Origin of the sequence: Rhodococcus wratislaviensis (assembly GCF_041228765.1) — a bacterium.
GTDB lineage: Bacteria > Actinomycetota > Actinomycetes > Mycobacteriales > Mycobacteriaceae > Rhodococcus_F > Rhodococcus_F wratislaviensis.
The window spans coordinates 578,658-806,867 of sequence record NZ_CP150488.1 but is presented as its reverse complement, the minus strand read 5'-3'; the positions used below and the strand labels follow the sequence as shown (position 1 = coordinate 806,867).

At 67.4% G+C, this 228,210-nt stretch carries 219 protein-coding genes and 2 pseudogenes (1 of these 221 cut by a window edge); 100 read left to right on the top strand and 121 right to left on the bottom strand.

The annotated features are described in order from the left end of the window. Positions 1-89: 89 nt before the first annotated feature. Complete coding sequence (locus tag WKC72_RS03660; RefSeq protein WP_370181781.1) at positions 90-1,574, top strand: Hsp70 family protein; 1,485 nt, start codon at positions 90-92, stop codon at positions 1,572-1,574. Positions 1,575-1,645: 71 nt separating this feature from the next. After that, complete coding sequence (locus WKC72_RS03655) at positions 1,646-2,863, top strand: Hsp70 family protein (RefSeq protein WP_370181780.1); 1,218 nt, start codon at positions 1,646-1,648, stop codon at positions 2,861-2,863. Here WKC72_RS03655 and WKC72_RS03650 read toward each other — a convergent pair. Next, on the bottom strand, positions 2,860-3,237 hold the full coding sequence (locus WKC72_RS03650; RefSeq protein ID WP_037240382.1) for a helix-turn-helix domain-containing protein: 378 nt from the start codon (positions 3,235-3,237) through the stop codon (positions 2,860-2,862). The two genes, WKC72_RS03655 and WKC72_RS03650, sit on opposite strands and share 4 nt — an antisense overlap. Before the next feature lie 140 nt (positions 3,238-3,377). On the opposite strand from WKC72_RS03650, the gene WKC72_RS03645 reads away from it, so the two are divergent. Continuing rightward, a complete protein-coding gene (locus WKC72_RS03645) occupies positions 3,378-4,274 on the top strand; it encodes an NAD(P)-dependent oxidoreductase (RefSeq protein WP_370181779.1) in 897 nt (298 codons plus the stop codon). Beyond that, positions 4,271-4,954, top strand: a complete 684-nt coding sequence (locus WKC72_RS03640) for an NAD(P)-binding domain-containing protein (RefSeq protein ID WP_370181778.1) — start codon at positions 4,271-4,273, stop codon at positions 4,952-4,954. Before WKC72_RS03645 ends, WKC72_RS03640 begins: the two co-directional genes overlap by 4 nt. Here the strand turns inward: WKC72_RS03640 and WKC72_RS03635 are convergent. The 4 genes from WKC72_RS03635 to lysX are packed head-to-tail and all read right to left on the bottom strand — an operon-like array spanning position 4,932 to position 10,388. Next, positions 4,932-5,531, bottom strand: a complete 600-nt coding sequence (locus tag WKC72_RS03635) for a histidine phosphatase family protein (protein ID WP_370181776.1) — start codon at positions 5,529-5,531, stop codon at positions 4,932-4,934. The two genes, WKC72_RS03640 and WKC72_RS03635, sit on opposite strands and share 23 nt — an antisense overlap. 5 nt (positions 5,532-5,536) lie before the next feature. Next, the gene (locus tag WKC72_RS03630; protein ID WP_370184248.1) at positions 5,537-6,355 is read right to left on the bottom strand and encodes an alpha/beta fold hydrolase; all 819 of its coding nucleotides are present in this window, start codon (positions 6,353-6,355) and stop codon (positions 5,537-5,539) included. Positions 6,356-6,369: 14 nt separating this feature from the next. Continuing rightward, entirely contained in the window at positions 6,370-7,050 is a 681-nt protein-coding gene (locus WKC72_RS03625) for a DUF998 domain-containing protein (protein WP_370181775.1), read from the bottom strand. Then, entirely contained in the window at positions 7,047-10,388 is a 3,342-nt protein-coding gene (gene lysX / locus WKC72_RS03620; protein WP_370181774.1) for a bifunctional lysylphosphatidylglycerol synthetase/lysine--tRNA ligase LysX, read from the bottom strand. Before lysX ends, WKC72_RS03625 begins: the two co-directional genes overlap by 4 nt. Before the next feature lie 110 nt (positions 10,389-10,498). Between lysX and WKC72_RS03615 the strand changes: the two genes are divergently transcribed. Next, positions 10,499-10,726 (top strand): RNA-binding S4 domain-containing protein, encoded by a 228-nt coding sequence (locus tag WKC72_RS03615; protein WP_005263380.1) that lies wholly within the window; start codon positions 10,499-10,501, stop codon positions 10,724-10,726. Here WKC72_RS03615 and WKC72_RS03610 read toward each other — a convergent pair. The 4 genes from WKC72_RS03610 to rraA form a co-directional block, all read right to left on the bottom strand. After that, positions 10,717-12,072 (bottom strand): dipeptidase, encoded by a 1,356-nt coding sequence (locus WKC72_RS03610; RefSeq protein ID WP_370181772.1) that lies wholly within the window; start codon positions 12,070-12,072, stop codon positions 10,717-10,719. The two genes, WKC72_RS03615 and WKC72_RS03610, sit on opposite strands and share 10 nt — an antisense overlap. 21 nt (positions 12,073-12,093) lie before the next feature. Beyond that, entirely contained in the window at positions 12,094-12,585 is a 492-nt protein-coding gene (locus WKC72_RS03605; RefSeq protein ID WP_370181771.1) for a hypothetical protein, read from the bottom strand. Then, a complete protein-coding gene (locus tag WKC72_RS03600; protein ID WP_112301373.1) occupies positions 12,585-14,054 on the bottom strand; it encodes an APC family permease in 1,470 nt (489 codons plus the stop codon). Before WKC72_RS03600 ends, WKC72_RS03605 begins: the two co-directional genes overlap by 1 nt. Before the next feature lie 131 nt (positions 14,055-14,185). Next, positions 14,186-14,656, bottom strand: coding sequence for a ribonuclease E activity regulator RraA (gene rraA, locus WKC72_RS03595; RefSeq protein WP_005563989.1), 471 nt, complete (start codon positions 14,654-14,656; stop codon positions 14,186-14,188). Positions 14,657-14,697: 41 nt separating this feature from the next. Here rraA and WKC72_RS03590 point away from each other — a divergent pair, with 41 nt between their 5' ends. Beyond that, positions 14,698-15,543 carry an SDR family oxidoreductase gene (locus WKC72_RS03590; protein WP_268792180.1) on the top strand — a complete coding sequence of 282 codons (846 nt, stop codon included), beginning with the start codon at positions 14,698-14,700 and terminating at the stop codon, positions 15,541-15,543. Between the two features lie 36 nt (positions 15,544-15,579). Next, the gene (locus tag WKC72_RS03585) at positions 15,580-16,257 is read left to right on the top strand and encodes a TetR/AcrR family transcriptional regulator (protein ID WP_037240368.1); all 678 of its coding nucleotides are present in this window, start codon (positions 15,580-15,582) and stop codon (positions 16,255-16,257) included. 30 nt (positions 16,258-16,287) lie between these two features. On the opposite strand, the gene WKC72_RS03580 is transcribed toward WKC72_RS03585, so the two are convergent. Beyond that, the gene (locus WKC72_RS03580; RefSeq protein WP_112301375.1) at positions 16,288-16,692 is read right to left on the bottom strand and encodes a hypothetical protein; all 405 of its coding nucleotides are present in this window, start codon (positions 16,690-16,692) and stop codon (positions 16,288-16,290) included. Between the two features lie 134 nt (positions 16,693-16,826). Next, complete coding sequence (locus tag WKC72_RS03575) at positions 16,827-17,732, bottom strand: oxygenase MpaB family protein (RefSeq protein WP_370181770.1); 906 nt, start codon at positions 17,730-17,732, stop codon at positions 16,827-16,829. A 115-nt stretch (positions 17,733-17,847) separates the two neighbouring features. Here WKC72_RS03575 and WKC72_RS03570 point away from each other — a divergent pair, with 115 nt between their 5' ends. Beyond that, the gene (locus tag WKC72_RS03570; RefSeq protein WP_037240360.1) at positions 17,848-18,753 is read left to right on the top strand and encodes an IclR family transcriptional regulator; all 906 of its coding nucleotides are present in this window, start codon (positions 17,848-17,850) and stop codon (positions 18,751-18,753) included. A gap of 39 nt (positions 18,754-18,792) precedes the next feature. Here the strand turns inward: WKC72_RS03570 and WKC72_RS03565 are convergent, their stop codons facing one another. From WKC72_RS03565 to WKC72_RS03535, 7 genes are all read right to left on the bottom strand, one after another. Then, positions 18,793-20,571 carry a biotin carboxylase N-terminal domain-containing protein gene (locus WKC72_RS03565; RefSeq protein ID WP_370181769.1) on the bottom strand — a complete coding sequence of 593 codons (1,779 nt, stop codon included), beginning with the start codon at positions 20,569-20,571 and terminating at the stop codon, positions 18,793-18,795. A gap of 26 nt (positions 20,572-20,597) precedes the next feature. Further along, positions 20,598-20,870, bottom strand: a complete 273-nt coding sequence (locus WKC72_RS03560; RefSeq protein WP_268792175.1) for an acyl-CoA carboxylase epsilon subunit — start codon at positions 20,868-20,870, stop codon at positions 20,598-20,600. Beyond that, a complete protein-coding gene (locus tag WKC72_RS03555; protein WP_370181768.1) occupies positions 20,867-22,489 on the bottom strand; it encodes an acyl-CoA carboxylase subunit beta in 1,623 nt (540 codons plus the stop codon). Before WKC72_RS03555 ends, WKC72_RS03560 begins: the two co-directional genes overlap by 4 nt. Before the next feature lie 168 nt (positions 22,490-22,657). Further along, the gene (locus tag WKC72_RS03550; RefSeq protein ID WP_370181767.1) at positions 22,658-23,047 is read right to left on the bottom strand and encodes a DUF5313 family protein; all 390 of its coding nucleotides are present in this window, start codon (positions 23,045-23,047) and stop codon (positions 22,658-22,660) included. Between the two features lie 71 nt (positions 23,048-23,118). Beyond that, positions 23,119-23,880: a MerR family transcriptional regulator gene (locus WKC72_RS03545; RefSeq protein WP_370181766.1), complete on the bottom strand. Its 762-nt coding sequence runs from the start codon at positions 23,878-23,880 to the stop codon at positions 23,119-23,121. Positions 23,881-23,919: 39 nt separating this feature from the next. Continuing rightward, positions 23,920-25,770 carry a long-chain fatty acid--CoA ligase gene (locus WKC72_RS03540; protein ID WP_370181765.1) on the bottom strand — a complete coding sequence of 617 codons (1,851 nt, stop codon included), beginning with the start codon at positions 25,768-25,770 and terminating at the stop codon, positions 23,920-23,922. 50 nt (positions 25,771-25,820) lie between these two features. Further along, on the bottom strand, positions 25,821-27,131 hold the full coding sequence (locus WKC72_RS03535) for an MFS transporter (protein WP_037238107.1): 1,311 nt from the start codon (positions 27,129-27,131) through the stop codon (positions 25,821-25,823). A gap of 71 nt (positions 27,132-27,202) precedes the next feature. Here WKC72_RS03535 and WKC72_RS03530 point away from each other — a divergent pair, with 71 nt between their 5' ends. After that, entirely contained in the window at positions 27,203-28,195 is a 993-nt protein-coding gene (locus WKC72_RS03530; RefSeq protein ID WP_370181764.1) for a GlxA family transcriptional regulator, read from the top strand. On the opposite strand, the gene WKC72_RS03525 is transcribed toward WKC72_RS03530, so the two are convergent. Next, the gene (locus WKC72_RS03525) at positions 28,173-29,573 is read right to left on the bottom strand and encodes a hypothetical protein (protein WP_128640478.1); all 1,401 of its coding nucleotides are present in this window, start codon (positions 29,571-29,573) and stop codon (positions 28,173-28,175) included. The genes WKC72_RS03530 and WKC72_RS03525 overlap by 23 nt on opposite strands. A gap of 6 nt (positions 29,574-29,579) precedes the next feature. Beyond that, entirely contained in the window at positions 29,580-29,978 is a 399-nt protein-coding gene (locus WKC72_RS03520) for a hypothetical protein (protein ID WP_037238113.1), read from the bottom strand. 165 nt (positions 29,979-30,143) lie between these two features. On the opposite strand from WKC72_RS03520, the gene WKC72_RS03515 reads away from it, so the two are divergent. Beyond that, a complete protein-coding gene (locus WKC72_RS03515) occupies positions 30,144-30,551 on the top strand; it encodes a hypothetical protein (RefSeq protein ID WP_009476819.1) in 408 nt (135 codons plus the stop codon). A gap of 26 nt (positions 30,552-30,577) precedes the next feature. On the opposite strand, the gene WKC72_RS03510 is transcribed toward WKC72_RS03515, so the two are convergent. Next, complete coding sequence (locus tag WKC72_RS03510) at positions 30,578-31,138, bottom strand: potassium channel family protein (RefSeq protein WP_370184246.1); 561 nt, start codon at positions 31,136-31,138, stop codon at positions 30,578-30,580. A 209-nt stretch (positions 31,139-31,347) separates the two neighbouring features. Then, positions 31,348-32,130 (bottom strand): MBL fold metallo-hydrolase, encoded by a 783-nt coding sequence (locus WKC72_RS03505; RefSeq protein ID WP_370181763.1) that lies wholly within the window; start codon positions 32,128-32,130, stop codon positions 31,348-31,350. Between the two features lie 34 nt (positions 32,131-32,164). Between WKC72_RS03505 and WKC72_RS03500 the strand changes: the two genes are divergently transcribed. Both WKC72_RS03500 and WKC72_RS03495 read left to right on the top strand, forming a co-directional pair. After that, positions 32,165-34,195 (top strand): alkaline phosphatase family protein, encoded by a 2,031-nt coding sequence (locus WKC72_RS03500; RefSeq protein ID WP_370184245.1) that lies wholly within the window; start codon positions 32,165-32,167, stop codon positions 34,193-34,195. 132 nt (positions 34,196-34,327) lie between these two features. Then, entirely contained in the window at positions 34,328-35,677 is a 1,350-nt protein-coding gene (locus WKC72_RS03495; protein WP_268792168.1) for a diacylglycerol kinase family protein, read from the top strand. A 10-nt stretch (positions 35,678-35,687) separates the two neighbouring features. On the opposite strand, the gene WKC72_RS03490 is transcribed toward WKC72_RS03495, so the two are convergent. The 4 genes from WKC72_RS03490 to WKC72_RS03475 are packed head-to-tail and all read right to left on the bottom strand — an operon-like array spanning position 35,688 to position 41,464. Then, entirely contained in the window at positions 35,688-37,403 is a 1,716-nt protein-coding gene (locus tag WKC72_RS03490) for a SulP family inorganic anion transporter (protein WP_370181762.1), read from the bottom strand. A 10-nt stretch (positions 37,404-37,413) separates the two neighbouring features. Then, entirely contained in the window at positions 37,414-40,167 is a 2,754-nt protein-coding gene (locus WKC72_RS03485; RefSeq protein WP_370181761.1) for a cation-translocating P-type ATPase, read from the bottom strand. A 30-nt stretch (positions 40,168-40,197) separates the two neighbouring features. Then, positions 40,198-41,040, bottom strand: a complete 843-nt coding sequence (gene ppk2 / locus WKC72_RS03480) for a polyphosphate kinase 2 (protein WP_037238121.1) — start codon at positions 41,038-41,040, stop codon at positions 40,198-40,200. Between the two features lie 25 nt (positions 41,041-41,065). Beyond that, entirely contained in the window at positions 41,066-41,464 is a 399-nt protein-coding gene (locus WKC72_RS03475) for a hypothetical protein (protein WP_037238123.1), read from the bottom strand. A gap of 219 nt (positions 41,465-41,683) precedes the next feature. Between WKC72_RS03475 and WKC72_RS03470 the strand changes: the two genes are divergently transcribed. The 4 genes from WKC72_RS03470 (at position 41,684) to WKC72_RS03455 (ending at position 44,726) form a co-directional block, all read left to right on the top strand. Continuing rightward, on the top strand, positions 41,684-41,899 hold the full coding sequence (locus tag WKC72_RS03470; protein ID WP_037238125.1) for a three-helix bundle dimerization domain-containing protein: 216 nt from the start codon (positions 41,684-41,686) through the stop codon (positions 41,897-41,899). A gap of 90 nt (positions 41,900-41,989) precedes the next feature. Beyond that, complete coding sequence (locus WKC72_RS03465) at positions 41,990-42,439, top strand: DUF6325 family protein (RefSeq protein ID WP_037238127.1); 450 nt, start codon at positions 41,990-41,992, stop codon at positions 42,437-42,439. 63 nt (positions 42,440-42,502) lie between these two features. Then, a complete protein-coding gene (locus WKC72_RS03460; protein ID WP_037238129.1) occupies positions 42,503-42,880 on the top strand; it encodes an SHOCT domain-containing protein in 378 nt (125 codons plus the stop codon). A gap of 130 nt (positions 42,881-43,010) precedes the next feature. Continuing rightward, positions 43,011-44,726: an alpha/beta hydrolase gene (locus tag WKC72_RS03455; RefSeq protein WP_370181759.1), complete on the top strand. Its 1,716-nt coding sequence runs from the start codon at positions 43,011-43,013 to the stop codon at positions 44,724-44,726. A gap of 19 nt (positions 44,727-44,745) precedes the next feature. Here the strand turns inward: WKC72_RS03455 and WKC72_RS03450 are convergent, their stop codons facing one another. The 11 genes from WKC72_RS03450 to WKC72_RS03400 all read right to left on the bottom strand — a co-directional run bounded on the left by WKC72_RS03450 (position 44,746) and on the right by WKC72_RS03400 (position 55,895). Further along, positions 44,746-45,576 carry an alpha/beta fold hydrolase gene (locus tag WKC72_RS03450; protein WP_112301398.1) on the bottom strand — a complete coding sequence of 277 codons (831 nt, stop codon included), beginning with the start codon at positions 45,574-45,576 and terminating at the stop codon, positions 44,746-44,748. Further along, positions 45,573-46,019 (bottom strand): MaoC family dehydratase, encoded by a 447-nt coding sequence (locus tag WKC72_RS03445; protein WP_112301399.1) that lies wholly within the window; start codon positions 46,017-46,019, stop codon positions 45,573-45,575. The genes WKC72_RS03450 and WKC72_RS03445 overlap by 4 nt, the downstream gene beginning before the upstream one ends. A gap of 35 nt (positions 46,020-46,054) precedes the next feature. Continuing rightward, positions 46,055-47,752, bottom strand: coding sequence for an alpha/beta hydrolase (locus WKC72_RS03440; protein ID WP_268792162.1), 1,698 nt, complete (start codon positions 47,750-47,752; stop codon positions 46,055-46,057). A gap of 16 nt (positions 47,753-47,768) precedes the next feature. Beyond that, positions 47,769-49,340, bottom strand: a complete 1,572-nt coding sequence (locus WKC72_RS03435; protein ID WP_370181758.1) for a long-chain fatty acid--CoA ligase — start codon at positions 49,338-49,340, stop codon at positions 47,769-47,771. Positions 49,341-49,376: 36 nt separating this feature from the next. Next, positions 49,377-50,024 (bottom strand): CoA transferase subunit B, encoded by a 648-nt coding sequence (locus tag WKC72_RS03430; protein ID WP_112301402.1) that lies wholly within the window; start codon positions 50,022-50,024, stop codon positions 49,377-49,379. A gap of 1 nt (position 50,025) precedes the next feature. Next, the gene (locus tag WKC72_RS03425; RefSeq protein WP_370181756.1) at positions 50,026-50,784 is read right to left on the bottom strand and encodes a CoA transferase subunit A; all 759 of its coding nucleotides are present in this window, start codon (positions 50,782-50,784) and stop codon (positions 50,026-50,028) included. Continuing rightward, complete coding sequence (locus WKC72_RS03420; RefSeq protein ID WP_112301403.1) at positions 50,781-51,383, bottom strand: alpha/beta hydrolase; 603 nt, start codon at positions 51,381-51,383, stop codon at positions 50,781-50,783. Before WKC72_RS03420 ends, WKC72_RS03425 begins: the two co-directional genes overlap by 4 nt. 27 nt (positions 51,384-51,410) lie before the next feature. Further along, on the bottom strand, positions 51,411-52,742 hold the full coding sequence (locus WKC72_RS03415) for an MFS transporter (protein WP_037238143.1): 1,332 nt from the start codon (positions 52,740-52,742) through the stop codon (positions 51,411-51,413). Positions 52,743-52,864: 122 nt separating this feature from the next. Further along, positions 52,865-53,917 (bottom strand): 3-keto-5-aminohexanoate cleavage protein, encoded by a 1,053-nt coding sequence (locus tag WKC72_RS03410; RefSeq protein ID WP_009476856.1) that lies wholly within the window; start codon positions 53,915-53,917, stop codon positions 52,865-52,867. Between the two features lie 50 nt (positions 53,918-53,967). Then, on the bottom strand, positions 53,968-54,882 hold the full coding sequence (locus WKC72_RS03405) for a TauD/TfdA family dioxygenase (RefSeq protein WP_037238144.1): 915 nt from the start codon (positions 54,880-54,882) through the stop codon (positions 53,968-53,970). Between the two features lie 38 nt (positions 54,883-54,920). Continuing rightward, entirely contained in the window at positions 54,921-55,895 is a 975-nt protein-coding gene (locus WKC72_RS03400; protein WP_370181755.1) for a quinone oxidoreductase, read from the bottom strand. 137 nt (positions 55,896-56,032) lie between these two features. On the opposite strand from WKC72_RS03400, the gene WKC72_RS03395 reads away from it, so the two are divergent. Beyond that, positions 56,033-57,043 carry an AraC family transcriptional regulator gene (locus WKC72_RS03395; RefSeq protein WP_037238148.1) on the top strand — a complete coding sequence of 337 codons (1,011 nt, stop codon included), beginning with the start codon at positions 56,033-56,035 and terminating at the stop codon, positions 57,041-57,043. Here the strand turns inward: WKC72_RS03395 and WKC72_RS03390 are convergent. Beyond that, complete coding sequence (locus tag WKC72_RS03390) at positions 57,019-57,606, bottom strand: GNAT family N-acetyltransferase (protein ID WP_370181754.1); 588 nt, start codon at positions 57,604-57,606, stop codon at positions 57,019-57,021. The two genes, WKC72_RS03395 and WKC72_RS03390, sit on opposite strands and share 25 nt — an antisense overlap. Positions 57,607-57,795: 189 nt before the next feature. Between WKC72_RS03390 and WKC72_RS03385 the strand changes: the two genes are divergently transcribed. The 5 genes from WKC72_RS03385 to WKC72_RS03365 all read left to right on the top strand — a co-directional run bounded on the left by WKC72_RS03385 (position 57,796) and on the right by WKC72_RS03365 (position 64,032). Next, positions 57,796-59,157 (top strand): MFS transporter, encoded by a 1,362-nt coding sequence (locus WKC72_RS03385; RefSeq protein WP_037238152.1) that lies wholly within the window; start codon positions 57,796-57,798, stop codon positions 59,155-59,157. 49 nt (positions 59,158-59,206) lie between these two features. Further along, positions 59,207-60,802 (top strand): aldehyde dehydrogenase (NADP(+)), encoded by a 1,596-nt coding sequence (locus WKC72_RS03380; RefSeq protein WP_370181753.1) that lies wholly within the window; start codon positions 59,207-59,209, stop codon positions 60,800-60,802. A gap of 25 nt (positions 60,803-60,827) precedes the next feature. After that, a complete protein-coding gene (locus tag WKC72_RS03375) occupies positions 60,828-61,763 on the top strand; it encodes a 5-dehydro-4-deoxyglucarate dehydratase (protein ID WP_268792155.1) in 936 nt (311 codons plus the stop codon). Next, complete coding sequence (locus WKC72_RS03370; RefSeq protein ID WP_370181752.1) at positions 61,763-63,034, top strand: glucarate dehydratase family protein; 1,272 nt, start codon at positions 61,763-61,765, stop codon at positions 63,032-63,034. The genes WKC72_RS03375 and WKC72_RS03370 overlap by 1 nt, the downstream gene beginning before the upstream one ends. A 104-nt stretch (positions 63,035-63,138) precedes the next feature. Further along, positions 63,139-64,032 (top strand): LysR substrate-binding domain-containing protein, encoded by an 894-nt coding sequence (locus WKC72_RS03365; RefSeq protein ID WP_012690836.1) that lies wholly within the window; start codon positions 63,139-63,141, stop codon positions 64,030-64,032. A gap of 4 nt (positions 64,033-64,036) precedes the next feature. On the opposite strand, the gene WKC72_RS03360 is transcribed toward WKC72_RS03365, so the two are convergent. The 3 genes from WKC72_RS03360 to WKC72_RS03350 all read right to left on the bottom strand — a co-directional run bounded on the left by WKC72_RS03360 (position 64,037) and on the right by WKC72_RS03350 (position 67,086). Further along, positions 64,037-64,519 carry a carboxymuconolactone decarboxylase family protein gene (locus WKC72_RS03360; protein ID WP_005567250.1) on the bottom strand — a complete coding sequence of 161 codons (483 nt, stop codon included), beginning with the start codon at positions 64,517-64,519 and terminating at the stop codon, positions 64,037-64,039. Between the two features lie 361 nt (positions 64,520-64,880). After that, positions 64,881-66,299 carry an SLC13 family permease gene (locus WKC72_RS03355; RefSeq protein ID WP_370181751.1) on the bottom strand — a complete coding sequence of 473 codons (1,419 nt, stop codon included), beginning with the start codon at positions 66,297-66,299 and terminating at the stop codon, positions 64,881-64,883. A gap of 313 nt (positions 66,300-66,612) precedes the next feature. Then, positions 66,613-67,086: an Lrp/AsnC family transcriptional regulator gene (locus WKC72_RS03350; RefSeq protein ID WP_011593973.1), complete on the bottom strand. Its 474-nt coding sequence runs from the start codon at positions 67,084-67,086 to the stop codon at positions 66,613-66,615. Positions 67,087-67,329: 243 nt separating this feature from the next. Here WKC72_RS03350 and leuC point away from each other — a divergent pair, with 243 nt between their 5' ends. From leuC to WKC72_RS03325, 5 genes are all read left to right on the top strand, one after another. Beyond that, on the top strand, positions 67,330-68,733 hold the full coding sequence (gene leuC / locus WKC72_RS03345; RefSeq protein WP_370184242.1) for a 3-isopropylmalate dehydratase large subunit: 1,404 nt from the start codon (positions 67,330-67,332) through the stop codon (positions 68,731-68,733). Positions 68,734-68,738: 5 nt separating this feature from the next. Further along, a complete protein-coding gene (leuD, locus tag WKC72_RS03340) occupies positions 68,739-69,356 on the top strand; it encodes a 3-isopropylmalate dehydratase small subunit (RefSeq protein ID WP_037240906.1) in 618 nt (205 codons plus the stop codon). After that, positions 69,349-70,125 (top strand): RraA family protein, encoded by a 777-nt coding sequence (locus WKC72_RS03335; RefSeq protein ID WP_037240903.1) that lies wholly within the window; start codon positions 69,349-69,351, stop codon positions 70,123-70,125. The genes leuD and WKC72_RS03335 overlap by 8 nt, the downstream gene beginning before the upstream one ends. Positions 70,126-70,160: 35 nt before the next feature. After that, positions 70,161-73,670: an indolepyruvate ferredoxin oxidoreductase family protein gene (locus tag WKC72_RS03330; RefSeq protein WP_370181749.1), complete on the top strand. Its 3,510-nt coding sequence runs from the start codon at positions 70,161-70,163 to the stop codon at positions 73,668-73,670. Positions 73,671-73,751: 81 nt separating this feature from the next. Further along, positions 73,752-74,897 carry an acyl-CoA dehydrogenase family protein gene (locus WKC72_RS03325; RefSeq protein WP_370181748.1) on the top strand — a complete coding sequence of 382 codons (1,146 nt, stop codon included), beginning with the start codon at positions 73,752-73,754 and terminating at the stop codon, positions 74,895-74,897. A gap of 87 nt (positions 74,898-74,984) precedes the next feature. On the opposite strand, the pseudogene WKC72_RS03320 reads toward WKC72_RS03325, so the two are convergent. Continuing rightward, a pseudogene (locus WKC72_RS03320) lies at positions 74,985-75,622 on the bottom strand (fatty acid desaturase); the annotation flags it as partial. Here WKC72_RS03320 and WKC72_RS03315 point away from each other — a divergent pair. After that, positions 75,621-75,936, top strand: a pseudogene (locus WKC72_RS03315) (sodium:proton antiporter); the annotation flags it as partial. The pseudogenes WKC72_RS03320 and WKC72_RS03315 sit on opposite strands and share 2 nt — an antisense overlap. A gap of 181 nt (positions 75,937-76,117) precedes the next feature. Here WKC72_RS03315 and WKC72_RS03310 read toward each other — a convergent pair. Next, on the bottom strand, positions 76,118-77,140 hold the full coding sequence (locus WKC72_RS03310) for a glutamate ABC transporter substrate-binding protein (protein ID WP_370181747.1): 1,023 nt from the start codon (positions 77,138-77,140) through the stop codon (positions 76,118-76,120). Then, positions 77,140-78,588 (bottom strand): hypothetical protein, encoded by a 1,449-nt coding sequence (locus WKC72_RS03305; protein WP_037238176.1) that lies wholly within the window; start codon positions 78,586-78,588, stop codon positions 77,140-77,142. Before WKC72_RS03305 ends, WKC72_RS03310 begins: the two co-directional genes overlap by 1 nt. Before the next feature lie 200 nt (positions 78,589-78,788). Between WKC72_RS03305 and WKC72_RS03300 the strand changes: the two genes are divergently transcribed. Next, positions 78,789-82,073: a protein kinase gene (locus tag WKC72_RS03300; protein WP_370181746.1), complete on the top strand. Its 3,285-nt coding sequence runs from the start codon at positions 78,789-78,791 to the stop codon at positions 82,071-82,073. 49 nt (positions 82,074-82,122) lie between these two features. Here WKC72_RS03300 and WKC72_RS03295 read toward each other — a convergent pair whose 3' ends face one another. Genes WKC72_RS03295 through istA form a run of 3 tightly spaced genes read right to left on the bottom strand, consistent with a single transcriptional unit; the run spans position 82,123 to position 84,887 of the window. Continuing rightward, positions 82,123-82,329, bottom strand: coding sequence for a hypothetical protein (locus WKC72_RS03295; protein ID WP_370181745.1), 207 nt, complete (start codon positions 82,327-82,329; stop codon positions 82,123-82,125). A 9-nt stretch (positions 82,330-82,338) separates the two neighbouring features. Then, positions 82,339-83,154 carry an ATP-binding protein gene (locus WKC72_RS03290; RefSeq protein ID WP_370180542.1) on the bottom strand — a complete coding sequence of 272 codons (816 nt, stop codon included), beginning with the start codon at positions 83,152-83,154 and terminating at the stop codon, positions 82,339-82,341. Continuing rightward, a complete protein-coding gene (gene istA / locus WKC72_RS03285) occupies positions 83,151-84,887 on the bottom strand; it encodes an IS21 family transposase (protein ID WP_370181744.1) in 1,737 nt (578 codons plus the stop codon). The genes WKC72_RS03290 and istA overlap by 4 nt, the downstream gene beginning before the upstream one ends. An 88-nt stretch (positions 84,888-84,975) precedes the next feature. Between istA and WKC72_RS03280 the strand changes: the two genes are divergently transcribed. From WKC72_RS03280 to WKC72_RS03255, 6 genes are all read left to right on the top strand, one after another. Further along, positions 84,976-85,716, top strand: coding sequence for a hypothetical protein (locus tag WKC72_RS03280; RefSeq protein ID WP_370181743.1), 741 nt, complete (start codon positions 84,976-84,978; stop codon positions 85,714-85,716). Positions 85,717-85,789: 73 nt separating this feature from the next. Next, entirely contained in the window at positions 85,790-86,191 is a 402-nt protein-coding gene (locus tag WKC72_RS03275) for a lipopolysaccharide assembly LapA domain-containing protein (protein WP_037238182.1), read from the top strand. A 152-nt stretch (positions 86,192-86,343) separates the two neighbouring features. Continuing rightward, positions 86,344-86,625: a hypothetical protein gene (locus WKC72_RS03270; protein WP_009476898.1), complete on the top strand. Its 282-nt coding sequence runs from the start codon at positions 86,344-86,346 to the stop codon at positions 86,623-86,625. Further along, positions 86,622-86,894, top strand: coding sequence for a hypothetical protein (locus tag WKC72_RS03265; protein ID WP_112301423.1), 273 nt, complete (start codon positions 86,622-86,624; stop codon positions 86,892-86,894). Before WKC72_RS03270 ends, WKC72_RS03265 begins: the two co-directional genes overlap by 4 nt. A 186-nt stretch (positions 86,895-87,080) precedes the next feature. After that, positions 87,081-88,244 carry a Gfo/Idh/MocA family protein gene (locus tag WKC72_RS03260; protein ID WP_370181742.1) on the top strand — a complete coding sequence of 388 codons (1,164 nt, stop codon included), beginning with the start codon at positions 87,081-87,083 and terminating at the stop codon, positions 88,242-88,244. An 86-nt stretch (positions 88,245-88,330) separates the two neighbouring features. Next, positions 88,331-88,801: an SgcJ/EcaC family oxidoreductase gene (locus tag WKC72_RS03255; protein ID WP_370181741.1), complete on the top strand. Its 471-nt coding sequence runs from the start codon at positions 88,331-88,333 to the stop codon at positions 88,799-88,801. 49 nt (positions 88,802-88,850) lie between these two features. On the opposite strand, the gene WKC72_RS03250 is transcribed toward WKC72_RS03255, so the two are convergent. Both WKC72_RS03250 and WKC72_RS03245 read right to left on the bottom strand, forming a co-directional pair. Next, the gene (locus tag WKC72_RS03250; RefSeq protein ID WP_128640447.1) at positions 88,851-90,257 is read right to left on the bottom strand and encodes a guanine deaminase; all 1,407 of its coding nucleotides are present in this window, start codon (positions 90,255-90,257) and stop codon (positions 88,851-88,853) included. A gap of 198 nt (positions 90,258-90,455) precedes the next feature. After that, positions 90,456-91,235 carry a hypothetical protein gene (locus tag WKC72_RS03245; RefSeq protein WP_037238191.1) on the bottom strand — a complete coding sequence of 260 codons (780 nt, stop codon included), beginning with the start codon at positions 91,233-91,235 and terminating at the stop codon, positions 90,456-90,458. Positions 91,236-91,379: 144 nt separating this feature from the next. Between WKC72_RS03245 and WKC72_RS03240 the strand changes: the two genes are divergently transcribed. Beyond that, complete coding sequence (locus WKC72_RS03240; RefSeq protein ID WP_370181740.1) at positions 91,380-92,603, top strand: cytochrome P450; 1,224 nt, start codon at positions 91,380-91,382, stop codon at positions 92,601-92,603. Between the two features lie 9 nt (positions 92,604-92,612). Here WKC72_RS03240 and WKC72_RS03235 read toward each other — a convergent pair whose 3' ends face one another. Next, complete coding sequence (locus tag WKC72_RS03235; protein WP_268792139.1) at positions 92,613-93,293, bottom strand: class I SAM-dependent methyltransferase; 681 nt, start codon at positions 93,291-93,293, stop codon at positions 92,613-92,615. A gap of 327 nt (positions 93,294-93,620) precedes the next feature. On the opposite strand from WKC72_RS03235, the gene WKC72_RS03230 reads away from it, so the two are divergent. Then, positions 93,621-94,967 (top strand): MFS transporter, encoded by a 1,347-nt coding sequence (locus WKC72_RS03230; protein WP_370181739.1) that lies wholly within the window; start codon positions 93,621-93,623, stop codon positions 94,965-94,967. Here WKC72_RS03230 and WKC72_RS03225 read toward each other — a convergent pair. Beyond that, a complete protein-coding gene (locus WKC72_RS03225) occupies positions 94,931-95,533 on the bottom strand; it encodes a TetR/AcrR family transcriptional regulator (RefSeq protein ID WP_128640443.1) in 603 nt (200 codons plus the stop codon). The genes WKC72_RS03230 and WKC72_RS03225 overlap by 37 nt on opposite strands. Positions 95,534-95,652: 119 nt before the next feature. Here WKC72_RS03225 and WKC72_RS03220 point away from each other — a divergent pair, with 119 nt between their 5' ends. From WKC72_RS03220 to WKC72_RS03200, 5 genes are read left to right on the top strand one after another with little or no spacing between them, the layout of a single operon-like run. Beyond that, complete coding sequence (locus tag WKC72_RS03220; protein WP_370181738.1) at positions 95,653-97,203, top strand: long-chain fatty acid--CoA ligase; 1,551 nt, start codon at positions 95,653-95,655, stop codon at positions 97,201-97,203. Positions 97,204-97,217: 14 nt separating this feature from the next. Then, a complete protein-coding gene (locus WKC72_RS03215) occupies positions 97,218-98,402 on the top strand; it encodes an acyl-CoA dehydrogenase family protein (protein ID WP_112301432.1) in 1,185 nt (394 codons plus the stop codon). Continuing rightward, on the top strand, positions 98,399-98,743 hold the full coding sequence (locus WKC72_RS03210) for a YidH family protein (protein ID WP_370181737.1): 345 nt from the start codon (positions 98,399-98,401) through the stop codon (positions 98,741-98,743). Before WKC72_RS03215 ends, WKC72_RS03210 begins: the two co-directional genes overlap by 4 nt. Continuing rightward, the gene (locus WKC72_RS03205; RefSeq protein ID WP_370181736.1) at positions 98,740-99,048 is read left to right on the top strand and encodes a DUF202 domain-containing protein; all 309 of its coding nucleotides are present in this window, start codon (positions 98,740-98,742) and stop codon (positions 99,046-99,048) included. Before WKC72_RS03210 ends, WKC72_RS03205 begins: the two co-directional genes overlap by 4 nt. Positions 99,049-99,097: 49 nt before the next feature. Further along, on the top strand, positions 99,098-100,306 hold the full coding sequence (locus WKC72_RS03200; RefSeq protein ID WP_370181735.1) for a serine hydrolase domain-containing protein: 1,209 nt from the start codon (positions 99,098-99,100) through the stop codon (positions 100,304-100,306). A gap of 79 nt (positions 100,307-100,385) precedes the next feature. On the opposite strand, the gene WKC72_RS03195 is transcribed toward WKC72_RS03200, so the two are convergent. Beyond that, positions 100,386-100,877 carry an SRPBCC family protein gene (locus WKC72_RS03195; RefSeq protein ID WP_370181734.1) on the bottom strand — a complete coding sequence of 164 codons (492 nt, stop codon included), beginning with the start codon at positions 100,875-100,877 and terminating at the stop codon, positions 100,386-100,388. Positions 100,878-101,470: 593 nt separating this feature from the next. Here WKC72_RS03195 and WKC72_RS03190 point away from each other — a divergent pair. From WKC72_RS03190 to WKC72_RS03180, 3 genes are all read left to right on the top strand, one after another. Next, positions 101,471-101,752, top strand: coding sequence for a type II toxin-antitoxin system RelE/ParE family toxin (locus WKC72_RS03190; RefSeq protein WP_370181733.1), 282 nt, complete (start codon positions 101,471-101,473; stop codon positions 101,750-101,752). A 62-nt stretch (positions 101,753-101,814) separates the two neighbouring features. Beyond that, the gene (locus WKC72_RS03185) at positions 101,815-102,108 is read left to right on the top strand and encodes a HigA family addiction module antitoxin (protein WP_370181732.1); all 294 of its coding nucleotides are present in this window, start codon (positions 101,815-101,817) and stop codon (positions 102,106-102,108) included. Between the two features lie 477 nt (positions 102,109-102,585). Further along, entirely contained in the window at positions 102,586-103,149 is a 564-nt protein-coding gene (locus WKC72_RS03180; RefSeq protein WP_370181731.1) for a dihydrofolate reductase family protein, read from the top strand. Positions 103,150-103,280: 131 nt separating this feature from the next. On the opposite strand, the gene WKC72_RS03175 is transcribed toward WKC72_RS03180, so the two are convergent. The 12 genes from WKC72_RS03175 to WKC72_RS03120 all read right to left on the bottom strand — a co-directional run bounded on the left by WKC72_RS03175 (position 103,281) and on the right by WKC72_RS03120 (position 113,342). Further along, positions 103,281-103,742: a nitroreductase family deazaflavin-dependent oxidoreductase gene (locus WKC72_RS03175; RefSeq protein ID WP_370181730.1), complete on the bottom strand. Its 462-nt coding sequence runs from the start codon at positions 103,740-103,742 to the stop codon at positions 103,281-103,283. A 172-nt stretch (positions 103,743-103,914) separates the two neighbouring features. Next, positions 103,915-104,757, bottom strand: a complete 843-nt coding sequence (locus WKC72_RS03170) for a metallophosphoesterase (RefSeq protein WP_370181729.1) — start codon at positions 104,755-104,757, stop codon at positions 103,915-103,917. A 29-nt stretch (positions 104,758-104,786) separates the two neighbouring features. Then, positions 104,787-105,680, bottom strand: a complete 894-nt coding sequence (locus WKC72_RS03165) for a carbohydrate ABC transporter permease (protein WP_268792123.1) — start codon at positions 105,678-105,680, stop codon at positions 104,787-104,789. An 8-nt stretch (positions 105,681-105,688) separates the two neighbouring features. Further along, entirely contained in the window at positions 105,689-106,642 is a 954-nt protein-coding gene (locus WKC72_RS03160) for a carbohydrate ABC transporter permease (RefSeq protein ID WP_370181728.1), read from the bottom strand. Beyond that, on the bottom strand, positions 106,642-107,505 hold the full coding sequence (locus tag WKC72_RS03155; protein WP_370181727.1) for a phosphodiesterase: 864 nt from the start codon (positions 107,503-107,505) through the stop codon (positions 106,642-106,644). The genes WKC72_RS03160 and WKC72_RS03155 overlap by 1 nt, the downstream gene beginning before the upstream one ends. A gap of 25 nt (positions 107,506-107,530) precedes the next feature. Beyond that, positions 107,531-108,280: a tyrosine-protein phosphatase gene (locus WKC72_RS03150; RefSeq protein ID WP_370181726.1), complete on the bottom strand. Its 750-nt coding sequence runs from the start codon at positions 108,278-108,280 to the stop codon at positions 107,531-107,533. Between the two features lie 31 nt (positions 108,281-108,311). Further along, entirely contained in the window at positions 108,312-109,670 is a 1,359-nt protein-coding gene (locus WKC72_RS03145) for an extracellular solute-binding protein (RefSeq protein WP_370181724.1), read from the bottom strand. Next, the gene (locus tag WKC72_RS03140; protein WP_370181723.1) at positions 109,670-110,839 is read right to left on the bottom strand and encodes an ABC transporter ATP-binding protein; all 1,170 of its coding nucleotides are present in this window, start codon (positions 110,837-110,839) and stop codon (positions 109,670-109,672) included. The genes WKC72_RS03145 and WKC72_RS03140 overlap by 1 nt, the downstream gene beginning before the upstream one ends. A 148-nt stretch (positions 110,840-110,987) precedes the next feature. Next, positions 110,988-111,857, bottom strand: a complete 870-nt coding sequence (locus WKC72_RS03135; RefSeq protein ID WP_370181722.1) for a MurR/RpiR family transcriptional regulator — start codon at positions 111,855-111,857, stop codon at positions 110,988-110,990. Positions 111,858-111,979: 122 nt separating this feature from the next. Then, positions 111,980-112,285: a hypothetical protein gene (locus tag WKC72_RS03130; RefSeq protein WP_112301459.1), complete on the bottom strand. Its 306-nt coding sequence runs from the start codon at positions 112,283-112,285 to the stop codon at positions 111,980-111,982. A 118-nt stretch (positions 112,286-112,403) separates the two neighbouring features. After that, positions 112,404-112,628 carry an anti-sigma factor gene (locus tag WKC72_RS03125; protein ID WP_037236262.1) on the bottom strand — a complete coding sequence of 75 codons (225 nt, stop codon included), beginning with the start codon at positions 112,626-112,628 and terminating at the stop codon, positions 112,404-112,406. Between the two features lie 12 nt (positions 112,629-112,640). Then, positions 112,641-113,342: an RNA polymerase sigma factor gene (locus tag WKC72_RS03120; protein WP_370181721.1), complete on the bottom strand. Its 702-nt coding sequence runs from the start codon at positions 113,340-113,342 to the stop codon at positions 112,641-112,643. A 428-nt stretch (positions 113,343-113,770) separates the two neighbouring features. On the opposite strand from WKC72_RS03120, the gene WKC72_RS03115 reads away from it, so the two are divergent. The 3 genes from WKC72_RS03115 to WKC72_RS03105 are packed head-to-tail and all read left to right on the top strand — an operon-like array spanning position 113,771 to position 117,111. Next, positions 113,771-114,211: a helix-turn-helix transcriptional regulator gene (locus WKC72_RS03115; RefSeq protein WP_370181720.1), complete on the top strand. Its 441-nt coding sequence runs from the start codon at positions 113,771-113,773 to the stop codon at positions 114,209-114,211. 13 nt (positions 114,212-114,224) lie between these two features. Further along, complete coding sequence (locus WKC72_RS03110; RefSeq protein ID WP_005237883.1) at positions 114,225-114,638, top strand: VOC family protein; 414 nt, start codon at positions 114,225-114,227, stop codon at positions 114,636-114,638. Between the two features lie 52 nt (positions 114,639-114,690). Then, the gene (locus WKC72_RS03105; RefSeq protein WP_370181718.1) at positions 114,691-117,111 is read left to right on the top strand and encodes an ATP-binding cassette domain-containing protein; all 2,421 of its coding nucleotides are present in this window, start codon (positions 114,691-114,693) and stop codon (positions 117,109-117,111) included. Here WKC72_RS03105 and WKC72_RS03100 read toward each other — a convergent pair. Genes WKC72_RS03100 through WKC72_RS03080 form a run of 5 tightly spaced genes read right to left on the bottom strand, consistent with a single transcriptional unit; the run spans position 117,096 to position 120,951 of the window. Further along, a complete protein-coding gene (locus WKC72_RS03100; protein WP_268792115.1) occupies positions 117,096-117,416 on the bottom strand; it encodes a DUF2218 domain-containing protein in 321 nt (106 codons plus the stop codon). The two genes, WKC72_RS03105 and WKC72_RS03100, sit on opposite strands and share 16 nt — an antisense overlap. A 31-nt stretch (positions 117,417-117,447) precedes the next feature. Then, positions 117,448-118,413, bottom strand: a complete 966-nt coding sequence (locus WKC72_RS03095) for a VOC family protein (protein ID WP_370181717.1) — start codon at positions 118,411-118,413, stop codon at positions 117,448-117,450. Further along, entirely contained in the window at positions 118,410-119,501 is a 1,092-nt protein-coding gene (locus WKC72_RS03090; RefSeq protein WP_370181716.1) for a 4-oxalomesaconate tautomerase, read from the bottom strand. The genes WKC72_RS03095 and WKC72_RS03090 overlap by 4 nt, the downstream gene beginning before the upstream one ends. Continuing rightward, a complete protein-coding gene (locus WKC72_RS03085; protein ID WP_037236018.1) occupies positions 119,501-120,217 on the bottom strand; it encodes a 4-carboxy-4-hydroxy-2-oxoadipate aldolase/oxaloacetate decarboxylase in 717 nt (238 codons plus the stop codon). Before WKC72_RS03085 ends, WKC72_RS03090 begins: the two co-directional genes overlap by 1 nt. Next, complete coding sequence (locus WKC72_RS03080; RefSeq protein WP_037236021.1) at positions 120,214-120,951, bottom strand: PIG-L deacetylase family protein; 738 nt, start codon at positions 120,949-120,951, stop codon at positions 120,214-120,216. Before WKC72_RS03080 ends, WKC72_RS03085 begins: the two co-directional genes overlap by 4 nt. 359 nt (positions 120,952-121,310) lie before the next feature. Between WKC72_RS03080 and WKC72_RS03075 the strand changes: the two genes are divergently transcribed. Genes WKC72_RS03075 through WKC72_RS03065 form a run of 3 tightly spaced genes read left to right on the top strand, consistent with a single transcriptional unit; the run spans position 121,311 to position 125,149 of the window. Then, positions 121,311-122,363, top strand: coding sequence for an amidohydrolase family protein (locus WKC72_RS03075; RefSeq protein WP_370181715.1), 1,053 nt, complete (start codon positions 121,311-121,313; stop codon positions 122,361-122,363). Between the two features lie 39 nt (positions 122,364-122,402). Then, a complete protein-coding gene (locus WKC72_RS03070) occupies positions 122,403-123,770 on the top strand; it encodes an MFS transporter (protein WP_370181714.1) in 1,368 nt (455 codons plus the stop codon). Between the two features lie 35 nt (positions 123,771-123,805). Next, positions 123,806-125,149, top strand: coding sequence for an MFS transporter (locus tag WKC72_RS03065; RefSeq protein WP_370181713.1), 1,344 nt, complete (start codon positions 123,806-123,808; stop codon positions 125,147-125,149). A 14-nt stretch (positions 125,150-125,163) separates the two neighbouring features. Here the strand turns inward: WKC72_RS03065 and WKC72_RS03060 are convergent, their stop codons facing one another. Further along, on the bottom strand, positions 125,164-125,832 hold the full coding sequence (locus tag WKC72_RS03060) for a GntR family transcriptional regulator (protein WP_037236030.1): 669 nt from the start codon (positions 125,830-125,832) through the stop codon (positions 125,164-125,166). A gap of 107 nt (positions 125,833-125,939) precedes the next feature. On the opposite strand from WKC72_RS03060, the gene WKC72_RS03055 reads away from it, so the two are divergent. Next, positions 125,940-126,749: a DUF1932 domain-containing protein gene (locus WKC72_RS03055; protein ID WP_370181712.1), complete on the top strand. Its 810-nt coding sequence runs from the start codon at positions 125,940-125,942 to the stop codon at positions 126,747-126,749. Positions 126,750-126,820: 71 nt separating this feature from the next. Next, entirely contained in the window at positions 126,821-128,014 is a 1,194-nt protein-coding gene (locus WKC72_RS03050; protein ID WP_370181710.1) for a serine hydrolase domain-containing protein, read from the top strand. Positions 128,015-128,035: 21 nt separating this feature from the next. On the opposite strand, the gene WKC72_RS03045 is transcribed toward WKC72_RS03050, so the two are convergent. The 4 genes from WKC72_RS03045 to WKC72_RS03030 form a co-directional block, all read right to left on the bottom strand. Further along, a complete protein-coding gene (locus tag WKC72_RS03045; RefSeq protein ID WP_268792105.1) occupies positions 128,036-129,361 on the bottom strand; it encodes an RNA polymerase sigma factor in 1,326 nt (441 codons plus the stop codon). Beyond that, the gene (locus tag WKC72_RS03040) at positions 129,334-129,756 is read right to left on the bottom strand and encodes a YciI family protein (RefSeq protein ID WP_037236036.1); all 423 of its coding nucleotides are present in this window, start codon (positions 129,754-129,756) and stop codon (positions 129,334-129,336) included. The genes WKC72_RS03045 and WKC72_RS03040 overlap by 28 nt, the downstream gene beginning before the upstream one ends. 103 nt (positions 129,757-129,859) lie before the next feature. Continuing rightward, positions 129,860-130,144 carry a WhiB family transcriptional regulator gene (locus WKC72_RS03035; RefSeq protein ID WP_037236040.1) on the bottom strand — a complete coding sequence of 95 codons (285 nt, stop codon included), beginning with the start codon at positions 130,142-130,144 and terminating at the stop codon, positions 129,860-129,862. Positions 130,145-130,211: 67 nt separating this feature from the next. Next, positions 130,212-130,985: an SDR family NAD(P)-dependent oxidoreductase gene (locus tag WKC72_RS03030; RefSeq protein ID WP_037236041.1), complete on the bottom strand. Its 774-nt coding sequence runs from the start codon at positions 130,983-130,985 to the stop codon at positions 130,212-130,214. A 237-nt stretch (positions 130,986-131,222) separates the two neighbouring features. On the opposite strand from WKC72_RS03030, the gene WKC72_RS03025 reads away from it, so the two are divergent. From WKC72_RS03025 to WKC72_RS03010, 4 genes are all read left to right on the top strand, one after another. Then, positions 131,223-132,614, top strand: coding sequence for an MFS transporter (locus tag WKC72_RS03025; protein WP_128640414.1), 1,392 nt, complete (start codon positions 131,223-131,225; stop codon positions 132,612-132,614). Further along, the gene (locus WKC72_RS03020; protein WP_370181709.1) at positions 132,611-133,498 is read left to right on the top strand and encodes a transketolase; all 888 of its coding nucleotides are present in this window, start codon (positions 132,611-132,613) and stop codon (positions 133,496-133,498) included. Before WKC72_RS03025 ends, WKC72_RS03020 begins: the two co-directional genes overlap by 4 nt. Position 133,499: 1 nt before the next feature. Further along, entirely contained in the window at positions 133,500-134,492 is a 993-nt protein-coding gene (locus tag WKC72_RS03015) for a transketolase family protein (protein WP_370181707.1), read from the top strand. Between the two features lie 116 nt (positions 134,493-134,608). Then, the gene (locus WKC72_RS03010) at positions 134,609-135,259 is read left to right on the top strand and encodes a GntR family transcriptional regulator (protein WP_037236050.1); all 651 of its coding nucleotides are present in this window, start codon (positions 134,609-134,611) and stop codon (positions 135,257-135,259) included. A 67-nt stretch (positions 135,260-135,326) separates the two neighbouring features. Here the strand turns inward: WKC72_RS03010 and WKC72_RS03005 are convergent, their stop codons facing one another. Together WKC72_RS03005 and WKC72_RS03000 are read right to left on the bottom strand one after the other, a co-directional pair. After that, entirely contained in the window at positions 135,327-136,436 is a 1,110-nt protein-coding gene (locus WKC72_RS03005) for a C45 family autoproteolytic acyltransferase/hydolase (RefSeq protein WP_370181706.1), read from the bottom strand. A gap of 59 nt (positions 136,437-136,495) precedes the next feature. After that, the gene (locus WKC72_RS03000) at positions 136,496-137,923 is read right to left on the bottom strand and encodes a cytosine permease (RefSeq protein WP_370181705.1); all 1,428 of its coding nucleotides are present in this window, start codon (positions 137,921-137,923) and stop codon (positions 136,496-136,498) included. A gap of 164 nt (positions 137,924-138,087) precedes the next feature. Between WKC72_RS03000 and WKC72_RS02995 the strand changes: the two genes are divergently transcribed. Both WKC72_RS02995 and WKC72_RS02990 read left to right on the top strand, forming a co-directional pair. Then, positions 138,088-139,107 (top strand): LacI family DNA-binding transcriptional regulator, encoded by a 1,020-nt coding sequence (locus WKC72_RS02995; protein WP_370181704.1) that lies wholly within the window; start codon positions 138,088-138,090, stop codon positions 139,105-139,107. Between the two features lie 152 nt (positions 139,108-139,259). Then, on the top strand, positions 139,260-142,526 hold the full coding sequence (locus tag WKC72_RS02990) for a protein kinase (protein WP_370181703.1): 3,267 nt from the start codon (positions 139,260-139,262) through the stop codon (positions 142,524-142,526). Here WKC72_RS02990 and WKC72_RS02985 read toward each other — a convergent pair. The 9 genes from WKC72_RS02985 to WKC72_RS02945 all read right to left on the bottom strand — a co-directional run bounded on the left by WKC72_RS02985 (position 142,523) and on the right by WKC72_RS02945 (position 151,106). Further along, entirely contained in the window at positions 142,523-143,758 is a 1,236-nt protein-coding gene (locus WKC72_RS02985) for an MFS transporter (protein WP_370181702.1), read from the bottom strand. The two genes, WKC72_RS02990 and WKC72_RS02985, sit on opposite strands and share 4 nt — an antisense overlap. A 139-nt stretch (positions 143,759-143,897) precedes the next feature. Continuing rightward, on the bottom strand, positions 143,898-144,116 hold the full coding sequence (locus WKC72_RS02980) for a hypothetical protein (RefSeq protein WP_128970060.1): 219 nt from the start codon (positions 144,114-144,116) through the stop codon (positions 143,898-143,900). Between the two features lie 16 nt (positions 144,117-144,132). Next, positions 144,133-144,984, bottom strand: coding sequence for an amidohydrolase (locus tag WKC72_RS02975; RefSeq protein WP_037236065.1), 852 nt, complete (start codon positions 144,982-144,984; stop codon positions 144,133-144,135). A gap of 31 nt (positions 144,985-145,015) precedes the next feature. Continuing rightward, positions 145,016-145,996, bottom strand: a complete 981-nt coding sequence (locus tag WKC72_RS02970) for a 4,5-dihydroxyphthalate decarboxylase (RefSeq protein ID WP_370181701.1) — start codon at positions 145,994-145,996, stop codon at positions 145,016-145,018. Positions 145,997-146,030: 34 nt separating this feature from the next. After that, complete coding sequence (locus WKC72_RS02965; protein WP_370181700.1) at positions 146,031-146,912, bottom strand: hypothetical protein; 882 nt, start codon at positions 146,910-146,912, stop codon at positions 146,031-146,033. Positions 146,913-146,953: 41 nt separating this feature from the next. After that, positions 146,954-148,606 carry a thiamine pyrophosphate-binding protein gene (locus tag WKC72_RS02960; protein ID WP_370181699.1) on the bottom strand — a complete coding sequence of 551 codons (1,653 nt, stop codon included), beginning with the start codon at positions 148,604-148,606 and terminating at the stop codon, positions 146,954-146,956. Then, positions 148,603-149,661, bottom strand: a complete 1,059-nt coding sequence (locus tag WKC72_RS02955) for an amidohydrolase family protein (RefSeq protein WP_128640406.1) — start codon at positions 149,659-149,661, stop codon at positions 148,603-148,605. The genes WKC72_RS02960 and WKC72_RS02955 overlap by 4 nt, the downstream gene beginning before the upstream one ends. A gap of 31 nt (positions 149,662-149,692) precedes the next feature. Beyond that, on the bottom strand, positions 149,693-150,547 hold the full coding sequence (locus WKC72_RS02950; RefSeq protein WP_037236080.1) for an HpcH/HpaI aldolase/citrate lyase family protein: 855 nt from the start codon (positions 150,545-150,547) through the stop codon (positions 149,693-149,695). Then, a complete protein-coding gene (locus WKC72_RS02945) occupies positions 150,531-151,106 on the bottom strand; it encodes an SRPBCC family protein (RefSeq protein WP_037236084.1) in 576 nt (191 codons plus the stop codon). The genes WKC72_RS02950 and WKC72_RS02945 overlap by 17 nt, the downstream gene beginning before the upstream one ends. Positions 151,107-151,678: 572 nt before the next feature. On the opposite strand from WKC72_RS02945, the gene WKC72_RS02940 reads away from it, so the two are divergent. From WKC72_RS02940 to WKC72_RS02920, 5 genes are all read left to right on the top strand, one after another. Next, the gene (locus WKC72_RS02940; protein ID WP_037236087.1) at positions 151,679-152,584 is read left to right on the top strand and encodes a hypothetical protein; all 906 of its coding nucleotides are present in this window, start codon (positions 151,679-151,681) and stop codon (positions 152,582-152,584) included. Between the two features lie 51 nt (positions 152,585-152,635). Further along, positions 152,636-153,517 (top strand): amidohydrolase, encoded by an 882-nt coding sequence (locus tag WKC72_RS02935; RefSeq protein ID WP_370181698.1) that lies wholly within the window; start codon positions 152,636-152,638, stop codon positions 153,515-153,517. Between the two features lie 5 nt (positions 153,518-153,522). Beyond that, positions 153,523-154,587, top strand: a complete 1,065-nt coding sequence (locus WKC72_RS02930) for an ABC transporter substrate-binding protein (RefSeq protein ID WP_245973390.1) — start codon at positions 153,523-153,525, stop codon at positions 154,585-154,587. A gap of 66 nt (positions 154,588-154,653) precedes the next feature. Beyond that, the gene (locus WKC72_RS02925) at positions 154,654-156,465 is read left to right on the top strand and encodes an iron ABC transporter permease (protein ID WP_037236092.1); all 1,812 of its coding nucleotides are present in this window, start codon (positions 154,654-154,656) and stop codon (positions 156,463-156,465) included. Between the two features lie 12 nt (positions 156,466-156,477). Further along, positions 156,478-157,626, top strand: coding sequence for an ABC transporter ATP-binding protein (locus WKC72_RS02920; protein WP_370181697.1), 1,149 nt, complete (start codon positions 156,478-156,480; stop codon positions 157,624-157,626). Between the two features lie 115 nt (positions 157,627-157,741). Here WKC72_RS02920 and WKC72_RS02915 read toward each other — a convergent pair whose 3' ends face one another. The 8 genes from WKC72_RS02915 to WKC72_RS02880 all read right to left on the bottom strand — a co-directional run bounded on the left by WKC72_RS02915 (position 157,742) and on the right by WKC72_RS02880 (position 164,674). Then, the gene (locus WKC72_RS02915; protein ID WP_037236094.1) at positions 157,742-158,437 is read right to left on the bottom strand and encodes a GntR family transcriptional regulator; all 696 of its coding nucleotides are present in this window, start codon (positions 158,435-158,437) and stop codon (positions 157,742-157,744) included. A gap of 354 nt (positions 158,438-158,791) precedes the next feature. Further along, positions 158,792-159,316 carry a flavin reductase family protein gene (locus tag WKC72_RS02910; protein ID WP_112301482.1) on the bottom strand — a complete coding sequence of 175 codons (525 nt, stop codon included), beginning with the start codon at positions 159,314-159,316 and terminating at the stop codon, positions 158,792-158,794. A gap of 7 nt (positions 159,317-159,323) precedes the next feature. Beyond that, positions 159,324-159,671, bottom strand: a complete 348-nt coding sequence (locus WKC72_RS02905) for a cupin domain-containing protein (RefSeq protein ID WP_016884597.1) — start codon at positions 159,669-159,671, stop codon at positions 159,324-159,326. A 6-nt stretch (positions 159,672-159,677) separates the two neighbouring features. Then, positions 159,678-161,135 (bottom strand): pyrrole-2-carboxylate monooxygenase subunit, encoded by a 1,458-nt coding sequence (locus WKC72_RS02900; RefSeq protein ID WP_037236099.1) that lies wholly within the window; start codon positions 161,133-161,135, stop codon positions 159,678-159,680. A gap of 1 nt (position 161,136) precedes the next feature. Further along, complete coding sequence (locus tag WKC72_RS02895; RefSeq protein WP_128640403.1) at positions 161,137-161,814, bottom strand: DUF2848 domain-containing protein; 678 nt, start codon at positions 161,812-161,814, stop codon at positions 161,137-161,139. Next, positions 161,811-162,623: a carbon-nitrogen family hydrolase gene (locus tag WKC72_RS02890; protein ID WP_370181696.1), complete on the bottom strand. Its 813-nt coding sequence runs from the start codon at positions 162,621-162,623 to the stop codon at positions 161,811-161,813. Before WKC72_RS02890 ends, WKC72_RS02895 begins: the two co-directional genes overlap by 4 nt. Before the next feature lie 17 nt (positions 162,624-162,640). Continuing rightward, positions 162,641-163,285 (bottom strand): GntR family transcriptional regulator, encoded by a 645-nt coding sequence (locus WKC72_RS02885; protein WP_370181695.1) that lies wholly within the window; start codon positions 163,283-163,285, stop codon positions 162,641-162,643. A gap of 21 nt (positions 163,286-163,306) precedes the next feature. Then, positions 163,307-164,674 (bottom strand): MFS transporter, encoded by a 1,368-nt coding sequence (locus WKC72_RS02880; protein WP_370181694.1) that lies wholly within the window; start codon positions 164,672-164,674, stop codon positions 163,307-163,309. 325 nt (positions 164,675-164,999) lie between these two features. Between WKC72_RS02880 and WKC72_RS02875 the strand changes: the two genes are divergently transcribed. Further along, positions 165,000-166,613 (top strand): amidohydrolase, encoded by a 1,614-nt coding sequence (locus WKC72_RS02875; RefSeq protein WP_112301485.1) that lies wholly within the window; start codon positions 165,000-165,002, stop codon positions 166,611-166,613. A gap of 9 nt (positions 166,614-166,622) precedes the next feature. On the opposite strand, the gene WKC72_RS02870 is transcribed toward WKC72_RS02875, so the two are convergent. After that, complete coding sequence (locus tag WKC72_RS02870; RefSeq protein WP_037236112.1) at positions 166,623-167,252, bottom strand: TetR/AcrR family transcriptional regulator; 630 nt, start codon at positions 167,250-167,252, stop codon at positions 166,623-166,625. 164 nt (positions 167,253-167,416) lie between these two features. Between WKC72_RS02870 and WKC72_RS02865 the strand changes: the two genes are divergently transcribed. The 5 genes from WKC72_RS02865 to WKC72_RS02845 all read left to right on the top strand — a co-directional run bounded on the left by WKC72_RS02865 (position 167,417) and on the right by WKC72_RS02845 (position 172,045). Beyond that, positions 167,417-168,922, top strand: a complete 1,506-nt coding sequence (locus WKC72_RS02865; protein WP_370181692.1) for an APC family permease — start codon at positions 167,417-167,419, stop codon at positions 168,920-168,922. A gap of 2 nt (positions 168,923-168,924) precedes the next feature. Next, positions 168,925-169,230, top strand: coding sequence for a hypothetical protein (locus WKC72_RS02860; RefSeq protein ID WP_037236117.1), 306 nt, complete (start codon positions 168,925-168,927; stop codon positions 169,228-169,230). Positions 169,231-169,272: 42 nt separating this feature from the next. Then, entirely contained in the window at positions 169,273-169,824 is a 552-nt protein-coding gene (locus tag WKC72_RS02855; RefSeq protein WP_128640398.1) for a TetR/AcrR family transcriptional regulator, read from the top strand. 129 nt (positions 169,825-169,953) lie between these two features. Next, the gene (locus tag WKC72_RS02850; RefSeq protein WP_370181690.1) at positions 169,954-171,549 is read left to right on the top strand and encodes a GMC oxidoreductase; all 1,596 of its coding nucleotides are present in this window, start codon (positions 169,954-169,956) and stop codon (positions 171,547-171,549) included. A gap of 88 nt (positions 171,550-171,637) precedes the next feature. Continuing rightward, positions 171,638-172,045 (top strand): hypothetical protein, encoded by a 408-nt coding sequence (locus WKC72_RS02845; protein WP_037236125.1) that lies wholly within the window; start codon positions 171,638-171,640, stop codon positions 172,043-172,045. A 40-nt stretch (positions 172,046-172,085) separates the two neighbouring features. Here WKC72_RS02845 and WKC72_RS02840 read toward each other — a convergent pair whose 3' ends face one another. The 3 genes from WKC72_RS02840 to WKC72_RS02830 form a co-directional block, all read right to left on the bottom strand. After that, positions 172,086-173,462, bottom strand: coding sequence for an L-serine ammonia-lyase (locus tag WKC72_RS02840; RefSeq protein WP_370181688.1), 1,377 nt, complete (start codon positions 173,460-173,462; stop codon positions 172,086-172,088). 4 nt (positions 173,463-173,466) lie between these two features. Then, the gene (locus WKC72_RS02835; RefSeq protein ID WP_235214560.1) at positions 173,467-174,741 is read right to left on the bottom strand and encodes an amidohydrolase; all 1,275 of its coding nucleotides are present in this window, start codon (positions 174,739-174,741) and stop codon (positions 173,467-173,469) included. Positions 174,742-174,814: 73 nt separating this feature from the next. Continuing rightward, positions 174,815-176,173 (bottom strand): DUF3100 domain-containing protein, encoded by a 1,359-nt coding sequence (locus tag WKC72_RS02830; protein ID WP_370181686.1) that lies wholly within the window; start codon positions 176,171-176,173, stop codon positions 174,815-174,817. Positions 176,174-176,402: 229 nt separating this feature from the next. Between WKC72_RS02830 and WKC72_RS02825 the strand changes: the two genes are divergently transcribed. From WKC72_RS02825 to WKC72_RS02815, 3 genes are all read left to right on the top strand, one after another. Continuing rightward, positions 176,403-177,398 carry an Lrp/AsnC family transcriptional regulator gene (locus tag WKC72_RS02825; RefSeq protein ID WP_370181685.1) on the top strand — a complete coding sequence of 332 codons (996 nt, stop codon included), beginning with the start codon at positions 176,403-176,405 and terminating at the stop codon, positions 177,396-177,398. A 240-nt stretch (positions 177,399-177,638) separates the two neighbouring features. Then, the gene (locus WKC72_RS02820) at positions 177,639-178,265 is read left to right on the top strand and encodes a hypothetical protein (RefSeq protein ID WP_370181683.1); all 627 of its coding nucleotides are present in this window, start codon (positions 177,639-177,641) and stop codon (positions 178,263-178,265) included. Positions 178,266-178,327: 62 nt separating this feature from the next. Then, the gene (locus WKC72_RS02815) at positions 178,328-178,957 is read left to right on the top strand and encodes a nucleoside/nucleotide kinase family protein (protein ID WP_370181682.1); all 630 of its coding nucleotides are present in this window, start codon (positions 178,328-178,330) and stop codon (positions 178,955-178,957) included. Positions 178,958-178,963: 6 nt separating this feature from the next. Here the strand turns inward: WKC72_RS02815 and WKC72_RS02810 are convergent, their stop codons facing one another. The 4 genes from WKC72_RS02810 to WKC72_RS02795 are packed head-to-tail and all read right to left on the bottom strand — an operon-like array spanning position 178,964 to position 182,975. Continuing rightward, the gene (locus WKC72_RS02810) at positions 178,964-179,965 is read right to left on the bottom strand and encodes a Gfo/Idh/MocA family oxidoreductase (protein ID WP_370181681.1); all 1,002 of its coding nucleotides are present in this window, start codon (positions 179,963-179,965) and stop codon (positions 178,964-178,966) included. Between the two features lies 1 nt (position 179,966). Next, positions 179,967-181,151 (bottom strand): Gfo/Idh/MocA family protein, encoded by a 1,185-nt coding sequence (locus WKC72_RS02805; protein ID WP_370181680.1) that lies wholly within the window; start codon positions 181,149-181,151, stop codon positions 179,967-179,969. A gap of 8 nt (positions 181,152-181,159) precedes the next feature. Continuing rightward, entirely contained in the window at positions 181,160-181,519 is a 360-nt protein-coding gene (locus WKC72_RS02800; protein WP_037236149.1) for a universal stress protein, read from the bottom strand. Positions 181,520-181,556: 37 nt separating this feature from the next. Next, positions 181,557-182,975 carry a sugar porter family MFS transporter gene (locus WKC72_RS02795; RefSeq protein ID WP_370181679.1) on the bottom strand — a complete coding sequence of 473 codons (1,419 nt, stop codon included), beginning with the start codon at positions 182,973-182,975 and terminating at the stop codon, positions 181,557-181,559. A gap of 177 nt (positions 182,976-183,152) precedes the next feature. Here WKC72_RS02795 and WKC72_RS02790 point away from each other — a divergent pair, with 177 nt between their 5' ends. Both WKC72_RS02790 and WKC72_RS02785 read left to right on the top strand, forming a co-directional pair. Then, the gene (locus WKC72_RS02790) at positions 183,153-183,791 is read left to right on the top strand and encodes a TetR/AcrR family transcriptional regulator (RefSeq protein ID WP_112301497.1); all 639 of its coding nucleotides are present in this window, start codon (positions 183,153-183,155) and stop codon (positions 183,789-183,791) included. Then, positions 183,788-184,450 carry an enoyl-CoA hydratase-related protein gene (locus WKC72_RS02785; protein ID WP_112301498.1) on the top strand — a complete coding sequence of 221 codons (663 nt, stop codon included), beginning with the start codon at positions 183,788-183,790 and terminating at the stop codon, positions 184,448-184,450. The genes WKC72_RS02790 and WKC72_RS02785 overlap by 4 nt, the downstream gene beginning before the upstream one ends. A 36-nt stretch (positions 184,451-184,486) precedes the next feature. Here WKC72_RS02785 and WKC72_RS02780 read toward each other — a convergent pair whose 3' ends face one another. From WKC72_RS02780 to WKC72_RS02770, 3 genes are read right to left on the bottom strand one after another with little or no spacing between them, the layout of a single operon-like run. Next, positions 184,487-185,686, bottom strand: a complete 1,200-nt coding sequence (locus tag WKC72_RS02780; RefSeq protein WP_370181678.1) for an acetyl-CoA C-acetyltransferase — start codon at positions 185,684-185,686, stop codon at positions 184,487-184,489. Positions 185,687-185,718: 32 nt separating this feature from the next. Beyond that, on the bottom strand, positions 185,719-186,381 hold the full coding sequence (locus WKC72_RS02775) for a 3-oxoacid CoA-transferase subunit B (RefSeq protein ID WP_005260718.1): 663 nt from the start codon (positions 186,379-186,381) through the stop codon (positions 185,719-185,721). Continuing rightward, a complete protein-coding gene (locus WKC72_RS02770) occupies positions 186,378-187,145 on the bottom strand; it encodes a CoA transferase subunit A (protein WP_016884572.1) in 768 nt (255 codons plus the stop codon). The genes WKC72_RS02775 and WKC72_RS02770 overlap by 4 nt, the downstream gene beginning before the upstream one ends. Positions 187,146-187,342: 197 nt before the next feature. Between WKC72_RS02770 and WKC72_RS02765 the strand changes: the two genes are divergently transcribed. Next, positions 187,343-188,125: an IclR family transcriptional regulator gene (locus WKC72_RS02765; protein ID WP_112301500.1), complete on the top strand. Its 783-nt coding sequence runs from the start codon at positions 187,343-187,345 to the stop codon at positions 188,123-188,125. A 242-nt stretch (positions 188,126-188,367) separates the two neighbouring features. Here WKC72_RS02765 and WKC72_RS02760 read toward each other — a convergent pair whose 3' ends face one another. The 4 genes from WKC72_RS02760 to WKC72_RS02745 form a co-directional block, all read right to left on the bottom strand. Beyond that, positions 188,368-188,607 (bottom strand): DUF6400 family protein, encoded by a 240-nt coding sequence (locus WKC72_RS02760; RefSeq protein WP_370181676.1) that lies wholly within the window; start codon positions 188,605-188,607, stop codon positions 188,368-188,370. A gap of 167 nt (positions 188,608-188,774) precedes the next feature. Continuing rightward, complete coding sequence (locus WKC72_RS02755) at positions 188,775-189,329, bottom strand: YceI family protein (protein WP_009476977.1); 555 nt, start codon at positions 189,327-189,329, stop codon at positions 188,775-188,777. Between the two features lie 123 nt (positions 189,330-189,452). Continuing rightward, complete coding sequence (locus WKC72_RS02750; protein ID WP_370181675.1) at positions 189,453-189,929, bottom strand: carboxymuconolactone decarboxylase family protein; 477 nt, start codon at positions 189,927-189,929, stop codon at positions 189,453-189,455. 17 nt (positions 189,930-189,946) lie between these two features. Then, positions 189,947-190,408 carry a MarR family winged helix-turn-helix transcriptional regulator gene (locus WKC72_RS02745; protein WP_037236170.1) on the bottom strand — a complete coding sequence of 154 codons (462 nt, stop codon included), beginning with the start codon at positions 190,406-190,408 and terminating at the stop codon, positions 189,947-189,949. Between the two features lie 100 nt (positions 190,409-190,508). Between WKC72_RS02745 and WKC72_RS02740 the strand changes: the two genes are divergently transcribed. Both WKC72_RS02740 and WKC72_RS02735 read left to right on the top strand, forming a co-directional pair. Next, a complete protein-coding gene (locus tag WKC72_RS02740; protein WP_037236173.1) occupies positions 190,509-191,018 on the top strand; it encodes a VOC family protein in 510 nt (169 codons plus the stop codon). A 22-nt stretch (positions 191,019-191,040) separates the two neighbouring features. After that, positions 191,041-191,829 carry a pirin family protein gene (locus WKC72_RS02735; protein ID WP_370181674.1) on the top strand — a complete coding sequence of 263 codons (789 nt, stop codon included), beginning with the start codon at positions 191,041-191,043 and terminating at the stop codon, positions 191,827-191,829. Here the strand turns inward: WKC72_RS02735 and WKC72_RS02730 are convergent. Next, positions 191,792-194,500, bottom strand: a complete 2,709-nt coding sequence (locus tag WKC72_RS02730) for a family 78 glycoside hydrolase catalytic domain (RefSeq protein WP_370181673.1) — start codon at positions 194,498-194,500, stop codon at positions 191,792-191,794. The two genes, WKC72_RS02735 and WKC72_RS02730, sit on opposite strands and share 38 nt — an antisense overlap. After that, positions 194,497-195,780: an MFS transporter gene (locus WKC72_RS02725; RefSeq protein ID WP_370181672.1), complete on the bottom strand. Its 1,284-nt coding sequence runs from the start codon at positions 195,778-195,780 to the stop codon at positions 194,497-194,499. The genes WKC72_RS02730 and WKC72_RS02725 overlap by 4 nt, the downstream gene beginning before the upstream one ends. Before the next feature lie 143 nt (positions 195,781-195,923). Here WKC72_RS02725 and WKC72_RS02720 point away from each other — a divergent pair, with 143 nt between their 5' ends. The 11 genes from WKC72_RS02720 (at position 195,924) to WKC72_RS02670 (ending at position 206,737) form a co-directional block, all read left to right on the top strand. Beyond that, positions 195,924-196,598, top strand: coding sequence for a TetR/AcrR family transcriptional regulator (locus WKC72_RS02720; protein ID WP_370181671.1), 675 nt, complete (start codon positions 195,924-195,926; stop codon positions 196,596-196,598). Positions 196,599-196,671: 73 nt separating this feature from the next. Beyond that, positions 196,672-197,613 carry an alpha/beta hydrolase fold domain-containing protein gene (locus WKC72_RS02715; protein WP_370181670.1) on the top strand — a complete coding sequence of 314 codons (942 nt, stop codon included), beginning with the start codon at positions 196,672-196,674 and terminating at the stop codon, positions 197,611-197,613. Further along, complete coding sequence (locus tag WKC72_RS02710; RefSeq protein WP_370181668.1) at positions 197,610-198,680, top strand: quercetin 2,3-dioxygenase; 1,071 nt, start codon at positions 197,610-197,612, stop codon at positions 198,678-198,680. The genes WKC72_RS02715 and WKC72_RS02710 overlap by 4 nt, the downstream gene beginning before the upstream one ends. A gap of 51 nt (positions 198,681-198,731) precedes the next feature. Then, positions 198,732-199,409 (top strand): FadR/GntR family transcriptional regulator, encoded by a 678-nt coding sequence (locus tag WKC72_RS02705; RefSeq protein WP_370181667.1) that lies wholly within the window; start codon positions 198,732-198,734, stop codon positions 199,407-199,409. 134 nt (positions 199,410-199,543) lie between these two features. After that, the gene (locus WKC72_RS02700) at positions 199,544-200,821 is read left to right on the top strand and encodes an MFS transporter (protein WP_370181666.1); all 1,278 of its coding nucleotides are present in this window, start codon (positions 199,544-199,546) and stop codon (positions 200,819-200,821) included. A 41-nt stretch (positions 200,822-200,862) separates the two neighbouring features. Beyond that, complete coding sequence (locus WKC72_RS02695) at positions 200,863-201,708, top strand: fumarylacetoacetate hydrolase family protein (protein WP_128640379.1); 846 nt, start codon at positions 200,863-200,865, stop codon at positions 201,706-201,708. Further along, positions 201,705-203,339: an FAD-dependent oxidoreductase gene (locus tag WKC72_RS02690; protein ID WP_370181665.1), complete on the top strand. Its 1,635-nt coding sequence runs from the start codon at positions 201,705-201,707 to the stop codon at positions 203,337-203,339. Before WKC72_RS02695 ends, WKC72_RS02690 begins: the two co-directional genes overlap by 4 nt. Before the next feature lie 54 nt (positions 203,340-203,393). Beyond that, positions 203,394-204,527 (top strand): DUF3500 domain-containing protein, encoded by a 1,134-nt coding sequence (locus WKC72_RS02685; RefSeq protein WP_370181664.1) that lies wholly within the window; start codon positions 203,394-203,396, stop codon positions 204,525-204,527. 159 nt (positions 204,528-204,686) lie between these two features. Further along, positions 204,687-205,271, top strand: coding sequence for a hypothetical protein (locus tag WKC72_RS02680; RefSeq protein WP_037236283.1), 585 nt, complete (start codon positions 204,687-204,689; stop codon positions 205,269-205,271). Positions 205,272-205,421: 150 nt separating this feature from the next. Further along, positions 205,422-205,622 (top strand): hypothetical protein, encoded by a 201-nt coding sequence (locus WKC72_RS02675; RefSeq protein ID WP_370181663.1) that lies wholly within the window; start codon positions 205,422-205,424, stop codon positions 205,620-205,622. Between the two features lie 182 nt (positions 205,623-205,804). Continuing rightward, positions 205,805-206,737 (top strand): dioxygenase, encoded by a 933-nt coding sequence (locus WKC72_RS02670; protein ID WP_370181662.1) that lies wholly within the window; start codon positions 205,805-205,807, stop codon positions 206,735-206,737. A 26-nt stretch (positions 206,738-206,763) separates the two neighbouring features. Here WKC72_RS02670 and WKC72_RS02665 read toward each other — a convergent pair whose 3' ends face one another. After that, entirely contained in the window at positions 206,764-207,273 is a 510-nt protein-coding gene (locus tag WKC72_RS02665) for a hypothetical protein (protein ID WP_245973385.1), read from the bottom strand. A 233-nt stretch (positions 207,274-207,506) separates the two neighbouring features. Then, the gene (locus WKC72_RS02660; RefSeq protein WP_037236209.1) at positions 207,507-208,409 is read right to left on the bottom strand and encodes a LysR family transcriptional regulator; all 903 of its coding nucleotides are present in this window, start codon (positions 208,407-208,409) and stop codon (positions 207,507-207,509) included. Between the two features lie 74 nt (positions 208,410-208,483). On the opposite strand from WKC72_RS02660, the gene WKC72_RS02655 reads away from it, so the two are divergent. Continuing rightward, positions 208,484-209,440, top strand: a complete 957-nt coding sequence (locus WKC72_RS02655) for a DMT family transporter (protein ID WP_370181661.1) — start codon at positions 208,484-208,486, stop codon at positions 209,438-209,440. Between the two features lie 19 nt (positions 209,441-209,459). Here the strand turns inward: WKC72_RS02655 and WKC72_RS02650 are convergent, their stop codons facing one another. The 3 genes from WKC72_RS02650 to WKC72_RS02640 all read right to left on the bottom strand — a co-directional run bounded on the left by WKC72_RS02650 (position 209,460) and on the right by WKC72_RS02640 (position 212,995). Continuing rightward, entirely contained in the window at positions 209,460-210,515 is a 1,056-nt protein-coding gene (locus WKC72_RS02650) for a diguanylate cyclase (protein ID WP_037236215.1), read from the bottom strand. A 70-nt stretch (positions 210,516-210,585) separates the two neighbouring features. Continuing rightward, positions 210,586-211,485, bottom strand: a complete 900-nt coding sequence (locus WKC72_RS02645; protein ID WP_037236217.1) for a carbon-nitrogen hydrolase family protein — start codon at positions 211,483-211,485, stop codon at positions 210,586-210,588. A gap of 4 nt (positions 211,486-211,489) precedes the next feature. Next, positions 211,490-212,995 carry an APC family permease gene (locus WKC72_RS02640; protein ID WP_268792067.1) on the bottom strand — a complete coding sequence of 502 codons (1,506 nt, stop codon included), beginning with the start codon at positions 212,993-212,995 and terminating at the stop codon, positions 211,490-211,492. A 110-nt stretch (positions 212,996-213,105) separates the two neighbouring features. Here WKC72_RS02640 and WKC72_RS02635 point away from each other — a divergent pair, with 110 nt between their 5' ends. Continuing rightward, entirely contained in the window at positions 213,106-213,720 is a 615-nt protein-coding gene (locus WKC72_RS02635) for a TetR/AcrR family transcriptional regulator (RefSeq protein ID WP_245973384.1), read from the top strand. Positions 213,721-213,753: 33 nt separating this feature from the next. Continuing rightward, positions 213,754-214,131: a hypothetical protein gene (locus tag WKC72_RS02630; RefSeq protein ID WP_037236223.1), complete on the top strand. Its 378-nt coding sequence runs from the start codon at positions 213,754-213,756 to the stop codon at positions 214,129-214,131. Positions 214,132-214,158: 27 nt separating this feature from the next. Here the strand turns inward: WKC72_RS02630 and WKC72_RS02625 are convergent, their stop codons facing one another. The 3 genes from WKC72_RS02625 to WKC72_RS02615 all read right to left on the bottom strand — a co-directional run bounded on the left by WKC72_RS02625 (position 214,159) and on the right by WKC72_RS02615 (position 217,160). Then, positions 214,159-214,548 carry a hypothetical protein gene (locus tag WKC72_RS02625; protein WP_037236225.1) on the bottom strand — a complete coding sequence of 130 codons (390 nt, stop codon included), beginning with the start codon at positions 214,546-214,548 and terminating at the stop codon, positions 214,159-214,161. A gap of 378 nt (positions 214,549-214,926) precedes the next feature. Continuing rightward, the gene (locus tag WKC72_RS02620) at positions 214,927-216,000 is read right to left on the bottom strand and encodes an alkene reductase (protein ID WP_370181660.1); all 1,074 of its coding nucleotides are present in this window, start codon (positions 215,998-216,000) and stop codon (positions 214,927-214,929) included. A gap of 182 nt (positions 216,001-216,182) precedes the next feature. Then, entirely contained in the window at positions 216,183-217,160 is a 978-nt protein-coding gene (locus WKC72_RS02615; protein WP_370181659.1) for an Lrp/AsnC family transcriptional regulator, read from the bottom strand. Positions 217,161-217,275: 115 nt separating this feature from the next. Between WKC72_RS02615 and WKC72_RS02610 the strand changes: the two genes are divergently transcribed. Continuing rightward, the gene (locus tag WKC72_RS02610; RefSeq protein WP_370181658.1) at positions 217,276-218,706 is read left to right on the top strand and encodes an amidase; all 1,431 of its coding nucleotides are present in this window, start codon (positions 217,276-217,278) and stop codon (positions 218,704-218,706) included. Beyond that, positions 218,703-220,157 carry a short-chain fatty acid transporter gene (locus WKC72_RS02605; RefSeq protein WP_370181657.1) on the top strand — a complete coding sequence of 485 codons (1,455 nt, stop codon included), beginning with the start codon at positions 218,703-218,705 and terminating at the stop codon, positions 220,155-220,157. Before WKC72_RS02610 ends, WKC72_RS02605 begins: the two co-directional genes overlap by 4 nt. A gap of 8 nt (positions 220,158-220,165) precedes the next feature. On the opposite strand, the gene WKC72_RS02600 is transcribed toward WKC72_RS02605, so the two are convergent. From WKC72_RS02600 to WKC72_RS02590, 3 genes are all read right to left on the bottom strand, one after another. Next, positions 220,166-220,621, bottom strand: a complete 456-nt coding sequence (locus WKC72_RS02600; RefSeq protein ID WP_112301513.1) for a hypothetical protein — start codon at positions 220,619-220,621, stop codon at positions 220,166-220,168. A 97-nt stretch (positions 220,622-220,718) separates the two neighbouring features. Continuing rightward, positions 220,719-221,114, bottom strand: a complete 396-nt coding sequence (locus WKC72_RS02595) for a universal stress protein (RefSeq protein ID WP_037236234.1) — start codon at positions 221,112-221,114, stop codon at positions 220,719-220,721. Next, entirely contained in the window at positions 221,111-222,115 is a 1,005-nt protein-coding gene (locus WKC72_RS02590) for a 2-hydroxyacid dehydrogenase (RefSeq protein ID WP_370181656.1), read from the bottom strand. The genes WKC72_RS02595 and WKC72_RS02590 overlap by 4 nt, the downstream gene beginning before the upstream one ends. Before the next feature lie 353 nt (positions 222,116-222,468). Here WKC72_RS02590 and WKC72_RS02585 point away from each other — a divergent pair, with 353 nt between their 5' ends. From WKC72_RS02585 to WKC72_RS02560, 6 genes are all read left to right on the top strand, one after another. Beyond that, positions 222,469-224,052 carry an ABC transporter substrate-binding protein gene (locus tag WKC72_RS02585; protein ID WP_370181655.1) on the top strand — a complete coding sequence of 528 codons (1,584 nt, stop codon included), beginning with the start codon at positions 222,469-222,471 and terminating at the stop codon, positions 224,050-224,052. 67 nt (positions 224,053-224,119) lie between these two features. Next, positions 224,120-225,046: an ABC transporter permease gene (locus tag WKC72_RS02580; RefSeq protein WP_037236243.1), complete on the top strand. Its 927-nt coding sequence runs from the start codon at positions 224,120-224,122 to the stop codon at positions 225,044-225,046. A 12-nt stretch (positions 225,047-225,058) separates the two neighbouring features. Then, complete coding sequence (locus WKC72_RS02575; RefSeq protein ID WP_037236246.1) at positions 225,059-226,087, top strand: ABC transporter permease; 1,029 nt, start codon at positions 225,059-225,061, stop codon at positions 226,085-226,087. Next, the gene (locus WKC72_RS02570; protein ID WP_112301517.1) at positions 226,084-227,112 is read left to right on the top strand and encodes an ABC transporter ATP-binding protein; all 1,029 of its coding nucleotides are present in this window, start codon (positions 226,084-226,086) and stop codon (positions 227,110-227,112) included. The genes WKC72_RS02575 and WKC72_RS02570 overlap by 4 nt, the downstream gene beginning before the upstream one ends. Continuing rightward, positions 227,105-228,115, top strand: a complete 1,011-nt coding sequence (locus WKC72_RS02565) for an ABC transporter ATP-binding protein (protein ID WP_370181654.1) — start codon at positions 227,105-227,107, stop codon at positions 228,113-228,115. Before WKC72_RS02570 ends, WKC72_RS02565 begins: the two co-directional genes overlap by 8 nt. Beyond that, positions 228,112-228,210, top strand: the beginning of a protein-coding gene (locus WKC72_RS02560) for a sulfite exporter TauE/SafE family protein (RefSeq protein ID WP_370181653.1). The gene runs 618 nt beyond the window's last position; 99 of the gene's 717 nt are visible here — the first part of the coding sequence; its start codon is at positions 228,112-228,114; the stop codon falls past the right edge of the window. Before WKC72_RS02565 ends, WKC72_RS02560 begins: the two co-directional genes overlap by 4 nt.

Below are 228,210 nucleotides of genomic sequence, written 5' to 3'. Positions count from 1 at the left end.
GTCACGGGGGTACGGCCGAAAAGCGCCTGACGTGCCGTCCGGTCTGCTTCATGCGCGAGACCCGTGATCGAACCGTTATAGTCGGCGGCATGACTTCAGTTCTCGGTGTATCGGTAGGCGCCAGCGCGGTGCGCTTCGCGTGCCACGACGCCGTGACACTCGAAACGCCGATCTTCCAATCGCGGTCGGTGACCGCAACACTCGAACGGCCGGAGGAACTCGCTGCCGAGTCCATCGGGACGGTGCTCGCCGAGCGCGACGAGACCGACGAAGTGCAGGCCATCGGTGTCGCGTACCAGGACGAGGCGCAGGCCGGTGCCGTGCAGGCCGCGATGGCACGGCTGAAGATCGGCAACTTCCAATTGGTTCCCGAAGTGACGGCCGCGCTCCAGATGCTCGAGATGTCCGGAGAACTCGGCGACCACTCGACACTCGTGTTCTACGACCTCGGCAGTTCGGGTCTCACCGTCACCGTGGTCGACCGAGACACCGGCATGGTGCTGAGCAGTGCGCGGTCGGACCAGATCAGCGGCGACCTCGTCGACCGGCTGATCTGTGACAACCAACTCGAACTGCACCGCTTCGCGCACCCCGCCGACGCGGCAGCAACGCTCGCGCTGGCCGCGCGGTGCCGCGATGCGAAGGAGCAGTTGTCCACGCACGGCGCGGTGTGCATGCCGGGCGAGGGCGGCCTTCTCCTCCTGTCGCAGGACAGTTTCGATTCGCTCATCGTGGGCCCGGTGGAGACTTCGGCGCGCCTGACCCGCGAGGTTATTCGCCGCTCGGGACGCCTTCCCGACGCCGCGGTTCTGATCGGGGGCGGCGCGCATATTCCGTTGGTCACGTCCGTGATGGAGTCCTGGCTCGACCTTCCGGTGATCGTTCCCGCACAGCCCGAACTGGTGGCCGCCGAGGGTGCGGCCCTGCTGGCGCGTCCGACGTCCGACGAGTTCGTCGCGGCGGTGGCGCCGGAGCACCGGTTCGAGCCGGAATTCGAGCCGGAGGCGGAGTTCGAGCCGGAGGCGGAGTTCGAGCCGGAGCCGGAATTCGAGCGGGAACTGGAATCCGAGCCGGCACCCGAGTCGAAGTCGGCGCCGATCCGGAAGCGTCGTGGCCTCGTCCTCGCCGGCAGCGTCGTGGCCGTGGTCGCCGCGGTGGGTCTCGGACTCGGCGTCGGCACCGACCTCCTGCAGGGTTCGGAAGAGGAAGCGCAGCCGGCCGCCACGCAGTCGAACACGCAGGCGCCGGAAGCGCGGCAAGTGATACCGCCGCAGCCCACGACGACCGCGGAGGTGGCCCCGCCTGCGGACGCAGCCCCGTCGGTGGTCGACGAGCAGCCGGTGATCCCGCCGCAGACCGAGGTGCGCACCACGTACCAGCGGCAGGCGCAGAGTTCGACTCAGGCACCGGCCGCCCCCGAGAGTCAGAGTGTCGTGCCGTCCGACACGTCGGCTCCGCCGACCACATCGGAACCCGCTCCGCTCATTCCGGGTCTGCCGCAGATTCAGCTGCCGACGATTCCGCCGCCGGCGCCGCTCCCCATGCCGGAGTTTCCCCGGATACCCGGGCTCTGAGCACATATAACGAAGCCGGAGGCCGCGAGGCCCCGACACGCGTTCCGTGATCAAACCGTTATAGTCTTTCCATGGTTTCAGTTCTCGGTGTATCGGTGGGTGCCAGCGCGGTGCGCGTGGCGTATCCGGACGACGAGGGGGCCGTCATCCGGACGTTTCCGGTGGATGCCGCCCGCGAGCACCCGGAACACGTGGTTGCCGATGCAATCGAAACGGTGATAGCCGAGCGCCCCGTCGACGACGTGCAGGTCTTCGGTGTCGCGTACCGGGACGAGGCGCAGGCAGCTGCCGTGCAGGCCGCGATCGACTGCCGGCTGGTCCCGGAAGTGACGGCCGCGCTCCGGATGCTCGAGGCGTCGGGACAGCTCGGCGACCATGCGACGCTCGTGTTCTACGACCTCGGCAGCTCCGGCCTCACCGTCACCGTGGTCGACCGACTCACCGGCGCGGTGCTCGGGACGGCGCGGACCGACGAGATCAGCGGCGACGTCGTCGACCGGTTGATCCGCGACCACCAGCTCGACGAGAAGCGCATCGCGCCGCCGGCCGACGAGGTCGCGGAGTCGGAGCTCGACGCCCGTTGCCGCCGCGCCAAAGAGGAGCTGTCCACCAACACCGCGGTCTGCGTACCCGGGGACGGCGGTCTGCTCCTGCTCTCGCAGGACATTCTCGACTCGCTGATCGTGCGCCGCGTCGAGGCGTCGGCGCGCCTGGCCCGCGAGGTGATCGAATCGTCCGGGCGTGCTGCCGACGCCGTGGTTCTGATCGGGGGCGGCGCGCATATTCCGCTGGTCGCGTCTCTGATGGAATCGTGGCTCGCGCTCCCGGTGATCGTGCCGGCGCAGCCGGAACTGGTGGCCGCGGAGGGCGCTGCGCTGCTGGCGCAGGAGGACACTCCGGACCGCAACGGCGCCGAGAGGTTCGCGAAACCCGTGATCCGCGGTGGCGTTCTGGCGGGCGGTGCACTGGCCGTCGTCGCCGTGATCGGTCTCGGTCTCGGCGTCGGTGGCAGCCACCTGCAGAGCTCCGACGGTGACGCACGTCCGGTCGCCACTCAGCCGAGCAACGCGGACGTCTCTCCGTCGCCCGCGCCGGCACCGGCGTCGACGCCACCGCCGTCGGCCGCGGTGTCGGTTCCGGGCCCGGCCGAGGAGGAGGCGAGCGTGCCGGAACCCGCTCCCGCGCCTGCCCCCGCCCCGCGCCCCCTCATTCCCGGTCTGCCGCAGATTCAGCTGCCGACCCTCCCGCCGCCGCCGCTCCCTCCGCTGCCCCGGATCCCGGGGCTCTAGCGGCCCGACGGATCGAGGCTCTCGCCGTTCGCCTCGATCTCACGGACGGCCACGATGTGGTCCATGTGCTCGGCGCCCCACGCGCCGAGCGGTTCGAGGGAGCGGTTGAGGGAAACGCCGAGTTCGGTCAGCGAGTACTCGACCTTCGGCGGAACCTGGTGGTAGACCTCGCGGTGCACGATGGCGTCGGCTTCGAGTTCGCGCAACTGCTGGATCAGCATCTTCTCCGAGATGCCGGGGACCAAGCGCTTGAGGTCGCCGAACCGCTGCTCGCCGGCGTGGAGCGCCCACAGGATCAGCACCTTCCACTTGCCGCCGATGACGTCGATCGCCGCATCGATTCCGCAGGAGTAGGGACGTTGCTGTCTGCGCATGACGCTCCTCACTGACTTTTTGGTAAGTACCTGACTTTGAAGTGGGTACTTGTCGAGTGTAGTGCGCACGCTGAGACTGGAGAAGGCGTTGCTCCGCAGCGTTGCCCGGTCACTCGGGCACGGACGTCCGAAAGCGAATCATGCCTGCACAACTGCCTGCCGTCACCGTCGTCGGGCTCGGGCCGATGGGCCGGGCCATGGCCGGAACACTCCTCGATCACGCCGTGCCGGTCACGGTGTTCAACCGCACCGCGTCGCGCGCCGACGCCGCCGTCGCGGCAGGCGCCCGCCGCGCGATCACCGCAAAGGACGCGCTCGACGCCGCCGATCTGGTGATCGTCAGCCTCACCCACTACCGCGCGATGTACGACCTGCTCGAATCCGCTGCCGACCGTCTCGCCGGCAAGGTCCTCGTCAACCTCAGCTCCGGCACTCCCCGCGAGGCCGAGCGTGCGGCCGCGTGGGCGGTCCGGCACGGCGCCGAATTCCTCACCGGCGGCATCATGGTTCCGGCCACGCTGGTCGGCGACGACACCGCCTACGCCTTCTACAGCGGGCCGCGCGAAGTCCTCGACCGGTGGTCCGACACGCTCGCGCTCCTCGCGCGGCCGGAGTACGTCGGCGCCGATCCGGGTCTGGCCCTGCTCTGGTACCAGGCTCTGCTCGATCTGTTCATGACCACGCTGGTCGGCACGAGTCATGCGGCGGCGCTGATGAAATCTGCCGGGGTGCAGGCCGAGACGTTCCTGCCCTACGCCTCCGACCTGCTCGCGCAGATGCCGTTCTTCCTGGACGGTGCTGCCGAGGAGATCGACCGTCGGGAGTACCCCGACGTCGGGGCGAGCCTCGCCATGATGGCCGCCGGAATCGATCACATCACGACCACCAGCGAGGACGCGCAGATCGATTCGCGACTCCCGGCGGCGGTCCGGGACCTGTACCGGCGCGCCCTCGACCTCGGCTTCGGCGGGCACGGTTCGGGCAGTGTGTACGAGGCGATCGTCGCGCCGGCGCAGCCCGCCCGGGGCGTCGCATGACCGGCACCGACGTCACGGTTCTCGGGCTCGGCGCCATGGGACGGGCTCTCGCGGCCGCGCTGCTGCGGGCTGGGCGGACGGTCACCGTGTGGAACCGCACGCCCGAGAAAGCGGACACGTTGACGAACTCCGATGCGCACCCGGCCGAGTCCGTGTCCGCGGCAGTACGGGCGTCGCCGCTGGTGCTCGTCTGCGTGCTCGACGGCGGCATCATGGCGGTGCCCGACATGATCGGCGGCGGCGACACGTTCGTGCTCTACAGCGGTGCGGCGGAGGCGTTCGACAGGAACCGGCCGGTGCTGGAACTGTTCGGTCGCGCGGTGTTCGTCGGTGACGATGCCGGCGCCGCCGCGATGTACGACCTCGCGCTGCTCGGCGCAATGTACGCCATGTTCGCCGGGTTCGAGCAGGGCGCCGCGATGGTCCGCGGCGCCGGCGGCACCGCCGGGGAACTTGCCGCGATGGCGGCGCCGTTCCTGCGGGCGATGACCGGAAGCTTCGCGGAGTTCGCGGTCGGCATCGACACTCCCGCGCGGTACGAGCCGGTGCAGAGCGCGGAATTCACCGCGGCGGCGATCGACACGATCGCACGGGCGGGCGCCGAAGCGGGCGTGCCGACCGCTCTGCCGACCGCCGTGCGTGCCGTTCTCGCGGGTCCTATCGACGCAGCATGTCCCTGACGTGACCGGTCTCGTTGACCGACGCCACTCGCCGCTCACCGCTGCGGGAGACGAGCACCCGGGTCACGGACACGTACTCGATCGGGAACACGAGGGGTCGGTCGAGCCCCAGCAGTTGCTGGAGGAACACGTTGATGACGCCGCCGTGGGCGAACACGGCGACGGTGTCCTCGTGGCCGGACTCGTCGACGATGTGGCCGAGGGACTCGAACACCCGCGCGCGGAACGCGTCGGCGTCGACGGACTTCGGGAACTCGCCGGCCCGAATCCGGGCGAACGCCTCGGGCGCCCGCGCCTCCGCCTCGTGGAACGGGATGTAGTGGTCGAGGTCGTAGTCGTATTCCGCGAGGCCGACGTACTCGGCGACGGGCAGGTTGAGGGCCTCGGCGACCGGCGCAGCCGTCTCGAGTGCGCGCCGCTGCGGGCTGCTCACGATCCGGGCAATGCGGTACGGGGCCAGCGCGGCAGGCAGCCGCTTGGCCTGGGCGTGACCTTCCTCGGTCAGTGCGGGGTCCGCGCGCCCGTCGGACGCGGTGACGAGCTCGGGCAGCGCGTGGCGGATCAGTAGCAGTTGCACGTCGATCAGCTTGCCAGCTCCCGTACCAGTGCCGCGATCTGGCCGGGCTGATCGATCATGGCGTGGTGGTGCGCGGGACGTACGACACGGAACGCGGCGCCCAGGAACTCGGCGAACTGTCTCTGCATGCGGATCCACGCCGATCCCCAGGGCGTCGGACGTCCGGTGTGGGCGGCGGCCACGACGACGGGTGCCGGCATCGTCGTGGTCTCGCGCAGTTCGGCCAGCTCTTCGGCCAGAGCCGGGTACGACGCGTTCTCGACGATCGAGGATTCGAGGTACGCGGGCTCGCGGTAGATCCGTTCGACCCAACGACGAGTGTCCGGCGCGACCCCGTCGGGCGGTGTCGAGTGGTTCAGGATCCGGCGGACCGTGGGGCCGAGGAGGCGTTGCAGCCCCACTCTGCTGGCCGTTCGGGCCACCCGTCTGCCCATCGTGACGCGCCACCGGGTCGGGATCACACGGTGCGGATGAGCCGTGACGGTGGCGTCCAACAGGATCACACCGCCGGTTCGGTCGGGGTACAGCCGGGCGAAGGCCTCGACGTAGATGCCGCCGAGCGAGTGGCCGACGAGCACTGCCGGAGTGGTCACGGAAAGCGCGTCGAGGACGTCGGCGATTCTCTCGGCCTCGCCGCGAGCGGACGGCCTCTCGGCGGAGGGGGGACTGAACCCGTACCCGGGACGATCGATCCGCACCACGAGGCAGCTCCCGGACAGCAGCTCGGCCACCTCGTCCCAGTCGAACCAGTTGCCGCCCAGGCCGCCGTAGAGGACGACGGGTGGGCCCTCGCCGTCGACCACCACGTGCACTCCCGCGACCATTTCCCCAGGACGTTTCACGTGGAACCATCCGTTTCCGGGGTGACGTGAATCACGCTGAGCGCCACGAAGATCAGCCATCCGCAGAACGCGAGCAGCTGGACGCGCTGGCCGAGTCCGAGCCAGGCGTCCTGTTCGTCGCGCACTCCCGCGGCCGTCAGCGTCCAGACCGTGCCCCCGACGAACACCGTCGCGACGGCCGCGCCGCAAATTTTCAACCAGGTCGGCCAGCGGAAGCGGAACGCGGCCAACAGGAACGCGAGACTCGACACCACACCTCCCGTCGAGGCGGATGCGCTGGTCACGGCGTGCAGATCATGAGTGAGTGGCAGGTGTCCGGCGGCCTCACGCGCAGCGCAGACGGGGTCGTTGGTGGCCGCGCAGCTCATCGGCAGACGCGAATCCGCGATGGTCGCGAGCGCGAACACGATCAGCGCGAGCCACCCGACCGCCGTCACCCAGCCCTGCGAGTACCGCGACAGTCCCAGCACCCCGGCCACGGCGACGATGCATCCGGTCAGCAGGTCGCCGGTCCGGAACCAGAATCCGTACGGCTGGTCCGCGGCGGCGAGTTCGCTCGCGAATCCCCGCAGCGGGTCGATGCCCGTGTCCAGCACGAATTCGAGCAGCCACGACGCGTAGCCGACGGCGCCGAGGATCAGCAGCGCCGCGACGGCCACCCGGCCACGGGAGGTCATTGCCTCGGCTTGGCCAGGGGGAACGCGAGTGTTTCACGGATGCTGCCGCCGGTGATGAGCATGACCACCCGGTCGACGCCCATCCCGAGCCCACCGGTCGGGGGCATGGCGTGTTCGAGGGCCTGCAGGAAGTCCTCGTCGAGTTCCATCGCCTCCTCGTCGCCGCCTGCCGCGAGCATCGACTGCTCGGTGAGACGGTTCCGCTGATCGACCGGGTCGGTGAGTTCGCTGTACGCGGTGCCGAGTTCGACACCCCACGCGACGAGGTCCCATTTCGCGGCGACGCCCGGAATCGTGGGGTGCGGCCGGGTGAGCGGTGACATCGACGTCGGGAAGTTGGTGTAGAAGGTGGGGAACTCGGTGTAGTCCTCCACCAGGTGCTCGTACATCTCCTGCGCCACGGCGCCCGCGTCCCAGGTGGACTGGTACGGGATCTCGTGCTCGTCGCACAGCCGTTGCAGTTCCGCGAGCGGCGTCTCGGGTGAGACGTCGACGCCGAGTTTCTCGGCGACCGCCTGGTGCATCGTCTTGACGGGCCATTCGCCGGAGATGTCGACCTCCACGAGTGTGCCGTCGGGGCCGGGGCGCATGATGATCTCGCGCCCGTATGCCGCGATCGCCGCGGTCTGGATGAGCTCCCGGCACAGCACCATCATCTTCTCGTAGTCGCTGTGCGCCTCGTACGCCTCGAGGATCGTGAACTCCGGGTTGTGTTTGAAATCGACGCCCTCGTTGCGGAACACGCGGCCGATCTCGAACACCTTCTCCATGCCGGCGACGCACAACCGCTTGAGGTACAGCTCCGGCGCGATCCGCAGGTACAGGTCCAGGTTGTAGGCGTTGATGTGGGTCAGGAACGGTGCCGCGTTGGCGCCGCCGTGCACCTGCTGCAGGATCGGGGTCTCCACCTCGAGGAATCCGCGGCCGCCGAGCGAATCGCGCAGCGATTTCACGACGGCGCTGCGGGCCTCGAGCAGTCGGCGGGCGTCGGAGTTGATGGCGAGGTCGACGTATCGCTGCCGGACGCGGGTCTCCGGGTCGGACAGGCCCTTCCACTTGTCCGGCAGGGGGTGCAGGCACTTGCCGGTCATGCGCCACTCGTTCGCGAGCAGCGACAGCGCTCCGCGGCGGCTGTATCCGATGACGCCGGCGACCTCGACGAGGTCACCGAGGTCGAACTCGGCGGCGAATGCCCGGATGCGGTCGGTGCCTACCCGGGCCTCGTCGACGAGGATCTGGATGTCGCCGGACCAGTCCCGGACCACCGCGAACACGACCCCGCCGTAGTCGCGGATCCGGAGCAACCGGCCTGCGATGCGGACCGTCGTTCCCTCCGGCGACTCCACGGCCTCCGTCACCGTGTGTGTCGGCGGATACGCGACGGGGTAGGGGTCGATGCCCTGTTCGGCGAGGCCGGCCAGTTTGTCGAGCCGGACGCGGACCTGCTCGGGACGTCTCGGTCCGGTCGCCGCCGGTGCGAGGCCTTCGCCGGGTGCGCTGCCGTCGGAGTGCAGCCCTTCGGCGGCGACGAGGGCGGTGGGGACCGCGGCGTGGGTGCCGGTGTGCTCGAGGGCGTCCCGGGTTCCGGAGCGGCCGAACCGGGGCAGGGTCACGAATCCTTCCGCGACGGCCGACGCGAATCCGACGCGCAGCAGTTCCCGGTTGTCCTCGAAGCAGAGGTACCGCGGAACCCATTCCGGCTGGTACTTCACGTTGGACCGGTAGAGCGCCTCGAGCTGCCACCAGCGGGAGAAGAAGACGAGGATCGAGCGCCAGATCCGCAGGATGGGTCCTGCCCCGATGCGGGAGCCTTCCTCGAAGACCGAGCGGAACACCGCGAAGTTCAGCGACACCTTGGTGATGCCGAATTGATCCGAGGTGGTGGCCAGTTCGGACACCATCAGTTCCACCACCCCGTTGGGGGAGGTCGGCTTGCGGCGCATCAGGTCGAGGGAGACACCGGTGGGCCCCCACGGCACCAGCGACAGGATGCCGTCGATCTCACCGTCCTCGGCGATCGCCTCCACCAGCAGGCAGTCGCCGTCCAGACGGTCACCGAGTCGGCCTAGGGCCATGGAGAATCCGCGCTCGGTCTCGGTGTCGCGCCACGCGTCCGCGAGCCGGATCGTTTCGGCCATCTCCTCCGCGGGGACGTCCCGGTGCCTGCGGATCCGGACGGTGACTCCTTGGCGCCGGACACGGGTGACGGCTTGCCGGACCTGCCGCATGTCGCGTCCGCTGAGGTTGAACTCGCGGGTGCGGAGGATGGCTTCGTCGCCGAGTTGGAGCACGGTGAGACCGGCCTTGTTGTACGCGGTGGCGCCGGTTTCGCTGGCGCCCATCACGGCGGTGGCCCAACCGTATTGGGACGCGAGTGCCTGCCACGCCTCGATCGCGTGCGGCCACGCCTCCGGGTCGCCGATCGGGTCGCCGCTGGCCAGGCACACGCCCAGTTCGACACGGTAGGTGATGGCCGCTTTCCCGCTGGGGGCGAACACGACGGCCTTGTCGCGGCGGGTGGCGAAGTAGCCGAGGGAGTCGTCGGCGCCGTACTGCAACAGCAGTCCGCGCAGCGCCGATTCGTCGTTGCCGGTGAGCGCGTTGTGGGAGCGCTGGGCGCGGAACAGGGTGATGACGGCGGCCAGCAGGGCGATCGCGCCGAACAGGCCGAGGAGGGTGTTGACGAATCCGTGTGGCCGCCCGCTGAACTGTTCGTTGTCGGCGGCGGCGAGCGCGGTCACGCGGTTGAGCGCCCACAGGAAACGCTCGCCCTGCGGCAGCGTGCCGGGGAACAATTCGACGAGTCCCCACCCGACGAGGGTGCCGATGGCGAGACCGACGATGAGCACGCCCAGCGCTTTCCAGCCTGCACCGCGCCGGACTCGGGTGTAGAACTCGGGCCGGGCCGCGATCAGGATTCCGATCAGCACCACCTGGACCACGGCGGCGAGCATCGCGTTCACGTTCCGGTCGGTGATGCTCACGATCACGTTGGTGATCAGGATCAGAGTCAGGTAGATCGTCAGCAGCCACCAGGCAATGCGCTTGCGGCTCGCCAGCGCCGCCGCGAGCAGCGCGACCACCAGCGCCCACGACAGGCTGGTGTCGGGAGCGTCGAAGTAGTAGGTGTCGATGTACTCCCGCGGCACGTGCACGTAGTAGCGCAGCACCGGCGAGATGCTCCACAGGAACACGAGCACCGAGAAGACGCCCAGGATCAGTCCCGCGATGTGAGGAACCTGGTGCAGGCGCCCGTTCTTCGAGCCGAGTGCGGGTCGGGGCCGTGGTGCGGTGAGGTCGGCCTCGGACGCGTGGTGTGTCTCGGTGCTAGCTGACATCGAGCGTTTCCTTCCCGGCGAGAGATACGTACCGATCACGGGAGACAGGTGTTCCAGTGTTCAGTGTGAGCCGTCGGGCCGCGATTTGGGTGGAGAGGGAAGATAGAGGCATGTCCGACATTCACGACGCCGTCCCGATCCGCGACGAATCCATCCGCCTCGGCCAATTCCTCAAGCTCGCCAACCTCATCGAGTCGGGTGCGGAGGCGAAGGAAGTGATCGCCGACGGACTCGTGTCGGTGAACGGTGAGGTCGAGGTGCGGCGGGGGCGGCAGTTGCGGGACGGGGACGTCGTGGAGATCGGTGGGATGACGGCCCGGGTCAGTTCTCAGTCCTGACGGTTCGCGGTCGCGAACCTCTGCAGGAACAGCGCCTCGGCGACGGCGAGGTTCTCGATCTCGCTGGGATCCACACTTTCGTTGGGGGCGTGGATGAGGCAGCGCGGTTCCTCCACCCCGATCAGGGCGATCTCCGCATTCGGGACGACGGCGGAGAAGACGTTGCACAGCGGGATGGAGCCGCCCTGCCCGACGGTTCCGAGTTCCTTCCCGAACGCCTCCTCCATCGCCGCGCCGAGTGCGGCGTAACCGGGACCGTCGGTGGTCGCCCGGAACGGGGAGCCCACCGCTTCGCGGTCCACGGTCACCCGCGCATTCCACGGGGCGGCGTTCTCGAGGTGCGCGGCGAGCGCGTCCTGCGCCTTCTGCGGGTCCATGCCGGGCGGCACCCGCAGGTTGAGACGGGCCGATGCGCGCGGCTGGATGGCGGCGGCCGAGCCGACCACCGGCGGGCAGTCGATGCCGAGGATCGTCAGGGCAGGCCGTGCCCACACGGCGTCGGCGACGGAACCCGTACCGGCGAGACTCACACCGTCGAGCACGCCGGCGTCGGTGCGGAACTGTGCCTCGGGGTAGTCGACGCCCGCCCACTTCTGGTCCGAGTCGAGCCCGTCGACGACGGTGTTGCCGTCCGCGTCACGCAGGGTGGCGAGCATCTGGACGAGGGCGGCCAGCGCGTCGGGGGCCGGTCCGCCGAACATGCCCGAATGCACCTCCCCGGCCAGGGTCTCGACGTGGACCACGACGTTCGCGATGCCGCGCAGCGTTGTGGTGACGGTCGGGCTGCCGACCGCGGCGTTTCCGGTGTCGACGACGAGGATCATGTCGGCGTCGAAGAGTTCGGGCCTGGCCTCGACGAGGTTCTCGAGCCCGCCGGTACCCATTTCCTCCGACCCTTCGGCGACGATTCTGATGCCGACGGGGAACGGGGTGCCGAGCGCGCGCAGCGCCAGCAGGTGCATCACGATGTTGCCCTTGCAGTCGGCCGCGCCGCGCCCGTACCAGCGGCCGTCCCGCTCGGTGAGGGTGAAGGGGTCGGTGTGCCAGAGCTTCTCGTCGCCGGGCGGTTGAACGTCGTAGTGGCAGTACAGCAGTACCGTCGGGGCACCCTCGGGCGCGGCCTGGTGGCCCACGACGGCGTGTGAACCGTCGGATGTCTCGAGCAGTTCGACCTGTCCGATTCCGGCTCCGATGAAGGCGTCCCGGACCCATTCGGCGGCGCTAACGCATTCCTCCGGTGGGAATTGCCGCGGATCGGCCACCGACCGCATCGCCACCAGCGCGGCGAGTTCGTCACGCGCCGCGGGCATCAGCTCGGCTACCTTGGAACGGATTTCGTCGGACATCAACGCCTCCTCGGGGTTCCCCTAATTCTCGTCCACGAGTTTCAGATCGGCGACGGCGGACTCGAATTCCGCCGACCTGTCCGGGCAGTACACGGAGATCGCCAGTCGCTCGCCCTCGACGAGATTGCTGGTCGCGAGAATCGGACGCTGTCCGGGCCCGGCTGCTCCGCTCACCAGCTGCTGATCCAGCACGCCCGTCTTCAGGGCGTTGTCCGGATCGGTGCACGCCGCGGCACCGTCGGTTCCGAGCACGCGGGCGGAGGCGTCGACGTCGAGCGGCCCGAGCCCGGCTCGTTCGAATCGTTCCGACAGTTCGGTGGCCTTGGCTACCGCCTCGGCGGACTGCTTGTGCTGGTTGAACACCACGAGACCCCAGACGAGGAGTCCGACGAACGCGGCGGCAAGGACGGAATACAGGATCCAGTGGGTGTTTTCAGGTCTCTTGTGCAGGTCGTCGACCGGGGCGGTGTTCACGGACTGGTCGTCGGGGCCCATGCGCCCGGAGGTGGTCATCATGCCTCCCCGGCGAGCGGGTCGGCCGCCAGGTCCTGTTTCCAGGACGGTTTGCGGAGCGCGAGGATCAGCAGCGGGACGCCGAGTCCGACGATTCCGAATCCGCCCCCGACGATGAGGACGTAGACGAGCACGCTGCCGCCGCCGAATTGGGAGGGCGGAACGAAGCCGATGCAGAAGGCGGCGAGGCTCGCGACGATGCCCACCCAGCACAGCACGAACAGCGCGGGCGCACGGTAGCCGCGGGGGTGGTCCGGCTGTTGCCTGCGCAGCCGCATCGCGGCGACGAACATCAGCACGTACACCACGAGATACACCTGGGTGGTGATGACGGAGAGGATCCAGTACGCGCTCGACACCTCGGGGATGAACGCGTAGAGAAGGGCGATCAGGGTGGTGACCACACCCTGCGCCACCAGGATGTTCTGCTGGATGCCGTGTTTGTTGAGCCGCTGCAGGATCGGTGGCAGGAATCCGTCCTGGCGTCCGATCATGAGCAGTCCCTTGGACGGTCCCGCGAGCCAGGTGAGCATGCCGCCGAGGGAGGCGGCGATGAGCATGAGGGCGAGAACGGGAGTGGCCCAGCCGAACCCGAAGTGGGCGAAGAAGGTGTCGAACGCCTGCATCACGCCTGCGGTCAGCGACAGCTTCTCGGCGGGCACCACCCAGCTGATGGCGATGGCGGGAAGGATGAAGATTCCGAGGACCAGTCCCATGGCCACGAACATCGCCCGGGGGAACTCGCTCGCCGGTCTCCGCAGGCTGGAGACGTGGACGGCATTCATCTCCATGCCCGAGTAGGAGAGGAAGTTGTTGACGATCAGCACGAGACTGGCGATGCCGGTCCAGGCGGGGAGCAGGGCGCTGAATTCCATCGGTGCGGCCGAGGCATTGCCCTGGCCGAGGAACACGATGCCCATCACGATGAGCAGCACACCGGGAATCAACGTGCCCAGTACCAGTCCGGCGCTCGACAGACCCGCGACGGCCTTCATTCCCCGGGAGGACACGAGAACACCGGTCCAGAACAGGGTGACGATGATGATGGCCGTGTACAGCCCGTTCGCGGCGAGGGCCGGATTGATCACGTACGCAAAGGTGCTCGCGACGTAGGCGAGGAGCGTCGGATAGTAGAAGATCGTCATCGCGAACTGGCACCAGACGGCCAGGAATCCCATCTTCGCCGAGATGCCTTCGCCCACCCAGCGGTAGACGCCACCGGACCATCCGGAGGCGAGCTCCGCGGAGACCAGCGACGTCGGCAGCAGGAAGACGATGGCGGGCACGACGTACAGGAACACGCAGGCCAGCCCGTACACGGCCATCGAGGGTGCCGATCTCAGACTGGCCACCGAACTGGTGGTCATCATGGCCAGCGCGATCCAGGTGATGTATTGCTGCCGGGGCGCGGCTCGCACCGATCGGGGCGCGTCTTCCCGGCTGGTCTCTCCGGCGGCGTCGACACTCATCGGCTTCACCCTCCGTAGGAGCGGGTCGTGCGAACGACCGCTGGATTCCTCCGGATTATTGCGTCAGCGCTCGAAGCCTCGCAGCGGTTCGGGACCGATAGATACCGAACCGCCGCTCGGTTCTCGCCGGATCAGCGGACGACGACGCCGTCCTGATCGCTGTAGACGGTCTCGCCGGGATTGAACGTGACGCCGCCGATCTCGATGGGGACGTTCTTCTCACCGGAGCCGGTCTGGGTGCTCTTGCGGGGGTTGGTGCCCAGCGCCTTGACGCCGATGTCGAGGGTCTTCAGGATCGCCGAGTCGCGGACCGCACCGTTGACGATCACGCCGGCCCAGCCGTTGTCGACGCCGCGTCCGGCGATGATGTCGCCGACCAGGGCGGTGTGGATGCTGGCGTCACCGTCGACCACGAGGACGCCGCCGTTGCCGGGCTCGCCGAGGGTCTGCTTGACCAGCAGGTTGTCCTGGAAGCATTTGATGGTGGTGATGGGGCCGGAGAACACTTCACGGCCACCGAACTGGATGAACTGCGTGTCGCAGCTCCGGATGTCGGGTCCGATCTCGTCTGCCAGGTCAGCGGTTGCCACGGGTTCAGTCATACGCGTCAGGATAGAGGGCAGGCGCTGGGAGAATGCGGGCCATGACCATTGCAGTGACAGGAGCCACGGGGTCCATCGGCGGCAAGGTGCTCGAGCGGCTCGGCGGCGGCGCCGGGGTCCGGCTGATCGGGCGGAACGCGCAGCGGCTCGAGCCGCTGGCCGAGCATTTCGACTCCGCGTTCGCGGTGGCCACGTATGCCGACGGTCCGGCGATGACCGCCGCGCTGGACGGCGTCCGGTTGCTGTTCCTGGTCTCGGGCCACGAGAGCGCCACCCGCCGCGAGGAGCACCGCACCGCCGTGGACGCCGCCCGTGCCGCCGGGGTGGAGCGGATCGTCTACCTGTCGTTTCTGGGCGCGGCGCCCGAGTGCACGTTCACGTTCGGGCGCGACCACTACTTCACGGAGCAGCACATCCGGGAGAGTGGTCTGAAGTACACGTTCCTGCAGGACAGCTGGTACCAGTCGATGATCCCGCTGATGGCCGACGAGCAGGGCGTCATCCGGGGTCCCGCCGGGGACGGCCGGGTGAGCGCGGTGGCGCCGGACGACGTCGCCGATGCGGTGACGGCGGTGCTCACCACCGGCAACGGCGACCATGACGGCGTCACCTACCGGCTGACCGGACCGGAAGCGTTCACCCTCACGGAGGCCGCCGAGACGATCACAAGGGTGACCGGACGTTCGGTGCGGTTCGAGAACGAGACCCTGGACGAGGCGTACGCGTCCCGCGCTCACTTCGGGGCGCCGGACTTCGAGGTCGCAGGGTGGGTGACCTCGTACGCAGCGATCGCGGCCGGTGAGTTGGCCGTGGTGACGGGGGACGTCGAGACGCTCACCGGTCGGCCGCCGCAGACCTTCGCCGACTATCTGAACAGCTACACTTGACCCGTCCTGGCATAGCGAGCGGTAGATAGGTCTTTGATGGTCAGCTCATCCAAGGGTGCGACGCCCACCGAGGTCGGCAACGCAGCAGACTGGCGCCGCCTCGAACCCACGAAGTTGACGCCGATCCTCAGCGCCTCCCTCGACGCGTTCTACGAACACGGCTTCCACGGCACCTCGGTGCGCGACATCGCCCGCCGAGTCGGTGTCACGGTACCCGCTCTCTATTACCACCACGAGAACAAGGAGGCCGTTCTCCTGGCGCTCCTGGAACTCTCCACCAGCGACGTTCTCGAGCGCGCCCACGCCGCGAGCGCCGACGGCGGCGACGATCCGGTGCAGCGACTGGCCAACGTCATCGAGGCGATCGTGCTGCGGATGACCATGCGATCCCGGCTGGCGGCGCTCGAGAGCGAGGTGCGTTACCTGAGCCCGGAGAATCGGCAGCGTTACCGCACGGTCCGCAAGGGTGTGGAGGAACTGGTCCTCGAGATCGTCAAGGAAGGCAAGAAGCGGGAGCTTTTCGACGTGGCGGATGCCGCGGAGACGACGCGGGCGCTTCTCGGTATGTGCCAGTCGATTCCGCGTTGGTATCACGCCGAGGGCAAGCTGACCCCGGACGCTGTTGCCCGCAAGTACGTCGAGATCGCGATGAAGACGGTGGGATCCACCGAGGCTCCCGTCAAACCGAAGAAGAGGCGCACCGCCGACGTCTGACCGGCGATGCGCCTCGGCAGGTTTCGGTTGTCAGCTCCCCAGGCCCAGCCCCGGTGACGGAACGGCGTCGAACTGCGTCGTCGTCTCGGCGGGGGTGCCGTTCGGTGGGGCGTAGGTGAACACGACTGTGTAGCGGCCGGCCTCGTGCGTCCGGATCGCTGCCGTCCCGGCACCGAGGGTGAGCGGGATGGTTCGTGTGTTCACGTCGCCGTCGGGCTCGGTGATCTCGAGTTCGACCGGAGTGGATCCGTCGGTGCCGGTCGGGGTGGGGGTGACCAGCGCGCCGAGCGTCACCAGATTGTTGGCGTGCACGGTCCCGATGGGCGGAACGACGGTGATCTGATAGGTGGTTGCGGCGGTTGCCGTGGGCGCCAGAGCGAGTGAGGCCGCTCCTGCCAGTGCGGCAATGGTCAGGGTCCCTCGCGAGAAGTGCACAAAATCCCTTCCTGTCGACGGTCTCTACGCGCAGCCACGTTACGGCAGAACCGGGAGTTGCCCACCCTCATTCGCCGTGTGTCCGAGAATAGTTCGAACACACGGCTTTCCGTCGATCACATCTCCAAAGCGGTTCAGGATGCGGTGTTTTCCCGCGCGACCGTACCGTTGGTGTGCTGTACGGGGCAGGTTCTGGGGAAGGTGCCCAGTTTCTCCACTTCGTACCCGGTCGGGTAGCTGCGAATGTTGGGGAGGTCGCGGGCGAACTTGGGCTCGGTGCGCACGGGGTAGAACCGGACGAGGCGTGCGCGAGCCTTCAGCGCCCCGCGGGAGAGCGTCCGCACGAGGCGGGAGGGCCTGCAGTAGGCGAACGCGTCGAGAAGCGGATCGTCCATGAGCGCCCAGGAGAATCGCTTGATCAGGGCGGCGGGCGCGAGGTTGTTCGGCGGGAACGTGCAGAGGAGTTCGAGCGTGGAGTCGGCGACGGCGCGGCCACCCTGATCGAAGAGGAAGTGCTCACGCTCGTAGTCGTCGAGGAACGTCTCGAACGCCTCGAAGGTCTCGGGAATCTCCTTGATACCCATGTACTTGCCGAGCGCACGGTAGTAGTTGGTGGATCCGACGATCTCGTTGCGGGTGAGTTTCCGCCAGCCGAAGTCGTCGATCCAGCGCACCGGCGTCACCACGAACGTCGACAGCACGTACCGCATGTCGTCGTTGGAGATGTCGTAGGAGCCGTGCATCTGGTTCATCCGGCGGATCCCGGCGCGGCCGGGATCGCTGGTGAAGCCGTGTTCGAGGACGGCGTCGAGGATCAGTCCGGTGTCGTCGTAGCGCTTCTGCACGCGTTCGGTGAACTCGCCGGTCTCGAACAGCAACCGGCCGATGGTGGGCACGGCGTACGTCCGGAACAGCGCGAAGCTGAGGGCTTGATTGATGTCCCAGGGAAATTCCTGCGTGGCGAGAATCCGGTAGATCTCTTCGTGCTGCGTCTCGGGATCGAGTCGCTCGGTCCGGTGACGTAGATCGAAGCGTTTCATGAGTTTCACTTCCTGCAGCGGCTGTGACAGATGACCAGGCAATTTAGCGATCGTTCAGACAGCTCGACTGTATCGCCCGTCACAGTGCGACGCCAGAGTGGCATTATGCAAACACATGGCGCGAAATTCTCCGCAGACCGAACGCATCGTGATGCTGACCGAACTCCTCGCGGACGAGCCGGAGACGCCCCGGAGCCTCGCCGACATCGCCCGGCACCTCGGCGTCGCGAAGGCCACCTGCTATCCGATGGTCGTGGCGCTGACCGAGGCCGGCTGGCTCATCCGGCACCCCACCCGCAAGACCTACCGTCTCGGTCCCGCGCTGATCCCGGTCGGACGCGCCGCCGAGACGGCCACGGACGTCGTCGACCTCGCGCGGTCGGTGATGCACGAACTGGCCGACGCGTCCGACATGGCATCCATCGCGTTCGTGCAATCGGGAAGCGACGTGGTGGTGGCGGAGGTGGTGCAACCAGTGGGGGGACGCCGCGGAACCCTGGGCCTGCGGCTCGGCGACAAGGTGCTGCTCGCGCCGCCCATCGGGTCGGGGATCGCGGCCTGGTATCCGCCGGAGCAGCGCGAGGAATGGTATGCCCTCGGCGGGCAGAATCTGGGTGTCGACGTGGACGTGCTGCGGGCGACGTACGAGCCGGCCCTCGCACTCGTCCGGGAGCGCGGATACGCGATGGAATGCATGGAACAGCAACAGCATTCACTGGCGGATGCCGTGTCGGAACTTCGCGGTCGCGGTGTGGGCGGGCACCGCTCGACCGTCGCGCTGCGGGAGGCGCGGAAACTGTTGTCGGCGGATGCGGTGGTCGGTGACATCGACCCGGAGGGCAGCTACCAGCCGCTGTCGATCAATGCCGCGGCGTTCGACCGGGACGGTGAACCCGCGGTCGTGCTGTGTGTGGCCGATGCGTCCCGTCCGATGTCGGGTGTGCGCACGGCGGAGATCGGTGAATTGGTCCGCGACGCCGCGGCGCGGGTGACGGCCGCCATGCACGGCCGCCACCCGTGAGTACTTGTCAACCGCGGGCGGTTGACAAGTACTCACAAGTTATTTCAGCTCGGCGAGGACGGTGCCCTGGGTGATGGCGGCGCCGGGTTCGACGGCGAGGCCGGTGACGGTGCCGGCCTTGTGGGCGTTGACGGGGTTTTCCATCTTCATGGCCTCGAGGACGGCGATGAGGTCGCCTTCGGCGACCTGTTGGCCTTCTTCGACGGCGACCTTGACGACGGTGCCCTGCATGGGGGCGGTGACGGCGTCACCGGAGGCGGCGCCGCCGTGGGCGCCGCCGCGGGTGCGGGCCTTGGGCTTCTTGCGGATCGCCCCGGCCGGGGCTGGGCCGGTGCCGAGGGTGAACTGGCCGGGCAGGGACACCTCGACGCGGCGGCCACCGACCTCGACGACGACGTTCTGCCGGGGCAGGGTTTCGTCCTCGTCGATCGGCTGGGTGCCGGTGAACGGTTCGATCTGGTTGTCCCATTCGGTTTCGATCCACTTGGTGTAGACGTCGAAGCCGGTGCCGTCGCCGATGAAGGCGGGGTCGGAGACGATGGCCCGGTGGAACGGGATGACGGTGGCCAGTCCCTCGACCTGGAATTCGGCGAGGGCGCGGCGGGCGCGGGCGAGGGCCTCGTCGCGGGTGGCGCCGGTGACGATCAGTTTGGCGAGCATGGAGTCGAACTGGCCGCCGATCACACTGCCGGTTTCGACGCCGGAGTCCATTCGCACGCCGGGGCCGGTGGGCGGGATGAACGTGGTGACCGGGCCGGGGGCGGGCAGGAAGCCGCGGCCGGCGTCCTCGCCGTTGATGCGGAATTCGAAGGAGTGCCCGCGGGGGGTGGGGTCCTCGGTGAGGTCGAGGTGTTCGCCGTTGGCGATCTTGAACTGCTGCAGGACCAGGTCGATGCCGGCGGTTTCCTCGGTGACGGGGTGTTCGACCTGCAGGCGGGTGTTGACCTCGAGGAAGGAGACGGTGTCGCCCTGGACGAGGTATTCGACGGTGCCGGCGCCGTAGTAGCCGGCCTCCTTGCAGATGGCCTTGGCGGAGGTGTGGATGCGGTGGCGTTGGTCGTCGGTGAGGAACGGGGCGGGGGCCTCCTCGACGAGTTTCTGGAAGCGGCGTTGCAGGGAGCAGTCGCGGGTGCCGGCGACGATGACGTTGCCGTGCTGGTCGGCGATGACCTGGGCTTCGACGTGGCGGGCCTTGTCCAGATACTGTTCGACGAAGCATTCGCCGCGGCCGAACGCGGCGACGGCCTCGCGGGTGGCGGAGTCGAACAGTTCGGGGATTTCCTCGATGGTGTGGGCGACCTTCATGCCGCGGCCGCCGCCGCCGAACGCGGCCTTGATGGCGACGGGGACCCCGTATTCCTTGGCGAAGGCGACGACCTCGTCGGCGTTCTTGACGGGGTCCTTGGTGCCGGCGGCCATCGGGGCCTTGGCTTTTTCGGCGATGTGGCGGGCGGTGACCTTGTCGCCGAGGTCGCGGATCGATTGCGGGGAGGGGCCGATCCAGATCAGGCCGGCGTCGATCACGGCCTGGGCGAAGTCGGCGTTCTCGGAGAGGAAGCCGTAGCCGGGGTGGATGGCGTCGGCGCCGGACTTGGCGGCGGCGTCCAAAATTTTGTCGAACACCAGGTAGGACTCGGCGGAGGTCTGTCCGCCGAGGGCGAAGGCTTCGTCGGCCAGGCGCACGAACGGGGCGTCGGCGTCGGGTTCGGCGTAGACGGCGACGCTGGCCAGGCCGGCATCGGCTGCGGCCCGGATCACCCGCACTGCAATCTCACCGCGGTTCGCGACGAGCACCTTGGAAATACGTGCACTACTCATCGAAATGTCTTCCCTTTTCTACAGTTTCAGTAGCCTGCGTTGACCAGGACGGCAGCGGCGGCTACTTGCCGACGCAGAATGAGGGCGGGAGTGCCCCACGAATCGTTATCGGACGCGGGCGCTTCCGCCGCGGAACCGGACGAGGCGATCGCAGCGAACACTGCGAGCACCGCGGCGATGTCCGTGTCGCTCGGGTTGCCCGTGAACGTCACGGCCGGCGCCGCCGGCGTCTCTTCGGCGAGGCCGGCGCCCAGCGCGATCTCGTCGAGCACCTCGTCGACAGACAACTCCGCGGTCACAGCGGGATGTTCCCATGCTTCTTGGGCGGGAGGGTGACCATTTTGCGTTCGAGCAGGCGCAGGGCGGCCACGATCTGTCCGCGGGTGTGGGACGGGGGGATGACGGCGTCGACGTAGCCGCGTTCGGCGGCGACGTACGGGTTGACGAGGGTGTCCTCGTATTCCTGTTGCAGTTGCAGGCGCAGCGCGTCGACGTCGTCGCCGTTGCGGGCGGCCTCGAGGAGGCGTTTGCGGTAGACGAACCCGACGGCGCCGGAGGCGCCCATGACGGCGATCTGGGCGGTGGGCCAGGCGAGGTTGACGTCGGCGCCCATGTGCTTGGAGCCCATCACGTCGTAGGCGCCGCCGTAGGCCTTGCGGGTGATGACGGTGATCTTCCCGACGGTGGCCTCGCCGTAGGCGTAGAGCAGTTTCGCGCCGCGGCGGATGATGCCGTTGTATTCCTGGTCGGTGCCGGGCAGGAAGCCGGGGACGTCGACGAGGGTGATGATGGGGACGTTGAACGCGTCGCAGGTGCGCACGAAGCGGGCGGCTTTTTCGGAGGCGTCGATGTCGAGGCAGCCGGCGAAGACGGTGGGCTGGTTCGCGACGATGCCGACGGAGCGGCCGTCGACGCGGCCGAAGCCGACGACGATGTTGCCGGCGCGTTCGGCCTGGACCTCGAGGAATTCGTCGTCGTCGAGGATGCGGCGGATGACCTCGTGCATGTCGTAGGGCTGGTTCGCCGAGTCCGGGATGAGGGTGTCGAGTTCGAGGTCCTCGGCGGTGAGGGAGTCTTCGATGGACCCGGTGATCGGGTCGGTGGGCAGCATCCGGGGGGCGGCGGCCTGGTTGTTGGACGGCAGGTAGGACAGCAGGTCCTTGACGTAGTCGAGGGCGTCCTGTTCGCCGGAGGCGACGTAGTGGGCGACGCCGGATTTGACCATGTGGGTGTGGGCGCCGCCCAAATCTTCCATGGTGACGTCTTCGCCGGTGACGGTCTTGATGACGTCGGGGCCGGTGACGAACATCTGGGAGGTCTGGTCGACCATGACGACGAAGTCGGTCAGGGCGGGGGAGTAGACGTGGCCGCCGGCGGCGGGGCCCATGATCAGCGAGATCTGCGGGATGACGCCGGAGGCCTGGACGTTGCGGTGGAAGATTTCGCCGTAGAGGCCGAGGGAGACGACGCCTTCCTGGATGCGGGCGCCGGCGCCTTCGTTGATGCCGATCAGGGGGCGGCCGGTCTTGAGGGCGAGGTCCATGACCTTGACGATTTTTTCGCCGTAGATTTCGCCGAGGGAGCCGCCGAAGACGGTGGCGTCCTGGGAGAAGACGCACACGTCGCGGCCGTCGACGGTGCCGTAGCCGGTGACGACGCCGTCGCCCACGGGGCGGTTGTCGGCGAGGCCGAAGTTCACCGAGCGGTGCCGGGCGAGGGCGTCGAGTTCGACGAAGCTGCCCTCGTCGAGCAGGGCGGTGATGCGTTCGCGGGCGGTGAGCTTGCCCTTGGCGTGGACCTTTTCGACCGCGGCTTCACCGCTCGGGTGCTGCGCCTCGGCCTGACGATTACGCAGGTCGGCGAGCTTTCCCGCCGTCGTGTGAATATCGGGCGTGACCGCCGAATCTGTGACTGTCATCTATGACTGCTCTTCCCGTCGAGGCTGTCGGAACCTGCGCTGCACCCTGTGGGGTACGTGGTTCGTGGGATTACCCACTCGGACGCCGCCACTTTAACGCATTACTTATCGATCGTTCACGTGCGCTGCGTCACTCCGGAGGAGAGGGTGTGATGCATCGTGCTGCTGCTACTGGTCCTCGGTGCGGCCGTGGCGGCGCTCGTAGTCCTCGCGCGTGCGATCGGCGCGGCGCTGCGCCTTCTCGCCCACGAGGTCCGGGTCGAGGCCGTGGCTGAGCAGACGATGGCGACGGTAGATGTTCATCAGCGCGACCGCAAAGTAGAGCAGCGGGAGCAGCAGGAGGGCCATCATCGCCAGCGGAATCCAGATAGGACCGGGGATGAGGAGGAACAACGCGAGCACCGCGGCGACGGGAAGCATGAAACGGAGGACGTACCGCACCGAGGCCCCCGGCCCGACGAGGTCGTTGCGGACCCAATCCTGCATCGAATCCGGCAGCGTGCGACCGCACAGATACCCGACGTACTGACTTGGGCTGGGACGCTGCGAATCGGACATGGGTCTCAGGATAGTGCTGACAAACGGAGCGAACTCGACGACGGTGCGTGGTCGAGTTCGCTCTGTTCCCGCTACTGCTGCTCGGCATTCGCGACGATGACGTCCCGGACGTACTGCGCCAAACCGGGGGCGACGTCGTCGTAATGCCGGCGAAAGCGGTCGTCGGCGAGGTACATCTCGGCGAGGTTCACCTGCATTGCGTGGTCGCAGTCGTAGAACCGTTCGATGCCGGCGCGGTGCTCCTCGGCGAGTGCGTTGGCGCGATCGGACCCGGGTTCGACGCCGTCGGCCATCGCCTGCGCGAGCGACGCCTCGAATGCGTCACCCTCGGCTTTGATTCGCTTCCAGTCCTCCTTGCTCATCTTCGCGGACCGCTGCTGAGACTGCTTCCACGCGTCGGTCTCGCCCCAGCGCTCTTCGGCCTCGGCGGCGTACTCCTCGCCCGGCCAGTTGTCGCCGAAAATTTCGTTCTGCTCCTCGGGGGTGAGCTGAATGCCCATGCTTCTCGCCTCCATCATCTTCTCCACGGCTGCAGCCATTTCGTGTAAGCGATCGATCCGTTCGCTGAGCAACGCGTGCTGTCGCCGTAGATGCGCGAGGGCATCGACGTCCGGGTCGTCGAGGAGGGCTGCGATCTCTTCGAGGGGGAAACCCAGTTCGCGGTACGTCAGCACGCGGTGCAGACGTTCCACGTCGGCATCCGAATAGCTGCGGTACCCACCGGGTGTGCGGTCGGACGGTGTCACCAGACCGATCTCGTCGTAGTGGTGCAGAGTGCGCACGCTCACTCCGACCAGCCTGGCGACCACGCCGACCGTGTGTTTCTCGCTCACGTCCTCTACCGTGCAGCCTGACGTCGCGTGAGGGTCAACTCAGGTGTAGAGATTCTCGAGTTCGTCGGAGAAATTGGTCATCACGACCTTGCGCTTGAGTTTCATGCTCGGTGTGATCTCGCCGTTCTCGACGGTGAGTTCCCGTTCGAGGAGACGGAACTTCTTGATCTGCTCCCACCGGTTCAGTCCGGCGTTGAGTTCCTCGACGTAACCGCCGATCAGGTTGCGCGTCTCCTGGGCGTTCGCGATCTCGGCGAAAGACTTGCCGCCCAGCCCGTGATTCTGTGCCCATTCGCCGATCGATTCGGCGTCGAGGGAGATCAGGGCGACGCAGTACGACTTCCCTTCACCGTCGACGATGAGTTCACCGACGTACGGGCAGATGCCCTTGAACGTGGCCGCCACGGCGGAGGGTGCGACGTATTTGCCGTTGGACGTCTTGAACATGTCCTTCTTGCGGTCGGTGATCCGCAGGTAGCCGTTGTCGTCCAGTTCGCCGATGTCGCCGGTGTGGAACCAGCCGTCGTCGGTGAGCGCTTCGGCTGTGGCTTCGGGGTTCTCGTGGTATCCACTCATGACGCCGGGACCCTTGATGAGGATCTCGCCGTCGTCGGCAATGCGGGTCTCGGTGCCCGGGATGGGCCAGCCGACGGTGCCGAACCGGTACGCCGCCGGGCGGTTGACGAACGACGCGGCACTGGTCTCGGACAGCCCGTACCCCTCGAGGACGACGATGCCGACGGCGTCGAACCATTGCGCGACATCACGATTGAGCGCTGCGGATCCGGAGATGAAGAACTTCAGGCGTCCGCCGAACCGTTCGCGAATCGTGCTGTACACCAGCCGATCCGCGACGGCGTGCTGAACCGAGTCGAGCAGCGACGGACTCTCGCCTGCCTGCTTGGCCTTCGACACCCGCAGCCCGACGCCGACGGCCCAGTCGAAGATCTTCTCCTTCGGGCCGCCCTCCTCGCGCACGGTGGAGACGATCCGCGCGTACGCCTTCTCGAAGATGCGGGGGGCCGCGCCCATGAACGTGGGTTTGACCACCGCGAGATTCTCGACGATCTTGTCGACGCGGCCGTCGACCGCCGTCGCGAAACCGATCTGCAGCGGCAGCGTGAGCAGGACCTTCCCGAACACGTGGGACAGCGGGAGCCAGAGGTATTGCAGGTCGTCGGCGTCGAGGATGCCGGTGGCGTCGATCGCGGCCGCCTCGTACGTCCACGCCGAGTGCGACAGCCGCACGCCCTTCGGTCTCCCGGTGGTGCCGGACGTGTAGATCAGGGTGGCGAGGTCGTCGGGGTCGATCGCCTCGATCCGGTCGTGCACGGCGTCGGGTGTCTCGGCGAGCAGTTCTTCGCCGAGGTCGTGAAGCTGGTCGAACGTGATCACCCAGTCGTCGTCGCCGGGGTCGCCGTCGATCAGGACGACCTTCTCCACGTCGCCGAGTTCGCCGCGGTTCTCGCGCAGCTTGGCCAGCTGCGCGTCGTCCTCGGCGAAGACGATGCGACTGCCGGAGTTGGCGACGATGTAGGCGACGTCACCGGCCGTGGTGGTGGGGTACACCGTGGTGGTGGCGGCGCCTGCGCACATGACGGCCAGGTCGGCGAGCACCCACTCGTAGCGGGTGGCGGATGCCAGCGCCACCCGCTGCTCGGCCTGCACGCCGAGGACGATGAGGCCGGCCGCGAGATTGCGCACCCGGTCGCCCGCCTCGGACCAGGTGACGCTGGACCATTGCTTCGGGTCCGCTGCGTCGACGTACCGGAACGCTTCGCGGTTGGGTGAGTGGGCCACCCGATCCACGAACAGTGCGGCTACCGACGGAGCCCGATTCTCGATCTTGGAGCGGTCAATGACCTCGTCCGACGCGCGCTGAGCTGCCATGTATCGATCTTAGGAACCGGGGCCGCTCGGGGGAGTGGTTTCGACGCAGGTCAACCGATCTCGGACGCCTCCTTGCGGGGTTTCGCGACGATGGCCAGAGACATGACCGCTGCGATCGCGCACAGTCCGCCCGCGACGTAGAACGCGGAGTCGTATCCGCCGAACTGGTCGCGCACCAATCCTGCGAGGAACGCCACGATGCCGGCGCCGATCTGGTGCGACGCCAGCACCCAGCCGAACACGATGGGTGCGTCGCTGCCGAAGTGCTTGCGGCACAGCGCAACCGTCGGGGGGACGGTCGCCACCCAGTCGAGACCGTAGAAGATGACGAACGCGATCATCGGCGGGTGCACGGTGTTCGCGAACAGGATCGGCAACAGCATCAGCGAGATCCCGCGCAGCAGGTAGTAGATGCCGAGGAGCTTGCGCGAATCGAACCGGTCGGTGAACCATCCCGACGCGATGGTGCCGATCACGTCGAAGATCCCGATCACCGCCAGCAGGCTCGCCGCCGCGGTCACCGGCATGCCGTGGTCGTGGGCGGCGGGGACGAAGTGGGTGCCGACGAGTCCGTTGGTGCTCGCCCCGCAGATGGCGAACGTGCCGGCCAGCAACCAGAACACCCGGGTCCGCGCCGCCGACAGCAGCACCGTCACGGCCCGGCCCGCGGCACCGCCGCGACCGGTCGGGGCGGGTGGTTCCGCGACGTAGTCGGGTCCGGCGCCGTACGGGACCGCCCCGACGTCCGACGGCCGGTTGCGCAGAAACACGAGCACCAGCGGCACGACGGCGAGGGCCGCGAACGACACCGTCAGCGCCACGGTCTGCCAGTTGTAGTGCTCGGCGACCATTGCGAGGATCGGCAGGAACACCAGCTGTCCGGCGGCGCTGCCCGCGGTGAGGATGCCGGTCACGAGGCCCCGGCGGGCGACGAACCAGCGGTCGACGACGGTGGCCACGAAGGCGAGCGCCATCGAGCCGGTGCCCAGCCCGACGAGCACGCCCCACAGCAGCACCAGTTGCCAGGTGGCGGTCATGAAGACGGTCAGTCCGCTGCCGGCGGACACCAGGACCAGCGCCGCGGTGACCACCCGCCGCATCCCGAAGCGTTCCATGAGCGCCGCCGCGAACGGCGAGGTCAGCCCGTACAGCACCAGGTTGATCGACACCGCGGAGGAGATGCTCGCCCGCGACCAGCCGAAGTCCTCGTGCAGGGGGTCGATCAGGATCGAGGGCGCCGCCCGGAAGCTGGCGGCGCCCACGAGGGCGAGGAACGCGACGGCGGCGACCAGCCAGGCGTAGTGGAGGCGCGGCGGGGCCGTCTGGGTGGGAGGTGCCGGGGGCGCGATGTCGGACGTCACGACGGTAAGTTTGCGGGACGGTCTCCGCTCGGAACAGTTGCCAGAATGACAACATGTGAAAGAATCTGGCCATGGTTGAACGTCATCGGGTGGTCGTGCTCGCCCTGGACGGTGTGATCCCGTTCGAACTCGGCATTCCGTCGCGGGTCTTCGGACGGGCGCACGACGCCGACGGGAACCCGCTGTACGAGGTGCAGACGTGCACAGCGGACGGACGGCCCGTGCGTTCGGACGCCGATTTCTCGGTGTCCGTCGATCACGGGCCCGAATTGCTGGCCGAGGCCGACACGGTCGTGATCCCGGCGTCCTACGAACTCGGACCGGCCTACGACGACGGGCATCTGCCCCCGAACCTCGAAGCGGCTCTCGTCTTCGTCCGGCCCGGCACGCGGTACGTCTCCATCTGCACCGGCTCCTACATCCTCGCCGCCGCGGGGCTGCTCGACGGACTGCGCGCCACCACCCATTGGCGCAACGCCGAACACTTCCAGCGGACGTATCCGCAGGTCCGGGTCGATCCCGACGTGCTGTTCGTCGACGAGGGGCACATCCTCACCTCGGCGGGCGTCGCCGCCGGACTGGACCTCTGCCTCCACATCGTGCGCCGCGACCACGGCTCCGACGTCGCCAATCAGGTGGCGCGCCGATGCGTCGTCCCACCGTGGCGCGACGGCGGGCAGGCGCAGTACATCGAGCGGCCGATCCCGGAGTCCGCGGCCGAGTCCACCGCGGCCACCCGGGACTGGGCGCTGGACCGGCTGGGTGAGTCCCTGACGCTGAGCCGGATGGCCGCGCACTCGAACATGAGCGTCCGCACGTTCACGCGGCGGTTCGGTGACGAGGTCGGCACCACCCCGAACCGCTGGCTGATCACTCACCGGGTCGACCGCGCGCGACAGCTCCTCGAGACCACCGACCTGTCCGTCGACGTCATCGCCCGCGAGGTCGGGTTCGGGACGGCGGTGTCGCTGCGTCAGCACATGGGCGCGGTGCTCGGCGTCCCCCCGTCGGCGTATCGCAGAACGTTTCGGGGCCAGTCGGTCACGACGAAGGCACCGGCGTAGATCCGGAGTCCTGCGCGGTGGCGGTGCGGGCCGGGCGGATGAGCAGTTCGAGTGCCGCCAGCGCGAGGAGGGCTATGAACACGATCCACAACACGACCAGTCCGGTGGGGTAGCGCCAGAACATCAGCAGCAGAGCTGCGACGCCGATAATGAGGCAGCGCAGTGGAACTCGGAGCTGGTTGGCCCACCGTTCCACCTCGTTCGGCGGTCGGCCGGCGCCGGACTTGCGGACGAAGTCCAGCGCCTGTCCGTATCCGCGACGCACGGCGGTGGCGGACGACGAGCCGCCGATGAGGAAGGCGCCGATCGCAATCACCAGACCGAGAACCGCGACCGCACGCAGACTCGTCCGCAACGGCACCAGGACGGTGTCGATGACCGCCGTCGCCGCGTCGGGAGACAGGATGTCGGGTGGGACGCTGTCGAGGTAGATGGCGCGTCCGACGAGAATCCCGATTGCGAGGACGAGCATTCCCAGGGCGATCGACAGGCCGGCGAGGGAGAGCGCGCGCAGCCGACGGCCGGTGGGGGCGACGGCGACCGCGGCGGCGGCGCAGGCGATTCCCAGCCACGGCAGGATCGCCGACGCCTTGTCGAGGGCATTGACGGCGCGCTGCGCCTTGACCAGTTCGGGGGACTGGAACAGCACGAATTGCTTGTCCACCGCGGGGATCTTGTCGGCGAACGCGAATCCACGCTCGGTCAGGGCGGCCTTCACCTTGTCGATGACGGTGCCCAGAGAAATGCTGACGGTGCCGCTCTGGTCGACCTCCACCGAGCTGAGACCGTAGTTCCCCGTCATCACCGCCACGAGCGCGTTGTGCGCCGAACGGTTCGCCTGGATCCAGAGATCTTCGAACTGCTGCGACTGCACGAGTGAGCTGACGGTGTCGTGGACGAAGTTCTTTGCCTGGCTGGTGATCACCGGTGCGAGGCCGATCACGGCCGCGTCCAGCCGGGGAGCGTTCGCTGCGAGATTCGAGACGTCGGTCAGTGCCTCGAGTGCGTCCTTGGTGAGCCCCTCGACGTCGACTCGGGTGAAGATCTCGTCGGTGATCTGGTTCGTGATATCCGCCTGGAGGGCCGGATTCGCTCCGAGGGGGGCGACCGTGCTCACGTAGCGGTCGGTGTCGAGGATCTGACTTCTCGTGAAGCGTGCGGTGACCGACGCGAGTGCGAGGACGGCGACCAGGACCAGCAGAATGGTGACGGCCGTCCAGCGCAATCCGTTCCGGGGTGGGCGGGCGACCGGTTCTGCCGGAACACCGGCGGCGGCGCCCGCGGCCTGTCCGCGCAGCGTCGCCACCTCGTCGCGCAACCGGAGGAGTTCGGTGCGTTCGTCCTTGTCGAGTGGGCCGGTGCTCGTGCCGTCTTCCATTGCGGATCAGATCACTTCGGGGTTCCAAGTGGCGACCGCCCAGATCACGACGGCGTTCAGTGCGATGATCGTGATCGACCACGCGGGGTAGTAGGGCAGCCACAGGAAGTTGACGAAGATCGACAGGGCGCACAGCACCATCGCGGCGACACGTGCCCAGGTGGCCCCGGTGAACAGTGCCGCACCGACGGCCGCAACGATCACGCCGAGCACGAGATGAATCCATCCCCAGGTGGTGACGTCGAATTGGTAGGTGTACTCGATGCCGACGACGATCACGTCGTCCTTGGCTATCGCGGAGATCCCCTGGAAGAACTCGAGCACGCCGACGGTGACGAGAAGAACCGCCCCGCCCATCGACGTTCCCTTTGCCACACCTTGCTTGACCAGCGATTCATCGGACATGACCGTTCCTCTTTCGTCACCGTACGAAATGAACTGGCGTAAGTAAGTATCCTCCGTCGGTTCCCCCTTTGTCTGGAAGATGCCCGGACGTACGCGTATTGACCTCGCTCTACGCGGCGACGGAAAATATTTGCAGGCCAAGGTATGTCCGGGAAGGGGATCGCGATGTCCGACGAGTCGTTGGTCAAGCAGGGGGTCGCGGCCGCGACGTCCATGGTGGCGGCGATAGTTTTGCTCACTATCGGAATTCTTCATGTGCTCTCGGGCATCTCGGCGCTCATGAAGGACGACCTCGTCGTCGCGGGCCCCGAGTACATCTACCAGTTCGACACGACGGCGTGGGGCTGGATTCACCTGGTGCTCGGTGTGATCGTTGCGGCCGTCGGTGTCATGTTGTTCACCGGGGCGACCTGGGCACGTGTCGGCGCCATGGTGATCTGTGCTCTGTCCCTCCTCGCCAATTTCCTGTGGCTGCCCCACTACCCGTGGTGGTCGGTCGTCATGATCGTGCTGGACGTGTTCGTGATCTGGGCTGTCGCGACCTGGAAGCCGGGCTACGAGGAGCGGCTCTAGGTCACGAACCCGTCGAGTACTTGACGTCAGGGCGCTGCCGAGTCACGGGCGATCCCGGGCTTCCGCCGCCAGCGAACCGACGCGGTCAGCACACGGATGCCCAACGAGATCAGGATCAGATTGCCGATGATCTGTGCCGACACCACCGCCCGCGCGGCCTCCGTGGTGGCCACGATGTCACCGAACCCGACCGTGGCGAACACCGTCAAGGTGAAATAGAGGGCGTCGAGTCGGGTCAGCGCTTCGTTGAAGTTGTCCGGCCCCGAGTACGAGAGCAGAAAGTACGTCGTCGAGTAGGCGACGAGGTAGACCCCCACGGTGACGGCCAACGCCTCTACTGCCTGCGCGACCGGGTACTCGGCATGCAGCACCCTGCGGATCTGCCAGACGTACACCGCGCAGACCACAGCGAGACCACCGAGCACCATGGACACGGTGCGCAGGTTGTCCACCGTAGTGAAGGGCAGTAGGAAATATGCGCTCACCAGTACCACCGTGGCGCCCACCGGGCGCAGTACCGCCGGCACCAGCACACGCACCCGCGCATGTCGGGAGAGACTTCGCACGCCGTCCTCGGCCACCGTCACCGCCCGTTTCTCGTCGTCGGCTGCGCTCGGATCCGTTCGGGGCCCCACGTCGAGACCGCCCAGATCACCACCTTCTCGGCGATTGGTTCGAACTGAAGTCGCCACCTTCCAGTTTCCGCCGATCGAGGAGCCGACCAGAGCACATTGGTGGTCTTCGTCCTCCGGAGCGCAATTACCTGTCGATCGGCAGGGTTTCAGCGCAACCGAGTTCACACGCCGAGTTCGTCACCCGGATGCAACTCCACCGCAACGACACCCGCCCGCTCGGCGTGGTGGACGAACTCGGCGCCAGGACCGAAGAACAGCCGGGGGCGCACGGCGTCGAGGCCGATCGGCCACAGTGTGCCGTAGTGGATCGGCACCGCCAGTCCCGCCTCCACCAGACGCGCGACGACCGCGGCCCGAGACGGGTCGAGGTGACCCTTGCCGAGTGTCGGACCCCAGCCCCCGACGGGTAGCAGCGCGAGGTCCACGGGGCCGACGTGGTCGGCGAGGTCCGGGTACAGGTCGGTGTCGCCGGCAAAATAGGTCCGCCGATCCCCCTCGACGACGTATCCGATCGCGGGCGCGAGCTCCGGGCCGCGCCGCCAGCGCCTGCCGTCGTGTCGGGCGGGCACGGCGCGCACCGTGACCTTGCCGATCCTTGTCTCGTCGCCGGGTCGCAGCAGCACCAGGCGGTCGGCGAACTGGCGCAGCGCGGGCAGGCCGTCGATCGCCCGCCACGGGGCCACGATCGGGACGTCCGGGTCGAGCAGCCGCAGCGACGGCAGGTGGGCATGGTCGGCGTGCAGGTGCGAGAGCAGTACGGCGTCCGGGTTACGCACGTGTGGCCCGATCGGCGCAGGCCCTCGGCGGCGGCGTAGGTGCGCGACGCGGTCGGTCAGCACCGGATCGGTCAGGACGACCGTCCCGCGGTCCACGATCAGCGCGCTGGCATGTCCGAGCCAGCGCACACCGGATGCGGCGGCATCCGACCACGGCGTTGCGCTCACACCCTTACGATTCCAGATGACGAAAGGCGGTGCGATGCGCACGGTGGGCGGCGTGGTGCGGGTGCTCGTCGAATTCTTCGTGCTGTGGGGGTCGTCGGCGCTCGCACTCATCGTGCTCGACCGCATCCTCGGCGGCATCACCCTGGACCGGTCGAGCTTCACTCCGATCCCGACACTCCCGGCCGCGCTGGTGCTCGCGTTGGTGTTCGGCGTGCTCAACGCCGCGCTGTGGCCGGTGATCATGCGGTTCATGGCGTGGATCGGCCCGGTGCTGCTGTTCGTCGGGGTGTTCCTCGCCGGCGGCGTGATGATGCTGGTGACGCTGTACCTGGTGCCGATCGCCTCGGTGGACCAGCTGAGCGATGCATTCGTCCTCGCGGCGCTGCTCTCGCTGTTCACCTCCGTGGTTTCGGGAGCGATCGCGTCCCGCTCCGATACCGCTTACCGACTGATGCAGGTGCGCCGACAGCGGTTCCGGTTGCGTCGCAACGCCGCGCTCGTGGACGCGTCCCCGGGGCTGTTGTGCATCCAGATCGATGGCCTCGGTTACGACGTGCTGCGTCGCGCGATAGCCGACGGCGTCACGCCCGGGCTGGCGAAGTTGGTGCGCCGGACCCATCGGCTGACGCCGTGGCACACCGACTGGAGCAGTCAGACGGGTGCGACCCAGCTGGGCGTGCTGCACGGTTCCAACCACAACGTGCCGGCGTTTCGCTGGTACGACAAGACGACCGAACACATTTCGGTGTTCAGCAACCCGGCCGACAACGAGCAGCGCGAACTCGAACGCACCGACATCCCCGGCCTGCTGGCGCACGACGGTGCGAGCCGCGGCAACCTGTTCACCGGCGGCGCGCACGACAACGTGCTCGTCGTCAGTCGCATGCGCGGTGCCCGCCTCGGCGGCGGCGCCGGTTACAGCGACTATTTCGCGGACCCGGCGAGTGCGCTGCGCACGTTCATCCGGATGGTCGCGGAACTGCAACGGGAACTACGCCAGTCGCTGCGGCAGAAGCGAAAGGACATCCAGCCGCGGGTCCCGCGGGGCGGGGTCTATCCGTTCGTGCGTGCGTTCGCGACCGTGCTCGCCACCGACGTCGCCGCCGCCGCGGTGGTCGGCGATCTGATCAAGGGGCGCAGCGTCGTCTACGTCGACCTGATCGGCTATGACGAGGTGTCGCACCATTCCGGCATTTCCCGGCCCGAGACGCTCGCGGTGCTGACCAAACTCGACGACGTCATCGAGATGCTGCTCGCCGTGGTGGTGCAGGCCGATCGGCCCTACCGCGTCGTCGTGCTGTCCGATCACGGGCAGAGTCAGGGTGCGACCTTCCTGCAACGCTACGGGGAAACTCTGGGGCAGTTGGTCATCCGGTTGGCCGCGCGGCGAGAACCGGCCGCGGTGAGGCGTCGCTGGTACGAGCGCGAATCCGACGTCTCCCGACAGTCCGGGGCGGAGGGGCGCGGCTACGCCGCGGCCAGTGTGCACTCGCCGGCGGCCGGCGAGGAGGCGCACCCCTCCGCAGGCGAGCCGATCGTGCTCGGCTCGGGCAACCTCGGTCTGATCTACTTCCCGCACCTGCCCGGACGCGCCGATGTCGATGCCATCGAGGCGGCCCATCCGGGCCTGCTCACCGGGTTGCGCGAGCATCCCGGGATCGGCTTCCTGCTCGTCGCCACGCCGGACGGGTCGGTGGTGCTCGGGCCCCGTGGCCAGGTCGATGTCACGACCGGCGAGGTCACCGGCGAGAACCCGCTCGCGGTGATGGGATCCGACGCGCTGGCCAAGGTGCGACGCACCGACACCTTCGACAACGTTGCCGACATCATGGTCGGTGGCACGTACTGGCCCGACACCGACGAGGTCGCGGCGTTCGAGGAGCAGGTCGGCTCACACGGCGGAATGGGCGGACCGCAGAGCACTCCGTTTCTCATCTACCCCACCGACCTGCCCGCACCGCCCGACCCGCTGCACGGGGCCGAGGCCGTCCACACGGTGCTCGTCGGCTGGCGGGACCTTTCGACGGGGCCGCGCGCACGCGACCTGTCGGGAACCGGCCCTTGACGGCTGGCGAAGACACGCAGCCCAAGACGTGCAATGTGCTGCGATCGCCTCCGGGCACGGCGGAAGATGGAAATACGACGGGACGTCGGGCCGTCGTGAGGAAGTACGCGCCGCCGTTGAGGGGGTAGTCACGTGAACAGATCAGGCATCCCCGATACCGACAACCGTGGCCGGCGCTGGTGGGCGCGTGTGGCGTTCGTGTTCGCCGTCGGTGCGGCCGCGGTGCCCGTGCTGTTCGCCGGGGTGCTGGGCACCGTGGCGCTGCTCATCGTGGGGACCGGTGGCGTCGTGGTCACCGTGGCGGCGTTGTATTGGTTCCTCACCCGGCGCGGAGTGCTCAGATGGATCTCCCTGGGCGTGGCGATCGTCGCGCCGATCGTCGTGCTGACGCTGTTCATCCGCGCGCACCTGCTGTGGGTGGTGCTGCTCTCGTACGCGCTCGCGCTGCTGGCCGTCGTCTGTGCGCGCGCTGCTTTGCGTCGCAGACGTGCGGAGACGACCATGCCCGAATATCCTGCCCCGCCACCGCAGCACCCGTTCCTGATCATGAATCCGCATTCCGGTGGCGGGAAGGTCGCAAAGTTCGACCTGAAGCGCAGGGCCGAAGAGCTGGGCGCCGAGGTCGTGCTGCTCGAAGGGCCGTCCACCATCGACGTCACCGCACTGTCCCAGCGGGCGGTCGCGCAGGGGGCCGATCTGCTGGGGGTGGCGGGCGGAGACGGGACCCAGGCGCTCGTCGCGGCGGTCGCGGCCGAACACCACCTGCCGTTCCTCGTGATCAGTGCCGGAACCCGCAACCACTTCGCGATGGATCTCGGACTCGACCGCACCGATCCGTCCCGATCGCTGGACGCGCTCAACGACGGTGTCGAGTTGCGCGTCGACCTCGGCACCATTAACGGTCGACCCTTCGTCAACAATGCGTCGTTCGGGGTCTACGCCGAAATCGTGCGCAGTCCCGCATACCGTGACGACAAGGCGGCAACTGTGCTGACGCTGCTCCCCGATCTGCTCACCGGGGACGCCGGGCCTCGATTGGTCGCGCGAATCGGTGAGACGGCCGTGGAGGGACCACAGGCGGTCCTGGTGAGCAACAATCCCTACGGCAACAGTGATCTGGCGGGACTGAGCCGCCGGGACCGTCTCGATCGCGGCGTCCTCGGCGCGGTCACCCTGTCGGTGGCGAACACCCGGCAAGCGGTCGGTCTGCTGCGTCGCACCAACGTTCACGGATTGACGCAGGAAACGGCGATCGAGGTGGTCGTGGACGCCGACACCCCGGAGATCCCGGTGGGAGTCGACGGCGAATCACTCCTGCTCCGTACTCCGGTGCGGTGCACCATCGAACCGGACGCCTTGCGGGTGCGGGTGCCCAGGACGAGGCCCGGGGTGCGTCCCGCAGCGCCCGCGTTCGACTGGGTTCGACTGTGGCGGGCGGCGTACGGCCCTCACCCTGCGTCCGGGTCGGCGTCCCGAGGCTGAACGTGTCGGTTCAGTCGTCGGTCGGATCGCCGATGTGGTCGGCCCGACCGTGGAATGCGCTGACGGCGGACTCGACGGTGGGATAGAAGTGTGTCGCGTCGAACCTGTCGCCGACCCCGAACCGGATGAGCCGGTCCTTGATCGGACCTTTCATCTCCGCGAATGCCAACCGGATCCCGTTGCCCTCCAGGTACCTGTCGAGGTCGACGAGTTCGTCGACGGCGGTGGTGTCGAGACCGGTGATCGGTTCGGCCGCGACGATCACCCACTCGACAGGGCTCGGCGCGGTCGCCACCACCGAGCGCACGTATTCGTCGAAGATCTCGCCGTTCGCGAAGAAGAGGGGAGCGTCGAACCGCACGAGCACCAGTCCGGGGATGCGCTGCCCGCTGGGGTGGCGTTCGACGTCGTGGAAGCCGGGGCGATCGGTCGTCCGGACGAGTTCGGTGCGGTACGGCTGCCAGGCCTGCGCGACCACTGCGACGAAGGACAGCCCGATCGCGACGAGGATTCCCTGCAGCACGCCCACCAGGGCAACCCCGAGAAACGCCGCGATGGCGAGACCGAATTCCACGGTGCTCATGCGCCACATCCGCACCATTCCACCCACGTCGACGAGCGCCGTGGCGGCGACGATCACCACGGCCCCGAGCGTCGCGTCGGGGAGATAGGTGGTGACGCCGGGAGCGACGAGAACGAAGACCAGGACGGCGAGCGCGCCGACGACACACGCCAATTGGGTGCGGGCGCCGCTTTGTTCGGCAACCGGGGTTCGTGACCCGCTGGCGGAGATGGGGAACCCGCCGAACAGTCCGCCGGCGATGTTGGCGACGCCGACCGCCTTCATCTCCGTACTGCCGTTCACGTCTTCGCCGTGCCGGGCGGCGAACGTGCGGGACAGTACACCCGTGTCGGCGAACGCGATCAGCGCGATACCGGCGGCGGGGCCGACGAGCTGCCCCACGTCGCCCCAGTCGACACCGCCGAACGACGGCAGCGGCAGGCCGGCGGGCAGGGCGCCGACCATCCCGATGTCGTCGGTGAGTCCGAGTGCGGCGGACAGGACGATCGCCCCGACCACGGCCACCAGAACACCGGGGATGCGGGGAATCCAGATGCGGAACGCCACGATGACCGCGAGGGAGCCGATGCCCACCGCGGCGGCGACGGGGTCGATCTCACCCTCGACGACCGCCTGTCCGATCCCGCCGATCTCGCCCAGAAGGCCGGAGGCGTCGACGGAGAACCCGAGCAGCTTGGGTAGTTGGCCGACCACGACGATGAGCGCGATCGCGTTCAGGTACCCGAGGCGGATGGGTTTCGACAGCAGTTCGGTCACGAAGCCGAGATGCAGGAATCCGCCGACGAGGAGGATGACGCCCATGAGGACGCCCAGGATGCCGGCGAGGGCGAGGGCGCTCTCCGGGTCATCGGCCACGGCGAGGGGCAGCACCGCGGCGGCGATGAGCGGCGCCAGCGACGAATCCGGGCCGAGCACGAGGATTTTCGACGGTCCCACCACCGCATACGCGAGGAGCGGGATGATCGTGGCGTAGAGGCCGGCGTAGGCGGGCAACCCGGCGGCCTCCGCATACCCCATCCCGGCAGGAATGAGCAGGGCGGTGAGGACGAGTCCGGCGGTGATGTCCGAACGCAGCCACTCCCGGCGATAGGCCCGGGCCGTGACGATCCCCGGTAACCGGCCGAGGCTTCCTGTCCAGGACATGGTCCGGGCCTCAGCGTGCGCGCTGGGGGTCGACGGCGGCGGGGGTGGTCATCGGTGTGGGCGGCGCCGAGTGGAGGCGGCGCCGGACCGCCTTCTCCGCCTCGACGACGATCGGGATGATCAGCGACCAGCCGAGGCAGGCGAGCCACTGGGCGCCGGTCAGCGACGTGGTCATGAGGAGGTCCTGGAGGAATCCGATCTCGACCGCGAACACGGTGACCACGACCGGGACGGACAGGATTTTCAGTGCGCCGAGGATCGGTGCGGTGAGCCCGGACTCGGGGTCGCGACGCATGACGAGTCCGGCGAGGATGGAACCGAACGACAACACCACGAACGCCGTCGTCATGGGGACACTCGCCTCGGTGGTACTCATGTCGCCCGGCGCGAGGAGCATCGCGGCGAGCGTGACGGCGAACTGCAGGACGCCGTACGCCAGCCACTGCACGAACGCCCTCCGGTTGGCGATCGGCATCTGCGGGTCGCGGGGCGGCTTGTTCATCAGATCCGGCGCAGGTGGGTCGAGCATGATGACGGCGACCGGGAACAGTGTGATGAAAAAGTGCTGGAACAGCACCATCAGCGGGGTGAGCGCGACCCCGTCGTTGATGTCGAAGATGCTTGCGACGAGAAACAGCAGAACCAGCGAGAACAGTTTCGACATCTGGTACCGGATGTACGACACGATCTTCTCGTAGATGTTGCGGCCCAAGCGGATCGCGGTGATCAGGGTTCCGAAGTTGTCGTCGGTGAGGATCATCTTCCCGGCCTGTTTGGTGACCTCGCTGCCAGATCCCATGGCGACGCCGATGTCGGCCTTCTTCAGTGCGGCGGCGTCGTTGACGGCGTCCCCGGTCATCGCGACGACCGCGCCGCCCTTCTGCATGATGTCGGCCAGGCGGAGCTTGTCCTGGGGGGTGACGCGGCCGAACACGTGCAGGTTCGGAAGTGCGACCGCGAGGTCCTCGTCCGTCATCGCCTGGAGTTCGGGACCGCCGATCGCGCCCGGTCCGAGGCCCAGTTCGGCGCCGATCGCGGATGCGGTGATCGCGTGGTCGCCCGTGATCATGCGGACGTCGATGCCTGCTGTGTGGGCGGTGCGCACGGCGTCGATCGCTTCCGGCCGCAGCGGATCGATGATGCCGACCATGCCGACGAATGTGAGGTCCTCCACGAACGACATGGGGTCGGCCGCCGCCTCCACCTCCTGCCCGTCGAGTCGGCGGGCGGCGAATGCCAGTACGCGCAGACCCTTCTCGGACATGGTCCGGTTCGCTGCGGTCAGCTCCTCCCGGACCTCGTCGAGTGCTGCCACCTGCCGGCCCGGCCGGTAGGCGGTGGCGCATCGGGCGAGGACCACGTCGGGTCCGCCCTTGACCAGTTCCACGAACCGGGTGCTCCCGTCCACCTGGAGATGGTGGAACGTGGCCATGAACTTGTAGGCGGAGTCGAACGGCACCTCGGCGACGCGGGGATACGTTTGCCGGGTGAGTGGGGCGTCGACGCCGACCTTGGCCGCGAGCACGACCAATGCGGCCTCCGTCGGATCGCCGACGACCTCCCCGGTGTCGGAGACGGTGGCGTCACTGTCGAGGCACAGTCCGTACGCGAGCAGGGTGAAGTCGGGGACGGCCTCACCCGCGACGTGGGTGATCCTCCCGGTCTTGCTGTATCCCTCGCCGTCGACGGTGTACCACCGGCAATGGAAATACAGCGACCGCGCTGTCATCTGGTTCATCGTCAGCGTGCCGGTCTTGTCCGAGTTGATCGCGCTGGTGGCGCCGAGGGTCTCGACGTCGGTGAGGTTCTTCACGACGGCCTTCGCCTCGGCCAGCTGCCGGGCCCCGAAGGCGAGCATCGCCTGCACGAACGTCGGCAGACCGGTCGGGATAGCGGACACACCCATGGAGATGCCCAGCAGCAGAACCGTCGTCAGGCTCTGTCCGCGAATCACCCCGAGGACGACGATGAGCGCGACCGCCGTCCACGCGATGATTCCGAGCACCTTGGTGAGCGAATTCAGTTCGCGCTGGAGCGGAGACTTGCTCGGTGCGACGGCCGACAGCATCGACGCGATCTGACCCATCTGGGTGTGCATGCCGGTCTCGGTGACCACCATGGTGGCGGTGCCGCGAGTGACCGAAGTGTTCTGGAAGACCATGTTGCTGCGGTCACCGAGGGGGACTTCGGCGGTGTCGAGGGTCTGAGGGTCCTTCGGGACGGGCGCGCTTTCTCCCGTCAGCGCGGCCTCCTGTGCCTCGAGGGTCGCCGACGTGAGCAGTCGGCCGTCGGCGGGGACGACGTCGCCGGCCTCGAGGTGCACGATGTCGCCCGGTACGAGTTCGGTGGCGGCGAACTGTTCCAGCGCCCCGTCCCGGGTGACCCGAACCTGCGGTGTCTGCATCTTCGCGAGCGCGTCGACGCTGGCGCGTGCCTTCAGTTCCTGTTGCGTGCCCAGCACGACGTTGAGCACGACGAGTGCCGCGACGATGATCGCCGTCGGCACCTCGCCGATGACGACGCTGACGACCGCCACGGCGACCAGCATCAGGTTCATCAGATCCCTCAGCTGTTGCAGCGCGATCGCCCACGTCGACGGCGCCGGCTCGGAGGCGATCTCGTTGGGACCGTGCCGTCGGCGACGTTCGTCCGCCTCGCCGACCGTCAGACCCGCCAGCCGATCGGAGGCCAGTGCGGACACCACGGCGTCGGTGTCCTGGGCATGCCAGGCTGTCTGCGCCTGCGTGGGTTCCGTGGTGGCCATGACCGCTCGTCCTTCTCCTGCGTTCGGTCCTCAGTAGGGTGTGGGGATCCAGTGCAGGGGTTGCCTCGGCGGTGTGTAGCCGTGCGGGCCCCGCCGATCCGGCAAGGTGATGTCGGGGCGTTCCAGGGGTTCGTAGGGGATCTGGCTCAGAAGGTGGCTGATGACGTTGAGCCGTCCGCGTTTCTTGTCATCGTTGACCGCGACGTACCACGGCGCCCAGCCGGTGTCGGTGAAGTGGAACATCTCGTCCCGGGCCCGCGAGTAGTCGTACCAGTGGGTGTACGACTTCAGGTCCAGGTCCGACAGCTTCCAGACCTTCCGCGGGTCGTCGATCCTGCTCTGCAGGCGCAGCGTCTGCTGGTCCTCACTCACCTCCAGCCAGTACTTCAGCAGGATGACGCCGGAGTCGACGATCGCGCGTTCGACCGTCGGGACGAGTTGGAGGAACTGCTGCGCTTGCTCCTCGGTGCAGAAGCCCATCACCCGTTCGACGCCCGCGCGGTTGTACCAACTACGGTCGAAGATGACGACCTCCCCGCCGGACGGGAGGTGCGGTAGGTACCGCTGCACATACATCTGCGACTTCTCGCGATCCGTCGGGGCGGGTAGGGCGACGACACGGAACACGCGCGGACTGACCCGCTCGGTGATCGCCTTGATGACGCCGCCTTTCCCGGCGGTGTCGCGACCCTCGAAGACGATGCAGATCCTCGCATCCGATGCTTTCACCCACTCTTGCAATGCGACGAGTTCGCAGTGGAGCGGACGGAGCAGGCGGCGGTACTCCTTGTTCTTCATCGGTGCGCCGGGCTCGGCACCGTCCGGTCGGGGCAGATCGATCCCGGATTTCTCGTGCTTCGATTTCTTACCCACGGCTTCGACCCCGGCTGCCTGCGGCTCAGTACCGATCCGGCTGCCACGTCGACAGGGCCCAGATCACCACGACGTCGAGCGCGATGATGAGTACCGACCACCACGGGTAGTACGGAAGCCACAGAAAGTTGGCGAGTATGGAAACGGCCGCGATCACGATCGCGGACACCCGCGCCCATCCCGCTCCGGTGAACAGTGCGAGGCCGACCGCTGCGACGAGCACACCCAGCACGATGTGGATCCAGCCCCAGGTGGTCAGGTCGAACTTGTACACGTAGTTCAGCCCCGTCACGAATACTTCGTTCTCGGCGACCGCGGCGATTCCTTGGAAGAACTGGATGATCCCGACGGTCACCATGATGATGGCCGCCCCGATCGAAGTGCCTGCCGCGACGCCCTGCTTGACTGACCTTGTCTCGGACATGACCGTCCCTTTCCCTACCGCGAGCCCGGCGGCCCGGTACCTCACATTGTCCGTCATTTCCACCTGGTGATAGTCGGGAAACTGTATTTCCGGACGGTGCCCCGGATACTGGATTCATTCCAGACGCAGGGACATTCACGGTCCTGGCGCCGAACTGAGTTGTTCCAGAGGCCGTTTCGTGTCTTGACGCTGGTTACGCAGCGGGAAGACGATGGTGTGATGATCGGTGACGACGAGTTGCTTCAGATCGAACAGGTCATCGAGCGCCTGACGACTCGTTATCCCACAGTGTCACCCGTGGACATCGAGCACATCGTTCGCACCGTTCACAAGCGGCTCGCGAAAGGCAGAATCCGTGACTTCGTCCCCCTCCTCGTGGAGAAGGCGGCACGACGCGAACTGTCGGACCGCGCAGCGACCGAAGCGGTCAGTTGACCTTGTGCTCTAGTCGCCGTGGCCCGTCGGGTGGATACTGACCAAGAGCCGTGTGGCTGTCGCTGCTGTCTTCAGAAGAGAGGTTCTGCAGTGAACGACACCGATTTCGACGAACTCGGGCCCATCGACTATCTCGTCGTGGAGTTTCCCGCCGACCGCAGACCCGACGGATCGGCGTTGCCCCTTCTGGTCGATCTGGTCGAACGACGCATCATCCGTGTGCTCGATCTGATCTTCGTTCGCAAGGAAGCCGACGGATCGCTGGTGGGGATGGCCATCGAGGACCTCGGGCTCGAGGGTGGTGTGGACGTGACGCTGTTCGCCGAGGCGGCGACGGGTCTGATCGACCGAACAGACCTCGAGGATGCGGCTGCCGTACTCGCCCCCGGGTGTTCCGGAGCCATTCTCGTCTACGAGAACTGCTGGGCCGCACCGTTCGCCTCCGCACTGCGCCGCGAGGGCGCGCAGCTGGTGGCCTCGGGGCGGATCCCCGTTCAGGGGATCCTGGCGGCGCTCGACGCGCTCGACGCCACCAATTGAGGTTCGAGGAGGCCGGAATCCTGGCCTTCTGATCGGAAACACCGAGTGGACGGAGCGTCGAAAATGGAAGGTTTCTGGGAGTTCTTCTGGTTCATCTTCGTCTGTTTCGCCTTCGCGGCCTATTTGTCCGTGTTGTTCTCGATCATCACCGACCTGTTTCGGGACCGCGAGACTTCGGGGTGGGTCAAGGCGATCTGGATCTTCTTGCTGTTCGTCATTCCCTTCCTGTCGGCATTGGTGTACGTGATCGCCCGCGGCGACGGCATGGCGAAGCGGTCGATGGCCGCCGCTCATCAGGTGAAGCAGGCACAGGACTCCTACATCCGGGACGTCGCCGGGAAGTCTCCGGCGCAGCAGATCGGGGACGCCAAGGCGCTGCTCGATTCCGGGGCGATCACCGACGCCGAATTCCAGGCGATCAAGACGAAGACACTGACGTAGAGTCCGTCGGCGGTCGGCCGGAAACGACTTGTTCGATGTTCGAACATCTCAGGTGGACTTCGGTCTTCACGGCGCGTGGCGGATTGCCGATTGGTGTCGATCGCGAGTCTGTGACGGCTACGCTTGTCAGGTGCCGAACGATGTGATCGACGGTGCGCCCGAGCGCGAAGCCCGCCCTGCCCGGCCTCCCGGGTATCGTCGCTGGCTTCCGGACCGCTATGCCTTCGGGGGGCTGGTGGTCGCGGTGCTGTTCGTGTGGCTGTCGTTGACGCCGACGCTTCTGCCCCGTGGTCCGTTCTTCCAGGGTCTCGTCACCGGCGTATCGGCGGCCCTCGGGTACGCCATCGGGTTCCTCGGCTCCAAGCTGGTTCGTCATCTCGTGCGGCGGGAGGCCCCGACCCGCGTGAAGATCATGGTTCGCCGGGTGGCGTTTGTGGTCGGAATCGTCGGAACCGCGGCGATGCTGGTGTGGTTCTGGGATTGGCAGTCGCAGTTGCGGGCGATCATGAGTGCCGCACCGTTCCCGTGGTTCGGCTACCTCGTCATGGTGTTCGTGGCGGTGCTGATCTTCGTCTTGTTCGTTGCGATCGCCCGGGTGCTGCTGCGGGCGGTGTGGTGGGTCGAACGGAAGATCAGCCGGGTGGTGCCGCGGCGGATCTCGGCGACGGTCATCGGTGTACTGGTGGTGGCGCTGCTGTTCGCACTCGTCAACGGCGCGATGGTGCGCGTGATCATGTCGGGGCTGAACAACTCGTTCGCCGCCGTCAACCAGGAAACCAAGGCGGGCGACGAGCCGCCGACGTCGTCGCTGCGTTCGGGCGGGCCGGACTCGCTCGTCACGTGGGATTCGCTGGGACGGCAGGGCCGCTCGTTCATTTCGCGTGCCCCGACCGTCGGCGAACTGTCGGCGTTCAATGGTGGGCGGCCGGCGCTGGAGCCGATTCGAACCTACGCCGGGCTCGCCAGCGGCGGCGATTCGATCCGGGAGAACGCACAGGTGGCAGCAGACGAACTCGAACGTGCGGGCGGGTTCGACCGCGCGGTGGTGGGGGTGGCGACCACAACCGGGACCGGGTGGATCAACGAAAGTCTCGTCTCCTCACTGGAATACATGTACAACGGCGACACTGCGATGGTCGGGCTGCAGTACTCCTATTTGCCGAGTTGGCTGTCCTTCCTGGTGGACAAGGAGCGTGCCCACCAGGCCGGGGAGGCGTTGTTCGACGCGGTGTACGACAAGTGGAAGGCCCTGCCGGCGGAGACCCGTCCGAAGCTCGTCGTGATGGGCGAGAGCCTCGGCTCCTTCGGTGGCGAAAGCGCATTCGGCAGCGTCGATGATGTCGAGGCCCGCACCGACGGGGTGCTGTTCACGGGACCACCCAATGCCAACGAGATCTGGACGGATGTCACCACGAACCGCGATCCGGGCTCACCCGAATGGCTGCCGATCTACGAGCAGGGCGAGACCGTCCGCTTCGGAGCACGCGCACCGGAGGACCTTCCGCGCCCCGATTCACCCTGGGGGATCCCACGCATGGTCTATCTGCAGCACCCATCGGATCCGATCGTCTGGTGGTCGCCCCAGCTGCTGCTGAGCGAGCCGGACTGGCTGAAGGAGGACCGTGGCTACGACGTCCTCGACAGCACACAGTGGTTCCCGTTCGTGACCTTCCTCCAGGTTGCGGCCGACATGGCGGTATCGACAGGTGTTCCCGACGGGCACGGGCATTCGTACGTCGTCGACATCGCCGACGCGTGGAGCGCGATCCTGCCGCCCGAGGGCTGGACCCCGGCGGACAACGACCGCCTGCGGACCGTGCTTGCCGAGATGGGCGCGGACGGCTGACTGCTGTGCCGGCCGGCGGCTACGGTGCCGTCAGGAAGGACGTGACGGCCGGGATGAGATCGGGTGCATTGGTGAGGATGTCGAGGTGCCCGCCGCGGTGGAGGTGCAGGGTCGCGTGCGGCAGGAGCGCGTTCATGATGTGAGCGTTGGCAATGGGAATGATCGGGTCGTCGGTGCCCGCGAGGATCAGCGTGGGCTGTCGGATGAGGGGAAGCAGCGGCAGGCTCGTCCACGCCGCTCCCGCGATGAGCTGATGGAGATAACCGATGCGCGAGCCCGAGTGCATCTGCTTTCCGAAGACTCGCGCCACGGCTTCACCCCCGAGGCGGGCCGTGCCACCGTACAGGTCGCCGGCGATGGCTGCCGCGTAGCGGGTGTCGGTGAACCGCCTCGGCGTCAGCATCTTCGCGAGCACACGCGGGTGCCCCGGAATCATCAGGGCGCCGGTCCCGGTGGCGACGAGGACGACGCGCCGGCAGCGCCGCGGGTTCTGCAGGGCGAACTGCTGGGCCAGCGCTCCGCCCCAGGACAAGCCGAGGATGTCGACGACATCGACCCCGATCTCGGTGAGGAGGCGGCTCAGGCCGCACGCGAGGGCAGGAATCCCGTACGGGACCGGTGATGCCGGCGAACCCCCGGTCCCGGGGACGTCGAAGCTGATGATCGTCGCTGTCGGGTCCATCGCGGCGACCAGCGGGTCCAGCACTTCCAGGCCTGCTCCGATGCCGTTGCACAGGACCAGGGGCACACCGGTCCCGCGGCGGACCCGCACCCGGATCGGTCGACCACCGACCGGAACAACCTTGTCGTCGAATCGATCGCTCCGGCCGAACAATTCGGTCACGCTCACGTGTAGAGCACCACGACGTCCGCGATGCACACCGGACGCGTTCCGCCGTCGATCTCGTAGGTCAACCCGAAGACTGCCTCGATGCCGGCCGGTTTCCGTTGCGCGGCGATCACGGACACGGTGACGCGCAGCGCGGAACCGACGGGCACGGGCGCCGGGAACCGCACCTTGTTCAGGCCGTAATTGAGGGCGGCGTGCACGCCGTCGACGGTGAGAACTTCGGCGAGGATGCTCGGGGCCAGCGACAGCGTGAGATAGCCGTGCGCGATGGTGCCGCCGAAGGGGCCACTGGCCGCGCGTTCGGGATCCGTGTGGATCCACTGGTGGTCCCCGGTCGCGTCGGCGAACAGATTCACCTGATCCTGCGCAATTTTGAGCGTGCCCGTGGTTCCGATGGTCTGTCCGACGAGCCCGAGGAGATCGGTGGGCTGTGTGAGATGCATGGGTAGGAATGTCCCTCTGTGGTGTTTAGAGCGGGTCAGTTGTGGTGGACGTAGGTCCCCGGGGCGGGCCCGAGCGGGGGGAACTGCCGGGCGCCGAGGCTGCCGGGGGTGTCGATGTCGGGTCCGCTGCGCTCGGCCAGCCAGCGCGCGTAGTCGGGCCACCACGAGTCCGGTGCGGTCTCCGCTGCGGCAAGCCATTCGTCCGGAGTCTCCGGGACGGGCTGCCCGAATCGGAAGGACGCCCGTGGATTGCCCGGCGGGTTCACGAGTGAGGCGATGTGACCGTTCGACGACAGCACGAACCGGGAGTCCTTGCTGCCGAGGAGGCGAGCGCTCCGGTAGGTGGACTGCCACGGGCAGAGGTGGTCGGCGGAGCCGCCGACGACGTACGCGTCGGCGGTCACGGTGGCCAGGTCGACGGGTGTGCCGAGCATGGTCGCCGCGCCCGGCATCGTCAGCGCGTTGCGCAGGCCGAGCAAGACGAGATCGCGGTGCAGTGCCGCCGCCATGCGGGTGGTGTCCGAGTTCCAGAACAGCACGTCGAAGGCGGCGGGAGCCCGGCCCTGCACGTAGTTGTTCACCCAGTACCGCCAGACCAGGTCGGTCGGACGCAGCCAGGCGAACATCTCGGCGAGGGTGCGGCCGTCGAGATATCCCTTGGCGGCCGAGTCACGGATCGCGGCCGCGGCGGCGCGCTCGCTCATGACGGCCGCCGCGGTGCCGGCCCGGGTCTGGTCGAGCACGGTGACGGCCAGGGTGAGGCCGGCGATGCGGTCGCCCTCACCGATCTCGGTGAGATGCGCTGCGACCATCGCCGCGAGAATCCCGCCCGAGCAGGTGCCCAGGACGTGGGCGCTGTCGGTCCCGGCGATGCACTGCACCGTATCGAGCGCCTCCACGATCGCCGCGCCGTAGGTGTCGGCATCCCAGTCCCGGTGCCGGGCGTGGGGGTTGCGCCAGGAGATGGCGAAGACCTGCTGACCCTGCTGCAGGAGATACTCGATCAGGCTGCGGCCCGGTGCGATGTCGAGGATGTAGTACTTGTTGATGACGGGCGGGACGATCAACAGCGGTGTGGCGTGGACCTTTTCCGTCTGCGGCGTGTAGTGGATCAGTTCGAAGGTGCGGGTCTGCAGGACGACGGCGCCCTTCGTCGCAGCCACGTCCTCCCCGACGGCGAACGCGTCGGGCTCGACCATGGCGGGCACGCGCGGTTTCGACCGCAGGTCGCGGACGAGCGCGCGGACGCCGCGTGCCGCGCTGAGGCCGCCCGTGTCCACCATTGCCTTCCATCCCAGCGGGCTGAGCAGTGGATTGTTGGTGGGGGACAGGCCTTCGACGAGGTTGTCGAGGACGAACCGCATCCGCTCGTGGTCACGCCAGTCGAGTTCGGCGTCGTCGAGCAGGGCCGCAGCGGTGTGCGACGTCGCGAGGTACGCCTGCATCGCCCGGCGCAGGGCCGGATTCTGCTGCCACGCGGCGTCGCCGAAGCGCCTGTCCGCCTTCGTGGGAGAGCGGTCCGAGGTGCCGACGGCGATGGCGCCGAGTTCGCGGGCGAGGGCACCGCCGCGCCGCGCGAGGGTACCCGGGCGGCCGGCGAGGCTCCGCCCGAGACGGGTCCACGAGCTGTCGGGGAGCATGCGAGCCGCGACACCGCGGGTTCCGCTGGTGAGGAGAAGATCGAGGGGAGCGGTGAGCTCGTCGGGGACAGTCGGGAGGGGAGTGGTGCTCACACTGGTGCTTTCGGTATCAGAGGGCGGCCGGGGCGCGGCCGAGTTCGCGTTTGAGGATCTTGCCGGTGGCGGTCATCGGCAGGGTGGTGACGAATTCGACGCTGCGGGGGTACTTGTAGCTCGCCATCTGCTGCTTGGCCCAGGCGATCAACTCGTCCGGGGTGACCTGTGCGCCGGGCTCGAGGATGACGTACGCCTTGATCTCCTCGCCGTGACTGTCGTCGGGGACGCCGACGACGGCGGCCAGGGAGATGGCATCGTGGCCGAGGAGGACTTCCTCGATCTCTCGGGGATACACGTTGAATCCGCCGCGCACGATCAGGTCCTTCGCCCGGTCGACGATGTAATAGAAGCCGTCGTCGTCGACGCGGGCGAGGTCACCGGTCCGGAACCAGCCGTCGCGCAGCACTTCCGCGGTGGCGTCTGGTCGGTTGTAGTACCCCTTCATGACGTTGTGGCCGCGCAACGCGATCTCGCCGATCTCACCGGACCCGGTGACGGTGTTCCAGTCCTTGTCGACGAGCCGGGCCTCGATTCCCCACACAGGGACGCCGATCGAACCGGGCCGGGGCTCGCCGCCGGGGTCGCTGAACGTCGCGAGTGGCGACGTCTCGGACAGTCCGTATCCCTCGAGGATCTGCACACCGAAGCGGTCGGCGAACCGGGTGAGGATCTCCACCGGCAGCGCGGCACCGCCGGAGATCGCGAGTCGCATGTTGCCGGCGATGCGATCGATGTCGGCGGGGTGTCCGTCGAGGGCGCCGAGCAGACCCCAGTACATGGTGGGCACGCCGGCGAAGACGGTGATGTTCTCCCGCTCGATGAGGTCGAGTGCGGCGGCGGCCTCGAACCGAGGCAGCAGCACCAGGGTCGCCCCCACCGAGATCCCGGCATTGAGGGTGACCGTCTGACCGAACGAGTGGAACAGCGGCAGCGTCACCAGATACCGGTCGTGGGTGGCGGGTGTGCTGTCGAAGAGGCGGTTGGCGGTCAGCGCGTTGAGCACCATGTTGGCGTGGGTGAGTTCGGCGCCCTTGGGTTTTCCGGTGGTCCCGCTCGTATACAGGATGACGGCGGTGTCACCGGGTTCGCGGACGACGGTCTCGGAAGCGGTGTTTTGCAGCGCCATCGCGTCGGCCAACGTGCCGATGCCGTCGATCGCGGCGGGAGCGTCCGGGTCGGCGGTGATGCGGAACATGCTGCGGCAGTGCGGGCTCTGCGCGAACGCGGAGCGCCCGTACTCGCCCATCGGCAGGTCGGGGGTGCCGTCGTAGCAGAAGTACGCCTTGGCGTCGGAATCTGTGAGGTGGTAGGCGATCTCGCGGTCCTTGAGGAGCACGTTGAGGGGCACGACCACGGCGCCGGCCTTGAGGATGCCGTAGTAGACGACGGGGAACTGGGGGATGTTGGGACAGGAGAGCGCGACCGTGTCGCCGGGTTCGATGCCGCACGACACCAGCAGGTTCGCGACCTGGTTCGACCGGGCGTCGAGGTCGGCGTAGGTCATCCGCTCGTCACCGAGAATCAGGGCGTCACGGTCGCCGAACCGGCGGGCGGAGTCTTCGAGGAGTACGGAGAGGTTGAGCACGGGACACTTTCTCGTGGTGGGAAGGTGGGAGAAGCGCTACGAGAGCGGCGCTGCGGTGGCGGCGCGGACCAGGTCTTCGGTGACCCCGGGCGCGCACTCGCGCAACACGAGACCGGAGTCGGTGACGTCGACGACGGCCAGGTTGGTGATGATCCGGTGCACGACGCGGCGGCCGGTGAGTGGCAGCGTGCAGCGTTCGACGATCTTCGGGGCACCGGACTTGTCGCAGTGCTCCATGAGCACGATGACCTTGCGGGCGCCGTGCACGAGGTCCATTGCGCCGCCCATGCCCTTGACCATCCGTCCCGGAACCATCCAGTTCGCGAGGTCGCCGGCCGCGGAGACCTGCATTCCGCCGAGGACGGCGGTGTCGATGTGGGCGCCGCGGATCATTCCGAAGCTGAGCGCCGAGTCGAAGAACGACGCGCCCGCGTTGACGGTGACCGTTTCCTTGCCGGCGTTGATCAGATCCGCGTCGACCGCATCCTCGTCCGGGTAGCGACCGGTGCCGAGGATCCCGTTCTCGCTGTGCAGCGTCACCTGAACCCCGGCGGGGAGGAAGCTCGGGATCAGCGTGGGCAGCCCGATGCCGAGGTTGACGTACTCGCCCGGCGACAGTTCCTCGGCGGCACGGGCCGCCATGTCCTCGCGCGTCCAGCCGATCGTCTCGACGATGGTCGTCATGTCAGTCCTTCCTCACGGCGACGGTGCGCTTCTCGATCTGCTTGTCCTGAGTCCCGGTGTGGACGATCCGGTCGACGAAGATCCCCGGCAGGTGCACCCGCGCCGGGTCGAGCACGCCGGGTTCGACGAGCTGCTCGACCTGGGCGATGCAGATGCGGCCGGCCATCGCGGCGAGGGGGTTGAAGTTGCCCGCGGCCTTGGCGAACACGAGGTTGCCCTCGCTGTCGCCGATGCGGGCGTGGACGAGTGCGAAGTCGGCGGTGATCGATTCCTCGAGCACGTATTCGCGGCCGGCGAACTCGCGGATCTCCTTGGGCGGGGAGGCGACGGCCACCGATCCGTCGGGGGCGTACCGCCACGGCAGCCCGCCGTCGGAGACGGGCGTTCCGACCCCGGCGGGGGTGAAGAAGGCGGGGATCCCCGCACTGCCGGCACGCAGCTTCTCGGCCAGGGTTCCCTGCGGCGTCAGCTCGACCTCGAGCTCACCCGACAGGTACTGGCGCGCGAATTCCTTGTTCTCCCCGACGTATGACGCGGTGACGCGTCGAATCCGGTTGCGGGTGAGCAGGATCCCGAGCCCGCGGTCGTCGACGCCGCAGTTGTTGGAGAACACCTCCAGGTCGGTGGCGTCACCGTCGGCGATCGCCGCGATCAGCTCGTCCGGGATGCCGCACAACCCGAACCCGCCGACCGCCAGCGACGCACCGGACCCGATGTCCGCGACGGCGTCGGCGGCCGAACCGAAGACCTTGCGCGTCATCGGGCATCTGCGTTCGCGAGACCGGGGACGACCGTGCTCTCGATGAGGTCTCGGAGCAGTTCCTCGGCGTACGGCCAGTACCCGTAGCCTGCGGCCGGATTGAGGTGGCCGACGGCACCCAGGTCGACGAGCTTGCTGCCCCACGACTCGGCCATCCCGGCGACCCGACGGAATCGGGCCATCGGATCGTTCGTGCTGGCGGCGACGACGCTGGGGAACGGCAGCCGGCCCCGGGGGACGGGGTCCCAGCCACCCTGCTCGAGTTCGCCGGGGGTGGGATACCCCGCGGGCAGTGGTTCCTCGAGGTCCGGTGGGGTGGCGAGCAGGGCGCCCTGGATCGGGCGGGTGGACTGCTGGGCCCAGTGGACGGTGATCGCCACTCCCGCACTGTGGGCGACCAGCACGACCGGGCCGTCGATGTCGGCGAGGACGGCGTCGAGTGCGGCGACCCGGGCCGCGAGGCTGAGCTTGTCCTGTTCGAGAGGCGGCACCGTCCGCACGGTGTCGAGTCGCTCGGCGAGCAGCGTCTGCCAGTGGTCGGCGACGTGGTCGCGCAGTCCGGGCACGATCACCACGGTCGGTGAGGTGGAAGTGGTCACGGTCGACTCCAGTTCTTCGGAGGTGGATCAGGCGGGTGCGGCGGTGAGGGCGGCGAGCTTGCGGCGTCCGGCCGGGTAGGCGCGTTTGCCGAGGACGAGGGCGATGATCGCGACGATGTAGATCAGGGGCGCGATCTGCAATGCGGTGACGAGGCCGAAGCGGTCGGCCAGCACCCCGACGACGAAGGGTCCCAGTGCCAGTCCGAGGAGATTGTTGGCCAGGGTGAGGGTGCCGAAGGCCGAGGCGCGCACTGACGAGTGGGTGAGGTTCGCGACCATCGCGGCGATGGGGCCGGACGAGCCGGCGGAGAAGAAGGCACCGATACCGATCAGGACCAGTTGGGGCGTGCCGGTCGGCAACTGGAATCCGGCGCCGAGGAAGACGAGGGAGATCACGCCGAAGACCACCGCGGTGGTCCATTTCCGTGCGGGATCGTTGCGGCTCACGCGGTCGGTGATGATGCCGCACACCACCATGCCGCTGCCGACGAGGAGGACGAAGATCGACGCCATCGCACCGGCCTTGTCGAGTGCGAGGCCGTAGGACCGGTTGAAGAAACTCGGCAGCCACGCGAGCAGGACACCGGCAGTGAACATCTGGAGACCACCACCGATGTAGGCGAACACGACGGCGGGGGTGGTGAACAGGCTCGAGATCGGCGCCCGGAATCCGGCGGGGCCGGGTGCGTCGGCCGGGTCGTCGTCGGCCGCATGCTGAGCAAGTTTGCGTTCGGAGACCAGAGCCCGGAACAGGGCGACGAGCATGAGCCCGAAGACGGCCATCGCGGCGAACGACCAGCGCCAGCCGAGGTTGACAGCGATCACGCCGCCGAGGGCGACGCCGATCACGGACCCGAACGATCCGCCGCCCATGAAGGCGCCGCTGAGCGTGGAGTGCACTCGCGGGGCGAACACGCTGAGAACCACCGCGATGCCGACGCTGCCGTAGGCGGCTTCACCCACGCCGACCAGGAAGCGGGCCCCGAGCATCTGCTCGTAGCTGCTCGCTACCGCGCAGAGCAGTGTGGCGATGCTCCAGAGCACGGCCATCAGGACGAGGCTCTTCACGCGACCCCACCGGTCGGCGAGCAGCGACAGCGGGAGGGTCAACAGTCCGACCATCAGCGCGACGACGCTGCTGAGCGACGCCAGCTGGGAATCTGTCAGCGTCCATTCGGTTTTGAGGAGCGGGAATACGGCGCTGAGGACTTGCCGGGACATGTAGTCCGACAGCAGCAGACCGAAGGTGAGTGCGAAGACGATCCACGGGTAGAACCGGGACCGGGAGGCCGGGGCGGTGTTCCCGGTGGTGGCATTAGGGGTGGTGGTGTTCAGGGCGGTGGTGGCAGGCAGTCCCATGAGGCCTCCTATGGCCGTCAGGAGTGATAAAGGGTGGGGGAGAGAGCCGGCCGTGCTCGTGCGAGCAGCGGTCTTCCCGGCTCTCTCCCCGGTCGTGACCGAGATCCCCCAGGCGCCGGAACTCAGGCGTGGTGGGTGAAGCCCACCTGGCCGGGACGGCGGTTGGGCGCGTAGCCGAGCTTGGCGAGGGTCTCGTCGGCATCGGCATAGGTCTGGCCGATCCGGTAGATGTCGCGGGCCTCCTTGCCGGTGGCCACCTCGCGACCCAGTTCACCCGCGACGCGGACCAACTGCTCGACCTGCTGGACGGAGGTCATCTTCTCGCCCTTGCGTCCCCAGATGGTGTCTTCGTTACCGCACCTGGGGTGCAGGCCCATCGCGATCGCCATCGCGTTGACCGGCAGCACGCTACGCATCAGGGTCTCGAGGGTCAGGCAGGCACCGTCCGGGACTCGCTGGATGAAGTTCATGATGTTGTACGGATTGGGGCCGTCGAAGCCACCGCCGATGCCGACCCAGGTCAGGTTGAGCGGACCGGTGTAGATCCCGCGCCGGATGAGCCGCTCGACGGTCTCGAGCTGGGGGATGCTCGAGAGCTGGAAGTGCGGCTGAATTCCGGCCGCCTGCAGGCGACGCAGATGCTCCTCGACCCACGCCGGGCCTGCGGGTACCGTCATCTCCCGGTACGCCTCGGCGAGCTCGGGCCGCTCCATCGAGGTGCCGGCGATGTCGTCGGCGGTCATGAGTTCCATGATGTTCATCTGAGAGGTGTTGATCGCGATCGTCACCTGGTCGGGTGCGGGATCGAGGTCGGCCAGCATGTGCCGGGTGTCGTCCGAGAGCCACTTCGCATCCGCCCCTTCGCCTTCGGGTGCGAAGGAGATCGATCCGCCGACCTGCAGGATCATGTCCGGCACCGCCTGGCGCAGTCCGGCGAGCAACTCGTTGAACTTCGAGAGCCGCTTGGAGCCCTTGCCGTCGAGCTCACGGACGTGGATGTGCAGGACGGTGGCGCCGGCCTCGTAGCAGTCGACCGCCTTCTGGACGTGCTCGTCCATCGTCAGCGGCAGGTCTTCGCGGAAGTCGTCCGGCTCCCACTCGGGGCCGTACGGGGCACAGGTGATGACCAGCTTCTCCTGGGTCTCGGGGAAGAGGGCGTCGTCGTGGAAGTGCATGGGTGTTCTCCGTTCGAAATCGGATCTGATGAATTGGGGCAGTGAGAAATTCAGAAGGGCCGGTCGCCGATGATGCCGGCGCGCTCCATCTTGCGGACGGCGGGCCAGTAGTCCTGGACCGCATAGTGCTGGGTGGACCGGTTGTCCCAGATCGCGACGCTGTTCTTCGTCCAACGCCACCGCACCTGGTACTCGGGAATCGCCGCCTGGCTGATCAGGTAGTTGAGCAGGTTGCTGCTGCCGGGTGCGTAGTCGATGCCGTACCGGATGTGCTCGGGGGTGTGGTAGTTGACGAAGTGGGTCGCGAATGCGTTGACGAACAAGATCTTTTCGCCGGTCTCGGGGTGCGTGCGCACCACGGGGTGCTCGGCGTCGGGGAACCTCTCGTGCAGCGCCTGCCGCTGTTCCGGCGGCTGCGCGGCACCGAACGAAGCCTCGATGCTGTGCCGGGCGCGCAGTCCGTCGATCTGCTTCTTCACCGCGTCGGGAAGCTTCGCGTAGGCCAGGGCCATGTTCACCCAGATGGTGTCGCCGCCGATCGGCGGCGTCTCCACGCAGCGGAGCACGCAGCCCATGGGCGGGTTCTCCCGCCAGGTGGCGTCGCAGTGAAAGGCGTTCTCGTAGTGCTCGGCCGGGCTGTCGAGGTCCTTGTAGATTTGCACCAGCCCCGGGTGGTCGGGGTCGCTCCCCACGGCGGGGTGGTCCTCGAGCGGGCCGAACCGCTCGGCCAGCGCCACGTGCTCGGCGCGGGACATGTCCTGGTCGCGGAGGAACAAAACCTTGTACTCGAGCAGCAGTTCCCGCAGTTCGGCGAACAGGGCGTCGTCGCGGGCGGCGTCGCCGAGGTTCACGTCGAACAGTTCGGCGCCGATCGAGCAGGTGAGCGGTGCGAACCGGAAGGACCCGGAAGGGGAGAGGATCGTGTGCGGTTCGGGCGAGTGGGTCAGTTGCGCGGTGTCGGTCATGGTGGTGTCTCCGTCGTGGTGAATGTGTTGGCGCGCTGTCAGAGTCGGAACACGAAGGAGCCGATGCTGCGGCCGGATTCGAGATCGTGGTGCGCCTGGACGGCGTCCTCGAGCCCGTAACTCTGGTTGATCTCGATCCGGATCCGGCCGGCTTCGACGTGTCCGAAGAGTTCACCGGCGAGTTCGGCGCGCTCCGCCGGGTCGGCGATGTAGTCGGCGAGCGCGGGGCGGGTGACGAACAGCGAACCCTTGACCGCCAATTGCATTGCGTTGATCGGCGGAATCGGTCCGGAGGCCGTTCCGAAGCACACCAGCAGTCCGCGCCGGGCGAGGCAGTCGAGCGAGGTCTGGAAGGTGGACTCGCCGATGCTGTCGTACACGACCGGAACGCCGGCGCCGTCGGTGATCTCGCGAACCCGCTCGGCGACGTTCTCCCGGGTGTAGACGATCACGTGCTCACACCCGTGGGCGCGGGCGATCGCGGCCTTCTCGTCGGTGGACACGGTGCCGATCACGTTGATGCCCAGTAACTTTGCCCACTGCGTGAAGATCAGGCCGACGCCGCCGGCCGCCGCGTGCAGGAGCACGGTGTCGCCCGCCTTCAGCGGGTGGATGCGCCGCAGCAGGTAGGCCGTGGTCAGACCGCGCATCGTCATCGCGGCCGCGGTGTCGAAGCGGATCGCTTCGGGCAACGGGATCAGTGGTGCGGCCGGCATCACGCGTTCGGTGCTGTAGGCGCCGAGGGGGCTGCCTGTATAGGTGACGCGGTCACCGACCTGCACGTGGGTCACGCCGGAACCGACCTCTTCGACGACGCCTGCTGCCTCCACGCCCATGCCCGCGGGCAACTCGGCCGGGTACAGGCCGGTGCGGAAGTAGGTGTCGGCGAAGTTCAATCCGACGGCCTCGTGCCGGATCCGGACACCGTGGGGGCCGGGCTCCCCGACCTCGACGGTCTCCCACTTCATGACCTCGGGGGCGCCGTGCTCGTAGAACCGAACCGCTTGTGCCACAGTACTTCTCCTCTTCGATGTGATGACCGCCGCGCCGGTCCCTTGCTGTGATGCACCTAACAGTAGGGCCGCGATCAGGCGGCTGCTTATCCCTTCGTGACAGGCGGCGTATCATTTCGGGACATGTCGGAGGCGGTATGAAACCCCTTGCGCGGTATGCGTCGCTGAACGGGTACGTAGAGCTGTGCCGGTCGCTCGGACTCGAGCCGGCACCGCTGCTGCGCTCGGCCGGTCTGGACCTCTCCGGGCTCGGCCTGCAGGACCGCTGGATTCCGGCCGCGTCGATCGCGCGGTTGCTCGAGCAGTCGGCCGGCGCATCCGGGTACGAGGACTTCGGGCTGCGCCTTGCCGAGCGCAGGCAGTTCTCCAACCTCGGCCCTCTCAGCCTCGTCGTGCGCGAGGAGCCCGACGTTCGCAGTGCGCTGCGCGTCCTCACCCGCTACGAGCACACGTACAACGAGGCGCTGCGGACACGGATGTCGGAGCGCGGCGGGCTGGTGACTGTGCGCGTCGAACTGGACGTGGGGGAGACGACCGAGACCCGGCAGTCGGTGGAACTGGCGGTCGGGGTGCTGCACCGGCTGCTGCGCGGGTTCCTCGGTGGCGGCTGGAAGCCACTCGACGTCTGCTTCCCTCATCCGGCTCCGGCAGACACGGCGACCCACCGGCGTCTGTTCGGGCCGGTCGTGACTTTCGAGAACGAGTTCGCGGGCATCGTCATCGAGGCCGGCGACCTGGACGCGCCGAACAAGATGTCCGATCCATTACTCCGTCCCTACACCCAGCAACTCCTCGAATCCTGGGAGCCGTCGGACGACGTGACGATCGTGAGCCGGGTCCGCGAGCTGATCGAACTGCTGTTGCCGACCGGGCGGTGTTCCGTCGAGCAGGTGGCCCGCAGTCTGGGGGTCGACCGCAGAACGGTGCACCGCCGCCTCGCCGAGAGCGGGGAGACGTTCTCGACGGTCCTGGACGCGACCCGCGCCGAACTCGCCGAACGGATGGTCGCGAACCCCCGGCTGAGTCTCACCGAGATCGCGGACATGCTGGCGTTCTCGGCGCCGAGCAACTTCTCACGCTGGTTCAGCGGCCGGTTCGGGTGCAGCCCGAGCCGCTGGAGAGCTCAGCGGGCGGGCGACACCGGCTGAATCGGCCCGCTCTCGTCCAGATCGAGCCTGCTGATGTAGTGGGCGCCGTCGTCGATCGGATTGTCCGGTGGGAGGTAGCCCTCGCCGACGCGGCGGAATCCGGCCTTCTCGAGTGCGCGCCACGACGCCCGGTTGGGAACGACGACGGGGACGACGATCGCGGTGGCGTCGGGTAGGTCGGCCCGGCACTTGGCCACGAAAGCGCTGATCATCGCGGTTCCCAGCCCCTGGCCGGTGTGCTGCGCGTCGCCGACGTAATAGTCGATCGAGATGCTCCCCGGTGGGATCTCGACGACGGCCGTGAGGAGCGCGAGGTCCTCGGGATAGTCGGCGATCCGGTACCGCTGGATGAATCCGAACGGCAGGCCGCCGCGCAGGACGAGGAAGTCCTCGCAGGGCTCGGTGCCGTCGATGCTGCCGCCGAAATCGCGCTCGATGTCGGCGTCCGCGGTGTCGTGGTTCCAGAACCGCGCGACGTGCGGTTCGCGGAGCCATCGTTGCAGTTGAGGGAAGAATTCACGGGTCGTGCGGACGAACTCGAAGGTGACTGCGTCAGCGCTCACGACAGGGAAACTAGCAGAAGCCCCGTCGATTCAACTTCGGCATCGATAACGAGAATCTTTGACTTGGACATGTATCGAACATGCCTCTAGCGTGATTCCTATGACTCAGGTCACGCCTGGTAGCCGGGCGTGATCGGAGTCCTCCAACGTTCCCCGCACCACCAGCGCCAGCACAGAGAGGAGTCACCGATGACCCTCCCCCTCGCCGTTTCCCCGGCGGTCGACAGCGCGGTCTCCAAGATCTTCCGTCGCGTCGTTCCGCTGTTCATCGTCATGCTCATCTGCAATCAGCTCAACAGATCCAACATCGGTTACGCGCAGACGCATCTCGAGGCGGACGTGGGCATCGGCGCTGCGGCGTACGGCTTCGGTGCGGGTGTTTTCTTCATCGCCTATGCGATCTTCGAACTGCCGTCGAACGTGCTCATGGAGAAGTTCGGCGCCAAGGTGTGGCTCACCCGCATCATGATCTCGTGGGGCCTGGTGTCCGCGGCGATGGCGTTCGTCAACGGCCCGGAGATGTTCTACGCCCTCCGATTCCTCCTCGGTGTCGCGGAGGCCGGCTTCTTCCCGGCCATCATCTTCTACTTCACCCGCTGGCTACCGAACAACCATCGCAGCCGCGCCACGGCACTGTTCATCGCCGGGTCCTCCATCGCGGCCGCCATCTCGGGACCGCTGTCCGGACCGCTGCTGTCCCTCGACGGACTCGGTGGGCACCACGGCTGGCAGTGGATGTTCGCGCTGGAGGGTCTGCTGTCGGTGGTCGTCGGTTGCTTCGCCTACCGCCTGCTCGACTCGAAGATCGACGACGCGAAGTGGCTCACCGGCGCGGAGAAGCACGACCTGCAGGCCGTCATCGCCGAGGAGGACGTGCTGCGCAGTGAGGCGTCCGCGAAGCGCGGCGAGTCGGGTTCGCGCTGGAAGCTGCTCCTGCAGCCGCGGATCCTGGTGTGCTGCGGAATCTTCTTCGCGATCACCATGGCGATCTACGCCAACACGTTCTGGTTGCCGTCGATCATCCGGCGCATCCCGGGCACCACCGACATCACCGTCGGGCTGCTCTCCTCGCTGCCGTGGATCTGCGCGATCTTCGCGATGTACTTCTCCAACCGCTCCGCCGACCGCACCGGACGGCACAAGCCCTACCTCGTCGCCGCGCTGCTCATCGGCGGTATCGGCACGATGGCCGCCGCGTTCGTCACACCCTGGCTCGCGCTTCCGCTGCTGTGCGTCGCGACGATGGGATTCAAGAGCGCGAGCCCGCTCTTCTGGTCGATTCCGCAGCGCACGCTCCACCCGATGGTGCTGGCGCCGGCGATCGCGATCATCAACTCGCTGGGCAACCTGGGTGGCTTCGTGGCCCCGTTCGGCTTCGGGGTGATCAAGGAGCAGACCGGCACGGTGACGATGGGCCTGGTCGTGCTGTCGCTCTTCGCCCTGGCCGCGGCCGCGGCGGTGACGTACTTCCGGCGAGACAAGGAAGACATCGACGACGTCGCGGACCTGGCAGAGGTGGGCTCCGACGAGACCGCCGTGGCAGCCAAGTGACCTCTCACCGGCACAGACGAAACGCAGACGAGAACTCGAGGACTGAATCATGACAGCAACGGTGAACCGGACCGACGTGACCGGACAGATGATCATCGCAGGGAAGCCCGTCCAGGGTTCCGGCACGACGATCCACGGCATCGACCCCACCACCGACAAACGGCTGGAACCGGGCTTCGCGCACGGTGACGAACGGGACGTCGACGCCGCCTGCGCCGCCGCCGCCGAGGCGTTCGCGCCGTTCCGCGCCACGTGCAGCGAGAAGCGCGCCCAGTTCCTCGAGGCGATCGCCGACAACATCGAGGCCCTCGGCGAGACGCTCATCGCACGGGCGTGCGCCGAATCCGGGCTTCCCCAGGGCCGCATCACCGGTGAGGTGGGCCGCACGTCCGGACAGCTGCGGCTGTTCGCCGGCGTCCTGCGGGACGGCGGCTGGAACGGTGCCCGCATCGATCCCGCGATGCCCGATCGGACGCCTCTGCCCCGTGCCGACATCCGGCAGCGGAAGGTGCCGCTCGGACCCGTCGCGGTGTTCGGCGCGAGCAACTTCCCCCTCGCCTTCTCCGTGGCCGGCGGCGACACCGCGTCCGCGCTGGCTGCGGGCTGCCCGGTCGTCGTGAAGGCCCACGACGCGCACCCCGGCACCTCCGAACTCGTCGGCCGTGCCATCGCCGACGCCGTCGCGAGCACCGGCATGCCCGCGGGCGCGTTCTCCCTGCTGTTCGGCTCGGGCCGCGGACTCGGCACCGCACTCGTCACCGACCCGCGCATCAAGGCCGTCGGATTCACCGGATCCCGTTCCGGTGGAACCGCTCTGGTCGCCGCGGCCGCCGGGCGTCCGGAACCCATCCCGGTGTACGCCGAGATGAGTTCGATCAACCCGGTGTTCGTGCTCGAGAACGCACTCGCCACTCGCGGCGCCGACCTCGGCCGCGCGTTCGTCGGGTCCCTGACGCTCGGATCCGGCCAGTTCTGCACCAACCCCGGACTCGTCATCGCCGTCGACGGTCCCGGCCTCGCCGAGTTCGTTGCGGCCGCGAATGCCGCGGTCGCCGAGGCGGTGCCGACGCCGATGCTCACCCCGGTCATCGCCGGCTCCTATGCCGACGGAGTTGCCGCACTCGAGGGCGCGGCCACCGTGGAGGCCCGCGGCGTCGAGTCCGACGCCCCCAATTCGTGCCGGGCCGCCCTGTTCAGCAGCGACGCCGACACGTTCCTGGGATCGGAGGTGTTGCAGCAGGAGGTGTTCGGCTCGTCCAGCCTGATCGTCAAGTGCCGCGACGCCGAGCAGGTGCGTGCCGTGGCGGCGCAGTTGGAAGGCCAGTTGACCGCGACGGTCCATGTCGACGACGCCGATCTCGACGAGGCCGGACGACTGCTGCCCGTCCTCGAGCTCAAGGCCGGCCGGATCCTGTTCAACGGCTGGCCCACCGGGGTCGAGGTCGGCCACGCGATGGTGCACGGCGGCCCGCACCCCGCGACCTCCGACTCGCGCACCACGTCCGTGGGCTCGCTGGCGATCGAACGGTTCCTGCGTCCCGTTGCCTACCAGGATGTTCCGAGTTCGCTGCTCCCCGCCGCCATCGCCGACGGCAACCCCGACCAGTTGTGGCGTCGCATCGACGGCCGACTCACTCAAGCCTGATTTTCCCTTCGTGAAGGAGTTCCCCATGCTCGACGGCGTCCTGTTCTTCCCCGTCACACCGTTCACCGCATCCGGCGACGTCGACTACGACCGGCTCGCCGAGCACGTCGCCAAGGGTGTCGACGCCGGCCCCGGAGGAGTCTTCATCGCCTGCGGCACCGGCGAATTCCACGCCCTCGGGCTGGAGGAGTTCGGCAAGATCGTCGCCAAGGCGACCGAGGTCGTCGCCGGACGTGTCCCCGTGTTCGCCGGGGCGGGCGGCTCGGTGCAGCAGGCCAAGGAGTTCGCCGCCAGCGCGAAGGCCAACGGCGCCGACGGCATCCTGCTGCTCCCGCCGTACCTGGTGACGATGCCGCAGGCCGGACTGGTGGAGTACACCCGCGCGGTCGCCGACACCACCGACCTTCCGCTCGTCGTGTACAACCGCGGCAACGCCCGGTTCGACGAGGCGGCCGCCGTGGAGGTGGCGCAGTTCCCGACCGTCGTCGGGTTCAAGGACGGCACCGGTGATCTCGACAAGGTGGGCCGCATCGTCCGTGCGGTGAAGGACGCGCTCGCCCCGTCCGGCAAGCCGTTCCTGTTCTTCAACGGCATGCCCACCGCCGAGGTCACCCAGCAGGCGTACCGCGCGATCGGTGTCACGCTGTACTCGTCCGCGACGTTCGCGTTCGCGCCCGAACTCGCTCTCGGGTTCTACGACGCGCTCGAATCCGGCAACGAGGAACTCACCGCCGCGCTGCTCCGCGACTTCTTCCACCCCTTGGTGCGCCTGCGTGACCAGGTGCCCGGATACGCGGTGTCGCTGATCAAGTCGGGGGTCGCGATGGAAGGCATCGACGCCGGGTCGGTGCGGCCGCCGCTCGTGCCGACGAGTGAGGCCCATGTGCGGGAGCTCGCGCAGATCACCGCAGCCGGCCGCGCCGTTCTCGCCGACGCCCTCGCCGTGCAGGCGGCGGTCTGATGGCTGCCGCACCCATCCGGATCACCGGCGCACGGATCACGCCCGTCGCGTTCGTCGACCCGCCGCTCCTCAACACCGTCGGTGTGCACCAGCCCTACGCGCTGCGCGCGATCATCCAGCTCGACACGGACGGTGGCCTCGTCGGACTCGGTGAAACCTACGCCGACACCGCCCACCTCATCCGGCTCGAAGCGGCCGCCGACGCGATCGTCGGGCTGGACGTGTTCGCGCTCAACGCGATCCGCGCGGCGATCGACGAGAAGATCGCCACCCTGACCGTCACGGGCGGTGACGGCGTCGCGGGCATGATCACCACGGCCAGCACCACCGACCGCGTGTTCTCCCCGTTCGAGGTGGCGTGCCTCGACGTGCAGGGCAAGGCCCTCGGCCGGCCGGTGTCCGATCTGCTCGGCGGCAAGGTGCGCGACGCCGTTCCGTTCAGCGCCTACCTGTTCTACAAGTGGGCCGGGCACCCCGGCGCCGAGCAGGACGAGTGGGGCGAGGCGATCGACCCCGACGGTCTGGTCCGTCAGGCGCAGAAAATGATCGGCGAGTACGGCTTCGAGGCCATCAAGGTCAAGGGAGGCGTGTTCTCACCCGACGAGGAGATCGCCGGCATCAAGGCGCTGCGTGCCGCGTTCCCCGACCTGCCGCTGCGCCTCGACCCCAACGCCGCATGGACCGTCGACACGTCGATCAGGGTCGCGTCGGAACTCGACGGCATCGTCGAATACCTCGAGGACCCGACGCCGGGCCTCGACGGCATGGCCGAGGTCGCGCGGGAGGCGAAGATGCCGCTCGCCACGAACATGTGCGTCGTCGCGTTCGATCAGCTCCAGCCCGCCGTGCTGAAGGATTCCGTCCAGGTCGTGCTGTCGGATCACCACTACTGGGGTGGCCTGCAGCGGTCGCGGCTGCTCGCCGGTATCTGCGACAACTTCGGTCTGGGGCTGTCGATGCACTCCAACTCGCACCTGGGCATCAGCCTGGCCGCGATGGTGCACCTCGCCGGCGCCACGCCGAACCTCACGTACGCGTGTGACACGCACTGGCCGTGGAAGACCGAGGACGTCGTCGAGCCGGGTGTGCTGAAGTTCGTCGACGGCGCGGTCCCAGTGCCGACGACGCCGGGACTCGGTGTCGAGATCGACGAGGACGCCCTCGCCGCCCTGCACCAGCAGTACCTCGACTGCGGGGTGCGCGACCGCGACGACACCGGATACATGAAGTCGGTGGACCCGACGTTCGAGAACACCTGCCCTCGCTGGTAGCTGTCTCACGGAAGGCGCCGACCGCGGTCTCGGTCGGCGCCTTCCGGGTGGGCTAGATTGAGTCTTCGGGCTCGGGCCCACCTCGAGGCAAAGGAGTGGATCGGATGTTCTCCCTCGCGCGGCTGTCGTGTTTCATCGCCGTCGCGGAGGAACTGCATTTCGGTCGCGCCGCGGAGCGCCTGCACATGACGCAGCCACCGCTGAGCCGTCAGATCCAGCAGCTCGAAAGCGAACTCGGTGTGCAGTTGATCGACCGCACCAGCCGATCCGTCACCCTCACCGCAGCCGGTGCGGCGTTCCTCCCCGATGCCCGGCGCATCCTGAGTCTGTCGGAGAGTGCCGCCCTGACTGTGCGGCGCGTACCCGCCGGCGACCTCGGCACCGTCGTCGTCGGGTTCACCGGCGCATCCGCGCACGCGGTGCTGCCGAGATTGCTCGAGGCCGCACGCGACAGGCTGCCAGACGTGAAAATCGTTCTGCGGGAGATGGTCACCTCCGTGCAGATCGAATCGCTGATCAGCGGTGAACTGGACCTCGGGCTGATTCGTCCCATCCTCACCCGTCCCGGAATCGACACCCGCCCCATCCACCACGAGCGGCTCGTCGCCGCGCTGCCCGCCGGTCACCCCCTCGCCGACGCCGAGCAGTTGGCGGTGGAGGATTTCGACGATCAACCCGTCGTCATGTACTCGCCCGTCGATGCGCGGTACTTCCACGAACTGCTCATCAGCACGTTCACGATCGTCGGTGCCTCCCCGCGCTACGTCCAGTACGTCACGCAGGTGCACACCATGCTGGTGCTCGTCCGTTCCGGGCTGGGCATGGCCCTCGTCCCCGAATCCGCGCAGACGATGCACCCGGAAGGGGTCGTGTTCCGCCCCGTCTCCGCGATCCGCGACCGGCCCGTCCAGATGAACGCCGCCTGGCGCTCGGACAGTCGGAACCCCGCGCTGCGCAGGCTCATGGAGGACGTTCTCCCGCAGCGGGAGTGGGAGTGAGTGCTTACAGGGTGAGCTTGCACGTCTGACCGATGTCGAGCACCCGCAGCACCCGGCCCGTCCCCAGCCACAACGCGCACGACAGCGCCAGGTCGGTCAGGATCTCGTCGGAGAAATGTTCGTGACACCGCGCCCAGAAGTCCTCGTCGTCGCGGAGTGCCGTGTGATCGGTGGCGAACCGGTGCGCGAATTCCGCCGCCGTCCGCTCCTCGGCGCTGTACCCGGGCCACGACTCCCACTCGAGAACGTGATCGTAGAAGTGCTCGTCGATCCCCGCATCGGCGCCGCTCCTGTCGCGGGTGCCGAGGCACACGGCGCACTCATTGGCCTCCGCGACCGCCATCCGCGCGATCTCCCGGACCCGTAACGGTAACCGGTTCCGGTTGTACACGGCGTCCGTGAAAGCCCCGAGCGCACCACCCAGCTCGGGCGAGATCGACAGCCAACCTGCCACGTCATCGTCACTGTAGCTACCTACTCGACTCATCCCCGAATGCTACAGCGGCAGGTATCGCGGGCGGAAGATCTGACACGTGTTCTATTTTGGTACCCAGTGGCAGGTGTTCGATGAGTCGGGGTTTGCGCGCACATCGACAGTCACCGGAACGGCCCTCGGGCTCCGGCCTGTTCGCCCGGTGGTTGCCGTACCCGGTGCGCGTCTCCGTGGGATATGTAGGAGGCGACCCAGCATCTGATCCGAGTTGTTCTCGGCGCACGGTTCTGTCGCGCTCATGCCCGTCGTATCGATTTGATTGTTCGATCCGACCTCTCTGCTTCCCTCGTGATGGAGCGCCGGTCACACAGGGTGACCGGCGCTTCGATATCGCTGTTGGATTGATGATCTGGAGTTATACGGAGGTGGGAAGGACGATGAGGAGCCAGGCGAGGACGGGGGCGACGAGGACGACGTAGCCGGTGTATTTGAAGAGGGATCGTTGGAATTTGTCGCGGTCGGGGACCTGGGCGTTGGCGAGGACCATGACTCCGTTGCTCGACAGGGGGCTGACGTCGACGATGACTGCGGAGAAGGAGACGGCGGCGACGAATCCGATGAGGCCGACCTCGCCCATCATCAGCAGCGGTGCCGCGAGCGGGAGGACGATGCCGAGGGTTCCGATGGAGGAGCCGACGGCGGAGACGGCGGCGACGGCGTAGCAGAGGATCAGGGCCGTGAGGAGCGGGGAGCCGAGGGACGCGGCCGCGTCTCCGAGGAATTCGAGGGTGCCGTTGGCCTTGAGCACGCTCATGTAGGTGAGCATTCCGCAGACGAGGAGTACCGCGGACCAGGTGACGTTGTTGACGGCGGGCTTGTGCTTGTTCGGTGCGAGGACGAGGAGGATGGCGGCGATGACCATCGAGCAGACGCCGACGTCGATCTGGAAAACGGCGGATCCGATGAGGAGGGCGACCATGCCGAGCAGGGTGAGGACACGCAGCGGGGTGAATCCGGTGGATTCGATCTCGGTGAGCCGATCCGGTTCGGGGGCGGGCTGCGGCGATCCAGTAGTCAGCACCATCGGGCCGGCACCGTGTCGGGCTGAGGTGGCGTGCTGTCCGGCGCTCGCTCCGGTTGTGACGAGGTCGCCGCCGCGGGGTTGCGGTGCGGGACTGCCTGCGACGGTGGGGTTGTCGCTCGAGGTGAGGTCGTCGATGTCGATCGACTGGTCATCGGCACGGAGCAGGTCACGGCCGCGGACGAGGAAGAGGCCGAGGGCGAGCAGGAAGCTGAGGCCGAGGGGGATGGCGTACAGCGCGAGGGGGTTGGTGGGTAGGCCGGCGGACTGGAGCCAGCCGTTGGTGAATGCGCCGTAGACGGTGATGGGGGAGAAGGCCGCACCGAGTACGCCGTGGCTGATCATCATGCCCATCAGCAGGGGGTCGATCTTGTAACGCTTGGCGATCGGCATGGCGATGGGGGCGAGCATCCCGACTGCAAGTACCGAGCCCATGGTCATCAGGCCGGCGCCGAGGAAGAACATCAGCCAGACGATGGCCCAGCGTTTGCCTCGGACAAGCTTCAGTGCGCCGCCCACGAGGAGGTCGACGGTGCCGTTGACCCGGGCGATTCCGAACAGCAGGGTGATCCCGACGATGATGGTGAAGATACTGCCGGGGAAGAACCCGAAGATCTCGTCCATGGACAGTCCGGACAGCCAGCCGCCGATCACGAAGGCGGCGGCGAATGCCAAGACTCCCATGTTGATGGGTGTCATGGTGCCGATCGCGAACAGGGCGATCAGCGCCGCGATCGAGATGAAGTAGAGCATCGGAGGTAACCCTTTCGGTGGATGCCCGGAGATCCGAGCCGCCTGCCGGTGTAAACCGGTGGCAGTGAGCCGAGAGCGGCGACGCCTGATCCGCCGGGGACGGCATGTGGCGTTGCCGTGCCCCGCTATTCAAGGGTGATGGCGGTCACAGAATCAACTCGACCGCCGAGAAAGCATCCAGGTGCTCAACGTGAACCAGTCGCGGTCGGGGTGGTTGAGCCAATAGCTCAGTATCCCGGCTCTCGGGCGGCGGATGGTTCAGCTGTGTCGCGGGCAGTGAGCCAGAAGCTCGGCTACCCCGGCATCCGGCAGATCAATTTTCTGCCCGCAGTTTCTCCACGATCGGAATGGTTCGGGGCCAGATGCGCCGGCTCAGGACGATCTCGGAGCGGGTGCGCAGCACGCCCTCGGTCTTCATGACGGACTGGAGGACGTCCTCGAAGTGGGAGTTGTCTCGGGCGACGAAGCGGCAGAGGAGGTCTCCTTCGCCGGAGACGGTGTTGGCCTCGATGAGTTCGGGGATCGCGGTCAGCCGTTCCAGGGTTTCGTTGACTTGGCTTTGGGCGATGTGGACGTGCACGAACGCCATGACGGCGTAGCCCAGCGGTGCGAGATTGATTTGAGGGCGCCAGGTGACGATCACACCCGCTTTTTCGAGTTTGGTGATCCGGGCCTGCGCGGTGTTGCGGGCGATGTTGAGTCTGCGGGAGTACTCGCGCACGCCGGCCCGCGGTTCTTCGACGATGAGTCGAAGGATGTCTAGGTCGAGTTTGTCGAAGCCGTCCACTGGTACTCCTGTCGTGAGGGCGGGAAAGTAGTCCACATGCGCACCCGGTTGTTTCGAGGGCGCCGGTAGTTGAGCACTTGGCATCATTTTTTGTGCGTGTGTTTATCTCACGGTACAGGTCTGCGTATGTTGTGGGTCACATCGAGCACGGCGGTCCGGTCCAAGGACGGCCGCTCTGCACACTCCGCCTCACCACAGTGGGTCGATGGTGGAACGTTGGCTAGGAAGGAACAGGTGCTGATCATGGGCTACACGCTTGCGGACAAGATCTGGAGGAGCCATCTGGTGCGCTCCGTCGAGGGCGAGCCGGACTTGGTCTATATCGACCTGCACCTGCTGCACGAGGTGAACACCCCCGCCGCGTTCGCGGGTCTGCGCGCCGCCGGCCGCACCGTCCGCCGCCCCGACCTGACGCTGGGCACCGAGGATCACAACACGCCGACCGACGACGTGCTGCGCACGATCACCGACCCGGGCGCGGTCGAGCAGCTCGACCACATTCGGCGCAACTGCCGGGATTTCGGTATCGAGTTGTACTCACTCGGTGATTCCGCACGCGGCATCGTGCACGTCATCGGTCCCGAACTCGGACTGACGCAGCCCGGGATGACGCTGGTCTGCTGTGACTCGCACACCAGCACCCACGGCGCTTTCGGAGTTCTCGCCTTCGGTATCGGCACCAGTCAGGTCGAGCACGTCCTCGCCACCCAGACACTGCCGATGGCGCCCATGCAGAACATGCGCGTGGTCGTCGACGGTCAGCTGCCGCCCGGAGCGACGGCGAAGGACCTCATCCTTGCGGTGATCGAGCAGATCGGCACCAGCGGCGGGCAGGGCCACGTCATCGAATACCAGGGCGAGGCGATTCGCGCGTTGTCGATGGAAGGCCGGATGACGGTGTGCAACATGTCCATCGAAGCCGGAGCCCGGGCCGGTCTCATCGCCCCGGACGAGGTCACCGTCGAGTACCTGCGGGGCCGCCCGCACGTGCCGTCCGGGACCGCGTTCGATGACGAAGCCGAGTATTGGCGCACCTTCTTCACCGACGAGGATGCCGTCTTCGACAAGGAGGTGCACCTCGACGCCGCCACCATCGCCCCTCGGGTGTCCTGGGGGACGACTCCCGCCCAGTCCGTCCCGCTCGACGCCAAGGTCCCCGACCCGGGCTCATTCGTCGACGTGGTGGATCGCGCCGCCGCCGAGCGCGCACTGGCCTACATGCAGCTGACTCCGGGGACGCCGCTGCGCGACATCGAGGTCGATGCGGTGTTCATCGGTTCGTGCACCAACGGCCGGATCGAGGACCTGCGGGAGGTGGCCGCGGTCTGGGAGGGTCGGCGCATCGCGCCCGGTGTCGACGTGCTCGTAGTCCCCGGGTCGGAGGCCGTCCGCGCGCAGGCCGTCGAGGAAGGACTCGATGAGATCTTCGCCGCCGCCGGCGCACCGCTGCGCTACTCCGGGTGCTCGATGTGCGTCGCGCTCAACGACGACCGACTACGCCCGGGCCAAAGGGCCGCATCGACGAACAACCGCAACTTCGAAGGCCGCCAAGGACGGGGCGTGATGACGCACCTCGTCTCACCCGCCGTCGCCGCCGCAACCGCGGTCACCGGCCGACTGACCGCGCCCGCAGATTTGAAGGACTGACCTCGATGAACAGATTTACCGAACACACCGGAATCGCAGCGCCCCTGCGGATTTCCGACGTCGACACCGACCAGATCATCCCGGCACGGTTCTGCGTCGGAGTGACCAAGGAAGGCTACGAAGACGCCCTGCTACACGACTGGCGCCTCGACCCCGGCTTCGTCCTCAACCAACCCGACTACCGCAACGCGACCATCCTGGTCGCTGGTGCGAACTTCGGCGTCGGATCATCACGCGAAATGGCGGTCTGGGCGCTGCAGAACTACGGCTTCACGGCTGTCCTCGCCCCCCGCTTCGGGGACATCTTTCGTGGCAACTCCCTGAAGAACGGTCTGCTCACGATCGCTCTCGACCAGCGCGTGATCGACGAACTCTGGGACACGATCGAAGCACGGCCCGAGGTCCCGATCACCGTCGACCTGGTCCGGCGCGAGGTCCGCGCGGCCGGTGCCACCTACACGTTCGACCTCGATGACAACGCCCGCTGGCGACTGCTCAATGGCTATGACGACATCAGCCTGACCCTGCGCGACGTCGAGGACATCGACGTCTACGAAACCACCCGCCGGCGCACCCTGCCGACGTCGCGGCGTGTCGTGATGGAAGGAGCTCTTCGTGGCTGACACCGACCTCACCGACACCCGATCGCGCATGACCGGCACCGTTCCGCAGTCGAAGATCCTGACCACCGAGATCCCGCGCTACGTCGAAGACTATGTGTCCCGGTTGCTGGCGATACCGGACACGGCATCCGCCGTCGCCGACGCCCTCGACGAGCTGGGCATCGGCACCGCAATCACTGCGACCGAGCTGAAACCGGTTTCGGAACAGGCGCGAATGTGCGGTCCCGCGGTGACGTTGCGGTATGTGCCCCTCGGAGGGGACGTGACCGGAAACCGCGAAAGCGGGCGCGGCACGACCTTCGGCGACCGCGACCTCTACGGCCTCGGGCGCCCCGGGGACGTCGCCGTCATGGACTGTTCGGGATCGCGGTCCGGCGCGGTGATGGGTGCCCTGTCGGCCCGGTGGGCGGTGAAAGCACAGATCGGGGGCTGCGTCGTCGACGGCGCGATTCGCGACACCGGCTCCATCCTCGCAAGTGGTCTGCCGGTGTGGAGTGCCACCAGGCATCCCGCCGCCGCCCGCTACCGCTACGAGACCGTGCAGATGAACGGTCCGGTCTCGCTGTGCGGGCATCTCGTCAACCCCGGCGACTACGTCGTCGCCGACATCGACGGTGTCTGCGTGATCCCGTTCTTCGACGTCCCACGGGTCGTCGACTTCTGCGAAAACGCTCACCGCACCGAGATCGCGTTCATCGACCGCATCGACGCGGCCGCGACTCTGGAAGAACTCGTCGCCGGGCTGGCCCCGGGCACAGCCCCCGCCTGACCGCCGACGTCGACATCACACGAAGGAACACAGCCTTGTCCTCCATCATGCAGACCCGCTCGTCCACGTTCTCCCTCGACGACCGCTACGTCCTCGAAGACGGATCGGTCTACCTGACCGGCATCCAGGGGTTGGTACGCGTGCTGCGGGACAGGGCCATCCTCGACCGGCGGCGCGGCCACCGCACCTCGTCCTTCGTCTCCGGCTACGAAGGATCACCGCTGGCCGGGTACGACCTCGAAATCGCCCGCAAACGCAAGATCCTCGACGAGTACGACCTCGTGCACCGTCCCGGTGTCAACGAAGAACTGGCCGCCACCGCCGTGCTCGGCACCCAAATGGCACCGCAGATCGGGCATCTGCGCTCGGACGGGGTCACCGGGTACTGGTACGGCAAGTCCCCCGGACTCGACCGCGCCTCCGACGCGATTCGGCACGCCAACCTCGTCGGAACCGATCCGCGCGGCGGCGCCGTCGCCCTCGTCGGCGACGACCCGGGCGGGAAGTCCTCGAGCCTGGCATGCGCGTCCGAGGTGGCCATGGCGGATCTGCTCATCCCCACCCTTTACCCGGCCGATTCCCAGGAGGTGCTCGACTACGGGCTGCATGCACCGTTCCTGTCCCGGTTCACCGGCCTGTGGTCGGGATTGAAAATCGTCACCGCCGTCGCCGACGGCGCGAGTTCCGCCGTCGTGCACCCCGACCGGATCGACCCGAGCTTCGGTGACCTCGGACCGAGCACGTACACCCCGAACGCCAACCTCGTCGGCCCCAACCTGCTCACCCTCGAACGCAGCCAGATGATGGACCGGCTGCCCCGCGCGCTCGACTACGCGCGCATCAACAAACTGAACCAAATCGTGCAATCCGGGCCCGACGACCGGATCGGCATCGTCACTTCCGGTAAGACGTATCTCGATCTGCGCGAGGCACTCTCACTGTTCGGCCTCGGACCTGCAGACTTGCTCCGGTACGGGATCCGCATCCTCAAGCTCGGCATGATCTACCCCGTCGACCCCGAGATCGTGCACCGGTTCGCTGCGGGGCTGGACGAGATCATCGTCGTCGAGGAGAAGCGGGCGTTCCTCGAGACCGCGGTCCGCGACATCCTCTACCGGCGCGCCAACGCCCCGGTGGTCATCGGTAAGACCGATCCGAACGGCAAATCCCTGGTCAACATCTTCGGAGAGCTCGACGCCGACCTGATCGCCAATGCCCTCAGCCGCCGACTGGGCGACGAATACGGCATCGAACCGGTCCAGCTGTGGAGACAGCGCCCCAGGACCTCGAAGATCGCACTGCCGCTGCTGAACCGCACCCCCTATTTCTGCTCGGGATGCCCGCACAACTCCTCGACCAAGGTGGCACCGGACACGCTGATCGGCGGCGGAATCGGCTGCCACGCCATGGTGATGATGATGGACGACAAGCAGGTCGGCGACGTGATCGGGTTGACCCAGATGGGCGGCGAAGGCGCCCAATGGATCGGCATGGCCCCGTTCCTGGAGGAAAACCACCTCATCCAGAACATCGGTGACGGCACGTTCATGCACTCGGGCAGTCTGGCGCTGCGCGCCGCCGTCGCCTCCGGGGAGAACGTCACCTACAAGCTGCTCTACAACGCCACCGTCGCCATGACCGGCGGACAGGACCCGGTCGGCGCCATGCCGCTGGACCGGATCACCCGGCTGCTCCTCGCCGAAGGGGTCAAGAAGGTCGTGGTCACCACCGAAGACCGCAAGCGCATCAGCTCACTGAAACTCCCCAAGGGCGTCGAGATCCGGGATCGGGACGACCTCGTCGACGTTCAGACGGAACTGGCGACGATCGCCGGGGTCACCGTCGTGGTGCACGACCAGGAATGTGCCGCCGAGAAGCGCCGCAAGCGCAAGCGCGGCACCCTGCCCACCCCGACCACCCGGGTGATGATCAACGAACGCATCTGCGAAGGCTGCGGCGACTGCGGGGAGAAGTCCAACTGCCTGTCGGTGCACCCCACCGACACCGAGTTCGGCCGCAAGACCACGATCCACCAATCCTCCTGCAACCTGGACTTTTCGTGCTTGAAAGGGGACTGCCCTTCCTTCGTCACCATCACCCCCGGCCCGAAGGAGCAGCGCACACCTGTCCCGGCCATCGCCGCCGACCTGATCACCGACCCCGACGTGCCGGCGATCGACGGCCAGTTCGGGATGCGGATCATGGGCGTCGGGGGTACCGGTGTCATCACGGTCGCGCAGGTCCTGGCTACCGCCGCCGTGATCGACGGCAAGTTCGTCCGCAGCCTGGACCAGACCGGCCTGGCGCAAAAGGGCGGCGCCGTGGTGTCGGATCTGAAGATCAGCGCCGAACCCCGCGAGGGCGCCTCGAAGATCGGCGAGGGCCGCTGCGGTCTCTACCTCGGCTGCGACTCCCTCGTCGCCACCGACCCCAACAACTTGAAGGTCGCCAACAGCTCCGACACCGTCGCCGTCGTCTCCACCACCGAAATCCCCACCGGTCAGATGATCGTCGACACCGCAGTGCATTTCCCGGAACTGAGCACCATCCGCACCGCCGTCGACGGCGCCACCTCCCGCGCGATCTACCTCGACCCGGCTCTGCTCTCGCGTGAGTTGTTCGACGACGAGCAGTACACGAACATGCTCCTGATCGGAGCCGCCTTCCAGACCGGTGTCCTCCCCATCGAGGCGACCGCAATCGAACAGGCAATCACCCTCAACGGTGTCTCGATCGAGGCGAACCTGCAGGCATTCCGCCGCGGCCGTCAGGCCATCGCGGACCCCGAAGCCCTCACCGCCGCTATCGAGGGCAACCGGCGGGCCGACTTCGAACCGGCCGTCCCATCTCTCCAGGCGCTCGCCCTCGCCGGCACGGTCCGGGCCGCAGCCGATTCCGAACTCGCCCGCATCGTCGGGCTACGCACTGCCGAACTCATCGATTACCAGGGCATCGACTACGCCCGCGACTACGCCCAGTTCGTGGAATCGGTACGCCAGCGGGAAGCCGCGCTGGTCGGACACTCCACCGCACTGACCGAGGCCGTCGCGAAGAACCTGTTCAAACTCATGGCCTACAAGGACGAGTACGAGGTCGCACGCCTGGCCTTGGACCCTGCCTTCGACGCCGCGGTCAAGGACGCGTTCGGCAAGAGCGCGAAACGGTCGGTCCGGCTGCACCCCCCGATGCTGCGCGCCATGGGGATGAAGAACAAGCTCTCACTCGGATCCTGGATCAACCCCGGATTCCGGACGCTGCACCGCATGCGCAAGATCCGCGGCACCAAGCTCGATGTGTTCGGCTACCACCACATCCGGAAGATGGAACGCGAGCTGATCACCGAATACCGCGAAACCATCGAGCAACTCCTCCACCTGCTCGACCCCCACAGCGTTTCCGCGGCGGTGGAGATCGCCGAACTGCCCGACCTCGTCCGTGGGTACGAACAGATCAAGGTCGCCAATGTGGCGTCGTACCACCAGGAACTGCACAAGCTCCTCGGGGCGTACCCCCTTGCCGCCCGCGCCGAGAAGCAGGCCGTGTAGGGCCCACACGCAAACCGGCGGACACCGGTCAGCCCGAGGCCGCCTCACAGCACGCACGGAAACGATCACAAAGGAACATCCATGAAGAAGTACGTCCCGTCATGGCACGACGAGGAGGTCAAAGCACTGTCCGACCTCGCCGCCGGGTTCTTCGAACGAGAAGTCGTCGCCCACAACGAAACCTGGGACGCCCAGCACCGCATCGACCGCTCGGTGTGGCTCGAAGCCGGCAAGCTCGGGTTGCTGTGCTGCTCGATCCCCGAGGAGTACGGCGGCGGCGGTGGCTCCTTCGCGCACGATCTTGCCGTCTTCGACGCCCAGGGTTACGCCGGTGACCTGTCCTTCGGCATCTCCGTGCACTCGGGCATCGTGGCGCACTACATCCTCGAATACGGCACCGAGGAACAAAAGACGATCTGGCTTCCGGGGATGGCGACCGGGGACATCCTCGGCGCCATCGGCATGACCGAACCCGGCGCCGGGTCGGACCTGAAGGCAATCAAGACCATCGCGGTCCGGGACGGCGACGACTACATCGTCAACGGGTCCAAAACGTTCATCACCAACGGCGCGTCCGCCGACATGATCGTGCTGGCGGTGAAGACCGACCCGAAGGCCGGTGCCAAAGGGGTGGCGCTGCTGATCGTCGACCTACGCGACTGCCCCGGCTTCACGGTCGGGCGGGTCCTCGACAAGGTCGGCCAGCACGGCGCCGACACCGCCGAGCTGTCCTTCACCGACGTCCGCGTCCCGGTGACGAACCTGCTCGGACAGGAAGGACAGGGATTCGGACAGCTGATCGCGCAGCTGGTGCAGGAACGGCTGATCATCGGCGCGCAGGCGGCGGGGGCCATGCGACGCGCGATCGAGGACACCGTTGACTACACGAAATCACGGCAGGCCTTCGGGCGCAGCCTGTTCGAATTCCAGAACACCGCGTTCGAACTCGCCGAATGTCAGACGATCGCCCGCACCTGCGAGGTGTTCCTCGATCACTGCATCAGCGAACACTTGGCCGGGCAGCTGGATCCGGCCGAGGCAGCGATGGTCAAGTACTGGCTCACCGAACAGCAGTGCTCCGTCATCGACCGATGCGTCCAACTGCACGGCGGCTACGGCTATATGCGCGAGTACCTGATCGCCCGGATGTACGAGGACGCGCGCGTCCAGAAGATCTACGCAGGCGCCAACGAGGTGATGAAGAGCATTATCGCGCGTGCCCTCTGAATTCACGCCACCGTCCGACACCTGGACGGCGCCAGAGTGACTGAGTTCGGCGATGTTCACCGGGTGGTCCGGCGCCGACGTTGATGGTCAGCGCATTCCGAGGATTCGGCGGACGACACCGCGTTTGCGCTTCTTCTCGATCGTCGTCGCCAGGCCGATACGGCGACCGGTGAGCGGATCGGTGGCGGGGGCCGCCGAACCCGGCTTCGGACGCGGTTTCGGGTGCGTCGCGGGTGTCGGTGAGGTACTTGTCGGGAAGCGAGAGCTTCGCGATGGTGCGCCACGACTTCCAGTACTGCACTGCCAGTGGCCCGGTCGTGTACGGCAGGTCGTACTTCTCGCACAGCTGCTTCACGCGGATCGAGATCTCGTGGTAGCAGTTGGACAGCAGGTCCGGGAAGACGTGGTGCTCGATCTGATAGCTCAGGTTGCCGGTCATGAAGTCCATGACTGGGCCGCCCGAGATGTTCGCGGAGCCGAGCATCTGCCGCAGGTACCACTGGGCGTGCGTCCCGTTGTCGACGTCGGTCTTGGTGAACTTCTCGGCGCCGTCCGGGAAGCGACCGCAGAAGATCACGGCGTTGGTCCACAGGTTGCGGACGAGGTTGGCGGTCGCATTCGCCTTTAGCGTGGACTTCCATGCCTTGCCGGTCAGCGCCGGGCACGACATAGTCCTCGAGGGTCTGCCTGCCGAGCTCGGCGAGCACTTCCTTGCCGCGCTCTTCCTTACCTGCGCGACTTCTCGGTATCGGCCTGCCGCTCACCATCGCGGCCGGATTCGGTGCCGCCGCGATCGTGCTCGGCGATCTCGCAAGCCGAAGCGGGTGCGATCGGCGACGGTGCGGCCGCCCGTCTGGTCACCGAGCAGATCGGTTACGGGGTCGTCGCCGGGGTCGTGGCAGGCGTACTCGCCGCCGCCGTCCTGGTGACGGCCAGTCGGCGCCACGCCCTCGATCCACTGTGGGCGCACACCGTGCCGGTGACCGCAGCACTGCTCGCCTACACCTGGATTCAATGTATGTGTTTCGGCGGCGGCGGCACGCCGTCGCGAGGACTTCGGGCGCACCAGCTCGCAACCTGCGCGAAAGAGTCGATCATCGGGAATGCCGACGCCACCAAAGGTGGCCCGTATTTTCATTTCTCGTCGAAGTGTGCGTCTCTCGCGGCGTCATCGACGAGGGATTTGTGCGGTGTGGAACGCGCCCGCTTTTTCATGCCCCTCAATCGCGATAGGTAGCCGGGGGCGGGCCCGCGACGGGTCCGAGCGGGGCCGATATCCACCGGTCGTAGATGCTCATCCACGTTCCGTCTGCACGTAGTCGGTCGAGGGTGCCGTTGACGAACCGCACCAGGTCCTCCTTGTACTTGTTGACACCGATCGCCCAGTGCTCTTCTGTCTCCAGCCGTGGCCCCACGATCTGAAAATTCGGGTCCTGGGAGGCGAGCCCGGCGAGGAGCGAGTCGGAGGTGCTGGTCGCGTCGGCCTGCCGTTTCTGCATGGTGACAAGGCAGTCGTCCCAGTCGGGGACCGCGATGATCGTGGCGTCCGGCGCGACCCGTTGGACGGTGCCGAGCGAGGTGGTGTCGAGAAAGGTGCAGACCCGTTTTCCGGCCAGGTCCGCCGGTCCGGTGATGTCGGAACCCTGAGGGACCAGAATTCGTTGAAAGGCGCGGAAGTATTCGGTGGAGAAGCCGACGCGTTGGGCGCGTTCGCACGTGATCGAGAATCCATGTGCGACGACGTCGACGTCGTTGTTCTCGAGTGCGGAGAACCGGCCGGCGGTGGTGAGGAGCCGGAACTCGACTTTCGTCGGATCGCCGAAGATGTCGCGGGCGATCTCCTTCGCCACGTCGATGTCGAACCCCTGCAGGGTGCCCGTGGTCGGGTCTCGGAAGCTGAACAGATTGGTGTTCTGGTCGACACCGACGATCAACCGGCCCCGCCCCGCGATCTCGGCAAGTGATCCACCGGTCGGCATCTGCCCGGGTGGGGGTTGCGGGCCGGGGCGCAGGCTCGCGAGCGCCCCACACGACTCGGGGAGCGGTGGCTTCGGCGGCGGACTGTCCGTGGGCGGGATGATCTGTGCGCCGTCGGTCATCGGTCGTGCGGTGTACGTGGCCGCGATGGTCGGGGTGAGAGGGTCGGGTGCGGCGCAACCGGCGAGGACGGCGACGGCGAGCACGCCGACGAGGTGCCGGGCACACGGTCTCGTCCCCGGTCTCGGAAGCCTCACCTGTGTCATCAGTGGTACTCGTTCAGTCGCGGCCAGATACCCCCGCCGACGGCGAATCCGCAGGACACGCCGATAACCATGCTACCGACGGCCAGCGACGACATCGATCGATAGACGTCCGTCACGGCGTTGGCCTCGTCGTCGCGGAGCCGGTCGATCGCGTCCCGGAGGGACTCGTCCAGGGCGGCGAACTGCGCCGACGACGTGCGGGCGCCGGATCCGGCGGCGATCGCCGCGGCGGTCGGGTAGTCACCGCGCTCGAGGGAGATCTCGATGTCCCGGTGCGCGGCCAGCCAGCCTTCACGGGCCGTCATGGCGTCGCGGAGGTGTTGCTCGGCGGCGCGACCATGCGAGCTGTCCAGCTGCCGAGTGAGTTCGTCGGACAACGCCTGGGAGTGCCGCGCGTAGTCGATTTCCGACTGGGTGTCGGACCCGCGTTGCAGAATGGCGAGGGTTTCATCGGCGCGGGCCTGCTGTGCCAGGATGCGAGCGCGGGCAACAGTGTTGATGGGTTGCGTTCCTTCGGTTCTCGCGTGTTCGCTTGCCGACGTCGACACCAGGCTTCCGGCGATCAGCCAGAACAGGAGCCCGGCCATGAGGAGGGTGGCGACAGCGAGGCCGGGGTTGAACCGGCGCTTGCTCTTCCGGATGAGGTACAGCTGGGCGAGGACGAGGGCGACGAGGGCGGCCGCGGTCACCGTGAAGGCGGTCGCGGGCAGTTGGGCCGTGTGCGTCTGGGTCTCCGCGACCGCCTCGGCCTGGTGGACGTAGAGTCGCTCCGCCAACGGGAGGATGGTGCCCTGCATGATCGCGGACGCATCGGCCAGATACGCCACCCCGACCGGATTGCCGGCCCGATCGTTCGCTTGAGCCGTGGCGACGAGATTGAAGTACTCGGCGAGGTTGCGCACGACGTCCGACAGCAGCGCCAGTGATTCGGCGTCCTGCGACGACACCCCATTGGTCGCCGTGACCAGCGCGTTCGACGCGTCGCCGATCGCCTGGGTGAACTGGTCCGGCCCGGTTGTCGACTCGATCGCACCGCCACCGGAGACGAAGGACGTGGTCGCGGCGGCATCGGCGATCGACAGCGAGCTGTACAGGGCCTGGGCGGCGTTTGCCAGGGGTTCGGTGTGGGTGCGCAGTGTCTCGACCCGCTGTTGCCGCGCACCGACCGCCGCCGAGGTGATCGCGCCCGCGGCGATGACCGCGGCGATGAGTGCGATCCCGAGAACGGACAGCCGACCGGGCGTGGACGTGAAGAATTCGACCCACGGACGGCGGCGGGCCACGGGCTCGACGAGCAGGCCCTCGTCGAGCGTGGGGGCTTCGGTGACGGCGTGCTCGCCGCGGTGGAACATCCGGTCCTCCTGCACCGCCTCCGTGGCTCCGGGAAGAGCACCGATCCGGGCCACGTTGCTGAGTTCAGTGTGCACCGACGGTGCCGACCGGCGCACCGACTCGGGGAACGGACAGCGTACGAACCGACACAGCTCTGTGCACGGGTTCGGGTGAGCCGATCTGTCGTTTCCTTTGCTGCACGAAGCAATGGCTCCCTCGCTGGAGGCGACAGCGATATCCTGGGAACACGTCACCGAGAGGCTAGTCGTGCCGATTTCGTCGAACGTATCGCAGACCGGATGAATCGACCTGGACGATGCCCGATGTCGATCCGTACGAGACCCACCGCGATGTGACGCCCTCGGTCACCTCGGAGCTCGGTGCTGACGGATTCGACGACGCCCGGGAGATCGGGCGTGGCGGCTTCGGTGTCGTGTACCGGTGCGCGCAGACCTCGCTTGACCGGACCGTCGCCGTGAAGGTGCTCACCAACGAGCTGGCGGAGGACAATCGGGAGCGCTTCTTCCGTGAACAGCGTGCAATGGGCCGTCTCACCGGTCACCCCAACATCGTCACCGTGCTCCAGGTCGGGGTCACCGATGGCGGGCAACCATTCATCGTCATGCCGTACCACCCGCAGGGCTCCCTGGACGAACGGATTCGGCGGCACGGCCCATTGCCTGTGGACGAAGTGCTGCGGCTCGGAGTGAAGCTGGCCGGCGCGCTGCAGGCCGCCCACAACGAGGGCATCCTCCACCGCGACGTCAAGCCCGCGAACATTCTTCTGACCGATTATGGTGAGCCGGCGCTCTCGGACTTCGGTATCGCGCATATCTCCGGCGGGTTCGAGACTGCCACGGGCATCGTCACTGGTTCACCTGCGTTCGCTGCGCCCGAGGTTCTCGGCGGCGCCTCCCCGAGCCCCGCCTCCGACGTCTATGGGCTCGGAGCCACCGTGTTCTGCGCGGTCACCGGCCATGCCGCGTTCGAACGGCGTAGCGGCGAACAGCTGGTCGCCCAATTCGTCCGCATCACAACCGAACCCGTCCCCGACTTGCGGGATCACGGTGTTGCAGACGATCTGGCCGCTGTGATCGAGAGGGCAATGGCAGGGCGCCCTGAGGACAGGCCACCCTCTGCCGCCGCCTTCGGCGAGGAGCTGCGCGATGTCCAGCGTCGACGGGGACTGATTGCCGACGACATGGCACTGAATTCGCCAGACGACGCAGACACGCAGGAACCACAGGCTCTCTCGCACAGCCGGAATCCGGCCAACTCGTCCCGTCGGACGAGGGGGAACCTGCCCCTGGAATTGTCCAGTTTCGTCGGTCGCAGGCACGAGGTGACCGAAGCGAAGAGTCTGCTCGCGTCGTCGCGCCTGTTGACACTGGTCGGGATCGGCGGCGTCGGGAAAACACGCCTTGCACTCAGGGTCGCAACAAGCATCCAACGAGAATTCGCCGACGGTGCGTGGCTCGTGGAACTCGACGAGGTCCACACCCCGCCGCTCCTCGTCGAACTCGTGGCCACCACATTGGGCCTGCGAGATCACACCGACCGGTCATTACGCGAGATTCTGCTGGACTTCCTGTCCACGCGAGACATCTTGCTGATACTGGACAACTGCGAGCAAGTGGTCGACGCCGTGGCCGACCTCGCCACCGCACTGCTGCAACAGAACCCGAACATGCGGATCCTCGCCACAAGCCGTGAACCCCTTGCAATAGCGGGGGAGGCAACGCTGCGCGTCCCCCCGCTCACCGTTCCCGACCCCGACCGCGAGCCGTCACTGCAGGGTCTGCCCCGCTACGACGCGGTGTCCCTGTTCACCGAACGCGCCACAACCGCGGTATCGACATTCACGTTGACAGATGCCAACAAGTCCGCGGTGACTCGGATCTGTCACCGGCTGGACGGGTTGCCGCTGCCCATCGAACTGGCGGCGGCGCGGTTGCGCGCGATGTCCCCTGAACAAATCCTGCAGAGGCTTTCCGACCGCTACGCGCTGCTGACCCGCGGGAGCCGAGGCGCGCCGTCGCGGCAGCAGACGCTCCGGTTGTGCGTCGACTGGAGCTACGACCTGTGCACTCCGCTCGAACAACTGACGTGGGCACGACTGTCGGTATTCACCGGCGGCTTCGATCTGGACGCCGCCGAATACGTGTGCGGCGAAGACGTGCAGCCCGAGGCCCTGCTCGACTCGGTGGCATCCCTTGTCGACAAGTCAATCCTGATCCGCGAAGAGAACGCAGCCGCAGTCCGCTTCCGTCTGCTCGAGACCCTGCGAGCCTACGGCCGGGAGAAGGCACAGGAAAACGACGACTATCACGATCTGCGCCGGCGCCACCGAGATTGGTTTCGACGGCTGGCTCGGATCGCCGAGGCCGAGTTCATAGGTCCCCGGCAACTCGAATGGCTCTCGCGGCTCGGCGGGGAGCAGCCGAATTTGAGGGACGCGATGGACTTCTGCCTCGCCGAGGGCGATGCCGAAGCAGGTTTGCAGATCGCCACACCCTTGTTGCAGCTCTGGGGGTCACGCGGCCTGCTCAGCGAGGCACGGCGCTGGCTCGACCGATTCCTCTCACACCAGGGTCTACCCCCGACGATCGTCACCATCAGAGCGCTGTACGCCGACTGCCTCATGACCGAACAGCAGGGTGACCATCAGCGAGGTGCTGCTCTTGTCGAGCAGACGCGCATCCTTGCCGACCAGATCACCGATCCGATAGGTCATGCGATCGCGGACTATACGGACAGCCTCGTCGGGTTGTTCAGCGGTGATCTCGCGCGGGCGGTTTCGGGTTTGGAGCGGGCACTGTCAGTGTTCCGAGAGGCAGAGAACGACCTGGCGCTACTAATCGAGTCATTGACTTTGCTGGGGTTGGCGTATCAGCTGCGCGACGCCGAACCCCGCCGGGCGGTCGAATGCTACGAGGAAGTTCTCACGATTACCGAAGCTCGGGGCGAATCCGTTTACCGGTCGTACGCGTTGTGGGCGATGGCTGTTGCGCAGTGGCGGCTGGGTGCGCAGAGTCGCGCACTCGACTTGCTCGGGCAGGGATTGCGGCTTGCTCGACGCGTCGAGGACCCGGTCGGGTGCGCAAATTGCTTCGAAGCCTTCGCCTGGATCGCCGGAACCAGTGACCCGAAACGTGCCGGCACGTTGATGGGAGCCGCGGAAGCGCGCGGCCTCGTTGCCGGAATTCCATCCGTGTCCGTTCCCAACCTGCTCGTGTATCACGAAGAATGCGAACAGGCCGCTCGCCGGTTGCTCACCAACCGCGTCTTCGAGGAGTGCTGGCAGCACGGCAAGGCGTTGGATCTCGACTCCGCTGTCTCCTACGCACTCGGCGAGCACACCCCGAAGACGAATTCTCCTGCCTCCGCTCTCCTGACGAAACGCGAACGGCAGGTTGCGGAACTGATCGCCGAGGGCCTGACCAACAGGGCCATTGCCACTCGCCTCGTGATCTCACCGCGCACCGCTCAAGGGCATGTCGAGCACATACTCACCAAACTCGGATTCACGTCGCGAGCGCAGGTCGCTGCGTGGGTTGTGGAGCATCGGCAGTCGTCGAAGTCACCTCTCACAGGACGCTGAGGGATGCGCGAGCACCGCTGGCAACATTCCGGTGGTCAGGACGGCTGAGTCAGGGTCGAACCGGGTACACGCACAGCATGAAGAACTGGACGTGCCGCGCCGCGCTGTCGCTGTTGGTGGCCGGGCTCGTCGCCTCCGCGTCCGGATTGACGGCCCACTCGGCACCGACGCCCGACAGGATCGACGAGGTGCCCGGGCGGACGGTGTCGCTTGCCAGGTTGATGGGACCACCTCGTTGCCACGAGCATGGGACCACCCGAAGGTGTCATCGAGCATCGACCTCGCCTTCTGAACTGTCAATGGCACCACGCCCGGGGCGGGTGCGTTGCCGGTAGGACGGGCCCTCGATGACGAGGGTGTGCGCCGCGGAGGTGAGCCGGTCGATCGCCGACTGCGCGAGCAGGGCATCGGTGGTCATCGACAGCCACTCATCAGGGGACCTATTTGAGGAGACGATCGTCGCCTTGCGACGATGGCGCTCCACGACCAACTCGTAGAAGTCGTTGGTCTCGGTGGCGTCCAGGGGGCGAAGCGCAAAATCGTCGAGGACCAGGAGATCGACGGTGGCGATGCGCCGCATCTCCGCCTCGACCGAGTTGTCGAGCCGGGCGGCGCGCAGACGGGCGAACAGCTTGTCGGCGCGGGCGCAGAGCACCGTCATCCGGCGCCGGATCGCGACGTGCCCGAGAGCGGTCGCCAGGTGCGTCTTGCCGACCCCGACCGGTCCCAGAACCAGAACCGAGTGGCCGGCCTCGGCGAACCGCAGCGAGACCAGATCTGAGAGCAGGGATCGGTCGTAGCGGAGGTCGTCGAGCGCGTTCCAGGTGTCGATTCGCATCGACTGATCCAGACCGGCTTTCGCCGACCGCAAAGCCGCCGAGCGTGATTCCCGCCGTGACACCTCGTCGGCGAGGAGCAGTTCCAGGAATGCGACGTGGCTGAGTTGGTGCTGGCGGGCCAGGGCGAGTCGCTCGGGCAGGGTGTCCTTGAGGGCGCCGAGTTTGAGGGCCTTGAGAAGGGTGATCAGGTCGGCGCCGATCGGATCGACCGGGCCGGAAATGGGTGCGGGTGGGGTGGTCATCGTGGCTCCTTCGGGTCGGTGTTGCCGCCGGCGATCACCGTCAGATGCCCGGTCCTCTCGGTGGCGACGCCGGTCCCGGCAGTGGCAGGGGTGGTCCTTTCGGTGGCAACGCCGGTCCCTGCAGTGGCGACAGTGGTCCCAGAAGTGGCGGGGCCGGTCCGGTCGGTGGCGAACTCGGCGGGGTCGCGGGTGAAGCGGGACGGGGCCGCCGACCCGGCGGCCGGCAGCAGCGGCGTGGTGGTCTCGGTGGCGCGTTCGAGCATCGAGGCGATCTTGCTCACCGACACCACATCCAGATCCAGCGCCGTGCTGCACGCAGCTTCGACCGGGCCGGGCCCGTAGCGGCGGACCAGTCCGAGCAGCCGGTAGACCGCCCGCATCCGGATCCAGGGCAGCGGATCGTCGAGCAGCCTTTCTGCGTAGATCCCGACGCCGCGGCCGTGCCCGGCGCAGGTGCCGATCAACCGGTCCAGGTCCCGCATCGCATACCCGACCTTCTCGGTGGGCAGGTCCTCCGGGTCGGTGCTGCGCCCACCGGCGGGCTGGCGCGGGTGCACCTTCACCAGGGTTCCGCGGGCGTAGAACTTCACCAGCGCACTGTCCGCCCGCACCTCGAGGATCGAGCCGATCCACTGTCCCGGGATCGAATACAACGCCTTGGCGACCTCGGCATGAAAGTCGCGGTGCACCTTGATCTGTTTGAAGATCGGCACGTCATAAGTTGGCGGGACGGGCAGCAGCATCGGCGCCTCGTCCGCGTCGAACACCTCGAGCGGGCGGGCGGCGGTGGTGCCGTGAGTCCGCATCCCGGCGGTGTCACGGCACCACGCTTCGGCCCGCCGTTGCGCCTCCGCTAGATCAGCGAATTCCTCACCGGCCCAGTAGTTCCCGCGTACATATTGAACGGCTCTTTCGACCCTAGGTTTGTCTTTCGGGGACCGGATCCGGGCCGGGTCCGTCACGAACCCGGTGTGCTGGGCGTAGTCCAGCCAGCCCTGCGACAGCCGCGGATTGACCGCGTCCGCCTCGGTGACCACCGCCTTCAGATTGTCCGGGATCAGGACCTTGAAGACACCGCCGAAGAAGGTCCACGCCGCTTCGCAGCCGGCGATCACCGCCGCCAGGGTCTGCGAGTACGTCAGCCACACGAACATGTGCCGCGAATACACGGCGGTGAAGATCAGTGCGTGCACCTTGCGGCGCCGACCGGTCTCCGGGTCGGTCAGATAGCCGAGGTAGCCGAAGTCGATCTGGCATTCGCTGCCGGGATCGCCATCGACGACCCGGACGGTGGTGTCCCTGCGGCCGAAACCGCACCGCTCGGTGGCGAATCGGTGCAACGTCCGATACGGCACCACACAGCCCTGACGGGCCAGCAGCGTGTCGATCTTGGTGATCGTCAGCGGCGGATGGTTCCCGTCGCCGGCCACCCACGCGGTGATCTGGTCCTCGAACCCCAACAGCCGATCCCAGGCGGACCCGTGCCCGCTCGGTCGGGCCGGGCGCACCGCCTCGATCACCGCACCGATCAGCCCGTCGTCGAGCGCCTCGACCCCGTCGGTGCGCTGCAGCCCCGCGGCCTGGGCGGCCTCGACATACCGCCGGGCGGTCTTGCGGTCCACCCCGCAGTGCGCCGCGATCGTGCGCAGCCCCGGTGGCCGCGACCCGGGCACCCCGAGCCAGACCCGGAGCACTTCCTTGACTTCGTTCACGTTGACCTCCCGAAAAGCCATGCCCGTCCGCCTTCGTGACCGGGGAAACCGACACGACGATCAAACGAGCGATCCGGCGGGACTTCGGCGCGACGCGCCGGGTGGTCCCATGACTGGCAATCCGAGTGGTCCCATGAGGGTGGCAGAAATCAAGTCAGACCGGTCCCATGCTCATGGCAGGCGACAGACGGCGCTGTCGTTCGTGCACACCCCGAGCGGAACCCGCGTCGGGACGGCGAATCAGGGGGAAGCCCGGCCGGGATTGTCGATCGTGAAACTGTATGTAGCCGACTACATGCTCCGGCACGGCGACGGCTCACCCGAGGACCTCACACTCGGACAGCGGATGATCCGTGACAGCGACGACACCGCCGCCTCGCAGGTGTACGCCAAGTACCCGCAGTCGATCGACGTGATCGCCGCCGAGTATCGGCTCACCAGTACCCGTGGCTCCGGATTCTGGGGCGATGCGGTTACCAGCACCGCGGACACCGTGACTTTCCTCGAGGCGAAGAAGACCACCGATCCGGACAGCCGCATCCTGGAGTGGATGGCTACCGCGGCCCCCGTCGCCGCCGATGGAACCCATCAGAACTGGGGCACCGGGCGCCTGCCGTCGGTGACCGGAACCAAATGGGGGTGGTCGGACTACGGGCCCAGCATTGTCGCTTCCGCGTCCTTCGGGCCTGATTTCTCGGTATCGGCCAACACGTACGGCACCGCCGAACAGCACACCAGCGACGTGCTCGGTGCCTTCGCGCAGGACCCGGCGCCACCACCGCAGGTGGCGCCGGATCCCATCCAGGATCTGATCGACCGTTACCTGCCCCCGGCGATAGCACCACGATGATCGACAACTCGACGCACCCGAGGGAACAGCCCTGACCCGGTTGGTGGGGTGACGGCCTGGGTAATCGGGTCTCATGTTGCCCCCGACGGACGAAACACCGAACACCGGACCGCACCTCCCGACAGGACACCCGCCGGGCGGTGAGGTGCCGTCTTCCGACCCGCATGCCCACGACGCGGGTTCCGGGGTGCCGCCGGACGTGGCGAGGGGCAAGGGGATCAAGCACACCCGCACCGGGGCGACGTGGACAGGTCTGGTGATCGGCATTGTCGTCCTGGTCCTGCTTCTCGTATTCATCCTGCAGAACCTCGACAGCGTCGTCCTGGAATTGTTCGTCTGGGAGTTCACCGTCCCGCTCGGCGTCACACTGCTGTTCGCTGCCATCGCGGGTGCGGTGATCATGGCCCTCGTCGGCGGTGTCCGGATCCTCCAGATCCGGCGGGCAGCGAACCGGCAACGGAAACTGACCACCTGACCCCATGCTTGTTTCCGTGTTCGCTCGATCGAAGCGTTGACCTCAGGTCCTCGGTCACGAGATTCGAGTAGTCGACTACTCAGTTCAACTGTCGAATCTCCTCGTACGGTCGGTCCTGTATCGCATTCGTGATTCGACGAAAGGACACCGAAATGGCTTGGTCGACAACCCCTCAGGGGCTTTTTCTCGCCGCTGGGCAGGCGAATCAATTCTCCTTCTCGTTCGGGGACATTTGGAAAGGGCCGCAGCTGGCGACCGCGAGACTCGACGCCAGCCAGGGTGGTGGTGGCACGAAGATCCTGATGACGCAGTGGCAGGGCACCGCCAACGCGCCGGTGTTCGGCGGCCCCAGCAAGCAGTACTACGTGCTCGGCATCCACAACAGCTCCACTTCGGGCGTGTGGTTCCATCTGGAAGGAGGCGTGCTCGCATGACGACACAGGAATCACCGAGGATTTCCCGGATGCAGGTCCTGACGGACGAACACGGCAGCATTCTCGCTGCTGTCCTGCGAACTGCGGATGTGGCGTCGGGCCCGGCATCGGGTGAGGACGTTCCGCCTCAGGTTTCGCTGGTTCCTTCGGAAGGTCAAGCATTGCATGAACTTTCTGTTCCCGGGGACGAGATGTTCGAGTCGCTGGATCAGTGGGTGGTGCGGGTCGACGCCGGCGAACCGGCATTGGTGCGACGCGTAGGCGCGTAGCCGCTGATCGAGGGGGAGCGCTGGTCCGGCGATCAGCGGTCCCCTCCGCGCGTGGCGGTGTGAGGGGTGGAAAGCCATCAAAATCACCTCGAGAGTCACTTTGTCAGCACAAATGGTTGACTTCGCTCGCGGCGCGCAGCACTGTCGTAGAGACACACGTCGCACCGATCAGTCCCGGAGTCGATCTTGACCAACGTCAACCCCACCGAAATCGCTGTAGCAGTCGCCGGATTCGGCTGGATGGGCCGAGTCCACACCAACGCGTATCTGCGTCAGCGCCACCACTTCCCGGAAGCGCCGTCCATCCGTCTGGGCGCCGTCGCCGACGAGGTACCCGGCCGCGCCGAGGAGGCTGCCGCCCAGTTCGGGTTCGGCGCAGCGCTGACCGACTGGCGCGACATCGCCGCCGACGCGAACATCGACGCGGTGAGCATCACCGCACCCAACTTCCTGCACCGGGAGATCGGTGTCGCGATGGCCGAGGCGGGAAAGCACATCTGGATCGAGAAGCCGGTCGGCCTGTCGTCCGACGACGCCAAGGCAGTCGCTGCTGCCGTCGAGAAGGCGGGCGTCCAGTCGACCGTCGGATTCAACTACCGAAACGCACCCGCCGTTGCGATGGCGCACGATCTGATCGCGTCGGGCGAACTGGGCACCATCACGCACTCGCGGTTCCGCTTCCTCAGCGACTACGCCGCGCATCCGGATGGCGCGCTGAGCTGGCGTTACGAGAACGCACGCGGTGGGTCGGGCGTTCTGGGAGACCTTGCCTCGCACGGTGTCGACCTGGTCCGGCACCTGCTCGGCGACATCGACGCAGTCGTTGCCGACACTGCGATCTTCATTCCCCAGCGCGCCATCCCGACGGGTGCCACCAGCGGGCATGCACGCGCGACGGGCGGAAAGTTGGGGCCGGTGGAGAACGACGACTTCGTGAGCGCGCTGGTTCGCCTGTCATCGGGCGGACGCGTGACGCTGGACGCCAGTCGCGTGGCCGTCGGCGAGCAGAACAACTACGGGTTCGAGATCCACGGCGCCAAGGGTGCGGTGTACTGGGACTTCCGCCGGATGAACGAACTCGGAACGAGCCTCGGGAGCAAGTACCAGGACCAGTCGATCACCACGGTGTGGGTGGGCCCCGACGCCGGAGCGTACGCCCGCTTCCAGCCGGGCTCCGCGTCCTCGATGAGCTACGACGACCTCAAGGTCATCGAGGGGAACAACTTCATCGCCTCGATCGTCGACGGAAAGCCCCGGGGCGCAACGATCGCCGACGCCGTGGCCGCGGCCGAAACCCTCGACGCCATCACGGCATCGGTCGCATCTCGTGCGTGGGTCGACGTGCGCTGATCCGATCCGCACAGTCTGGTCCCGGGGTTACGCTTTATCGGTTATCGGGTCTATTCCCGTAGGCGCCTTTCTCCGCGGAGGTTGGTATGAATACCAAACCGTTCGGCTCAGGCTTTGCGATTCTCGCGTTGACGATTTCGGTGGTTTCATGCTCGTCGGACACGTCCTCCGACAGCGAGGACAGTTGCGTCCGCGCCAGTGACAGCGAGCTGGACGCGCTCTTCACGAGTTGGAACGACGCACTGGTCTCCGGCGACGCGAGCAGGGTCGCCGCGCTGTACCGGCCGGACGCGATACTGCTGCCGACTCTGTCGGTTCCTGTCGCCGACACCCCGCAGGAGATTACGGAGTATTTCGTCAACCTGATCAAGGCCGATCCCACAGCCCGGATGGAAGAAAGTGTCAAATATTCGGATTGCAACCTCGCATACAACGTAGGCCGCTGGGTCATCAATGCCAACGGTCAAGATGTGGCGGCCAGGGTGACGTGGGTCTACCGGTACGAAGACGGAAAGTGGATGATCGCCAGCCATCATTCGTCGGTGAACCCCAGCTGAGGCAACGCGGTGGTGGCCGGCCCGCGGGGTCGGCCACCACCGCGTTGCTCTAGGACGACTGTGCGCGCCTGCCCGCGACGTACACCTCGGCGATGGACGTCTCGCGGATTCCCATCAGCAGTGCGAACAGGGTCTGATCGCGGGCAAGTTCCGGATCGGAGGAGCGAAAGGCGTTGCGCAGCAATCCGTCGAGTGCCGGTGTACCCGACGGGTCGACGACGACGAAGTCGGCTTCCTTCCCGACGTCGAAGTTGCCGAACCGGTTCTCCATGTCCAGTGCCCGGGCGCCGCCGAGGGTGCCGACGAACAGCATCTCGGCGGGATGCATCGACACCCCGTCGTCACCGGCCTCGGTGATGTGCACCTTGAACGCGTCGCCGAGCACGCGTGGAATCAGCCATTCGTCGCCGCCGCCGAAATCCGTTCCCACCGAGATGTTCACGCCCGACGCGACGGTGCGCTTCCACGGCATCGTTCCGGATCCCAGGAACAGCTGCGAGATCGGGCAGTGCGAGACGGACGTGCCGGTCTCGGCCATCCGTTCGAGCTCGACATCCTGACAGTGCACGCAGTGCGCAAGGATGGTGCGTCGGCCCAGCAGGCTCTTCCCGCCCACTTCCGAACCGGGCAGGAACTTCCCGTCGTACGTGTCCAGGTACGAATTCACCTGATAGGTCTCCTTGGTCGAGTCGACCTCGCCGGTGCCGGGGCGATTGTTCTCGTTGAGGTGGGAGTGCACGTACACACCGCGGTCCCGCACCTCTTCGTAGAGTTCTCCGAGGTTCTTCAGGGTCTCGGGTGTCACCGACAACGAGAACCGCGGGATGATCGCCACGTGCAGCAACGCGGTGGCGACATCGCCGGTGTCGGCGCCGTGCCATTTCTCGATCTCCTCGCGGGTGAGCCGGATCGCGTCCTCTTCGGACGTCATCAGCGGCTGAGCGGTTTCACCGCCGACGGTCTGAATTCCGCGGCCGCTGACGATGCGCAGACCGGCCTTCTGAGTCTCGGTGAACAACGCGTCCTGCGCATGTGGGAACGCCGACCCGAACACCATGGCGGCCGTGGTGCCCGCCGAGATGCGCCGGTTGGTGAACTCGACGGCCGCCTGCTGCGCGAACTCCGGGTCGGCGAACTTCGTCTCCGACGGGAACATGCAGAGGGTCAGCCACTCCAGCAGCTGGCCGCCGCCGTAGGAGTCGCCGGCGTAGGTCTGCGGGAAGTGGATGTGGGTGTCGACGAACCCCGGCAACAGAAACCCGGGCCGGTGGTCGTGCACGGTGCCGGACTCGTACTCCGACGGGATCTCGGCTCGGTCACCGCAGAACACGATTCGCCCGCTGTCGTCCAGCACCAGGGCGCCGTCGGGAATCGATACCAGGGCGGCCGCGGCTTCGGTCACTTTCGGCGCGCCGGCGATGTGGAAGATGTGCCCGAGATGAGTGTGCGTGGCCATGCGATGAACTCCCGTCGAGTGGTAACGGATCATGCCTTCTGCAGTGAACTTCGGCGGCTGGTCGTCCAGCCGAGTAGCACCTGTGCGGCCGTGCCGCACCCACGATGAGATAACAGCCCGTACTAACAATGCCACCGATCAGACCCGGATCGCGGCCGAACAGGCCAAGCGCCCGCGGCAGTCACTGCCGACCGGGTGCTACTGCAAGCGTGTGCGGTCGTCGACGAATCGGCGGATGACCTTGTCCCACCCCAATGACTCGAGGAGTTCCGCGGCGGCGGCACGCGAGGTGAGCGGCCGGAGCACGTCGATGTCGAGGTCGCCGCTGGTGTCCAGGACGTCGTCGAGGCGCAGGCAATCGACGTACCCGTAGTCCGTCCAGGGTTCGACGTGGCCATCCCAGTCGGCGGTGTCGGCGTACGGCCCACCGAGACGCAGCTTTCCGCTGCGGTGGATCATCACGTACCGGGGAACCACCTGCATCGTCTCGTCGGCAGTCGCCAGAGTCACCCCGGGGTCGGCGGCGGGATCTGCGCCGGCGATCCGGCGGTCGTAGGAAGCCGTCTTGACCGTTGCGACCTCGACCAGCGCCCGCACGTAGACCCATCGCGCTCGTTCGACCGAGCCCGCCCACGCCGATTCCTCGTCCGCGCAGGAGAACACGTTCTCGGCCGGGGTGCGGATCAGCAGCCTCGTCCCCACCCGCTCGTGATCGACAACCAGGTCTCCGTCGACGACGAGTTCGTCGTCGTACTCGCGGACCCCGGTGATCGTCGCCACCGCGAGCACCTCGTCGTCCGGCGCGGTCACGAACAGTTCACGCTCGGAGCGGACGCTGCCGGCATCACCGGGAAACGGGCCACGACCTCTGGTGAACGCGTCGTGCTGGGTCAATTCGGCCCGAAACCCCGCTTCGGTCATCCCCAACGGATGATCGCGCACCTCTCGCAGGTTACCGAGCCGAACTCTGGACGCCACAGGTCGATCCTCCCCGTCAAATCTCCGGCGCACCGCCGGGTGACCCTTTGATCATAGCGGTTGACCTGCAGTGATGCCTCATCGGCGTAACCACTGCTTGCCCAGTAGGGTCGCAGTATCTGTACGACCGACCGAGGGGGACCGGTGACGGGTTCTGCGTCCGAAAAAATCATCTCGCCTGCATCACGCGCGTTCTGGGACCGCAGTTTCGCGGGTCGGCGCGCCCTGTTCGAAGAGCTTCGTCAGCGGTCGCCGATCGAGTTCCACACGGAAACGGACGGTCCGGGCTTCTGGTCGGTCGTCGGATACGACGACGTGGTGACGGTGAGCCGGAACCCGGAGGTCTTCTCCTCGGCCAAGGGCTTCACCATCGACGACGTCCCGGTCGAGATCCTCGATTTCGCCATGTCGATGATCGCCGTGGACGATCCCCGTCACCGGCGTCTGCGAGGCATCGTGCAATCGGCATTCACTGCGGCCTCGGTGCGGGGCATCGCCGAGCGGCTGCGCGGCTACGCTGCGCAGATCGCCGCGGACCTTCCCCGAGATGCCCAGTTCGACTTCGTCTCCGACGTCGCGACCCGGTTGCCGGTGCAGGTGATCTGCGAGTTGATCGGGATCCCGGAGAGCGACCGGCCGATGATCCTGGCCGCGGCGGCCGACGTCATTGCCGGAGGCGGTGATCAGGAGTTCGTTACCGCACCCGGCGGCGCGGCCGGCCTGGGCCAGATCTACGGATACGCCCTCGAACTGGGCGAGAGGCGCAAGGCGGACCCCGGCGAGGATCTGACGTCCCGGCTGGTGTCGACGATGGTCGACGGCGAGACCCTCACACCGACCGAGTTCGGTTCGTTCGTCATCCTGCTGATCACGGCGGGATTCGAGACCACCCGGCAAGCGCTGGCCTGGGCGCTGCATCTGCTCAGCGAGCACCCCGACCAGAAAGAATTGCTGCTCGCCGATTTCGCCGGCCACATCGACAACACGATCGACGAGGTGATCCGCTTCGCCTCCCCGGTGCCCTACATGCGGCGGACCGCGACCGTCGACACCGAGCTCGGCGGCGCCCACATCGCAGCGGGCGACAAGGTCGTCATGTGGTACCTGTCCGCGAACCACGACGAACGCATCTTCGACGGTCCGGGCCGGTTCGACATCACCCGGTCGAATGCAGGCAAGCATCTCGGTTTCGGCGCGAAAGACATCCACCACTGCCTGGGCATGAACCTCGCTCGGCTGGAGCTGCGCGTCATGCTCGAAGAACTTTTCGCCGCCCACCCCTCACTTCACGCGGTGGGCGAGCCGGAACTGCTGCTCTCCGCGTTCATCAGTGGCGTCGCCGCGCTGCCGGCCCAGACATGTGACTGACGGTGAGGTTCACGCAGGCCGGCGCCCGGAAATCATGACGAGCGGCATTTCGGTGATGCGGGAGACGTGCTCGTCTACGAGATCGAGTCGGCTCGCGAGGTCACGCGCCTCGTCGAGACTGATGGAGCGACCGGCGATCCAGGTGTGGAAGATCGCGAGGTTGATGCTGCCGAGAAGCCGCGGCGCCTTGTAGTTCTCGACGAACTTTTCGGCGTCCTCGAAACTCGTGCTGCGGTCCGCATCGGTGATCAGCAGCGGGCCACCCGGTTTGAGGACGCGCACGCACTCGGCGAGCCCGGCCTCGCGCGACGACCAGTGCTTGATGGAGCCGTAGCTGATCACGCCGTCGAAGGACTGGTCGGCGAAATCGAGTCGCGTGGCGTCGCCGACGTCGAACCGGACCCGGTCGCCGTAGTGACGCATGCGTTTGGTGGCGCGCTTGATCTGGGCCTCCGACAGATCGAGACCGAGAATGTGCACGTCCGGGCGCTGGTCGGCGATGTAGTTCGTGAACAGCGCCCCGCCCGATCCGACGTCCAGAATGCGGGCGTTCGGTGGGAGATGCGGCAGAAAGTACTCGTCGATGACGTGGCGTGAGCGGTAGACGGCCGGTGCCACGATGGTCTCGTACATCCAGGCGTGCGCCGGCGTGTAGATCGCGGTGATGGGGTCGAACGGTGCCATCGGCATGGTCGCGCTCCTCGTTGCTCTCGCGGTTCCCGCGGCGCTCGAGCCCGTGCGGGTCGACGTGCTGCGCCGTTGTCGGTTCGAGATTAACGGGTGCGGGGTCGGTTTTGCAGGATCACTGCGTGCATGAGAGGGCTGTGAACAGGGGTGATGAGGTGTCTGTCCCGGTGAAGTCGATCTCCCGCGAGCGCGAAGCCGGAAGACCGCCACAAATGCCGACCTCTCGAATCCAATCATAGACACGACGTCCATTTATGGATACTGTCGCCAGCATTGGCTCCTGTGATGCGGACCACGCGCATCGCAGGGTGACTCGTCGAGAGGACGCAGATGGCACTGGACGTCTCCACCACTCCCACGCTGAGGGCAGGTCGCCGGACCCGGGGGAAGAACCTGGGTCTGCTCACGGCCTCCACCGCGATGGACAACGCCGAGAACAGCATCACCACGGTGCTGTTCCCGCTGATGCGGGAGGCGCTGGGGCTCTCGTCGTCGGCGCTCGGGGTCATCGTGGCGGTGTCCAAGGCGGTGGGAATCTTCGCCGCGGTTCCGTGGGTGTTCCTCGCCAAACGATTCTCGCGGCGTGCGGTGCTCGCGACGTGCTCGGGCTTCTGGGGCGTGTGGGTCGTCCTGGCGGGCCTGTCGAGCAGTTTCACCCAGTTCGTCGTCCTGTACGGCATCGCGGCTGCGGGCTTCGCGGGCGCCGGGCCGATCGCTCTCGAGATCATGGGTGACCTCTACGACGACCGGCGGCGGGGCCGGGCCACCGGGATGCTGTACGGCGGTGTCGCCATCATCACCGGTGTGAGCGCCCCGCTGTTCGGTCAGCTGTCGGGTTTCGACGATGGCTGGCGGTACGGCTACGTCCTCTCCGGCTGCATGTGCACCCTGATCGGTGTTCTCGTCGTCGTGTTTCTCGACGACACGCGGCCGGGCGGGGGCGAGCGCGGAGCCGGCGATGCGGCGGCGAAGGCGGAGGAGAAGGCGCAGAACGTCGTCGCCGGTGTGCGGGAGCTGCTGCGCATCAAGTCGTTCCGGTACATCCTGGTGCAGCGGCTGTTCTCGGGGCAGAACGTGATCATGAGTTTCGGCGTCGTGTTCCTGGTGGAGGAGCGGGGATTCTCGACAGCCACCGCAGCGATCGTCGCAACGCCGTTCGCGATCGGGTACCTGCTCGGAACCGTCGTCGGCGGGCGCGTCAACGATGCCGTGCACCGCCGGTGGCCCGCGAGTGGACGGGTGATGATGCTGCAGGCCAGTCAGTTGGCCTTCGCGGCAGCGGTATTCGTCGAGCTGCAGACGCCGACGTCGTCGATCGGATTCTTCGTCGCGATCTTCGCGGTGGTCGGGTTTCTGCAAGGGCAGGTGCCGGTGGTCAACCGTCCGCTGATCATGGCGGTGGTGCGCCCGGAACAGCGGGCCCTGGCCTTTGCGGTGTCACTGTCGACGGTGGAGGCGCTCGCGTACGCGGGATATGCGCTGCTGGTCGGCTATCTGGGTGATGCGATCGGGTTGCAGGGGGCGCTCCTGCTCGTGACCGTCGCGCTCACCGTCGTCAACGGGTTGTGTTCGGGTCTGCTGTACCGGCCGTACGCACGAGACAGCGCCGCAGTACGCGACTCTCAGGTGGTGCCTTCGTCCTACGAGGGTGAGCCGTCGAAGCCGGATGCCCAGTAGCGCCCGCGCAGCGACAGCTCCAGCAACATCTCGGTGACGGCTTCCGGTGTGAGCGGTGGTGGATCGGATTCGAGCCACCACTGCAGCACGGCCACCTGTTCTCCCACCCACGCCCGCGACAGCACTTCCATGTCGATGCGGGGTGTGACCCCGTTCGACTCGGATCGGGCCGAGAAGATCTGGGCGGCAAGGGCGGTGCGTTCGTCGACGAATCGGCGCAGTGCGCGCCCGTCGCCCTCGCCGCGCAGTACGACGCGGTAGGCGTCGCGTTCCTCGGCGGCGTGCCGGAACATTTCGAGCACCGGCTTGCCGGTGAACCCCACCGAGGAGTCGGACACGAGGGGCCGCAACCGCTCCTTCAGGTCCTCGCCGAGGTCGGCGACGATCTGGCCGAGCAGTTCGTCCTTGTCCGTGTAGTGCGTGTAGAACGTCGCGCGGCCGACGTCGGCACGTTCGGTGACGTCTTCCACGGTGACTGCGGAATAGCCCCGTTCGAGCACGAGCGAGACGAGTGCGTCGCGCAGCAGCCGCTTGGTGCGGCGCACACGCCGGTCTTCGGTGGCCACGGTGACTTCCGCCCTTCGTCTCACGTCAGCAGTCCGATCAGCATAGTGCACCCTTGACATCGCGCCCGATGCTGGACAGTATGTCCAATAACGATCACAACGTCGATCTTGGAGACTGCATGAATCTCGGTACCTACCTCACCCGGAGTGCGAAGTTCCGGCCGGACAGCGAGGCCGTGGTGTGCGGCGACAGTCGCCTGACCTACCGGGAACTCGACGACTCGACCAACCGTCTCGCCTCCGCGCTGATGCGCACCGGACTCGGAATCGGCGACGCGGTAGCCACTTTCGCCGGCAATTGCGGCGAACTCGTCGTGACCGAGATGGCGGTGTGCAAGGCGGGATTCGTGCGCGTTCCCGTCAACGCGCGCCTGGGAGCCGACGAACTCGGCCACGTCCTGCGCGACGCGAACGTCAAGTCGCTCTTCGTCGACCCCGCGCACGCGGACGTCGCCTTGAAGGTGGTCGCGGATCTGGGCCTCGACGTCGCCGTCTACGACTACGGGAACAGCACACCCGGCGCGGACCGGTACACCGACCTCCTTGCCGACGGACTCGGCGATCCCGTGGCCGTCGACCTCACCGAGGACGCGCCCGCCGTCCTCAACTACACCTCCGGGTCTACCGGGAAGCTCAAGGCCGCCGTGCAGACGTACGGCAACCGGCTCGCCAACATGCGCAAACGCTTGATGAGTCCGACGGGTGCGCCCACCGAGACGGACCGGTATCTGGCCCCGGGACCCATCACCCACGCCTCCGGGATGATGATGCTCGGCGTGCTCGCCCGCGGCGGCGCGGTCGTCGTCCTGCCTGCGTTCGACACCGAGTTGTTTCTGCGCACCATCGAGAAGGAACGCATCACCACCACGTTCGTCGTCCCGACGATGCTGAACATGCTGATGGACCATCCCGCCGCGAACGACGTCGACCTGTCGAGCCTGCGGTGCGTCGGCGTCGGCGGCGCCCCGGTCTCACCGCAACGACTGCGTGACGCGGTCGCGATGTTCGGCCCCGTCATCATGCAGGGATACGGTCTCGGGGAAACCACGAGCGGCATCACGGTGCTCACCTACGACGACGTCGTGCGAGGCGTCGAATCCGATCCGGAACTGCTGATGTCGTGCGGGCGCCCGGTATTCGACACCGAGGTGCGCGTGGTGGACGACGCGGGCAACGAACTGCCTGCCGGTGGGATCGGCGAGATCGTCGCGCGCGGCCCCGACTGTGTGCGCGAATACTGGCGCGAGCCCGATCTGAGCGCCGAGACATTTGTCGACGGCTGGGTCCACACCGGGGATGTCGGGTACTTCCGCCACGACGGCTACCTGTTCATCGTCGACCGTAAGAAGGACATGATCATCTCGGGCGGGTTCAACATCTACTGCAGCGAGGTGGAAGCCGCGCTGTACGAGCACCCGGCCGTGTCCAGCGCGTGCGTCGTCGGTGTGCCCGACGAGAAGTGGGGCGAGGCAGTCAAAGCCGTCGTGGTCACACGGATCCCGGTCACCGAGGTCGAGCTGATCGAGCACTGCGCCGAACGCCTCGCGCGCATGAAGAAGCCCCGCTCGATCGATTTCGTTGACAGTCTCCCCGTCAACCGAAACGGCAAGATCGACCGCAAATCGGTGCGCGAATGCTACTGGGCGCAGGGCGCCCGCCACGTCAACTGAAAGCGGAGCCTCCGATGACCTTCACCCTGAACCCCACGTACGACCACAACCCTCGCCTGCGCGACCTCGTCGCACAGCTGCGTGACTATCTGGACGGCGAACTCGCCGACTACGAACGCGAACTCGGCCTCACCTCGGAGAGCGTGTACACCCGCGAGACGCTCGAGCCGGTGTGGCGGCGCAGCCGGGAACTCGGCTTCTACGGTGTCAGCCTGCCCGCGGACCTCGGCGGCGCGGGACTGTCGTTCACCGAACTCGCCGCGCTCAAGGAAGAAGTGGGCGCCTCACCGCGGGTGCTGTCGACGTCGGTACTCGGCGACATGGGCGGACCGCTGCGGGTGGGCAGCATCTTTCAGTACGCCACCGAGTACCAGATCGAGAAGTACCTGCTCCCCGTCACGCGCGGCGAGCGCGCGTGCTGCTTCTCGCTCACGGAGAACGACGCCGGCTCCGACGTGCGCGGCATGCTCACCACCGCCACCCCGGACGGCGACGGGTGGCGCCTGACCGGACACAAGGTGTTCTCCACCGCCGGGCCGTTCGCGGACTTCGCCATCCTCATCGCGAAGATGGCGGACGACGGCGACGCCGGCCCGCGCTACTCCGCGTTCCTCCTCGACCTGGACACCCCGGGATGCACGGTGCAGCCGGGGGAGACCCCGATGTCGGGCCAGCACATCGAGGCCGACATCGTTCTCGACGACTGCTACGTCGGGCCGGAACAGTTGCTCGGTGAGGTGGGGCAGGGGCTGAAGATCGGCCTCGGACGCGTCACGGTCAACCGGCTCCTGCACTGCCCGACGGCGCTGGGCGGTGCACGCCGAGCCCTGGAGCTGTCCATCGAGTACGCCCGCACCAGGCAGGTGCAGGGTGCGCCGCTCGGCATGCTGCAGAGCATCCAGCACCGGCTCGCGGACATGGCGACCGACTACTATGCGGCACGGTCGATGACCTACGACGCACTCGCCGCGCTCGACCGAGGCGAGCGGCCGCGGATCGAAGCGTTCATGTCCAAACTGTTCGTGGCGGAGAAGGCGTTCGCGATCGCCGACGCCGCCGTGCAGATCCACGGCAAGTCGGGTGTCGTCCGCGGCAGCGAGGTGGAGTCGCTGTTCCAGCGTCTGCGAATGTTCCGGATTCTCACCGGGTCATCCGAGATCCAGAAGAACGGCATCGCCCGATTCCTCCTGCTCCCGTGAACGCCGCCGCCGACACGGAGACGGAGCCCGACTACCGGTTCACGCTCGCCAACGAGCGGACGTTCCTGGCCTGGATCCGCACCGCACTCGCACTGCTGGCGGGCGGGGTCGCGGTCAGCCAGTTCTACGTGCCGCATGGCGGGTCCGCGTTCCACGACGCGCTGGGTGGGGTCTGCATCCTGCTGGCCGCGCTCGTCGCGGCCGGTGCGCTGATGCGCTGGCGGTCGGTGCAATCCGCGATGCGCCGCGCCGTGCCGCTACCGGCTTCGCGTCTGGCCCCGGCCGTGGTCGCGGGTGTGTGTCTCGCCGCCGTGCTCGGCGTCGTCTGGGCGGCGACGTGACCGTGCTGCCGCCGGGGCTGCAGGCCGAACGTACCGTGCTGGCGTGGCGCCGCACGCTACCGGCGGTGTGCCTGTGCGTCGCCGCATTCGTGCGCGCCGCGCTGGTGCACCCGCACGTCGCGCACGTCGTTGCGGTAGCCGGAGCCTGCGTCGCTGCCGTGTCGGTGGTCGCAGGCGCCGTGACGCGGCACCGCCGATACCGTCGGCGCGCCGACGACCCCCGCCCGCTCGGCCATCTGATACCCGCCTCCGTCAGTCTCGCCGTTCTCGCGACCGCCGGCGCCGCCCTTGCCGCACTGGCCTGAAGCTCGATGTTCCCCAGCCCATATCCCGATCCGACAGAGGAGATCCGCTGTGTCGCAATTGCCACTCGCAGAACTGAAATGGACGCTCGGATTCACCGACCCGGCGCACGTCCGCCGGCAGGCTACGACCGTCGGCGAGACCGGTCCCACGCGTCGAGTCTGGCGCGGCGACGGCCCGCGCTGGGAACTGCCGGAGCACGTGCAGGACCTCTCCGGTCTCGCCGTCGAGACCGGAGGCGGGGGAGCGAGCACCCTCTACCAGTTCCTCGTCGACTCGCACTCGGACGGGATGATCGTGCTGCACCGCGGCGCGGTCGTCTACGAGCAGTACCTGCACGGCCTGCGCCGTCAGGACCTGCACCTGACCGCGTCGATGGCCAAGGCGTTCATCGGCCTGCTCGCCGGGATCCTCGAGGACCAGGGGTTGTTCACGCGGGACGATCAGGTCGCCACCTACGTCCCTGAATTGGCGGGAACGGCGTTCGGCGACGCCACCATTCGTCACCTGCTCGACATGACGACCCAGGTGGCCTACGGGGGACGAAAATTTCACCGCGAGGTCGAGGCCCACCGGTGGTGGGCAGTGGTGGCCCCGCGGATGCGGCCCGACGGATACGGCGGGCCCACGACCCTGCTCGACCGCTTGAAAACGGCCCGCGCGACCGGCCCGTACGGCGAGGTCTTCCACTACGAGAACGGCAGCTGCGAGGCGATGGGCGCGCTGATCAGCCGCGTCACCGGCGCGACCGTCTCGGACCTGATGAGCGAGTTGATCTGGTCGAAGATCGGCGCCGACGAGGACGCCCGGTACATCCTCGACGCCGCCGGCGTCGAAACCGCATGCGGAGGGTACGCGGCGACACTGCGAGACATCGCCAGGGTGGGGGAGATGCTTCGCTGCGGCGGGTCTCTCGGCGACCGCCAGATCGTTCCGGAGTCGGTGGTGCGCGCGATCAGCACCGTCCCCGAGGGAGCCACCGCTCAGGTGCGGTTGCCGCGTGCGGCGGCGAATTCGCCTGCCACGATGAGCTACCGGGACTACTGGTGGATTCTCAACGACCCATTCGACTCCTTCATGGCCAGCGGAATTCACGGCCAGCGGTTGTTCGTCTCCCGCGAACTCGACCTCGTCGTCGCGCATTTCGGATCGCAGATCATCTCGCCGTGCGTCCCGACGCCACCGTTCCCGGCGGTGTTCACCCGGCTCGGGACACACCTGTCGGCGTCAGCGGTGAAGGACGCTATAGCCACTGGCTGAGCGTGAAAGTCATCTCGCGAGTGCCTGTTTGACGCTCGCCTGCACATCGAGCGAGACGTCACTCCGTTGATGACGTTGATCAGTCCTTCGCTTCGCGGACGTCCTTTCCCTGCTCGGCGAACGCCTTGAAGTCCTGCATGTGCTGTTGCGACTGCTTGCGGAAGGCGCCGGGCATCAGGAGCCCCACCAGCCGCATCAGGAAGCCGCTGAACCGGTATTCGCTCTCGCTCACCCAGAGCGTCATCTCCGGACCGGCTTCGGTCAGCCGTTCGCGCACGGCGCTCCACATGCCCTCGCCGACGATCTCGCGGTCGAAGTGAACGACGCTCCCCTTCGGGATCCCGCGCAGGTCTGCCGGTTCCCGACGTGTGATGGTCTCGGTGCACTCGAACTTCTGCTTCCCCATCTGCATCACGACCCGCGATGTGGTACCGACCTGCCCGTGCACCCCACTCAGCGGCTCGTGCAGCACCAGACCCCGCAGCCACTTCGGCAGGTATGCCGAGTCGGCGAGCAGCTGTACCACTGTCTCCCGCGGCAGGGCGATCTCGGTCGAGACGGTGTACTTCATGGCGGAGCGCTCCTGGGTCGCGAGTAAAGAGGCCTACGCTAGCGGCCTCGCTTCATAGTATGAGGTCACGGCATGTTCAACGATCCCCCGGTCCGCGTGGTCACGGGCGGGTGAATGTCCACCATGGTCCCAGCGACCAGACTCTGCCCATCGCGCGGGCTTGGGGTGCGCAACACTCACCCCAATACATACAGTTCACCACTGTGGAACCTGTCGGACCAGACATGATTATCGCGACTGGGCAGGGCCATATCGATCGCATGGCCCCTTACCCGGTCGGACCAATCCCGTTCGTGCGTTCCAACAACGAATGGAAGCTATCCCGCGCCTACGTCTGCGGCATATTGACCGTTTTCGCCAACCTTCCAGAGCCAAGTCCAAGTACCCGGACCGCGTATCAGTGCGAGTGAGAGTCCGGAAACAGCAATAGCGCTCCCCTCACCGGGACGAGATCGGCGCCCAGCACGTGCTCGCAGCGGTTGGCGCTCGTCCCGGCTGGGGATGGCCAATTGGGGCAACCGCTGGAGACACGCCGCCACCCCCCACGATCCATAACGTTGCACGTTATTAACGCGGTGCGTTATACTCATGGAGTGATCGAATCGTTCGCCGACAAAGAGGCCGAGCGGGTCTTTCGCCGGCAGTTCTCGAAGAAGCTCCCGCAGGACATTCAGCGGATCGCGCGTCGGCGGCTCCTGTTGATCGAGGCGGCCACCGATGTCAACGACCTGCGGGTGCCCCCAGGCAACCACCTGGAGAAACTCTCCGGGGACCGGGTGGGCCAGTACAGCGTTCGGATCAACGATCAGTACCGCATCTGTTTCACCTGGCGCGCCACCGCCGCATACGACGTGGAGATCACCGACTATCACTAACAACCCGACAGGCGCCGACGCTCCGACATCCGACATAAAGAACCCGACCAAGGAACCCAACAATGACCACAGACCTGAGCCCCATTCACCCCGGTGAGATCCTCCGTGAGGACTTCCTCGAGCCGTTCGGCATCACGCAGAACCGCTTGGCCACGATCATCGGTGTTCCGCCCCGACGGATCAACGAGATCGTGCTCGGAAAGCGGTCGATCACCGCAGACACCGCGTTGCGGCTGGCCAAGGCGTTCGGCAATAGTGCGCAGTTCTGGCTCAATATCCAGGACCGCTACGATCTCGACCTTGCGGCCGACAAGCTAGGCGACGCCCTCGCCAAGATCACGCGTCTCTCGGCATAGACCATGCAGCGGTGAGGTTTGCGAGCGAAGCGGTCCCATTGATGCACCGCACCACGGCCGGAGTGCGATTCGGTCCAGTCCGGCTCATCGAGCGCGACTCCGGGAGGTCACCTCGTCCCGGTGCAGGTTCGACCTACAAGCCTGTCGACGAACGCCGAGAGCGCCGGGTGGCGATCCGATAGGCGGTGACTCAGTAAATTTTCGACCCACGGATCCAGTGCACCCCTCGGATCCGCAGGTCCCCAACTGGTTCCCTCGAGAGGCAGCGTTGGATGGAGGCGAACCGGTGTCCGTAAGCGGATCCGCCTGCGGGACGGGTCGGGGACTCGACGTTCGGATGATCCGTCCCAGTCGTTCGCGTCCGTACGCACCTCCGCTTGGCGTGGTGGTGAACCGGCCCTCGGTGTGGCCTGAACGATGATTTTCCGCGCCGTGCTGGTCTGTACACCGAGTACCGACTTACGGGAGGCTGACACCATGCGGAAACTGACCTTCGGCATGAACGTGAGCCTGGACGATTACATCGCCGCGCCCGGCGACGACCTCGGCTGGGGTGTGCCGAGCGACGAACTGTTCCAGTGGTGGTCCGACCGGGTGAGGGCGACAGGCACGGCGCTGTACGGGCGCAAATTGTGGGAGACGATGAGCTCCCACTGGCCGACCGCCGACCAGCAGCCGGGTGCCACGCCGGCGGAGATCGAGTTCGCCCGCCGCTGGCGGGACATGCCGAAGGTGGTGTTCTCCTCGACGACCAGCACAGTCGACTGGAACACCCGCCTGGTCACCGGCGACGCGGTCACCGAGATCGGCCGGCTCAAGGCTGAGGACGGCGGCCCCATGGATATCGGCGGTGCCACACTCGCCGCAGTGGCCATGCGGGAGGGGCTGATCGACGAGTACGTGATCGTCACCCATCCGGTCCTGATAGGTGGCGGCACGCCGTTCTTTGCGGCCCTGGACAACTGGGTGAACCTGACCCTGGTGGAGACCGGGACGTTCCCTGACGGCGTGGTCCTGACCAGGTACGAGACCAGGCACTGAGTACCCAACCTCGGGGCGGCCCGGGCTTCGAGCCGCCCCAGGATCTCGTGGCGCTGTGTGTCGAGGTGATCGTGATACCCGTCCCGGATCACAGACCGTGGTTGTCGCGACGAACCGGGATCCGGATGTGGTTACCGCGCGGTGAGTCGGATCACGGGGTATTCCCGGTCGGATTTGCTCTGGTACTTCGCGATGCGGGGCTGGGCGGTGGCGATGCGCTGCCATGCCTGCTCACGCTCGGCGCCGTCGAGCTGCTGCGGGATCACCGGCGTGGCGTCGTGACCGGGCAATTCGATCGACGCCTTGTCGGGGTGCGCCATCAGATTGGCGTGCCAGTCCGGGTTCTGGCTTCCGCCGCCCGACGCGACGACCAGCCGGGCATCGTCACCGTCGTCGAACCACGCCACCGGCGATTGCCGCGGCTGTCCGCTGCGGCGGCCGACCGTGTTCAGGATCAGCACGTCCATGCCCATGAACTGGCCGTGGCCGCGTCGGATCTTGCGGTTCATGCGGGCGTTCATCTTTCGCTGCATCCACCGTGAGAACGCTCCGGGGGTGCCCGGCTTCCGCTTGCCTGCCTGGTTGTTCGTCATGCGCTTCTCCCATCGGTCACTTCGCCTCGCAACATCCACGACTGAGCCGTCAGCTCTGCGGCTCTCGGCAATGACGCTAGTGCGGCCCGGTGGTCGGCGCTTCTCGATTCCTGATCGGTTCGGTCATCGCTACCGATGACCGAACCGGGATCGCCATCGTCGCCACTCGACGTCAGCCGACTGCCCTGTGTCCCAATGCGTCGATTGCCTCGGTCACCTCGGGGACGGCGCCGGCCGTGACGTCGTCGAGGCCCGGCACGGATCGGTAGCTCGCGCGTACGACCCCGTCGGTGCAGTCGTACTCGACGATGCCGAGTTGGTGGAGCGGCCCGGGCAGGGCGTCACCGTCGCCGGCCACGAACCCGGTGGACGGCGCCCAGACCTCGAGCGTGTCACCCCGTCGCGTCTGCCGATAGCAGTGCAGGTGCCCACTGCCGACGGCAGCGAGTGACACCTTTCCGAGGGCCGTGAGCAACCGGGTGCGGGATTCCCCGATGTCGACGGCATGCCCGACGGGTTCGTCGACCGCGCTCCAGATCGGCTTGTGCAGGAAAACGATCACCCGCTGCGACTCGGGGACGTCCGCGGCGACGTCGTCGATCCAGGCCCACTGCCTGGTCTCCCGGTCGAGACCGGAACCGAAGAGCTCGCTGTTCAATCCGAGGACCGTCCAGTTGTCGGCGTCGTGGCGCCAGTGATCGGGCCCCCACACCGTCTCGAAGGCGGCGATCCGCTCATCGGTGACGCCGATTCCCTGCCAGGGAGCGGAGCCCGGCTCACCGATGTCGTGGTTGCCGGGCACGACGAGCACCGGCGCGGTGAACCGCTGCATCAGTGTGTGGGCGTGCGCTCGGTCGTCGACATCGTCGGGATGGATGATCACGATGTCGCCGGAGTGCACGACGAGATCGGGACGGACCTGATTGTTCACGTAGTCGACGACGAGCTCGAAGTTCTGCTGGGTGCGCCCGCCGCGGGCGGACAGGTGCGTGTCGCTGATCTGGACGATCTTCATCGGAGCTCCTTCGGGTTGTGTTCGGCCGATCATTTGAGGCCCGACCGGACGAATGCGTCGCGCACGTAGCGCTGGAGGAACAGGTAGATCAGAAAGATGGGCAGGCACGCGAGGCCGGACGCGGCCATCACCGCACCCCAGTTGTTGCCTTCCGCGCCGAGGAAGCCGCGAATTCCGATCTGGACGACCGCATTCGACTGCCGCATGATCAGCGAAGGCCACAGGTACTCGTTCCATGCCGAGATGAACAACATGATGCCGAGCGCCGCGAGCGCCGGTCTCATGTTGGGCAGCACCACCTTCCACAGGGTTGACCACGAGTTCTGGCCGTCGATCTGGGACGCGTCCAGCAACTCTCGCGGAAACGCCTCCATGTGCTGGCGCATCAACAGAACACCGAAGGCCGAGCACAGATTCGGGATCACGATTCCGGCAACGGTATTCAGCAGACCCATCTGTGAGATGAGAAGGTAGTTCGGAATCATGGTGACCTGGAACGGCACCAGCCACGATCCGACGAACAGCAGAAACAGCACCTGCTTCCCGAAGAACGTCCACCGCGCGAAGGCGTAGGCGGCCAGGATCGCGACCAGAAGCTGGCTGACGGACATCGCCAGCGCCATGACGAACGTGTTGACGAGCATCGACGCCATCGGGATGGTCTCCCACACGTAGCGGAAGTTGTCCAGACTGAACGGGGACGGTACCGGGCTGACGGACAGGGAGTCCTCGGGACGACGGAATGCGGTGGCGAACATCCAGTACACCGGGAAGATACTGAACACGGTGACGGCGGCGAGCACCACGTGCCCGGTCGCCACCCGGCTGCGGGAACGGGTGGCGACCGGGGCGTCGCCGGGATCGCGGGTCGGGGCGGCGACGGTGGTCGATCGGGCCGGCGCATCGACGAGTGCAAAAGCCATGGGATGTCCTAGTTGTCGTAGAAGCTCAGTCGGTCCGACACACGAACGAACACGACGGCGATCAGGCCGAAGCCCAGAAAGAACAGGGTTCCCGCAGCAGCCGACAATCCTGCGTCGAAATTCTGGAATCCGAACTGGTACAGCAGGTAATAGATGTTGGTGGAGGCACCGCTGGGGCCGCCCTGCGTGACGATGTCGATGATCGGGTACGCCCACTGCGCGCCCAGCAGGATCGTCATGAGTCCGAGGAACACGAGCGTCGGGGACAGCAGCGGCAGTGTGATCTTGCGGGTGATCGTCGCTTGTGACGCTCCGTCCAGGGCCGCCGCCGACGCGTAGTCGGGATTGATCCCGGCCAGCCCGGCGGAGATGACGAGCACACCGAAGCCGAGCATCTGCCACCCGACGATCAGCACGACACCGAGCATCGCGAGGCCGGGTTCTCGGAAGACGTTGCCCAATTCGAAACCCAGAGTCGCGGCCACCCGCGGGATCGTGCCTCCCTCGGGGTTGAACAGCCACCGCCAGATTGCGCTGCCGGCCACCGGGGTGATGAGGAACGGGACGAAGATCAAGGCCTGGTAGAGCGTCTTCCATCTTCCGGCAACACGGTTCGACAGCAGCGCGACGACTATCGGCAGCAGCAACGAGAACACCATGAACGCGAGGACGTACACAATCGTGTTCCGCAGTGCCTGATGGAGTTCGGGCAGCGACAGTACGCGAGCGTAGTTGTCCATGCCCACCGGAACCTTCGGACTGGTGGGCACCATGTTCCATTTGTAGAACGACAGGCCGATGGTCTCCCCGAGCGGCTTGTAGATCCACACGATCAGAAGGACGACGGCGGGCAGGAGGTAGAGATACGGCGCGAGACCGCGTCGCACCAGGCCGACCCGCGACGGAGCTGTCGGCATCTCGGCGTGGACGGAGGCGGTCGCGGCCGGAACTTCGACGAACATCAGATGCCGGGCGCCGTGAGCTGCTCGATCGACTGCCGAATTTCGTCCGCAGTCATCTCGTACACCGTGGGGGACACGTCGAGCGGGACCACCGTGTGCAGGACACGGTCGCGGTAGACGTGCACCATGTTGAAACCCTGGGCGCCGTCCTGGCCGCGGATGATGCCCCGGTCGACGAGGAGGTCCTGGGTGTAGCAGGTCGCGGACGCGACGGACACCGGGATGCCCGCGAACGTGCACGTCGTGGAGAAGTGCAGGTGTCCGGCGAGGATTCCGCGGACGTCTGTCCCCGCCAGCACGGTCTCGAGCCGGTGCTGTTCCTTCAACTCCACCGACTCGATGGCGTCGAGCAGGCCCGGCACCGGCGGATGGTGCAGGGCGAGCAGGGTGCCGTGCGGTGCCGGCTCAGCCAGGACGCCCGTCAGCCAGGCGAGCTGTTCGTCGCTGATCAGCCCGTGGTGGTGACCCGGAACCGTGCTGTCCAGCACGATGATCCGCAATCCGTTGACATCGACGACCGAGTCGACCGAGTCCTGGGTGGGTTCGGCGTCGAGGAGGCCGCTCCGGAAGGCGGGCCGGGCGTCGTGGTTGCCCATCACCCAGATCACCTTCGCGCCGAGGCGCTCCGCGGCGGGCTCGACGATCCGGCGCAGACGCACGTACGCCTCGGGCTCGCCCCTGTCGGCGAGGTCGCCGGTGAACACGATGGCCTCGGGCCGCCGGCCGGCCCTCTCGAGCCGCTCGAACAGCCGGGAGAGGTTGGCGTCACTGTCGACCGAATCATGGAGCAGGGTGCCGTCGGTGACGAAGTGGGTGTCGCTCACATGCAGGATGTAGTGGTCGGGCTCCCCGTACTGGGACATGAAATTTCTCCTGTGGAAGTGGATGTCAGGCGACGAGTGCGCCGCGCAGGTCGTCGAGTTCACGCTCGGTCATGCCGTGGTCGAGGAGGAAGTCGCGGACGCCGCCGTGCGCGGTGGCGATCGAGTCGAGGGTCGTGCGCATCAACACGGCCGGGCTGGCGCCGACCAGGTGATCGACGTCCACGCCGTCGGGAAGACCGCGGGCTCGCATCTTCTCGGCCATGCCGAGCGCCCAGTCGCCGGCCAGCAGAACCTCGGACATCGCGTAGTCGGCGACGATGTCCCGTTGATCGGCACCCACCGCCGCGAGTGTCAGAGCGACGACCAGACCGGTGCGATCCTTTCCCGCGGTGCAGTGAACGACGGTCGGGTCGTCGCCCGAGGCGGCGATGGCACGCACGGCGCGGGTCAAACGATGTCCGTAGTTCTCGACCATGTCGCGGTAGACGACCGCGAGGTCGAAGTTCGCGCCGTCGAGGTCGACCTCGCCCTCGTACACCGGCAGATGTTCCACCCGGTGTCCGACGCCGTCGAGGGCGCTCGGGCTGTCGTCCAGCTCCTGCTGTTCGCGGAGGTCGATGACGAGAGCAAGTTTCCGCTCGCGAAGGAGGTCACGGGCCGGCTGGTCGAGCCGGTGAAGCGCGTCCGAACGGAACAGCTTGTTCCACTTGGTGGTTCCGGTCTCCGTCGGGAACCCCCCGAGATCGCGGAAGTTGTAGGTGCCGGTCAGATTCAGGCGTCGATGGTTCGTCGACGCAGGCAGTGTGCTGGTCATTGTGTCGGTGTCTCGTCCTGTTCGGAGGTGATTACTGAATGAGTTCCTGCACGCGCTCCTGCGCCGCCTGCATGGTCGCGGCCGGGTCCTTGCCGTAGTAGACGGCGTCCTCCACCGCCTGGCCGAGGATGTCGTCGGCCTGCACATAGCTGTTGCCGGGATACGACTCCCAGGCCTCGAGCTTGTCGAGCTGGCCGAGATTGGGAGCCAGGAGGGGGTTGTTGTCGGCCCATTCCTTCAGCGATGCCGGATCCTGGGTGAGGGACGGGCGCAGCGGAAGGTAGCCGATCTTGCTGGAGATCTCGGTGTACGCGTGGTCGCTCGTCATGAACTTGATGAACTCCCACGACGCGCGCTGCTTCGCCGGGTCCTGCGAGAACGTGAACAGAGCCGACCCCGAATTGGTCGGCACGGCGGCATGGCCTTCGAAGGCGGGCATCGGTGCGGCACGCAGGTCCCAGCCACCGGTCGCCGCCGACTTCATGAACATCCCCTGCAGCGCCGACGTCTGCAGCTGAATCGCCACGTCGCCCTTCGCGAAACTCTCGTACTGGGTGGTCGAGTCGAGGTTGGCGAGGACGCCGTCGTCGTACATCTGCCGCAACGCAGTCACCGCCGACACCGCACCGGGCTCACCGAATTCGATGGTCTTGCGGTCCTGCGACAGCACATCGCCGCCTGCCGAGCGGAACAGCGCCTGCATGCACCAGTTGCCTCCCTTCACCGAGCACGACACGGACAGCGCCGGCTTGCCCGTCGCGGCGGTCACCGCCTTGGCGGCGGCTGCGACCTTCGGCCACGTCGACAGATCGGCGTCGGCGGGCAACCCGGCTTTCGCGAGGGCAGTCGCGTTGTAGAAGAGGGTGGGTGTGGAGAACACGTAAGGGATGCCGTACGTTTCGCCGTCCCAGTCGCCGAGGGTCGCGGCCCGGGGGTGGAACGGGTGCTCCCCACCGAACGTCGCGTCCACGGCCTCGGTGCCGAACAGTCCGTCGAGTGACTGGGCGCCGAGTTCGTTGACGGCGAAATCGAGCGTGTCGAAGGTCAATTGGGCAACGTCGGGGGGCGATCCGGCGAGCATCTGTGTCTGCACGCTACTCGCGGTTCCGGCGCCGGCCGTGCCGCTGCCCTGCGGCGGCTGGGCCTTCACATGGATGTTCGGGTGCTGCGCCTCGAAGTCGGCGACGAGGCCGTTGATCGTGTCGGACCAGAGCCCGGCCTGTTGGAGGTTGTACGACTCGAAGACGATGTCGACCTGCTGGTCGGGTCCCAGTTCCGGGACCGGTGCGCCGGTGCCCGAAGCGCCCGGCGCGGCCCCGCCGGTGGCACAGCCGGTCAGCGCGGCGGCCACGGCCGCCACTACGACCGCAGAGAATGTCGATCTACGCATCACGCTGCTCCTGTTGCGGAAAGTGTTTCGGAAGAGTGCCCCACGGCCCGTGGGGCCGAGGAGTCGAAATCGGTGAGTTCGGGGACGTCCACCCATTCCAGGCGGCGTCCGGTCGCTCGGTCGAAGAGGTGCACGTCGGTGGGATCCGCGGTGAGGACGGCGGATCGATGGGCGCGCAATGCAATCGGTCGCGGCGCTCGCACGCAGACCGTGGCACCCCCGACCTCGCAGTACGCGACCTGTTCGCTGCCGAGATTCTCGACGGACGTGACGTCGGCCGACAGCCGCACCCCGAGATGATCCGCAGGGTCGGCGACGCGGAGATGCTCCGGCCGGATGCCCAGGACGATGTCGCGGCCTTCGGTCTGTCCCGGCCACAGAGGTGCGGTCACGCCCTCGGCGGACGCGACCACCGTGCCGTTCACCGTGCGGACGCGTGCGTCCAGCAGGTTCATTGCGGGACTGCCGAGAAAACCGGCGACGAACACGGACGCCGGCCGGTCGTAGACGTCCTCGGGTGTTCCGACCTGTTCGAGTCCGCCGTTGTTCAGCAGGGCGATTCGTGTCGCCATCGTCATCGCCTCGACCTGATCGTGGGTGACGTACACGAACGTGGCCCCGAGTCGGCGATGGAGTTCGGTGAGCTCGCGCCTCGTCGCGGTCCTGAGCTTGGCGTCGAGGTTGGACAGCGGCTCGTCCATCAGGAACGCCTTCGGATTGCGCACGATCGCGCGCCCGACCGCGACGCGTTGCCGCTGGCCACCGGACAGTTCCTTCGGCTTCCGGCCGAGCAGGTGCGCGATGTCGAGTTGCTGCGCGACGGCCTCGACGCGCTCGACGGCCTCCGACTTACGCATCTTCTTCACGCGCAACGGAAACGCGAGGTTCTTCGCGACGCTGAGGTGCGGGTAGAGCGCGTAGCTCTGGAAGACCATCGCGACGTCGCGGCGTCGCGCGGGCGCGGCGGTGATGTCGTCGTCGTCGAGCAGGATCCGTCCGCTGGTCGGTTCGAGCAGGCCCGCGAGCATCCTCAGCAGCGTGGTCTTTCCGCATCCGCTGGGCCCGAGGAGGACCAGGAAGTCGCCGTCCCGGATGTCGAGGTCGATGTTGTCGACTGCGGTGAAATCTGCGAACTTTCGACTCAGATTCTCGATCCGAATCCTGCCCATTGGCCTCTCCCGATGAAATGACGTTACCCAATCTCGGCGAGACGGGGAATTTCGTTACATCGGTAGTTAGCCAGGGTCAGGTTAATGGTGGGCGAATGGCTGTCCAATCATCGGTGATGCTTCGCGCAACGGCTGTAGCAGAATGCCGTCACGGATGGATCAGCGGCACAATCTGTTTGAAAGTCTCGGCTGCCGCCTCGGCCGAGCCGCCCCGCGCCCGGCAGACGGCGATCTGCAGGCTGATGAGGAACGCGAGCTGCACCACCGTGGCCGAGGCGCCCAGGCCGCCCCAGGGTCCGCTGCCGCCACCGATGACCAGTCCGATGTCGGATTTCTCCACGAGGGTCGAACGGGCGTAGCTGGTGACACCGATGACCGTGGCCCCCGCCGCCCGGGCCGCCTCGACCGGGCGCAGGGTGACGGAGTTCAACCCGCTGTCGCTCACCGCGAGGCACACGTCGCGGGACGTCAGGTGTCCGGCAGTCAACTGTTGGATCACGGCGTCGGTCGGTGCCTCGGCGTGGCGGCCGTTGAGAATGAACCGCACCGCCACGGCTGCCGCCGACGGTCCCGAACCGCCGTTGCCGACGACGAGCACGCGCTCCGCCTCCGCGACCGCCCTCACCGCCCGCTCGAACGAGTCTTCGTCGAGCGGCGCCAGAGCGCCGGCGAGATCCGTCGCCAGTTCGCCGAATACCGCCCGCACCAGTCCGGCACCGTTCTCTTCGACGGTCAGTGCTCCCGCCGACCCGGTATCGGCCGACCCCAGATCCCTCAGCAGCAACATCCGTAGGTGTTGGAACCCCTTGAAGCCCAGATTCTGGCACGCACGGATGACGGTGGCGGTCGACGTCTCAGCGTGTTCCGCGACATCGGCTGCCGACCACCACGCAACATCCCGGGGGCGCTCCACGCACACGTCCGCCACGCGCCGCTCGCTCGGTGCCAGCTTGGGCGCGACGGCGCGGATGGCGGACAACGTGGCCCCCACAGGCGGATCGATCGGTGACGCAGTCATGGGCCTTGAATAACACACCGCGGTGAACGAAGTGTGCGAGAGCGCAAGGCCGGTGACCGATCGCGTGGAGACCGAACCGTGGAGTGCGGCGAAAGATGCTGTCCCTCAATGGGTACGCAACCTCAGTTGAGTGGGACGTTCCAGATGATCGGGACCTGGTCGGTGGGCATGTTCTCTGCCCGGCGTTCCTGCCGCTGGTCGCGCTGCCGATCGCGGGTCCGGTCGTCGTTGCCACCGGGGATGTCGCGACCGGTGTCAGGGGCCGCCACTGCGGCGACCGGGTGTTCCGCGGCCGGGGCAACCGCGCCCGCGACGCCGACGGGAAGGACGCCGAGTGCGGCTACAGCCACCACCACGGTCACGATCCGCTTCCGCAGCGAGCCGCGGTGGGTGCGTCGGTCGTCTTGGTGCGAATGTGTGGCATTCATGGTCTGAATTCCTGTCCGAGTGCCGCGAACCCGACGTTCACGGCTACTCGAACGGTGTCCGCGAGGGCGCGAAACGTTACACCCTGCCGGACATTATTTTTGCGGTGATTTCCCGCAGCTAGCGCCACTCCCGGAACGCGGCGAGCAGGCGGTCCCGCAACGTCGGATCGAGCTCGTCCGGGGGGAGCGCGCCGAGGGTGTGCACCGTCTGCTCGATCTGCTCGAGATAGGTGGCGCATCCCGGGCATTCGCCCAGGTGGGATTCGAATCGGACCCGGGCATCGGGATCCATGTCATCCTCGAGGTAGGCCGTGACGAGTTCGACGAGGTCCTGGCAGTCCATGTCTTCCATGTCTCACGCTCCCGTTCCAAGATAATCCTCGAGGGCCTGGCGGACGTGTGCGCGACCCCGATGCAGCAGCACCCGCTGGTTCGCCGGGGTGATCGAGAGCATCGCAGACACTTCATCGGCGTCGTAGCCGAGGACGTCGCGCAGCACGACCACGATCCGCTGGCGGTCGGGTAGGTGTTCGAGTTCGCGGCCCGCGACGTCGAGCACCTCCGCACCGAGAACCGATCCTTCGGGGGTTTCCGGCCAGCTGGTCGGCGGAGTCGCCCAGTGGTGTGAATCCTCCGGGGAGGAGGCCGGCAGGAACCGGGCCGGGTCCACGGCGGCGCTGCCCGTGTAGGCGGCCAGTGCGGCGTCGAAATCGTGCCGGTCCCGCACTCCCCGTTTCTTGGCGATGTTGACGAGTATCCGGAACAGCCAGGTACGGAGTGTGGAGCGGCCTTCGAATCGGTCGATGCCCTGGAGCACGGCGATCCAGGTTTCCTGGACGACGTCCTCCGCGACTTCGGTGCTGGCGACATATCCGCGCGCCACGCGCAGCATCATCGGCGTGTGCAGGTCGACCAGTTCGGCGAATGCCGACTCGTCCCGTGCACGGAGAGAGTCGACGAGGCACTGCTCGTGCGAGGTATCGATCTCGGTCATCCGCTCCTCCTCGGTGATCGAGGCGCTCCGGAAGCGTGGCCGCGTGAGGCGGCCGGATGACATCCAACACTACCGATCTCGGCGGCAGCCGTCGATCAGGCGCCCGATCTCGTGGTGGTAGGGCCGAACGGCCCTTTCTCGGCCTCGCGGTGCGGGGAAGACTCGATGCGGAGGGGTGGCGGGCCGCGGCGACGCGGTAACGGTCGCGGCGGCCCGGGTGCCCAGGCAACGACTGCACCTGGCAACCCAGGGAGGGCGACGCATGGACTTTCGGCGAACTCCGCTGGCGCGTTCGGAGAATTACTGGGAGCAGCTGGGGTCAGTGGAGGCTCGCCATCTGGACGGTGCGGAGCGGGACCGGCCCCCCGCGCCGGACGAACAGGTCTCGCTCGTCGACCACTGTCGAGGTGCCACCCCCGGCTCGGCATGAGGAGCCTGAGCGCGGCGAGAAACGCTAGGCAACTCCGGTGCGACGTGGCACGATTTCGTTTGTGACGAGCAGTACCGCTGAGAACCAGCGCCTACGCGACCTCGCGCTGCTGCGCCGCGTCCGCGACCGGATCGATCGGGAGCACGCGCAGCCGCTGGACGTCGAGTCCCTCGCCCGTGGAGTGAACATGTCGGCCGGGCACCTCAGCCGCCAGTTCCGGCTCGCGTACGGCGAGTCCCCGTATTCGTACCTGATGACGCGGCGCATCGAACGGGCGATGGCGCTGCTGCGCCGCGGCGACCTCAACGTCACCGAGGTCTGTTTCGCGGTCGGCTGCTCGTCGCTGGGCACCTTCAGCACCCGTTTCACCGAGCTGACCGGGGTCCCGCCCAGCACCTACCGGCGCCAGGAGGCGGACGCGGCGGCGGGCATTCCGTCGTGCGTGGCGAAACAGGTCACGAGACCGATCAGGAATCGAGAAGCGCAGGTCGCCGATTCGTAATTATCGTGATCCCATGGACATCACAATTCACCAGACCTACCTGCCGCAGGACGACCCGGACGCCGCTCTGGCTTTCTATCGCGACACTCTCGGGTTCGAGGTCCGCAACGACGTCGGATACAACGGGATGCGCTGGATCACGGTCGGTCCGGCCGACCAGCCCGGCACGTCCATCGTTCTGCATCCGCCTGCCGCCGACCCCGGCATCACCGACGACGAGCGCCGCACCATCGCCGAGATGATGGCCAAGGGCACCTACGCAGCCATCAACCTGGCCACCAGGAACCTCGACGGCGTCTTCGAGAAGCTGCAGGCCAGCGACTCCGCGGAGGTCGTTCAGGAGCCGACCGAGCAGCCGTACGGGGTTCGTGACTGCGCCTTCCGCGATCCCGCGGGCAACATGGTTCGTATCCAGGAACTGCGCTGATCCACGCCGACGGAGACCGCGAATGCGGCTCCGCCCAACAGATGGAGACACGATGAGCATGGCCACGAAGGCGGACACGACGGGGCGAGCGAAGCGACGGGATAACTCGGAGTCGCCGGATCTGCACCTTGCGGACAGTCACGATCTCATCCGCGTGCACGGCGCGCGCGAGAACAACCTCAAGGACGTCAGTGTCGAGCTCCCGAAACGCCGGCTGACGGTGTTCACCGGTGTCTCCGGCTCGGGCAAGAGTTCGCTGGTGTTCGCCACGATCGCCGCGGAGTCGCAGCGGATGATCAACGAGACCTACAGCGCCTTCGTGCAGGGCTTCATGCCGTCACTGGCGCGACCCGACGTCGACGTCATGGACGGGCTGACGACGGCGATCATCGTCGACCAGGAGCGGATGGGCTCGAACCCCCGCTCCACCGTCGGCACCGCCACGGACGCCAACGCGATGCTGCGCATCCTGTTCAGCCGGCTCGGGAAGCCGCACATCGGCTCACCCCAGGCGTTCTCCTTCAACGTCGCATCGATCTCCGGCGCAGGCGCGGTCACCATCGAGCGCGGTGGCCAGGAGACGAAGGAGCGGCGGAGCTTCAGCATCACCGGCGGCATGTGTCCGCGATGCGAGGGCCGGGGCGCGGTCACCGACTTCGACCTGACGGCGCTGTACGACGACAGCAAGTCGCTGAACGAGGGCGCGCTGACGATCCCCGGCTACAGCATGGAGGGCTGGTACGGCCGCATCTTCCGGGGCTGCGGCTACTTCGATCCGGACAAGCCGATCGCGAAGTTCACCAAGAAGCAGCTGCAGGACCTGCTCTACAAGCCGCCGACCAAGATCAAGGTCGAGGGCGTCAACGTGACGTACGAGGGCCTGATCCCGAAGATCCAGAAGTCGTTCCTGGCCAAGGACGTCGATGCCATGCAGCCGCACATTCGCGCGTTCGTGGAGCGGGCGATCACATTTGCCACCTGCCCCGACTGCGACGGCACCCGACTCAGCGAGGGCGCCCGATCGTCGAAGATCAAGGGGAAGAACATCGCCGACGTCTGCACGATGCAGATCAGCGACCTCGCCGACTGGGTCCGCGGCCTGAAGGAACCGTCGGTGGCCCCACTGCTCACCGGGCTGCAGCATCTGCTCGACTCGTTCACGGAGATCGGGTTGGGGTACCTCTCACTCGACCGGCCGTCCGGCACCCTGTCCGGAGGAGAGGCGCAGCGCACGAAGATGATCCGGCACCTCGGTTCGTCGCTCACCGACGTCACCTACGTCTTCGACGAGCCGACGATCGGCCTGCACCCGCACGACATCCAGAGGATGAACGGCCTGCTGCTGCAGTTGCGCGACAAGGGCAACACGGTGCTGGTCGTGGAGCACAAGCCGGAGGCGATCGCGATCGCCGACCACGTCGTCGACCTCGGCCCGCGCGCCGGCACCGAGGGTGGCCAGGTGGTGTTCGAGGGCACCGTCGAGGGTCTGCGGGCAAGTGACACACTCACCGGGCGGCATCTGGACGACCGCGCGTCGTTGAAGCAGTCGGTGCGCACCCCGTCGGGGGCGCTCGAGGTGCGCGGCGCAGACAGCCACAACCTGCGCGGCGTCGACGTCGACATCCCACTCGGCATGCTGGTGGTCGTGACCGGCGTGGCGGGCTCGGGCAAGAGCTCGCTGATCCACGGTTCGGTGTCCGGGCGGGACGGGGTGGTGTCGATCGACCAGGGCGCGATCAAGGGCTCCCGGCGAAGCAACCCGGCGACCTACACCGGACTGCTCGAGCCGATCCGCAAGGCGTTCGCGAAGGCCAACGGCGTGAAGCCGGCACTGTTCAGCTCCAACTCCGAGGGCGCCTGCCCCACGTGCAACGGCGCCGGAGTCATCTACACCGACCTGGGCGTGATGGCCACCGTCGAATCCCCCTGCGAGGAGTGCGAGGGGAAGCGGTTCCAGGCCGAGGTGCTCGAGTATCACCTCGCCGGACGGGACATCAGCGAGGTCCTCGCCATGTCGGTGGCCGAGGCCGAGGAGTTCTTCGGTTCCGGGGAGGCACGGATCCCGGCGGCTCACAAGATTCTGCAGCGGCTCGCCGACGTCGGGCTCGGCTACCTCAGCCTCGGACAGCCGCTCACCACGCTGTCCGGCGGCGAACGGCAGCGGCTCAAGCTGGCCACCGCGATGGCCGACAAGGGCGACACGTACGTCCTCGACGAGCCGACCACCGGCCTGCACCTGGCCGACGTCGAACAGCTGCTCGGACTGCTCGACCGGCTCGTCGACTCCGGGAAGTCGGTCATCGTCATCGAGCATCACCAGGCGGTCATGGCGCACGCCGACTGGATCATCGACCTCGGCCCGGGCGCCGGCCACGACGGCGGCCGGATCGTGTTCGAGGGCAGGCCGGACGATCTGGTGTCCGCCCGCTCCACCCTCACCGGCGAGCACCTCGCGGCCTACGTCGGCACCTGACCGCCCCTCACCCATGCGACTGTCAGACCGTCACGTTCGCCGAATCTGACGAGATGCCTTCCGACGACGTCTTCCAGTCGGGGCAGCTCGCCGGATTCGGCGACGACGTGCAGGTGTAGTTCGCCTTCTCCGGCGGTCACCGTCGCTCGGCCGCCGGCCAGGTCGATCCAGCCGGATCGTGTGTCCGGTGTCCACTCGCCGCCGTTGCGGCGTCCGAGGTGGGATACGAGTTGTTTGCCGTACCGTTCGGGGCGGTCGGTGCGGACGGTCGCGTGCGATTCGCCGCCTGTGATGTCGCCGGTCATGTCGGTCCCTTTCGACGGTGCGTCCCGTGTCTCAGTGTGTGCCCGGAACGGGTGGGGTGCCGTGGGTGTGGAACGTCTCGATGGTCTTCATGCCCCACGCCTGACCCTTCGACCGTTCGGCCTCGGTCCATTCGATGACGTCCCAGTCGGGATCGAGGATCAGCCGCGCTCCGGGGTTGCAGAACTCGATACGGTTGCCGCCCGGCTCGTAGACGTAGAGGAAGAACGTCTGCTGGATGGCGTGCTTGTGGGGCCCGGTCTCGATGTGGACGCCGTTTTCGAGGAAGACGTCTGCGGCGCGGAGGATGTCCTCGCGGGTGTCGGTGGCGAAGGCGATGTGGTGCAGACGCCCGTTGCTGCCCGTCCAGTCCTCGGTGTAGACCACGTCGTAACTTTTGTTCGTGAAGGTCAGCCACTGTCCGGCGATTTTGCCCGTGTTCAGCCGGATCTGTTCGGTGGGACGGCCGCCGAGCACGTCCCGGACGAAGATTCCGTTGGTCTCGACGTCCGCGGCGAGGAAGTTCACGTGATCGAGGCGGCGAACCGTGGCGGGCGCGCCCGGGTAGCGTTCGGCCTGGTTCTTCAGCGCCGGCGCGAACTCCGCCGGAGGGGCGGTCTTCTCGACCTCCCAGTACAGGTCCATCGGGTGACCGTCGGGGTCGGCGAACGTGTAGGTCTTGCCGATACCGGGATCACCGTCGCGCCACCCGAGGCCGCGTCCGGCGGCTTCGATCGCCGCGACACGGCGTTCCAGAGCCGCGGCACTCGACGTCCGGTAGCCCAGCCGCCCGATGCCCGACGTGTCGTGGGCGGTGAGCTTGAGGGAGTGGTGCTGGTAGTCGTCCCACGAACGCAGGTACACGCTGTCGCCGTCGGCGGCGACTTCGCGCAGGCCGAGCAGTTCGGTGAAGAACCACTTGCTCTCGTCGAGGGTCGGGGTGAACAGTTCGACGTAGCCGAGGTGGGCGATGTCGAAGCGGGCGTCGTCGGTGCTCATGAGTTGTCCTCGGTGTGGGGGCCGGCGGGCCGGGGGTAGACGGTGCCGTCGAACAGGGTGCGGGCGGTGCGGATAACGGCGGCGCGGCGGATGTCGACGCCGGTGTCACCGGTGTAGGTCAGGTCGATGTCGACGTCGAAGTACCCGGTGGGGTGTTCGATTCGGACGACGCCGTCGTCGCGGTGACGGCTGAGCCGATCGGCGACCGATCCGGGAATCCGGACCGCGGTGCCGACGGTGAGCGCTCCGAGCACGCCGATGGCGGTGTGGCACCGCACGGGGATGAGCGTGCGGGTGTCGAGGGTGCCGTCGCCGAGTGGGGCGGCGACCAGTGTCATCTTGGGTACGGTCGTGGTGGACACATCGCCGATGCCCATCAATTTGCCTGCCTGCGAACGGATGTGGGCGATCCGCTCGGTCAGGTCGGTGTCGGCCTCGAGCTCGTCGGGGCTCTCGTGACCGCTCACACCGAGATCGGCGGCAGCGATGACGACCGTCGGCATGCCGTTGTCGATGCAGGTGACGTCCACTCCGTCGACGGTGTCGACGACGCGGCCGGTCGGGAGCAGCGCCCCGCACGTAGAGCCCGCGGTGCCGGAGAACGCGATGCTGACCGGGGCGGCGGCGCCGGGCACTCCGGCGATCTCGCAGCTGCCGGCGTATTCGACCTGCCCGCCCGGTGTCGGGAACGTTGCCGTGGCGAAGCCGTCCGAGTTGACCATCCGGATCCGGACACTCGTGTGCTCGGAATCGGCCGGCACCAGACCGTGTTCCACGGCGAACGGGCCGACGCCGGCGAGGATGTTGCCGCAGTTCTGCGCCGACGACACGCGGGCCTGATCCACCGCAACCTGCAGGAAGAGGTAGTCGACGTCCGCGCGCGGATCATCCGACGGGCTGATCACCGCGACCTTGCTGGTGAGTGGGTGGGCGCCCCCGATCCCGTCGATCTGACGGGGATCGGGGGAGCCCATGACGCGCAGCAGGAGATCGTCCCGCTCGCGGAGGTCGGAGGGGAGATCCGCGGCGAGGAAGAACGCCCCCTTGGACGTACCGCCCCGCATCCACGTGCAGGCGATGCCGCCCATTACAGCGCCTCCTGCTGTTCCAGCCGGTATTGCTTCTGCGACAGGTACCGCACGCCGAGGGAGTCGAGTACCGGACGCAACCCGTACCGGTCCAGTCCCAGCTCGCCGGCGCGGAAGGACTGTCGCGCGGCCTCTTCCTTCTCCAGCCGGGCGCGGGAGGCGGCGGCGGTGTCGGCCGCGGCGGCGCGGGGCACGATCACCACGCCGTCGTCGTCGGCCACCACGACGTCACCGGCGTCGACGGACACCCGGCCCAGGGTCACGGGAATGTTCACCGCGCCGGCGGTGGCCTTGACCGTGCCCTGCGCGGACACCGCGGTGGACCACACGGGGAAGCCCATGTCGTTCAGTTCGGCGACGTCGCGGACGCCGGCGTCGATGACGAGTCCGCGGACACCGCGCGACTGCAGGGCGGTGGCGAACAGTTCGCCGAACATGCCGTCCGTCGACGGGGAGTTGGTGGTGACCACGAGGATGTCGCCGGCGCCGCACTGCTCGATGGCGGCGTGGATCATCAGGTTGTCGCCGGGCCAGGACAGGACGGTCACGGCGGTGCCGGCGATCCGGGCGCCGGACTGGATGGGCCGGAACTGCGGGCCGGCGAGGCCGGTGCGCCCCTGCGCCTCGTGCACCGTCGCGGTACCGAACTCGGCGAGGGCGTCGACCGTGTCGAGGGGTGTCTTGATCGGGTCGGTGAGGATGACGGGGTCTTTCACGACAGAACCTCCGCCACCTGCGGGTAGTACCGTACGTACGCCTCACCCATCGTGTCGGTGCTGAAGCCGAGGTTCGGTCCGGCGTTTCGCTTGACCTGCACACCGCGCCGCCGTGCGAGGTCGGTGTAGTAGGTCCACATGTGTTCCTGCGCCACAAGTGATTCCATCGCCTTACGCTTCTGCGGGAAGACGTCGGTGATGTCGATCAGCACGTTCGGCTTGAAGTCGCATTGCTCGGGCTGGTGCGGCTCGAAGAAGAACACCGGCGGGGCCCCCAGGGGCTCACCCTCGGCGGGATAGCCGATCGCCTGGGCCAGGATGCGGGCGTCGAGCGCCATTCGGGCGGCCGCGGGATGGTCGGCGTTGTACGGGTCGATCAGCGGATGAGTCAGCACCACAGTCGGATTGACGTCGCGGTAGACGTGCACCAGCCGGTCGACCAACTCCGGCGAGGGCAGCAGCGGGTAGTCGCCGGCGTCGAAGAACTCGATCTCCGCGCCCAGTGCCGACGCGGCCGCTTCCGCTTCTCCCCGCCGGATGTCCTTGATTTCCTCGAGCGACTTGCCGTCCCGCCATGCCCGAGCGGATTCACCGCGCTCGCCGTAGCTCAGGCACACGACTTTCGCGCGTTCGCCGCGAGCAGTGGCGGCGGCAATGGCTCCGCCGGCACGCCAGACGAAATCGCCGGCATGGGCGCTGACGACCAGCAGGGCCGGGTCTACCTGATTTGCCATGAGTGATTCCTTTCCTCGCTGTCCGAGATGTGGGCGGGGACACCTCGCCCGGTAGCAAGTAGCGCATATTGCCGACCAAATTGTCAACAATCGCGTATTCATTTTTTACGACGAGAAGGTTGTGGAGATCGTGGCGGATCGTATAGGTTGTGTGCCGAGTGACCTGAGTCACGCGATTGAATCATCGCTGTGAGGAGAGCCGTGCCAGCTGTTTCGTTCGGCGCGGCGACGCCGCGCCGATTCGGGCGCCGGCGATGCAGTTCCGCCGGTACTCGCTGGGCCGCAGGGATTTCCGGTCAACATGGACAGAACGGCCGCACTGCTGACGCATTGTGCAGGATGTCAAGGAGAAAGAAGCTATGTCGGATCTGAGTCGACGCGCGTTCCTGGGAAGTACGTCCGCACTACTGGCGGGGACCACCGTGGCATGCAGCGGGAACAGCGCGGCAGGCACCGGTACACCCACGTCTGCCACCGAGGTGGGTGCCCCGGTGACCGGTCCCTTCACCAAGACGCCGGGCTGGCTGGATTGGTACCAGAACCCGTCGGCACCGCGCTTCGCGGTACCGACGGGAGCGGTGGACGCCCACTGTCACGTCTTCGGTCCCGGCGCCCAATTCCCGTTCGCGCCGGAACGCAAGTACACCCCGTGCGACGCGAGCAGGGATCAACTCTTCGCGTTGCGTGATCACCTGGGGATGAGTCGCAACGTCATCGTTCAGGCGACCTGTCACGGAGCGGACAACAGTGCGATGGTCGACGCCGTTCAGGCGGCGGGCGGCCGGGCGCGCGGCATCGCCACGGTCCGCACCGACATCACCGACACCGAGTTGCGCCGGCTCGACGAGGCGGGAGTGCGAGGGGTGCGGTTCAACTTTCTTCCGCGACTGGTCGAGGGCACCCCGAAGGATGATCTGACTACCATCGCGCGGAAGATCGCCCCGCTCGGGTGGCACATCGTCATCTACTTCGAAGGCCCCGACCTCGAGGGCTTGGAGGGCTTCTTCGACACACTGCCGACGCCGCTGGTGGTGGACCACATGGGACGTCCGGACGTCACTCGGCCCGTGGACGGGCCGGAGTTCGGCCGGTTCCTCCGCTTCGTCGAGCGCAACGAGGCGTGGGTGAAGGTCAGCTGCCCGGAACGGCTCACCGTCACCGGTCCGCCGGCGCTGAACGGCGAACAGAACGCCTACACCGATGTCGTGCCCTTCAGCCGGCGAGTGGTCGAGGAGTTCCCCGACTCGGTGCTCTGGGGCAGCGACTGGCCCCACCCCAACCTCACCGACCACATGCCCGACGACGGGCTCCTGGTCGACCACATTCCCCACGTGGCCACCACCCCGGAACTGCAGCACAAGCTCCTCGTGGCCAACCCGATGCGCCTGTACTGGCCGGGCGAGGACTACTGAGACTCCCTCCACCGCAACCGTTTTCGAGAAGGGCTTCCCGTGCAGCACTCCAACGCGGCGAATCGGCTGGACCGCCTGCCGATTTCGCGGTTCCACAAGATCACCCTGCTGGCCGTCTCCTTCGCGTACTTCTTCGAGTTCGCGGACATCAACACGTTCGCCACCACCGTCCCCAAGCTGATCAAGCTGTGGGGAGTAACCGTCAACCAGGTCGCCTACGTGACCTCCCTGTCCTTCGTCGGCATGTTCTTCGGCTCCCTCATCGGTGGCTGGATCGCCGACCGCTGGGGCCGTAAGAACGCGTTGACCATCACCACACTGTGGTTCGCCGTCTTCTCGTTCGTGTCGGTGTTCTCCTGGGACATCCTGTCCCTCGGCGTCCTCCGGGTCCTCACCTCGGCGGGGCTGTCGGCCATGACCGTGGTGGCGGTCATCTACGTCAACGAAATCTTCCCCGCCGCCGTTCGCGGCAAGTACCAGGCCTACGCCATCGTCATCGGTATCTGCGGCACGCCGGTCACCAACCTCGTTGCCGCCGCGGTCGTTCCGCTCACCGATTGGTCGTGGCGGCTGGTCTACCTGTGGGGCAGCCTCGGCATCCTCTTCCTCCTCTTCGCCCGGCACCTGACGGAATCGCCTCGGTGGCACGAAAGCAAGGGACAGTACGAGAAGGCGGACGCCGTACTGAGCCAGATCGAATCCCGTGTCGCCGCGGAGACCGGCCCCCTGCCCGAGCCTGCCGACCCGGTCGCGGTCACCACGCGGCAGACCAAGGCTCCGCTGCGACTGCTCCTGCAGAAGAGGTACCTCGTTCCCACGGTCCTGCTCTCGGTCATGTGGGTGACCCAGACGATCGGCTTCTTCGGGTACTCCAGCTGGGCGCCCACCCTGTTGGCGCAGGAGGGCCTCAGTGTGGAGAAGTCGATCTTCTACGTCGCGCTGACCACCGTCGGTGCGCCGCTGGGTTGCTTCCTCGCCGCACAGGTCACCGACCGTGTCGAACGCAAGTGGTGCCTCGTCGCATTCGGTGTGGTGATCGCGATCTGCGGCCTCTTCTACGGGCTGACGTTCAACCCGATCATGATCGTGGTGTTCGGCTTCCTCGTGAACTTCTTCGAGCGCGGCTACACGGCGGTGGCCTACGCCTACTCCCCGGAGCTGTTCGACACCCGAACCCGGTCCTTGGGCACCGGCGTCTCCTACGGACTCGGACGCCTGTCGAACGCCGTCGGTCCACTCATCATCGCCGCGCTGTACACCGGCACCGGGTATCACAGCGTCTTCTACTTCATCGCCGGGAGCTGGCTCGTCGGAGCGCTCGCTCTGGCCGTCTTCGGACCCAAGACCCGGCAGGCCCGGCTCATCGATCCGCCCGTGGAGGCACCGACAGCACCCACCACGGCATGACGAGGGCTGACGCCCCACGACCATCTGGAGTGCCCATGACCATCGACCACACCGGGTCCGATCGCGCCCGGACCCGCCTCGCTCTCTCGGTGCTGGCCCTGTGTTGGTTCGCCATCCTGTGCGACGGGCTCGACACCTTCGTCTACGGTGCGGTGTTGCCGCGCATGCTCGCCGACCCGACCCTCGGCATGGGTCCCGGAGCCGCCGGCACCGTGGGCAGCGTCGCGACCCTCGGCATGCTGATCGGCGCGCTTGCTGCGGGGCCGCTCGCCGACCGGCTCGGGCGGCGCACCGCGATCGTCGCGGGTGTCGCGTTGTTCTCGATCGCGTCGTTGGCCTGCGCAGTCGCCCCCTCGCTGGAGGTCTTCGCGGCGGCGCGGGGTGTGGCCGGGCTCGGCCTCGGCGGGCTCATCCCCACCGCCATCTCGATGGTCATGGAGTACGCCCCGCGCGGGAGGGCGAACCTGATGGTCGCGTCGCTGATGACCGCCCATCAGGCCGGCGGCATCCTCGCCCCGGGATTGAGCATGCTTTTCCTGGACAGCCGCGGATGGCGCTTCCTGTTCCTGCTCGGTGGCCTACCGCTGATTGCCGTGCCGCTCATGCTGAAGTTCCTCCCCGAATCGATGGGGTACCTGCTCGCTCGCGGCCGCGTCGCCGATGCCGAAGCGCTCGCTCGTAGTCGCGGTGTCGCGGTCGCCGACTTCGTGACGATCCCGACCGGCGGGCGCGGGACGGCGTCGACGACTGCGCACCGCATCCGCCGGCTGTTCACCGGATCCCGTGCGATCACCACCCCGGCGTTGTGGACGGCGTCGTTCGCCGGGCTGCTGCTGGTGTACGGGGTGGCCACCTGGTTGCCGGTCATGATGAGATCGACCGGGTACGAACTCGGCTCGGCGCTGAGCTTCCTGCTGGTGATCAATCTCGGTGGCATCGTGGGCATGCTGATCGCCGGGCAGGTGGCCGACCGCGTCGGACCGATTCCGACCGCGCTGGTGTGGTTCGCGTTGACCGCCATCGGTATCACCGCGTTGTCGGTGCAGATGCCGCTTGCCGCGACCTACGTGGTGGTCTTCGCGACCGGTGTGTGGTTGTTCAGCGCCCAGACCATGGTCTACGCCGGCACCGCCGCACACAGCGAGGCCGACTTCCGGGCCACCGCCGTCGGACTCACGTCGGGGATCGGCCGGTTCGGCGCTGTCTTCGGCCCCTGGCTCGGCGGCGTTCTCATCGCTTCCGGGACTCCACGGTGGGGGTTCGGGGCCTTCGCGGTTGCCGCCCTGCTCGCCGTGGCAGCGCTGCTGGTGGTTTTCGTGACAGACCGCGTAGGGTCGCGCGCGACGACGAGTTCAGTGCTCGAACGGGTCTCTCCGTGAGTGCCCGCGTGCGGTCATCCCTGCCGGGCTTCGGCGACGTCCGCGAGCGCGGCGGTCACGCTCGCCAGGTGTTGTCGCATGGCCGCCTCCGCCCGCTCCGGGTCGCGCGCGCACACCGCGTCGATGATCGCGACGTGCTCGGGCAGCGACACCGACATCCGGCCGGGGTGCATCGACAGCTTGAACTGGTGTCGCACCAGCTGACCACGCAGCCGTTCGAGGATCTCGTCCGCCGACCGCTGCGCACTGATCTCTCGAACGCGCTTGTGCAACAACTGGTTCGCCCGCGAATACCCGAACACGTCTCCGGCCGCGACCGACGTCGTCAATTCCTCGCGCAAGGCGGTGAGTTCCTCGATCTCGGCGTCGGTGACCTTCTGGGCCGCCTTCGCCGCACACAGTCCTTCGACGACCATCCGGACCTCGGTGATCTCGACCGCCTCGTCCAGCGACACCGACCGCACGCGCGCGCCGCGGTTCTGGATCCGTTCGACGAGGCCCTGGGCGGTGAGTTCGTGCAGGGCCGCCCGGACCGCGCTGCGACTGGCGTCGTACTGCGCACACAGGTCTGCCTCGACCATGCGCTGGTTGGGCGCGAAATCCCCGTCGAGGATGGCTTTGCGGATCAGGTCGGTGACCGCGGCCTGATCCGTGCTGTGCTCGCGAGCTTCCTTCACCGGCATCGGGCTATCTCCGCTCAGATCATCACCAAAATTGTTACCGATATTGTACCGACCCAGGGTCCCCTGGATCGCACATGGCACCAGATCCATCCAGGAAAGAGGAACCGATGACCCAGCAGACGACGATCGCCGTCCTCGGACTCGGCGAGGCCGGCGGCGCATTCGCGCACGACCTGATCGCCGCCGACGCCACCGTCCGCGCCTTCGACCCCGCAGTCGCGGCACCGGTCGGAGCCATCGCGTGCCGGTCCGAGGCCGAGGCCGTCGACACCGCCGACCTCGTCCTCAGCGTGAACAACGCGCGCGCCGCGAAGGCCGCACTCGAACGGGGAAGCCCGGCAATGAGTGCCGATGCCGTCTGGGTGGACATGAACACCGCGGCGCCGGATCTCAAACGCACCCTCGGCGCCCACGCCGCGCGACACGGACACGGTTTCGTCGACGTGGCGATCATGGCTCCGGTCCCCGGCCGCGGACTCCGAAGCCCCCTGACGGCGAGCGGCCGCGACGCACACCGGGCCGCCGAAATCCTCACCCGCTACGGGGCATCAGTCGACATCCTCGACGCACCGGCGGGTGCGGCCGCGGAACGAAAACTGCTGCGCAGCATCTTCTACAAGGGAATGTCCGCGGCCATCGTCGAAGCCCTCACCGCGGGTCGCGCCCTCGGCCTCGACGATTGGCTCACCGCCGATATCGCCGACGAACTGACCCGGGCCGACGCCGGCACGATTGCCCGCGTCCTCGACGGAACGCGTCGCCACGCCAGGCGCCGCGCCGACGAAATGGACGCCGCAGCAGCCATGCTCCGTGCCCTCGGTATCGACCCCGACATCGCCCAGGCCACCCACGAACTGCTGACCAAGATCCCGGCGCCGTCGGCATGTGCCGAACCGAGACGTGCTGTGCCGAACTGAGACGTCGCCACCCTCCACCCGGTCATAGCGTCACGTTCCGTCAGTGACCACAGACACGACAGGAGAGTGGGATGTCCGATCTCAACGCCGCGCTCGGCAAGGTTCTCGACAGCGTGACCACGGAAGATGCGCCGAGGGTGCCCGGAGTGGTGGCGATGGTGACCGATCGGGACCGCACGGTGTTCGAGGGTGCCGCCGGCGTGCGGTCCCTGGCCGACCGCGAGCCGATGACCGCCGACACCGTGTTCGCGATCTTCTCCACCACCAAGGCGATCACCGGGACCACCGTGCTGCAGTGCGTCGAAGAGGGTCTGCTCGACCTCGATGCGCCCGCCCGGGAATACGTTCCGGAGCTCGGCGACATTCAGGTCATCGAGGGATTCGACGCGCACGGCGATCCGGTGCTGAGGGCACCGAAGCGGGACATCACCACGCGGATGCTGTTGTTGCACACCGCCGGGTTCGGGTACGACTTCTTCGACGAGACCTACAACCGGTTGGGTGTGGAGCACGACCAGCCCGGCGTGATCACGGCGACCCGGGCATCGCTGACCACACCGTTGCTCTTCGATCCGGGCGAAAAGTGGCAGTACGGGACGAACATCGACTGGGCCGGTCAGGTGGTCGAGGCGATCCGCGGCAAGCGGCTCGGCGACGTGATGGCCGAGCGGGTGTTCGCGCCGCTGGGCATGCACGACACCTCCTTCACCCTGACCGGTTCGATGGCGGCCCGGCGCGCGACCATCCACCAGCGGGAGGAGGACGGCCGACTGACCCCGTTGGATCTGGTGCTGCCGCAGGACCCGGAGATTCACATGGGCGGGCACGGCCTCTACTCCACGGTGGGCGACTACCTGAAGTTCCTGCGGATGTGGCTGAACGACGGAGACGCCCCAGGTGGCCGCGTGCTGCGGGCCGACACGGTGCAGGCGGCCGTGTGCAACGGGCTCGAGGGACAAGAGGTCGGGATGCTGCCTGCCGTAATTCCCGCCCTCACCAACGACGCCGAATTCTTTCCCGGACAACGTAAGTCGTGGGCATACACGTTCATGGTGAACGAAGAGGACGCCCCCACCGGCCGGCCCCGGGGGTCGCTCGGGTGGGCCGGGCTCGCCAACTCGTACTACTGGATCGATCGCCGCAACGGAATCGCCGGGTACTGGGCCACCCAGGTCCTGCCGTTCGCCGACGCCGTGTCGTTCGGCGGCTACCTGGACTTCGAGACGGCGGCGTACCGTCACGCCACGCTCGCCTCACCCGTCTAGGGCAACCGGGTCGCTGCTCGATCAGCGGAGGTCGGCGAGCTTGCGCCCCAGCACCGTCCGCTCGCGCTCGTTGCCGCACAACCGCACGGCCGCCTCGAGTTCGGTGCGCGCCTCGTCGGTGCGGCCCAGGCGGATGAGCAGTTCGCCGCGAACGCTCGGCAGCAGGTGCGAGTTCGACAGTGCCTGGGCGGCCACCAGCTCGTCCACGATCGGCAGCGCCGCCGCCGGTCCCTGGGCCATGGAGACCGCCACCGCCCGGTTGAGGTCGACCACCGGTGACGGCGCGAGCCGGCCGAGTGCCTCGTAGATGAGGACGATCCGCTCCCAGTTCGTCGCGTCGACAGACGGCGCGACGGCATGGCATTCGGCGATCGCCGCCTGCAGACCGTAGGCGCCCAGCCCCCGGCCGACCTGTTCCGCGCGGGCGAGGGCGGCGCGTCCCCGGCGGATCGCGGTGCGGTCCCAGCGGCGGCGGTCCTGGTGCTCGAGCAGCACCGGCTCGCCGTCCGCCCCGGTACGGGCCGGGAACCGCGCCGCGGTCAGTTCGAGCAGCGCCAGCAGACCGTGCACCTCGGGCTCGTCGGGCACCAGCCGGGTCAGCACCCGAGCGAGGCGCTGCGCCTCGCTCGCGAGGTCGAGGCGAATCAGGTCGTCGCCGGAGCTGGCCGACGACCCTTCGGTGAAGATCAGGTAGATCACGCTGAGCACCGAGCCGAGTCGCCCGGTCCGCTCTGCGGCGGGCGGCACCTCGAACGGCACCCGGGCCGCCCCGAGGGTCTTCTTCGCCCGGGTGATTCGGGCCTGCACGGTCGCGGTCGGGACGAGGAACACCTTCGCGATCTCGTCGCTCGTCAGACCGCCGACCACCCGCAGGGTGAGAGCGACCCTCGCCTCCCGCGACAGCACGGGGTGGCAGGAGATGAACATCAACGCCAGCATGTCGTCGTCGATCTGGTCCGGATCCCACAGCACGTCCCCGGTGCCCTTGGCCGGATCGGCGGGCGCGCTCCCCGAGACGGCACCGCCCTCGCCCAGGTCGTGAGCGAGGACGGCGTACCTCTCGTCGAGGGCGGAGCGCCGGCGGAACGCGTCGATCGCCCGGCGGCGGCCGACGGTGAGCAACCATCCCGCAGGGTTGTGGGGAATGCCGTCGCGCGGCCAGCTCACGAGTGCCTCGGCCAGCGCCTCCTGGGCGAGGTCCTCGGCCAGCGCGAAATCGCCGGTGTACCGCGCGAGCGCACCGACGATCCGCGCCGACTCGATCCGCCAGACGGCGGCGACGGCCTCACGCCCGGTGTGACCGTCACCCGTCGATCCGCTCAGAGCTGGCCGGTCGCTTCGCGCCACGCCCGCTCCTTCTGGATCCACACGTTGTCCTGCGGGAACTCGTCGATCGTCGCGACCCGGCGGATCTCCGCCTTGGAACCGGGACCGGCCATCGGGGCACGCTTGGCCCACTCGACGGCCTCCTCCTTGGACGCCACGTTGAGCATCCAGAAGCCGCCGAACAACTCCTTCGTCTCGCCATAGGGGCCGTCGGTCACCACAGGCGTCTCCGAGGAGTAGTCGACCACCACACCCGACTCGGGGTCGGGATCGAGACCCTCGGCGGCGAGCAGCACGCCGGCGCGGATCATCTCGTCGTTGAACTTGCCCATCGCCTCCATGATCTCGGTGAAATCAACGTCCTGGAACGCCGCGAAGGTCTCGTCGGTGGCGCGCATGATCAGCATGTACTTCATGGTGTCCGTCTCCTTGGATGTCGGGGTCCCTCTTGGACCTTCTCATCCTCAGGTCGAACGGGGAGGGACATGGATCGACACACCTGCCGAAATTCTTTCGAACCTATCGCGCACGGCCGGCTCGGCGCCGGTCGGTTTCCGTGGTGCCACCCCATATTCCGTGGGTCTCGCGGTGTTCGGTTGCGTGTGCGCGGCATTGGTCGGCGACGATGCAGCCGTCGCAGATCTGTTTGGCGCGTCGTTCCCGCCTGATCCGGGCGCCGCGTCGCTCGCCGTCCGGAGCGAAGAAGGCGGAGGGGTCGGTGGTGCGGCAGTGGGCGCGGTACCGCCACCCCCAGCGTTCGGCTGCGGTTGTGGGTTGGTCGTGAAGTGCTGTGTGGTCGGTCATTGCGTGTCCCGGGGGTGGATTCGGGCGGTGGACGGTCGAGACCGTCCACGCCGTGGCTGCACCTGTCTCAGTGCAGGTGGCTGCCGCCGTTGATGTCGACGGTGGTGCCGGTGAGGTATGCGGCGTCCTGCGAGGACAGGAAGGTGATGACGGCGGCGACCTCGGTGGTGGTCGCGACCCGGCCGAGGGGGATGTCGCGGCAGAGTGCGGCTTCCTGTTCGTCGGTGCTGCCCACGCGGATGCTGGTGTCGACCGCACCGGGGGTGACGGCGTTGACGGTGACTCCGCTGTCGCCGAGTTCACGCGCGAGGGACTTGGTGAAACCGAGGACCGCGGCCTTCGCGGACGAGTACGGCACCTTGCCGAATACCCCGCCACCACGCTGGGCGGAGACGGACGACATGTTCACCACACGCCCCCAGCCGTTGTCGATCATGGCCGGCAGGAATGCGCGGGTGACGAGGTAGGTGCCGGTGGCGTTGACCGCCATCACCTTGTTCCACAGTTCCAGCGTGGTCTCGGGGAACGGCACCGGCGACGTGATGCCGGCGATGTTCGCGAGCGCACCCACGGTGGGGAGGTTCCCGCCTGCGACTTCGGCGGCGACGGCGTCGTGGGCCCGCTGGACCGAGGTTTCGTCGGCGACGTCGATGTCGTGACCGAAGGCCGGGACACCGAACTCGTTGCCGATCTCGGCGGCGACCTTCGCGGACTTCTCCCCGTCGAGGTCGAGAACGACGATCGCCCAGCCCTCTTCGGCGTAGCGGCGGGCGGTGGCGAGGCCGATCCCTCGCTCGGAGGTGGCGCCGGTGATGACGGCGGTGCGCTGGATGGACGACATGATCGCTCCTCGTGTTGCTGGAATCGCGCGTCCCGTCCGATGCGGTGGAGAGCAGGAAGGTCGACGACGCGGTAGGTGACTGCCACCACAGTAGGCCGATCGACTGTTAACAGTCAACCGTCGGCGGGTAACGGTTGACATATCGACGTGGCTCGGATCACACTGTTGAAACCGCACTGTTGACAGTCAACAAATCGGCGGCAATCGTAGAAACCGGCAGCTCGAAGAGGAGTCCCCATGAGTACCGAAACACTCAGGATGCGAGGTCCTGTCCATGGCACGAAGGACGCCAAGCGCGTAGCAATCGGCTCCTCGGTGGGTGCCGTCATCGAGACGTACGACTTCATCGGCTTCGGCACGGCCGCCGCGCTGTACTTCGGTACCGCCTTCTTCCCGGGCGCCGACCCGGTCACCGGAACACTCGCCGCGTTCGCGACGCTGGGTGTCGGCTTCGCTGCGCGCCCGCTCGGTGGGGTGCTCGGCGGACATCTCGGGGACAAGCTGGGACGCAAGCCCGTGCTGGTGGCATCGCTGATCGCGATGGGTCTGGCGACCTTCGCGATCGGCCTGCTGCCCACCTATTCGCAGGTGGGACTCATCGCGCCGGTGCTGCTGGTCCTCGTCCGCATCGTCCAGGGCCTCGCGTTCGGCGCCGAGTGGGGCGGTGCGATCTTGATGAGCTACGAGCACGCCCCCTGGAAGTCCAAGGGCAAATTCACCGGCATCGTGCAGGCCGGCTTCCCCGTCGGGCTGCTGCTGGCGAATCTGGTGTTCCTGTTCAGCGTGCACCTCGGCGGCGACTGGGCCTGGCGGGTACCGTTCCTCGCCAGCATCGTCCTGGTGATGGTCGGCCTGGTCATCAGGTCGAAGGTGCCCGAGTCCCCGGTCTTCGAGGACGTCAAGAACGAGGGCGACATCGTCAAGTCCCCGGTACTCGAATCCATCAAGTACGACTGGCGAAACATTCTGCGCGGCATCGGTCTTCGAGTCGCCGAGACCGCGGGTTACGCGGTGTCGATCACCTACATGATCTCCTACCTGCACAACCAGGGTCTCGCCGGGAAGTCCGAAACCCTTGTCGCCCTGTGCATCGCGTCCGCAATCGGCGTCTTCGCCACCGTTGCCTGGGCCCGCCTCACCGACCGTATCGGACGACGCCCCCTCTACATCGCGTCCTGCGCCTTCGCGGCACTGTTCGGAATCCCGATGTTCCTTCTGGTCAACACCGGTCTGTTCATCCTCGTCATCGCCACCATCGTGATCGCCTACGCGGTCTGCCAGAACTCGATGGCGGGAGCGCAGGGTGCGTGGTTCCCCGAACTGTTCGACGCCTCGCGCCGTGCCTCGGGAGCCTCCCTCGCCTACCAGATCTCGGCGATGGTCTCCGGCTTCACGCCCTTCGTCACCACGCTGCTGTTCGTCTCCTTCGGCTGGTGGGGTCCGGCGCTGCTGTTCAGCACGTACGCCCTGATCGGGCTGTGGGCGGCGTTGATCACCCGAGAGACCTGGGGACCCACCGAACGGCGCCTCGCCGCCGAGGCCGCGGCGCGCGCCGATTCCAAAAGCGCCGACGCGCCGACGTCCACCGGCACCACGCCCACGATCCGCAAGGAAAAGGAACTCCTGTGACCATCACAACCGCCACCACCGCGGCCGACGACACGATCAGTGACGCGTCGCGCATCGCAACCGTCGAACAGTTCGCCTACCGCATGCGGCACAACGTCCTCGACATGGGTGAGGAACAGGGCCAGGGATACGTCGGGCAGGCGCTCGGAGCCGCCGACATCTTCGCCACCGTCTACGCCGACCAACTCCGCTTCCGCGCCGACGATCCCGCGTGGGAGGGCCGGGACCGGTTCCTGCTCTCCACCGGCCACTACGCCATCGGCCATTACGCCGCGCTCGCCGAGGCCGGCATCATTCCCCGCAGCGAACTGGAAACCTACGGCTCCGACGACTCCCGCCTCCCGATGTCGGCGATGTCCACGTACACCCCCGGCATGGAGATTTCGGGCGGCTCCCTCGGACACGGTCTCACCATCGCGGTCGGCATGGCCCTCGGGCTGCGTCACCAGCATTCCACCGCCCGCGTCTTCAACTTTCTCTCCGACGGCGAACTCGACGAGGGTTCGACGTGGGAGGCGGCCATGGGCGCACACCACCACCGGCTCGGCAATCTGACGGCGATGGTCGACATCAACGCACTCCAGGCCGACGGTGCGACCTCGACGGTGCTGAGCACCGAACCCGTGCACGACAAGTGGGCCGCCTGCGGGTGGCACGTCGAACGCGTCGACGGCAACGACGTCACCGCGCTGGTGCGCGCGTTCGACAACGCCGCCGCCGAATCCGGCGGCAAACCGTCGATCATTCTCTGCGACACGAAGGTCGGCAAGGGCGTGCCCCTGCTCGAGACCCGGGAGAAGGCGCACTTCATGCGCATCGACGAACACGAATGGCAGATCTGCCGCGACCAGCTCACCGCCGGCTTCGACCCCAAGGACGCCTGACATGACCACCGCCAGCAAGCCGAAGCTCAAGACGTCGGCCATGATCGCCTCGTTCGTCGACGACGGGCAGAAGACCACGTCCGCACCGTTCGGGCACGCCCTCGTGAAGGCCGCCCGGGAGAACGACAAGATCGTCGGCCTGTCCGCCGACCTCGCCAAGTACACCGACATGCACATCTTCGCGCAGGAGTTCCCCGAGCGGTTCTTCCAGATGGGGATGGCCGAGCAGCTCCTGCTCGGAGCCGCCGCGGGGATGGCCGAGACCGGCCTCGTGCCGTTCGCGTCCACGTACTCGGTATTCGCCGCGCGCCGCGCCTACGACTTCCTGTGCCTCGACATCGCCGAACCGAACCTCAACGTCAACATCATCGGCGGGCTCCCCGGCCTCACCACCGGCTACGGACCCAGCCACCAGGCCACCGAGGACATGGCCATCTTCCGGGGCATCCCCAACCTCACCATCGTCGATCCGTGCGACTCGATCGACATCGAACAGGCCGTCCCGCAGCTCGCCGCGTCCGACGGACCCACCTACCTGCGGCTGTTGCGGGGGAAGGTCGCGACCGTGCTCGACGAGTACGACTACACGTTCGAACTGGGCAAGGCCAAGGTGCTCCGCGGCGGCAACGACGTCGTGTTCGTCGCCAGTGGCCTGATGACGATGCGCGCGCTGCAGGCCGCCGACCGGCTGGCGGAGCACAACGTCGACGTGGCGGTCGTGCATACGCCCACGATCAAACCGTTCGACGCCGAGACCGTCCTCGCCGAGGTGAACACCGACCGACTGGTGGTGACCCTGGAGAACCACACCGTGATCGGCGGGCTCTTCGAGACGGTGGCCGCCGCCGTCGTCACGGCCGGCCTCGGCAAGCGGGTTGTGCCGATCGCCCTCCCGGACCAGTTCCTCGACGCCGGTGCCCTGCCCACCCTGCACGAGCGGTACGGCCTGAGCACGGACCGGATCGTCGCCAAGGTCCTGGGCGAACTGGCATGACCAGCGCGTACGGCCCTCGCCGCAGGCCGGGCGGTGCGGGCCGTACGATGGCTGTCAACAGGTTGCTGTCAACAGACCGCTGTCGACAGTTGATCGCTGACCCCACGGAGGCATCCATGGCCGGACAACCCGCCGCACTGCTCGGGCTGGAGAAGACCAGCCTCCGCCAGCAAGCCGTCGCCGCCCTGCGGGTCGCGATCACCAGCGGGGAACTCGCGCCGAGCAGCCCGCTCGTGGAGACCGAACTGTCCGAGATGCTGCAGATCAGCCGCGGCACGCTCCGCGAGGCGATGCGGCAACTCCAGCAGGAGGGATTGATCTCCGCCGGCGCGCGGGGCCGGCTGTATGTCCGGCACCTCGATTCCAAGGAGATCCGCGACATCTTCGCCGTCCGCGCCGCACTCGAAGCGCTGGCCGTCCGGGAACTCGCGGGTCTGGCCGACCGCGCCACCGTCATCGCGGAACTGCGCGCCGCCCTCGACGTCATGGACACCGCCGTCCTCGAAGCCCGGATCGAGGCCGACCTGAACTTTCACCGCACCATGTGCTCGCTCACCGGCAACGACACACTCCTGCACTCGTGGATCTCCCTCGAAGGATCCATCCGGATGTCGATCATGTTCGCCGGCCTCGACCGCGCCGTCGGGAACATGGACGTCGGCCGCCACAGCGCCATCGTCGACGCCATCGAAACCGGTGACGCCGACGAAGCGGCCACAGCGATTCAGACGCACATGGACTGGGCCTCAGCGAATCTGGTGTCCTGACCCCAGGTGAGTGGTAAAGAGTGCGGGCACACGCTTTGCCGCTCACGTACCGGGACAGGCAGCCGTGTCACCCGCCCACGACGCACGCGGCCTCGGCGGCGTCGAGTGTGGTCCACGACCTCCGTCGGGCGTCGATCGGTGTGCCGGCGAGGATGCGGGCACGGCGGTGCTCGGGTTCGAGCAGCACTGTCGCGAGGGTGGCCCAGCGCTGACCGAAGACCGCGTCCGGGGCGGGGACGCAGCACAGCTGGGGCTGCCCCGGATCGGAATACAGGTACTCGACGAGGTGATCGGCGACGGCCGGCTCGGCGTACCGCTGCTGCCGGGAGGCGATCAGACCGTAGCGGTCCTGCGAGTCCGGCTCGTACAGACCGGTCTTCTCGCGGGCGGCGTTGGCCGGGTCGAGGAAGTGGTTGGTGTGCGTCAGGAATCCGTCGCTCGGGCGGAGCGTCGCGACGCCGACGGGGCTGACCTCGGCACACGCGACGGTGTCGGGGTCGATCAGCGTCAGTGCGCCCGAGGTCGCGATCGGTGCCGAGCACAGCAGTTCGAGGGCTTCGTCGACGGTCCCGGCTTCGCCGAGGACCGCCGCGGACAGGACGTGCACGGGCACCCCGGCCGGTGCGTCGTCGCGGTGGCCGAGGATGTTGAAGAAGACGCCGAGGCCCGCGCTGTTCATCCCGATCTTGCCGAGGATGCCGTGCTCGGTCAGCCCCACGTAACTGTGGCGGGTTCCGCGCACCTGATGGGTGTGCCAGTACGGGTCCAGTTCTTCGTGCCAGTCCCAGGTTTGGATGCCGAACGGCGCCGACGGACGATCCGCGGGTGCGTAGGCGATGGTGGAGCACTCGCCGGGACGGGCCGCGGTCGCCTGGGACAGGATCTCCGTCCGGCCGTTCAGCGCCATCACGTGCCAGGGCTCGAGGCCGGCGCCGGCAGCGATGCCCTCGATCTCTTCGAGGTACCGGGGGCCCCACGCCGCCAGCACATCCGCGAGGCGGTGCGCGCTGTCGCGGGTGCGGGTCTCGCTCACGCCGACCGTGTCGAACAGGCGCAGATACAGTTCCACGGACGCGGGTAGGTCGCTGCGCAATTGCGTGCCGCGGGCGATGCCGCGTTCGTGCGGCCGGGTGTCGTCCACGCAGACGTGGGAGTGGACAGTGCTGGTCTCGGTCATCGTCGTCCTCGTTGTGGTGCTGGTGTGAATAGTGCTGTGTGCCGGCCGATCACAGTCGATCAGCGGGCCCGGTACGAACGCATCAGCACGACGTACAGTGCTGCGGAGACGATCAACCCGACCGGTAGTGACAGGTCCACGCCGCCGACCGCGTTCGCGACCGGACCGGTGTAGACCGGGGCGGCGACGCAGAGCGCGGCCGCGGCGATGCCGGTGAAGACGGCGACCGTTCCCGCCCAGTTGATCCCACCGCTGTACCAGTAGGGGCTGCTGCTGGTTTCGTCGCCGAGCCCGAGGCCGTCGTAGCGGTTGCGGCGCCACAGGACGTCGGCGACGTACACGGCCATGACGGGACCCATCACGGTCACGACGAGCTGCATCATGTTGCTGACGGTGTCGAGGAAGTTGGAGACGAGCAGCGCGTACAGCGTCATCGCCACACCCATCGAGCCGTCGAGGAGGACGCTGCGTGAGCGGCGCAGGCGCAGGCCGACCGATTGCAGGGCGAGCCCGGAGCTGTAGGCGGTCATCGCGTTGTTGGCGATCGTGCCGACGATGACGGCGAGCAGGAAGATCGGTGTGAACCACGCCGGGAGAATGGTCTCGAGTGCGATCTGCGGGTCGGCCATGTCGAGTCCGGTTCCGGCGAGTGCGCCGAGCGCGGTGAACAGCACGCTGGGGACGAACGCGCCGAGCGCCGTCCAGGCGGTGACCGAGATCGGAGAGGTGGTCGCAGGCAGGTAGCGGGCGAAGTCCGCGCTGTTGGTGTAGGACAGCGGAGCCGACGCCACGATCGACACACCCGCGGCCACCGTCGCCCACAGGCCGATTCCGTGGAGTGACTCCGCCGGCTGGTAAGCCCAGTCGGCGTTGCCGAGAACGTATCCGGCCATCACCACGAAGATCAACGTCAGCACCAGGGCCAGCGGCTGGTAGAGCCGCACGATCGTGGCGTGCCCGTACACGCCGATGGCCAGCGTGACAGCGGCGATCGCCAGGATGATGACGACCTTGACGGGGGTGGTCGCGTCGATCCCGAACCGTTCGACGAGCCTGAAGGCCGTGTACGACGCGGCCGCCCAGTTCAGCGCCAGGTAGCAGACGCTGATGAACCAGCTGGTCACGAGAATGTTCACGCGGTTGCCGCGGATACCGAAGATCGCACGGGTGATCACCTCGCTCGGCGTGCCCGACGCGGGTCCGCTGGCGGCGACGATCCCGGTGAGGATCGAGAACAGGTTGCCGACCACGATCACCGCGAGAGCCTGCCAGAAGGACAGGCCCATCAGGATCAGTGCGCCGCCGACGACCAGGGCCAGGTAGCTCACGTTGGGCGCCGCCCATACCGCGAACAGGTCCCGGGCGCGGCCGTGCCGCTCGCTGGCCGGGATGAAGTCGATGCCGTGCGTCTCCACCCGCCCGGCGCGATCGGCCGGCGGTGTTTCGCCGGGCGTCACCGCGCGCGGGTCTGCTTTTGTCGATGCCATGGGGTCCTCCGGATAGATGAGCACGGATGTGCGGCTGGTGGGCGCAATCGCCGATCTGGCGTGACCCCGGTCACCGTACGGAACCAAATCGATTTGGACAAGAGTCGGGTCAGCGAATTTGCAAATCGATTTGGTGCAGGTCGAGCCGTTGGTAGCCTGAGTGCGTGACGGAGAAGCGATCGCGGCCCACCATCGCCGACGTGGCACGGCACGCGGGCGTGTCGACCACGACGGTGTCGCACACGTTCAGCGGCAAAGGCGTCGTCGCCACCGCGACGCGTGAGCGTGTCCGCTCGGTCGCCAAGTCCCTCGGCTACCGGCCGGACGTGGTGGCGAGAAGCCTGCGGAGCAACCGTCTCGGCGTGCTCGCCCTCGTGCTCCGGCCGCTCGAGACACTGGATTCGACTCTCCCGGCGGGCGTCGACTACTTCCTGCGGTTCGCGGGTTCGGCGGCTCTGGCCGCGATGGATTTCGGATACGGGCTCATGCTGGTGTCCGATCCGACGCGCGACGAGTCCCCGGCAGCCGCCCTCGCCTGCGACGGGTTCCTGATCACGGAACCCGTCACGAACGACCCCCTCATCGAGATGCTCCTCGGGGAAGGCGTGCCGTTCCTGTCCGTCGGCCGGGATCCGGCGAGGACCGCCTACGACGCGTGGCTCGACACCGACACCGAACTCATGACCGACCGAGTGCTGCGGCATCTCGAGGACGCGGGGGCGACGCGAGTGGCTCTCGTTACCGGAACCGATCCCAATTCGTGGAACCTGGGCGCCGAGGCCGCGTACCGCGCGTGGGCAGCGAACCGTGGTCAGGACGCTCTGGTCGCCAGCCGGCCCGAGACCACCGGTGAGGCCGGCGGACGCGAAGCCGCGGACGAACTGTTCGACCGTAACGATTCACCCGACGCGGTGTACTGCCTCACCGGCCGCCACGCCGCCGGGGTGCTCGCGCGGGTCCGGGAACGAGGACTCGACGTCCCCGGCGACGTGCAGATCGTCGGCGGCTCCGACTCGGAGCACACACGATCCGCCGTTCCCGCGATCACCTCCGTGGACCTACAGCCCGAACACCTCGCCCGCGTGGCCGTCACGATGCTGGTCAACCGCCTCGACAACTCTGACCGGCCAGTCCCACCGGGACACCTCCACGGACGCCTCGTCGTGCGGGGATCCACCCGGTAGTCACGTCGACGACGGGTACCTCCGCCGTGCTGCTCGACGATATCCTCGGGAGGGCGCCGTCGAAAGGTGAGTCCACGGTTGTATCCGCGCTGGTCGTGCCGTCGGGACCAATGCGCCGGAACCACGATCCGACGGGGTGAGTAGACCGTCCGATGGGTGAAGGTGATCCGCTCGACACGCAGCGGTACCCGCCGTCCCCGGCTGCCGAACTCGGTAGATCTGGTTTCGCTGACGTTCAGGAGATCGGCCGCGGCGGTTTCGGCGTGGTCTACCGCTGCACGCAGGCGGAACTGGATCGCACGGTCGCGGTGAAGGTCCTCACCGTCGAGCTCGACGAGGAGAACCGGGCCCGATTCTTCCGGGAGCAGCAGGCGATGGGCCGGCTGACCGGGCACCCGAACATCGTCAACATTCTGCAGGTCGGTGCCACCGACAGCGGCCGTCCCTACACCGTCATGCCGTACCACCCGCAAGATTCCCTCGATGTGCGGATCCGCCGACACGGTCCGCTGCCGTTGGGCCAGGCGTTGCGGCTCGGGGTGAAGATCGCAGGTGCACTGGAGTCGGCGCACCGACTGGGTGTCCTGCATCGCGACGTCAAACCCGCGAACATCCTGCTCACCGATTACGGCGAGCCCGAATTGGCCGATTTCGGTATCGCGCACATCAGCGGCGGCTTCGAGACCGCGACCGGTGCCGTCACCGGGTCGCCGGCGTACACTGCGCCGGAGGTGCTCGGGGGTGAACCGCCCAGTCCGGCAGCCGATGTCTACGGCTTGGGCGCCACCTTGTTCAGTGCCCTCACCGGCCATGCCGCGTTCGAACGTCGCAGCGGCGAACAGGTCGTCGCCCAGTTCCTGCGGATCACCACGCAGGAGGTGCCCGATCTGCGTGAGCGGGGGCTCCCGGACGACGTGTCCGCGGTGATCGCCCGCGCGATGTCCCGCGTGCCCGATCAGCGACCGGCTACCGCCGCCGACTTCGGAGAGGAACTGCGAACCCTGCAACGTGCCCACGGCTTCCCGGTCGACGAGATGCCCCTACGAGCCGAACCCGACACACAGGGCAACGACCGGCGACCGGGTTACGAAGTGCGACCGAGCGGTGCAGGTGCCTCCGCTCCCATCACGACGGGGAACCTTCCCCTGGAGCTGACCAGCTTCGTCGGCCGCCGACACGAGCTCACCGAGGCGAAGAACCTCCTGACCGGGTCGCGCCTGGTGACGTTGACCGGGATCGGGGGTGTCGGGAAGACCCGGCTGGCGATGCGGGTCGCGTCCGCTGTGCAGCGCGAGTACTCCGACGGTGTGCGCCTGGTCGAGTTGGGCGAACTGCGCGACGCGGTTTCACTGATCGACGCCGTCGCGGGCGCACTGGGAGTCCGGGACCACTCGACGAGGCCGCTGCGGGAGGTCCTGATCGAGTTCCTCGCCCCGCGAGAGGTGCTGTTGGTCCTCGACAACTGCGAGCACATCGTGGACGCGGTCGCCGAACTCGCCGGCCCTCTGCTCCACACCTGTCCGCGGTTGCGGATTCTGGCCACCAGCCGCGAACCCCTCGGCATCGGCGGGGAGGCAGTGCTACGGGTCCCCCCGCTGGCCGTCCCCGATCCCGAACGGAAGCCCTCCGTGCGCGGGTTACCCAAATACGATGCGGTGACGTTGTTTGCCGAACGCGCCAATGCTGCCGTTCCGGGCTTCGCCCTCACCGAGGACAACGCGGCGACGGTGGTGGGGATCTGCCACCGGCTCGACGGGTTGCCGCTGCCGATCGAGTTGGCGGCGGCGCGGTTGCGGGCGATGTCACCCGAGCAGATCCTTGGCCGGTTGACCGACCGCTATGCCCTGCTGACCCGCGGCAGCCGGGGTGCGCCGACGCGGCAGCAGACGCTGCGGCTGTGTATCGACTGGAGTTTCGAGTTGTGCTCCGCGGAAGAGCAATTGGTGTGGGGTCGGGTGGCGGTGTTCGCGGGGAGCTTCGAACTCGACGCCGCGGAGCGGGTGTGCGGCGAGGGCCTCGACCCGGACGAACTGCTCGACACGCTGACGTCCCTGGTGGAGAAATCGATTCTGATCCGCGAGGAGCACGGGTCGGTGGTGCGGTTCCGGATGCTCGAGACTCTCCGCGAGTACGGCTTCGAGAAACTCGAGCAGACCGGTGAGGCGGTGTCTTTGCGTCGGCGGCACCGGGACTGGTACGAGGCGTTGGCGCTGGATGCGGAGGTCGAGTGGATCAGTGCCCGCCAACTCGACTGGATCGCCCGGCTGAAGCGGGAACAGCCGAATCTGCGGGAGGCCCTCGAATTCGGCATCGACGACGATCCCGCCGCCGGCCTGCGCACCGCCGCCGCACTCCGCTGGTTCTGGACGTCGCAGGGCCTCTACAACGAGGGCCGGCGCTGGTTGAACCACCTGTTGGCCAGCTACCCCGTCGAACCGACCGTCGACCGGATCAAGGCGCTCTACTGCGCCAGCGTGATGGCCGACGTGCAGGGGGATCTCGAGTCCGGGGCCGCGCTCGTGGCGGAGGCGCGAACTCTCACCGCGCGCACGAGCGATCCGATGATGCGCGCTCTCGTCGCCGACGCGGACGGCACGCTGGCCCTCTACAACGGTGATCTCGAACGGGCCCGCTCTCGCCTCGACACCGCGCTCGCAGAGTTCCGCGAACGTGGAGAACGCACACTCGAAACCAGTGCCCTCTACCTGTTGGGGACGACCTATGGACTGTCCGGCTCGACGGAGCAGGCTGTCGAAAGCCTCGAGCGTGTTCTCGCGATCACAGAGATGCACGGCGAGAAGGTGTATCGATCGCATTCGCTGTGGGCCCTGGGAATTGCGGTGTGGCAGCAGGGTGACGCCGATCGAGCGATCCGCCTTCTCGACCAATCGCTGGAGCTGACCCGGCAAGTGCACAGCCCCCGCTTCGCGGCAGCCTGCCTCGGAGCCCTGGCCTGGATCGCGTGCGAGCGGCGCGACGCCGCCCGGGCCGCAGTGCTGATGGGAGCCGCGGAGGGATTGGCGCGGTCGGTGGGCAGTGCTGTGGTCATACATTCCAATCTTCTCGTATACCAGCAGAACTGCGACCAGGAAGCTCGGAAGCGGCTCGGAGGAGCGGTATTCGAGGAGGCCCACCGCAAGGGCCGAAGCCTGGATTTCGATGCGGCAATCGCCTACGCCCTCCACGAGCAACAGGCCGGCACCACCACGCGAGACGCCGACGCGTCGACGCGACTGACCAAGAGGGAACGCCAGGTCGCCGATCTGATCGCCGAAGGCCTGACCAATCAGGCCATCGCCGACCGACTGGTGATCTCGCCGCGCACCGCACAAGGACACGTGGAGCACATCCTGGCGAAACTGGGCTTCACCTCCCGGACACAGGTCGCGGCCTGGGTCGTGGAGCAGGCGCACGACTAGGTAGTGGGCAGGGCCCGACTGTCGCGGTGTCTCAGACACGGTGCTGCGATGGCGGCGGCGATCAGGCAGACAAGGGCGCCGAGGAGTAGTCCCGCGCGGCCGCCCCAGTGCTGACACACCCATCCGGCGATGGGCGCGCCTACCGCGGTAGATCCGATGAATGCCATTCCGAACAGGGCCATTACTCGTCCGCGTGTGGCCGGTGCGGCGGCGAGTTGCAGCGTGCTGTTGGTCGTGGAGGTGAAGGCGACGCTGCATGCTCCCACACAGGCCATGACTGCAAGCATGACCCACAGATTCGGGGCGAGGGCGGCGACGAGGAGGAGCGCACCGAAAGCGGTTGCTGTGAGCACGAGCGGCCGGGTTCCGGTGCGGCCCCAGGCTGCGACGGCGAGTCCGCTCACCACCGATCCCGCGCCCATCGCAGCGGTGATGAAGCCGTACGCGCCCGGCCCGGCGTCGAAGGTTTGGTCGGCGATGACGGGCAGGATTACCGGGAACTCGAGGGCGAAACAGCCGATCAGGGCCATCATGGTCAACGGTACGGCCAGCTGAGGGGAGCGTCGGACGTATGCGAGACCTTCGCGGAGCTGACCGCGAGCGCGGGCCGTCGGTGGTGAGGGGGTCAGCTGCGAGACGTCGAGGGCGAGAAGGGAGGCGACGACCGCCACGAAACTTGCTGCGTTGAGCAGGAAACACAGACCGACACCGCCTGCTGCGATGACGAGTCCGGCGGCGGCGGGCCCGATCATCCGGGCCGTGGAGTTGAGCACCGATTGCAGGCTGACGGCGTTGCGGAGGTGATCGGCCCCGACCATCTCGAGCAGAAACGATTGGCGTGTGGGGTTTTCGAAGCACTGGTTCAGGCCGAGGACGAGGGCGAGAACGTAGACGTGCCAGAGCTGGACTGTTCCGGTGACGGTGAGAATACCCAGGATCAGTGCTTGCACGCCCATCAGCGCCTGCAGGGCAATCATCAGGCGCCGCTTGTCCAGTCGATCGGCAACGACCCCGCCATACGGTGCGACGAGGAGCATGGGCACGGTCTGCAATGCCATCACCACGCCGATCGCGGTGCCGGAGTCGGTGAGCTCGAGAACGAGCCACGACTGGGCGATGGTTTGCATCCACTTGCCGGCTTGGGAAATTGCCTGACCGGTGATGTAACGGCGAAAGTTGGTGCTGCGGAGGGACGCGAAGGTTTGCCGGCGGAGCCCGGAGAGGATGGTCATCGGCCCATCCCGGGGCGGGGTTGTGGTTCGTCGTTGCTCGTGGTGATCACCTCTGCTGAGGAAGTAGCGTGGAAATGCGTGCCGTCCGCCGGATTTCGGCGGACATCGGCAGCGGACGGCACGCACGTGGGGGCACGACCTATATCAGCTCGATCACCGTGCCGACATCGTGCAGGTTCTCGTCGGACGAATACCCGTCCGCCTCGAGGCCGTCGCGCGTAATGCGGGACAGCGCCACTCCCTCGGCCAGCGCGAAGGCAACCGGCGCGGCTGCAGCGGCAGATACGAGGGCGACGCATGAATCGAATACACGGCGTGCGATAACGATTGTGCCATCGCATCTTTGCCGAATTGCCATCATTTTCTCCGAGACCCTATGTGGCCAGGCTGGGGTACAGCCGTCGCGCCGTGCCTGCGAAGATCTCCCGGCGTTCGGGCTCGGGCACTTCGGCCAGCACCTCCCGGGCGAGGGCGACGAGTTCGGGCAGCGACTGTTCCGCGGCAGGCAGGTTGGAGCCCCACGCGATCCGGTTCGCTCCGAACGCTGCGAGCACCGGATCGAGGAAACCGGCGGCCTTCGGGCCGGCGTCGTGGAGACGTTCGAGGTTGCGGTGGGTCAGCTTGAGGTGCAGGCCGGGATGGACGGCCAGCGCCGCCACCGCTTCGCCGGCGTCGGTGGGGGAGGCCGCGATGTCGGGGTAACCCATGTGGTCGAGCAGCACCGGGACCGAGGGGAATCGGCGCAGCAGCAGGTGCAGTTGCTCGGTCGCCGGCCCGAGTCGCATCTGCAGGCACACCGTCACGCCGAGCTGGGTGGCCTTGTCCCAGAAGGGATAGGTCTCCGGCGCGGCGAACCACTCGCCCTGGGTGGGAACCGTGCTGCCGCTGGTGAACAGCCGCACCCCGGAGAGGCCGCCGTCGCCGACTACCGCCTCGAGATTGTCGGCGGCGTCGGGCCGCAACGGGTCCACTGTGCCCACCGCGATGAACCGGTCCGGCCGCTGCGCCCTGCTGTCGAGCACATAGGAGTTGTCGTAGCCGTAGGCGGTGGTGGCCTGAACCAGCACGGCCTGGCTGATCCCGGCTTCGTCCATGCGTTCGGCCATGCCGTCCGCGGTGACCGGCCGGGTGGTGGCCCAGCTGGACTGCTTCCCACCGATCGGGGCCCGCGGGTAGCGGGTCACGTCGTCGGTGATGATGTGGCAATGGGTGTCGACGATGTCCATGGTCTGCACCTTTCTCGGTTGGTGGGCCGGATCAGGCGTCCGGGTAGTCGCCCTTGGCGAACAGCAGGGCGGGATCGGCGGAGAAGTCCTTGTCGAGCAGGCCCTGGTCCCGCGAGAACTTCACGAGCGCTCGCACGCTCGCGTCGTTGGCCTGCAGACCGTAGGGAATCGGGTCGGTCCGGATCTGCCTGCCCTGCTTGCCCAGTCGCGGCAGCGCCGACCACTGGGGATCGGCCTCGATCTGACGGCGCTTGCTCTCGGCGAAAGCTGCGTAGAGCGCGGTCGGCAACTCCGGATCGCGGTCGACGAGATCACGGCGGATCGCGATCACCGAATGCAGTGGATAAATCCCGGTCCGCAGGTACCAGTCGGTGGCGAGGACCTCGTGGTCGGGGAACAGCGGGTACGGTCCGTCGTCGCCCGCGGGTTGCTCGGCCGACGCCGACCACCCCGCCCGCGGCGCACCCGCACGCCCGGTGCCTGCGTTTCCGCTGAACGCGGCGTCGATCTCGCCGGCACGCAGCAACTCACCGAGCGATCGGCCGTCGGTGACCCGCTCGACGTTGGCGGGCGCGCGGCCTTCGATGTGGTCGTCGTCGTCCACGACCCACTTGACCGTGTCGATGTCGAGGCTGTACTCGTCGCGCAGGATGCCGCGCATCCACACCCCGGTGGTCACCGTGTAGGCGCGGACACCGATGCGTGTGCCCTTCAGGTCGGCTGGGAAGCGAATTCCCGATGCCGAGCCGCATTGCACGTCGGCGTGGTGGAAGCGGCGGTTGAGGAAGACGGGGATCCCGGTGAGCGGAACCCCGGCCTGCAGCGCCATCAGGTACGAGGTCGGCGCGAGTTCGCACACGTCGAATTCGAGGTCGCGGATCATCCGCCGGTACGCGCCGATGATCGGGCTGACCTCGACGGGTTCGACTGCGTAGCCGTTCACCGTGACGTCGCCGCCCAGCAGTGCCTGCACGTGGGGGTAGTCCCCGAGTGCGACCGAGAGCGTGTTCATGTTCAGCCTTTCGTGTTCAGAAGGAGTAAGTGGGTCAGCCGCCGAGGCGTGAGGCGGTCACCCCGAGAGCGGCGCAGGTGCGGTCGACGAGTTCGTCGAACTCGACCCGGCGAGGCAGCAGCCCCTGCTCGTAGGCGTAGCGGGAAGCGTCGGTGACGGCGCCGCGCAGACCGTCGAATCCGACGGGGCTCAGGTCCACCGGACCCGCCGCCGTGCCGCTGGCCGCGGCTGCTTCGGCCAAGGCGTCGTAGACCGCGAGGATGGCCTTCGGGTCCTCGTTCGCGGCTGCCGCACTGAACCCGACCACGTGGTTGATGGGAGCGAAGCCTTTGCGTGCGGCCCATTCGGCCGCGACCGCGAGGGCGTTGGGGATGGCGGTGCGGATTCGGTCGTCGGAGGGCAGCTCGTTGCCCATGATCCCGTAGTCGAGCGTGCCTTCGAGGAAGTCGGCCTGGAGTTTGGCGCCTTCGGGGGCGCGCGTGACCCATGCCGGGTCGGTGGCCCCGTCGACGTGCCCGCCCTCGTATGTCTGCCAGTTGATTTCGGTCAGATCGAGACCGTACTGCTCGCTGAGGAATCCGCGCAGCCACACCCCGGTGGTCTGGCTCCACGAGCGCACACCGACAGTTCGGCCCCGCACATCGTCGACACTCAGATCGCCCATGGTCACCAGGGTCTGGTGCTGGTAGCGGCCGAGCATGGTGACCGGCAGCAGCGCCACCGGCTTGTCGTGGGCGGCCGCCTGCAGCAGCGTCACCACGGCCAGCTCGCACACGTCCGCCGATGTGTCGTTCACGAAACCGCGCGATGCCTTGTGCACGGGCCGAATGTCGAGACGTTCGGGCGTGGCACCGGCGGCCGCGGCCCCCTCGACGGCTACGGCCGCGAGGTCGTCCCTGCCCAGTACGATCTTCATTTCCGACTCCTCTTGTCGTTTGTCGTCAGCAATGTCGGCTCTCACACGTCGTCGCCGTACTGGATGCGCCGGTAGGGCACGCTGAGCACGTCGCGGGTGATGCGGACGTCGATGACGGTGGGCCGCGGGTTACGGACGTACTCGGCCAGGGCGGCGCGCAGTTCGTCGGTCGTGCGGACCGTCGCGTCGCCGCCGCCGAGCGCCTGACCGACCGTGCCGAGTTCGGGGGTGGGGATCACGGCGAGCTCGGGGTCGAGGCCCTTGGCCTTCGCCTTGTGGTACTCCGCGCCGAGGGCTTCGTCGTTCATGACGACGACCAGCACCGGAAGCTGGTAGCGGCACGCGGTTTCGAACTCCGACAGGTGCATCAGGAAACTCGCGTCGCCTTCGACCACGAATGTGGGCTTGCCCCCGTTGGCGACGACGGTGCCGATGGTCAGCAGTGGGGCCTGACCGATGGCGCCGAACATGCCGTAGTTCGAGGTGATCTCGCGTGAGCGCTGGAAGAGCATCGTGCCGAAGTCCGTCTGGTGTCCGCTCCCGAGCACGAGCCCGATCTCGCCGGGAAGTTCGGCGTCGAGCACCGCGATCGCCTCACGCGGGTCGAGCAGGTCCGGCGCACTGCGGTATTCGGCCGGGTCGATCAGCGGGGCCGTGAGCCGGCCGTGCACCTCGGGGGTGTGGAAGCCTTCCAGCTCGATACCGCGGACCCCCAGCGCGTCCGTCAGGGCGTCGAGGGCGGTGATCGCGTCGGCCTGCATGTAGCAGTCGGCGACCTGACCGTTGCCCATCACCAGGTTCGGCGCGGTGTCGATCTGGATGAACCGGGCTTCGGGGAACAGGTATCCGCTCTCGATGGTGTAGTGGTTGAGGCTCGCACCCACCGCCACTACGCAGTCGGCCTCCTGCAGTAGCTCCATCGCGAGCCTGCTGCCGAACAGGCCCGCGATCCCGACGTGGTACTCGGTTTCGGCGCACAGCCAGTTCTTGGCCTGCAGCGTGGTGGCGAGTAGGGCGCCGGTTCGACGCTGGAGCGCGAGGATCTGCTCGCCGGCTTCCGCGTTGCGGGCGCCCCGCCCGGCGACGATCACGACTCGCTTGCTCGCCCCGATGATTTCGCACGCCTGCTGGATCTGGGTCGGGTGGGGTAGCAGCTTGGGGGTCCGGAGCAGTTCGGTGGACGGGACGTACGGCATGTCGTCCTCGAACTCCTGCAGCTGCACGTCGAACGGGGCGCTGATCATCACCGGCCGGGATTGGGTGCGGGCCAGGTAGAAGGCGCGCTGCACCACTTCTGTGGCCGACTCGGCCTTGGTCACCTGGAGGAATTCGCACTCGATCGCGGCGGCGAACCGGCGCTGGTCGAGGTACTGCACGGCGCTCGTGTCACCCAACGGGGTCTCCCCGCAGAACGCGACCAGCGGGATGCGCGCCCGGCTCGCCACGATCATCGACGTGGCCAGCTGCGCGGTACCGGGACCGCTGGTCGTCGTCACGACGCCGGGCCGGCCGGATGCGCGGGCGTACCCGTGCGCCATGCTCAGTCCCGCACCTTCGTGACGCACCTCGTACAGGCGCGTCCCGCGACTGGCCAGCGCGTTCATCCAGTGCATGTTGGCGTCGCCCATCATGCCGAACACATCCGTGGTGCCCTCGGCGGCGAACGCTGCTGCGAGCGCTTCGTAGACCTTCACCGCGCGATCTCCTCTTGCTTGTCGTGGTTCGTGACGCGGCTCGCGAGGCGCGGGAACACCCTCAGCGCATTGCCGCCATATATCGCCTGCCGGTCGTCGTCGCTGATGGAGTCGATGGAGTCCAGCAGCGCCTTGGTGTCGTCGAAGCGGTGCCCGGTCTCGGGGTCGACGCCGCGGACGGCGCCGATCATCTCGGAGGCGAACAGCACGTTCTCGGCGGGGATGATGTCGGTGAGCAGTTCGAGGCCCCGCTTGTGGTAGACGCAGGTGTCGAAGAAGACGTTGTGCAGCAACGATTCCTGCAGGGGTGGCCTGCCTTGGTCCTGCATCATCCCGCGGTAGCGGCCCCAGTGGTAGGGGACCGCGCCGCCGCCGTGCGGCAGGATCAGCCGCAGCGTGGGGAAATCGGTGAACAGGTCCGACTGGCACAGCTGCATGAAGGCCGCGGTGTCGCCGTTGAGGTAGTGCGCGCAGGTGCCCTGGATGGCGGGGTTGCGCGACATCGCGACGTGGACCATCGCGGGCACGTCCAGCTCCACCAACTTCTCGTAGAGCGGGTAGTAGATCCGGTCGGTCAGCGGCGGCGCCTGCCAGTACCCGTCGGAAGGGTCCGGGTTGAGCAGGCAGCCGACGAATCCGAGTTCCTCGACGCAACGCTCGAGTTCGGTCGCCGATCGGCGGATGGAGGAGGCGAGTGCGTCACCGGGGGACTGCGGGAGCTGGCACACCGCGGCGAAACGGTCCGGGAACAGGCCGCACACCCGGGCGATGAGGTCGTTGCTGACCTGCGACCAGGCCAGACTGGTCTGCTCGTCGCCGTAGTGGTGGGCCATCTTTCCCGCGCCCGGGGAGAAGAGTGTGAGATCGGTGCCGCGTTCGAGTTGGAGCTTGAGCTGCCCCTGTTCGATCGCGGATCTGATTTCGTCGTCGCCGATGTGCAATTCGTCGGGTGAGACTCGGGCGCCCGAATCCTCGAACGCCTTGATCTGGCGCTCGCGCCACTGTCCGAGCGCGGGTGGCGCGGTCGTGAAGTGGCCGTGACAGTCGATGATCATGAAGGTTTGTCTCCAGGTGAGGTGTTCGGGGTCAGGAGCGACCGGTGAGTTTGCGGCCCAGTTCCAGGCCGGGGTAGCTGCGCACCGGCGCTGACATGAGGAAGCGGTAGCCCTCGTCGAGCACTTGCTCGAGGTTGCTGGGGGTCACGTGCGGGTGGCCGACCACGACACCGTGTTCGTGACAGATCTTCACGATCCGGCTCCTGGCCTCGACCATCAGCGGGTGGTCGAGCTGGCGAGGCACACCCAGTTCCTGGCTCAGATCGCCCTCGCCGATGAGGATGAGACCGATGCCGGGCACCTCGTCGAGGATCGCCGGGAGGTTCTCGATGCCGAGTTGATCCTCGATCTGGATCACGACGAGAATCTCGCCGTCCGGGGCGAGCGGCCACACGTCGGCCTTGGCGTAGTACTCATCGTTCGACAGGCCCCAGTACCGTGCGGCGGCCGCCGGCGCGTCGCCGCGCAGGCCCGGCGGGTCGAACCGGTCCTCGCCGGGCAGCCGCGGGTATCGGCATGCCGCGACCGCGTTGCGGGCCTCTTCGACCCGGCTGATGTGCGGCCACACGATTCCGTACGCTCCGAGGTCGAGGGCCTGCTTCGCGTGCCACTGCCCGTGTTCGGCGCCGTTGACGGGGACGCGGACGAGTGGGGTGGGGGAGGGGGCGAGCGTGCCGGCTTCGAATATCCGCCGCCGGTTGAGCAGATACTGCAGGCTGTCCCGCAATGTCGTTGCGTCCCAGGGCTTGTGCTCGGACTCGAACACCAGGCCGTCGTAGTCGGTCGTCGCGAAGTCCAGCGCCGCGGCCGGTTCGGGTGCCGCGAACGCCGCGAAGGCGTGCTGCCCCGATTCCAGCGCACCGATCACGCTATTGAGTCTTGCCACTTGCCACTCCGATCTGCTCGCTCTGTCGCTTGTGAATGGTCCTGTGCCACCAGGCGCGCACGCGTGCCCACACGGACGGACGGCTGGGCGGTGGTGTGATCGCCGTGTCCCCGGCGCACCGGCGAATCAGTTCGTCCGTGAAGTCCTGAGTCATCCGGGACACCACGGCTCCGGCGCCCGCTTCGATCAGCGACGCGAGCTTTCCCGCGAGAGCCACCTCACCCGCCACATGCATCCGCGTGCCGCCGACTGCGTGGTCCTCGGTGATCCGGAAGGTCGCCTGCGCAGTGAAGCGGGTCGCACCTTGTCCGTCCCGTCCGCGTGCCGAAAGCCGTCCCTCCCGTTCGGGCTCGTCGAGGTCGAGCGACATCCGGGCGCCGAACCGCACCCGGATCGCGCTGAACTTCACGAACAGCGTGCCGTCGAAGGAGCCGTCGTCGTGGAACTGGCCGAGTTCGGCTCCGTTGATGCACGACACCACTTCAGTGGGGTCGGAAATGACCTCCCACACCCGTTCCGGTGGTGCGGGTACGGCGATCTCTTCGTCGATCTTTATCACAACTGTGTCCTCGCTTGGCGATCTGGAACAGCCTCCACAGATTCGTTGTGGAGCTTGGGAACTCGCGAGACTCGATCAGCGAGTTGATGTCACGGGTGCCCCCGCTGGGTGGCGGAGTGCAGGCCGGCCGCAGGGGTGCGTTGGCGTCTCCGAGTCTCCTGGCGACGCGGCCTCAGATTGTTTAACAACTTTCTCTCGCACAGAGTAGCAGCGCGGCGCAGTTGTCGGCAAGAACCACGTATAAATCAGTAGTTTGGGCAGCGCGCCCGATGTTGACAGGAAATTTTGTACAACAATTCTTGTGAACAGACGTCTTGGCGGACCGTGGGAGCGGCGCGTCGGCGTGAGCCGCGGTCGCGGAGTGGGTCGTCGTAGCTCCTCGGGTGCAGTGTCGCGCAAAATTGTTAGACGATCCACGCGAGAAGGCCTTGTGTTGGGCCCGCCACACGCGTAAATTGGGCGAAACCGTAAGACAATATTGGTGGTCCGCCCGTCGGTTGAGGATCAGCATCAGTGCACCGGCACCGTGCACTCCCTCCCCCCGGGCTCGGACGCAACAGAGGAGTCGTTTCATGCCCCAGCCCTTGTCCATCGCCGCGAAGTCCTACCCGCACACCGCGTTCCTCACCGATCCCGAACTCACTGTCGGGGGGCGCGCCGTCGAACTCGCGGCAGCGGATCCGATCTACAAGGCGTTCGCTCCCATGGTGCGTGAACTCCGGTACGACGTCAGCGAATTGGCCATCGCCACCTTCCTGCAGGCCCGCGAGGCCGGTGCCCCGATCGCACTCCTGCCGGTGGTGCTGAGCGGCGACTTCCACCACCACTCGCTCACCCGCTGGCCCGGTTCGGCCGAGATCAGCCCGGCTGACCTGGCAGGACGACGGGTCGGCGTCCGTGCCTACAGCCAGACCACCGGGCTGTGGGTCCGCGGCATCCTGCACGAGGAGTTCGGCGTCGACGCCAAGGAGGTCACCTGGGTCACCACCGAGGAGCCGCACGTCGCCGGTTACGTCGAGCCGCCGAACGTCGAACGCACGACCGGCAAGGTGCTCGACGTGCTCGAGCGCGGCGATGTCGTAGCCGCCGTTCTCGGTCCGCCGGCGCTCGACGGCGCGCAGGGACCGCTGGTCCCGATCATCCCGAACTGGCGCGAGGCCGAGGAGGCGTGGGGCGCCCGGCACCAGACGGTGCCGATCAACCACATGCTCACCGTCCGGCGCGACCTCCTCGAAGCCGAGCCGCAGACGGTCTCAGCGCTCTACCAGGCTTTCGGCGCCGAGATCGAGGCGCGCAAGGCGGCAGACACCGAGCCCGGTCCGCGCGTCCGCGCCCTCCGGTTCGGGGTGACCGACGAACTCGTCGCCGGTCTGCAGATCGCGATCGACTACGCCTTGCAGCAGAACGTCATCCGCACGCCGGTGACCGTGGCCGAGCTCCTCGACGACTTCACCCGGCACCTCGGTGAGCGTGCATGAGCGCACCCGCCCGCACGCTTGCCCCCGCCACCTACCAGCCGTGAGGTATTGATGTTCACCGTCGACACACACACCCACATCATTTCGCCCGACACCGATTCCTACCCCGCAGATCCTCTCGGCGGCCACCGCTCCACCTGGTCGCAGGAACGGCCCACCGACATCGACGGACTCCTGCGCGCGGCCGACGCTGCCGCCGTCGACCACCTCGTCGTCGTCCAGGCCTCCACGGTCTACGGATTCGACAACAACTACGTGGCCGATCAGCTCACCAGGCACGCCGACCGCCTCAGCGGGGTCTGCTCGGTGGACTTCCTCTCCCCGAAGGTCGTCGACGACCTCCACCACTGGATCGACGACCGGGGCTTCTCGGGAGTCCGCATCCGCGCCGCCGACGGGACGACCGCCGTCCCGACGCCCGGCCGCGGCCTCGACGACGAGCGCATGGCGCCGGTCTGGCAGTTCCTGTCCGACCGCCGGGTGCCGGTCTGCATCCAGATGCACGCCAAGCACGCCCCCATCCTCGCCGGGCTCCTCCAGCAGTACCCGGGACTCACCGCGATCCTCGACCACGCGGGACGGCCCCAGCTGGACGGCGACGCGCCGTACTCGAGCGCCGCCGGAGTTCCCCAGCTCGAGGAGACGGGCCGGGTCTTCATCAAGCTCACGCCGCCGGCCGTCCTGCGCGCACAGCGCGAAAGCGGATCCGCGGCACCGGTGGTCCGCACGCTGATCGAGAAGTTCGGCGCAGCCAACGTCATGTGGGGTTCGAACTTCCCCGCCTCGGCCGGGTCGTTGTCCGAACTTCACGATCTCATCGAGAAGCAACTGCCCTCGCTCGACGACACACAGCTGGAACTGATCGCCGGTGGCACCGCCGGCCGGCTGTACGGGCTCACCCCTGCCGTCACTCCCGGCGCGAAGGAATGTTGATTGCCATGAATCGAATTGGGCGCAAGTTCTGTTTGACCGCCTCGGTCATGGCCGTTGCCGTCGCCTTGTCCGCCTGCGGCGGCCCTCCCGCCGTTCCGGACACCAAGAATCTCGACGAGCTGTACCAGGCGGCCAAGGCCGAAGGTGAGGTCGTGTGGTTTGCGCCGAAGCCGGAGGCGCAGATGAAGCCGGCCATCGACGCCTTCGAGAAGAAGTACCCCGGAATCGAAGTCCGGTACACGAACAAGAAGGCTCCGGACCTCGTCACCCAGCTCAATGTGGAGCAGGCCGCGGAGCGCGTGACCTTCGATGTCTCCAACGCAGGTGGGCTCACGGTGTTGCCGTCGCAGTCTATGGCGGCGAAGGTGGACTGGGCGTCCTACGAGGTGCCGAGCGACCAGATCTTCGCCGGCGACTTCGTCTACGTCTGGGCCGTACCGAAGGTCTGGGCGTACAACACCGACGCTCTGGCCGCCGGCGATATCCCGACGAGCTGGGACGAGCTGCTCGATCCGCGTTGGGATGGGGGAAAGCTCAGCGTCGAGTCGCGCGGGTCCTTCATGACCGTATGGGCCCAGGATCCGGCCCTCGGCACCGATGCCGGACTCGATTACGCCTCCCGGCTGGCTCAGCTGAATCCCCACTACACCGAGAACACCACGCAAGCCCACACGCTCATCGTCTCCGGCCAGACACCGGTCGGCACCGACCTGATCAACCTCGTGCTCGAGGACCAGGGCAAGGGTGCGCCGGTCGCCGTCGCACCGGTGGGCCCGACGAACGCCAACAAGTCCTACCTGTTCGTGGCCGATGGAGCCCCGCACCCGGCGGCGGGCCGTCTGCTCACCGCCTTCCTCGCCTCCGAAGAGGGACAGTCCGCCCTGGTCGGCACGTACAACTCGGCCATCCCCACCAACACCGACTGCACGGACGCCGCAACCAACCGTGTCATCGGCGCCCTGTGCGCCGCCGGCGTCGAATGGTTCGGCGAAACCAACCTCGAGCAGTACGAGCAGTTCTCGGAATACTTCCCCGAGGTCGAAGAGGCCTTGGGCACCGACGTCAACTGACGGCCCTCACCGCTGCCCTGACCGGCAGCAGAAGACTTTATCCCCTCACCTTTGGAGACTTCAGCGATGCAGTCCGGCACCCCGCTCTCCACCGGCGGACGCCCGCCCACCGGCGGACGCCCGCCCACCGGCACCCGCCCTCGCCCACAGCGAACCGGCGTCCGCCCTGAGCCCACCGACGTACACCCGCATCGGCGGGACCGTGTCCTGATCGGCGTCAACATCGCCATCGGTGCGATCATCGCCTATCTCATGCTCTTCCCCCTGGGGATGCTGTTGTTCAGCAGTCTCAAGGACAGCGAGACGAAGCTGCCCTTCCAGGTCCCCGGGTTCACGCTTGCCAACTTCACCGCGATCTTCTCCTCGAAACGCTTGGTCGAAGTCGCTCTCAACTCGTTGATCTTCGTGGTCGGCACCGTGGGCCTGGCTCTCGTGATCAGTGTCAGCCTGGCCTACCTGTTCGAACGCACCGACATTCCGGGACGCCGCTTTCTCGCGCCGAGCACTCTGGCCCCCATGGCCGTGCCGGCCACGGTCATGGCGGTGGCCTGGGTGCTGGCGGCCAACCCCACCAACGGCCCGATCGCCATCGTCATCGAGCGGATCTTCGGGTTCACAATCGACATCTACTCGCTACCGGGCATGATCCTGGTTGCCGGAATCTTCGGCGTGCCAGGGATGTACATCATGCTCGCGCCGACGTTCGCCCGGCTCAACCTCGAGTTCGAGGAGGCCGCGGCCACAGCGGGCGCCGGATGGTGGACACGAACCCGCAAAGTGGTTCTGCCCCTGACGATGCCGGGAATCACCGCAGCCAGCATGCTGCTGGTCGTCATCGCGCTCGAGGAATTCGCGATCCCGGCCATCCTCGGAATGCCGGACCAGATCTACGTGTTCAGCAGCCTCATCCAGGCCTCCCTGCAGCCGCCGTCGGGACTCGCCAACTACGGCCAGGCCAGCGCGTACGGCATCATGCTGGTCCTGCTGTCCCTGGTGATGATTGCCGTCTACCGACGCCAGACCCGCGAGTCGCACCGGTTCCAGGTGGTGGGGGGCAAGGGATACCGGTCCACGCCGGTGCGGCTGGGACGCTGGCGCATCCCGATCTTCGCCACCGTCTTTCTCTACGTGCTGGTCGCGATCATCGTGCCCATCCTGACCCTGGTCTGGACGAGCCTGACCCCGTACCTCCAGCCGATCAGCCTGGACAATCTGGGTGCGCTCAGCCTCGCCAACTACACCGCGATCTTCACCAACCCGAGCTTGAGCCAAGCGGTCCTCAACACCCTGGTGATCAGCCTGATCACGGCGACGCTGACCGCCGGGTTCGCCCTGTGGCTGGCGCTGGCCGCCAGCCGCGGCGGACGCATCGGCCGGGCCCTGTTCGATATCTCGTTCCTGGTCTTCGCCATCCCCGCCGTGGTACTGGGAATGGCGGTGCTGTTCCTGTACCTGTACATGCCTTTCCCGATCTACGGAACGATCTGGATCATCATCATCGCGTTCACCACCCGGTACGTCCCGCGCGGGTCACGCATGATTCAGACGGCACTGTTGCAACTCGACAAGGGACTCGAAGAGGTGGGACGCGTCTCCGGTGCGTCGAAGGGTGTCGTGCTGCGCCGGGTGATCTTCCCCCTCGTCGCTCCCGCGGTGTCGAGCACGTGGCTGTGGGTGTTCGCCCATTCCCTCGGCGAACTCCCCATCGCGCTGCTGCTGTCCAGCTCCGACAACCGCACCGTCGTAGTGCTGCTGTGGGACATGATCGGCGAGAGCGCGAACTATCCCGAGGCCAGCGCCCTCGCAGTTCTCCTGCTCGCCCTCTCCGCCGTCTCCGTCTGGTGGGTCAACCGCCGTGGCGTCCAAAAACACATCTGAGGTGTCGTGAACATGCAGAAACTCGTTGCTACCGACCATTCCGTACAGATCTCCGGTCTGCAGAAACAATTCACCCGCCACGACAGCGGCGAGGTGAACCGCGTCATCGACGATGTCAGCTTCGCCGTACCGAAGAACAGCTTCTTCACCCTGCTCGGGCCCAGCGGCTGCGGCAAGACGACCACGCTGCGCTGCCTCGCCGGACTCGAGACCGCTGATCGCGGCGAGATCTGGATGAACGGGCAGGCCGTCTTCTCCGCCGCGGCAGGTCGCGACGTCCCTCCCGACTCCCGGCCGATCGCCATGGTGCCGCAGTCCTACGGAATCTGGCCCCACATGAAGGTGTTCGACAACGCCGCCTTCCCGCTCCGATACGGCCGAAAGACCTACCCCCGCCCCGAGACGCAGCGGCGTGTCCTCACAATGCTCGAACAGGTGGGGCTGTCGGAGTACGCCGACCGATGGTCCACCCAGCTCAGCGGTGGCCAGCAGCAGCGGCTGGCGCTGGCTCGCGCTCTGCTGTGCGAGCCGGAGGTTCTGCTGCTCGACGAACCGCTGTCCAACCTGGACGCCAAACTGCGCTCACAACTGCGCACCGAACTGCGGTCGTTCCAGCAGAAGTTCGGCGTCACCACCATCTACGTGACGCACGACCAGGGCGAGGCCCTCGCCATGTCCGACACGATCGTCGTCATGAACCGTGGCCGGATCGAGCAGATCGGTTCGCCGAGCGAGATCTACGACTCCCCGGCGACGCGGTTCGTGGCCGACTTCGTCGGCAGCGCCAACCTCATCCCCGGCGTACTCGACCGGCCGGCCGGCTCCCGTGACCGCGTGGTCGACGCCAAAACGACCCTCGGGGTGGTGCGGTGCGAGAGATTCGCCACCCCGCCGGCGCCGCCCACTGCCGGCCAGGAAATATTCGTGTGCATCCGGCCCGAGAACATCCGCGTCATCACTGCGTCACGGGAGGCCGAGGGCCCCAACCGGTTCCCGGGGCGCATCATGACTGCCGAGTACCTCGGCGACCGCCAGGAGATGGTCGTCACCGTCGGGGACGTCACGCTTCGCGCACACGCCGATGCACACTTCGATGCACGCCCGGGCGACGACGTCACCGTTGTCCTGGATCCGGCGTGGACGGTCGCTCTCTGGTCCTAGCGGCCATGACTCGTGAGAGTGCTGTCGACGTGTTGGGCTGAGCGCACGAGGACCTCCGGGCGACGTGGGTGTCGCAACGCACCCACGAGCCGCCTGGAGGTCTTCGCGGCGCCGGCTAATCGGCCGAGGGGGTGAACTTCAACAGAAGTGCCCGCCGGGCCGACGACAGATGGTGTCGCATCGCCGCCGCGGCGGCCTCCGGGTTGTGGGTGACGATCGCGGCGAGGATGGCCTCGTGTTCCCTGACGGAGTCGGTCCGCGGCTTCTCGCGGTCCGCGTCGCGGTACTGCTGCATGACGAGCGGGTAGAGCAGGCTGTCGACGAACCTGGTGAGCGTGGACTGCCGCGCCGCGCGTTTGACCTGTTCGTGGAACCTGCGGTTGAGGTTCCAGTATTCCTCGCGCCCGCCCGGTTTCTGCCAGTCCCACATGCGCTTACAGGTTTCGGTCATCGCGGCGATGTCCGCATCGGTGGCGCGTTCGGCGGCCTTCGCCGCCAGCGCCGCCTCCAGCACCGCGCGGGTCTCCAGTATCTCGATCGCCTCGTCCACCGAGAACGAGCGGGTGCGGGCGCTGCGGTTCGCCTCGGCGGTGACATAGCCCTCCTGCGCGAGGCGTGCCAGCACCGAACGGATCGTCCCACGTGAAACCTGGAGCTGCGTGGTGAGCTCCGACTCGGTGAGGCGTGAGTCCGGTTCATATTGACCGGAGAGGATCAAGGCACGCAGATCGTGGTACGCCTGCGACGTCCGGTTGGCGCCCGAATCCGGGCCGCCCTCGTTGCTCGGGCCCGTGCCCGTAGCTAGCACCATGGTGTGTCACCTCGAGAAGTCGTGGATCCTAGGGGCGGTGTACCCCGCGAAGCCGGGCTCGTCACCCGCGGGCAGGGGGCGGGTACGGGGGAGTCGCCGGGAGCGATGGACAGCGTCGTCATCTGTGCCTCCCGCGTAATGTTGTACAACAACATTACGCGTTGCGTATCGAGCGCTCGATGTGAACGGGGTTAGGGGGCAGCAAGACGATCCCTCTCTGCATCAATCTGGTCCGGACTGACCTCCATATTGTTACACAATGTGCACCCTCCGGCCGACGAGAAGCCCGACGGCGAGATGCACGTGCTCGCCGGCGCACCGTCAGTGATGCGCCGGCGAGCACGCCCGCCCGGATCAGAACAACCAGGGGACCTCGTCGTGACCGAAGTCGTGGAAGTCGCCGAACCGCCCCGAGTAGAACACCAGGCCAGTGCCCTCCCGGCAGCGCATGTCGGTGACCTCGCCGTAGAAGACGCGGTGGTCGCCGATGTCGTGGGCGCTGTGGACCCTGCATTCGAGCTGGGCCAGAGCATCTTTGATCAGCGGCAGCCCCGAGCGGCTGCGATCGCAGGGCAGGTCGTCGAATCGGGCGCCGCCCCGCGTGGCGAAGCGGCGGGCGAGAGCTTCCTGACGGGAGCCGAGGACGGAAACGGCGAACGAGCCCGCGGCTTCTACGGCCTCGGTGGTGCGGGAGCCGTGGGTGAGCGAGACGAGCAGGATCGCCGGGTCCAGGCTGATCGAGGTCAGGGAGCTGATCGTCATGGCACTGGGGTCGCCGTCGCCGTCGTCGGCGCTGACGACGGCGACCCCGGTGGTGAACCGGCCCATGCTTCGCCGCATGTCCGTCGGGGTGGGGGCGTGGAATGCCGGAAGGGTCATCGTGGGCCTACTTACTGTGGTACCGGACTTCGAAGGTGACGACGCCCTCGTCCGTGCTCCAGGGGCCGTGCGGCATGCCGGGCGGCCGGCAGGCGTACATTCCCGCGGTGAACGTCTCGCCGAGGGTCAGGTCGGTGAACGACCCCTCGAGGATGTAGACCTCCTCCCAGAAGTCGTGCTTCTGCACGCCCATGGGAGTGGAATCGGCGCCGGGTTCGTAGCGCAGGATCCGGGTGGCGACGTTGCCTTCCGGGTCCTTGGCGAGGATGCGTTCGGTGATCTTCGGATCGTCACCCGGACATACCGTCCACTCGACGTCGGTGACCGGGAAGAATTCGAATTCGGGCTTGGCCATGAGGGTTTACTCGCTTTCCGCTTTGTAGCCGTCGGTGAACTGCTGCACAGCCGCGACGGCGCTGTCGTAGTCGTAGTTGCGGTACGTGTATGCACCCTTCACCACGAAAGGGGCGCCGGCGTAGAACATCTCGTACTGCTGGTGTCGTCCGGCGAATTCGGATCCGATGATGTCCCAGGCCAGTTTGAAGAGCTTGACGCGCTCCTCGGACGGCACCCCGGGGGACTGGACGTAGTGTTCGATGTCCCGGGACGTCAGCGGGCTGGTGAGGTCCTTGACGCTCGACGGGAGTTGCAGCACACCGCCGCCGACGAGGTCGCGCAGGATCGCGATCACCCGCGGGTAGATCTCCGACTGCAGGCCCATCGACCCGTACAGGGCCTGCCTGCCCGGCAGCCACATCCCGGCCGAATCCGGCTCGGCGGTGTACTCGGCGGCCAGTACCGCGGAACGGACCCCGCTGACGAGTGCGGCGAGTTCGCCGAGCTTCTCCTGAACGCTGGGGATCTTGTCCACCCCGTTGACCTGGGTGACCCGGCGCGCCACGCCGGCAATGAATTCGAGCTTCGTCGCGAAGCGGATCTGGGCCTGCCAGTTGCCGAGAACGTGGGCGCCGGTCTCGAAGAACTGCCGGCGGACACCGGTGGTGTCGCGGTCCACGAACACGCGATCCCACGGCACGAGGACGTCGTCGAAGACGAGGAGCGAGTCGGGCTCGTCGTAGCGGCAGGTCAGTGGGTAGTCGAACGAGCTCGTCGCGGCCGGGATGTACGGGCGGCGAACGTACTGCTTGAGACCGGGAGCGTTGGTCGGGACCACGAACCCGACGGCGAAGTCCTTGTCGTCCGGGCCGAGCGGCTTGATGCACGAGACGAAGATTTCGTCGGCGATCGCCCCGCCGGTGGCGAGCATCTGCGAACCACGGATGACCAGACCCTCGGGGGTCTCCTCGACCACACCGGCCTGCAGGTACTCACCCTCCCAGCCGGACGCCGTCGTCGCGCGTGAGACCTGCGGCGGGATGATCGCGTACGAGACGTAGAGGTTCTCGTCGAGCAGCCGCCGGTACAACTCGGACACGTTCGCCCCGAAGTCGTGCCCACCCTCGGCCGCGAACACCTCGGGATGCGCTGCGAACGCGGCGAGGAACGTCCCCACATGATCGGGGCTACGACCGATCCAGCCGTGCGTGTGCTTCGCCCACCGCTCGATCGCCTCCCGCCGCTGCGCGAGCTCCTCCCGCGATCGGGGAATCGAGAACACCCGATTGGCCGCCTTCCCGGTTTCGGGTGCGACGTACTGCATGCCGTTGGCCTCGTCCGCCGCCAGATCGAACATCTCGGCGATCGTCCGGGTCACGGGGGCGAAGGCCGGATGGGTGGTGACGTCGTCGATCTTCTCCCCGTCGACGAGCACTACGCGCCCGTCGTTCAGGGAGGCCAGGTAGTCGGCTCCGGTGCGCATGTCAGTGTCCTTCGGTGGTGTAGGAGTGGGCCAGGGTTCGGCCGTCGGGCAGGGTGAGTTCGAGGTCCCACCGGTGACCGGGGGTGAACTTGCCGTCGAGCAGCGGCAGGGTGCCTGCGAAGCAGAGCAGGTCCTCGCCGGTGTCGCCGAGCCGGTCGGCGAAGATCTGCAGAAGGTTCTGCGGTGTACGGAGATTGGCCAGGGTGCCGTCCTGGTACAGGACCCCGTCGACCCACGATCGGGCCCGGCACGCGTCCCAGTCGAACGACGCCCAGTCGGCGATCTCGACGACGGCCGGGCCTACCGGCTTCGGGCACGCCCGCTTCGAGTCGCCGATGTCGACGGTCTCGAGTTCGCGGTCGGTGTGGTCGGAGCCGACACCGAGGTAGTACCGCCCGCGGTGCCGCAGGATCACCGGCTCGACCTCGCCCGAGGTGTGCGTTCCTACGACGGGGGCCTGCGTCGCGGTGGTGACCGTCGCGATCTCGACGGGGTAGAACATCGGCACCTGTGCGGGCGGTGCGACTCCGATGGCCGCGAGCTCGTCGATGTGATGTTGCACCGCTGCTTCGTCCCGGCCGGTGTAGCCGGCTACCAGGGTTCGGCCGCTGCCGAAACGCAGGATCTCGGAGGAATCGAGGGTTTCGAAGGTGAGCACCTCCGTGGTGGCGCCGGTCATGAAAGGACCTTTCTGCGGTTGAGGAAGCTGTAGTCGTCGAGCCGGTCCCTCAGGATCGGGAACTCGGCGCGGGTGCGGTCGACCACGGCGGGGTCGATCTCGGCGATGGTGATGCCCTCGGAAGAATCCGCCTCGGCGATCACCGTCCCCCACGGGTCGACGATCCGGCTGTGGCCGCCGAGCTCGACGGAATTGTGTGTGCCGGTGGCGTTGCAGGCGATCACGAAGACCTGGTTGTCGACGGCGCGGGCCGAGGTCAGCAGCCGCCAGTGCTCCTTGCGGGCTTTCGGCCAGGCTGCAGGAACGATGACGAGTTGCGCTCCGGCCGAGACCAATTCGGTCCACAACCCGGGGAACCGCAGGTCGTAGCAGGTCGTGGCGGCGATCGGGCCGAACGGGGTGTCGGTGGTGTGGATCTGCGTCCCCGGCTGCACGAGCTGCGCTTCGAGGGAGTCGTATCCAAACACGTGAACTTTGCTGTAGTGGTGGAGGACCAGTCCGTCGGGGCCGATCAGGACCGCCGTGTTGCGCAGCCTGCCCTCCTCGCCCTGTTCGACGATGCTGCCGGCGTGGATGTAGCACTGCCGTTCGACGGCGACGGATGCCAGAACCTGGACGGTACCGCCGTCGAGAGTTTCCGCGGCGGCGGAGTAGTCGTCGAAGTGGTTGTATCCCACGCGCCACAGCTCGGGCAGAACGATGAGGTCGACTCGCTCGTCGAGTCCGGTCAGGAGGTTGCGTACGCGCTCGAGTCGATGCGCGGGGGTCTCGGAATCGGGGCTGGCCAGCTGAGCCAGGGCTATCTTCATGGGTTTCCTTCGTGCCGTTAGATATTCGGCTGTTTCATTGACTGCAGCGTGGTGTCGAGGTGTTCCCGCACCGCCTGTACCGCGGCGTGGGGATCACCTGCCGCTATCGCGTCGGCGATGGCGCGGTGCTCGACGAGAACCTGCTTCTTGCGGGTTTCGTCGGCCATGACGATGCGGATGCCCATCCGCATCTGGCGGTCCCGCAGCGAGCTGTAGAAGGTGTTCATCAGTGGATTGCCCGCCGCGCGGATGATGGCCGTGTGGAATTCGAGGTCGTGCGCGATGAAGTCGACCGGGTCGGTGTCGTTCTCCTGCAGGTCCAGGAGAATGCGGAGCCGGTCCGGTACCAGGCCCGGCTGGGGCGCCACTTCGGTGACCGACCATTCCTCGACCACCCTCCGGGCCTGCATGATGGCTTCCACGTCACTGTCGGACAATGCCGGGATGAAGGCACCCTTGTGGGGCACTCGCCGGACGAAGCCTTCGGCCTCGAGGCGTAACAACGCCTCGCGCACCGGAGTTCGGGAAATTCCGGAGGACGCGGCGACCTGCGCTTCGGACAGAAACATCTCCTCGTCGCGGGGCAGGGTGATGATGGTGTTCTTCAGCCACTCGTAGGCCAGCTCCGGTGCCGTTGCCCCGGTGGTCTTCGATGTCGTCATGGCTTGCCCCTTCGAGGAGAGTCAGGAGATGACGGACGCCGGCTTTTCCGGCGTCCGGGAGGTCGCCTCGTCGCCCACGGCCGCGAGATCCACGGACTGCGTTTCCCGCGCGAGAAGTGAGGCGATCAGGGAGATGACTCCCATGGCGGCGAGGTAGGCACCGATGGCGTATCCGGTGCCGAACCGGGTGTAGAGCGCGATCGCGATGATCGGGGCCAGCGAGCCGGCGAGGACGGACGCGAGGTTGTAGGCCAGCGACACTCCGGAGTACCGGACCTCGGTGGGGAACAGTTCGGAGAAAAACGCGCCGATCACGGCGCTGTACGCCGCGAAGATCAGCAGTCCCACCGCCACCGCGAGGGTGATCGCCGCCGGATTCTTCGTGTCCAGCAGAGCGAAGAACACGAACGCCCACACGATGGTGGCGGCGGACGCGCCGATGTAGATCGGTCGTCGGCCGATCCGGTCGGCGAGCACGGCGAACATCGGGATCGTCACCAGGGCGACGACCATACCGATCATGACGGCGTTCAATCCGGTGCTGCGCTCGAGTTCGAGGATCTGGGTGATGTAGGTGATGACGAACAGCGAGAAGATGTAGAAGCCGGCGTTCTCGCCGAAGCGAGTGAAGGCCGCGAGGAGGATCTGGCGCCAGTGTCCCCGGACGGCCGCGGCGAGCGGCATGCCCTTCTTCTCGGCGGTCGCGGTTTCCCGGGACTGCTCGAACAGCGGGGTCTCCGCGACGTACAGCCGCAGCACCAGGCCGATGATCACCAGCAGGGCCGACAGCCCGAACGCGATCCGCCATCCCCAGGACAGGAACGCGTCCTCCGACAGCACCGAACCGAGGACGGCGAGCACCCCGGCCGCCAGCAGGTTGCCCAGCGGCGGACCGAGATTGGGCCATGCGGACCAGAACGCCCGTCTCTTCGAGTCGCCGTGTTCGGAGACCAGCAGAACTGCCCCACCCCACTCGCCACCGAGGGCGAAACCCTGCACCAGCCGCAGAAGCACCAGGATCAACGGTGCGGCGACGCCGATCGAGGCGTACGTGGGCAGGAGGGCGATGAGGAAGGTCGACACTCCCATGAGCATCAGGCTGGCGATGAGGGTGGCCCGCCGGCCTTTGACGTCCCCGTAGTGCCCGAGTACCGCGGCACCGAGGGGGCGCGCCACGAAGCCGACCGCGTAGGTGGCGAACGCGAGCATGGTGCCCACCAGGGGATCTTCGGTGGGAAAGAACAGCTTGTTGAACACCAGCGCCGCCGCAGTTCCGTACAGGAAGAAGTCGTACCACTCGACTGCTGTGCCGGCGAGGCTCGAACCTGCGATGACGGGCAGGCTGGTGTGTGGTCTGCGATTGATAGATTTGTTGTTGGCGGTTGCCATAGTCGACTCCTAGGTCGAATCGTCGCTACGTGACGAGCTGCGCGTCCTTGCGCCTACCTCCAAGTAGGCGACTCGAACGGTCGCGCAGATGGTGCTGCCTGGGCTCGGTGGTTGCTCCAACAGCCGCCGAGCCCACTTTTTTCTTGCCTTTCCGACTGTGAAGCCGATCACGCAAAGGCCGTGCACCAGTTGTATACGACCGGTCTACGATCCGCAAGAGGGGTTCGAATTCGCGGATTCCGGTCCGCGACTGAGTGTCTCTTGACGCCGGCCCGTGTACGACCTAGCTTAATCGAATCATATTCGATTAGTTGGAGGAGGTCCCGTGGACGCCGAACTGCTCGTCGTCGGAGGCGCGGTGCGCACTGGTGATCCCGACCGGCCCGTCAGTGACGCGCTCGCCGTGGCCGCCGGCCGCGTGGTTGCTCTGGGGGAGCGGGCTCGTGCGATGCGGTCGAGCCGCACCGAACTGATCGACCTGGATGGGGGCGCATTGTTGCCGTCGTTCGGAGACGGACACGTCCACCCGCTGATGGGCGGGCTGGGTTTGCGCGGTGCCTCGATTCGCGACTGTGGCAGCGTCGACGACGTCCTGCGCGAGGTGCGCCGGTGGGCGGACGAGAACCCCGAGGCCGGGTGTGTATTCGGGGACGGGGTTTCTCCGACGCTCGCCGAGGGTGGGCGTTTCGAGGCCACGTGGCTCGACAGCGTGGTTCCGGACCGGCCGGTGGTCCTGCGCACGATGGACCACCACACGGCTTGGGTCAACAGTGCAGCGCTGCGACGTGCCGGACTGAGTCGGGACACCCCGGATCCGGCGGGCGGCGAGATCGTGCGGACGGCCGACGGTGAGTTGCTCGGGACCCTGCGCGAATGGGGTGCGATCAATCCGGTTCTCGCGCTGGTGCCGGATGCGAGCCTCGACGATCGGGTCGACGCGCTGGCGACGGTGTCGACGATGCTCGCCGCCGCAGGTATCACGTGGGTGCAGGATGCGTGGACCGAACTCGACGACGTCGAGGTCTGGCTGACTGCCGCCGACCGCGGGAGACTGTCCACCCGTGCCAACCTCGCGTTTCGTGCGACGCCGGAGAGCTGGGAGGCCGACCGGGAGGCGTTCGCCCTGGCGCGGCGGAAGGTCGAGGAGCGGGGCGGCGACGCGGTCAGGGCGGGAACGGTCAAGTTCTTCGCCGACGGCGTGATCGAGGCCGGTACGGCAGCGCTTCTGGCGCCCTACACGGACTGTCCGCACTCCCACGGCATCAGCAACTGGACGACGGACGAACTGTCGCGGGCCGCGGCCGAGGTGGACCGGCTGGGGTTCCAGATCCACATCCATGCCATCGGCGACGCCGGGGTGCGCATGGCGCTCGATGCGATCGAGCACGTCGATCGAAGCAATGGTTCGCGTGATCGGCGCGCCACGATCGCGCATCTGCAATTGGTCGACGGTGACGACCTCGACCGATTCACGTCGCTCGGGGCGGTCGCCAACTTTCAGCCGCTGTGGGCCCAGCTCGACGCCCTGATGACGGAATTGACGATTCCGCGGATCGGGGACGACCGGGGCGCGCAGCAATATCGCATCGGAACCCTCACCGAGCGAGGTGCCCGGGTGGCCTTCGGCAGTGACTGGCCCATCACCGCCTATGAGCCGATCAAGGGAATTGCCACCGCGATCCACCGCCAGACCCCGTCCGGCATACCGACGGAGGGATGGTTGCCGGGCGAACGCGTCGGGCTCGAACGGGCCCTCGCCGCATATTCGGCCGGCGTCGCCTATCAGGGATTCGAGGAGAACCTGTGGGGCTGCCTCCGGCCGGGAATGCGGGCCGACATGATCCAGCTGCCGGTCGACCCCTACGACCTGTCGTCCGCGCAGGCGCTCAGCGAGCTCGCCGTGACCCGAACCTGGCTGGGCGGCAAGCAGGTGCACTGAGATCCGGCGCTACCGCTGCACCGCGCCGCGTTCCTGCAGGAGGTTGCGGAAGCCCGCCAGCAGGGCCGCCAGGCCGAGTTCGAACGCCTGCTCGGCCCTCGCCGGGCCGCGGGGTGCGGCGGCAAGCGCCCGGGTCAGCGCATCGTCGGCCGTCGTCGAATCCGCTTCGATCATGACCTCCGGGGCGGCCGCGTCCAGGGCGGCGCCGAGCAGGAAATTCTCCGCGGCGGTGATGACGGCCATGATGTGGTCGTCCGGAAAGCCGGCGTCGCGCAGACCGGCCGCCGCCGAGTGATACACCGAGAGCGAACCGGGATCGCGCACCGTCTCGGTGGCCAGGAGGCGGATGGCGGTGGGGTGCCGGCTGAACGCCGCCCGATAGGACCGGGCCCACTCGGAGAACGCCTCGTCCCAGGGCAGGCGCTCGAAGGCCGATCCGTCGATCTCTCGGACGACGCGGTGGCGAACCAGTTCGACGACGGCCGCGCGGCCTTTGGCATGGTGATAGATCGACGACACCTGCACGTTCAGGTGCCGGGCCAGATCCGGCATCCTGAAGTCGCCGTCACGATCGACCAGTTCGAGCGCCGCCTCCGCGATGCGTTCGCGGTCCAGGCGTGCGACGCGAGGTCTGCCCATCGGTGCACCCACCTCTCCAATCGAAATTCATTCGATTATGCCCTTGTGGCGCCGGTCACAACGTTCTAGTCTAATCGAAACACATTCGATTAGAACCTCGTCGCGTATCCGCGCCCCCGGTTTACCCCGCCGCCGCGCCCTTGCCCTGACTGGAGAAGTTCCTCATGAAGAAATCCGCACCCGGACCCGCCTCCGGCACGCAGCTGGAAGGCGGCGCCCTCGGCACCTCCGGCATCGTGTTCTTCGTCGTGGCGGCTGCCGCGCCGTTGCTGGTGATGGCGGGGGTGGCTCCCCTGGCGCTGAACGTCGCGGGCATCGGTGCGCCCGGCGGGTACATCCTGGCCGGGCTCGCGCTCGGCGTGTTCGCGATCGGCTTCACCGCGATGAGCAAGTACATCCACAACGCGGGGGCCTTCTACTCGTACATCTCCATCGGACTCGGCCCCCGATGGGGCCTCGCGGCGGCGGTACTCGCCCTCGTCTCCTACAACGCTCTCGAGATCGGGATCTTCGGCGCCCTGGGGTATTTCACCCAGTCCACCATGGCGGATCTGGTCGGGCTCAACCTTCCGTGGGGTCTGTGGTCGCTGATCGGCGTCGGTCTGATCTGGTTCCTGGGGTCGCGATCGGTCCATGTCGGCGCACGGTTCCTGATCCTGCTGCTCACCGCTGAGACAGGGATCCTGGTCCTGCTCGCAGCCGCCGTCCTTCTTCGGGGCGGCGCCGAGGGGCTCGGCGTCGACTCGTTCGCTCCCACCCACGTCTTCAGCCCCGGCCTCGGTGGGGTGCTGACTCTGGCGTTCGCCGCGTTCATCGGGTTCGAAGCGACCGCCCTGTACCGGGAGGAAGCGAAGGATCCTTCCCGGACGATTCCACGGGCAACCTACCTGGCGGTCGCATTCCTCGGCCTGTTCTACGCCTTCATGGTGTGGATCATCATCCAGGCATACGGCCCGGATCAGGCGCTCGCGCTCGCAGCCTCGGATCCCGCCGCACTGTACTTCGACGCCATCGAGAACTACGTCGGTGGCTGGGCGAGCACGCTCATGGAACTGTTGATCATCACGAGCATCCTCGCCAGCCTGCTCGCTTTCCACAACGCGATCACCCGCTACGCCTTCGCGTTGTCGCGCGAGCACGTCCTGCCCCGGGCCCTCGGCAAGCTGCACCCGGTCTACAAGTCGCCGTACGTGGCGAGCGCCGTGCAGAGTCTCCTTGCCATGGTCGTGATCGTCGGGTTCGCGCTCGCCGGCGCCGACCCCTACCTTCAGCTCCTGCTCTGGGTGAATTCCCCCGGCGTCGTCGGCATCGTCGTACTCCAGGCGATGGCCGCCGCCGCCGTTCTCGCATTCTTCTGGCGGGACCGCCGCGGGCATTCGATCTGGCGGGTTCGGGTAGCCCCCGCAGCCGCTCTCGCCATGTTGAGCTACGCGACGTGGTTGATCGTGGCCAAGATGGACCTGCTCACTGCCGCAGGACCCGCCGTGAACACGGTCCTCGTCGCCGTCACACCGGCGAGCCTGGCGATCGGACTGGTGCTCGGTATACGGCTCGCGCGACGCGATCCCGAACTCTACGCACGGCTGGGAACCACCGACGTGGACGCCGAACCCTCGGTGCCGTCCGAAGAAGTGAGCAACAGTCCGATCCAGCCGGGCAAGGCGACGTAGACGTGCCTTCACCGAAATCCGATCCGCTGGAGGTGGACGTCCGGCGCTACCGTCGGTGGCGCGATCGACGTCGAGAAGCCGAACGACATCGTGCCCGACAGCCGAGGCCGGGCAAGGAGGTCGACGACATCCTCGACTTCGCCCGAACCTGGGCGCCGTTCGGCGGTCCCCCGGAGGAGGAGACCCTCGTCAACTTCGGGATGTGCCCGACTCGATTCACGGAACGACTCTGGCAAGTCATCGGCGAATTCGGTTGCGGGCGAGCCGACGAGACACAACTGAAACGGGCCTATCCGCAGCACGAATAGCGAAGCTGCGGGCCCATCGGGGCCGTGATCGATAATGGTCGGATGCGGTCGCGGAGGAAAATCTTGGACGCCACGCTCGACTTGATCGCGAGTGACGGTTTCGAGGGCGTCACCATCGCGGCGGCGGCGCATGGCGCCGGCGTCACGCGACAGACCGTGTATTCCAACTTCGGGTCGCGCGAAGAACTCGTGTCGCAGGCGATCGCCGGTCTCGCCGTCGAGGTGCTGGGCGGGATCCACTCACGATCGAACGCCACCGACACAGCGTGCGAATACGTCGTCGAACTCATCGTCGCGGGCCGGGCGGCGGTGCGCGCTCATCCGGTCCTGGCTACCCTGCTCCAGGCGGAACGGGGCAACCCTGTTTTCGACACCGGCATGATGTCTCGCGCGAAACCTGTAGCGCGCGAACTGCTCGCGCCACTCGTCGAGCGCGACCCCGGTGTGGAGTCGAGCCTCGACGACATCGTGGAGATCGCACTTCGGCTGGCGCTGTCGGTCGTCCTTTTCGACGACGACGCCGTTCACGCCGACGACGACCTTCGCCGGTTTCTCACCCGCTGGCTCTTGCCGGCGATGCCGTCCAGCTCGTAACGGCAGTCACAGTTACTTCTTGACACATCTGGCTTCAAGTGTCTAGTTTGAGCTCGCCCACGAGAAATGCTCCACGCTGATCTTTCGACATCTCGCCGAGTGAGTCCGTCTGCGATCTGGGGGAAACCTGTGTCTGCACTCAATCGCCGCTTCTTTCTGGCCGGGGCCGCTGCCGCGGGGGTTGCGTTGGCGAGTCCACGCATCGCGCAGGCCGGGACCGCACTCGCGGGTCGCCGCACGACCGTGCCTCTCACCCGCGAAGATCACCGGGTCATCGTCGTCGGGTCGGGGTTCGGCGGCGGCGTCGCGGCGCTTCGGCTCGCGGAAGCCGGGGTGCCCGTTGTGGTGCTCGAGCGTGGAATGCGCTGGCCCACAGGGCCGGACGCGGAGACCTTCCCTCGCGCGACCGCCCCGGACAAGCGCATCCTCTGGTACCGGTCCAGTCCGCAATTGTTCGGTGAGCCAGTGGCGCTGGAGCCGTACACCGGTCTGCTCGAGGCGGTGCCCGGCGACAACATGACCGCACTGTGCGCGGCAGGCGTCGGCGGTGGTTCCCTGGTCTACCAAGGGATGACGTTGCAACCGGCTGAGGCCGTCTTCAACACGCACCTTCCCGAAGCACTCGACTGGGCCACCATGGACCGAGTTCACTACCCGCGGGTCGCGCAGATGTTGCGGCTCGCCGTCGCCCCCGATGAGTTGATCGACAGCCCGAATTACCAGGCCGCGAAGGTGTTTGCGCAGAACGTGCAGCGAGCGGGACTGCCCGTGTCGAAGATCCCGATGCCGATCGACTGGAACTTCGCGCTCGACGAACTCCGCGGCCGCATGAAACCCTCGTACACCAACGGCGACGGCGCCCTCGGGGTCAACAACGGCGGCAAGCACTCGGTCGACGTCACCTACATCGCTGCCGCGGAAGCGACCGGCCGGGTGACGGTGGAAACCCTGCACCAGGTCACCGATGTCGAACGCGCCCCGGACGGCCGCTGGACGGTGTACGTCGACCGGATCGATACGTCCGGCACCGTGCTCGAGACCAAGATCCTCACCACGAATGCCCTGGTGATGGCCGCCGGCAGCCTGGGCACCACCAAGTTGCTTGTGCGCGCGGGGGCGACGGGCCGGATCCCGGATCTGCCGGACGGACTCGGAACCGGGTGGGGAACCAACGCCGACCGAATCTATGTCTGGACGAGCCTCGAAGAAGAGTTCGGCGCTCCGCAGGGTGGCCCGGTCGTCTACGGCAGTTTGAACTGGGACGACCCCGCCACCGCCGTCACGGTCATCCAGGCGTCGATGCCACCACTGTCTTTCGACGCACGCAGCACCATGCTCGTCGGATACGGAGTCAGCGACGGCCGTGGGAGTTTCGTGTACGACTCGGCCACCGACGACGCAGTCCTGCGCTGGCCCCGGGAAGGCGACGCCGTCATCCAGAACGGCCGCATCGATCCGATGGTGCGGAAGATCGCCGGGCCGGGAAGCCTACTCACGGACACCAACGCGCTGTTCCCCTCCACCTGGCATCCGCTCGGTGGGGCGTCGATGGGCTCGGTGTGCGACCTCGAAGGCCGAGTGCTCGGCCAGCGCGGACTGTATGTCCTCGACGGCGCACTGATGCCCGGCAACACCGCGGCCTGCAATCCGTCGATGACCATCGCCGCGGTCGCCGAACGCGCCCTGGACCACCTGGTGGCCCGCGACGTCGGAACGGTGATCTGACTCCTCGATACGACCGGAACCCGTTCCGTAACGAATCGTCGTCGGAATCGGACGTATCCGGGGAATCAGCACAAGGGGAGGAGTTCACATGAGGCGAACAGTGCGAGGATCGATGATCGGTGTGCTTGCGGTGAGTGCGTGGATCGGGTGCTCCGTCCCGGCGTCTGCCGAACCACCACAGTTCGACGGCATGACGACCCTCCAAGTCCCTGGAACGATTGTCGGCTGGCCGTTGACCCGCGGGGGCGCGTTCTACAACCCCGTCGTCCACCACGGACACGGCCAGATCTATCCGACCCCGGATGGTTACGGATACGAGTTCCAGTGGATCAATCTCTCGACTGGAGCGTCCGGGAATATCACCGACCGGCACCCCGACCGAGACGCGGTCACGACCGGCCCCGGTCAGGTAGTCGTCACCGTGACCGCGCACCTGCCGGACCTGCACGACGTGTTCGGCACTCCGAGCGTGGGCACGTTCTACGTGGCACCGTAGGCGCGAGGTCACGGCGAGAAATCATGCGACTACATCGCACCTAACACTCCGTGACGTTGACAGCCAGTCCGCCCAGCGAGGTCTCCTTGTACTTCGACAGCATGTCCACGCCGGTCTGGCGCATGGTTTCGATGGCCTGGTCGAGGGTCACTCGGTGCGTCCCGTTGCCGTGCATCGAGATCTTCGCGGCGTTGACCGCTTTCACGGCGGCGACCGCGTTCCGTTCGATGCAGGGAATCTGAACGAGTCCACCGACCGGGTCGCAGGTGAGACCGAGGTTGTGTTCGATCGCGATCTCGGCGGCGTTCTCGACCTGTGCCGGTGTGCCGCCGAGCATTTCGGTGAGGGCGGCGGCAGCCATCGAACAGGCGGATCCGACCTCGCCTTGGCAGCCCATCTCGGCGCCCGAGATCGACGCCCGGCCCTTGACGAGTGATGCGATGGCGCCGGATGTGAGCAGGAAACGGACGATTGCGTCGTCGCGTTCATCGCCTGCGCCGACCGTGGGGACGAACCGTAGTGCCCAGTTGAGCACTGCCGGTATCACGCCGGCCGCGCCGTTGGTGGGTGCGGTGACGACGCGCCCGCCGCCGGCATTCTCTTCGTTGACGGCCATCGCCGCCGCGTTGAGCCAGTCCATCGATACCGAGTGGTCGGTGCCGATCAGCCGTATCCGGTCGTACAGGCCGGGAGCACGGCGCTCGACCCCCAGCCCACCGGGAAGGCGGCCCCGGGTGTGGAAGCCGTGACGGATGGACTCGCTCATCACGTTCCAGACTTCGAGCAGATATCTCTGCACGTGGTCGGGGGAGCGGGTCGCGCACTCGTTCTGCCACATCACGTCGCTGATCGCGAGGCCCTCACGAACGCAGATGTCGAGTAGTTCCCCTGCCGTGGCGAATGGCCAGGGGACCGAGGGTGTTTGCGACGCGGGCGCTCCGTCGCGCTCGACGAACCCTCCTCCGACGGAGTAGTACCTCGCCGTGTGGCCGGGTTGTGCGGTGTCGCTGTGCGGGGTGTCCGAGTGGGCCGTGAACCGCAGCGTATTCGGATGCCGAGTGCCGGCGTCGCGCATGTGTAGGGTGATATCCGCAGTGGTGAACCGTAATTCGCAGTCCGGACCCAACCGCAGTGGGGATCCGGCATCGATCTCGGCGACGCGCGACCGTGCGTAGTCGGGGTCGATGGTGTCGGGCGCATTGCCCTCGAGGCCGAGAAGCACCGCCCCGAGGGTCCCGTGCCCACGTCCGGTCGCGGCCAGCGAGCCGTACAGGTCGACTTCGAGCCGGGAGACCGTGCCGAGGTCGGAGTTCTTCACCTCGTCGACGAACATCGAGCCTGCCTTCATCGGGCCGACGGTGTGCGAGCTCGACGGACCGATTCCGATCGAGAACAGATCGAAGACGCTGGTCACCACACCTCTACTCCGCGAGATGGGCGGCGGCCCGAGCGTCGTCGTCGTGGTCGACCATCGTGGCGCCCGTGGGACGCTCGGCGGCGCGGCGCAGCAGGTGTTCGCGCGTACCGGGATCCGATGCGACGTCGACGATCGTCCACGCGAGTGCGGTCGCCCCCGTGATGGCGCAGTCGTCGCCCGCGTCGGAACCGGCCGCTCGTTCGAACTCCACGGTGTGCGGCGGACCCGCTGCACCGTCGAGTTTGATCATCGGGTGAATGCTGGGAACGACCCGTGAGACGTTGCCCATGTCCGTCGAACCGCCCGACCCGTCGTGCCTGTCCGCCACGGGAAGTCCGGACAGTTCGATGTTCGCGTCCCACGCCTGGGCAAGGAGCGGATCTTGGCGGATGCTGAGGTATCGGGGTTCGGTGCGCCCGTGCTCCCAGGAGCAGCCCGTCGCGATGGCGGCGCCTTCGAGGCACGCAAGCACCCGCTGTTTGGCGTCGATCATCTCCTCCAGGTTCTGCGACCGGACCTCGATGTCGAGGCGCGCGTACCCGGGGACGATGTTCGTCACCGTGCCGGCGTCGGAGGTGATCGATGCGACGCGGATCCCGTCGCGCAACTGCTGGCGCAGCAGACCGATGGCGACCTGTGCGAGAGTCGCGGCGGCGCCGGCGTTGACGGCCTCGTGCGGGGCTGCTGCGGCGTGGGCGGCCCGGCCGGTGAACTCCACGACGAAGCGGTCGACGCACTGCATGACGATCTGTGACGTGCGCACCTGGGTGTCGCTGTTCGACGGATGGACCATCGCCGACATCACGGCCGATTCGAACGCTCCCGCACGCATCAACGCGATCTTGCCGCCACCGTGCTCCTCGGCGGGGGTACCCAGGACCACGAGTTGCACGCCGAGATCGTCCGCGATCGGCTTCAGGGCAAGGGCCGCGCCGACGGAGATGGCGGCGATGACATTGTGGCCGCAGGCATGTCCGATCCCCGGCAGCGCGTCGTACTCCGCGCACAACACGACGCGGAAATCGCCGCTGCCGTATACCGCCTCGAACGAGGTCTCGATGTCGTATGCGCCCCTCGTGACGTCGAATCCTGCCGACTCGAGTTCCGTGGAGATGCGCTCGCACGCGAAGTGTTCGGCGAAGGCGAGCTCGGGCTGTGCGTGAATGTCGCGGCTGAGCGCGATGATTCGTCCACGCTCCTCAGTGATGGTGTGCGCGGCCGATTTCTTCAGGAGCTGGTTCGTTTCGGATGCGGTGGTGCTGTCGTCGACTCGCGTCATCGGTGATCGGCCTTCCAGTCGTCGTGGGTGTTCTGCTGTGTCGTCGCGTTCGCGAACGGGGGTCGGCGTGGGATCACCTCCAGAATCCGAGCGCGAACTCGGCGATGAGGGTCGACAGCACGAAGGAGGCGAAGATCGCGGCGAATCCGACGGGAACGATCTTCCACCCGATCATCCGGAGCGCGGGAAGATTCTTTCCCACAGCCAATCCGGCGAATCCCAGCACCACCGCGCACATCGACATGAAGTCGATCGATTCGGTGTTGTGGACGATCCACTCCGATCCGGGAAACCACCGACCCGATACGGATACGCCGAGCACGCTGGCCCAGATGACCGCAGTGATCTTGCCGCGGGTCAGACGGGACAGTGCGGTCGCGGCCAGCATGAGCCCGACGATGAGGGCGAAGCCGATGGGGATGCTGATCGTCGGCTCCCCTGCGGCGATCGTTGCGGCGGCGATGCAGATCGCGGCGACGATCGGGAGGCTCAGGTAGAGCGGAACGGTGACCTTTTCGTCGTCGTGGCCGAAGGGCGCGGCGTGTGTGTCGGCCGAGTCGGCGGGTGCGGGCGATGATTCGGTGCGCTCGCCCGAGACGACGGCGGGGCGGGACGAGGAGCGGGTGAGCAACCCGTAGAGGCGATCTGCCAGCGGAAGGGCGATCCAGACACCCACGTAGACGCCGAGAATCATGGTGATGAGGTTCGAGGTGGCCGCCAGTGCCAGGACCTGCTCGCCCACTTCCGGGTGAGCCGCGGATATCGCAGCGGCGCCGGCCGCCATCATCGATCCCGACCCGACGCCGGCGCCCATCGCCAACGCCAGGGGGTCGAAGATGCCCAACGACGAGGTCAACGAGGCGATCAACGCAACGATGACGGCGCCGAACATCGTCCCGAAGACGTACATCGACAGCACACCGCGATATTCGTCCGATTTCACCCCGAACCGATCGCCCACGATGGCGAAGGATGCTTCCCGATCGATCGAGAACGTGGCTCCGACCGTCGCGCGCCCCATCCGCAGCGCCACCGCGAGGGGAAGGGCGATGGCGACGGTCCCGACGAGGTGGCCTACCTCCTGCAACAGCAGAGCGGGGCCGGCGTCGAACAGCACGTCGATGTTGGGACCGAGCGTGAGGCTCAACCGGGCGACCAGGAGTGAGACACCCACCGCCATGAGTGACTCGGCGACGGCCCACATCCGCGGCGTGAGAGGCCACCGCCGCTGCGCCGAGACGAACCCGCCGGCGAGGAGCGCCCACACCATCGGGTACACGGCGATCGCGGCCGGGCCGAGGTTGATCTTCCAGACGCCGACGGCCTGGAACGCCGACACGATCACGAGTGCGAGGACGGCCGGTAGCCACACTTCCCGTCGGAGCGGACCCGATGCTGTCCGACGGACCGCGGGCGCAGGAATGACCTTCATGATTGTTGCCCCTACGAGGTGTAGTGCCGATATAGGCACGCAGGATTCATGCATACGAGCTGCGGGAATGATGGCGCATGAGGGTCAGCGCACCATCCGAGTCGCCGGATACCGGCACAGAACGGAAAGTTTGTGCAGAATGCAGGATCTACGCGCCTAATATTGCAGGAGAAATGCCCTTCCGGGGCGGACGACCGGCAGGACCCGGCAGCGGGAGGATTCGCAGGACATGATCGACGCGAGAGACACGATCCTGTCGGAGGAGGACCGGCGTCTGATCCATGCGCTCCAAATCGCGCCGCGGGCCCCGTGGACCGCGCTGGCGCCCGTCCTCGGAGTGGACGCCGTCACGATCGCCCGTCGGTGGTCCCGGCTGCAGTCCGAGGGGCTGGCCTGGGTCACCGCATACCCGGCCACCGCGGAACGCGTGCTTGCCCTCATCGAGCTGAAATGCCCGCCCGGCCGCACCCGCGCGGTGGCGGACGAGATCGGGCGCGACCGCGAAGCCATCACCATCGACCTGACGACCGGCGGCCGCGACCTGCTCGTCACCACCGCATTCGAGGACCACGAGCAGCTGAGCGACTATCTCCTCGAACGCATGGGATCGCTCGACGGCATCTCGGACATGACCACACACGTACTCACCGGCATCCACACCGACGCCCGCAGCTGGAGACTCAGGGCGCTCGACTCCACGGAAGCCGCTGCCGTGCAACAACTCGCCAACAGCGCCCCGGCACCTCGTCGACTGCGGGCTCATCCGAAGGACGAGGCGGAGATCCTTCGTGAACTCGCCACCGACGGCCGCCTGCCCGCGACCGAGATCGCCGCACGGCTGTCCCTGAGCGTCGACAGCACGCGCGCATCGATGAACAACCTGCTCGCCTCGGGTCGCGCGGTGATTCGCACGGAAGTCGCACGGCGGCACTCCGGGCGACCGGCATACGCCTGGTACTTCCTGAAGTCGCCGGCGCGATCGATGGATCAGGTACTCGACCGACTGTCGACTCTCAGCGACGTCCGGCTCCTCGCCCCCACCATCGGTCCCTACAGCATCATCATGGCGATGTGGCTCCGAAATCTCGACGAGGTGCGCAAGTTGGAAACGGTCATCGAGCAGCATTGCCCCGACGTGATCATCGAAGACAGATCGCTCGTGCTGCGCACGCCCAAACATCTCGGTAGGCGACTGACCGCCACAGGCCAGACCTCGCGCGGGTGAGTCACTGACGGCATCGCCCGGGCGTCACCCCATCGATCGCCCAATGTCACCGCGGTTCATTCTGATTGACCGGCTGTGACATCGGGCGATCATGCGTCGGCGGACGCTATGAAATGTTTCTTGACAATGTGTCGTGCGAGTGAATAAGTTGTTGCCTACATCACTGACACCATGTCGTGTGAACTGACGCACTGTTGTCTGACCTACTTCTTCCCCGACCATCGACAGAAGCGGACCGCCATGTCTTCGCAGACCAAGGGAATCCTGATCCAGGCGGTGCTCGGTGCCGTCCTCATCTCGATTCTGATGATCCCGTTCCAGGGCCTCACCCCCTTCGCCCCGTACAGCGCGATGCTGATCCTTCCGGTGATGCTGTTCTTCACCCTCCAGGCGCCTCCGAAGGCCCTCCTGGGGATGTTCCTGAGTTTCGCGTGCGGTGTCGGCTGGGCCGGGTTGTTCATGCTGGTCAAGGCGGCTCTGCCCGGGGTGCCGTTCGAACTGATGATGGGGGTCGGCGTGGCCCTCGTGATCTTCCTGATCCTGTCGGTGCACCCGATCCTGCTGGGACGCACACCCTTCGGAGTGGTCCCGGCGGTGCTGCTGGGCCTGATCGAGTCGTTGCTCGTCATGCTGCTGACCCCGATGCTCGCCCCCGGCGAACCGGGGCCGAACCTGCTGTGGCTCCTCGTCATCTTCGGTTACGGCTGCGTCATGACGTGGATCCTGGTCGTGGTGCAGGACCGGCTTATCAGTGCGGCGCTCGGGACGACGTGGCGTTCCGCCCCGGCGGAGGACGCACCCAGTTCGCAGGTCCCGTCCACGCAGTCAGCGGGCAATCCCGATGTCACAGCGGTCCAATTCGACTGACCCTCTGTGACATCGGGCGCCGGGTGCGTGCGCCCCGGAGTGCCGGGGACTACGGTCTGCCTATGGACGACGGTGGACTCGAGGGACTCGTTGCGCGCGCCCGGGCGCTGACCGAGCCGGGCACGCGCCGCATTCTCGGGATCGCCGGACCGCCCGGCTCGGGCAAGAGCACCGTCGCTGCGGCCGTGCTGGCGGCGCTGGGACCGTCCGCGGTGGTGGTGCCGATGGACGGATTCCACCTGGCGGGTGCGGAATTGATCCGCCTCGGCCGGGCCGGGCGCAAGGGCGCGCCGGACACGTTCGACGCCGCCGGGTACGTGGCGCTGCTGCGCCGGCTGCGTGAACCCGACGGCGAGACCGTGTACGCCCCGCAGTTCCACCGTGAGGTCGAGGAGTCCTACGCCGGGTCGATCGCCGTCCCGCCGGACGTCCCGCTGGTGATCACCGAGGGCAACTACCTGCTGCTCGACGAGCAGCCGTGGGCGAGGGTGCGCGGCCTGCTCGACGAGGCATGGTTCCTCGCCCCGGACGACGAGGAGCGCGTCGCCCGGCTCGTCGAGCGGCACGTCCGCTTCGGCAAGTCGCCCGATGACGCCCGAAAATGGGTGCGGCGCAGCGACGAACGCAACACCGCGCTGGTCGCGCCCGGCCGAACCCGCGCCGACGTCGTCGTCCTCGGCGACCCGCTGTGAGCGGGTTCAGACCGGGTACTCGATCGGTTCCATCCGGCCGCTGGTGAGTGAGCGCGTCGCGGCCTCGGCGATCGCCTGCGCCTTCAGCGCCTCCGACAGGGTCGGGCCGATGTCGGCACCGTTCTCCAGCGCGTCGACGAAGTGGTCGAGCGCGGTGCGGTAGCTGGCCCTGATCCGTTCGAACCATCCCGCGTGCAAGCCGTCGTCGACCACGCGGCCCGCGCTGTACCGGGAGACGGATCCGGCGCGCTGCCGTCGCGCCTCGACCATGCCGGTCGAACCGAGGACCTCGATGCGTTCGTCGTAGCCGTAGCCGATCCGCCGGGTGCAGTCGATCTGGACGAGCGCGCCGCCGGGCAGACGCAGGGTCACTGCCGACGTGTCGACGTCGCCGTACTCGGCGAGGCGGGGTTCGGCGAGCGTGGACCCGGTCGCGAAGACGGACTCGGGGTCGAGCCCGGAGATCCACCGCGCCAGGTCGAAGAAGTGGACGGTCTGGTCGCGCATCTGCCCGCCCGAGACCGCGATGTACTCGAGCGGCGGCATCGCCGGACCGCGGCTGGTCATCTGGATCAGCTCCACCGAACCGATCTCGCCGGACGCGACCACCCGCTGCAGTTCGGCGTAGTCGCGGTCGAAGCGGCGGTTGAAATCGACCATCGCCCGCAGCGATCGGGCCTCGGCGAAGCGCACGATATCGACGGCGTGCGCGAGATCGAGATCGATCGGTTTCTCGCACAGGGCCGGGATTCCCGCCGTCGCCGCGGCGCGAAGGTGCTCGGCGTGGGTGTCGGTGGACGACGCAATGAAGACGGCGTCGATTGCCGTCGGGTCGAAGACCTCCGCGAGGTCGGTGGTCGCGCGGCTGCCGTGCCGCTTGGCGAGGTCCGTCGCACGGGCGAGGTCGATGTCGAAGACGAGAGCCAGGTCGACGTCGGGGTGCGCGGCGAGGTTGGCACCGTGCACGCCGCCGATGAATCCGGCTCCGATGAGGGCGAAACGCTGCATGTCAGATACCGACCCTTTCGTGTGCGAAAGCGGGGACGACCCAGGCGGAGTCGGCGGCGTGGGAGGCGGCGGTCGCCTCCACGAACTGGACGCCGATCAGGCCGTCGCGCCCGGCGGGGAAGGACAGATCGCGGATGGTTGTGGGCTCGCCGTCGCGGCGGGCGCGGAGTTCGTCCGCGAGGTCGCGGTAGAAGTTCGCGAACGCCTCGAGGAAGCCCTCGGGATGCCCCAGACCGGGGCGCGTGAGCCGGGTGGCGTCCTCGGACAGCGTGCGCATTCCCTGCGTGAGGATCGTGGTGCCGCCGTCGAGGTCGCGGACCGCCAGGTGGTGCGGGTCCTCGTGCCGCCATTCGACGCTCGCGGTGTCGCCGAAGACCCGGATGCGCAGGCCGTGCTCGTTGCCGGTGGCGGCCATGCTCGCCCACAGCGTCGCGGGTGCCCCGTTGGACAGGGTGAGGCGCACGGTGGCGTTGTCGAACACCCGCCGTCCGGGGACGAGGGTGTCCAGTTCGGCCGACATCCGGGTGGCCTCGAGGCCGGTGACGTACCGCAACAGGTGGAAGGCGTGGGTACCGAGATCGCCGACGACGCTGGGGAAGCCCGCGACGTCGGGGTCGGTGCGCCACCGCGCCTGGCGGTGTTCGCCGATTTCGAGGGGTGTCGCCGCCCACCCGGACGCGTGTTCCACCGCCACGAACCGGATCCGCCCGAGGTCGCCGGCACGCACCATCCGGGCCGCGTGCCGGACCATGGCGTAGGCCGAATAGCAGTGCGGGACGGCCAGGATCGCACCGGACGCCTCGGCGATCGCGACCAGTTCCGCAGCCGACGCCGAGTCGGTGGTGAGGGGCTTCTCGCACACCACCGAGATGCCCGCCTCCAGGAACGCGCGCGCGATGTCGAAGTGGCTGTCGTTCGGGGTGGTCACGGCGACCACATCGACGCCGTCCTCGCGGGCGGATTCCCGTTCCGCCATCTCCCGGTAGTCGCGGTACGTGCGATCGGCCGGCACACCGAGGCTCTCCGCGATCCGCGCCGACGATGCGACGTCTCGCCCGAAGACCCCGGCCTCCAGGGCGTAGCGGTCGTCGAGACGCATCGCGTAGCGGTGGGTCTCGCCGATGTCGGCACCCTGCCCGCCACCGACCATGCCGGCGACCAGGCGCAGGCTCCCGTGCTTGCTCAACTCGTCTCCTACTGAGGGGTTTTGACCGCGAGAACCGGGATCGGGGATTGCAGGATGAGGCGCTGGCTCACGCTGCCGAGCAGGGCCTTGCCGACCGCGCTGCGGCGTTTGACGCCGATCACGAGGCGTTCGACGTCGGGTCGTTCGTCGAGCAGGTCGAGTACTGCGGTCGCGGGATCGCGGTCTCCACGACCGATGCGGTCGAGGACGGTCACGCCGTCGTCGGCGAGAGTGTGCACCTCTTCGGGTTCGGTGAGGGAGAGGTTCACCACCAGGAGGTCGGTGCCCAGCATCGCGGCTTCCTTCTTGCCGGCGAGGAGGGCGTGCGATCCTTCGGAGGAGTCGGTCACGGCTACGAGCACTGTCATGGGATCAACCTTTCTGCGGGCACGGTGCGGGCGACTGTCACGAGTAGTCGCGCCGGAACTGGTCTTCGAGTTCCTCGAGCGAGCGGCCGCGAGTTTCCGGAACCTGGGTTTTGATGAAGACGAGTGCCAGCACGCCGAGGCCGGCGAAGATGAAGAACGTCGCACCGATTCCCAGTGCGGCCACGACGGGCGGGAAGAGCAGCGCGACAACCGCGTTGGCGATCCACAGTGCGAAGATGCAGACGCCGATGGCGAAGCTGCGGATCTTCAGCGGGAAGATCTCCGACAGCATCAGCCACACCAGGGGGCCGATCGTGGCCTGCATCGAGAAGACGAACAGCACCACGAACGTCAGGATCAGGTAGGCCTTGAGGGTGCCGTCGGGCAGCAGGAACGCGGACAGGCCGACGAGCACGTGGAACGTGGTGGTGAGGGTGAAGCCGCCGATGAGCATCTTCCGACGGTCGATCCGGTTGATCAGGGCGACGCCGGTGAGGACGCCGAGCACGCTGAACAGACCGTTGAGGGTGTTCGCGACGATGGCGGCGTTGGAGGAGAATCCGGCGTCGCCGAGCAGCTGGGTGCCGTAGTACATCACCGAGTTGATGCCGGTGGCCTGCTGGAACACTCCGAGGCCGACGCCGATGAAGATGAGGCGGCGGATCCATTTCACCGACAGGTCGGCGGCCCCGCCGGTCTGTGAGAGCTTCTCTTCCTCGGCGAGCGCCCGAACTTCCTCCAACTCGGCACGTGCCCGCTCCGGGGACCGAACCTGGAGAAGCACGGCGAGCGCTTCGTCGTGCCGGTCCTGCGACATCAGCCAGCGCGGGCTCTCCGGCATCCGCAGCATTCCGGCGAACAGGAAGATGGCCGGAATGACGGCGACCAGAAGCATGAAGCGCCAGACGTTCTCGTTCTCGCCCCAGATGTTGAAGATGATGGCGTTGATCACGAATGCGGCGAACTGTCCGACGACGATCATGACTTCGTTGCGGGAGACCACGCTGCCGCGTCGTTCGGTGGGGGAGATCTCGGAAAGGTACACGGGCACGGTCGCGGATGCGCCGCCGACGGCGAGGCCGAGGATGAAGCGGAACAGTGCGAGCACCTCCCACGTCGGGGACAGCACGCAGCCGAGCGTCCCGATCATGAAGATGATCGCGAGCACCAGAATGTTGTGCCGGCGCCCGAACCTGTCGGACATTCGTCCGCCGATGAGAGCGCCGATCGCGGCACCGAAGATCAGGATGCTCACCACCAGGCCTTCGGTGAACGAGGTGAGCTGGAGGTCTTCCTTGAGCGGTTCGAGTGCGCCGTTGATGACTCCGGTGTCGTATCCGAAGAGCAGGCCGCCGAAGGTGGCGACCACGGCGATGATGCCGAGTCTGTGCGAGTGCCGCCCGGGGGCGTCGGCAGGCGGGGACGGGGCGGTAGTTCGGGTGAGATCGCTGGCCATGAACATCTCCTCGACGTATTCCATGTACAGAACACGTAATGTGTTTATGTCCGAACAAAGCTAACCCATTGTGACTCGGGGCACAACGGCAAGCCAATCATCGGGTGGTTCCCACGGCGTGATCGGCCGATCCCTACCCATGAGTAATAGAACGCACGATCTGTTATCGTTCGCGATATGCCCAGGCCACGCGTCCACGACCTCGACGACGCGCTCGATGCCGCCGAACGGCTGGCCGTCGAGGGCGGTCCGAGCGCGGTGACCCTGCGTGCGGTCGCCGCGGCCACGGAGATGTCCAACGGCGCCATCTATCACGCCTTCGGCTCCCGGGGCGGGCTGGTCGGGCGCGCCTGGTTGCGGGCAGCGCACCGATTTCTCGACCTGCAACAGGAATCGGTCGAGGACGCGCTGGGGCGTGGTCCCGTGGACGCCGTCGTCGCTGCCGCCGACACCCCGGCCGTCTTCGCCGAGCGGTTCCCGCAGTCGTCGCGGCTCCTTCTCACCGTTCGCCGCGACGAACTGCTCGGATCGGAAATTCCCGACGACGTCGCCACCGAGTTGTCGCGCCTCGACTCCGTCCTCGTCGAACTGTTCGTCCGGTTGGCGCTCGCGCTGTGGGGGCGCAGGGACGGTCGCGCGGTCGAAGTGATCGAAGCGTGCGTCGTCGGACTCCCTACCGGACTGCTGCTGCACGCCCGGCGAAAACCGGACGACGCCATGCGCCGACGCCTGGAGGCGGCGGTCCGCGCCGTTCTCGCACTCGACCCCCCGCCCCCGGGGAAACGTCACGACAAAAACACGAAAGGTTCCCGATGACCGCCACCCTGACCTACCGGGACACGATCGCCGTCCTCGACCTCGGCGACGACGAGAATCGTTTCTCCCCCGAGTGGCTCGACACCGTCGATCGGCTCCTCGACGACGCCCACGAACACGGCGCGCAGGCCCTGGTCACCACGGCCACGGGGAAGTTCTACTCCAACGGGCTCGACCTGGACTGGCTGATGGCCAACGGCGACCGCGCGGACTGGTACGTCGGGCGCGTGCAGGCCCTGTTCAGCCGGATTCTGACGCTCCCCCTGCCGACGGTGGCCGCGGTCAACGGGCACGCGTTCGGCGCCGGCGCCATGCTCGGCATCGCCCACGACTACCGGGTGATGCGGTCCGACCGCGGGTACTACTGCTTCCCCGAGGTCGACATCCACATCCCGTTCACCCCGGGGATGGCCGCGCTGATCCAGGCGAAGCTGACACCGCAGGCCGCGATCACCGCCATGACCACGGGCCGCCGCTACGGCGGCGCCGACGCGCACACCAGTGGGCTGGTCGACGGGACCGCGCCCGAGGGCGCGGTCCTGGATGCCGCCGTCGACCTGATCGCGCCGCTCGCGGGGAAGGACGCCGGCACGCTCGGTGCGATCAAGTCCACCATGTTCGCGCCGGCCGTCACCGCACTCGCGTCGGGCCGATCATGACTCGCTGACGCGAAACCTACTGTGCGCGAGAGGCGATCATTCGCCCGGCACGTGGAGAATCAGGGCGTCGCCCTGTCCGCCGCCGCCGCAGAGTGCGGCGGCGCCGGTTCCACCGCCGCGTCGTTTCAGCTCGAGCGCGAGGTGCAGCACGACCCGTGCCCCAGACATGCCGAGCGGGTGCCCGATGGCGATGGCGCCGCCGTTCACGTTGACCCTCGACGGGTCGACTCCGAGTTGCCGGGTCGACTCGATGCCGACGGCGGCGAAGGCCTCGTTGATCTCGACGAGGTCGAGCGCCGAGGGGTCGAGTCCCTCACGGGTGCACGCCTTGCCGATGGCATTGGCGGGCTGCTGCTGGAGCGTCGAGTCCGGTCCGGCGACGACGCCGTGGGCGCCGATCTCGGCGAGCCATTCGAGTCCCAGCTCCTCGGCCTTGGCCTTGCTCATCACCACGACGGCGGCCGCACCGTCGGAGATCTGCGACGCGGAACCCGCAGTGACGGTGCCGTCCTTGCTGAACGCGGGCCGCAGCTTCGACAGCGACTCGGCCGTGGTATCGGCGCGGATGCCCTCGTCCTCGGTGACGACGAGCGGCTCGCCCCGGCGCTGCGGGATGGTGACGGGAACGACCTCGTCGTCGAAGAGGCCGTTCTTCCACGCGGCCGCGGCACGCTGATGTGAGGCGGCGGCGAAGGCGTCCTGCTCTTCGCGACCGATCTTGTCGGTGTTCGCGTTCCGGTCCTCGGTGAGGGCGCCCATCGCCTGCTCGGTGAAGATGTCGTACAGGCCGTCGTAGGCGAGGTGGTCGACGAGGGTGGTGTCGCCGTACTTGAAACCGCTCCGCGAGTTCGGGAGCAGATGCGGCGCCTGGGACATCGACTCCTGCCCGCCGGCGACGACGACATCGAATTCGCCGGCGCGGATCAGCTGGTCGGCGAGCGCGATGGCGTCGAGACCCGACAGGCACACCTTGTTGACGGTCAAGGCCGGCACCGACATCGGGATGCCCGCGTTGACCGCGGCCTGCCGGGCCGGGATCTGACCGGCGCCGGCAGTGAGGACCTGCCCCATGATCACGTACTCCACCAGTTCGGGTGCCACCCCGGCCTTGTCGAGGGCACCCTTGATGGCGATGCCACCGAGATCGGAACCGGACAGTGACGCGAGCGAACCCGTCAGCCGGCCGACGGGGGTCCGGGCTCCGGCGACGATGACGGACCTGGCGGAAGAAGTCATGGGAGTGTCCTTGGTGTCGTGACGAATGTTGCTCAGACGAGCGCGGATTCGCGGATCTCGAGGGGGGTTCCGGTGGCGGCGACGACCTCGTCGACGGTGACGCCGGGGGCGACCTCACGGAGAGCGAGGGTGCCGTCGCCGACCACGTCGATGACGGCAAGGTTGGTGATGATGCGGTTGACGACGCCCTGGCCGGTCAGCGGCAGGGTGCAGGCGTCGATGATCTTCGGATTGCCGTCCCGGTCGGTGTGTTCCATGAGGACGATGACGCGGCTCGCGCCGTGCACGAGGTCCATCGCGCCGCCCATGCCCTTGACCATCTTTCCGGGGACCATCCAGTTGGCGAGGTCGCCGGTGCGGGAGACCTGCATGCCACCGAGGACGGCGGTGTCGATGTGGCCGCCGCGAATCATGCCGAACGACAGCGCGGAATCGAAGAACGCGGCACCGGCGTTGACGGTGACCGTTTCCTTGCCGGCGTTGATCAGGTCGGGGTCGACGTTCTCGTCGGTGGGGTACGGGCCGGTGCCGAGGATCCCGTTCTCCGAATGCAGGGTCACGGTGACGTCGGTGCCGAGGTATCCGGGAATGAGCGTCGGCAGTCCGATGCCGAGGTTGACGTATTCGCCGTCGACCATCTCCGCGGCCGCGCGGGCGGCCATCTGCTCACGTGTCCATCCGTTGGTGCCGGTCATCGAGTGGCTCCTTCCGTGCTGCTGACTGTCCGCTTCTCGATCCGCTTGTTCTGGGGGCCGGTCTCGACGATGCGTTGAACGAAGACCCCGGGCAGGTGAACCTGGGCGGGATCGATGGTGCCTGCGGGGACGAGTTCTTCGACCTGCGCGATGGTGACCTTCCCGGCCATCGCCGCGAGGGGGTTGAAGTTCAGGGCCGACTTGTCGAACACGAGGTTGCCGGCGGTGTCGCCCCGCAGTGCGTGGACCAGGGCGAAGTCGGCGGTGATCCCTAGTTCGAGGACGTAACGCTTGTCGCCGAACACGCGGGTTTCCTTCGGGGGCGACGCGAGCGCGACGGAACCGTCGGCGGCGTACCGCCAGGGCAGGCCGCCGTCGGCGACCGGGCTGCCGACACCGGCGGGGGTGAAGAACGCGGGGATGCCCGCACCGCCGGCCCGGAGGCGTTCGGCCAGCGTGCCCTGCGGGGTCAGCTCCACCTCGAGCTCACCGGAGAGGTACTGGCGGGCGAATTCCTTGTTCTCGCCGACGTACGACGCGGTGACACGTCGAATCTGACGGGCGCCCAGCAGAATTCCGAGCCCGTGGTCGTCCACACCGCAGTTATTGGAGAAGACCTCGAGATTCCCGACACCGGAGTCGGCGAGCGCGCGGATCAGCGAGTCGGGGATTCCGCACAGGCCGAACCCGCCCACGGCGATCGACGCGCCGTCGGACACGTCCGCGACTGCTTCTTCCGGGGTGTCGAACACTCTCGATCCCATGTGCATCCTTTCTCCTGGCCGCCGTACCGGCGATACCGTCTTCCGCACCAGATCGTCCACCTGGTGAACGTCCTCGTGCGACGAGCTTTGCTCCACTAAAAGGGGTTACTTCATGCATTTCAAGGGGTGAGGAGACAGTGCTCGCCGGCTGAACGTCGCACGGGAGAGCGTTCACTGAGTGAACGTATACTGCGGTCATGGACAACGCGCAGCGGCCGCAGGTCATCCACCGGGTGGGATCTCTCTTCCGGGCGATCGCCGCCCTCGAATCGTCGGGATCCTCGACGTCCGCCCTGGCGCGGGAGACGGGTCTCGCCCGGCCCACCGTGCATCGCCTGCTCGTCTCGCTGGCCGAGGAGGGACTGGTCGACCGCGATCAGAAGTCGGGGAAATGGTCGCTGGGGCCCGAGCTGTATCTGCTCGGCTCGCTCGCCGCCGGCCGGTACGACATCACGGACCGCTCCCGCGACGTCCTCCGAGATCTTGCACGCGAGACCGGCGAGAGTGTCTTCCTGTCTGCCCGCCGCGGCGACGAAACGGTCTGCATCGCGAGCGAGGAGGGCAGCTTCCCGCTGCGTTCCCACGTGCTGTACGTCGGCATCCGCCTGCCGCTCGGGGTGGCGTCGGCGGGTCTGGTCATCCTGTCCCACCTGCCGGACCGCGACATCGACGACTACCTGTCGCGCGCCGATGTGACCGGCGAGTGGGGAACGCAGCACAGGCGGGACGAGATCGCCGAGCGCATCGCGGAGACCCGACTGAACGGGTACGCCGTCAACCCCGGGCTGCTCGTCGAGGGCAGCTGGGGGATGGGCGCCGCCGTCTTCGACGCCCAGGGATCACCGGCCTGGGCGTTGAGCATCACCGGGGTGGAGAGCCGGTTCCGCGAGGAGCGCCGCCGCGAACTGGGAGAACTCCTCCTCCGCCAGGCGCACCGGCTCACCCAACTGCTCGCCGACAGGCCGCGGAGTCGGGGGTGAGCAAGATTCGGTCCGGCGCCTACGCGGCCTTCCGCCGCCGCCGAGGCCGCCCGTGGCGGGTGTCGATACTCCACAGGTGGGTGCAGTCGGGGCACTGGAGATGGACGTGGGTGCCCTGATTGCTCAGCAGGTACTGCCAATGCCGGTCGCAGTTGCGGCCGGACCCGCAGTCGCCGCAGTCCGAGCCGTGGTCGCAGCCCGGGCAGGGCAACCAGGCGCGACGGGAGAAGTCCGCGGTCGGATCAATCGGTAACACGGCCCACCGTCCGATCCGGGAGCACACCCGCCTGGACCAGCTCGTCGTAGATGCGCTGCTGCTCGGGGTCGAGACCGGAGTACAGCATGTCGTACGCCCGCTCCTCCTCCGCGAGCACGGCGACGGGATCCCAGTCCTCGCCGATCGCCTCGACAACAGCGGTGCGCCGCCGTGCCTCGTCCAGCGTGAGGTCGAGCGCGAACGAGAGTTCGGAGTCGCTACCCATGTGGTCACCTTCGTTTCGCGGTCGCCGTTATCGAAGGGGCCAGGGTCACTCGAGCCCGCCCAAGATCACAATGACCTGGATCACGTCGATCGAAAGTGTTGCGTCGTATTAACGACGAAACGCCCCGCCATCCGGGTGGATGACGGGGCGCGTGGTGCGAGTCAGGGTCAGGCCTGCAGGCCGGCCTCGATCTCGAGGGTGATGGTGATCTTGTCGCCGACGACGGCTCCGCCGCCTTCGAGGGGCATGTCGATGGTGATGCCGAAGTCCTTGCGGTTGAGGACGGTGGTGGCTTCGAAGCCGGCGACCGGGCCGTTGCCCATGCCGGGGTTGACGCCGTTGAACTCGAGGGCGAGCTCGACGGGGCGGGTGACGCCGTGGAGGGTGAATTCGCCCTCGACCACGTAGTCGTCGCCCTTGGCGCGGACGGCGGTGGAGGTGAAGGTGGCGGTGGGGTACTGCTCGGCGTCGAAGAAGTCGGCGGACTTGATGTGGGCGTCGCGGTCGGTGTTCTTGGTGTCGATGGACGCGACCTGGATTTCGGCGGTGACGGCGGCGGTGCCGTCCTCGGCGACGGTGATCGCGCCGGTGAAGTCGTTGAACGTGCCGCGGACCTTGCTGACCATGAGGTGGCGGACGGAGAAGCCGACGGTGGAGTGGACGGTGTCGATGGCCCAGGTTCCGGCGGTGAGGTTGGGCAGGGTGGCGGTGGCGGTGGTCATGAAAACTCCTTGGACTGTCGAACGGTCACTCGAAATCGAGGTAATTGAATCTGCAACTACTACGTTAAGCCGAAGTCGTTGCGATGTCAACTAAATTCTGCGAAACGCGGGTGACCTGCGGTGTTACTGCTTCGGCCGGACCGGATGGCGGCTGACGATGGAGATCCGGTTGAAGGCGTTCATGGTGACGGCGATCCAGCTCACCGTGGAGATCTCCTGCTCGGAGAGGAATCGCCGCGCGAAGGCGTAGTCGGTCTCCTGGGTCTGCGCGTCCGGGAGGGCGGTGATCGATTCGGCCAAGGTCAGCGCCGCGACCTCGCGGTCGGAGAAGAGCGTCGTCTCCCGCCAGGCGGGCAGAATCGCGAGGCGCTGCTGGGTCTCGCCGGCCGCGAGCGCCGCGGCGACGTGAACGTCCAGGCAGTACGCGCAGCGGTTGATCTGGGAGACGCGCACGTTGATCAACTCGACGAACCGCCGGTCCATCCCGGCCGCGGTGGTCGCGTGACGGACGGCTTTGGCGACGGCGATCTGCGCCTGATAGACGGCCGGGCTCTGCTTGTCGATGTGGACGTACTCGGTTTCGGGTGCCGTGCTGCTCATGGCCGACCTTTCGGGGTTCAGGGGTTTTCCAGCAGGTGGGCGCGCATTTCGCTGAAGTCGTGACCGAGGATGCCGACGTCGCGGGGGCTGAGCAGGTCGAACATGGTGCGGCGCACCTCCGCGACATGTCCGGGGCTTGCGGCGGCGAGCTTCTCGGCGCCCGCGTCGGTCAACTCGGCCAGCGTCCCCCGTTTGTCGTCTTCGCATTCCACCCGGCGCACCCAGCCGGTGTCGACCAACCGGCTGATCGCCCTGGTCACGCCGCTGCGGGTGGTGGTCACCGCGTCGGCGAGTTCACGCATCCGCAGTTGCCGCTGCGGCGCCTCCGACAACACGACGAGCAGTTCGAAGTCGGTGAACGAGATGCCGGCGTCGCGGGTGAGCTGCCGATCGAGCGCCTGCAGGAGCAGGCGTGTGGCGTCCAGGTAGGCGCGCCAGGTGTTCTGTTCTTCGGCGCTGAGCCATCGGGTCGGTTCCACGGCACCAGCATAGCCGAAGTAGTTGACAGCGCAACGACTTGCTGTAGTCTGAATTTAGTTGAAAGCGCAATCACTGCGCTCCGCGGAGAGGGGCAGGGCAATGGGCACCACAGACGAGCAGGAGCGTTCGCAGAGGTTCGCGGAGCAACGCGACCGGATCCGCGCCGAGCATCTGAAGCCGGTGTCGTCGAGGCCCGCGTCCTCGGCCCGCGGCCTCCATCACACCGCGCTGATCAGCAGTGACGTCGAGCGCACCGTCCGGTTCTATCAGGATCTGCTCGAGTTCCCGCTCACCGAGTTGATCGAGAATCGGGACTACCCCGGGTCGTCGCACTTCTTCTTCGACATCGGCAACGGCAACCTGCTGGCGTTCTTCGACTTCCCGGGCCTCGACGTCGGCCCGTACCAGGAAGTGCTCGGCGGACTCCACCACATCGCGATCAGCGTCGAACCTGGCCGGTGGGACCACCTGCGCACGAAACTGATCGACGCCGGCGTGGAACTCGTCGAACACAGTGAGGTGTCGCTGTACTTCCGCGACCCCGACGGCGCCCGCCTCGAACTCATCGCCGACCCGCTCGGCGAAATGTACGGCTCACACGTTCTGTGAGAACCCTGGAAAGGCTTCCCTCATGACTGCTGCGATCACCCCGCCCCGATTCGACGTCCGGCGAGCCGACGACCGGTTCAAGACCGACGCCGGCTGGCTGGATTCCAAGCATTCGTTCTCGTTCAGCCGCCACTACGACCCGGCCAACACCCATCACGGGGTGCTCATGGTGAACAACGACGACATCGTCGTCCCGGGTCAGGGCTTCGACACCCACCCCCACCAGGACATGGAGATCGTCACCTGGGTGCTCCAGGGTTCACTGGTGCACCAGGATTCGATGGGCCACTCCGGCGTCATCTATCCCGGACTGGCCCAGCGTATGAGCGCCGGAACCGGAATCCTGCACTCGGAGAAGAACGACTCGTGGCGGCTGGACGGCGCCACCGGTGAGCACGCCGACGAGCACACCGATCCCGTCCACTTCATCCAGATGTGGGTCGTCCCCGACGAAGCCGGTATCACACCCGGTTACGAGCAACTCGAAATCGACCACGAGTTACTCGCCGGGGGACTGGTCCCCGTCGCATCGGGCATGCCGCACTACGCCGACCACTCGGCGATCCGGATCAAGAACAAGTACGCCGCAATGCATGTCGCACGCCTGCAGCCCGGGCAGGCGCCGATCACCCTGCCCGACGCCCCGTTCCTCCATGTGTTCGTCGCGCGCGGCGAAGCGTCGATGGAAGGCGTCGGCATCCTCGCCGAGGGTGACGCCGTCCGGCTCAGCGGTGGCGGCGGCCAGCAGGTGACCACCGACACCGGCGCCGAGATCATCGTGTGGGAGATGCACGCGACGATCGCCGGCTGACGCGAGTCGCCGAGCAGGTGCGGGTGTAGGTCCCGGACCGGAGGAGTTCCGTGGTGTCTCCCAGGCGGAGTTCGCATTCGCTGCCTGCCGGCACGGTCAGGCTCAAGGTGAACACGTCGTCGGCGATCGTCCAGCGCACCGCGATGTTTCCGTAGGGGCTGCAGTGCTCGGCGTGGGCAGCAGTGATGTCCCCGCCGGGACGCGGCTCGACGAGGAATCGGCGATAGCCGACCGTGTCGGGGCCGGTGGTCTCGGCCGGGCGCAGGCCGGCGACGAACTGGTGGAGAAACGAGACGACCGCACCCTTGGCGTAGTGATTCAGTGAGGCGTTGGCGCGGCCGTTCTCGTCGACTCCGTCCCATCGCTCCCAGATGGTGGTGGCCCCGCGGTCGATCATCTCCATCCAGGACGGATTACCGGTGGACAGCAGTACCCGGTAGGCGGTGTCGAGGTGCCCGTTGCGCGAGAGTGCGGGCAGCAGCATCCCGGTGGCCAGGAAACCGGTGCCGAGGTGATAGTCGTTGTCGGCGAGCAACTGTGCGAGTTCGTCGGCGAACCGGCGGCGGCCTTCGGCGGGCACGAGCCCGAACTCCAATGCGCGAACATAATTCGCCTGGGTCGGGTGGGTCAGTGCGCCGTCGGGAGTGATGAATTCGCAATGCCAGGCGTGGACGGCTCCTGCGGCGATCGCAGTGTACCGGTGCGCATCCCGGTCGCGGCCGAGTACGCAGGCGATCTGCGCGAGCAGTCCGGCCGACCGCGCGAGGTACGCGGTGGCGACCACGCTGTTATCGCGGGCGGGGTCGGGGGCGGGAATCTCGCCGGGTTCGAGCCATTCTCCCCAGTGGAAACCGGTGTCCCACAGATACTCTTCGTGGTCGTCCGGTGTGGGGCGCGCCAGTGCGCGGTCGGGATGGCGGCGATCCTGGGCCGTGCCGGCGGCCCGCTCGACCCACCGGGTCATGGAATCGTACTGGCGTTCCAGCACTTCGACGTCGCCGTACAGTCGCCACAGCTGCCACGGCACGATGACGGCGGCATCGCCCCATCCGGCCGAGCCGTTGGCGATGTCGGCGAAATGGTTGCCCGACGGCTGATTGCCTGCCGGGTTCGGCACGATGTTGGGAACCGTGCCGTCCGGCCACTGGTCGGCGGCGAGGTCGCGCAGCCACTTGTCGCTGAAACCCGCGACATCATGTGTGAAGGCGGCTGTTTCGACGTAGATCTGCCAGTCGCCGGTGAAGCCCGACCGCTCGCGCTGGGGACAATCGGTCGGGACGTCACAGGCATTGCCGCGGAAACTCCACACTGCGGCGGCATGGAGTTTCTCGAGACGATCGTTGTCGCACCCGAAACTCCCCACCTGTTCCAGGTCCGTGTGCACGACGGCGGCGGTGATCGAGTCGGGCCCCGGTTTCGTCTCGAGCCCGTCGAACTGGACGTAGCGGAACCCGTGAGTGGTGTGGCGCGGCTCGAATGTCTCGCCGGGGCGCCCGGACGACACGACGTGGTCGACCTGACCGGCAGGCAAACTCTTGCCGGTCGCGAATTCGAAGGCACGCAGGTGATCCGTGTCGACGCTCCCGTCGGCGGCCAGGGACTCACCGTGGGTGAGGGTGACGTGGGTGCCGGCAGCTCCGAGGTCGGCCGCGGTCACCCACCCGTTGATGTTCTGGCCGAAATCCACGACGTACATTCCGGGTCGAGGCTCGGTGACGGCCACCGCCGCCAGGGTTTCGATCCGGCGCACCGGGGGTGCCACGCCGGTCGTCAACCGGGAGCGATCGTCGTAGAGTCCGCCTCGAGCGACCGCGGCGGGGTGGTATACCTCGCCGGCGGGCACACGGCGCAGATCCACCCGTTGCCCGTCCATCAGGTCGGCGGCGTCGATCTCACTCGGTGCGCTGGTCCAGCCGTCGCCGGTACCGAAGCGCTCCGACGTTCCGTCCGCATACCGGACGTGCAGTTCCGCGAGCGCGGCAAGCCGGTCACCGAAACCGTCGCCGTGGCGCTCGAACCCGTGCCTACCACGGAACCACCCGTCACTCAGCAGGATTCCCAATTCGTTGTGTCCCGGGTGCAGCAGGCCGGTGACGTCGAAGTACTGCACCTGCAGGTGCGCCCGGTAGGAGGTGAAGCCGGGGGTCAGCTCGTGATCACCGACCCGGGCACCGTTGACGAAGAACTCGTAGATGCCGTGAGCGGTCGCGAACAGCGACGCGTGAGTGATCTCCGCCCGCGGGCGCCAGGAGGCGCGTAACCGGTATGCGGGACGGTGACCGAGCGGGGGAACGTCCGGCTCGTACGGTTCGATCCAGTCGGCCGTGAGGTCGCCGCCGTGCAGGAGAGCGGTGACCCACGGAGCGGGCTCGGACCAGTCGCTCGGTCCGAGATCCGTCCAGCACCGCACCTGCCAGGTGCGTTCCTCTCCTGCGGTCGGCACCGGATGCGTTGCCGTCCAAGGTCGTACGAGGACGTGGTCGCGTCCCTCGACGATCTCGGTGGTGAACAGGGTGCTCGACGTGCGGTCGGAGAGGCCCGCGACCCGGATCTGGTACGCCAGCTGACGTGTGCTTCCGGTGGGCAGCCGCCAGGACAGTCGCGGATGGGTCGTGCCGCAGGGCTCCCCGGGCCGGAGGTGTTCGAGACGCAGGTGTGTCGGTGTCGTCATCGGATCGACCGCACGAAGAGAACGGCTGCGCCGGCGACGGCGGCGCACGCCGCCAGGATGCAGAACAGAAGCGCATAGTTGTTGCCGGTGAACGGGAGGAGCACGGCCCCGATGAGCGGGACGACGGCGTAGGGAAGTGTGGCCGCCACCTGGTACACACTCATCGCCTTGGCCGTCTGCCGGACGTCCGGCACGACTGCGGCGGCGATCGCGATGTCGACCGTGAGGTAGCAGGCCTGACCGATCGTGAAGGCGACGAAGGCCAGTAGGAACCCGCCCACGTGCGGGTTCACGGCCAGATACACCAGCGCACCGCCGGTGAGGAACGACGCGACGGCGACGAAGGCCTTGCGCCGGCCCAGCTTGTCGGAGAGGAATCCGGCGAGCAGGAACGACACGATCGAGACGGGAGTGGTGACGGCGGTGGCGTGGGCGTATTCGGCTGCCGCGTCCGTGATGCTCAGTCCGGCCGCGTCGACCAGGAAGTAGGTCGCGTAGGTGGTGAGCCCGACCATCGCGAGCCCGAACAGAAACCGGCTGATCCAGTTGAGCGCGAAGTCCGCATGCCGGATCGGGTTGATCCAGTAGCTGGATGCGAACTCGCGAAAGCTGTAGGGCTGCAGCGTGGCCGGGTCCACACCCGAGTCGGCACCTCGGATGACCACGGCGACCACCGCCAGGCACACGACGGCGGCAATGCCGGGGATGATCATCATCGGCACCGGATGGTCGGCGAGGCGGCTCCCGAGAGTGACGCCGGCGAGAACGGCGAACGCCGTGACGAAGCCGATCATCCCCGACAGCCGGGCGCGCAGATGGTCGGGGACGAAGTCGGGGATGAGCGCGACGAACCCGGCCAGGGCGGCGGAGTAGCCCAGTTGTGCGAGTGCCCATCCGGCGGCGATTGCCGCGACCGTCGTTGCCAGCGCGATCACGGTGAGACCGGCCAACGCGACGAGAGCGCCGCCGATCAGCCACGGGGTGCGTCGGCCGAGCCGGCTGGTCGTGCGGTCGGACAGGGAGCCGAACAGCGGTATCGAGGCGAGCGCGACGAGCGCGCCGATCAGCACGACCGTCGACAGTCCGAGTGTCTTGCCTTCGGCGTCCACGCCGAAGATGCGGATCGACAGCGTGATGATGGTCGGGGTCAGGCTGCCGAAGTACACCCCGAATGCGCCGACGACCAGGGCGGGGACGATGTAACGGGGACTCGGCGCGGTGACCGCGGAGGGGTGGCCGAGGTGTGCCGGGGACGGGTGTGTGGAGCGAACGGTAGCCATCGGCGTTCCGCCTTCCGTGAAGTGAAGATCCGCGCGGCGAGGTGGGGCGCAGCGGACGTCGCAGTGTGATGCACAGCACCGTACACGAAAACCGGGTGTATCCGGTTTTCAATTCGAGAATTGTGCTGTCGTATCGTGGCGACATGGGAAGACGGGCGCGTGGCAGCTACTCGGTGGGCATCGAGCGGCGCACGCGAATCGTGGAGGCGGCCGCGGGGCGATTCTCGGCGGAGGGGTACCACGCGACCACCATGACCAGCATCGCCGCCGATGCCGGAATCAGCGACAGCGGTCTGCTACATCACTTTCCGACGAAGAAGCATCTGCTTCTGGCCGTTGCGCAGTACCGCCTCGACACGTCGGCGGAGTGGTGGGACACCCTGCCCGCCGAGGCGTCGGGTCTGGCGACCCTGGATGCGATGGTCGACGCGGCGCAGCGACTCGTCGGACAGCCGGGTCTCATCGAACTGTTCGTGCTGGTCAGCGCGGAGGCGGCCGATCCGAGCAGTCCCGCTCACACCGTCTTCGCGCAGCGCTACGACGGCGCCGTCGAGGCCCTCGCGGATCGCCTGCGGCAGGGGGTGCACCGAGACGGGCTGCCGGCTTCGCTGGACTACCCGGCGCTCGCCCGCGAATGCATCGCGGTGAGCGACGGCCTGCAGTTGCAGTGGGTACTCAGCGACGGGGCCGTCGACATCGTCGAGGGTGTCCGCGGACATGCCACCCGGCTGACCGCCGCGCTGACCGGCGCGACGGAGCCGGAATCCGGGTCTTCCGTTCCTGTTGCCGAAGCTGCTACTGTGCCCGACAGGCAGTGACCTAAGGAAGGGCCTTACAACCGCGTGAGCGGCGACCCAGGCCCGGGTCCTGCATCCGAAGGAGTTCAGTCCCTTGGACACGGCTTCGACCGTCGTCCGCCGATCCACCGTCGAGTACGCCCCCGATCTGCTACTCGATCTCGTCCGTCCCGCCGAAGCAGAGCATCCGTTGCCTGCGATCGTGTGGATTCACGGAGGTGGCTGGCGGCTTCAAGACCGCACTGCATGCCCAGACCTGGTGCAACACTTCGCACAGCACGGCTATGTCATGGTCAGCATCGACTACCGGCTCGCGCCCGGGACCTGCCACCCCGGCCAGCTCGTCGATGTCCGGCGGGCGGTGCGCTGGCTGCGTGCCAACGCCGCGGACCACGGCATCGACCCCGACCGGATCGGTGTGTGGGGCTCGTCCGCCGGTGGGCACCTCGCAGCGTTGACCGGAGTGCACTCGGCCACAACACGATTGCCCGGGGAAGAGCCCGCGACCGTCGACAGTTCGGTGCAGGCCGTCGTCGACGGTTACGGGCCCGCCGACCTGCCCGGCCTCGTCGACCTCTCCACGGAACGGACACCGGGGGAGGATCATTCCCCGGAGGCGTCGTTGCTCGGCGGCGCGATCCGCGACCGACTGGACGCCGCGAGATCCGCGAGCCCCGCACTGCAGGTGGCGCCCGGAGCACCGCCGTTTCTGGTCATGCACGGTCTCGGCGACAACCTGGTGCCGTTCACGCAGAGCGTCGCGTTGTACGACGCGCTCGTCGCTGACGGCAACGACGCCATTCTCTACCTGATCGAGGGATTCGGGCACGGGTTCTTCAACCCGGGCCACGTCCTCGAACTCGGCCCCGGCCAGACCCTCGACCAAGGGCATCTCGAACGAGATCCGCAGGCGCCCGCCTCGACCCGCGCGGTGAGCGACTTCGGTCGCGCACTGACCGAGAGGTACCCCTCCGCCTCGTTCGCCGCGGTCGAAGCCTTCTTCTCGCACACACTGAAACCAGGAACACCCACATGACTACTTTCGACATTCCCGTCCTCGACGAGGTCCACACTGCCGCTCCACAACTCGACACCCTCCCCGGCCGCTGCGTGCCCTACTCCATGGCCGCCGGCGAAGGTGAGCGTCACGAACTCGGCGGGCAACTGATCACCGTCATCGCCCGGCCCGAGGACACCGGCGGGCAATTCGGGGCCGCATACGTGTACGGCGGCAAGGGAACCGAGACGCCGTTCCTCGCACACGATCGCGAGCACCGCTTCCTGTACGTCACCGACGGACGGCTGCAGATCTGGTTGCCGGGCGAATCGCACGTGCTCGTGCCCGGCGACTCGGTCACCGTCCCGGCCGGGACGCCGTACGCCTACCGCATGCTCGCGCACCGGACACGGTTCCTGAGCTGGCTCACCGCCGGCGACGCGCACCGGTGGTCGCAAGCCACCGGCCACGCCACCCAGTCGCACGTCTTCGACGCCGAGGCGGCGCCGATGTCGGACGCGCGGCAATCCGAACTCGCCGACCAGTTCGGCGTCCGGGTCCACGATCTCGAGAAGGCCGACCTGCCTGCGGTGACCGGCAGCGTGTTGCCCGCTGCGGAGTCCCCCTACGTGCTGCAGGCGGGCGAAGGCGACCGCTGGGCGAGTCTCGACCAGCTGAACACGTACCTCGCCCGGCCCCGGAACACCGGCGGAACGTATTTCGCGATGCACACCATGGGCGGCAAGAGTTCGTACATTCCCCGTCACTTCCATCGCGAGCACACCGAGAACTTCTTCTGCATCGAGGGGCGAATCCTCCTGCACGCCAACGGCCGGGAGATCTTGCTGACCAAGGGGGATTTTCTCCATGCGCCTGCCGGAACGATCCACAGCTTCGCGTTCGACAGCCACAACACGCAGATGCTCGGCCTGCTGACCACCGGCGTGTTCGAGAAGTTCTTCGAGTACATGAACGTCCCGACGGACGCGCACGTGCACACCGAGGGCGGCGACATGCAGTTCCCGGCCGAAGGGTTCGCGCGGGCACGAGCCGAGCTGGACCTCGAGGTCGTCGGGCCGCCGCCGGCACGAGGCGACGGACGGTGAGACCCGCCCGGCGCGCACCCGCCCGCAGCGGCTGAGCTCTACACTCGAGCCATGGCGATCCAGAGCACCGTCACCCGGGCAGAGTCCCTGGTCGCCCACATCCAGGACCGGATCGCCGCGGGTGAACTCGCGCCCGGTGATCGGGTGGGCACCCGCAAGGAACTCCAGGCGGAGTCGGGGATGGCCCGCGGAACGGTCATCGAGGCCGTCCGGCTCCTGCAGGATCGGGGAGTCATCACGGTCCGGCCCGGGCCCGGTGGTGGCCTGTTCGTCGCCGAACCGTCCTCGGTGGTCCGGCTCGGTCGTACCCTGCTGACCGTCGAGGGCGACGCGGCGGGAATCGCCGACGCCATCGCCGTCCGGGAAGAACTGGAACCCCTCGTGACGGAGTTGGCCGCCCGGCACCGGACCGAAGCCGACGTCGCCGACCTGCGGCAGGTGATGACCGTCCTCGAGGACTCGGCCGGCGACCCCGAGGCGTTCATCCACGCCGTGTGGGATCTGCATCGCCGGATCGTGGCGATCAGCCCGAACCAGGTGTTGCGCGAAACCTATCTGAGCCTCGAAACCTATGTGGAGCAGCACGCGACGCGCGCGAGCCGCGAACGAAGCGCCACCAACAGCGAGTACTTCGCGCGACGGATCGACGTGCACCGCGCGCTGGTCGATGCCATCGAGTCCGGCGACCCGGCCCGTGCCCGCGCGGCCGCTCAGGCGCACGCTCACTGAGCGATCACTTCTCGTAGCCCTTCCTCGATGCAGTGCTTGACAGGGGGCAGTGGTCTGTGGCTACCATCACACATAACGGTTATAACCGTTTATGGAGGAGTTGATCCTCCCCCCACTGACCAGGAGTGTTCCGCATGAATTTCTCCACGTCCTCGCCCGGCGGCCGCGGCAGAGTGCTCGTGCCCGTCCTCTGCTGGGCCGCCCTCCTGAGCGACGGGTACGACCTGTTCGTCTACGGCGCCACCCTGCCCGCCCTGATCGGGCACGCGCCGTGGTTCGTCACCGCCGGGGCGGCAGGCGCCGTGGGCAGCGCCGCCCTGGTCGGTGTCCTCATCGGCTCGCTGACGGCCGGCACCCTCACCGACATCCTGGGCCGTCGCCGCCTGTTCCTCGCGTGCCTCACGGTGTTCTCGACGGCAACCCTGGTCACCGCGGTCGCCCCCACCTTCGAGGTCTTCGCCGCAACCCGGCTGGTGGCCGGGCTGGGGATCGGCGGGTTGATGCCCACCGCCATCGCGATGGCGGCGGAGTTCGCGACCCCGGCCTACCGGTCCCGGATCCTCGGCATGGTGCTCACCGGACCGGCGTTCGGCGGCGTCCTCGCGTCGACGGCGTCCCTGCTGCTGCTCGAGGATTTCGGCTTCCGCCCGGTCTACGCACTCGGTGCGGTTCCACTGATCACGTTGCTGCCGTTGGCGTTCGCGTTTCTGCCGGAGTCGCGGGCGTTCGTCGCCGAACGATCCTCCGACGACCGGGCGTCGAAGTCGCCGGTCGCCAAGCTGTTCGGTGACGGGATGGGGCGGGCCACGGTCGGCATCTGGTTCGTCGCGATCTGCAGCATGCTCACCATGTTCGGGGTGACCACCTGGCTGCCACAGATCATGCGCAATGCCGGCTACCCGATCGGTTCGGCGGTGACGTTCCTGCTCGTCTACAGCGCCGGCGCCATCGTCGGGACGCTGCTCGCCTCCGTGCTGGCCGAACGGTTCGGGCCCAAACCGCTGGTCCTGACCGGGTTCACCACGGCCGCAGTCTCACTCGCGCTACTGGGGACGCACCCGCCGACCGCCGTCCTGATGCTGCTGGTGGCGCTGGCCGGATTCGGCGGCCTCGGCACCCAGAACATGCTCAACGATCACATCGCGACGTTCTACCCGGCCCGGTTCCGGGCGACCGGACTCGGATGGGCGCTCGGAATCGGACGGGCAGGCGCGATCGCAGGCCCCACGTACGGCGCGTTCTTCGTCGCCGGCGGCGGAGCCGTCATCGTCAGCTCACTGGCATTCGCCGTGCCCGCGCTGATCGGCGGCGTCGTGATGGCGACCCTCCCGCGACGCCCCCGCACCACCCCCGCCGAGGCGGACAACCACCTCGACGCGGCCACCCCGCGCAGCACCGAAGTTTCCCGCTAGAACTCGCCACCGAAGTGTGGCGGACGAAAAGGATGAAATAGATGAAGATTGTCGGTTACCGCAAGAAGGATCAGGACGCCGTGACCGTGGGTGTCCTCCGGGACGGCTTCGTTCGACCGCTCGCCTCACTCGAGGAATTCTGGAGCGACGCCGCCGGCTGGGTGGCACGGGCCGAACACCTCGACTCGCCCGAGATCGACGTCACGCTGGTGAGCGTGGTGCCGCCGGTGCCCGAATCCGCCCGTGTCATCTGCGTCGGCCTCAACTACAAGGCCCACGCCGCCGAGGGCGGCTTCACCCCGCCGCCCTACCCGACGCTGTTCGGGCGGTGGACCCCGTCGCTGAGCGTCGACGGGGCCCCGACGCCGGTGCCGGCGAACGAGGCGGGCCTGGACTGGGAGGGTGAGGTGGCCGCGTTCATCGGCACCCGGCTCGAAAGCGTCGACGCGGCGACCGGCCAGTCCGGGGTGCTCGGTTACGCCTGCTTCAACGACCTCACCGCCCGCAAGGCGCAGAAGCTGACCGCGCAATGGACGCTCGGCAAGAACGGCGACCGGTCCGGCCCCCTGGGCCCGCTGGTTCCCGCCCACGAGGTCGGGGACCTGTCCGACGGTCTGCGGGTGCAGACCCGCGTCAACGGAACGGTCGTGCAGGACGGCAACACCCGGGACCTGATCTTCTCGGTCGGCGAGATCATCGCCCTCATCAGCGAGACCTTCACCCTGCACCCCGGCGACATCATCGCCACCGGCACCCCGGAAGGCGTCGGCTACGTGCGGAACCCACCGTGGCTGCTCGGGCCCGGCGATATCGTCGAGGTGGAGATCGACAAGCTCGGCGTCCTGCGGACCCCGATCGTCGATGCCAGCGGAAGGAAGGGCGCATGACCGACGTCGCGTCCGGTGTCGACCGGACTCCGGTACTGATCGCCGGCGGCGGGCCGTCCGGACTCGCGGCCGCGCTCGAGCTGGCCCACCACGGGGTGGCAAGCCTGGTCGTCGAACCGAGGGTCGACGTCGACGCCGAACGCCCCCGCGCCAAGACCACCAACGCCCGCACCATGACGCACCTGCGGCGGTGGGGACTGGCCGACGAGGTGCGTGCCGCGTCGCCTCTTCCCGTCGAGTGGGCGCAGGACATCGTGTTCTGTTCGACTCTGCTGGGCCACGAGATCACCCGGTTCGAGAACGGCTTCCAGCTCGACGTCGCCACCCCGACGCTGGCGCCGGAACGCGGCCAGCAGGCACCACAACCTGTCGTGGAGACCGTGCTGCGGAAGGCGGTGCAGCGCAGCGAACTCGCCACCCTGCAACTCGGCGCCCGAGTCACGTCGCTCGAGGATCTCGCCGACGGCACCGTCCGTGCCACGGTGGAGGGTCCGGGGCAGACCCGGACCGTCGTGGCGGATTACGTCCTCGGGTGCGACGGCGGCGCGAGCATCGTGCGCGAGTCCATCGGGGCCCGGTTCGAGGGCACGTCCGGCGAGCGCCCCAACCTCAGCATCCTGTTCCGTGCGCCGGGCCTCGCCGAGCGGGTGCCGTTCGACGGTGCCGTCCACCATTGGGTGATGGCGCCCGGGGCGGCGGGCATCGTGGGCCGGCTCGACCTGTCGGACACCTGGTGGGCGATCGTGCAGGGCGTCGACGTCCGGGACGAGGACGTCGACGCCACCGCGCTCGTGCACAGCCTCATCGGAGAGCCGGTCCCGGTCGAGATCGTCGCCACCGATCCATGGGTGGCACGAATGTTGCTGTCCGACAGCTACCGCAAGGGTCGGGTGTTCCTCGTCGGCGACGCCGCGCATCTCAATCCGCCGTGGGGCGGGCACGGGTACAACACGTGCATCGGTGACGCCGTCAACGTCGCGTGGAAGATCGCGGCGACGCTGCACGGCTGGGCCGGGCCGCAGTTGCTCGACAGTTACGAAGCCGAGCGCCGGCCCGTCGCCGCCCGAACCATCGCCGAAGCCGGAGCGCAGGAAAAGGCTCTGGCGCACCACTTCTCCACCGTCGAGATCGGTCAGGACGGCCCGGCGGCGGAGGAGGCGCGCCGCCGCACCGCAGAGGCGCTGGCCGTGAAGAAGAGCGAATTCCACTCGCTCGGACTCGTACTCGGCTACGCCTACACCGACTCACCCGTCATCGTTCCCGACGGTTCGACGCCGCCGGCGGAAGACCCCGTCGAGTACGTGCCCACCGCGTGCCCCGGCGCGCTACTGCCGCACGCGTGGTGGGGAGACGGCCGTTCGCTCTACGACGTTCTCGGCCCGGAGTACACCCTCGTCGTGCTGGACGCCGCGGGATCCTCGTGGCACACCGCAGAACTCGACGCGCTGACGGCGAAGGCAGCGGAACTCGGCGTCCCTCTGACGGTGCTGCGGCTGCCCGACACCGATGGATCTCTGGGCGGTCTCTTCGGCGCCCCCTTCGTCCTCGTCCGGCCCGACCAGCACGTGGCGTGGCGGGGCGGCGACCTCGCGAGCGCCGAGAAGGCGATCGACATCGCGGCGGGATGGTGAGAAAACCTCCCCTCGCCGGACGCACCACCTCCACACTCGAGAAGGAAGATTCACGTGTCTGCTCTCCATGAGGCGCCCCGGACGGCGACCAAGCTGCTCGTGACCGCCATGGGCCTGATCGATACGTTCGACCCGCAGCAACGCGCGACCGCGGTCATCGACGACTTCGACGACCCGCGGCGGCTGAACTGGGACATCATCCCCAAGCCGGACCGCACCGGCATCCCGCTCCACCAGCTGGACCGCCACCAGAAGGTGCTGGTGTGGGATCTGATCCGGTTGGCCGTGCCACTGCGCACCTTCACGAAGGTGCTGTCGATTCCGCAACTCGAGCACGTGCTCCGGGACTACGAGCAGGATTTCCTCGGACCGGCACTGCAGACCTGGCGCACGTCGGATTCGTACTTCCTGACGTTCTTCGGCCGGCCGGGATTCGAGGACACCTGGACGCTGCGTTTCCTCGGTCACCACGTCTGCCTCAACCTGACGATCGTCGACGAGCGGTGGATCTCCGCCACCCCGGTCGCGTTGGGCGCGCAGCCCACCGAATACGACGGGGTGCTCAAACCGCTGGCCGACGACGAGGGCCTGGCCTTCGACCTGCTGGCCTCACTCGATGACGAGCAGCGCGGCCTCGCCGTCGTCCACGACGTCGCACCGGCCGACTTCGTGACCCGGCAGGTGCCGCGGATCGGAGCGTACGAGTACCCGGACCACTACGACCTCGGCATGCCCGGCTACATCATCACCGACGCCGACCGGGTCGCCCTGAAGTTCGTCCGCGACCGGCCGTCGGGCATCAGCGGCGCGAAATTGTCCGGTGACCAGCAGCAAGCGCTGCTGGGACTCGTCGATTGCTACCTCGAACGACTGCCCGAGGAAGCCGGCGAACTCCACCGGCGGGCGCTACGAGACGGGGGTATCGACCGGGTGTTCTTCGCGTGGGCCGGTGCGCAGAAGCGCGGCGCACCGCATTACTTCCGCGTCCACACCGACCGGTACCTCATCGAAGCGGTCAACGCCGTCGGCGGCGGAAATCACCTGCACACCGTGCTGCGGGACTTCGACAACGACTTCGGACACGACCTGCTCGCACTCCACGCCGGGACCGACTCGAAGTGGGGTGGCGGGCACCTGAGCAGCCGGACGGTGTCCAGCGAACAGTCCGATCCGCACCTCGAACCCTGAGTGCCACTCGGCCCCGCACGTCGCTGTGCGGGGCCGACTCCGGCCTGCCCTCGGAGTGTGAGACTCGTCAAGTTTGTCCATTTCGGTTTCCCTGTTGCCTGATCAGTGGCGACACTGGTGAAGCAGACATTTAACGTGGACGAAACAATGAGGTGGATTGTGTTGGGGCGCTCGAAGGCAACCGTGGTGTACTCGGTGTCGGGTCGACCGTCCAACCCGTTCGCGCGACCTGTCGATCGGTTCGCGGCCACCCTGAAATCCGTCATCGTCGCCCTCGCGGGTGTCGCGATCGTGCTCGCCGCGGTGATCGGCACCTGGGAATACCACCAGGAGAGTGCGCGGGCCGCGCAACAACGCGCCACCACCACCCTCGTCGAGGCGGTCACCAGCACCGACGCCCCCATCACCATGTCCCCCCGCGGCTCCGTCCGGACCACCCCGATGGTGAAGGCGACGTGGGCGTGGGGCTCGGAGTCCCGCACCGACAGCATCGAGGTCCCCTCGGGGACTCCGGCGGGCACCGAGAAGCACATCGCGGTCAACGAGGACGGAAGCTGGGCAGGCCCGCGGATCACGACCTCCGACGTCGTCAGCGCCGGGGTCGCGGCAGTGCTCATCACTCTCGCCGCGAGCGCGCTGCTCCTGGGTGCGGTGTGGGCGATGTGCTCACGCGCCGTGGAACGCCGTCGCCAGCAGTACTGGGACGAGAGCATCCGCAGGCTGTTCGCGACCTACAGTCGCTGATCCTCCCGTAGGCCCGGTTCGACACGGCCTCGTACCTGACCTCCGGCGGATGTGAATCCGCTTCGGACGACACCCGATCGCGCTGTCCCGTGTCGGTTTCGGTGGACTCACTCCGGGCTATTCAGGTGGTGCCGAGGAAAGGTGGGAGCCATGTCCGACAGGGATGCTTCTATATTCGATAGCGAACGCGAGCTCGACGAAGAGTCCGTCCGTAAGGCTCAGCGGACGGTCGCCCACCACTCGATCGATGCCGAAGACTGCCGGATGCTGCTCGCTGCCCTGGGCATCCCTCTCGTGCGCGACCACGACAACGAGTCACTCTCCGGCACGGCCGGTGCCGAATCCCTGTGACCGACGCGTCTCGTCGAGGCAGCGCAGGCGACCGCCGCTGGGCGACAGGGTGTTTGGTGCGTGCTCGAATCGGTGACGTGGGCGGTTCTGTTCACAGCGACTCCACAGCGAAGCTCGAGGGTGCCCGCACCGGCGACCGCTTGTATGGGACGTAACCCCGAACAGCCCATGGAGAGGTCCTCATGACGAACAGCCCGCGTCACCACGCCGACGAAGTGCACGAGCACGACCGCGGCCTCAGTCACGACCTGAAATCGATGTTGTCGCGTCGCCGCGCACTGTTCGTGTTCGGCGCGGCGGGTGCGACCGCGCTCGCCGCGTGCTCGACGGCGGGATCCACGGCCACCCCGTCCTCGACAGGGGCGGCCGCGACCACGGCGGAGACGGTGAGCGACGGCACGTGCGTGGCGGCGGCGCCGCAGGAAACGGCCGGACCGTATCCCGGCGACGGGTCCAACGGCCCGAACGTGCTGGTCGAGTCAGGGATCGTCCGGCAGGACATCCGCAGCAGCTTCGGTGCGTACTCCGGGACGGCGGAGGGTGTCGCGACGACCATCGAACTGAAGCTGCAGGACCTGACGAAGGACTGCGCGGCCGGCGCAGGAATGGCCGTCTACCTGTGGCACTGCGACCGGGACGGCGAGTACTCGCTCTACGGCCAGGGCATCACCGAGCAGAACTACCTGCGTGGCGTTCAGGTGGCGGACTCCGCGGGCACGGTGTCGTTCACGTCGATCTTCCCGGCCTGCTACTCGGGACGCTGGCCGCACATTCACTTCGAGGTGTTCGACTCGCTGGAATCCGCGGTGGCGGGCGAGGACGCCCGGCTGACGTCGCAGATCGCGGTGCCGCAGGACGCGTGCACCACGGTCTTCGCCTACGACAGCGGCTACGCGAACAGCGTCGGCAACCTGTCGAAGGTCTCCCTGGACTCGGACAACGTGTTCGGGGACGGCTGGGATGCCGAGTTGGCCACCGTGTCGGGCGAACCCGCCACCGGGATGACGATCTCGATCACGATCGGTGTCGCCGAGAAGTCGGCGAACACGCAGTCCGCGCCGAGTGGTCCCGGTGGGGGTGGCGGACAACCGCCGGCGGGGGCGCCCGGACGGTAGTCGTGGCGGGTCGGTCCCGTTGCCCGTCAGCTGACGTGCCACCCGGGTGGTCTGTCGAGTTCGTTCCATTCACGGGTCAGCTGAGCCTGCTGGCGGCGGGACGCGACCCAGTGGACGACGAGGAAGAGGAAACAGTAGCCGCCGGCCGCCGTCACCCAGATCCCGCACGCGACGCTCACCGCAGTCGCGGCGTTCTGCGAACCGGTCTCCGGTGCGGAGACGAGGTCGCCGTTCGGGTCGAGCCAGACGGTGACGGTCTGACCTGCCTTCGCACCCGCCGCGGTGGGAACGTCGCCGGTGTGTGTCTGCCCGTTCGCCGACCACTGCACCCGCGCGTGGGCTTGATACTGGGGTGAGGCGGGCAGCGGCTCTCCCGCGGTCCCGGTGCGGGAATCCTCGACGAGCGTGGCCGGGGTCGAGTGCTGGGTGGCGAGTTCGGCCTGAGTCTGCTGGTCCAGCCGCGAGTACGTTTCGGTTCCGACGGCCGCGGCCAGCGGAATCATCAGGAGCACGAACGCCACCCCGATGAGAACCATCGTGGATCGGAGTCGGTCACACCCCCGCATGAGGGGGTTGCAGCTCCATGGACCCAGACGCCACAGGCGTATCGGCGCTGCACACGTTTCGCTCATCGCGCACCTCCGGGTGGTTGCCCACCACCATTGTGCAACCGAAACGCCTGTACGTGTAGGGCCTTCTGGCAGGTGTTCGTGCGCGGCCCGGGTGGCCGCGTCAGACCCGTCGCGACAGGTGGGCCACGGGGGAGCTGTCACGTGCCGATGCCGGCGAAGGCTTCGGTCAATGCCTCGATTCCCGCGCGGACCGTGGGACGGTCGTTGTCGGCTCGGCGGAGCGCGTAGATCTCGCGCTCGAGGGTGGGACGCACCGGGACGATCGCCACATTGTCCGGCACCCAGACGCGAGCCAGGCGGGGCACGAGGGCAGCGGCGAGTCCGTGCGCGACGAATTCGAGTTGAGCCGCGAATTCGGGTACTTCGTACCGGATATCCGGTTCGACGCCGCGGTTGCGCAACGTCTGCACCAGCCAGGTGTGGTACACCGCGCCCTTCTTCCACGTCGTCCACGGCATGTCCGCGATCTCGTCGAGATCGACGTGATCGCGGGACGCCAGCGGATGGTCCCGGGACAGTGCGACGTCGGCCGAGTCCCGGTGCACCAGGGAGTGCACTGCGTCCTCGGGCAGGTGCAGAGGCATCGTGACCCAGCTGTCGACGACGGCGAGGTCGAGTTCCCGGCGCACGATCGCCGGTATGAGTTCCTCGGTCTCGCCGGCGAAGAAGCTGACCCCGAGCTGTGGGTGGCGTCTGCGCAGCGTCGCCACGGCAGTCGGCACGACGACTCTGCCTGCGGACGAGAAGGACCCGATTCGCAGTTCGCCCACCACATCGCGGTCGAGGGAGACGACTTCGGATTCGGCCTGCGCCAGAAGCGATAACACTTCCTGCCCGCGACGGGCCAGGAGCCGGCCCGCATCGGTGAGTTGAACACCGCGGCCCGCGGGCACCAGGAGTGCGACGCCGACCTCCCGCTCGAACTTGCCGAGTTGCTGCGAGACCCCGGACGGTGTCACGTGCAGGGCGCGGGCCGCGGCGCCGATCGAACCGTGTTCGGCGACAGCGCACAACGCGCGGAGGCGATCGACACTCAACATGGTAGTAAGTCTACTGTTTTCATGACACGACTATTCACTTGTTGTAATGGTTGGAGCCTCGGAGAATTCTCGGTGTGACTACCGCCCTCCGTTTGCGCCCCCGTGCCCTCGTCAGCCCCTCGTTCAGCGTCGCGTCCGTCGATCCGCGACTGCTCGTTCTGGCGGGTGCGGTGGCGACCTCGCTGACCGGAAGTCTCATCAAGCTGTCCGGGGTGGAGCCGGCCACGTCGACGTTCTTCCGGTGTGTTCTGGCGTTGCCGATCCTCGGTCTCCTTGCCCTGCAGGAATTTCGGAGGTACGGCGGAATCCCGCGCCGGGTGATTGCGGCCCAGATACTCGGCGGGATGATGCTCGGCGTCGACTTCGCACTGTGGGCGCGATCGATCCACCTGATCGGTGCCGGGATCTCCACCGTCGTCGTCAACGTGCAAGTCGTCGTCGTGCCACTGCTCGCGTGGGTCTTCTTCCGTGCGCGGGTGCCGGTCCGGTTCGTCGTGGCCGTTCCCTTCCTGTTCGCCGGCGTCGCTCTCGCCGGCGGAATCCTCGGCGGCAGCGGCGACGGCGACCAGCTGTTCCTCGGGACTCTGCTGTCGCTGGCGGCGGGTGTGGCCTACGGGATCTACATCTTCGTCATCGGCCGGGCCGGATCCGCACACCGGGCGTCGTCGCAGGTGTTCGTGTCGACGATCGCCGCCGGCGTCGTCGGGACCGCGGTGGGATCGCTGTGGGGAACGGTGGACCTCACGCCGGGATGGCCCGCGCTGGGATGGTTGGCGGCACTGTCGCTGAGCAGCCAGGTACTCGGCTGGGTCCTCATCGGATTCGCACTGCCGAGGCTCGCCGCCGAGGTGGGTGCCACGTTGCTGCTGCTCCAGCCGGTCCTCGCGATGCTGTTCTCCATCGTGATCGTGCACGAGCGTCCCAGCGTCGGGCAGTTCGCCGGCTGCGCGCTCGTCGTCGCCGCGGTGTGGATGGTCACCCATGTGAAGCCGGCGAACCGTCGTCCGGTGACCGCGCGAATCGCCGAATGACCCGGGGCGCGGCCACTGGTCAAATGTTCCACCCCGTGCGCAGCGACGGTTCGTCGGCGGGCGGCTCGGGCGGGTGCTGTCTCTGCTTCGCCGTGTACAGCTCGCGGTCGGCGTGTCGATAGAGCGCGGTGAGGGGGTCGGCCTCTCCGGTGGACGACGCAGCGCCGAAGCTGAAGGGGGTGGGGCTCTCCCGGGCGAGTTGCGCCATGACGCCGGGCAGCTCGTCGTGACGCTCGCCGACAACGCAGGTGACGAACTCATCGCCGCCGACCCGGGCGAGAAGGGCGCCGCGGGGCATGTGCCCGGCGAGGTAGTTGGCGAGGTCGACGAGAACCGCGTCGCCCGCGGCGTGGCCGTAGTGATCGTTGGTCGACTTGAACTGGTCGACGTCGATGAGGGCCAACGTCACGGAGACCTGCCCCGTGCCCGCGCTTTCGAGCGCATGCCGGAACGCGAGCTCGAAACCGGCGCGATTGAGCAGGGCTGTCAGTCCGTCGGTGCTGGCCGATTCGATCAGGGTCCGGGTGAGGGACCCGAACATCTCGGCAGCGCCGACTACGCAGGTGACGGCCACGACGAGAACGGCGGCCTTCACGGTCACGGTGTCCACCTCGACCGGCACCAGCGTGAAGGCGGTGGGTGCGACGACGACTCCGACCACCATCAACCCGGTGAGGCATCCGACGAGGAGCCTCGACTGCCGTTTCGGGTAGAACACGACGAAATACATCGCCAGGAACATCGCCGCGATCGCGCAGAGCAGTTGGGCGACGGCGAGAACGAGACCGGACATCACGATCGGAGTGGCGAGCAGTGCCGCCGCCGTGCACACCTGGTAGGCCCGTCGGCTCGGCCTGCGACCGCCCCGGTGCAGCACGACGAGTGCGAACACTCCGAGGAGAACACCGGCCGTGCGAGCGGCGACGGTCTCCGGCCGGATCGACAACCCGACCATGGGAGGGAGGACGAACCCCGCCAGGTGCAGCGCAGTCGTGATCCACAGGTAGCGGCGCAGGATGCGTGGCTGATAGTCCTGTAGGACCGTGTCGACGGACGAAGCAGCGAGGGGCCTCACTCTCGCAATTATCCAGGACCGGTCCCGGAAAGGGCGGGTCTCTCGTGACCGCCCCTTCCGGGAGGACGAGTCAGCGTGGCGTGGACGCGGGGATCTGCTCGGCGTTGTCGTGCCACGGGGGTGTGTGGATGCCCGCGCCGTCGTACATCGGGAGTCGGATCCCTTGGCCGTATCGGGCGATCTGGTCCCAGGGGCGGTTGAGGCCGAACGTGCCGTACGTGCGGACCCGGGTCACCGCGTCGAGGTCGAGGGTGTCGACGAGGACTTCTTCTCCCGACCCTGCCTGCTGGCGGATGATGCCCTCCGGGTCGACGACGACGCTGGCACCGACTCCGGCCGGGTCGGCGCCGTTGACGTTGACGACGTACACCTGGTTGGTCCAAGCGTTGGCCCGGGAGCAGACGAGTTCCATCTCACGGTCGCGGGTGGTGGTGAGGGTGGGTTGGATGATCACTTCCGCGCCGAGCCAGGCCAGTTGGCGTGCGGTCTCCGGGAACGAGCCGTCGTAGCAGATGGCGAGACCGATCCGGCCGGTGCCGGGAATGTCGAAGACGACGAACTCGCTGCCGGGTGCGGTCTGTTCGTACGGCTGCCAGGGGAAGACCTTGCGGTAGCGGGCAACGACCTCGCCGAGGGGTGACACGGCGATGGCGGTGTTGTAGATCTTGTCGTCGTCGCCGCGCTCGTAGAGAGTTCCCGGCACCAGCCACAGGCCTGTTTCCTCGGCGAGTGCGCAGATCCGGTCGATGTGGGGGCCGGCGAGTGGCAGCGCCACCCGGTCCATCCAGTCGGCGCGGGCCTGCAGGAGGGGCGCCTCCGCGGCCAGCACGAGTTCGGGGACCACGACGAGTTCGACGTGCGGGAAGGTGTCGCGCACGGCGCGGACCTGGTCGGCGAACCGCTGCCAGGTGGCCTCCACATCGAACGGGATCGGGGCGGTCTGGATGGCGGCGATGGTCAGTGTGCGCATGATTTCAGTCCTCTGTGACGGTCAGTTCGGTGACGGCGGTGCGGCCGTCTCGGAAGAAGCGGCGGAAGCGGGTGCGGACGAGCATCATCGCCACGGCGCCGACGGCGATCGACCCGACGCCGAGCAGGAACACCCCGCCGATCCCGTGGAACGAGGTTGCTCCGTAGTCCGGGTCGAGCATGTCGTGGGCGCTGCGGGCGAAGGCGGCGAGCATGATCGTCCCGCCCAGTGCGGGCAGGATGCCCCGGAGGAACAGGTCGCGAGGGGAGTCGTTCAGGCGGCGGCGGAAGTACCAGACGCAGGCGAGACCGGTGACGCCGTAGTAGAACGCGATGAGAAGGCCGATGGAGAGGATCGCGTCGCCGAGGAAGTTGCCGGAGACGAGGGTGAGGGCGGTGAGCAGGACCGCGGCGGTCGCCCCGAAGAACACGGTGCCGAATGCGGGGGTGCGGTAGGTGGGGTGAATTCGGGTGAAGGCGCGGGGCAGCGCGCCGTGGGCACCCATGGAGAGTGTGGCGCGTGAGCTCCCGATGACACAGGTGAGCAGGGCTGAGATCGCCGACACGCAGATAGCGAGTTCGACCACCTTCGACAGGCCCGCGCCGAGTACCGGCGGTCCGAGTGTGGCGAGTACGTCGCCCGCGTTGTCGGGATTGCCCAGACCCAGCCCGTCGGTGCCGATGCCGGCGAAGCTGATCGCGGCGAATCCGGTGAAGAGGTACGTGCCCAGCAGGACGAGGGTGGAGATCACCGCGGCCTGACCCGGGATGCGGTCGCTGTCACGGGTTTCCTCGTTGACGGTGATCAGCGCGTCCCATCCCCAGTAGATGAACAGGCACAGCAGCACCGCCTCGGCGAAGGGGCCGAAACCGCCGAACGCGAAGGGGTTCAGCCAGGACAGGCTCGGTGCGGACGCGCCGGTGCGGGCGAACGCGGCCGCTCCGAAGCCGAACAGGGCGACCACCTGCAATCCCAGCAATACGTATTGCACCGAGGCGGCCAGTTGCAGCCCGCGGTAGGCGATGGTGGTGACCGCGGCGACGATCAGGACCGCGGTGACGATCACCGCGACGTTGTCGGATGCCAGCGAATCCAGGCCGAGCAGGGTCAGGAGGTACCCGGCTCCGACTCGGGCGAGTGCCGTCATCGCGATGAGGGTCGCGATCTGCACCACCCATCCGCCGGACAGCCACCCCGTGTGGGGACCGAATGCGCGGGTGGTCCAGACGAACGTGGTGCCGCAGTCCGGCATCTCCCGGTTCAGCTCGCGAAAAGCGAACGCGGTCAGGAGGATCGGCACGAATCCGAGAAGTAGGGCAGCGGGTGCGAGGTTGCCGACGACCATCGTCACGAAACCGAGGGTGACCGCGATGCTGTAGGCCGGCGCGACCGAGGACAGGCCGAGCGCGACCGCGGCGAGCAGACCCACGGAGCCGCCCCGCAGTCCCTTCCCGGTGGGTGCTGGTGGTGGGTCGAGGCTCGTCTCGGCGTCGGTGGGATTGGTCGACACGGTGGCTCCTGAGATCGGATTGGATTCTTTAAATAGAAATTTAAGAACAGTGTGATCTACCTGTCAATAGCTGGGCAGGTATTGTCTAAATCTCCATATAAGAACTCGCGATGAGCGGAGCGAAGGCAGTGGCGCGGAAGAAGGATCAGGGGGCCCGCCGGGCCGAACTCGGTGAGGCAGTCCAGCGGGCGGTGCTCGCGCGCGGACTCGAGGGGGTGCGTCTTCGTGACATCGCGGAGCAGGCCGGGGTCACGCCCGCCGCGGTGCTCTACTACGGCGACCTGGACGCGCTGATCTACGAGACGTATCAGCGGGCCATCGAGCGGTTCAGTCAGGAGCGCGAGCGCGTCGCCGAACAGTTCCCCGACGCGCGCGACCGCCTCCGGGCCTGCATCGATCACGGGGTCGCGAGCGGACCGGACGACGAACTGGTCCGGTTGCTGTTCGAGTGCTGGCCGAGATCGTTGCGCGACGCCAAGGCGGCGGCCCTGGACAGCTCCCTGACCGAGCGTCAAATTGCCGTCTACTACGGCATTCTGGTGATCGGTCAGTCTCAGGGGCACTTCACGCTCACCGACCCGCCGCGCCTGCTCGCCGCGAATTTCGTGGCCATGGAGGACGGCTACCAGATGGAGGTGCTGGCCGGACGTCGCAGCCGCGCCGAGGTGATCGCGAGCCTCCACTCCTACGCGCGCGCGGCCACCGGCCATGATCTGAGCGGGTAGGTGAAGTACCGGAAACTGGGAGTAACAGATAGGTTGGCTGCGCGTCGCCGGGCCCGGCCGCCGCGCACCGACAAGGAGCCTCCCATCAAGATCCTGCAGAACGTCTCGAGCGAGATCCGCGAGTGGGAACACGCCGTCACGACGGTGATGCTCCGCATACGACAGATCGGGGTGCTGATCGATCGTCTGGGGCCCGCACTCGACGACCTGTCCGAGCTGCTCCACGCCGCCAAGCAGATCGCGGAGACCGCGGAGGGGCTCGCCGTCAGTGCGAAGGGGATCGACCAGAGCGCCGAGATCATTGCCCGTGACGCGGAGAAGATCGCGCAGGCGCTGCCCGCGGTCGAGCGGCTGGGGAGACTCGCAGACCGCCTACCCGGTGGAGGTAGACGGTCTGCTGCCGGGCGGTGACGAGCCGGTGCGGCCCGTCAGGCGGTGTTACTGAGCGAGGTCATGGACGTCCGCGCCGGCCAGGCGCAGCTCGGCGGGTTGTGCATTCGGGTCGTCGGCGATCCCGGAAATCGGCATCATGGCGAGGGCCTGGTCGAAGGCGTCGACGAGCCATTCGCCGGTCACCGTCACGAGCCGAGTGTCCTCGGCGGCGGGTTGCTTCTGGAAGAAGCTCACGACCCAGGGATTCTGCGCGTCCGGATCGGAACTGAGATCCCCCGGTGCGTTGGTGGCGAGCAGGTGAATGCCGCGCTCGAAATCGACCCGGACGGCGTATCCGGTGCCGGTGTTGACGACGGTGGCCGGACGGTGCGCGGCCAGGGCCAGCGTCATCAGGGCATCGGCGTAACGAGTGGTGTGCTCCACGGTGAGTGGCATGAACGATCACCTTTCAACTTCTGTGAGCGTCGCCGCAGCAGAGCAGGCCCGGAGTTCAGTGGTCCGAAAATGCAGTTCCTCCGACAGGTCACGAGAAGATAGAAGTAAAGCTGTTCGTCGGGAGCTTCGGCTGCGAGAGCGTCGTTGGGAATGGTGCTCTCACTGTCGGCCACCTTCGAGGTGGGCGTCCTGGCACAGCGTGCACAGTTGGTACGCCCGATTAGAGCACGGACACGCCGGGCGGCCCGTGAACTCGGTAGCTGTGTACTCAACTACGACTAACCGTACGGTGCCGGGCCCGGATGCGCGACACGGGGTCGTCCGTCGGATAGCACTGTGGCCCATGACCTGCAGTCATGGGCCATGTCGGACCGGGGGTCAGTGCTGCAACACCGGGTAGTCGGTGTAGCCCTTCGCGCCCTCCGAGTAGAAGGTCTCGGGGTCCGGGATGTTGAGCGGCAGGTCTTCCTGCCAGCGCCGCACGAGATCCGGGTTGGCTATCGCGGGACGCCCGACGACGACGGCATCGGCGTGGCCGTCGTCGAGGATTGCGAGCGCTTCGTCGCGGGTGGTGACCGCGCCGAAACCACTGTTGATCAGCACCGGGCCGCCGAAGCGTATCCGCAGGTCCTGTGCGAGGGGCCCGGACGGGTCCTTGTGCAGAATGCTCAGGTAGGCGGGCTTCAGCGGAGCGATGGCGTCGACCAGCGCACCGTAAGTGGCCCGAACGTCGTCGGCGTCCAGTTCCAGGGCGTCCTGGATGTTGTGTTCGGGCGAGATGCGGATACCCACCCGGCCGGCGCCGATGGCGTCTGCCACGGCCTCGAATACCTCGACGACGAAGCGTGCCCGGTTCGCGGGGGAGCCGCCGTACGTGTCCTCACGCAGGTTCGAGGCCGGGGAGAGGAATTCGTGCAGCAGGTAGCCGTTGGCGGCGTGGATTTCGACGCCGTCCATCCCGGCTGCCACCGCGTTCCGCGACGCCTGGACGAACTCCTCGATGACGGCGGGGAGTTCCTCGGTACCCAACGCGCGGGGAACCGGGTACAGCTCCTTCCCGTCGTACGTGCGGGTCTCACCCTCGATGGCGACGGCGCTCGGACCGACCACCTCGTGACCGCCGGTGGTTCCCTCATGGGTGACGCGGCCGGCATGCATGACCTGCGCGACGATCCGTCCACCGGCCGCGTGCACGGCGTCGGCGACGTTCTTCCAGCCCGCAACCTGTTCGGGTGTCACCAGCCCGGGCTGGCCGGGGAAGCCCTGGCCGGCGTTGCTGGGGTAAGTGCCTTCACCGACGATCAGACCGAGAGAGGCCCGCTGTCGGTAGTGCTCGACCACCAGCGGTCCGGGCACGCCGTCACGCCCGGAGCGGACGCGGGTCAGGGGCGCCATCACGACCCGGTTGGGCAGTTCGAGTTCGCCGAGTGTCAAGGGGGAGAAGAGATTCACAGATATTGGTCTTTCCGTAGGCGTGTTCGGCAGCGCCGTTCTCGGTGCCGCCGCGCAGGATCGGGATCCACTGGGGGAACGGGCGTACGGGCCGCGCTATTCCGACTCGAGACGGCCGTCACTGTGCGGGCACACCGGCCTTGGACCTGAAATGCCGAGTACCGAGGAGAGTTGGTCTGCTGTTACCCGAGGTCGCCGGCCAGCACGCGGCTCTGCTTCAGGGTCTCGAGAATCAGTGAGCTCTCCAGCAGGTCGACGTGCTCGAGCCACTCGGCTTCGAGCATCAGCTCCCGCAGGGCTTCCTTCGACGGCAGCCGGAAGTCCGCGACGATCTGGTGAGTGCCCATGATGATCGCCGCGTATCGGAGGAACGGCTGAGCGGCGAGTGCCTCGGCGACCGCCGACACCTTCGACGGTTTCGCCCGGATCCACAGCAACGCGGCAACGGGGAGGCCGATCAACGCCGGGTCGAACACCGCGCGGAACGTGAGCAGCCCGGACTGCCGCATCTTGTCGATGCGCCGTTTGACGGTCTGTTCGGAGATCCCGACGAGCCGGGACAGTTCCTCGAAGCTCGCGCGGCCGTTCTCGACGACCAGCCCCACGAGCGCCTTGTCTTCCCGGTCGAGAACCACCGGGTCGGTGAACTGTGGCCAGCGGGTCTTCGGGATTCGTCGTATTTCGGCGGTCTGCGTGACGGTAAGGATTCCCGGTTCCCAGTCGTGAAGCGTACGTATGTATTCGAGCACCGGCGAGATGTCCATCTGCAGAAATCCCGACGGCGTCGCCATCTCCTGCAGGAAGAGGCGGGACTGCCGCCGGCGCGGAGCCCAGATGTCGGCGTAGCAGTGCTGCGGCCCCGACAGGACGTAGACCGTCACGCTCTCCGGTCGGTGCGCGAGCGCGACGGCCGCCGTCAATGTGCTGTCCGGGCGGCACCGGCCGTGAACGATGAACGGATCGGAATCCGCCGTGCGATGCGGGTCCGCCATTCCACGGATTTCCACCATCCCCGACTCCAGCAGTCGCGAACCTCGGCGTGCCACCGTGCGCTCGGCTTCGCCGAGGGCGGCCGCGATCGTCGACCACGTCGCGCGGCCATCGACGACCAGCGCGGCGATGATCTTGCGGTCCAGCGGATCGACTGTGTGTTCCGGCATGATCGGCCAATGATACGGCTGAATCCTCCATATTGCTTATTTTTGTTGATTGAATCCGACGCCAGAGTGACGCTTGGGGCCGAAAGCCACGTTCGCCCCCCGATAGGAGCCCCCGATGTCCGATCTGATCCAGAAACCCGCGCGTGAGGTCGTCCGGTTGCTGCGCGAAGGCGCCGAGACGCCGACCAGCATCCTCGAGGCACTCCGTAGGCACGTCGCCGAGGTAGACCCACAAGTCAACGCCCTGCCCATCCAGTTCTTCGATGCCGCTGCCGAACGCGCGGCGCGGTTGGAGGCTGAAGTTCCGGATCCGGCGGGGCGTGGTCTGCTCGCCGGACTACCGGTCGCGGTGAAGGACTACAACGACGTCGAAGGGCAGCGCACGACGCACGGCTCACCCCTCTTCGCCGACCACGTCGCCGCCCGATCCGACGCGATGGTGAGCGTCCTCGAGAACAACGGCGGCGTCCCGTACGCCAAGTCCAACGTGCCCGAGTTCGCGGGCGGTCACACGTACAACACACTGTTCGGTCCCAGCCGCAACCCGTGGAACCTCGACCGTTCGGTGGGCGGTTCCTCCGGCGGGTCCGCGGCCGCGCTCGCCTCGGGGAGCGCCTGGCTGGCGACCGGCAACGACCTGGGCGGCAGCCTCCGCACCCCGTCCGGGTACAACGCGACCGTCGGTCTGCGCCCGACTCCCGGGCGGATTCCGCGCCGCCGGCCGGCGATCCCATTCGATCCGCTGTGGGTGGAGGGGCCGATGGCGCGCAACGTCGGCGACGTCGCACTGATGCTGGATGCGATGGTCGGCCACGACCTGCACGACCCGTTGACGAGGCCGGAACGACCGCAGTCGTTCCTGGAACGCCTGACGACGTTCGATCCGCCCACCCGCGTCGGCTTCAGTCCGGACCTCGGGTGTCTCCCGGTCGAGCCGGAGATGCGCCGCATCTGCGGTGACGCGATGAAACACTTCGACGCGCTCGGCGCCGACGTCGTGACGGACTGCCCGAACTTCACCGGCGCCTACGATGCCTTCCAGGCGTTGCGGAGCCATTTGGTGGCCGCTGTGCACGGCGGGCTCCTCGCGGAGCATCGCAGCGAGGTCAAGCCCGACATCGTGTGGAACATCGAGCGCGGTCTCACTCAGTCCACGGAGACGCTGTTGTGGGCAGAACGCGTTCGAGGACAACTGTTCCACGAGTTTGCGGACTACTTCGAGACCCACGATCTGCTGGTGGTTCCGTCCGCACCGCTCGATCCTTTCCCCGCGGAGTGGACGTATCCCGAACGCATCGACGGGGTGGAATCGCGAACGTACATCGACTGGATCGCAATCACATTCTGCGTGAGCCTCACCGGGTGCCCGGTCGTCGCGCTCCCGTGCGGCTTCTCCGACGCCGGACTGCCGGTGGGACTGCAACTCGTCGGCGCGCCGGGGCAGGAGGCCCGGCTCCTCGCACACGCGCAGATGTTCGAGTCCTCGGTGGGAGTCGCGTCGAGGCTTCCCGTCGCACCACGGCGGTTCGAGGTGACGACATCATGAGTAGCACCGTCGAATCCGCGCGCCGCGGCGAGGAACAGCAGGACGCTGGGGAGGGTTTCCTTGCCAGGGTCGCCCTCCGGTTCGCGTCGGTCATCGAGCGATGGTTCCCGGACGCGTTCATCTTCGCGCTGCTCGCCGTGGCGTTGGTGGCCGGAGCCGCTCTGGCCATCGGAGCGTCGCCGGCGACGGTGGCGACGAGCTTCTCGACCGGTTTCTGGGATCTGATCCCGTTCACGATGCAGATGGCGATGGTGGTGGTCACCGGCTACATCGTGGCGTCGTCACCCCCCGCCGAACGCCTCATCACGAGACTCGCGGCGATTCCGCGCACCGCCCGAGGGGGTGTCACGTTCATCGCGGTGGTGAGCCTCGTGACGTCGATGGTGAACTGGGGTTTCGGACTCGTCTTCGCCGGGTTGCTGGCCCGGGCGATGGCACGCCGCACCGAACTCGGCCTCGACTATCGGGCCGCGGGAGCAGCAGCCTATCTGGGAATCGGCGGAATCTGGGCGCTGGGGCTGAGCTCCTCCGCCGCGCAGCTTCAGGCCAACCCGAAGAGCCTCACTCCGGAGCTGCTCGCGATCACCGGTGTAATCCCGTTCCGGGACACCATCTTCCTGTGGCAGTCGCTGTTTCTGGCAGCGGTGATCTTCGTGGTCAGCGTCGTGATCGCGTATCTGTCGGCGCCGCACAAGGCGAACTCCGTCACGGCGGAGGATCTCGGGGTGGACGTCCGCGACGTGTCGCCGCCGTTGCCGAAGCGTGAGCGCCCCGGCGACTGGCTCGAGTACAGCCCGGTGCTGCCCGTGATCGTCGGCGCACTCGTATTCGGTTGGCTGCTGAGGGAGTTCGCCGCGAGTGATCCGATTCTCGTGATCTCCAACCTGAGCACGTACAACCTGCTGTTTCTGGCGTTGGGTATGCTGCTGCACTGGCGTCCGCGGCGCTTCCTGATCGCGGTGAAGAATGCGGTTCCTGCGTGCTCGAGCATCCTGGTGCAGTTCCCGTTCTACGCCGGTATCGCCGCCGTCATGACCCGGGCGCACGATGCCGACGGGAACACGGTGGCGCACTACATCTCCGAGGGCTTCGTGAGCATCGCCTCGCACGGCACGTTCGGATTGGTCATCGGTGTCTACTCGGCGGTGCTCGGGTTGTTCATCCCGTCGGGCGGTGGCAAATGGATCATCGAAGCCCCCTACGTCATGCAGGCGTCCAACGACCTCCAGGCGCACCTCGGGTGGACGGTCCAGATCTACAACGCCGCGGAGGCGCTGCCCAATCTCGTCAACCCGTTCTGGATGCTGCCCCTCCTCGGCATCCTCGGACTTCGTGCCCGGCATCTCGTCGGGTTCACCGCGGTGCAGCTCGTCTTCCATCTCCCCATCGTGCTCGGACTGCTCTGGTTCCTGGGGAACACGCTCACCTACACCCCGCCAGTGCAACCCTGACGGCCCGCCTACAGGCTGTGGTCGCACTCGAGGAGTGCGTCGAGCCAGAGCAACGCTTCGACGAGGGCCTGCATGCGCGTGAGTGCGGTGTCGGCAGGCACGGGCGGCGGGGGATCGGATCCCGCCCGGCGCCTGCTCTGCAGGTGTCGCACGACGGCGGTGAACAGCCACTCGGCGGGCGCGGGCAACTCTTCCGCCAGTTCGGTCGCGTCGTGCACGAGGGGGACGACGCTGATGAAGCTGTCGACGGCGTCGTTGACGCTCGAGGCCGGATCCGCGATGAGGTCGGCGATGGTGGTGACGATCCACGACACGACCGCCGTGAACGCCGACCGGTCGCTGCCGTGGTCGCACGCGATCCGGGAGATCTCGGGTGCGAGCGCCTGGAAGTCGCGGTCGCCGACCAAGGTCAGGAGGCGACCGCCCAGTTGCGCGCCGTCGGCGCGCCGAGGCCCATCGATCATGGCTGTCCCACGGCAGGTATTCGGCGCCGTGAGGGTTATGGATGGGCCGGTGATCCAACCCCGTCCGCGCGGCTCAGACGTCTGCTGCGCGGTGCGCTCAGACCTCTGCCGCGACGGGCGGCTTGACCCCGACCACCGGGCACTGCGCCTCGAGGAGCACGCGCTGGGCGACGGAACCCATGAGGAGTTTGCCGACGGGGGAGCGTCGTCGCATGCCGAGGACGAGGAGTTCCGCGGCTGAGTCGTAGGACGCGTCGATGAGGTTGTCTGCGTGGGAGCGGTCGGGTTCGTTCCGCGCGATGCGATAGTCGACGCCGGCCGCGTCCGCTTCCTCCCTTGCGGAGTGCAGTTCGGCCCCGAAGCCGGGTGCCGAGGCGCTGTCTCCGTCGGCGATCACCACGAGATCGGTTGCGCGCATGCGGGCTTCGGCGAATCCGAACGCCAGCGCGCCACGACCTTCGATTGTCGGGACGTAGCTGAGAATGACGCTCATCGTGACCTCGGCTCGAGTACGGGGGTGGTCAGGGTGCCCTGGGCAAGGTATTCGTCGAGGTTCTGCAGGGTGAGAGCCTCCATCGCGGCCCGGGTCTCGGTCGTGCCGCTCGCGACGTGGGGGAGGAGAACGACGGTGTCGAGCGCGAGGAGCGCATCGGGAACGTGCGGTTCCCTTGTGAACACGTCCAGTCCGGCACCGGCGAGCTTGCGTTCGGTGAGCAGCTCGACGAGCGCGTCCTCGTCGACGACACTTCCGCGTGCCACGTTGATCAGGTAGCCGTCGGGTCCGAGGGCTTCGAGAACCTCTCGGTCCACGAGCTTTTCGGTGCCCTTGCCGCCCGCTGCGGCGACGATCAGCACATCGACCCCGGCGGCGAGTGCGGCAGCCGAGCCGACGTACGCGAACGGGGAGCCGGGAACCTCGCGCCGATTGTGGTAGGAGATCGTGCAACCGAAGCCGGTGAGGCGGGTGGCGATGGCGGAGCCGATGCGCCCCAGCCCGACGATGCCGACCCGCGTGCCGCTCACCTGCCGGGTGAGGGGGAAGTTGCCCTCGGCGGGCCAGCGGCCGTCGCGCACGAAGCGGTCGGCGGCGGAGAAGCCGCGGAGCGTGTCGATCAGCAATCCGACGGCGGTGTCGGCGACGCAGTCGGTGAGGACGTCGGGAGTATTGCTCACACCGATTCCGAGTTCCTCGGCGAGCACGACATCGGTTGTGTCGTAACCAACTCCGAAGTGCACGATGGCGCCGAGGTTCGGCAGTTCCGTCATCAGTGCCGCATCGACTCCGGTGCGGCCGGACGTCACGACCGCGGTGACGGACTCGCCGTGCTCGGCGAGGAAGCTGGTGCGGCCGTCGCCCAGCGGGAGGTCGAGTGCGTCGTACTTCTCGAAGAGCGTCGCGGTGAGGGACGGCTTCAGTGGCCCGACCTTCAGGATGCGTCCTCCCGAAACAGTCTGTACAGCAGCTTCTTTCACGGACGACTCTGCGGTCACCATCGTGCCTCCTGACGAGTGGTGGCGCGACTCTCCGCACCGCCGGTTACCCGTACGTTAAGCGGCCCTCGGAATACCTGTCCAACACGTAAATAACATGGATCGATACTCAAACGGCATTGGTTGGCGGCGCGTTGACGTGCGCGGATGTCGAAACTCCCTGTATGCGCCGGTCAGGGGCGTGCGGGGGTGATCGCAGTCTCCTTCAATCGAGCCTGTGACGGCACTCACGAGCCACTTTGCGCCGTTTCCCCCTGTTGACGCTGCGTCCGCGCCGCTCATAGCGTGTGTCTACCGTCACAGGCGGGCCCTCTTCACTCGCGTCGAGTACGCGACACATCCCTACGGAGGACACCATGAGCCCTGCACGTTCGCTGCAGCAGGGAACCCGTTACCGCGCCGTCGTCGTGGCCACCGCCGCACTGACGGTGCCGGCTCTGGCTACAGGTTGCTCGGTGGCCAATTCGAGCCACAGCGACGCCGCCAGCCCCGACACGTTGCGGATCGTGCTCCCGCAGGAGCCGCCCACGCTCGAACCCTGCGACGCGTCACTCACCTCTACCGGAGTCGTCGTCCGCTCCAACATCACCGAGCCCCTGGTGGAACGCAACGCCGATACCGGCGACCTCGAACCGAAGCTCGCCGACTCGTGGGAGCAGACGTCGGACACGGTCTGGACGTTCCGGATCCGTCCGGGCGTCACGTTCAGCGACGGCAGCGCGTTCGATGCCGAGGACGCCGCCTTCTCGATCGATCGCACCGTCAACTCGACCATCGGTTGCGACGTCGACGGGTACGTCTTCGGCGACGACGCACTCGTCGTGAACGCGATCGACCCGTCGACCGTGACGGTGCAGACCCCGGTCGCCGACCCGATCCTTCCCCTGCGGATCTCGTTCGTGGAGATGGTGCCCTCCACCACCGACGCCCAGGACAAGGTGCGCGATCCGATCGGCACCGGCCCCTACAAGATCGATTACTGGGATCACGGGCAGCGACTCGCGCTGGTCCGCAACGACACGTACTGGGGCACGGCGCCCGAGTACACGCGGGCGATCTACCAGTGGCGGACCGAGGGCAGCGTCCGGGCCGCGATGGTCACCAACGACGAGGCCGAACTCGCCACCTACCTCGGTCCGGAGGACGGCGCGGGCGACCTCGGCGTCGCCTACCCCAACAACGAGACGACGGCGCTGCGCATGATGGCCACCGAACCGCCGCTCGACGACTACCGCGTCCGCGAGGCGATCGACCTCTCCGTCAACCGGGCGGGGATCGTCAAGGCGCTGTTCCAGGGTCTCGGCGAGCCGGCCGGGCAACTCGTCGGCAGCAGCATCGTCGGGTTCGACCCCGACCTGCAGCCGACCCCCTACGACTCCGATCGCGCCGCGCAACTGGTGGCGGAGGCCAAGGCCGACGGCGTTCCCGTCGACAACCAGATCCGCCTGATCGGGCGCACGGGCCAGTTCCCCAAGATCAACGAGACCATCGAGGTCATCCAGAACTCGCTGAGCAAGGCCGGCCTGAACGTGAAGATAGAGATGATGGACACGGCCGGGCAGATGCAGTACCAGATCCGGCCGTTCCCGCAGGGCACCGGACCGATTCTGCTGATGATCCAGCACGGCAACCAGGCGGGTGACGCGCAGTTCACCGTCGACCAGTACATGCGCAGCGACGGATACCAGAGCTACTTCGGCTCGCCCGGATACGACGCGCAGATCGACGCCGCAGAGAAACTCGTCGGCGACGCCCGCCAGGACGCGTTCGCCTCGGTGCTGGCCAACGAACCGAAGGAGATCCGGCAGTTCGCGTACATCGCCCACATGAACGCGGTCCTCGCCAAGTCCCCGACCGTGCAGTACACGCCCAACTCCGCGACCGGCGACGAGATGCGCCTGAGCGAGATGACCCACGCGGACACATCCGCGAACGGCTAACCCTCTTCCCAGCCCCCCGGAGGAACCTGAGATGTCCCAACCGAACCCGATCCGAAGGCGGTGAGTCATGTTCGCCTTCCTGCGCCGACGCGTCTACACCAGCCTCGTACCCCTCCTCGTCGTCCTCTTCGGGGTGTTCCTGCTCGCCCGCCTCACCGGCGACCCGACCAACCTCTACCTCCCGGTCTCCGCGACACCCGATCAGCGCGCCGAGTTCGCCGCCGAGAACGGCCTCGACAAGCCGGTCCTGAGCCAGATGGTCGACTACCTGTCCGGGGTCGCCCACCTCGACTTCGGGGAGTCGCTTCGCACCGGTGAATCCGCCGCGACCATGGCGTTGCGGGCGTTCCCGGCCACGCTGCAACTCGCGTTCTTCACCATGCTGCTCGCGATCATCGGCGCCGTCGTGATCGGCTGCTGGGCGGCGTACCGGCCGAATTCGCTCGCCGACCGGATCTCGAGTCTGCTGTCGATGACCGCGGCCAGCATCCCCGACTTCTGGTTCGCCATCACCGGCGTGTGGATCTTCGCGGTGGTACTGGGGGTGCTGCCCACGTCGGGTACCGGAAGCGCGCTGTCGTGGATCCTGCCGATCGCCACCCTGCTGATCCGCCCGCTCGGCGTGCTCACCCAGGTGGTCCGCGGCGCGATGGTGTCGGCACTGTCCGCACCATACGTACGTCTTGCCCGGAGCAAGGGCGCCGGCGATCTGCGCGTCGTCACCCATCACGCGCTCCGCAATGCCGCGGCCCCGGCGCTGACGGTGGCCGGCGATCTCACCGTCGGCCTGGTCAACGGCGCCGTCGTCGTCGAAGCGATCTTCGGGTGGCCCGGCATCGGCAAGCTGATGATCGACGCGATCCTGCAGCGCGACTTCGCGGTCCTACAGGCGGCGGTGCTCCTGACCGCGGTCAGCATCTTCGTCCTCAACATCCTGATCGACGCGGGCTACGCACTTCTCGACGCGCGTGTCCGTGAGAAGTCCAAGGTCTAGGAGGCCGCCGACATGTCCATAGACAACGCACCCCGCCTGGACGGAGCAGGCGACGTCTATCCGAGCCCCGACGAGACGCCCGCCGTCGCGGCCCCCGTCGAAGAAACCGTTCCGGCGCCGAAACCCTCCCGGAACAAGGCACCGTTGTGGCGACTGCTCCTGCGGGACCGGGTGGCCACGGTCGCGGCGGCCATCCTGGTGTTCGTGTTCCTCGTCGCCGTCTTCGGCCCGTGGCTCGTCGGCGACGCCGCGACGGACCAGAACCTGGAACAGTCCAACCTCGCACCGTTCCACGTGGCGAACGGGTGGATGAACATCCTCGGCACCGACCCGCTCGGACGCAGCATGCTGGCCCGGTTGATCGTCGCGTGCCGCACCACCCTCCTCGTGGCGCTGCCCGCGGTCGCGCTGTCCTGCATCGTCGGGTCCCTCGTCGGCATGTGGGCCGGCTACCACCGCGGCTGGCGGGAGACGACGGCGATGCGCGTCGCCGACGTCATCATGAGTTTCCCGTCGCTGCTGATGGCCGTCGTCGTCCTGTACGTGTTCTCGCCCAGCGCCGCGAACATCGTCCTGGTCCTGGCCATCACCCGCATCCCGATCTACCTCCGCACCGCCCGCGCGGAGTCGGCGGAACTGCAGAGCCGGTTGTTCGTGGACGCCGCGCGCACGTTCGGAGCCCGCAGCGGGGCCGTCATCCGCCGGCACGTGTTCCCCATCCTGCTGCCGACGCTGCTCACCGTCGCCACCCTCGACTTCTGTTACGTGATGCTCGCCGAGTCGTCGCTGAGCTTCCTCGGCATCGGCATCCAGCCGCCCGACATCAGCTGGGGCCTGATGGTGTCCCAGGGCCGGACGTACCTGCAGACGGCGTGGTGGCTGTCGTTCTTCCCCGGGCTCGCCATCGTCATCACCACCGTGTCGGCGACCGTGCTCGCGGCATGGGCCCGGATCGCCACCGACCCCGCCCAGCGCTGGCGTCTGACCGTCCCGCGGTCGCGTCGCTCCCGGCTGTTCCCCACCCGAAAGGTCGTCTCATGAGTGCATCCGCACCGGCTGTCGAATCACTCGACGTCGCAGACATCGACCGCGTCGCCCTCGAGGTCGCGGATCTGACCGTCGACCTGCGTACCCCCTCGGGCACGGTCCGGGCCGTCGACCACGTGTCGTTCACCGCGCGGCGCGGCGAAACCCTGGCGCTGCTCGGTGAGTCGGGGTGCGGCAAGTCGATGACCGCGCAGGCGCTCGTCGGCCTGCTCGAACCGATCGCCGACGTCACCGACGGTTCGGTCCGTCTCGGCGACGTCGACCTGGTGACAGCGAAGGCCAGGACCCGCCGCACCCTCGCCGCCACCGAACTGGCCATCGTGTTCCAGGATGCGCTGACCGCACTCAACCCGGTGTACACGGTCGGCAAGCAGTTGGCCGAACCGTTCCGGATCCATCGCGGGCTCTCCGCGAAAGAGGCGCGGCGGGAGGCGATCTCGCTGATGCAGCGGGTCGGGATTCCGGAGCCCGAATCGCGCGTCGACTCCTATCCGCACCAGTTCTCCGGCGGCATGCGGCAGCGCCTGCTGATCGCGATGGCCGTCGCGCTGAGCCCGACGGTCCTGCTCGCCGACGAGCCGACGACGGCACTCGACGTCACGGTGCAGGCGCAGATCATGTCGCTGCTGCGGGATCTGCGCACCGAGCACGACATGGCCGTCATCCTCATCACCCACGACCTCGCCTTGGTCGCGGAGGAGGCCGACCGCGTCGCGATCATGTACGCGGGCAACGTCGTCGAGACCGGACCGGTCGCCGAGGTCTTCTCCTCGCCGCAGCACCCGTACACCAAGGGCCTGCTCGATTCGGTCCCCGTGCACGCGGTCCGCGGGGAGGACCTGAAATCCATCGGCGGCACCCCGCCCGACCTGCATTCCATTCCGTCCGGCTGCGTCTACCAGGCACGCTGCCCGCTGGCCCGCGACCTGTGCCGCACCACCCGCCCGCCGCTCGCCGACGTCGCCACACCCGGTCGCCGCTCGGCGTGCCATTTCCCCGAGGAGATCTCTCATGTCTGAGTCGATTCTGAAGGTGCGGGGCCTCACCAAGACGTTCAAGGTGCCGGCCAACGCGGCGGGCAAGAATCAGTTGCGCGCGCTCGACGGCATCGATCTCGACCTCGCCCGCGGCGAAACGCTCGGGCTCGTCGGCGAATCGGGCTGTGGCAAGTCCACCCTCGCCCGCACGCTGATGATGCTCGAGCGCCCGGACTCCGGTTCGGTGACGTGGGACGGCGTCGACCCGTTCTCGCTGAAGGGCAAGGACCTGCTCGCGCTGCGCCGCCGCGTGCAGATGGTGTTCCAGGACCCGTACGCGTCGCTGAACTCCCGGATGTCGGCGGCCGACATCATCGCCGAGCCGTGGCGCACCCACAAGACGATGTACAAGACGAGCCGTGACCGGGCGGCACGGGTGCGGGAACTGCTGCACCTGGTGGGTCTGCGGCCGAGCGACGAGCACCGGTACCCGCAGGAGTTCTCCGGCGGTCAGCGTCAGCGTCTCGGGATCGCCCGCGCCCTGGCGTTGAACCCGAGCGTCGTCATCTGCGACGAACCCGTGTCGGCGCTCGACCTGTCGGTGCAGGCGCAGGTGCTCAACCTGCTGAACGACCTGCAGAAGCAGCTCGGCATCTCGTACGTGTTCATCTCGCACGACCTGTCGGTGGTCCGGCACGTCGCCGACCGCGTCGCCGTGATGTATCTCGGGCGGATCGTGGAGACGGGTGCGACGGACGCCGTCTTCGACCGTCCCGCCCACCCGTACACCGAGGCACTGATGTCGGCGGCACCGAAACTGGACGCCGCATCCCGGGGCAAGCGGATCATCCTCGACGGTGAAGTGCCGTCGCCGCTGAACCCGCCGTCGGGCTGCCGGTTCCGGACCCGGTGCGCCCACGCGACCGACATCTGCGCGAGCACCGTGCCACCCGCCGCGGTCGACGAGCGCGAGAGCGGCCACGTCGCCGAATGCCACCACTCCCGGCGCCCGATCGAACTCGGCGTCCCCGTCGCGGTCGGGTGAGCGGGGCAGAGTTCGCGATCATCGCGTTCGCCGTCTTTCTCGCCTCGTGCATGCAGGCGTCGATCGGATTCGGGATGGGCATGCTCGCGGCACCC

Bases quoted from the DNA above. Each gene is read 5' to 3' on its own strand.
- WKC72_RS02760 (WP_370181676.1), bottom strand. From the start codon at position 188,607: ATGGGTAGCGACTCCGAACTCTCGTTCGCGCTCGACCTCACGCTGGAC.
- WKC72_RS03055 (WP_370181712.1), top strand. From the start codon at position 125,940: ATGACCCAGCAGACGACGATCGCCGTCCTCGGACTCGGCGAGGCCGGC.
- WKC72_RS03585 (WP_037240368.1), top strand. From the start codon at position 15,580: ATGGTCAGCTCATCCAAGGGTGCGACGCCCACCGAGGTCGGCAACGCA.
- WKC72_RS02675 (WP_370181663.1), top strand. From the start codon at position 205,422: ATGTCCGACAGGGATGCTTCTATATTCGATAGCGAACGCGAGCTCGAC.
- WKC72_RS03370 (WP_370181752.1), top strand. From the start codon at position 61,763: ATGGCTGCCGCACCCATCCGGATCACCGGCGCACGGATCACGCCCGTC.
- WKC72_RS03220 (WP_370181738.1), top strand. From the start codon at position 95,653: ATGAATCTCGGTACCTACCTCACCCGGAGTGCGAAGTTCCGGCCGGAC.
- WKC72_RS03590 (WP_268792180.1), top strand. From the start codon at position 14,698: ATGACCATTGCAGTGACAGGAGCCACGGGGTCCATCGGCGGCAAGGTG.
- WKC72_RS02795 (WP_370181679.1), bottom strand. From the start codon at position 182,975: ATGGCCAGCGATCTCACCCGAACTACCGCCCCGTCCCCGCCTGCCGAC.
- WKC72_RS03195 (WP_370181734.1), bottom strand. From the start codon at position 100,877: ATGAAGTACACCGTCTCGACCGAGATCGCCCTGCCGCGGGAGACAGTG.
- WKC72_RS03360 (WP_005567250.1), bottom strand. From the start codon at position 64,519: ATGAGTCGAGTAGGTAGCTACAGTGACGATGACGTGGCAGGTTGGCTG.
- WKC72_RS02740 (WP_037236173.1), top strand. From the start codon at position 190,509: ATGGGCACCACAGACGAGCAGGAGCGTTCGCAGAGGTTCGCGGAGCAA.
- WKC72_RS03430 (WP_112301402.1), bottom strand. From the start codon at position 50,024: ATGACGACCATCGTCGAGACGATCGGCTGGACGCGCGAGGACATGGCG.
- WKC72_RS03640 (WP_370181778.1), top strand. From the start codon at position 4,271: ATGACCGGCACCGACGTCACGGTTCTCGGGCTCGGCGCCATGGGACGG.
- WKC72_RS03100 (WP_268792115.1), bottom strand. From the start codon at position 117,416: ATGACCGGCGACATCACAGGCGGCGAATCGCACGCGACCGTCCGCACC.
- WKC72_RS02905 (WP_016884597.1), bottom strand. From the start codon at position 159,671: ATGGCCAAGCCCGAATTCGAATTCTTCCCGGTCACCGACGTCGAGTGG.
- WKC72_RS03485 (WP_370181761.1), bottom strand. From the start codon at position 40,167: ATGGCCACCACGGAACCCACGCAGGCGCAGACAGCCTGGCATGCCCAG.
- WKC72_RS03395 (WP_037238148.1), top strand. From the start codon at position 56,033: ATGAAACCCCTTGCGCGGTATGCGTCGCTGAACGGGTACGTAGAGCTG.
- WKC72_RS02895 (WP_128640403.1), bottom strand. From the start codon at position 161,814: ATGACCGGCGCCACCACGGAGGTGCTCACCTTCGAAACCCTCGATTCC.
- WKC72_RS03470 (WP_037238125.1), top strand. From the start codon at position 41,684: ATGATCGGTGACGACGAGTTGCTTCAGATCGAACAGGTCATCGAGCGC.
- WKC72_RS02585 (WP_370181655.1), top strand. From the start codon at position 222,469: ATGAGCCCTGCACGTTCGCTGCAGCAGGGAACCCGTTACCGCGCCGTC.
- WKC72_RS03180 (WP_370181731.1), top strand. From the start codon at position 102,586: ATGCGGAAACTGACCTTCGGCATGAACGTGAGCCTGGACGATTACATC.
- WKC72_RS03445 (WP_112301399.1), bottom strand. From the start codon at position 46,019: ATGCATCTCACACAGCCCACCGATCTCCTCGGGCTCGTCGGACAGACC.
- WKC72_RS03425 (WP_370181756.1), bottom strand. From the start codon at position 50,784: ATGACGCGCAAGGTCTTCGGTTCGGCCGCCGACGCCGTCGCGGACATC.
- WKC72_RS02835 (WP_235214560.1), bottom strand. From the start codon at position 174,741: ATGACGCGAGTCGACGACAGCACCACCGCATCCGAAACGAACCAGCTC.
- WKC72_RS02780 (WP_370181678.1), bottom strand. From the start codon at position 185,686: ATGACTTCTTCCGCCAGGTCCGTCATCGTCGCCGGAGCCCGGACCCCC.
- WKC72_RS02600 (WP_112301513.1), bottom strand. From the start codon at position 220,621: ATGATCGATGGGCCTCGGCGCGCCGACGGCGCGCAACTGGGCGGTCGC.
- WKC72_RS02810 (WP_370181681.1), bottom strand. From the start codon at position 179,965: ATGCAGCGTTTCGCCCTCATCGGAGCCGGATTCATCGGCGGCGTGCAC.
- WKC72_RS02575 (WP_037236246.1), top strand. From the start codon at position 225,059: ATGTCCATAGACAACGCACCCCGCCTGGACGGAGCAGGCGACGTCTAT.
- WKC72_RS02660 (WP_037236209.1), bottom strand. From the start codon at position 208,409: ATGTTGAGTGTCGATCGCCTCCGCGCGTTGTGCGCTGTCGCCGAACAC.
- WKC72_RS02750 (WP_370181675.1), bottom strand. From the start codon at position 189,929: ATGAGCAGCACGGCACCCGAAACCGAGTACGTCCACATCGACAAGCAG.
- WKC72_RS02570 (WP_112301517.1), top strand. From the start codon at position 226,084: ATGAGTGCATCCGCACCGGCTGTCGAATCACTCGACGTCGCAGACATC.
- WKC72_RS02870 (WP_037236112.1), bottom strand. From the start codon at position 167,252: ATGGGCAGACCTCGCGTCGCACGCCTGGACCGCGAACGCATCGCGGAG.
- WKC72_RS02935 (WP_370181698.1), top strand. From the start codon at position 152,636: ATGTTCACCGTCGACACACACACCCACATCATTTCGCCCGACACCGAT.
- WKC72_RS02775 (WP_005260718.1), bottom strand. From the start codon at position 186,381: ATGACCGGCACCAACGGATGGACACGTGAGCAGATGGCCGCCCGCGCG.
- WKC72_RS03415 (WP_037238143.1), bottom strand. From the start codon at position 52,742: ATGGGACTGCCTGCCACCACCGCCCTGAACACCACCACCCCTAATGCC.
- WKC72_RS03120 (WP_370181721.1), bottom strand. From the start codon at position 113,342: ATGTCATCCGGCCGCCTCACGCGGCCACGCTTCCGGAGCGCCTCGATC.
- leuC (WP_370184242.1), top strand. From the start codon at position 67,330: ATGGGCTACACGCTTGCGGACAAGATCTGGAGGAGCCATCTGGTGCGC.
- WKC72_RS02670 (WP_370181662.1), top strand. From the start codon at position 205,805: ATGACGAACAGCCCGCGTCACCACGCCGACGAAGTGCACGAGCACGAC.
- lysX (WP_370181774.1), bottom strand. From the start codon at position 10,388: ATGTCAGCTAGCACCGAGACACACCACGCGTCCGAGGCCGACCTCACC.
- WKC72_RS02820 (WP_370181683.1), top strand. From the start codon at position 177,639: ATGTCTTCGCAGACCAAGGGAATCCTGATCCAGGCGGTGCTCGGTGCC.
- WKC72_RS02690 (WP_370181665.1), top strand. From the start codon at position 201,705: ATGACCGACGTCGCGTCCGGTGTCGACCGGACTCCGGTACTGATCGCC.
- WKC72_RS03040 (WP_037236036.1), bottom strand. From the start codon at position 129,756: ATGAAGTACATGCTGATCATGCGCGCCACCGACGAGACCTTCGCGGCG.
- WKC72_RS03215 (WP_112301432.1), top strand. From the start codon at position 97,218: ATGACCTTCACCCTGAACCCCACGTACGACCACAACCCTCGCCTGCGC.
- WKC72_RS03235 (WP_268792139.1), bottom strand. From the start codon at position 93,293: ATGCCGATGGCACCGTTCGACCCCATCACCGCGATCTACACGCCGGCG.
- WKC72_RS03030 (WP_037236041.1), bottom strand. From the start codon at position 130,985: ATGTCGTCCATCCAGCGCACCGCCGTCATCACCGGCGCCACCTCCGAG.
- WKC72_RS02770 (WP_016884572.1), bottom strand. From the start codon at position 187,145: ATGGGATCGAGAGTGTTCGACACCCCGGAAGAAGCAGTCGCGGACGTG.
- WKC72_RS03610 (WP_370181772.1), bottom strand. From the start codon at position 12,072: ATGTCCGACGAAATCCGTTCCAAGGTAGCCGAGCTGATGCCCGCGGCG.
- WKC72_RS02845 (WP_037236125.1), top strand. From the start codon at position 171,638: ATGAGGCGAACAGTGCGAGGATCGATGATCGGTGTGCTTGCGGTGAGT.
- WKC72_RS03490 (WP_370181762.1), bottom strand. From the start codon at position 37,403: ATGTCCTGGACAGGAAGCCTCGGCCGGTTACCGGGGATCGTCACGGCC.
- WKC72_RS03630 (WP_370184248.1), bottom strand. From the start codon at position 6,355: ATGGTCGCGGGAGTGCACGTGGTGGTCGACGGCGAGGGCCCACCCGTC.
- WKC72_RS03385 (WP_037238152.1), top strand. From the start codon at position 57,796: ATGACCCTCCCCCTCGCCGTTTCCCCGGCGGTCGACAGCGCGGTCTCC.
- WKC72_RS02910 (WP_112301482.1), bottom strand. From the start codon at position 159,316: ATGACCCTTCCGGCATTCCACGCCCCCACCCCGACGGACATGCGGCGA.
- WKC72_RS03540 (WP_370181765.1), bottom strand. From the start codon at position 25,770: ATGGCAGCTCAGCGCGCGTCGGACGAGGTCATTGACCGCTCCAAGATC.
- WKC72_RS03105 (WP_370181718.1), top strand. From the start codon at position 114,691: ATGAGCATGGCCACGAAGGCGGACACGACGGGGCGAGCGAAGCGACGG.
- WKC72_RS03500 (WP_370184245.1), top strand. From the start codon at position 32,165: ATGCGCACGGTGGGCGGCGTGGTGCGGGTGCTCGTCGAATTCTTCGTG.
- WKC72_RS03125 (WP_037236262.1), bottom strand. From the start codon at position 112,628: ATGGACTGCCAGGACCTCGTCGAACTCGTCACGGCCTACCTCGAGGAT.
- WKC72_RS03375 (WP_268792155.1), top strand. From the start codon at position 60,828: ATGCTCGACGGCGTCCTGTTCTTCCCCGTCACACCGTTCACCGCATCC.
- WKC72_RS02605 (WP_370181657.1), top strand. From the start codon at position 218,703: ATGAGTAGCACCGTCGAATCCGCGCGCCGCGGCGAGGAACAGCAGGAC.
- rraA (WP_005563989.1), bottom strand. From the start codon at position 14,656: ATGACTGAACCCGTGGCAACCGCTGACCTGGCAGACGAGATCGGACCC.
- WKC72_RS03475 (WP_037238123.1), bottom strand. From the start codon at position 41,464: ATGTCCGAGACAAGGTCAGTCAAGCAGGGCGTCGCGGCAGGCACTTCG.
- WKC72_RS03605 (WP_370181771.1), bottom strand. From the start codon at position 12,585: ATGACCACCTCCGGGCGCATGGGCCCCGACGACCAGTCCGTGAACACC.
- WKC72_RS02825 (WP_370181685.1), top strand. From the start codon at position 176,403: ATGATCGACGCGAGAGACACGATCCTGTCGGAGGAGGACCGGCGTCTG.
- WKC72_RS03290 (WP_370180542.1), bottom strand. From the start codon at position 83,154: ATGACCACCCCACCCGCACCCATTTCCGGCCCGGTCGATCCGATCGGC.
- WKC72_RS02890 (WP_370181696.1), bottom strand. From the start codon at position 162,623: ATGAAGATAGCCCTGGCTCAGCTGGCCAGCCCCGATTCCGAGACCCCC.
- WKC72_RS02705 (WP_370181667.1), top strand. From the start codon at position 198,732: ATGGCGATCCAGAGCACCGTCACCCGGGCAGAGTCCCTGGTCGCCCAC.
- WKC72_RS03405 (WP_037238144.1), bottom strand. From the start codon at position 54,882: ATGACCGACACCGCGCAACTGACCCACTCGCCCGAACCGCACACGATC.
- WKC72_RS03550 (WP_370181767.1), bottom strand. From the start codon at position 23,047: ATGTCCGATTCGCAGCGTCCCAGCCCAAGTCAGTACGTCGGGTATCTG.
- WKC72_RS03625 (WP_370181775.1), bottom strand. From the start codon at position 7,050: ATGACCTCCCGTGGCCGGGTGGCCGTCGCGGCGCTGCTGATCCTCGGC.
- WKC72_RS03575 (WP_370181770.1), bottom strand. From the start codon at position 17,732: ATGAAACGCTTCGATCTACGTCACCGGACCGAGCGACTCGATCCCGAG.
- WKC72_RS03600 (WP_112301373.1), bottom strand. From the start codon at position 14,054: ATGAGTGTCGACGCCGCCGGAGAGACCAGCCGGGAAGACGCGCCCCGA.
- WKC72_RS02930 (WP_245973390.1), top strand. From the start codon at position 153,523: ATGAATCGAATTGGGCGCAAGTTCTGTTTGACCGCCTCGGTCATGGCC.
- WKC72_RS02595 (WP_037236234.1), bottom strand. From the start codon at position 221,114: ATGAGCGTCATTCTCAGCTACGTCCCGACAATCGAAGGTCGTGGCGCG.
- WKC72_RS02695 (WP_128640379.1), top strand. From the start codon at position 200,863: ATGAAGATTGTCGGTTACCGCAAGAAGGATCAGGACGCCGTGACCGTG.
- WKC72_RS03460 (WP_037238129.1), top strand. From the start codon at position 42,503: ATGGAAGGTTTCTGGGAGTTCTTCTGGTTCATCTTCGTCTGTTTCGCC.
- WKC72_RS02730 (WP_370181673.1), bottom strand. From the start codon at position 194,500: ATGACGACACCGACACACCTGCGTCTCGAACACCTCCGGCCCGGGGAG.
- WKC72_RS02855 (WP_128640398.1), top strand. From the start codon at position 169,273: ATGCGGTCGCGGAGGAAAATCTTGGACGCCACGCTCGACTTGATCGCG.
- WKC72_RS03075 (WP_370181715.1), top strand. From the start codon at position 121,311: ATGTCGGATCTGAGTCGACGCGCGTTCCTGGGAAGTACGTCCGCACTA.
- WKC72_RS03110 (WP_005237883.1), top strand. From the start codon at position 114,225: ATGGACATCACAATTCACCAGACCTACCTGCCGCAGGACGACCCGGAC.
- WKC72_RS02990 (WP_370181703.1), top strand. From the start codon at position 139,260: ATGGGTGAAGGTGATCCGCTCGACACGCAGCGGTACCCGCCGTCCCCG.
- WKC72_RS02755 (WP_009476977.1), bottom strand. From the start codon at position 189,329: ATGACCACCGCCACCGCCACCCTGCCCAACCTCACCGCCGGAACCTGG.
- WKC72_RS03280 (WP_370181743.1), top strand. From the start codon at position 84,976: ATGACTGGCAATCCGAGTGGTCCCATGAGGGTGGCAGAAATCAAGTCA.
- WKC72_RS02700 (WP_370181666.1), top strand. From the start codon at position 199,544: ATGAATTTCTCCACGTCCTCGCCCGGCGGCCGCGGCAGAGTGCTCGTG.
- WKC72_RS02925 (WP_037236092.1), top strand. From the start codon at position 154,654: ATGCAGTCCGGCACCCCGCTCTCCACCGGCGGACGCCCGCCCACCGGC.
- WKC72_RS03160 (WP_370181728.1), bottom strand. From the start codon at position 106,642: ATGTTCGTCGAAGTTCCGGCCGCGACCGCCTCCGTCCACGCCGAGATG.
- WKC72_RS02710 (WP_370181668.1), top strand. From the start codon at position 197,610: ATGACTACTTTCGACATTCCCGTCCTCGACGAGGTCCACACTGCCGCT.
- WKC72_RS03145 (WP_370181724.1), bottom strand. From the start codon at position 109,670: ATGCGTAGATCGACATTCTCTGCGGTCGTAGTGGCGGCCGTGGCCGCC.
- WKC72_RS03310 (WP_370181747.1), bottom strand. From the start codon at position 77,140: ATGACACAGGTGAGGCTTCCGAGACCGGGGACGAGACCGTGTGCCCGG.
- WKC72_RS02965 (WP_370181700.1), bottom strand. From the start codon at position 146,912: ATGAAGATCGTACTGGGCAGGGACGACCTCGCGGCCGTAGCCGTCGAG.
- WKC72_RS03270 (WP_009476898.1), top strand. From the start codon at position 86,344: ATGGCTTGGTCGACAACCCCTCAGGGGCTTTTTCTCGCCGCTGGGCAG.
- WKC72_RS02790 (WP_112301497.1), top strand. From the start codon at position 183,153: ATGCCCAGGCCACGCGTCCACGACCTCGACGACGCGCTCGATGCCGCC.
- WKC72_RS03530 (WP_370181764.1), top strand. From the start codon at position 27,203: ATGGTTGAACGTCATCGGGTGGTCGTGCTCGCCCTGGACGGTGTGATC.
- WKC72_RS03555 (WP_370181768.1), bottom strand. From the start codon at position 22,489: ATGACAGTCACAGATTCGGCGGTCACGCCCGATATTCACACGACGGCG.
- WKC72_RS03080 (WP_037236021.1), bottom strand. From the start codon at position 120,951: ATGGCAAATCAGGTAGACCCGGCCCTGCTGGTCGTCAGCGCCCATGCC.
- WKC72_RS03185 (WP_370181732.1), top strand. From the start codon at position 101,815: ATGACCACAGACCTGAGCCCCATTCACCCCGGTGAGATCCTCCGTGAG.
- WKC72_RS02970 (WP_370181701.1), bottom strand. From the start codon at position 145,996: ATGAACACGCTCTCGGTCGCACTCGGGGACTACCCCCACGTGCAGGCA.
- WKC72_RS02915 (WP_037236094.1), bottom strand. From the start codon at position 158,437: ATGGTGCTAGCTACGGGCACGGGCCCGAGCAACGAGGGCGGCCCGGAT.
- WKC72_RS03380 (WP_370181753.1), top strand. From the start codon at position 59,207: ATGACAGCAACGGTGAACCGGACCGACGTGACCGGACAGATGATCATC.
- WKC72_RS03255 (WP_370181741.1), top strand. From the start codon at position 88,331: ATGAATACCAAACCGTTCGGCTCAGGCTTTGCGATTCTCGCGTTGACG.
- WKC72_RS03570 (WP_037240360.1), top strand. From the start codon at position 17,848: ATGGCGCGAAATTCTCCGCAGACCGAACGCATCGTGATGCTGACCGAA.
- WKC72_RS03660 (WP_370181781.1), top strand. From the start codon at position 90: ATGACTTCAGTTCTCGGTGTATCGGTAGGCGCCAGCGCGGTGCGCTTC.
- WKC72_RS03000 (WP_370181705.1), bottom strand. From the start codon at position 137,923: ATGGCATCGACAAAAGCAGACCCGCGCGCGGTGACGCCCGGCGAAACA.
- WKC72_RS03275 (WP_037238182.1), top strand. From the start codon at position 85,790: ATGTTGCCCCCGACGGACGAAACACCGAACACCGGACCGCACCTCCCG.
- istA (WP_370181744.1), bottom strand. From the start codon at position 84,887: ATGGCTTTTCGGGAGGTCAACGTGAACGAAGTCAAGGAAGTGCTCCGG.
- WKC72_RS03025 (WP_128640414.1), top strand. From the start codon at position 131,223: ATGAGTACCGAAACACTCAGGATGCGAGGTCCTGTCCATGGCACGAAG.
- WKC72_RS03015 (WP_370181707.1), top strand. From the start codon at position 133,500: ATGACCACCGCCAGCAAGCCGAAGCTCAAGACGTCGGCCATGATCGCC.
- WKC72_RS03155 (WP_370181727.1), bottom strand. From the start codon at position 107,505: ATGTCCCAGTACGGGGAGCCCGACCACTACATCCTGCATGTGAGCGAC.
- WKC72_RS03365 (WP_012690836.1), top strand. From the start codon at position 63,139: ATGTTCTCCCTCGCGCGGCTGTCGTGTTTCATCGCCGTCGCGGAGGAA.
- WKC72_RS02815 (WP_370181682.1), top strand. From the start codon at position 178,328: ATGGACGACGGTGGACTCGAGGGACTCGTTGCGCGCGCCCGGGCGCTG.
- WKC72_RS02615 (WP_370181659.1), bottom strand. From the start codon at position 217,160: ATGCCGGAACACACAGTCGATCCGCTGGACCGCAAGATCATCGCCGCG.
- WKC72_RS02625 (WP_037236225.1), bottom strand. From the start codon at position 214,548: ATGCCACTCACCGTGGAGCACACCACTCGTTACGCCGATGCCCTGATG.
- WKC72_RS03655 (WP_370181780.1), top strand. From the start codon at position 1,646: ATGGTTTCAGTTCTCGGTGTATCGGTGGGTGCCAGCGCGGTGCGCGTG.
- WKC72_RS02865 (WP_370181692.1), top strand. From the start codon at position 167,417: ATGAAGAAATCCGCACCCGGACCCGCCTCCGGCACGCAGCTGGAAGGC.
- WKC72_RS02980 (WP_128970060.1), bottom strand. From the start codon at position 144,116: ATGGCAATTCGGCAAAGATGCGATGGCACAATCGTTATCGCACGCCGT.
- WKC72_RS03525 (WP_128640478.1), bottom strand. From the start codon at position 29,573: ATGGAAGACGGCACGAGCACCGGCCCACTCGACAAGGACGAACGCACC.
- WKC72_RS02920 (WP_370181697.1), top strand. From the start codon at position 156,478: ATGCAGAAACTCGTTGCTACCGACCATTCCGTACAGATCTCCGGTCTG.
- WKC72_RS03520 (WP_037238113.1), bottom strand. From the start codon at position 29,978: ATGTCCGATGAATCGCTGGTCAAGCAAGGTGTGGCAAAGGGAACGTCG.
- leuD (WP_037240906.1), top strand. From the start codon at position 68,739: ATGAACAGATTTACCGAACACACCGGAATCGCAGCGCCCCTGCGGATT.
- WKC72_RS02885 (WP_370181695.1), bottom strand. From the start codon at position 163,285: ATGACGACATCGAAGACCACCGGGGCAACGGCACCGGAGCTGGCCTAC.
- WKC72_RS03515 (WP_009476819.1), top strand. From the start codon at position 30,144: ATGTCCGACGAGTCGTTGGTCAAGCAGGGGGTCGCGGCCGCGACGTCC.
- WKC72_RS03095 (WP_370181717.1), bottom strand. From the start codon at position 118,413: ATGAGCACCGACGACGCCCGCTTCGACATCGCCCACCTCGGCTACGTC.
- WKC72_RS03410 (WP_009476856.1), bottom strand. From the start codon at position 53,917: ATGCACTTCCACGACGACGCCCTCTTCCCCGAGACCCAGGAGAAGCTG.
- WKC72_RS02955 (WP_128640406.1), bottom strand. From the start codon at position 149,661: ATGATCATCGACTGTCACGGCCACTTCACGACCGCGCCACCCGCGCTC.
- WKC72_RS02580 (WP_037236243.1), top strand. From the start codon at position 224,120: ATGTTCGCCTTCCTGCGCCGACGCGTCTACACCAGCCTCGTACCCCTC.
- WKC72_RS03300 (WP_370181746.1), top strand. From the start codon at position 78,789: ATGCCCGATGTCGATCCGTACGAGACCCACCGCGATGTGACGCCCTCG.
- WKC72_RS02645 (WP_037236217.1), bottom strand. From the start codon at position 211,485: ATGCGCACACTGACCATCGCCGCCATCCAGACCGCCCCGATCCCGTTC.
- WKC72_RS02635 (WP_245973384.1), top strand. From the start codon at position 213,106: ATGAGCGGAGCGAAGGCAGTGGCGCGGAAGAAGGATCAGGGGGCCCGC.
- WKC72_RS03060 (WP_037236030.1), bottom strand. From the start codon at position 125,832: ATGCCGGTGAAGGAAGCTCGCGAGCACAGCACGGATCAGGCCGCGGTC.
- WKC72_RS02880 (WP_370181694.1), bottom strand. From the start codon at position 164,674: ATGGCAACCGCCAACAACAAATCTATCAATCGCAGACCACACACCAGC.
- WKC72_RS03170 (WP_370181729.1), bottom strand. From the start codon at position 104,757: ATGAAGATCGTCCAGATCAGCGACACGCACCTGTCCGCCCGCGGCGGG.
- WKC72_RS03010 (WP_037236050.1), top strand. From the start codon at position 134,609: ATGGCCGGACAACCCGCCGCACTGCTCGGGCTGGAGAAGACCAGCCTC.
- WKC72_RS03035 (WP_037236040.1), bottom strand. From the start codon at position 130,144: ATGACCGACCACACAGCACTTCACGACCAACCCACAACCGCAGCCGAA.
- WKC72_RS03250 (WP_128640447.1), bottom strand. From the start codon at position 90,257: ATGGCCACGCACACTCATCTCGGGCACATCTTCCACATCGCCGGCGCG.
- WKC72_RS03565 (WP_370181769.1), bottom strand. From the start codon at position 20,571: ATGAGTAGTGCACGTATTTCCAAGGTGCTCGTCGCGAACCGCGGTGAG.
- WKC72_RS02900 (WP_037236099.1), bottom strand. From the start codon at position 161,135: ATGCGCACCGGAGCCGACTACCTGGCCTCCCTGAACGACGGGCGCGTA.
- WKC72_RS03050 (WP_370181710.1), top strand. From the start codon at position 126,821: ATGTCCGATCTCAACGCCGCGCTCGGCAAGGTTCTCGACAGCGTGACC.
- WKC72_RS02610 (WP_370181658.1), top strand. From the start codon at position 217,276: ATGTCCGATCTGATCCAGAAACCCGCGCGTGAGGTCGTCCGGTTGCTG.
- WKC72_RS02940 (WP_037236087.1), top strand. From the start codon at position 151,679: ATGCCCCAGCCCTTGTCCATCGCCGCGAAGTCCTACCCGCACACCGCG.
- WKC72_RS03265 (WP_112301423.1), top strand. From the start codon at position 86,622: ATGACGACACAGGAATCACCGAGGATTTCCCGGATGCAGGTCCTGACG.
- WKC72_RS02975 (WP_037236065.1), bottom strand. From the start codon at position 144,984: ATGGACATCGTCGACACCCATTGCCACATCATCACCGACGACGTGACC.
- WKC72_RS03325 (WP_370181748.1), top strand. From the start codon at position 73,752: ATGAAGAAGTACGTCCCGTCATGGCACGACGAGGAGGTCAAAGCACTG.
- WKC72_RS03615 (WP_005263380.1), top strand. From the start codon at position 10,499: ATGTCCGACATTCACGACGCCGTCCCGATCCGCGACGAATCCATCCGC.
- WKC72_RS03090 (WP_370181716.1), bottom strand. From the start codon at position 119,501: ATGGGCGGCATCGCCTGCACGTGGATGCGGGGCGGTACGTCCAAGGGG.
- WKC72_RS03165 (WP_268792123.1), bottom strand. From the start codon at position 105,680: ATGGCTTTTGCACTCGTCGATGCGCCGGCCCGATCGACCACCGTCGCC.
- WKC72_RS02720 (WP_370181671.1), top strand. From the start codon at position 195,924: ATGGGAAGACGGGCGCGTGGCAGCTACTCGGTGGGCATCGAGCGGCGC.
- WKC72_RS03175 (WP_370181730.1), bottom strand. From the start codon at position 103,742: ATGACGAACAACCAGGCAGGCAAGCGGAAGCCGGGCACCCCCGGAGCG.
- WKC72_RS03230 (WP_370181739.1), top strand. From the start codon at position 93,621: ATGGCACTGGACGTCTCCACCACTCCCACGCTGAGGGCAGGTCGCCGG.
- WKC72_RS02725 (WP_370181672.1), bottom strand. From the start codon at position 195,780: ATGGCTACCGTTCGCTCCACACACCCGTCCCCGGCACACCTCGGCCAC.
- WKC72_RS02785 (WP_112301498.1), top strand. From the start codon at position 183,788: ATGACCGCCACCCTGACCTACCGGGACACGATCGCCGTCCTCGACCTC.
- WKC72_RS02735 (WP_370181674.1), top strand. From the start codon at position 191,041: ATGACTGCTGCGATCACCCCGCCCCGATTCGACGTCCGGCGAGCCGAC.
- WKC72_RS03135 (WP_370181722.1), bottom strand. From the start codon at position 111,857: ATGACTGCGTCACCGATCGATCCGCCTGTGGGGGCCACGTTGTCCGCC.
- WKC72_RS03150 (WP_370181726.1), bottom strand. From the start codon at position 108,280: ATGACCAGCACACTGCCTGCGTCGACGAACCATCGACGCCTGAATCTG.
- WKC72_RS03355 (WP_370181751.1), bottom strand. From the start codon at position 66,299: ATGCTCTACTTCATCTCGATCGCGGCGCTGATCGCCCTGTTCGCGATC.
- WKC72_RS03650 (WP_037240382.1), bottom strand. From the start codon at position 3,237: ATGCGCAGACAGCAACGTCCCTACTCCTGCGGAATCGATGCGGCGATC.
- WKC72_RS02590 (WP_370181656.1), bottom strand. From the start codon at position 222,115: ATGGTGACCGCAGAGTCGTCCGTGAAAGAAGCTGCTGTACAGACTGTT.
- WKC72_RS02565 (WP_370181654.1), top strand. From the start codon at position 227,105: ATGTCTGAGTCGATTCTGAAGGTGCGGGGCCTCACCAAGACGTTCAAG.
- WKC72_RS02665 (WP_245973385.1), bottom strand. From the start codon at position 207,273: ATGGTTCTCATCGGGGTGGCGTTCGTGCTCCTGATGATTCCGCTGGCC.
- WKC72_RS02765 (WP_112301500.1), top strand. From the start codon at position 187,343: ATGGACAACGCGCAGCGGCCGCAGGTCATCCACCGGGTGGGATCTCTC.
- WKC72_RS02800 (WP_037236149.1), bottom strand. From the start codon at position 181,519: ATGACAGTGCTCGTAGCCGTGACCGACTCCTCCGAAGGATCGCACGCC.
- WKC72_RS03645 (WP_370181779.1), top strand. From the start codon at position 3,378: ATGCCTGCACAACTGCCTGCCGTCACCGTCGTCGGGCTCGGGCCGATG.
- WKC72_RS03005 (WP_370181706.1), bottom strand. From the start codon at position 136,436: ATGACCGAGACCAGCACTGTCCACTCCCACGTCTGCGTGGACGACACC.
- WKC72_RS02985 (WP_370181702.1), bottom strand. From the start codon at position 143,758: ATGACCATCCTCTCCGGGCTCCGCCGGCAAACCTTCGCGTCCCTCCGC.
- WKC72_RS02830 (WP_370181686.1), bottom strand. From the start codon at position 176,173: ATGAAGGTCATTCCTGCGCCCGCGGTCCGTCGGACAGCATCGGGTCCG.
- WKC72_RS03130 (WP_112301459.1), bottom strand. From the start codon at position 112,285: ATGAATGCCACACATTCGCACCAAGACGACCGACGCACCCACCGCGGC.
- WKC72_RS03065 (WP_370181713.1), top strand. From the start codon at position 123,806: ATGACCATCGACCACACCGGGTCCGATCGCGCCCGGACCCGCCTCGCT.
- WKC72_RS03140 (WP_370181723.1), bottom strand. From the start codon at position 110,839: ATGGGCAGGATTCGGATCGAGAATCTGAGTCGAAAGTTCGCAGATTTC.